Source organism: Bradyrhizobium sp. 482_C4_N1_8 (genome assembly GCF_052075965.1).
Taxonomy (GTDB): domain Bacteria; phylum Pseudomonadota; class Alphaproteobacteria; order Rhizobiales; family Xanthobacteraceae; genus Bradyrhizobium; species Bradyrhizobium barranii.
Window position 1 is genome coordinate 3165333 of sequence record NZ_CP197231.1, and the last position, 220131, is coordinate 3385463.

The window sequence follows — 220131 nt, forward strand, 5'->3', positions numbered from 1 at the left end:
ACATGCTTCTTGCCGATCGTTCGCAGTGCAAAATAGTCGTAGAAGGTCAGCGTACAGAACGCGAAGACGACGCAGATCGCCGCCAGCCCGATATTCCCGCGGGGAATCTCGGTCAACGCGGTCAGGATGACGCCGGTATCGATGTCCTTGAGGGTGCGCGCAAGCGTGGTGATCGCGAAGGCGATGATGAAGACGCTCGCGGCAACACCGAGCCGTCGCCAGCCGATCCATCTCTTGAAGCCGCGCTTCAGCGCGGGCAGCAGTCCGTGCATTCATCCTCCCGGCGGGGGGCAAGACCGATCGGCCAGACATTGACCGGTCGGGCGCGATCACTGCCCGAAATGGGCTTCGACCGCTAGGCATGTTGTAGCTCATTTAAGGCAAAAACAGCGACTTGTGCAGCCCTTGACAACGATAGGTTCTGCGTTCGACCGATAGGTTCTGCGGTGGACCGCCGCTTTTGTCATATGTGGTTCATATCGGGCGCGCGTTAAGCATATGAGTCGGGGCACCTGCCCGGAACGCGCGTCCGCATCTTGACATGATTTCGTGTCCGCCCGCAGTCGGCATTGTTCCAGCGCAAGCGATGCGAGCTTTTTTGGAACGTCGGTACCGTGCGCTGGTTAGCGCTCCATCAGCAATCGAACATGGCGGAATAATCGGCTTTTCGTGCGAGCCGACGCCTCCGTGTTCCCGAAACCGAGAGGATCGGAACGATGGGACTGTTCACAAAAGATATCAAAACCATGAACGACCTGTTCGTGCACCAGCTTCAGGACATCTATTATGCCGAGCAGCAGCTCACCAAGGCGCTGCCGAAAATGGCAGATAAGGCCACCGATCCGCAGTTGAAGCAGGGCTTTTTGACGCACCTCGAAGAAACCAAGCAGCACGTCAAGCGGCTCGAGGAAGTATTCAAGATGCACGGCACGCAGGTGAAGGCGGTCGACTGCCCGGCCATCGACGGCATCATCGAGGAAGCCGACGAGACCGCCGGTGAAGTCGCCGACAAGGCGGTGCTGGACGCCGCCCTGATCAACGCGGCCCAGGCCGCGGAGCATTACGAGATCGTCCGCTACGGCAGCCTGATCGCCTGGGCCAAACAGCTCGGCCGCAACGACTGCGCCACCGTGCTCGCCAAGACGCTGGAAGAAGAGAAGGCGACCGACAGGAAGCTGACCGCGCTCGCCGAGAGCAAGGTGAACCTGCGCGCGGCGAGCTAGGACCGGGCGTAGCTGCGAAAAAGGCGTCGCGCGGTCATCCGCGCGGCGTTCGCATTTGACGCATCCATAATACGATCATTGTCGAAGCATGAATGCGGGCTGGAAGCGTATGTTTCGCATGGGGCTGCAACCGAGGTGGCAGCATGCGAGCCAGCACCATCAAATATGAACCCCTCGACGACGGAGCCGGCGCGCAGCGTGCCGGCTCGCGCCTTGCGACCTCCCTCACGCTTGCCGCGATGAGCCTCGGCTATGGCGTGGTGCAACTCGACGTCACCATCGTCAACACCGCGCTCGACGCGATGGGTAAAACGCTCGGCGGCGGCGTCGCTGAGCTGCAATGGGTGGTCAGCGCCTACACCATCGCCTTTGCCGCCTTCATTCTGACCGCAGGTGCGCTCGGCGACCGCATCGGCGCCAAGCGCATCTTCATGGCGGGGTTCGCAATCTTCACCGCGGCCTCGCTCGCCTGCGCGCTGTCGCCCAATGCCATCGTGCTGATCGCAGCACGGCTGGTCCAGGGGCTGGCGGCGGCGATCCTGGTGCCGAATTCCCTGGCGCTGCTCAATCATGCCTATGCGGACGACCGCGAGCGTGGCCGTGCCGTGGCGGTCTGGGCCGCCGGAGCGAGCCTGGCGCTGACTGCCGGTCCCTTCGTCGGCGGCGCGCTGATCACGCTGGTTGGCTGGCGCGCGATCTTCCTGGTTAACCTGCCGATCGGTCTTGCCGGCTTGTGGCTGAGCTGGCGCTACGCCAGCGAGACCACGCGGTCGCGCTCGCGCGAGATCGATCTGCCGGGACAGCTCGCCGCGATCGGTGCGTTGGGCGCGCTCGCCGGCGCGATCATCGAAGCTGGCGCGTTCGGCTGGAGCCATCCAGCCGTGATCGCAGCATTCGTTGCCTCAGCCGCATTCGCGGTGCTCTTCGTCTGGCGCGAGAGCCGCACCGTGCAGCCGATGCTGCCGCTGTCGCTGTTCAGTCACCGGCTGTTTACCCTGACCACGATCGTCGGCCTCCTCGTCAACATCGCGATCTACGGCCTGATCTTCGTGCTGAGCCTGTATTTCCAGAGGATCAACGGGCTGTCGGCCTGGTGGACCGGGCTTGCCTTCGTGCCGATGATGGGCGCGGTGTTGCCGCTCAACCTGCTGGCGCCGCGTCTGGCCGAGCGCATCGGCTCGTGCCCGACCATCGTGGTCGGCGCCTGTATCTCGGCGCTCGGCTGTCTCGGGCTGCTCTGGACCGAAGCCGGGACCAGCTACTGGGCGATCTTTGCGCAGATGATCGCGATCAGCGGCGGACTTGGCCTGCTGGTGCCGCCGCTGACCTCCACCTTGCTCGGCAGCATCGACAAGGCGCGCTCCGGCATCGCCGCCGGCGTCCTGAACGCGACGCGGCAGACCGGCAGCGTGCTCGGCGTCGCGCTGTTCGGCTCGCTGGTGGCCTCGGACAGTGCATTCATGACGGGCCTTCACCAGTCGCTAATCATATCGGCGGCCGTCCTGCTGCTCACCGCCGCCGTGATCGGCCTCGGCGCAAATGCACCTGACGCAAGGGCGCAAGGGCGCTCAATGTGAGCGATCCCACACATTCTATGTTCACCATTCCCGAAACCGGCACATAGCCGGTTACCGACTGTCCATCTCTGCCGGTTCTAGTGCGGTTGGAATAGGGACCGGCAATGTATCAAGTTCTTTACTGCCTGACGGATCAGCATGATTGGCGACTGGTCGCACTCGGCGGAGCGGTATGTCTGCTCGCCAGCGCGGCGGCGATCAGCCTGTTCCACCGCGCGCGTGCGGCGCGCGGGGGAGCTCGCGTATCGTGGGTCGCGCTTGATGCCGTCGTCGCCGGCGGCGGCATCTGGGCAACCCATTTCATCGCGATGCAGGCTTACGGGCCTGGTGCGGGCGGCGCTTACAACATTCCGTTGACGGTCCTGTCGCTGATCTTCGCGATCGCGGTCACCTTCATCGGGCTGAGCATCTCGGTGTCGGTGACGCGGGCGGGCCTGGTTGCGCTCGGCGGCGCCGTCGTTGGTGGCGGCGTTGCCGCCATGCATTACACCGGCATGATGGCGCTCGAGATTCCCGCGCACATCGGCTGGACGACCGGCACAGTGACGGTCTCGATCATCCTCGGCATCGTTCTCGGGTCGCTTGCCCTGGTGGTTGCGGGGCGCCGCGACAGCCTTGCGGGCGCGCTCGGCGCGACGGTGCTGCTGACGCTTGCCATCGTCTCACATCATTTCACCGCCATGGGCGCCGTGGAGCTGACGCCGGATCCTGCGGTCGTGATCAGTGGCCTGTCGATCCCGCCGGCCTCATTGTCGATCCTCACCGCCAGCGCCGCCGCTGCGATCATCGCGATCGCGCTCGCGGCGGCTCTGCTCGACCGCCGCGCCAAGGGCGAACTGGGACGCCAGCAGGTCGTGCTGGATACCGCGCTCGAGAACATGTCGCAGGGACTGTGCATGTTCGATGCGGACGGCAAGATCCAGCTCTTCAACGAGCGCTACGCGGCGCTGCTCGGCCGCACCGACATTCCGCTCGCCGGCCGCCTGCTCGTCGACGTGTTGCGGGAAGAGCAGGCCAAGGGCCAGTGGCAGGGCGATGCGGGCGAATTCTTCGCGCGCCTCGTGGCCGACGCGCGCGAGGGCCGCACGACCAGCCAGGTCGTCACCCGGTTCGGTCGCTCCATCCGCGTCGTCAACCAGCCGATGCAGGGCGGCGGCTGGGTCGCGACTTTCGAGGACATCACCGAATGGCTGGAGGCGCAGGCCAAGATCTCGCACATGGCGCGCCATGACGCGCTGACCAATCTGCCGAACCGCGTGCTGTTCCACGAGCAGCTCGAGCAGGGACTGGGCCGGGCGAAGTCGGGCGACCAGCTCGCGGTGCTGTGCCTCGATCTCGATCACTTCAAGGACGTCAACGACTCGCTCGGCCATCCCATCGGCGATGCGCTGCTCAAGGAAGTCGGTCGCAGGCTGAAGGCCACTGTCGGCGCGAGCGACACCGTGGCGCGGCTCGGTGGCGACGAGTTCGCCGTGGTCCAGATCGGGCGCTCCGAGGAAGCCGCGGCGCGAGCCCTTGCCGGCCGCCTCGTCGAGGTGATCTCTGCGCCTTACGAGATCGACGACCATCAGATCGTGATCGGCGTCTCGATCGGCATCTCGCTGTCGCCGCAGGACAGCGACAATCCGGACGAGCTGTTGAAGAACGCCGACCTCGCGCTGTACCGCGCCAAGGCGGACGGCCGCGGCACCTATCGCTTCTTCGAGACCGGCATGGATGCGCGTGCGCAGGCGCGGCGGCTGCTGGAGATGGACTTGCGGGCGGCGTTGCTGCGCGACGAGTTCGAGGCGTACTACCAGCCGATCCGCGACGTCGCCAGCGGTCGCGTCGTCGCCTTCGAGGCGCTGTTGCGCTGGAACCATCCGCAGCGCGGCCTGATCGCCCCCATCAACTTCATCCCGGTGGCCGAGGAGACCGGCCTCATCGTCCAGCTCGGCGAGTTCGTGCTGCGCAGCGCCTGCAGTGACGCCGCCACCTGGCCGGACGACGTCGATGTCGCCGTCAACCTGTCGCCGGTGCAGTTCAAGAGTCCGAACCTGATCGCATCCGTGACCGATGCGCTGGCAGCCTCAGGGCTCGCGGCGCGGCGGCTCGAGCTCGAGATCACCGAATCGGTGCTGCTCCAGAACAGCGAGGCGACGCTGACCACCCTGCACGAGCTGCGGGCCATGGGCGTGCGGATCTCGCTCGACGATTTCGGCACCGGCTATTCGTCGCTGAGCTACCTGCGCAGCTTCCCGTTCGACAAGATCAAGATCGACCGCTCCTTCGTGTCGGAGCTTGCGACGCGCGAGGATTCCATGGCGATCATCCGCGCCGTGACCGGCCTCGGGCGCAGCCTCGGCATCGTCACCACGGCGGAAGGCGTCGAGAACGACGCGCAGCTCGAGCTGCTGCGGCGCGAGGGCTGCACCCAGGCGCAGGGCTATCTTTTCAGCAAGCCGCGGCCCGCATCCGATGTCGCGTTGATGCTGAACCGGCCGCGGCTGCTCGCCTCGGCCTGATGTCTAGCCGCGGCGCAGCGCGAAATGCGCGCCGCAAAACGCCATCACGGCGCCAAGACATAGCGCGGCGAGCCCGGCGAGCACGCCCGAGACGGACGGGATCGGGCTCGGCGCCGAGGCCACCTGGCCCGCACCGGCAAGCAGCAGCACGCCGACCGCGATCAGGAACTGCCGCATCCGCTGCGGGATCTGTCCGGAGACGGCGCTCTGCATCAATGTCGCCGTGAAATAGCCGCCGGAGAAACCCACCGTGGCAATCAGCCACCAGGCGATCGCTGCGCCCGCGGGTATGAATTCGTGCGTGTCGGAATGCCAGAGCCCGCCGAGGTCGAGCCCGTAGCGCGCGCCCAGCATGTGCACCGCGAGCGCGAGCAGCACTCCGGAGATCACGGCGGCGCCGAGAATCAGGCGGCGCGGAAAAAAGGTCGTCTCAGCCATGCCCCGCTTGTAGGATGGGCGAGGGCGATCGCGCAAGCCGATCGCAGGCGGGATTGCGCGGACGGGATTGATTGTGGGGATACAGGTTTCGGGAGCGCAAGGCCCGTCGGTCACGAGCTACGCCTACAAGGCGTCGCTGATCGGCTCGGCGCATCGTTTCGAGCTGACGGACGAGGGCCTGTCCTGGCACATCGCCGGCCGCTCCGGCCTGTGGCGCTATGACGAGATCTCGGCGATCCGGCTGTCGTTTCGCCCGGTGTCGATGCAGCAGCACCGCTTTCGCGCCGATGTCAGCCACACCGGCGGCGGCCGCATCAGGATCCTGTCGACGAGCTGGCAGACCGCGGCGTTAATGGCGCCGCAGGACAACGGTTTTCGCGATTTCATCATCGAACTGCACGCACGTATGGCGCAAGCCGGCAGCCGCGCCGAATTGACCGCAGGCCTCGGCCGCAAGACCTATGCGGCGGTGCTGGCCTTCCTGGCGGTGCTGACGGTGGCGATGACGGGGCTGCTGATCCGCGCGCTCCTGATCGGCGAATTCGCCGGCGCCCTCTTCATCATCGGTTTTGCCGCGCTGTTCGCCTGGCAGGTCGGCGGCTTCGTGCGGCGCAACCAGCCGCACAGCTACAGTTTTGATCGTGTGCCGAAGGCGTTGCTGCCCTAGGTGCAATCGGCCGCAATCAAACGTGACTTCGTGCCCCTGCGCCGGTGTCGCATCGTGCTGTCATGCCAACCATGGATCGCAACAGGCAGCAGCCTACAGCGGATGAGATCGTCGAAATCAACCGTACGCATCTGATCGATACGCCGCTCCGGCCGGCCGATCTGTTGTTCATGTTCGGCACCCGCGAGGACGTTGGCTTGCGCGCCGACACCGCCGCGAGGCTGTGGCGCGAGGGCCTTTTCCGCTGGTCGATTGTCAGCGGTGGTGTGACGCCGGGCTCGGAGCAATCTGAGTGCACCATCATCAAGGCAGCGATGGTCGCGGCCGGCATTCCGGCGGACCTCATCCTCGAGGAACATCGCGCAATGAACACCGGCGAGAACGTGATCTTCTCGCTGCCGATCATTGATGCAGCGCTTGGACTGCGAAACATCCGGAGCGTGATCTGCCTCGGCAACACCTGGACGGCGCGCCGCTACCCGATGACGCTGCACCGGCACTGGCCTGACGTCGAGAAGATGCTGCTCACCGTCGACAGCTTTGCGACGCCGCGCGCGCTCTGGCACACCAATGTCGAGTTTCGCCGGCGTGTCCTGCACGAATGGGACAAGATCGAGCCGTACAAGGCGAGGGGCTTTATCGCGGAATGGCCGGCGACCTGAGCGGCGAAGGGCCGGATCTTTGTTGCGACGCGTTTTCGAACCGGTATCACTTCGCTCGCAACGCTCTCGCTTACTCCGTCGAGTCGAAATCCTCTTCCTTGGTGCCGAGCAGCGACACGAGTGTGCGCAGGCCGGAATCGAGCTGCTCGAGCGAGGGCGGGGCGAGCGCGAGCCGCACCGCGTTCGGTGCATGTCCGTGCGCAATTGCAAACGTCGAGGATGGCGTCAGTGCGATGCCGCGCCGGGCTGCTGCGGCGACGAAGGTCTGCGAGCGCCAGTGTGGCGGCAGCGTCAGCCACAAATGATAGGAACGGGCGTCGGCCGCGATCTGGTAGCCGGCAAGCAGCCTTGCCGCGGTCTGCTGCCGGCGCGCAGCGTCGATCCGTTTCAGCCGCGTCAGCTCGGCGACGGTGCCGTCGGCCATCAGCCGCTGCCCGGACGCCAGCGCGTGGCCCGAGGCGATCCAGCCGCCGGTCCGGACCGCGCTCATCACGCTCTCGCGCAGATGCGGCGGGGTCACGAGGATGCCGAGCGCGAGGCCCGGTGCGACCTTCTTGGACAGGCTGTCGATCACGATGCAACGGTCCGGCCCGAGCGCTGCCAGCGGTGTGTCGTCGGCGAGGAAGCCGTAGACGGCGTCCTCGATGATGGTGAGATCGAGCTTCTCGGCAACGCGCATGATGTCGGCGCGCCGCGTCGCGTTCATGGTGACGCCGAGCGGGTTCTGGATGATGGGCTGGAGATACAGCGCCGACAGATGCGCTTCGCGATGCGCTTTCTGGATCGCATCGGGCCGTGCGCCGTATTCGTCCATCGGAATCGGGACCAGCGTCACGCCGAGCCGCGCCGCGATGCTCTTGACGTAAGGGTAGGTCAGCGCCTCGACGCCGCAGCGGCCGCCGGTGGGAACGAGGGCGGCGAGCGCGGCGGCGAGCGACTGCTTGCCGTTGGCGGTGAAGACGATCTGCTCGGCCTGCGGCGTGAAATCCTTGCGCGCGAGATAGGCGACGGCCGCATTGCGCGCGCTCTTGGTGCCGGTGCTGGTCGAGACGCGCAGGGCGGATTCGAGCGCGTCGACGCGCTCGAGCCCGGCAAGGCTCTTGGCGATCATCGCCCATTGCTGCGGCAATAACGGATAATTGACCTCGAAATCGATCCGCGCGTCGCGCGGCTCGCTCAACGCCTCGACCTCGCGCTTGATGTCGCCGGAGATGAACGTGCCGCGGCCGACCTCGCCGACGACGAGCCCGCGGCGAAGCAACTCCGTATAAACCCGGCTCGCGGTCGAGACCGCGATGCCGCGGTCATAGGCAAAGTTGCGCTGTGGCGGCAGCCGGTCGCCGGGCCTTAACGTGCCTTTAGTGATATCGGCCGCAATGGCATCGGCAAGCTTCACGTATTCGAACTTGGACATTATTGCACCGAGAGCAATGTTTTACTTGCTCCGAGTAGTGTACTGGAGCATTTAAGTTCCATCAAGTTCCGCGATTGAGCCGAGGAGAGCGAGAGCAATCCGATGGCAAATGAGGTGCAGGCGCTCACAGCGTCCGCGCCAACGGCACCTGCTTCGCTGCGCGGACAATAGGCCGGAGAAGAAAAATGACCACGATCTCGCAAACTGCCGGGCGGAGTTTACGCCCATCCTCGTCGGGCGGATTTTTCAGCACGCTCGCCAACGTTGCCCATGCGCTGTTCGATCGTCTGGAGCGCCGCTCTGCCGTCAAGACGCTGAACGAGCTCGACGACCACGCCTTGCGCGACATCGGGATCACGCGCAGCCAGATCGAGGACGCCGTCTACGGGCAGTTCAAGGCCGAGCTGACGCGGTATCTGTGAGTTTGTTCGGCCGCCACGCCCGCAAGTCCGGGCGTGGTGACAATGCCTCCGCGTCGTCATTGCGAGCGGAGCGAAGCAATCCAGACTGCCACCGCGGAAAGACTCTGGATTGCTTCGCTCCGCTCGCAATGACAGCGTTTGTTGTGGCGCTCAGTGCCTGACCACCAGCACCGAGCACTTGGCGTAGCGCACGACGTGCCCGGCATTGGAGCCGAGGAAATAGGTGCGCATCGCCGGCCGGTGCGAGGTCATCACAATCAGGTCGGCCTTCATGTGCATGGCCTCCTCCAGGATCTCATGATAGATGCCGCCCTGTCGCACCACGCTGGAAATGCGCCCCGTCTCGATGCCTGACTCCCGCGCGACGATGGCGAGTGCTTCCTCGGAGGTCTGGCGCTGCTGCTCGTCGAAATCGGCCGGGACGTATTCGGCGAGCATCACCGGCGTCATCGGCAGCACGTTGAGCAGTCGTATCGATCCGCTCCAGGTCTGCGACAGCGTTATCGCGGTCGCGAGCGCCGGCTTGGCCAGATCGGTGTCGGCGAGGTCGATGGGCACGAGGATGGACTTGAACATCTGCGTCTCCCAATTGACCAAGCTAGGATCAACCGGTCGAGACGGCGCGCCCCGCGCGTCTCAACCCGATCGAAGCAGCTTGGGGCTGACGAACAGCACCAGTTTGCCGCGGCGGTAGGCCACGTCACCCCAATCCTTGACGTCAAAGTCGAAGATCGCAAGCCCCGACGTGGGCAGATTGTGAGCGAGCGCCTTGGCGCCCGCCGGATCGCCGCCGCCCATCAGCATCAGCGCGGCCTCGTGCATGCCGGGATTGTGGCCCACCAGCAGCAACTGCTTCGGGTTGGCCGGAACGGTTGCGGTGCGAATGGATTCCAGGATCTGGGCGGGATCGGCGCCGTAGAGTTCGGGCAAGACCTCCACCTGCGGCGCTGCGACGCGGTCCTTCATCGTCTCCCAGGCAATGTCCCAGGTCTGCCGGGCCCGGACGGCGTGCGACACCAGCACGGCCTTGGGGAAGGGGGGATGGGTGGCCAGCCAATCCCCGATCTGCGCGGCATCCTTGTGGCCGCGGTCGTCGAGGCAACGATCCTGGTCACGGCCGCTCGGCGCGTCAGTCTCGGTCTTGGCGTGACGCAGCAGCATCAAACGGCGCATGGCATTCTCGAATCGTTACGCGTCCAGATAATCTACAGGCGCCGGTTGAGGACAAGGTGACAAGGGCCCGATCGGTCCTTTAAGGAAACGACATGAGCGAGACTTTCACAAGCGTGTCCCAGGAAGAAGCCGGCTTTCGTGAACGCACGCGACTGTCGTTTGATCTCGACGCCGACATCTGCGTGATCGGGGCCGGGCTTGCCGGGCTCTCCATCGCGCTGGAGGCAGCCCGGCTCGGAGCCAGCGTCGCGGTGCTCGAGGGCCGCCATATCGGCTGGAACGCCTCCGGAAACCAGCTCGGCACCGTGATGCCGGGCTTTGCGCTGCCGCTCGCAGATTTGATCGAGCGCATCGGCTTCGAGGACGCGCGCGAATTGTGGACACTGGCGAAGGAGGGCGCCGAGTTCGTCCGGGCCAACGCCACCGAAGAGAACATGCCCGGCATTGGCCCGAGCGATGGCGTGCTGGAGGTCTCCAACGTCGATGCCGGCGACCGGCTGATCAGCCGGTTGCAGATGCTCCACGAGGATTTCGACACGGAGGTCGAGGGCTGGCAGGTGGATCGCGTCCGCGAGGCGCTCAAGACCGACCGTTACTTCCACGGCGTCTATTATCCCCGGGCATTCCAGCTCGACGGCCGCAAATATGTGCACGGCCTCGCAGCGCTGGCGCGGCGAGCGGGAGCGCGCATATTCGAGGATACGCCGGTCGTCAGCATCGATCATTCCGGCATCCGCAAGCGCATCGTCACGCCCTCGGCGCGGCTGCGCGCCACCCACATCGTGCTCGCCGGCAACATCCACCTCGGCGCGCCGTTGAGGCGCCTGTCGGAGACGCTGCTGCCGGTCTGGCGCTATGCCGGGATTACCGCGCCGCTCGGCGAGTGCGTGCACGAGATCGTGGCGTTCAAGGGATCGGTGATGGATTCCGACGGGGTCGACCATTTCCGTGTCGTCGACGGCGACCGCCTGATGTGGGAAAGCCCCGAGACCACCTGGGCCGCGCGTCCGCAGCGCTTTGCGGGCGCGGTCAGGCGGCGGATCAGATCGATTTTCCCCCAGTTCGGCGATGTCGAGATCGCCGACATGTTCGGCGGCGCCACCGGCCAGACCGTGCACGGCATGCCGCAGATCGGCCAGTTGCGCAAAGGCCTGTGGGTAGCGAGCGGGTTCGGCCGCCAGGGCATGAACACGTCGGCCGTGGCCGGGCAGCTGATCGCGCGTAGCATTTTGTGGGGCGACGACCGCTGGAAGCTGTTCTCGCCATTCGAGCTGGTCTGGGCGGGCGGCACGACCGGGCGGGTCGCGGGCCAATTGGTGGGAGTTTGGGGCAGGGCGAGTTCCGCCGCCGCAGGCTCGCTCGCCCGCTACCGCGAGCGTGCGCGGGTCAAGGACCGGGAACGCGAGGCGCGCCTCGCTGAAGCCAACCGGGCCGCCGGCACTGGTCCTCGCCGTCCGCCGCCCAGCGTCCGGCCGCAGCCGGCTCCTCCGCCGAAACCTGTGGCCGAGGATGTGGAACCGGCCTCGTAGGACCAGGGTGTCTCGCGATAAGTTGATAAAAACCCCGCCCGGACGTGTAACGTCGGCCGTTAGAGCCCGTATCTCAGAGCGTGGACTCCCCCGCGCACGGAGAATGAGATGTTTGACCGCCGCATCCTGCTGACGACTGTTGCCGGCCTGTTCGGCCTTTCGGCCTTCCGCTGGCTGAGAGGAACGCCTGCCGAGGCTGGAGAGAAGGCCACGCAAAAATTCGAGATCGAGAAGACGGACGCCGAGTGGCGCGCCCAGCTCACGCCGCAGCAATATGAAATCCTCCGCAAGGAGGGCACCGAGAGGCCAGGCTCCAGCCCGTTGCTCAAGGAACACCGCAAGGGCATCTTCGCCTGCGCCGGCTGCGACCTGCCGCTGTTCTCGTCCGAGACCAAGTTCGAGAGCGGCACGGGTTGGCCGAGCTTCTACCAGCCGATCGAAGGCAATGTCGGCAAGACCGAGGACCGCACCTTCGGCATGGTGCGCACCGAAGTGCATTGCCGGCGCTGCGGCGGCCATCTCGGCCACGTCTTCGACGACGGTCCGAAGCCGACCGGATTGCGCTATTGCATCGACGGTTTCGGGCTGGTCTTCCACCCAGCCGCCGCGTCGGCAACGTAGGTCTCGCTGGAGTCATTCCGGAGTGATGCGTGATTATCGAATCCGGAATCTCGAGCTTCTCAGGTGCGCAATTGCGAACCTGAGTTCGGTGCTGCGGGCCGCCCCGGAATGACCCGATGCCCCGGCAATTGTTGCCGGCCCGGCAATTGTGCCCCGGTCATCGGACCGGGGCCTTCCCATTCAAGTCATTGATTTCCTGAGAATACCCGCATTGGCATAGCCCTTGCGACTGTCTCTTCCGACTGCGGCCATGGTCGACCGGCCGCCGAGATCGGATCTGGAGACAAAGTTATGGGTATCTTCGATGCAATGAACACCTCGGTGGGTGGCCTGCAGGCGCAGTCCTACGCGCTGCAGAACATTTCCGGCAACATCGCGAACTCATCCACCACCGGCTACAAGGGCATCGGGACCAGCTTCGTCGACCTCATTCCCGACGCCTCGGTGCCGAGCAAGCAGGTCGCGGGCGGCGTCACGGCCAACGCCAAGGCGACCATCACGACGCAGGGCACGATCTCAGGCTCCAGCGTCGCCACCAACATGGCGATCACCGGCGACGGCTTCTTCTCGATCCAGAAGGCAACCGGCGTCGTGGATAACGTGCCGGTGTTCAGCGGCGTCACCTATTACACCCGCCGCGGTGACTTCCAGCTCAATTCCAACGGCAACCTGGTCAATGGCGCCGGCTACTATCTGATGGGCGTCACGGTCGATCCCAAGACCGGCAACCCGACCGGCAATGTGGCGTCCGTCCTGAAATTCCAGAACAACTTCATCCCGGCACAGGCGACAACCTCGATCCAGTACGCCGCGAACCTGCCGAGCGTGCCGAACACGGGGGCGAGCTCGACCGCGGCGAGCGGCACGCTGCTGGCGGCCGGCGGCCTGAACCCGTCCGATTTCGCCGCCAACCCGCTGATCGTCGGCACGCCGCCGCCGCCCTATTCGAATGCGACGGTCTCCGGCGCGGCGGCCACCGGCAATCTGCGCTCGGCCTATACGGCGACGACCGCGACTGGCTCGGTGGCGCTGCAGGACAACGCTTCGGCGGCGGCAACTGGCAGCACGCCTCTCGATGCCGGCTTGGCCACGCATCTCAACACCAGCCTTCTCACCAACCTCGCCGGCAAGTCGTTGACGGTCAACGGCCAAACAATCAACTTCGACAACACCGTCTCGGGCGCTTCGACGGCTGCAGGCCCCCCTGTCGTCACCACGATTGGTCTGAAGTCGCCCACCAGCGCACTGATGTCGGATGTCCTCAACGCGATCGCGTCTGGAGCCGGCGTCCCCACGACCAGCGTGACTCTGACCGCCAGCGGTAACATCCAGATCACGACCAACACCACGGCCGACGTGACGATCGGCGGCACTGCGGCAGGCTTGCTCGGCGTCAGCAGCGTGACGCGCGGCGGTAACGTGCTGTCCACCCCCGCGATTACGAGTGGTACACAGCTCGGCGGCACCGTGACGCCCGGCGGGGCGGAAGTCCTCTCGACGCCCTTCCTGGTCGGCCAAAAGATCCAGGTCAACGGCACGGGAGCTGCCAATACGATCACCTTCGTGGCCTCCGGTGCTAGCCCTCCGAACCAGATCAACATCACCGACTCCATAGCGACTCTGCTCAGCCAGATCGACACGCTCAGCGGTGCGAGCGGTTCTTCGATCAGCAACGGCGTGATCACCCTGAATACCGGTATCGCCAATCCCACCTTGACGGTGACCAGCAACAACAGCAGCGCCTTCGCTGCGCTCGGCTTCACGTCGTCCATCTCCAAGAACCGCGGTGGTGGCGGCACTGCCGGCACCGGCGGCGTGATCGGCAACGACATCGCCACGTTCACCAAGGAATCGATCAGCGGCGGTGCGGTCACCGCCTACAACGCCGCGGGCACGCCGGTGAACCTGCAGCTGCGTTGGGCCAAGACCGACAGCGCCTCGCTGGGTACCGGCCATTCCGACACCTGGAACTTGTTCTACCAGACCGATCCGAATGCGACCGGCACGACGGTCGGCTGGGTCAACACCGGGCAGGCCTTCACCTTTGCCAGCGACGGCTCGCTGACCTCGCCGAGCGGATCGGGCATCACCATCAACAACGTCAGCGTCGGCGGCCAGTCGCTCGGCTCGGTCGCCTTCAACATGTCCTCGGGCGGGCTGACGCAATATGCCAGCACCAGCGGCGCGGTGACGATCAACACCATCACGCAGAATGGCTACGCCGCCGGTCAGCTCCGCTCGGTTGCCGTCAACAACAGCGGCCTCGTGGTCGGCACCTTCTCCAACGGCCAGAACCTCAACCTCGCCCAGGTGACGCTGTCGCACTTCAACGGCACCAATTACCTCAAGGCCCTCGACGGCGGCGCTTACGCCGCGACCGAACAGTCGGGCACAGCGATCGACGGCGCGTCGGGCAGTATCAGCGGCTCGTCGCTGGAAGGCTCGAACACCGACATCGCCGACGAATTCACCAAGCTGATCGTGACCCAGCAGGCCTATTCGGCCAACACCAAGGTGATCACGACAGCGAATTCGATGGTGCAGGATCTCTTGAACGTGTTGCGCTGATCGGCGCGTGACGTAACCAAAGGCGGCTAGTGATATGGGTTTGAGTTCAGCCCTCGCCAGTGCGATGAGCGGTCTGCGTGCCAACCAGGCCGCGCTCTCGATCGTCTCCTCGAACGTCGCCAACTCGCAGACGCCGGGTTACGTCGTTCAGAGGCCGAACCAGATCGAGGTCACCACCGGCGATTTCGGCTCGACGGCGATGACGACCGGCGTCAGCCGGGAGCTCGACACCTTTGTGCAGAACCAGCTGCGCACCGAGACCGGCGGCAGCGGTTACGCCGACCAGATGGCTAACATCCTGAAGCAGCTTCAGAGTGTCTACGGCACGCCCGGCAACAGCGGCACGCTCGAAACCGCGCTGAACAAATTCACCACGGCGTTGCAGGCGCTGTCGACGAGCGCCGGCTCGTCGTCGGCGCAGACGGTTGCCCTCGGCGCGGCGCAGGCGTTGGCGAAGCAGCTCAACGTCACCACCAACGGCATCCAGTCGCTGCGCTCCAACGTCGAGCAGGATCTCGGCACGTCGGCACAGCAGGCCAACGCGGCGATGCAGCAGGTCGCCGACATCAACACCAAGCTTCAGGGCTTGTCGGCAAACGACCCGTCCGCCGCGACGCTGATGGACCAGCGCGACCAGGCCATCAACACGCTGTCGAAATATGTCGACGTTCGCGTCACCACCGACGGTTCGAACCAGGCCAATATCTACACCACGACAGGCATCCAGCTCGTCGGTGCCGGGCTCGCCTCGCAATTCACCTTTGCCTCCGCCGGCGCGCTGTCGGCGACCTCGCTCTACAACGCCGACCCGGCCAAGTCGGGCGTCGGTGCGCTCAACATCAAGCTGCCGAACGGCTCGCAGCTCGACGTCGTCGCCAACAACGTGGTCTCCTCCGGCCAGATCGCGGCTGATCTCAAGCTGCGCGACCAGACGCTGGTGCAGGCGCAGGACCAGATCGACCAACTCGCCGCGACGATGTCGAGCGCGCTGTCGGACAAGACCACGGCCGGCAGCACGGTCTCGGGCCCGCCGGCCGGATTCGATCTCGACCTTGCCGGTGCGCAGCCGGGCAATACGGTCAACATCACCTACAAAGACACGGCGACCAACACCCAGCGCCAGATCACGCTCGTCAACGTGACCGACCCGGCGGCGCTGCCGCTCCAGAACGCCACCAATGCCAACCCGATGCGGGTGGGCGTCAATTTCTCCGGCGGCATGAATGCGATCGCCGCTGCGCTCAACACCGCGCTCTCAGGCTCGCACCTGACGTTCTCCGCAGCTCCGTCGCCGGCGACGGCCACGACGCTGCGGGTGACCGATGACAATACCGGCCTTGCCCAGGTCAATTCGGCCTCGACCACCAAGACGATCTCGTCGCTGACCTCGGGCAGCCCGCAGCTGGCGGTGTTCACCGACGGCGGGCAGGCGCTCTACACCGGTGCGATCACCGCCTCGGGCTCGCAGATGACCGGCCTTGCCGGGCGCATCGCCGTGAACACGCAGCTGGTCAGCGATCCCACGCGGCTGTCCGTCTACAACACCTCGCCGGTGACGCCCGCCGGCGATACCACGCGCTCGGACTATCTCTATTCGCAGCTCACCAATGCGGTGTTTTCCTATTCGCCGACGACCGGCCTCGGCTCGGCGAACCAGCCCTTCACCGGCAGCGTCTCGAACTACCTCCAGCAGTTCCTGAGTGTCCAGGCCAACGCCTCGACCCAGGCCACCCAGCTCCAGCAGGGCCAGAGCGTCGTGGTCTCGACGCTCCAGGCCAAGTTCGAATCGACCTCCAGCGTCAATCTGGACTCGGAGATGTCGAACCTGATCCAGCTTCAGAATGCCTATGCCGCCAACGCCCACGTCATGTCGGTGGTGCAGAGCATGATGAACACGTTGATCCAGGCTCAAGTGTAACCAGTACAGGGTTCTAAAAGATGTCGATCAGCAGCATCAACTACTCTTCGTCGGTTCTCGGCGCGCAGATCCGCAACATCAATCAGCAGCTTACCGACCTGTCGACGCAGCTCGCAACCGGCAAGCTGTCGCAGAACTATTCCGGGATGGGCACCAACGAGGGCTTTGCGATCGCCGGGCGTTCGCAGCTCTCCAACATCGCCGCCTATACCGACACGATCACGAACGTGAACGTGAACATCAACCTCGCCAATACCGCGCTCCAGTCGCTCACGACGATCCGCAACACGGTGCAGACCGGCTCCGCAAGCACCGCGCAGGATCTCAACGTCAACGGACAGACCGTCGCGCAGAACACGGCCGCTTCGCAGTTCGGCTCGATGGTCGGCGTTCTCAACACGCAGTCGGGCAACCGCTATCTGTTCTCCGGGACGGCGTTCAACACGCAGTCGGTTGCCAATGCCGGCGACATCATCAACGGCACGACTACGCAGGCGGGCTTCAAGACCGTCATGGCGGAACGCCAGGCCGCCGACCTCGGTGCCAACGGCATGGGACGGCTGGTGCAGACGCAGCCGACGCCGAGCTCGGTGCGGGTATCCGAGGACGTCGCCGGATCGCCGTTCGGAATGAAGATCGCGGCGGTGTCCTCGACGCTGACGGGTGCGACGGTCACCGGCCCGAGCGGCTCGCCGGTGTCGTTCTCGGTCGATCTCAACGGCCTCAACCCGGACGACGGCGACAAGCTGAGCGTCCAGTTCACGCTGCCGGACGGCACCACAGGGCAGGTCGACCTGACCGCGTCCACGGCCACGCCGACGCCGATCGGCAGCTTCGCGATCGACGCGACGACTCCCGGCAACACCGCCGCGAACCTCAACACGGCATTGAACACCGCGATCACGAAGCTCGCCAACACCTCGCTTGTCGCGGCATCCGCGATCACGGCTGGCGACAATTTCTTCAACACCGCAAGCTCTGCGATCGGTGCGCCGGTCAACAACCAGGCGGCCCCGCCGGCTCCGATCAGCGGAGCAACGGCGCTGTCCGGCGCGAGCCCCTCGAACTCGATCTCGCCGGGCTTCGTCGCCGGCGACACCATCACCGTGAACGGCACCACGCTGACCTTCGTCAATTCGGGCGCGACCGGCAACCAGCTCAATGTCGGCGACAGCATCCAGACGCTGATGAGCAAGATCGACCAGATCACGGGCACGTCGAAGCCTTCGACCGTGCATGGCGGTTCGATCACGATCAACACGGACGACGCGGCGAGCCTCAACATCACGACCTCGAACTCGGGCGCACTCAACGCGCTCGGTTTCGGCTCGACGCCGGTCACCGCGACGCAGCCGCCATTGCGCGTCGGTTCTTCACCGGCGAGTTCGGCGACGACGCTGGTCAACGGCTCGGCCAATACCGTGAAATGGTACACCGGCAATGACGGGCCCGGCTCGCCGCGCTCCACGGCGATGGCGCGGGTCGATGATTCAGTCACGGTGCAATATGGCGCGCAGGCCAACGAGGACGCGATCCGCCAGCAATTGCAGGCGATCGCCGTGTTCGGGACGTTCTCGACCTCGCCGACCAGCCAGTATGCGGGCGGGCAGGTCTCCGCGCTGAGCCTGCGGGTGACGCAGTCGCTGACGAAGCAGCCCGGCCAGCAGCACATCGAGGACATCCAGACGGACCTCGCGATGGCCCAGAACACGATGAAGGACGCAGGCACGCGCCAGACCCAGGCCAAGGCGCAGCTCCAGTCCATCATCGACCAGGCGGAATCGGCCTCGCCGGATCAGGTGGCGAGCGAGCTCCTGTCGCTCCAGAATGCGCTTCAAGCGTCCTACCAGGTTACCTCGAAACTCGCGCAGCTGTCGCTCGTCAAGTTCCTGTAACGGCGCATTAAGACGCCGTTAACCATGCCTCTTTACCTTTTGGTGAGGAGTTGAGCGGGGCGGGGGCCGTCGATGTCGGACAAGATGCAGCTGGTGGTGGCCACGCCGTGCTTCGGCGGGCAGGTCTCGAGCATTTATGCGAGCTCGATCTTCGCGCTCCAGCGCGCCGTGCACGGCATGTCCAATCTCGAGCTCAAGGTGCTCCTGCGTGACGGCGATGCGCTGATCACGCGCGCGCGTGCCAATCTGGCCGCGATGTTTCTCGACGATCCAAAGGCGACCCATTTCCTGTTCATCGACGCCGACATCGGCTTCAAGCCCGAGCAGGTGTTCCGGCTGATCGAATGCGGCGCGGATGTCGTCGCCGGCTGTTATCCGATCAAGCGGGTCAACTGGGACAAGGCGAGGCGGGCGATCGAGTCCGGCCGCGCGGATGTGCCGGCGGCCGCGCTCGATTATGTGCTCGAGATCGAGGATCCCGACCGCATCGTGGTGGTCAACGGTTTTACCCGCGTGCGCTACGCCGGCACCGGCTTCCTGATGATCCGCCGCCACGTGCTGGAGGCGATGTGCCGCCATCCCAACTATGCCGGTCTGCAATTCTTCCGCGAGCATTCGCACGACACGCTGGCGGCGAGCCAGAACCGCTTCGCGCTGTTCGAATGCATGATCGATCCGGCGACGGGGACGTATCTCTCCGAGGACTTCGCCTTCTGCAAGCGCTGGACCGACATCGGCGGCGAGATCTGGGCCGACATCGAGAGCTCGCTGGATCACGTCGGGCCGTCGGTGTTCCACGGCGACATCGCCTCGCAATTCGCAGCCGCGCCTGCGGCAGCTGCCGATGCGGCGTGAGCCTTCCGGGATGAGCGCCGGCGCATCCGGTCTGTCAGTCCCCGAGCGCACATTCGACGGCGGCTCGCGCTACCGCCTGCGCGATCTCTTCACGCCATTGGACACGCTGCTCGTCTCCGGCGGAGATCCGCGGCTGGCGCTCGACGCTGGGGATCGCGTCAATGCCTATGGCTGTGCGGCCTCGCCGGAACCCGAGATCTGGAATTTCGCCTCCTCGACGGCATCGACGATCTCGCAACTCGCCTATGACCGCGCCGCGCTGGCGCGCGAAGAGCTGATGCACAGGTGCCTGTTCGACGAGGTCGAGATCGCCTTCGATGCGCGCTGCGAGGACATGCGCGAGGAGTTGCGCGGCCATCTCCAGCTCTCGCCGCGCGTCGACGTCGTGTTCTCGCCGTCTGGCACCGATTCCCAGCTTCACGCCCTGTTCCTGGCGCGTGCGGTGCTCGGCGCGCCTCCAGTGACGATCGTGGTCGGCGCCGACCAGACCGGTAGCGGCACGGCCCAGACCGCGCGCGGTCACCATTTCAGCTCCATGACGGCGAGCGGCCTTGTCGTGCGCAAGGACGGCGCGGTTGCCGGACTCGCCGGCGCCAGCGTGACGTTGCCGCTGCTTCGGGCCGGGCCCGGGATCGCGATGCGCGCCGACACAGATGCCGCGGTGCTGGAGGCGATCGAAGCGACGATCGCGCAAGGTGCGCCCGTGCTGCTTCAGATCATGGATTCCTCGAAGCTCGGCTGGCGCGCGCCGGGCGTGACCTGTCTCGATGAGATCGCGCGGCGCTGGCCGCGCAAGGTTCAGGTCGTCGTCGACGCCTGTCAGGCGCGGCTCGGCCGCCGCCGGCTGCGCTCCTATCTCGACCGCGGCTATATGGTGCTGATCACCGGCTCGAAATTCTTCGGTGGCCCTGCCTTCAGCGGCGCGGTGCTGGTGCCGAAAGGGTTTTCGCGGTCGCTCGACCGCATTGAGGGGATTGCGCCGGGCTTCTTCGACTATGCCGGCCGCTGCGATTGGCCGATGGCCTGGACGGCGCTGCGCTCACGCTTCGAGCGTCGGCCGAATTTCGGACAATGGCTGCGCTGGGAGGCGGCGCTCGCGGAGATCGGCGGCTACTACGCCGTGCCCGGAGCTTTCCGCGTCAGGGCGCTGGCCGAGCTTGCCGCCGGCATCGACAGCATGATCGCGCTGTCGCCGTCGCTTCAACCCGTTCCAACGGCGACCGAGAAGACTGCCGGGGACGACGAGGAGTTCGCGCACGCCACGATCTTTCCGTTCATGCTGCTGCGCGACGGCAAGCCGGTCTCGATGGCCGAGACCGGCGCCGTCCATCGGGCGCTGCGGCGTGACATGAACGACGAAATCAGCGGCAGCGCGGCGGACCGGCAGATCGCCGTCCAGCGCAGCCTGATCGGCCAGCCGGTCCGGCTGGAGCGGCAGGACGATGCGCCGCAAGCCGTGCTGCGCCTCTGCGTCGGCGCCCGGCTCGTGACCGAGGCCTGGTCGCCGGATATGGCGCAGGCACGATGCAATGTGCAGCACCTGCTCGATCGCATCGCCCATGTCCTGGTGAAGATCGAGCTGCTGCTTGACCGCGGCGCAGCCGCAACCGCACCGGAAAAGTCCGCGTTCGAGGTATGAGATGCAGCATCCAGTTTCCGCGCCGATCGGCGTGACCGTGCCGAACTATGCCGACCGCATCGGCTTTGCGCAGCTGACGCGCCAGGCGTTCGAAGGTGTCGATCTGCAGCCACTGCGCGATCAGCTCGTCACGCGGATCACGGAAGGAGCAGCGCACGCGGGCGAAGGCCTTGACCTATCGCTGATCGTCCAGCTACTCGGCGACAAGGCGGCGGGGCTGGCGATCCAGTCGGAGGTGCTGACCTTCCATCAATTGTTTCGCACGCCCGCTGCGGCTCCGAAGCCCGGCTTGCGCGTGCTCGCCCTTGCGGCCGACATCGACATGGGCGGCAACACGCCGATCGAATTCCTGCTCGAAGGCTCCGATTTCGAGCTGCTGACGCTCTATGTGACCAAGGATGTCGGCTTGCCTGAAACGTTGCCCGATCACGACGTTGCCATCGTGGTTGCATCCGATTCCGAGGAATGCCGGGAAACACTGGCCCTGATCGAAAAGGCTGCGCCGCACTGGCCGCGTCCGCTGCTCAATCGCCCCGATCTCATCGGCAACCTCGATCGCGACAAGCTGTATCGGCTGCTGGCGGGCATCCCTGGTCTCGAGATTCCATCGACCATCCACGCCACGCGCGCGCAATTGATGGATCTCGCGCAGGGCCGGATCGCTTGCGAGGACATCGCCGGCGAATTACGCTTTCCGATGATCGCGCGGCCGCGCGGCACGCATGCCGGTGTCGGGCTCGCGAAGCTCGACGATGCGCCGGCACTCGCGGCCTATCTCGCCGAGCGCGAGGAGCAGGATTTCTTTGTCGCGCGCTTCGTCGATTATGTGAGCCCCGACGGGCTCTACCGCAAGTACCGTCTCGCGATGGTCGACGGCAAGCCCTACGCCTGCCACATGGCGATCGCCGATCGCTGGGACATCTGGTATCTCAACGCCTACATGGCGTTCAGCGAGGAGAAGCGGGCTGAAGAGGCCGTCTTCATGCTGGACTTCGACTACGCCTTCGCCGCGCGCCACAAGGCCGCGCTCGACGAGATGAGCCGGCGCGTCGGCCTCGATTATTTCATCGTCGATTGCGCCGAGAACCAGGACCGCGAGCTGCTGGTCTTCGAAGCCGACAACACCGCCGTCGTGCACAACATGGATCCGCCGGTCGTGTTTCCGTACAAGCCGCCGCAGATGCGCAAGATCTTTGCCGCGTTCACGGCGATGCTGTCGCGGCACGCAGGAGAGGGCAAGGCGAGCGCAGCATGAACGAGATCATCCGCAACGCGCAAAGCTCCGTCGCGCAGGCTTCGCTCGATCCGCAGGACTGGAGCGAATTTCGCACGCTCGCCCATCGCATGCTGGACGAGGCGATCGACGGCATCGCCAATGTCCGCACGCGGCCGGCGTGGCAGCCGATTCCCGACGGCATCCGCGCGGCATTGAAGGCCGACGTGCCGCGCGAGGCGAGCGACCTTGCCGATGTCTATCGCGAATTCGCCGAGCATGTCGCGCCCTATGCGACCGGCAACGTCCATCCCGGGTTCATGGGCTGGGTGCACGGCGGCGGCACCGCGGTCGGCATGCTCGCGGAGATGCTCGCAGCTGGCCTCAATGCCAATCTCGGCGGACGCGATCACATGCCGATTGAAGTCGAGCGCCAGATCGTCGCGTGGATGCGGCGCCTGTTTGCCTTCCCGGAGAGTGCGAGCGGCATCTTCGTCACGGGCACGTCGATGGCCAATTTGATGGCGGTGCTGGTGGCGCGCACCGCTGCGCTCTGGACGCTGGCGCGGCAGCACGGCATCGGCAATGACGGCGCGCTGCTCACGGCCTACACGTCGCAGGCTGCGCATGGCTGTGTCTCCAGGGCGATGGACATTGCCGGGCTCGGCACCGATGCGCTGCGCAAGATCGGCGTCGATGCCGATCATCGCATCGACGTCGCCGCGCTACGCACGCAGATCGCTGTCGACCGCGAGGTCGGCTTCAAGCCGTTTCTCGTCGTCGCTTCCGCCGGCACGGTCGATATCGGCGCGATCGACGACCTCAAGGCCATCGCTGCGCTGTGCCGCGAGGAAGGAATCTGGTTTCACGTCGATGGCGCCTTCGGGGCGCTCGCGATCTTCTCGCCCGAGCTCGCGCCCATGCTCGGCGGCATCGAGCTCGCCGATTCCATTGCGCTCGACTTCCACAAATGGGGGCAGGTGCCTTACGACGCCGGCTTCCTGCTGGTGCGCGACGGCGAGCAGCACCGGCAGGCCTTTGCGCAGCCCGCGGCCTATCTGCGCCGCGAGGCGAGGGGCCTTGCGGCTGGTGCAGTCTGGCCCTGCGATCTCGGCCCCGACCTGTCGCGCGGCTTCCGCGCGCTGAAGACCTGGTTCACGCTGAAGACGTTCGGCACCGACCGGCTGGGCGCGGTGATCGCGCGAAGCTGCGCGCTGGCGAAATATCTGGAGACGCGCGTGCTGGCCGAGCCGCGGCTGGAATTGCTGGCACCGGTGAACCTCAACATCGTCTGCTTCCGCTACCGCGCCGACGATGCGGTCAATCGCGAGATCGTCGCCGATGTCCAGGAGTCCGGCGTTGCGGCGCCCTCGAGCACGACGCTGGACGGCAGGTTCGCGATCCGCGCTGCCATCGTCAATCACCGTACCGACGAGACGGACATCGACGCGCTTGTGGCTGCGGTGCTGGAGTTCGGCGCGCGGCGGACCGGCGATGGTCTGATCGAGATCGAGGCGCCGCCGCTGGCGGCGCAGTGACCAGGAACGCAGGTGAAACGACAACGGCCCCGGAGATGATCCGGGGCCGTTGTCGTTTGGGCAGGTTGATGCGTGCCGATCAGGCGGCCGAGCTGACGTCGCCCTTGGGATGCGTCGCTTGGTACTGGTCCCGCAGCTTCTCTTCATAGGCGATCAGCTTGCGGGCATCCTTCAGCGCCCGATAGAGATCGCCGCTCATGATGTTGTTGTTGATGCTTTCGATGATCGGCCAGGCGCTCGGCACCGCGGTGACGATGTCGCGCACAAGGTTGAAGTAGGTGCCGTGCTGGCTCTGCGGATCCGGCGAGATGTACATGAGCTGGACTGCGAGATAGACGAGCTTGGCCGGCGTGTCGGCGGTCTCCGGCGTGAGGATGTCGCGCTCGCGCAGGATCGGCACGTTGTCGCCGTCGATCAGGAGGCGGGCGCGCTGGTCGGTGTTGGTGATCACCGAATTGCCGACGATGATGCGTTCGTGCGGTTTGAGCTCAACCTTGAGAGCCATGCCTGTTCTCCATCAACCCTTTTACAACGATCCGTCGCGGCGTTCGTGCGATGAGGGCGATCGTTCGTGATTTGGAGCCGATCCTTGCGCAACATGGTTAACAGGTCGTAAACGACGGCGGCGCGGACAGAAAATGCAACAATTTCAAGGCTGATAGCGGCATGTCCAGCCGTCTGCCGCGGCCTCGAAGGGCGCTTTCAGCGTCCCGGCGGGAAAAGTGCGGGTTTCATTTCACGGATTGTTAGAGGCTTGGACGCACGGTCCGGCGGTCGTCTGATCAATTTTGGTCAGATAGGACGCGTAGCTACCAGAAAGGTAACAGTATGTCCGTCGTTCTCTCCGCATCGGTTCGCCAGAACCTGCTCTCCCTCCAGTCCACCGCCGACCTCCTCGCCACCACCCAGTCCCGTCTGTCGACTGGCCGCAAGGTGAACTCGGCTCTGGATAATCCCACCAACTTCTTCACCGCCCAGGGCCTTGATAACCGCGCCAGCGACATCGGCAATCTGCTCGATGGCATCGGCAACGGCGTTCAGGTTCTCCAGGCAGCCAACACCGGCATCACCTCGCTGCAGAAGCTGGTGGACAGCGCCAAGTCGATTGCCAACCAGGTGCTGCAGAGCCCGACGGGCTACTCCACCAAGTCGACCGTGACCTCGACCGCCATCACCGGCGCGACCGCCAACAACCTGCTCGGCACCGGCTACACCAACAACACGGTCGCCGGCACCGCCGTGCTGAACGACAACACGGGCACTGCGGTCAACATCACCGCTTCCACCCAGCTGGTTGGCACCGCGGGCGCGACGTCCGACGACCTTGCTACGGCCATCACCAACGGCTCGGTCCTGACGGTCAACGGCAAGAACATCACGTTCTCGACCGCGCAGACCACTTCGACCACCGACACCGCCGGCAACGTCACCATCGGCATCGGCACGGGCAGCACCTTGACGGTGCAGAGCGTGCTGAGTGCGATCGACGGCATCACCGGCACCGGCACCGCCTCGACTGTCGCCGCTGGTAAGCTCACGCTGAGCACCGGCACGACCTCGGATCTCACGATCGCGGGTTCGGGCAACGTGCTCGCCGCGCTCGGTCTCACCGCCGGCACCACCGCCCGCGTCCCGCCCGCCATCTCCGGCCAGACGCTGACGATCGCAGCCACCGGCGGCGGCACGCCCACCAGCATCACCTTCGGCACCGGCACCGGCCAGATCTCGACGCTGAACGGGCTCAATTCGGCGCTGGCGGCCAACAACCTGCAGGCCTCGATCGACTCGACCGGCGTGATCTCCATCACGACCACGAACGACGCGGCCTCCTCGACGATCGGTACGCTCGGCGGCTCGGCCTTTACCGCCACCGGCCCGTTCCACAGCGCTGCCATCGCGGCTCCGGTTGCCGATCCGACCTCGCAGACCCAGCGTGCAGGCTTGGTTGCGCAGTACAACAACGTGCTCGCGCAGATCAACACGACCGCGCAGGATGCCTCCTTCAACGGCGTCAACCTGCTCAACGGCGACACGCTGAAGCTGACGTTCAACGAAACCGGCAAGTCGACGCTGAGCATCACCGGTGTGACCTTCAACACCGCGGGTCTCAACATCTCGACCCTCGCCTCGGGCACCGACTTCCTGGACAACGCTTCGGCCAACAAGGTCCTGACCTCGCTCAATGCCGCCAGCAGCACGCTGCGTTCGGAAGCATCGACGCTGGGTTCGAACCTGTCGGTCGTGCAGATCCGTCAGGACTTCAACAAGAACCTGATCAACGTCCTGCAGACCGGTTCGTCCAACCTGACGCTGGCCGACACCAACGAGGAAGCGGCCAACAGCCAGGCGCTGTCGACCCGCCAGTCGATCGCGGTCTCGGCGCTGTCGCTGGCCAACCAGTCGCAGCAGAGCGTGTTGCAGCTCCTGCGCTGATACGCGGCGAAAATCGTCAAACAAGGCATTACGGCGGGGCTTTTGCCTCGCCGTTTTTTTGCGCGTGATGCGGCGTGAACCGGGTTTCAGGGAACCCTGACCGGTTAATACCTTGTTAATCTTGTGGCTTAAGCCGCCATTAACCTTAATTTAAAGGAGTGGGCCTAGAACTAGACAAAAGCCCATTTGCCAGACCGGCGGGCTCCGATTCGTACGCGTCGCGCTCCAAGAGGAAGATCTGCCAATGTCCAACATCGTTCTCTCGGCATCAGTCCGCCAGAACCTGTTGTCGCTGCAGTCGACAGCCGACCTGCTCGCTACCACGCAGGAACGTCTTGCAACCGGCAAGAAGGTCAACACGGCGCTGGACAATCCGACCAACTTCTTCACCGCACAGGGGCTCGACAATCGCGCCAGCGACATCAGCAATCTCCTGGATGGCATCAGCAACGGCGTGCAGGTGCTGCAGGCCGCGAACACCGGCATCACCTCGCTGCAAAAGCTGGTCGACAGCGCCAAATCGATCGCCAGCCAGGTGCTGCAGAGCCCAACAGGGTACTCGCCCAAGTCCAACGTGACGGCGGCCGCGGTCCCCGGTGCGACCGCCAACAACCTGCTGGGCACGGCATACACCAACAACACGGTCACCGGCACCGTCGTCAACAATGACGATACGAGCGGCGCGGCGCCGATCACGGGCGCGACCAAGCTGGTCGGTACCGCCGGTGCGGGTTCCGACGATCTCGGTACGACGATCACCAACGGTTCGGTCCTGACTGTCGACGGCAAGACGATCACCTTCTCGACCGCGCAAACCACCTCGACCACCGACTCGTTCGGCAACGTCACGATCGGCATCGGTGGCGGCAGCACACTCACGGTGCAGTCGGTACTTAGCGCGATCGACGGCATCACGGGTACGGGCACGGCCTCGACCGTTTCCGGCGGCAAGCTCGTGCTCAGCACCGGCACGAGCCAGGATCTGGCGATCTCCGGCTCGGGCAACGTGCTCACGGCGCTCGGCCTCACTGCCGGCACCACCGCCCGCGTTCCGCCCCCGCTCAGCGGCAAGACGTTGACGATCGGCGCGACCGGCGGCGGCACCGCCACCAGCATCACCTTCGGCGCCGGCGTCGGGCAGGTTTCCACGCTCAATCAGCTCAACGCGGCGCTGGCGGCGAACAACCTGCAGGCGACGATCGACACGACCGGTCATCTCAACATCGTGACCTCCAACGACTCGGCGTCCTCGACGATCGGCGCAATCGGCGGCACGGCCGCGGCGAGCGGCCAGCCCTTCTATGGCCTGATCGCGCAGGCGCCCACCGTCGACCCGGATTCGCAAGCCACGCGCGCCAATCTGGTCGGGCAGTACAACAACGTGCTCGCGCAAATCAACACCACGGCGCAGGACTCTTCCTACAACGGCGTTAATCTGCTGAACGGCGATACGCTCAAGCTCGTGTTCAACGAAACCGGGCGTTCGACGCTGAACATTCAGGGCGTCACCTTCAACGACGCCGGCCTCAACCTTGCTCCCTTGACCTCGGGCGTTGATTTCCTGGACTCGAAATCGGCGAACGCCATTCTGACTTCGCTCAACTCGGCCAGCACCACGCTGCGTGCCGAGGCGTCGACGCTCGGTTCGAACCTGTCGATCGTGCAGATCCGTCAGGACTTCAGCAAGAACCTGATCAACGTGCTGCAGACCGGCTCGTCGAGCTTGACGCTTGCGGACACCAACGAGGAAGCGGCCAACAGCCAGGCGCTCTCGACGCGCCAGTCGATCGCAGTCTCCGCGCTTTCGCTCGCCAACCAGTCGCAGCAGAGCGTGCTTCAGCTCCTCCGCTAAGCGCGACGCTGACGTACACGATGAATCATTCAACGGCGAAGCCTAGGCTTCGCCGTTGTTTTGAGCGAGATCGCTAACTGTCGATTAGCTCAGATCAGCGCATGATGGATGCAATCGTTTACAGTGCGCGCACTCGGATTTAGCCTTGAGGTAAAGGTGGATGCCGCGACCCGTAATTGTCCGGAGATCGTCCGCACTCTCACGTAAGCAAATCTTAAGCGGTGCTGCCTAGGGTTGGGAAAGAAATCCTTAAGCCTGTACAACGGGCGAGGAAACCTCCAGGGTGATCGATGTCGAGTTCTGCTGCTTCGGCCTACGCGCGTGTAGCCACGACCACTGCGTCTCCTCGCGATATCGAGGCGCAGACGCTCCTGAAGGCCGCCAACAAGCTGCAGGACGCCATCAACAGCGCCGATCCCTTCAACGAGCAGACGACGCAGGCGTTGATGTTCAACCGCAAGCTCTGGACCATCTTCCTGAGCGAGGCGATGCGCGACACCAATCCGCAGCCGCTCGACGTTCGGCAGAGGATCGCCAACATCAGCGTGTTCGTGCTGAGCCAGACTGCAGCGCTGCTGATGAGCCCGCAGCTCGATCACTTCCGCCCGCTGATCGAGATCAATCGCAACATCGCCGCCGGTCTTTCGGGACGGTCGTAACGCGACCGATTCGAACGACCTCGATACGGCCGTCGCGACCCGCGGCGTGAACGTCAGGCGCTGCGATCGGTGCTGAGTGGACGCGGGGGCTCGGACTTCATGTCCAGTGCGTGGAAATAGGCGCGCCGCCGCAGCATCGCTTCATCCGGAAACTGATCGACAACCGCATCGGTCCTTTCGTTCACGACCTGGAACACGAAGGACGCGGCGGGCTGGTTGAAAACGACCTGGCGTGAAACGCTGTCGTTGGTGCTCTGCAAATCATTGCGCGCAGCCGCGCTCGTATCGCTCGCGGCGACCGTCTGGCTCACCGGCAAATCAGTTTGCACGGCCTCGTTCGCCGCCGCATTGGACGTCGTTATGATCTGCACGGGGGCCGGTATCCCCACCGGCCTGATGCTGAAATCTGTACTCATGGCAGCCTCCTGGTTGCCTTGTCTGAGTCAAATCCCAACCCCTCTCAATACGCAACCATGGAACACCAGGATTGAAGACCGGGTAAGCAAACGTGCCTAACCGCGCGACGATATCGCCGCGCGGTTTTTCGTAAAATTGCAGGGAGTTTTCGCGCGCGCTCAGAGCGAGCGGCTGACCGCGAGCGGGGTGATGTGGCGTGGGCCCGGAGCCGCGCGGCGTCCCGCCGCCGTGTAGGTGTTGGGCACGTTGCGCTTCTGGATCTCGGCGTTGACGCCGCGCACCACGCTCTCGGAGACCGCGTGTGCGGTCGCGAGCACGGTGAGATTGACCTGGAGCATCGCGCGGAACGCATCGTGGTGCCGATGCAGCGTCGAGAGCAGCTCGGGCGCGGATTTCGCGAGCTGGGCCTGGTTCGTCTTCAATTCGCTGACGGCGCTGACATAGTTGCGCGACAGCTCCTGCTTCTTGCTCTCGAGCGTCATCGCTTCGCGGACCTGGCCGGCGCGGACGAGCTCGGTCTCGCGCTCGACCAGTCCGAGCAGGGCGTTCATCGAATCCATCAGCTGCTCGGCGACCTTGCGCGCCTCGGCGTTGCCGGGTGCGGTGTTGGGGCGCTGCGCTTGCACCGGCTGACGTGAGGCGTTGAAATGGTTCATCTCGGTTGACCTTATGCCGTGCGGATCGTTTTCGCCTGCTGCATGATGAGGGTGCGGTAGACTTCGGTGGCGACACCGACGCCGCCGGCCTTGGCGAAGTTCTTGGAATATTGCTCGGTCAGCATCGAGCGCCACACGCCGGTGCCCGGGGTGTCGCCGAACGGACCTTCGCCCTTCAGGCCCGAGGTCATCTGCGAGAACATGCTGTTGAGGAACATCGCCTCGAAATCGGTGGCGGTCTTCTGCGCCTTGGACTGCTGCTGTGGCGAGACCTTCTGCAACGCGGCGGCGAGCTCGAAGTCGGGCCGGCCGTTGCGGCTCTCCACCGAGAAGGCCGAGGAGGTGACGACGTGGGGGGGGGTGATCATGCTGGTCTGCATCACATCACCTCGATGTCGGCTTCGATCGCGCCGGCGGCCTTGATCGCCTGGAGGATGCTGATGAGGTCGCGCGGGCCGATGCCGAGGCCGTTGAGGCCGTCGACGAGCTGCTGAAGCGAGACGCCGTCCTTGACGACGGCGAACTTCTTGCCGTCCTCGACGACGCTGACGCCGGTGCGCGGCGTGACCACGGTGCGCCCGCGTGACAGCGGGTTGGGCTGGCTGACCTGCGGGCTCTCGGAGATGGTGACTGTGAGGTTGCCTTGCGCCACCGCGACGGTTGCGACGCGAACGTCGCGGCCCATCACGATGATGCCGCTGCGTTCGTCGATGACGATCTTGGCGGCGAGATCAGGATCGACCTGGAGCTGCTCGATCTCGGTGAGGAAGGCGACGACGTTGCCCTTGAACTCCGGCGGGATCGAAAGCTGCACCGTCGAGGGATCGATCGGCTCGGCCGTCTTGACGCCAAGATAGTCGTTGATCGCGGCCGCGATCCGCTTGGCCGTGGTGAAGTCGGCGTTGCGCAGCGCGAGCCGCACATTCGGCAGCCGATTGAGTGCGAACTCGATCTCGCGCTCGATGATGGCGCCGTTGGCGATGCGGCCGACGGTCGGAACGCCGCGCACGATTTTCGCGGCTTCGCCTTCGGCCTGGAAGCCGGAGATCGCGAGCGAGCCCTGTCCGACCGCGTAGACATTGCCGTCGGCGCCGAGCAGGGGCGTGACCAGCAGGGTGCCGCCGCGCAGATCCTTGGCGTCGCCCAGCGCGGAGACGGTGACGTCCATGCGCGTGCCCTGGGTGGCGAAGGCCGGCAGATTGCCCGTGACCATCACGGCGGCGACGTTGCCGGTGCGGATGGTGGCGCCGCGGATGTTGACGCCCATGCGCTCGAGCATCGCTTGCAGCGACTGCTTGGTGAAGGGGATGTTGTTGAGCGTGTCGCCGGTGCCGTTGAGGCCGACGACGAGGCCGTAGCCGATGAGCTGGTTCTGCCGCACGCCCTCGATATTGGCGAGGTCCTTGATGCGCGATGTCGCGCTTGCAGGCGTGACCGAGAGCGCCAGCGCTGACAGCGCGGCGCAGGCCACCCCAACAATCCTCACCCAACGAACGCCTGGCATCCTCTGCTCCCCGAGGCTCCTCACATCTCGAACCATCCTCGACACTCCCATGACGAGCTGGTCCGACGCTTTCCTTGCGAGTGCTGTGCCAACGCGGGGCAGCGGGGTTACGCGATTGAATAGGTTGAATAAACCTGTTTCCACCGGTGTCAGGGAGCGTTCTCCCTGAGGAGCGAAACTGCCGCCTCTCGGCAGATTTTGCCGGGCCGTTTACGCGCCGTTAACCATAAGACGGCGAAGGTGACGGCATCGATCACCCGGATTCCTGCGATGCGCATCTACGGACCGAACGGCACCACGCTTGGTACGCCGGCCAGCCAGGCCAGGCGGACGAGCTCCGGCACCTTCGTGCTGCCCGACACCTCGTCGGCGCAGGAGACGCGGGGCGCTGCCGCACCGAAGGCGGCCGCGAACATCGATGGGCTGCTCGCACTGCAAGGCATCGAGGAAGATCCGGTCGAGCGCCGCAAGCGCTCGGTCGCCCGTGGCAGGACCGCGCTCGACGTGCTCGACGATCTCAAGATGGGATTACTGTCCGGCAATCTCGACGCCTCGACCGTGATGCGGCTGCGCGATGCCGCGGCGAACCTGAAATCATCCTCGGGCGATCCTAGTTTGGATTCCCTGCTGTCCGAGATCGAGCTGCGCGTCGAGGTCGAGCTGGCCAAGGCCGGGCAGGCTTAGGCCGCTTCGTCCTTCTGCTGCGTGTCGTAGCGGCGCTGGGCGGCGAGCACGTCCTTCAGATTCTGCTCGGCCCAATCGCGCAGGGGATCGACGGCGGCCGCGAGCGTCCCCCCGAGCTGCGTGATCGAATACTCCACCGTCACCGGTACGGTTGCGATGGCGTGACGCTTGATCAGGCCGTCGCGCTCGAGCGACTTGAGAACCTGGCTCAACATCTTCTGCGAAATGCCTTCAATCGTTCGGCGCAACTGATTGAAGCGCATCGGCTCCTCGCGCAGCAGCAGCAGGATCAGCACCGCCCATTTGTCGCCGACGCGGTCGAGGATCTGGCGCGTGGGGCAGTTCGCTGCATAGACGTCTGGCTTCATCGTCAAGTCCTCACGATCCGTTTGGCCCCTTGCGGCTCGCGCGCCGGTGACGGGTCCCGGTTACTCTTGCGTAATCAGGTAAGCACAAAGTGCTCTCTTAACACCAGCATCCGTTGCGATATCTAGTAACCGTTAGTTACCAAAAGAAGCAAAGGAGCCTTCCATGAAAATCGCAGTCGCCGGCGCCTCGGGCCGGGCCGGGTCGGAGATCACCAAGGAACTGTCGCGCCGCGGCCATGCCGTCACGGCAATCGCCCGGAACCCCGAGAAGATCGCGACCCTGCCGAACGTCACGTCCACCAAGGGCGACGTGCTCGACCAGGCCGGCCTTGCCAAGCTGTGGGCCGGGCATGACGTCGCCGTGAGTTCCGTGCACTTCCTGGCCAGCGACCCGCTCAAGCTGATCGGCGCGGCGAAGGCGTCCGGCGTTGGTCGCTACCTCGTTGTCGGCGGTGCCGGCAGCCTGGAAGTCGCTCCCGGCGTCAAACTGGTTACAACCCCCGGTTTTCCCGCCCAATACAAGGCCGAAGCGGAGGCGGGCGGGGCTTTCCTTGACCTGCTGCGAGAGGAAAAGGACCTGAACTGGACCTTCATCTCGCCGTCGGCCCTCTTCATCGAGGGGGAACGAACCGGCAAGTTCCGGCTCGGGACCGATCAGCTTCTCGCAGATGCGAACGGGAAAAGCTGGATCAGCTTCGCCGACTACGCAATTGCGCTCGCCGACGAGATCGAGCGGCCGGCCCATCCAAGGCAGCGTTTCACGGTCGGTTACTAGGCCTTCGGCCGCCCCCGGGTTCTCCAGGATAAACCTTCCTGTGCAAGGGCTTGGGGGCGCTAACCGAACGATCAGGGAAATATTGTCTGTCACAGGAGGCCGCTATATAAGCCCGGCTTAACGGACCCCGTTCCGTTGCGAGTCGTTGCTTAGACAGATAGGCCGCCCTTGGAAAAGTTGAAAAACTACCGACCGACCGAAAAAGAGCCTTTCATGAACGACCGGCAGAAGGAGTACTTCCGTTTGAAGCTCCTCGCCTGGAAGGATGAGATCCTCAAAGAGTCCAAGCTCACGCTGCAGGCTCTGCAGGAGGAGAACGTGAACCACCCCGATCTCGCCGATCGGGCATCGTCCGAAACCGACCGCGCCATCGAACTCCGCGCCCGCGACCGCCAGCGCAAGTTGATCGCCAAGATCGACGCCGCGCTCCAGCGTATCGAGGACAACACCTACGGCTATTGCGAGGACACCGGCGAGCCGATCTCTTTGAAACGGCTCGAAGCCCGGCCCATCGCAACGCTCTCGGTGGAAGCGCAGGAGCGCCACGAGAAACGCGAGAAGGTCTACCGCGACGAATAGAGTCCGAGCCGCAGCGATGCGGCTCTTTGTTTTTGGGCTCACGGTGCAGCTTGAGCGCCGTGATCAGCATTTTGTCTGCCGCTTGCCGCGACGCGCATCAGCGATCGCGAAAAGTGAATCACGATCAATGGGCTAGAGTCACTTCCTCCGAGCTCACGTAAGTTCGGATGAGAAACAGCCTTCACTTCAGGTGGGGGAGGTTTTGCGAGTCGCATCAACGAGATCGACTCGAAGGCTGAGGCAACGATCCGGCAGCTTCACACATCGCTGCAATCAGGCTTGGCTGCAATCAGGCTTGCTGCGACGCCACAAGGCGCGCATCGCCATAAAGCCTGGACCAGCTCAATATTTCCTTAAATGCCGGCAACAGGCCGTAGGCCGCATCCGTCAACTCGTACTCGACCCTCAAGGGTTTCTCCGCGAAGACGGTTCGCGACACCAATCCGTCCTGCTCGAGCTCGCGCAGCTGCGTGGTCAGCATGTGCTGGGTGATGCCGCCGATCGATCGCCGCAACGCGCCGAAACGAACGGCGCCGTTCATCAGTGCAAACAGGATCTCCAGCTTCCACTTGCCGCCGAGTGCATGGATGGCGCGCTTGAAGTCGGCGAGCAGGGCAGCGTCGGGGCTGCAATCGCAGTCGCCGTCGCAAACGCTGGTCAGGTTTTCCATACCGGTCTCGAAATCCATTCTACTTGTTCCCCGGGAGATAGTGACCAGATGCGGCCTTGAGCAGGGTGGCGGAACCAATTCGCCCAGCCTGCGCAATGAGGGGAATTCGGCAATGAGCATTGTTCTGGTCACCGGCGGGTCCGGCTTCGTCGGCATCCATGTCGTCCTGCAGCTTCTGGCCGCCGGCCATCAGGTGCGGACCACGGTGCGTCGCCCGGACCGGCAGGCCGACGTGCTCGCCATGTTGCGCGAGGGCGGAGCTGCGTCGCCGGAAAGCCTGTCCTTTTTCACCGCCGATCTCACCGCGGACGACGGCTGGCGCGAGGCCGTCGCCGGCTGCGATTACGTGCTCCATGTCGCTTCGCCATTGTCGACCAGTGTTCCCAAGGACGAGAACGAGATGATCATCCCGGCCCGCGACGGCACGCTGCGGGTGCTGCATGCCGCACGCGAGGCCGGCGTCAGGCGGGTCGTCGTCACCTCGTCGCTGGGCGCGATCGGCTATGGCCATCCGGCGCGCGACAGGCCGTTCGACGAGACCGACTGGACCAATCTCGACGGCGCCGACGTGCAGCCCTACATCAAATCCAAGACGCTGGCCGAGCGGGCGGCCTGGGATTTCGTCGCGCGCGAGGGCGGTGGGCTCGAATTGTCCGTCGTCAATCCCGCCGGCATTTTTGGCCCCGTGCTCGGGCCGGACTTCTCCGGCTCGATCGAGATCGTCAAATCGCTGCTCGACGGCGCCATGCCGGCGGTGCCGCGGGTCTATTTCGGTGTGGTCGACGTGCGCGACGTGGCCGATTTGCACCTGCGCGCGATGACAGCGCCCGAAGCGAAAGGCGAGCGCTTCATCGCGGTCTCCGGCGAGACGATGTCGATCCTCGATATCGCCAGGGTGCTGCGGCGGGAACTCGGACCCAGGGCGCGCCGGGTTCCGCGGCTCCAGGCCCCGGACTGGCTGGTGCGGCTGGCCGCGAACCGGATTCCGCTGCTGCGCGCGGTCGTGCCGATGCTTGGAAGGGTTCGGCATTCCACCAGCGCCAAGGCGAGGTCGCTGCTCGGCTGGCAGGCCCGTTCCAACGACGAGGCGATCCTCGCGACGGCCGAGAGCCTGATCCGGCTCGGTCTCGTCAAGGGCTGAGGCCGCCCTTGGCCCGTCCCTTGGCCCGCGCTTGTCACGCCGCGGCGGGGATGCTGAAGTGCCGACCTCAATTGCGTAGCGTGGGAGCCGGCGCCGATGGACAAGATTCTCAAAGCCGCAAAGGCGATTGCACTCGCGCGCCGTAACCGCGCGCCGCTCGCGGCCCTGGACCATCCGCCGGCCGACGAAGCCGAGGGTTATCAGGTCCAGCGCGCGCTGCACGATCTCCTGTTGCCGCATGTCGGGCCGCTGGTCGGCTACAAGATCGGCTGCACCAGTCAGGTGATGCAGGACTATATCGGCATCCCGCATCCCTGCGGCGGCAGCGTGTTCCAGAAGGGCGTGCACGAGAGCGGGGCCAAGCTCGCGGCTGCCAACTATGTCCGTGTCGGCGTCGAGTGCGAGATCGCGGTGCGATTGAAGCGCGACCTCGCCGCCGGCGAGGCGCCGTTCACGGCCGAATGGGTCGGCGAGGCCGTTGAGTTCTATCATCCCGCGATCGAGATCGTCGACGACCGCTATGTGAAGTGGGAATCGATGGGTGCGCCGACGTTGATCGCCGACGATTTCTTCGCCGCTGGCTGCGTGCTGGGTGAGGCGGTGCCGCGCTCGTCGGTGCCGGATCTGAAGGCGGTCAAGGGCCGCGCCATCGTCAATGGCGAAGAGGTCAGCCACGGCACCGGCGCCGACGTGCTCGGCCATCCCCACAACGCACTCGCCTGGCTCGCCAACCACCTCGCCGCCGAAAGCAAGGGTCTGCACGCGGGGCAACTCGTGCTGACGGGGAGCCTGGTGAAGACGCTGTGGCTGAAGGCCGGCGACAAGGTGCGGATGGAGCTGGACGGGCTGGGCGTGGTGGAGGCGGAGTTTACGTGAGGGCTCCTACGGCAATCCCCGCCGTCAGTCGTCCCAATCGGCTTTACAAAATACATGCGGCCCTCGCCAGGGGAGCTAGCGAGGGCCGCGTAGTACATCGTCGTTCGCGCCTAGGTTCGCGAACACGATGTGGGAGCTCGGGAGAGGCTTAGAAGGGCAACAGCACGTCCATGACCTGCTGACCGTAGCGCGGCTGCTGCACGTCCGTGATCTGGCCGCGGCCGCCATAGGCGATGCGGGCCTGTGCGATCTTGCTGGAATCGATGGTGTTGTCGCTCTGGATGTCTTCGGGGCGGACGATGCCGGCGACGATGAGTTCGCGGATCTCGTAGTTGACGCGGATCTCCTGCTTGCCTTCGACGACGAGGTTGCCGTTCGGCAGCACCTGGGTCACGACCGCGGCGACGTTGGTCTGCAAGGCCTCCGTGCGATTGACCGAGCCCTTGCCGTCGGCGGAGGATGTCGAGTCGGTGGTGAGAAGGCGGCCGGGCAGGATCTTGAGCGGCTGCGTGACCGTCTTGCTGCCGATGAAATCGGTAATCCCCGAATCCTCCTTGGCGGTTCGGCTGCGCTGGGTCTCGTTGGCGATGTTGGCCTTGTCGGTGATGTTCACGGTCACGGTCAGGAGGTCGCCGACATGGGTCGCGCGCTGGTCCTTGAAGAAGGCGCGGCTGCCGTTGCGCCACAATGAGTTCGGATTGTAGGAGGCGACTTCCGGCTTCGGCATCGGCATCTGCACCGGCTTGTAGCCGGGCTGCGTCGTCGGATTGTCGATCGCCGACAATTTCGGTTGCTCGCCGATCTGCGACAGGCGGTCGATCGAGGAGCAGCCGCTCGCCAGCGCGCAAACTGCCAGCAGCAGACCAGAGATCGCGACGCGACGAAGACGGGAAGCCGAACTGAAACTGGACATGACTTACTCTGACTTGGCTGGAGCTTGCGGGACGCGAACTTGCGGAATATGGGCTTGGGCGATCTGAGCAGGAGACGCGGGGGCCTGGACCGGGCTCTGGGCGAGCGCTGCAGCAGCGGCCGCGGGGGTGGGCGCTTCGTCGCGCTTGAGCGAGGAGGTCTGCTCGACCGCAGGCGCCATCGGCGCGGACTGGCTCGCCCCCTGGATCGTCACCTGGCCGCGACCGGTGACAATGCCTGCCAGCGTGCGCTTGGTCTGGAGATTGAGCACGCTCACGGTGTCGCCCTCGGCGCCGCTCTCGAGCGCCTTGCCGCGCGTGGTGAGGTAGATCCCGGGGACCTGGTAGATGACGGTGACGCTCTGGTCGCGCGACACGAAGTCCGGCTTGACGATGTCGGCGACGCGGATCGGCATGCCCGCCCGCATCGGCCGGCGGAGCTGCATGCCGAGCGTGCGATCGCGCGAGGCGGGCTCGCCGGTGACCTCGGCCTTGGGCCGGCGCTCCAGCGCGATGTCGGAGGACTTGAGGAGATCGGCGCGGTCGATGTCGCGCGTCAGCACGGCCACTTCCACCGTCTCGATCGCGGTGCCGGTGAAGCGCAGCTTGGTCGGCGCCGGATTGTTGTCGTTGTTGATCTCGAAGGCGATGTCGAAACGGCCGTTGCGGGCGTCATAGCGGGTTGCGACTGGCTGGAGCGCACCGGTATTGGAGGCGTCGAGCCGCATGTCGGCGACGCCGCGGTCGAACGTGACGGCGATGTTGGCGGCTTCCCCAAGGCCGAAGCGGCGCTCGAGCGCCGAGGCCACCGCGGTTTCGAGGTCCTTGTTGGCGAGCGTGCGGGCGAGGCGGGTGACCTGGACTTCCTTGATGTCGCCGGTCATTACGCCGATCACCTGCTTTGCGCGCAGCACCGACAGCACATGCGCGACCGGCAGCGCGCCGGTGGTGCCGAGATCGGGCGAGCGGTAGACGGGGATCAGCGCGGCCGAGCCGGCATTGTCGATGAGATCGCCGACCCGCACCACGTCCGAGGTCACGGTGACGCTCGCGCGCAGCGTCGGCGCTGCGATGAAATCGTCGGCGGCCTGCGCCGGCAGCGCCAGCAGCAGGAGAGCGGAGATCGTGGCGAGGGTGATGCGGATCATCGTCATCACCTCAGCGGAACAGCGCCGTGGTCGATTGCATCATCTGGTCGGCGGCGCTGATGACCTTGGCGTTCATCTCGTAGGCGCGCTGCGCAGCGATCAGGTCGCTCATCTCCGAGACAACGTCGACATTGGCCTGCTCCAGGCTGCCCTGCGTGACCTTGCCGTAGCCTTCGGAGTTCGCGGTGCCGTCCTGCGGCGGGCCGGAAGAGGGCGTCTCGACGAACTGATTGTTGCCGACGGGCTGGAGGCCCGCTTTGTTGATGAAGCGGGTCACGCCGATCTGGCCCTGAACGGCCGACGTCGACGAACCCGGCAGCGTCACCGAGACCTGGCCCTGCTCGTTGACGGCGAGGCCGGACGCGTTGTTCGGGATGGTGATGGTCGGCTGCACCGGGTTGCCCTGCGCGGTGACGACGCGGCCCTGGTTGTCCATCTGGAAGGTGCCGTCGCGGGTGTACTGGAAGGTGCCGTCGGGCATCAGGATCTTGAAGAAGCCTTCGCCCGAGATCGCGAGGTCGAGGTCGTTGCCGGTCTGCGACAGCGTGCCCTGCGTCATGCTGCGCGGCGTGCCGACGGTCTTGACGCCGCCGCCGATGTCGACGCCGACAGGCACGATGGTGCCCTGGTCCGAGGCCTGCGCGCCGACGCGGCGGACGTGCTCGTAGATCAGGTCCTGGAACGCCGCCGTCTGCTTCTTGAAACCGGTGGTGCGCAGGTTGGCGATGTTGTTGGAGATGACCTGGACGTTGAGTTCCTGGGCCGCCATTCCGGTCGCAGCGGTGTGGAGCGCTTGCATGTCAGTGATCCCCTAATCAGGCCGGAACGTCGGCGAGCTTCTCGATCGCCGATTTGTGGAGGTCGCTCTGCTGCTGAAGCAGGTTGGCGATGGCGGTGTAGCTGCGCATGACCTCGACCATGCGGCTCATCTCGCCGACCGAGTTCACGTTGGACTTCTCGATGTAGCCCTGGCGCACGGTCGACTTGGTGATGGCCTGCGGGGTCGCGGAGCCGACGTCGTAGAGGTTGGCGCCGAGCTTGGTCAGTTTCGCCGGATCGTCGAACGCAGCCATGCGGATCTTGCCGCGGATCGAGTCGGTCTTGGCGGTGCCCTCGAGCACCGTGACGGTGCCGTCGGGTGCGACATTGATGTCGTGGTCGGTGGGCTGGAAGGTGATCGGGCCGCCAGTGCCGAGCACGAGGTTGCCGTCGGAGGTGACGAGCTGGCCGGTGCTGTTGAGCGAGAATTTGCCGTCGCGGGTGTAGCGTTCGCCGCCATTGGCCTGCACCGCGAAGAACGCGTTGCCGTCGATCGCCATGTCGAGCGGGTTGTTGGTCGGCTCCATCGGCCCCTGGCCGACGTCGCGGAAGGTGCCGCGGTCCTGCACATAGGAGACCCGGCGGTCGGACGCGATGAAATTGTCCTCACGCGCGTTCGAGTTGAGAAATTCCTCGAACAGCGAATGGTCGGCCTTGAAGCCGTTGGTGTTGGCATTGGCGACGTTGTTGGCGATGACATCCATCTGCCGTTCCAACGTCATCTGCCGTGACAAGCCGATCAGAAGCGCGTTCTGCATCGGAAATCTCCCCTGAGTGAACCTGCCACCTCGCTCTCCCAAGCGCCTTGGCCGACCCGTGAACGAGACCGCCAGGTTCTCCCAAACCCTCCGGCCTCGGTCCTCTCTCAGCGAAAGCCGTGCCAACTCAGAAAACAAAGTAATTTTAATGTCTTGTCGATTTTAACGGGGAGCGGGGAGGCGGCAGAAAGGTTCTGTTAGCCATGTTTGCCCGGCAGATTTTTCCTAGTGGAGGCCCAATCGAAAGATTCCGTTAACCATTATTACCGTAGCGTTTGCGTGTAAGAGGAGCGCACTGCGCTGGGGCATTTGTATCGCGTCACTGTCTGCCAGGAGGCTTCGCTCTTTCGACCCCTTATGAGATGAGCGAGCCTATCGACCATGGCAGACAATGAAGCGGAAGGCGGCGCAGCCGTCGAAGGCGCGGAAGCCGCTCCGCCGAAGAACAAGCTCAAGCTCATCATCATGGCCGTCGGTCTGCTCGCCGTCCTCGGTGGCGGTGCCGCGACCTGGTTCTTCATCTTCCGTCATGGCGACGACGAGCATCACGCCGAGGCGGCGCCGCCGCCGAAGCCGCCGGCCTTCGTCGACGTGCCCGACATCATGGTCAACCTCGCCGGCGCGCCCGGTGAGCGCGTGCAATATCTCAAGCTCAAGATCGTGCTGGAGCTCAAGGAAGAGAAGCAGATCGAGGCGATCAAGCCGACGATGCCGCGCATCACCGACATCTTCCAGACCTATGTGCGCGAGCTGCGCTCCTCCGACCTCAACGGGTCCGCCGGCGTCTTCCGCCTCAAGGAAGAGCTGACCAAGCGCGTCAACGCGGCGGTCGCCCCGGTCCAGGTCAGCGCAGTGCTGTTCAAGGAAGTCGTGATCCAGTGAGCATGACGGGCTAGGGATCATGGCAGGCACCGACCAACCAGACCAGGATGCAATTGCCGCCCAATGGGAGGCCTCGCTTGATTCCGAGGATCCCGCCGAGGCCGCGAAGGCTGCTGCCGAAAACGAACTATCCGAGACCATGGCCCTGCAATGGGCGGCCATGGTCGAGGACGGCAGCCGCGATCTCGGCGCCGGCAAGAATTCCGGCGAGCGGGTGCTGTCGCAGGAGGAGATCGACAATCTTCTCGGCTTCGCGGTCGGTGACGTCACGCTCGACGACCATTCCGGCATTCGCGCGATCATCGATTCAGCGATGGTCTCCTACGAGCGTCTGCCGATGCTCGAAATCGTCTTCGACCGCCTGGTGCGGTTGCTGACGACCTCCTTGCGCAATTTCACCTCCGACAACGTCGAAGTCTCGCTCGACCGCATCACCTCGGTGCGCTTCGGCGACTACATGAACTCGATCCCGCTGCCGGCCGTTCTCTCGGTGTTCAAGGCCGAGGAGTGGGAAAACTTCGGCATGGCGGTGGTCGATTCGAGCCTGATCTATTCGATGATCGACGTGCTGCTCGGCGGCCGCCGCGGCGCCAGCCAGCTCCGCATCGAGGGCCGGCCCTACACCACGATCGAGACCGAGCTGGTCAAGCGGCTGGTCGAGGTGGTGCTGGTCGATGCCGAACAGGCGTTCCGGCCGCTGTCGCCGGTGACCTTCACGATCGACCGGCTCGAGACCAATCCGCGTTTCGCCGCGATCAGCCGTCCTGCCAACGCCGCGATCCTGGTGCGCCTGCGCATCGACATGGAAGATCGCGGCGGCAATATCGAGCTGCTGCTGCCCTACGCGACCATCGAGCCGATCCGGGGCGTCCTGCTCCAGATGTTCATGGGCGAAAAATTCGGCCGCGACACGATCTGGGAGGGCCATTTCGCCACCGAGATCAACCAGGCCGAGATCGCGGTCGATGCCGTGCTCTACGAGGCCGAAATCCCGCTCAAGCAGCTGATGCGGCTCAAGGTCGGCGACACCCTGCCGCTCGACATGCGCGCGGATGCCAACGTGACCGTGCGTTGCGGCGACGTCACCCTGACCGAGGGGCGGATGGGCCGGGTCGGCGACCGCGTCGCGATACGGGTGACGAAACCCCTGCGCAAGCCAAGTACGACACTTGCGATGTTCGAGAAGGTGGACGAGCAGAACAAGATGATGGAGGCCCCATGAACCACTCCCTGGGAATGGCGATCGAGACGCTGGTGGCTATCCTGCTGATGCTGACCATCGTCTACTGTGTCATGCTCAACAAGCGCCTGACGCGGCTGAAGGCGGACGAGCATTCGCTGAAGGCGGTCATCGGCGAGCTGATCACCGCCACCGAGATCGCCGAGCGCGCGATCGGCGGGCTGAAGCTCGCGGTGCGCGACGTCAACGAGAACCTCGGCAGCCAGCTGGCGGCGGCGACGCAGATGTCGGACCAGCTCTACAAGCAGCTCGGCGAAGCCGACAACGTGGTGCGGCGCCTGTCCAAGATCGCGATCGCCGCGCGCCCTGCGGCGAGCCCGGAAGCGGCCGGGGTGCCCGCGGCCAAGCCCTCATCGGCGAAGGCGGTGGCGGCTGCGGCCGAAGCCTTCTCCGAGCGCCGACGATCCAACGGCCTTGCGGCATAAAGTCAGGGTATGAAATCCTTTCGTAACATCCGCGTCATTCCAGTCGTCCTGGTCGCCGTCGCGGGGCTCGCCACGCTCAAGGTCGTGGGCCTCGTGATCAATGGCGGCTATGTCTTCGACTACCAGCCGAGCCAGATCAAGAAATCCTGGGCGCAGGAGAATCTGAACTTTCCGACGGGGCGGGAAGACTCCGATATCACGGGATCTACCCACGGCGCGCCGAAGGAGGCGCCAAAGCCCGCCGCGCCCGAGACCAAGCCCGAGGGCACTGTGGTCAAGATGGACGAGGCCCAGCCGCAGGTCTCGGCCTCCGAGCGCGCGATCCTGGAGCGCTTGCAGGCACGCCGCCAGGAGATCGAGTCCCGCCAGCGCGAGATCGACATCCGCGAGAGCCTGCTGAAGTCGGCCGAGAAGCGCATCGAAAACAAGGTCGAGGAGATGAAGGCGGTGGAATCCCGCATCTCCGCGACCCAGGCCGAGCAGAAGGCCGCCGAAGCCCAGCGCATGAAGGGCCTCGTGACCATGTATGAGGGCATGAAGCCCAAGGACGCCGCACGGGTGTTCGACCGGCTCGAGATGGGCGTGCTGATCGAGATCGCCTCGCAGATCGCGCCGCGAAAGATGTCGGACATCATGGGCGTGATGTCGCCGGAGGCCGCCGAGCGGCTGACGGTCGAGATGGCCCGCCGGGCCAATGGCGGCGGCGATCAATCGGCCGCGGCCGGCGATCTCCCCAAGATCGACGGCAAGCCGACGCAAAAGCCGAATTGAAGGCTCCGAAGGCGCGGCGCGCTGCGGCAGCCTGCGCGCAATCGCGCGGTCGTTCGGCCTGTACGCGGCTAGACGCCTTGCGTGTCTAGTTCGCGAACCGCTGTTGAACCCTGGGACCCGTCGCGCTCAGCGGCTTCTCGACGGGAAGGAGGGTCTCGCAGTGCTGCCTGATCAGCGCAGCCTTCGTCGTGCGAGTCACGAGATGAAGGGTGCTGTGGCAGCAGGAACACTCGTATACCTTTAGTGCATAGCCCCGCGCGATTGGAAAGACGGCTACGACCGCTCTTGCCTGGCTACATACAATGCAGTTGGCTTCTCCGCTCATTGATTGCTCCCCCAAAAAAGTTGACCAATCGCATTCGCATCGCAATGATCACATTTGATTCAGAGTCGTTGATGGACCGCAACACCTCTGAGGTTGTGCGAGCCTACTCGGCAACCAAGTACGCAGATCAAACGCGCCGGGGAGTGGGGTGATCGCGAGCTTGATGTCTTTGCCGCACGAAGCTCGTCGGCTCGCGTTGCAGATGCAGCTGAAGCAAGCGGCATCTTCTGAGGCTGCGATGAGTTGACGCGTGCAACTGTGAACTGGAGTACAGTGGTGCTGGAGAGTTCGTCCTAGGCTCCCGCCATCGGCAATCAGCCGCGCGGGCGGAAGCCATGAATTACTCGTCCGTAGCAGAACGCGCAATCGAAGCCGTCAATCGGCTGCTCATCGCGGCGATGACGTTGGCCTGGACATCCGCGCTTGACCATCAGCATGCATTGCCGCCGCAAGAAGAGGATGGCGACATTGACGATGCTTGTCCCGAGCGGGACAGCTCCGCCGCATCGGATGGCACGGGGAAACAACACTGAAGATCAATTGCCCTGCGGACATCACACGATCAGATCGTGCGGCACATGGGCGTGAGCTGAGCCTGCGCCGTGAGCCGGATCAATATGCGGCGGGGACGGCTCAGGCATCGACGCCGCCCTGAATCCGTGGACGACGCCAGCATGTTCGTGATGACCGGACGGGTCCGAAGGATCGTCCCATCCTGCGCTGAGCTCTGAATGGTGGCCATGCACAGCGCCATCCTTGATGGCGTAGGGTTCGACCGCCGTGTGCCAGGGCGCGGGCGCAATGTCACCCGAACCGTCAGAGCCGTGCTGCTTGAAATGAAATGAGTCCCCGAGGTGAACAAAAGCAACTCGGGGAAGGCCGTTCTCGGCTATCGGCTCCCCATGATGATGCTCGCGCAAGTGATTTTCGTGGCGTGACGTCTCGATGGAGTCTGGGCCGGACTCGACGCTTGGGTCGACCGTGGACGGTGCGACCGGGCCGCTGTCCTTGGCGGCCACGCTCTCTGGAGCGGGCGCGATCTCCTTGCCGTTGTCGAACGGTGTCAGCTTGTCGAATACGAACCTATTCTCCGCGACTGCCGTGGAATGAAGCTGGTGGACGGGCTGCACGTGGCTCACCGCGGAGGCCACGTTCCCGCCGGTGGGGGCGTCCGATCGCGTGTTCGTATCGTCGGGCTGAACGAACTCGGTGTGCCTGACGAGGGCAATCCGGTCGCAATCGGCATCGAACCTGCACCCGCTCGCCTTTGCAGCTTGCCCGGGCCCGTCTCCGTCGATCAGGGCGGCTCGCTCATGGACGATTTCGCCTGATGAGGGGCTGGTCGCCGTCGTCGGGCTACCGGCCGCGTCGTTGTCCGCGCCCGGTTCCAGATTGGCCGGCGCGGCTGCCATCGCATGACCCGACGTTTCCAGCGCGAGCATGAAATCCGACGTCTGGACGGTGGAGAAGCCATCGAGATGGATTTCCACCAGACTGGAATCGCCGATGCTCAGGCTTTGATCCGTCGGATTGACGTACACGATGGTCTGGTTCGCCGAGCTGTCGTAGAGCCAGGCGATCGTATGTGCGGGCACCGTCGTGCTGGAGGGGTCGAGTGCCAGAACGGAGAGGGTGAGCGCGCCGAGCGCTATCAGGTCGCCCCGCCCAGAGTCTGCCTTGAAACCAGAGATGATATCAGGGCGCGCTGCACTGGAATTCGACGGCGAGGCAAAGACGAAATGATCGTCTCTGGAGCCGCCGGCAATAAGGGTCTGTTCGTGCCCGTCGTGAGAAGTGTCGCGACCGCCGTTTGTGCCGATCTTGCCATGATCCGGACTTTCGCCGGAGGCGCCGATGCCATCCGTGTTCGCGTCATGGGTGCTCGCAGCCACCGTCGGACCGGCGGCAAAAGCTCTCGCAGCCGCATTGTCTTCGGGGAGCGTGGCGGCGTGGGGCGGATCGGCGGCATCGAGAGCTGCCGCGTGGCCGAAATGGTCGCGATCGTCGGCACCGTGGATTGTGATGGCTATGGTCTGTTCCGTCCCATCGATGGTCGTGACCGTGAAGGTGTCGGTCAAAGTCTCGCAGGAAGGAAGCGCCTGCACGGCACAGTTGGTGGTGTCGAGCGTGTAGGTCCACACACCGGCGGCGGTCATTGTGAAAGTGCCGTAGCCGCCCGCGCTCCGTGTCGCACAAGTGACCGGCGTGAATGTGTTCGGCGCGTTGTCGACGTCGGTGTCAGTCAGTCTGCCGCTCGCCGTCGGCTTGCCGTGTTCCCTGCAATCGGGCTCGGTCACCGAGCCAGTGATGCAGCCGTGGATAATGGCCGGATCGTTCGTGCCGTGGATGGTGATCGTCACCACCTGCGCGGTGCCGTCGATGGTGGTCACGGTGAAGGTGTCGGTCAGGGTGTCGTGGGCGTTCAGCGCCTGGACGGCGCAATTGGTGTCATCGAGCGTGTAGGTCCAGACGCCGTCAGCCGTCATCCGGAAGCAGCCGTAATCGTGGTCGCTCGCCCTGGGCGAGGTCACCGGCGTGAAGCTGTCGGGAGTATTGTCGACATCCGTATCTGCAAGCTTGCCGGTCGCGATCGGAGTCCCGGGCTTCCAACACGCGGCTTCCGTCACGGTGCCGGTCGTCGTCCCGGAAATGATGGCAGCGTCGTTGGAGCCGTTGATCGTGATGGTAATCAACTGCGGGGTGCCGCCGATGCTGGTCACCGTGAAGGTGTCTGTCAGCGTCTTGCCGACGTTCAGAGCCTGCACTGCGCTGTTGGATTGATCGAGCGTGTAGCTCCAGACGCCGTCGGCGGTCATCGTAAAAGTGCCGTAGCCGTGCGCACTCTTCGTCGGGGAATTGACAGCCGCGAAAGTGTTGGCGGGGTCGTCGACGTCGATATCCGAAAGCTTGCCGGTTGTGACGGGTGGGCCGGTTGTGACAGGTGGGCCGGATGGGGCATTGGCGACGCCGCCGGATTCGATTGACAAGCCGGTCGTCGTGCCGGAGATGATCGCCGCGTCGTCGGCTCCGTTGATGTTGATCGTGAAGGCCTGTTGAGCCGAAAGCGACCCGTCGGACACGGTGATCACAAAGCTATCGGTGGTCGGCGTCTTCAGCGCGTTGATCGCGCCACTGTTGGGAACGAAGGCATAGGCGCCAGTCGAGCTGTTCAGATAAAGCGTGCCATAAGAGCTGGTCTTCGATACGTCGTAGATCGCTCCCTCCAGCGCGGTAGCGCCCGTAGCGCCTCCGCTGATGCCGAAAGTCAGCGCGGCGCTGGAGCTGCTGGCGCTGAAGGTTCCCCTCGTTGCGGCGAAGACGTCGAACGCGACCGTGTCGAGTTCAAGCGGGCCCGCCTGCACATTCAAGATCGGCGGCGTCCGCACGGGCGTGATGATGTCGGGCACCGTGACGATGATCGGCTGCAACGGCAGCAGTGCGCTTGGCGCCGCGGGCGCTATGAAATTGATCGGCTCCAGCGGCAGAGATTCAACGAACGGAGGCGTGCCGGACCCGTTCTTGCCAAATCCCTTCGAGAAATTTTCGAGCGCCTCCTGCTGGGCCACCCGCAGCTCCTCCATGCGGGTCGCGCTGTTGTCGAGCTGATTCACGGTAAGCCCGGAGCCGACCTTGCTCAGCACGACCGTTTGTCCGGGGTCCTCGACGATGATGTGCCGCGGGATTGATTCCTTGGTCGTGAGCTCGAACGTGCCGTGTGCAAAGTCCTTGTATGTAATCGTATCGTCGTCCAGGAACGTTGCGTTCGGGTCTGCGGCCCTGACCTCTTTGATCATCGAGAAGAGTAATGCCGTGAGCGACAGCATCCCGAAACGGCCGGCAGAGGCTCGCTCATGAGATTGAATAGCGGGTACATCAGGAGGATTGCTCTTCGCCGTCTTCACGCGGCGATGCAGGCCCGCAGCGGCTTCGCGCTCGCCCCCGTGCTCTGCAGTGGACGTGACGGCCATTTTTCAACCTCGATTGCCCTAGCGGTCGGCCTCAGGCGTCGCCCTATGCCGCTGCGTCTTGGCCGGCTTGCCGCGTCACGCGATCGGGAACAATTTTGCGCCGGCAACCTCAGCCATGCCCGCTAAAAAGTTGTCGTTTCTGAGAATTCCGCCCAGGCTGATCACGGCAGAATTGCTGACGTTTCGCCCGACGGTACCGCTTTCAGCGCTAAAAGCTGTTTGAAATTGCCTGGCGCGGATAGTGACTCTTTTGGACACGGCGATCAGCCATTCGGATTACCCCGGAATAACCATTTTGGCTGTCGTGGTTTGCTGTTGCTGGTCTGCCATTATCCCCGATGGCTTTCGTCATCCCCGATGGCTTTCGTCGGCGCTGTCGGAGCCGTTCGGATGCTCGAGGATCATATCTTCGAAAAGGAGGAAGCCATGGGCACTCGTGCAGCGATTGTTCTCGTGGCAGGTCTCGTCCTTGCGCTGGCCGCTTCGTCACCCCGCCCGGTTCAGGCGCAGGACGATTCTCCGCGGCGTGCCGTGCTGGACTCGTCGTCAAAGCCAATCGGGAAAGTTGTGACAGCCGATGGCTCGGTCATCATCGAGCATGCGGGCGCCGCCATTGTCCAGGCAAACGTCGGGGCCGAATCCATCCAGACGAAAGTCGGTGATCCCGTCTATTTGGGCGATGTGGTTCGAACCGGTGCCGACAGTCGGGTCGGCATCAATTTCGTCGATGGAACTTCGTTCAACTTGTCGAGCAACGCCCGCATGACATTGGACGAATACGTCTACGAGCCGGGTGGAAAGTCCAATTCGACAGCCTTCAACCTGACCAAGGGTACGTTCGTTTTTGTTGCCGGCCAGGTTGCGAAGACCGGTGACATGAAGATCGAAACGCCGGTCGCGACGATGGGCATTCGAGGCACTACACCTCACGTCGAAATCTCGGACGACGGAACCACCAGGTTTTCCACTCTGATCGAAGAGGGCAAGAACAAATATACGAAGAAGCCCGGCGCAGCGGGGCCACGCCAACCCGAGCAAAGGGCCGAGCAAAGGCTCAATCTGAACATCTGTCGCGGCTGCTAGAGAATTGGTCCGAGCCGGTGCAATCGCCAGATCTCAGAAGATCGGGAGCCTGACATGAAACCAGGATCCTCCGTTGCCGAAGGCGGACTGGCGCTTGTCGTCCTGATGCTGGTCGGCTTGCCGGTCGCGGCCCAGAACTCCGGGGTGAAGGACAGCTATCTCAGCAATATCGAACTGTGCAACGGGACGGGTACCACCTCGCTCGATGCCCGGATCGGTGCCTGCACGACTTTCATACAGGCGCGTCCAGATTCGTCGGCAGCTCTGGCAATCGCGTATAACAATCGCGGCAACGCCTACACGGCAAAGGGCGACTACGACAGCGCCATCAGCGACTTCGATCAGTCGATCGCACTCAATCCGACATACGCAAAGGCCTTCAACAACCGCGGCGTGGCTCACTTGAGGAGACGTGAATATGAGCTCGCGATCGAAGCCTTTGATGATGCGATCAAGCTCGATCCCGGCTATGGCGCTGCCTTCGTCAACCGCGCCGGAGCCTACCTGAAGAAAAACGACCACCAGCGCGCGGCGCATGATTACGACGAGGCAATCCGTCTCCAGCCCGCCTCGCGGGCGGCGTGGAGCGGACGATGTTGGACCCGTGCGGTTCTCGGTGCCTCGCGAGAAGCGCTGGAGGATTGCGACAGAGCGCTTCAATCGGGATCGACCAGCGCTGCCGTGTACGACTCGCGTGGGCTGATCCACCTGAAGATGGGTGAGTTCGGTGCGGCGATCGATGACTACAATGCTGCCTTGCGAGTCGCCCCCGAACTGGCGAGCGCGCTTTTTGGCCGCGGGCTTGCCAAGCTGAAGCAAGGCGATGCGATCGGCGGAAAATCTGACATTTCGACTGCAAGGACAATTCAGAAGAACATCGGCGACGAGTTCGCGCGTTATGGCGTCGATTACGACTGAGTTGGCCCGGTGAGGCGGAACGAATCGGAGGTGAATATGGATGCAAGGTTCGCGCTCATTCAGGCTCACGACGATAGCATTCGCCGCTATCAGCGGTTGTTGAACACGCCGCTGACCGATCTCGAGCGTGAGTACATCGAGAGCCGAATCTCGGAAAAGCGATTGACCTTGCAGTCAATTCGCGAAGCGCGAGGCAAGTTGAATGCCTTGCCGGCCAATCGCGGGGTTTGATTGGCATTCCTGACGGGTGCGGACTACGGGGTGTTAACACCTCCTTAACCACTTGCTCTCCAGATTCGAAGCACGAACGCCCGAGCCCGCAAGCAGGCGTCGCGACGCACTGTGCCGGGTGAATTCGTCATTACAGCATTAACAAGTCCTTAATTGGCAAAACCTACAGTCGACGGCACGGGCCGGCGCCAGTGCCGGCATGGACCGCCGAATTGGAAGAAACGCCGCCAATGGCGCAGAAGGCTGCCGCTGGATTTTTGTCGCGAGCCCGCGCTTTGGCGCGAGGGCTGTCGCGTCATGTCCGCAAGGCACCCGTGCTGGCGGCCTGCCTGCTCATCGGCCTCGGTGCGCCCGCCCGCGCCGCCGATGTGGTCCGGGGCGAGGCGACTTTCTTGGCCGGTGGCGGCTTTGCCCGTCTGGTGATCAAGCTCGGCGAGGACGTTCCCTCCGAGGTGACGACGGCCGGCTCCATTCTCATCATTCGCTTCGACCGGGCGGTCGACGTTCCCGTCGATCGCGTTCCGGAAGGTGCGCCCGACTACGTCAATTCTGCCCGCCGCGATCCCGACGGCAGCGCCATCCGCCTGTCGCTGGCGCGGCGCGTCACCATCAACACCATGAATGCCGGCGAGCGCACCTTCATCGACCTCTTGCCGGAAGGCTGGAAGGGACCGCCGCCAAGCCTGCCCATGGACGTGGTCAAGGAACTGGCCGAGCGCGCGCGCGTCGCCGAACGGGCCTTGCGCGCCCAGCGCGCCGCGGCAGAGACCAAGAAGCGTCCGCAGATCCGCGTGCGCGCCTCGGTGCAGCCGACTTTCGTGCGCTTCGTGTTCGAGATGCCCGACGGCGTCGGCGTGTCCTCCGTGCTCAACGAGCAGAAGCTGACGCTCGCGTTCAATGCCGGCCTCAATTTCGATCTGGCGGACGCCGTCGTCGCCGCGCCCCCGAACGTCGCCTCGATCAAGCAGAAGTCCGACATCGACCAGACCAGTGTCGAGATCGCGCTGATCGGCGATTCGGACGTGCACTCCTTCCGGGACGAGAAGAATTACGTCGTCGACATCTCCTTCCAGCCCGACAAGGGCAAGACCGCCGCGACGGCTGAGGCGGTGATCGCGCAGGCAAAGCCCGTGGCCCAAAGCCATGGACCGGCTCCGGAAAAGCCGGCGGCCGAGAAGCCGAAGGAGGTCCATCGCGAGATCGCGCCGCCGACGTCCGAGACGATCGCGCGCGAAGCCAGGATCGAAGCCAAGATTGAAGCCAAGCCCGAGGTTAAGCCGGAAGCTCCGGCGGCGATGCCGCCGGTCGAAGCACCGAAGCCTGCGCCGGCTCCCGCGGCCGAAGCACCGCATGCTGCGGAACCGCCCAAGGACGTGTCGAAGCCTGCGGCGCCGGCAACGGAAGCTGTGGTCGCGCCCGTCAAGCCCGCGGTGTCCGAAGCGCCCAAGGAGGTCGTGAAGGAGGCTGCGAAAGAGCCGGTCAAGGACAGCATCAAGGCCGCACCTGCCGAGGCGCCGGCCACGCCGCAGCCCACCGTGGCCAGCGTCGATGTGCGCCGCGACAGCGATGGCTTGCGCGTGATCTTCCCGCTTCAGGTGGCAACACCCGCGGCGGCGTTCCGCCGCGGCGATACGGTGTGGCTGGTGTTCGATACGCCGAAGCCGATCGACGTCGAGGCGATCCGCAGCCGGGGCGGTGCGATGATCGGCGAGGTCAGCCGCATGCCGCTCGACAAGGGGCAGGCGGTCCGCATCCGTCTCACCCGGCCGCTGGTCTACTCGCTGACGAGCGAGGAGGTCGGCAAGGAGACCAATTGGCTCCTGACGCTCGCCGACAAGATCCAGGCGACGCCGCTGCCGCTGATGATGTCGCGCAACATCACCGACCCCGCACTCGCCAATATCGCGATCCCCTTCGCCAATCCGGGCCTGTTGCACAAGCTGACCGATCCCGACGCCGGCGACACGCTCTATGTCGTCACCGGGCAGCGGCCGGTGCGCGGCTTCATCAAGCGGCAGGATCTCGTCGATCTCTCGTTGCTGGAATCCGCGCACGGCATCGCGATCCGGCCGAACTCCGACGAGGTCGCCGTCGAGGTCGGATCCGACAAGGTCATTCTCGGCAAGAAGGGCGGACTGACGCTGTCGCCGGTCGATATCTCCGCCGAGCGGGCACCGACCGCGGTGCGGCCGGTCTTCAGTCCGGAAGGCTGGCGCAAGGGCCAGTCGGAGGATTTCTGGACGCGCCAGGGCAGTCTGATCACGGCGATCGCGGCCGTCGAGCCGGCGCAGCGCTCACTGCCGCGGCTCGATCTCGCGCAGTTCTACATGTCGCGCGCCATGTACCACGAAGCCAAGTCGGTGACCGACCTGATGCTGGCCGATCCCCTCAACAAGGAGGAGAGCGGCGCGCTGATCATGCATGCGATCGCGAACATCTTGATCGGCCGGCCAGCGCAGGGCTTGAAGGACCTCGCCAATCCCGTGATCGGCAACAGCCACGATTCCCAGCTCTGGAAGGCGCTCGCCTATGCGCGCCAGGGCAAGTGGGCGGATGCGCGCGAGAAGTTCAAGAACGTCGAATTCGCCATCGCCTCGCTGCCGATCGACATCCAGCGCATCGTGACGATGGAGGCGATGCGCGCCTCGCTCGAGGTGAAGGATTATGCCGGCGCCTCCAAGCGCCGCAGCGAGATCGAGGTGGTCGGCATATCGCCAGAGGCGGCGCCCGGCTTCGCCGTGCTGCGCGGCCGGCTCGCCGAGGCGCTCGGCCACGACAAGGACGCGCTCGACGACTACAAATTCGCGGTCGCCTCGAACGATCGTCAGGCGGCGGCCGAGGCCAAGCAGCTCGAAGTGGCGCTGCGGCAGAAGCGCGACGAGATCAGCAAGGAAGACGCGCTGCGTGAGCTCGAGACGCTGTCGATGACCTGGCGGGGCGACTCGATCGAGGTCAAGACGCTCCAGATGCTGTCGCAGATATATGCCGAGAACGGGCGCTACCGGGACGCGCTCAGGGCGGCGCGCACCGCGACAAGGCTCCAGCCGAACGCCGAGGCCTCGCGTCAGGCGCAGGACCTCGCCTCCGACCTGTTCACGCAGATCTTCCTGGGGCCCAAGGGCGACGAGCTGCCGCCGGTCGAGGCGCTCGGGATGTTCTACGAGTTCCGCGAGCTGACGCCGATCGGCCGACGCGGCGACGAGCTGATCCGCCGCCTCGCCGACCGTCTCGCCTCGATCGACCTGCTCGACCAGGCCGCCGAGCTGTTGCAGTACCAGGTCGACCATCGCCTCGAAGGCGCAGCCCGCGCCCAAGTCGCCGCGCGCCTGTCCATGATCTACCTCGCCAACCGCAAGCCCGACATGGCGATCTCGGCGCTGCGCGCGAGCCGCATCAGCGATCTCTCCGGCGAGCTACGGCAGCAGCGGCTGCTGCTGGAGGCGCGCGCGCAGAGCGACGTCGGCCGCCACGATCTCGCGCTCGACATCGTCTCCAACGTTTCCGGACGCGAGGTGCTCCGCCTGCGCTCCGACATCTTCTGGGCGGCGCGGCGCTGGCGCGAATCCGCCGAGCAGATCGAGCTCTATTACGGCGACCGCTTCCGCGACTTCAAGCCACTCAACGCGGTGGAGAAGAGCGACATCATCCGCGCCGCCGTCGGCTATGCGCTCGCCGACGATTCGATCGGCCTGTCGCGCTTCCGCGAGAAATATGCGCCGCTGATGAGCGAGAGTGCGGACCGGGTCGCCTTCGACATCGCGAGCAAGCCGGCAGCGTCCTCCAGCGCCGAATTTGCCGAGATCGCCAAGCTCGCTGCCAGCGTCGACACGCTCGACGGCTTCCTGCGCGAGATGAAGCAGCGCTTCCCCGACGCAACCGCCCGCGCGCCGGCCTCGCCGCAAGCCAAGGACGAGGCCGACCACACCGGCTCGCTGCCCACGATCCCCGTCGTGCGGCAGATCAAGATGACGCGGTAGGAACCCTGCTACTACGAGGCCTCTCGACAGGTGCCCGTTGAAGCGGCAACCTGCGCGTCTTCATGCCGGGAGAGCGTCGATATGAGCAAGCCTGCCAAGACCGAAGCCGAACTCATCGCCATGGCGCGGGCCGAATTGAAGGTCCATGCCGATGGTCCGGATGACCTCGTCATCTCGATCGTCCGCGACGGCGATAGCTGGGAATTCCGCGCCGATGCCGACCAGGCCGCGACGGATAAGCCGGGCTTCCCCGAAAGCGTCGCCATGCTGGTGCAGATCGGCGATCACCTCAGCAAGCAGTATGACGTGAAGGGGTAGGGGCGCTGTCGACGCCGTCTCACTGTACGCCACGTTCTCGGTGTCATCGCCCGACTTGATCGGGCGATCCAGTATTCCAGAGACCGCAGTGATGAAATCGAAAGGCCGCGGCGTACTGGATGCCCCGGTCAAGCCGGGGCATGACGGCGGATGGAGCCGCAGCTATCCGCCCCCGTAACTCTGCACCAGGCTTCCCGCCACCAGCGACCAGCCATCGACCAGCACGAAGAAGATCAGCTTGAACGGCAGCGAGATCGTTGCGGGCGGCAGCATCATCATGCCCATCGACATCAGCACGGAGGCGACGACGAGGTCGATGATCAGGAAGGGGAGAAACAGCAGGAAGCCGATCTCGAAGGCGCGCTTCAACTCGGAGATCATGAAGGCGGGGACGAGGATGCGCAGGGCGAGGTCGTCCGGCGTGGCCGGCGGCGGCTCGCCGGAGAGATCCAGGAACAGCTTGAGGTCCTTCTCGCGCACGTTCTTCTGCATGAAGCCGCGCAAGGGGACGGAAGCGCGCTGGAGTGCGTCCTCGACGCCAAGCTGGTTGGCGACGAGCGGGCGGATGCCCTCGTCGTAGGACTTCTGCAGGACAGGTCCCATCACGAAGAAGGTGAGGAACATTGCGAGCGCGATGATCACCGAGTTCGGCGGCGCGGTCGCCGTGCCCATCGCGGTGCGCAGCAGCGACAAGACGACCACGATGCGCGTGAATGACGTCATCATGATCAGGATCGACGGCGCGATCGACAGCACCGTGAGCAGCGCGATGAGCTGGATCGCGCGCTCGGTGACGCCGCCCCCCTGACCGCCGAGATTGATGCTGATGTCCTGCGCATGCGCAGGCATCGCGAGCGAAGCCGCGGCGATCAGGACAGAAAGAAAAACAACTCTACGCGGGAGGGCCGGCAGCCTCACGAAGACGGCTTCGGACGGCCGAGCAGCGAGGCCATCTCGTCTTCGAGATTTTCAAAGCTGGTCTTCTCCGCGGCCGGCTTTGCGGGCGGAGCCGGGGGTGCCGGCGGCTCGCTGCGCGCGGCGCGGGGCGGCGGCGGCGCGGGCGGCTCGGGCGCAACCGGAGGCGCGACCGTCTCGCCGGCGGGGCGGCGCAGTGCGGCTTCGAGACGCTGCGCCATCTCGGCGAGATTCTGCTCGGCGTTCGAGGGCGCGGCAGGAGCGGGGGCCGGCGGCGGAACGGGCGGAGCCTGCGGCACGGGCGGGGGAGGCGGTGGCGCGGCCGCGCGCTCGGCGCGCACCGGGGGCACTTTCACCGGCTCGGTCTGCCGCGGGGGACGTGGCATCAGCGGAGGCTCGTTGCGGGCGATGCGCGGCGGAACCGGCTCGGGGCGTGCCTCGCGCTCGGGGCGCGGCGGCAGGATCGGCTCAGGCGGAAAGCCGGCCAGTGGCGGTTCGTTGCGGCGCTCGGCCAGTGCGGGAGCGGGCCGGCGTACCTCGTCGGCGAAGGAGGGGCGCGGCCGCGGCGGCGGCTCGGGCATTTGCGGTTCGGGATGATCGAGCAGTTCGGGCCGCGGAGCTTCGTCGGTCCAGCTGCTGGTATCGGGCATCGGGGCAAGGCGCGGCGGCTCGGCGGCATTGGAACGCTGCGGAAGCTGGTCGCGGCCGGGCGCTGCGCGCACGATATTGGGCTCGACGACGATGTCGGTGGGACCGCCAATCATCAGGAGATGCTCGACATTGTCACGCCGGACCAGCACCAGGCGGCGCCGGCCATCGACCGCGGCGGCATCGATCACGGCAAGCCGGGGCATCCGGCCGCGCTGGGTGTTGGCACCGAGCCGGCTGCTGGCGAATCGGCGAACCAACCATGCGGCGACGCCGATCAACGCCAGAACGACGATGAACGCCACGATGAAGGTGATTGGGCTGCCTTGCATACTTGTCCCCGACAAATGGCGCTTTTCTCGTGCCCATGGTCAGACGCGCCAACCATCGGCGTGGGATGCCCCAAACTGCGATTTCTTAACGTCCCACGGCAAGTTTTGCCGTCCCCAGCTCTTAATAACCTATGAATCGCTCGATCCAAAACGACTTCTTGGCCTGTGCATGGCCCGCCAAACGGTTGGGTTAATGCCGCTTTTGGATGCGTAGAATCACGGGGGGCGCAAAGTGGTGTTCCATCAAGGGACATGCATCGACGCCATCTTTAACCACCTGTTAACCATACACGCGGCAAATTCTGCCTAGCTTCGGGCCTTTGGTCCGAGAGGCGGAAGGAGCCGCAACGATGTCCATCAACGACCTCCCGGTGCTGTCGGCGCTTCGCACCAAGATGCAGTGGCACCAGGAGCGCCAGCGCGTCCTGTCCGAGAACGTCTCCAATTCCGACACGCCCAAATTCCGGCCGCGCGACCTGGTCGAGCCGAAGCTCGACAAATCAGGCGCCGTCACTGGCTCGATGGGCCCCCTGGCGCTCACCCGCACCAGCGGCTCCCACATGACGCCATCCGGCGCGGCCTCGGGCTTCGACCAGAACAGGAATGCGGGTTTCGAGACCCGTCCCGCGGGCAACGCCGTCAATCTCGAGGAGGAGATGATGAAGGCCGCCAGCAACCAGATGGACTACGCGGCGGCGACCTCGCTCTATTCCAAGAGCCTGCATCTGCTCAAGACCGCGATCGGCAAAGGCTAGAGCATGATCCGGAAAAGTGTGCGGGCGGTTTTCCCTCGCGACAAACGCGGAACGCGTTTGCGCGGAGATCATGCTCAAGAGCTGAGGGAAGCGCATCATGGCGAATGACAGCAGCGACTTTGCCCGCTCGATGGCGATCGCGACCTCCGGCCTGCGCGCGCAGGCCGGGCGCATGCGGGTGATCTCGGAGAACATCGCGAACGCGGATTCGACCTCGCAGACATCAGGTGGCGATCCCTACCGGCGCAAGGTGCCGACCTTCTCCTCCGCGCTGGACCGCACGCTCGACGCGCAGGTCGTCACCCTCGGCAGGATCAAGCCGGACCGGTCGAACTTCCGCACCAAATACGAACCGAGCAATCCGGCCGCCGATGCGACCGGCAACGTCAAATATCCCAACGTGAACTCGGTGGTCGAGATGACCGACATGCGCGACGCGCAGCGGTCCTACGAGGCCAATCTCAACATCATCAGTGCGACGCGCCGGATGATCCAGCGCACGCTCGACATCCTCAAGAGCTGAACAGGACAATTAAGCCATGGCATCACCGACAATCGCAGCCAATGCTTATGCCAACCTCGCCCGCGTGCTGGAGAACAGCGGCGCCGGCAAGGGCAGCGAGGCGAGCGGGCAGTCCTTCGCGTCACTCCTGAAAGACGCTGTCGGCAGCGTCATGGAGTCCGGCCGCAAGTCCGACGCCCAGACCGTGGCGATGGCCGCCGGCAAGGCCAACGTGATGGACGTGGTGACGGCGGTCGCCGACACCGACGTCGCGGTGTCCACGCTGGTCTCGGTCCGCGACCGCGTGATCGCGGCATATGAAGACATCATGAAGATGCCGATCTGATCGGTCCTGTCATTCCGGGGCGCGACGAAGTCGCGAACCCGGAATCCATGGTGCTACCGACGATGCCGCAGGATGGATTCCGGGTTCTCGCTTCGCGAGCCCCGGAATGACGACAAACAATCGAGAGTGAGAATTCACATGACCGGACCTGAAACCCTCGACGTCGCGCGTGATGCGATCTGGACCATCGTGATCGTGTCGTCGCCGCTGATGGTGGTCGGCCTCGTGGTCGGCGTCGTCGTGTCGCTGTTCCAGGCGCTGACGCAGATCCAGGAGCAGACGCTGATCTACGTGCCGAAGATCCTGGCCATCTTCGCCACGATGCTGCTGGCGCTGCCGTTCATGGCCGACGCACTCCATTCCCACATGATGCGGATCTCGTCGCGAATCATCGGCGGCTGAGGCACAATGCGCCCGTCATGCGCATCGACGTCTCGCTGCTGCCGGCGCTCGCCGCTTCCTTCATGCTCGCCTTCGCCCGGGTCGGTGCGATGGTGATGCTGTTGCCGGGGCTGGGCGAGACCAACATTCCGACGCGGATCAAGCTGGCGATCGCGCTGCTGCTGACGCTGATCATCCTGCCGCTGCATCGCAACGCCTACCACGTCGACATGGGCTCGATCGCGCCGCTGCTGGTCATGATGCTGCATGAGATCGTGATCGGCATCGTGCTGGGGGCGACCGCGCGCGTGACGTTGTCGGCGCTTCAGGTCGCGGGCGCCGTGATTGCGCAGCAGATGGGGCTCGGCTTCGTCACTTCGGTCGATCCGACACAGGGACAGCAGGGCGTGCTGGTCGGCAATTTCCTGACCATGCTCGGGGTGACGCTGCTGTTTGCCACCGACAGCCATCATCTGGTGATCGCCGCGCTGAACGACAGCTACACGATCTTCGCGCCCGGCGAGACCGTATCGAGCGGCGACGTCGCTTCGCTGGCGACGCGCGCCTTTGCCGCCGCGTTCAGCCTGGGCTTGCAACTCTCCGGACCGTTCCTTGTGTTCGGCCTCGTCTTCAACATCGGGCTCGGCGTGCTGGCGCGGCTGATGCCGCAGATGCAGGTCTATTTCGTGGGCGTGCCGCTGTCGATCTTCGTGGGCTTCCTGGTGCTCGCCGTGGTGCTCACCGCGATGATGGGCACGTATCTCGACTATTTCATCGGTGTGATGCACCAGATGATGCCGCTCAAATAGGTGATCGATGGCAGACGACAACGATCCCGACAGTCAAACAGAAGACCCGACACAAAAGCGTCTCGAAGAGGCGCTCGAACGCGGCGACGTCGCCAAGAGCCAGGAGATCAACACCTGGTTCATGATCGCGGGCGGCACGCTCGTGGTCTCCACCTTCTCGGGCTCGGTGGGCAGCGGGCTGGTGACGCCGATGCGCAACCTGCTTGCCAATTCCTGGATGATCAAGACCGACGGCAGGGCTCTGCTCGCGCTGATGCAGCAGATCGAGGTCGCCGTGCTTGCGGCGATCGGCGTGCCCCTGCTGATGCTGGTGCTGGCGGCGATTGCCGGCAACGTGCTCCAGCATCGCCTGGTCTGGTCGGCCGAATCCCTCAAACCCAAATTCAGCAAACTGTCGCCGGCCGAGGGCCTCAAGCGCATCTTCGGCAAGCAGGCGGCCGCGAACTTCCTCAAGGGGCTCGGCAAGCTGATCGTGCTCGGCGCGGTCATGACCGTGGTCCTGTGGCCGGAGCGCCATCGCATGGAGGCGATGGTCAGGCTCGATCCGGCCGCCATGCTGGGCGCCAGCACCAGCCTGACCATTCATCTGCTCGGCGCGGTGGTTGCGGCGCTCGCGATCATCGCCATTGGCGACTATTTCTTCCAGTATCGCAGCTGGTTCCAGCGGCAGAAAATGTCGCTCCAGGAGATCAAGGAAGAGTTCAAGCAGTCCGAAGGCGACCCGCACATCAAGGGCAAGCTCCGGCAATTGCGCCAGCAGCGCTCCAAGAAGCGCATGATGGCGGCGGTTCCCAAGGCCTCCGTGATCATCACCAACCCGACCCACTATTCGATCGCGCTGTCCTACGAGCGCGGCATGTCCGCGCCGATCTGCGTCGCCAAGGGCGTCGACAACCTCGCCTTCAAGATCCGGGAGATCGCGCGCGAGCACGACATCCCGATCGTCGAGAACGTGCCGCTCGCCCGCGCGCTCTACGCCACCGTCGAAATCGACCAGGAAATCCCGACCGAGCACTACCATGCGGTCGCCGAGGTCATCGGTTACGTCATGCGGCTGAAGCAGGGATTCGGCGCCGGACGCGGATAAAATGCCCGAAAAGTACCGGAAATGGCCGTAATCTGGGAATCAGCGTACCTTTCGCCCTTGCTGCCCTTGCGCCTGCGGGTCCGATTCAGGCAGGGAGGACCCCACGCGCCCCGTAGCGCGTTGATTCTCTGCCGACAGGCTGTGCCAGCTTGAAATGACTGCCGAGACCGACCACGACCTCACACGCGAGCCCGTTGCGGCGCACGAGCCGTCGCCGCGCTCGGGCAGCATTGCGCTGGTGCTGCTCGTGGCCGCCGGCCTCGTCGCCGTCGCCGTCGGGCTGATGACGCTCGGGCGCGCGCAGGCGCAGCCCTACATCCTCGGCATCCTCGCCGTGCTGGCGATGGTCGGCCTGTTCAACCTGTTCGCCTTCGCCGCCGGCATCATCCGCTTCGTCGACCGCAGTCTCGATGATCCCGTGATGGGGCGCATTGCCGACCACGCCTTCGACGGCCTGGCCGTGACCGATCCCCGCGGCCACGTGGTCTATTCCAACGCCGCCTATCTGACGCTCACCGGCGCCAGCGGACCGCAGGAGGTGCGGCCCGTCGAGCGCGTCTTCATCGGCAACCCCGACGTCTCCGAAGCCGTGTTCCGCCTGCTCAAGGCCGCGCGCGAAGGAAAACGGCAGCAGGAAGAGGTGCGCATCTCCGGCCATGACGGCAGCCAGGGCCGCTGGCTGCGCATGCGGGTGCGCCCGCTCGGCACCGGGAAGCGCGAGGCGAAATACGCGGTGTGGTCGATCTCCGACATCACCCGCGACCGCGAGCGCCAGGAGGACGTGTTCCAGGAACTCCAGCACGCGATCGAATATCTCGATCACGCGCCCTGCGGCTTCTTCTCGGTCAATCCGGCAGGCGAGCTCGCCTATGTCAACGCGACACTGGCCAACTGGCTCGACTACGATCTTGCCGAGATCGGCTCGGGCGGGCTGAAGCTCACCGACATCGTCTCCGGCGACGGCGCCTCGCTGCTCACCGCGATCGTGGCGGTGCCGGGCGAGGTGAAGACGGAAGTCTTCGACATCGACTTGCGCATGCGCACCGGCAAGACCATGCCGGTGCGGCTCTATCACAAGCTCGCCTTCGGCGCCGACGGCGCGCCGGGGCCGTCGCGCACGCTCGTCATCAGCCGCGCCCGCGACGAGCGCAGCGATCCCGACCGCGCCGCCGAAGTGCGCTTCATGCGCTTCTTCGACCATACGCCGATGGCGATCGCGACCGTCGACCGAGGCGGCAACGTCGTGCGCGCCAACGCGCGCTACGCCAAGCTCGGGCAGGCCCTCGGGCTCGACAGCGCCAGCAAGTCGATCTTCCGCGCGGTCAATTCGCGCGACCGGCAACTTTTGATCACGGCCATCAACCAGGCCGCGGAGGGCCAGGCCGACGTCGCGCCGGTCGAGGTGGCGCTCGAGGGAGCCAAGGAGCGCTGGGGCCAGTTCTTCGTCACGCCGGTGGATGCGGCCGAGAACGAGGCCGAAGCCGCCATCGTGCACATGCTCGAGACCACCGAGCGGCGCGCGCTGGAGAACCAGATCAACCAGTCGCAGAAGATGGAGACGGTCGGCCAGCTCGCCGGCGGCATCGCCCACGACTTCAACAACGTGCTCTCCGCCATCATGATGGCGAACGACTTCCTGCTGAACGCGCACAAGCCGACCGATCCGTCGTTCCAGGACATCATGCAGATCAAGCAGAACGCGACGCGCGCCGCGACGCTGGTGCGGCAGTTGCTGGCGTTCTCGCGGCGGCAGACGCTGCGGCCGCAGGTGCTCGACCTCGGCGATGCGCTGTCCGATCTCGCCATGCTGCTGCGCCGGCTGATCGGCGAGAAGGTCAAGCACGAGACCATCCACGGCCGCGATCTCTGGCCGGTGAAGGTCGACGTCTCCCAGTTCGAGCAGGTGATCGTCAACCTCGCGGTGAACGCGCGCGACGCCATGCCCGACGGCGGCAAGCTGATCATCCGCACCGCCAACGTCACGGCGGAAGAAGCGGCTAAGCTCGCCTACAAGGGCATGCCGGCCGCGGACTATGTACGGATCGAGGTCGCCGACACCGGCACAGGCATCCCCGCCGATATCCGTGACAAGATCTTCGAGCCGTTCTTCTCGACCAAGGAAGTGGGCAAGGGCACCGGCCTCGGGCTCTCCACCGTCTACGGCATCGTCAAGCAGACTGGCGGCTTCATTTACGTGGACTCGGAACCGGGGCAGGGGACTTCGTTCCATATCTTCCTGCCGCGCCATCACGCCGAGCCCGAGGTGCAGGAGCAGCCCGCAGCAGTGGTCGGCGCGGCCAATGGCGCCGCGAAGGAGACCGCACCTGCGGCGGCGGAGGCCAAGCCGCGCACAGATCTCACCGGACAGGGCACCATCCTTCTCGTCGAGGACGAAGAGGGCCTGCGCGCGCTGAACGCACGCGGCCTGCGCTCGCGCGGCTACACCGTGGTCGAGGCCGAGAACGGCGTCGAGGCCATGGAGGTCCTGGAGGAACAGAGCGGTGCGATCGATCTCGTCGTCTCCGACGTCGTGATGCCCGAGATGGACGGCCCGACGCTGCTGAAGGCGATGCGCGAGAAGAATCCCGACATCAAGTTCATCTTCGTCTCCGGCTACGCCGAGGATGCCTTCGAGAAGAGCCTGCCCGAAGGCCAGCAATTCGACTTCCTGCCAAAGCCGTTCACGCTCAGCCAGCTCGTGGCGGCCGTAAAGGAGACGATGGCAAAGGCGGGATGACGGCGACTATCACTGTCGATTTGCGAGAGTTCCTCGAAATGATGAGGAAAAAGCGGCATTCCTGTCGTAAACCCGCCGGTAACCCGCGACCGCAGTTCCTCCGGCTCCCCGGCCAAACCCCCGCCAAATATGGGCTTTTGCCACATCCCCGCGACTGAGGGCCGCAGCCATAAGTTCCGAAACCGGCTTCACTTTTCGGGAAGTCTGCCCATCTTAGGAGCACGTCCCCATGCCGGGGATTTGGGAAACGCACATGACTTTCTCGCAACGCTCCCGCACTCTCTTCAAGACCCTCGCCGTCATGCTGGCGCTTGCGCTGCCGACTGCGCTGGTGATTTCGTCCGCCGACGCCCGCGTCGGTGGTGGCATGTCGTCGGGTTCGCGCGGTTCGCGCACCTATTCGGCGCCGCCGTCGACCACGACCGCGCCGGGCTCGACCTCGCAGTTCAACCGCACCTATACCCAGCCGGGTGCCGGCATGAATTCGGCTGCCGCCGCCCCCGCGCGTGGCGGCCTGTTCGGCCGCGCCGGCGGCTTCATGGGCGGCCTTGCGGCCGGCTTCCTCGGCGCAGGCCTGCTCGGCATGCTGTTCGGCGGCGGCCTGTTCGGTGGCCTCGGCGGCCTGTCGTCAATCATTGGCCTGATCATCCAGATCGCGCTCGTGGTGTTGGTGGTGCGGCTGGCGATGTCCTGGTGGCAGCGCCGCCACTCGCAGCAGGCGGCCTACGCCAATGCTGATGCAGGCAGCGGTCAGGGACCCCAGCCGAACTATCGCAGCGGCCTCGGTGGCGGTAGCGGCGGTGGTGGACTTGGCGGTGGTCTCGGCGGCTTCGGCTTCGGCGGCGCCAACAACGCGCCGCTCGAGATCAAGCCGGATGACTATGAGGCGTTTGAGCGCCTGCTCGGCGATGTCCAGGCCGCCTGGTCGAACGAGGACGTGGCCAAGCTGCACACGCTCGCGACGCCGGAAATGGTCTCCTATTTCGAGCAGGACCTTGGCCAGAACCGCGCACGCAACGTCGTCAACAAGGTGACCAACGTCAAGCTGTTGCAGGGCGACCTCGCGGAGGCCTGGCGCGAAGGCGAGACCGAATACGCCACGGTGGCGCTTCGCTTCGCCCTCACCGACAAGACGCTGGACCGCAACAGCGGTACGGTTGTCGCCGGCAGCGAGCAGCCGGGCGAGGCGACCGAGATCTGGACCTTTGCCCGCCGTCCGGGCAGCGGCTGGGAATTGTCGGCGATCCAGCAGACCAACTGATCGTACGCAGATTAAAGACAAGGGCGTCGTGCTTCGGCACGGCGCCCTTTTTCTTTGAGCCGCTTATATCCCGATACGGCCGACCATTTTGCGCGAAGCACTTAATTGCTTGTTGCCCGCGCAGAGCTCCCGCAATTTCGCGCCTACCGGTTAGAGAGGGAGATATTAGGTGAGCCAGTCTGTCGCGCGCTCCAGGACAAATCACGAAACCATTGCCAGGAATTCGTCCCTGCCGCTGGAGGCGATCGAAACGGCGTATGACCGGATCGAGGCCGAGCGCGACCGCAATTGCTGGATCTATCTCCGCCCGCGGGAGGAGGCGCTCGAAGCATGCCGGAAGCTCGTGGCGCGCGCGCGGACAGGCGAAAATCTTCCGCTGCTCGGCATTCCCTTTGGTGTGAAGGACAATATCGATGTCGAGGGAATGCCGACCACTGCCGCATGCCCCGCGTTCAGCTACACGCCCTGGCATTCCGCGCACAGCGTCGAACGCCTTACCGCGGCCGGCGCAATTTGTCTCGGAAAGACCAATCTCGATCAGTTCGCCACAGGCCTGTCCGGTGCGCGTTCGCCCTATGGCCCCTGCGCGTCGGTTGCCGATGCGCGCTATATCGCGGGAGGCTCCAGTTCCGGGTCCGCGGTCGCCGTCGCGGCCGGGCACGTCGCGTTCGCGCTCGGCACCGATACCGGCGGATCCGGCCGCATACCTGCCGGCTTCAACAACATCGTCGGAATCAAGCCGACCGTTGGGCTGGTGTCATCACGCGGGCTGGTGCCGAATTGCCCGACGATCGATTGCGTTTCGGTGTTCTGCAACACCGTCAGCGACGGCGAGGCGATCCTCGAAATCATCGAAGGGTTCGATTTCGAAGATCCCTACAGCCGCTTGCCCCGGGCCTTTTCTTTCGCCAGCGGGGCGGTGCCATCGTTCCGGTTCGGCCGCATTGCGGCCGCCGATCTCGAATGCTTCGGCATGCCGGAATGCGGCGAGCTCTATGAGCGCGCCTGCGAGCGTTTCACGCAGATCGGAGGAACGGCGATCGAGGTGGACTTCGCGCCGTTCCGCCAGGCCGGGGAGTTGATGTTCAGCGGACCCTGGGTCGCGGAGCGGCACTCGGCCATCGCTTCGCTTATGGACATCGATTCTGGCTCCCTGCTTGATGTCACGAGGACCGTGCTGGGCTCGGCCGCCGGCTATTCAGCGATCGACACATTTGGTGCCATTCACCGGCTGCACCGGCTTCGCCGCGACGCCGAAGCGATCTTTGCGGGTATCGATGCGCTGGTGGTCCCGACCGCACCGCGGCCGTTCACGCTGGAGGAGATGGATCGCGATCCGATCACCCTCAACAATCGCCTCGGCTACTACTCGTACTTTGCCAATCTGCTCGATCTCTGCGGCGTGGCGGTTCCGAACGCGACATTGCGGAACGGCATGCCCATGGGCGTGACCCTGCTGGCGCCGGCCTGGCATGATCGCGCGCTGATCGGACTGGCGCGGCGGTTCGAGGCCAGTGCAGGCCGAGCGGCGTTCGAATTGAAGTCTGGCGGCTGAAGGTCGGAATTCATTCCATCTCTTGCTCGAGCGTCGAAAGATCCAGGATCGAAATCACGGATCTGTCGTACCTGATCACGCCTTCCTCCTGGAGCCGTGCGAGCTGTACTGTCACCCATTGGCGGGTGGATCCGATGAGATTGGCGAGATCGCCGTGGGTAAACGGCATCCCGATGACGACCTCGCCGTCGCGCTTCACGCCGTAGACGTGCGACAGGAAGATCAACAGGCTATGCAGCCGCTCGGTCACCGAGCGCGTCCCGAGCATCTGGGCCATCGCCGAATAGCAACGCGCCTTGAATGCCAGGGCATCCAGCAAGGCGACGGCGATCGCCGGCGATTCCAGCGCAAGCCGCCGCAGCGCCAGTCCCGGCATGAACGTCAACAGGCTGGGTTCGGCCGCAACCGATGACCACATGTGCGGGCCCGTTCCGAATATATCGGGGCCGCCGACGAAGTTGCCGGGAAACCAGTAGGCGAGCGTGACCTCGCGCCCCGACGGCGCCGCATAGTAGCTGCGTATGCGTCCCTCGCTGATCAGGTAGATCCCAGCCTGTGTGTCGCCCTGAGACCAAACCAGTTGGCCGGCTTCCAGGGCCTTCTCGCGTCCGATCGCGCGCAGCCGATTGCAATCAGCCCGGTTGAGACCATCCAGCAAGCCGGGCAGCGGCCTGACGAGATTGTCCGACTCGGCCAGCATCACGCCTGCCGCTATCGCGCTATTCGCCCTGTGCATCGCCGGCTCCACGGTGAGACCCGGCATCGATTATTCAAGAACCATGCCAGCGCGCTGCGGGCTGCTTCGCGATTTCCAAGTTCTGGGGGATCAGCTCGCGTCCGACTGATTGAACGCCCGCAACCCTTCTGCGCGGATGACGTCGAGACAATCCTTCTTGAGGGAAAGATAGGTTGGCTCGACCATGACAGAACTCGACCGCGGGCGCGGCAGCTTGACCGCGACTTCGCGCAGGATGCGGCCGGGCCCCGCGCTCATGATGAGAACACGGTCGGCCAGCACGATGGCTTCATCGATGTCATGCGTGACGAACACGATCGTCGCCTTGATCCGGTCGCGCAGCTCCAGCAGATTGTCTTGCATCACCGCCCGGGTCTGCGCATCGAGGGCCCCGAAGGGCTCGTCCATCAGCAGCACGCGCGGCTGATTGGCCAACGCTCGCGCGATCGCCACGCGCTGTTGCATGCCCCCGGACAGCGTGTTCGGATAGGCGTCGGCGAAACGCTTGAGACCGACCATCGCGATCAGATCGTCGGCGATGGCATTCGCTTCCGTCCTGGACTTCCCATGCATCCTCGGGCCGTGGGCGATGTTCCTGCGGACAGACTTCCAGGGGAAGAGATGCGGCTGCTGGAATACCATGCCGACATCGGGTCGCGGGCTGTAGACACGCGAGCCCTCTACCAGGATGTCGCCTTCAAACGGCACCTCCAGTCCGGCGATCGTATTGAGCACCGTCGACTTGCCGCAGCCGGAGGGCCCGACGATCCAAACGAACTCGCCAGGTGCCACGTCGAAGGACACGCGATCCACCGCGATGGTCTGCCCGCCGCGGGTGTCAAAAACGATGCTCAGGTCTGAGACTTGAATGGCCGGTTGTTTCCGCGCCGATTCGACGGAGGCTGGCGAATTTGCCAGAGCCAGTTTCATGGTCGATCGAGCTCCAGACATCAACGCCACCAGACAGTACGTTCCGCAAGAGCCGAAAACAGCCGGTCGGCAGTGAACGAAATCAACCCGAGCGCTGCGAGCCCGCCCATGACCTGGCCCGTTTGCAAATTCTGCTGGGCAATCTCGATCCTGTAGACAATGCCGGCGAAAGCGCCTGCGAGTTCGGCCGCGACAAGCGTGTAAAACGAGATGCTGACGGCGGTGCGCAACCCGACCACGATGTAGGGAAGCGCGCCCAGCAGCACGATCTCCTGGAGCATCTGCCGCCGGGGCGTGCCGAGCATCAACGCCGCCCGAATCAGGCCGCGGTCGACCTTCTGCACGCCGATGTGGGTCGAAAGCCAAACCGTGAAGAACACGCCCCATACGACGAGGAATAGTTTTCCCGCCTCCGACAGGCCGAACCACAGGATGACGATCGGCACGAAAGCAATCGGCGGAATTGGCCGCAGGATGTGGAATAGCGGGGACAGCAAGCTCGAAACAACAGGGAATTGGCCGGTGAGGATACCGAGCAGGATGCCGAGCGCGCCGCCTAAGATGAACCCCGTGGTGACGCGAAAGAGGCTGGCCAGCAGATCGCCAAGGAACTGTCCGCTTCGTATCCACTCAAGGACCGCCGCAGCAACTACCGTCGGCGGCGGAAACAGCACCATGTTGACGGCCCCGGAACGGGAGACCAGTTCCCAGAGGCCGACGAACAGGGGAAGCGAAATCGCCCCGACCAGAATATTGAGGCGGCGAAGACGAGCTGAATCCGGCCGCCGACCGCGACCGTCGGTGCGGAGAGCAATTTCTTGTCCTGCTGAAGTGCCGTCCTGCATGGCTGTGCGGGTGCCTATTTCCACGAGAGCGTGACGCGTGCGGGGTCGACCTTCTTCAGCGGCTCGGCGACGACGACCTTGCTGAAGTCGGGCATCACCGCTCCCGGAGGATGGTTGCCGCTCTCGAGGCGCCATGCGGAGTGGGTCTTGAGAATCTCGATCAGCCGGTCGTCGAGACGCACCCGGTAAACATAGTCGGCCCAGATCGGAGCGAGGTCGTCCCGCTTCATGCCGACCGCGTCCGCCACGACCGTGATCGCTTCATCCGGGTGTGCTTTCAGCCAGACCTCGGCGTCGATCAGCGCGGCGATGAACTTCTCAACCAGCGCAGGGTTGGCATACAGATAGGGTCTCGTGACGACGATGTTGAACGTCTCGGAGTATGTGCCCGTTGTATCGAGCTCAGCGACGGCTTCGCCGAGGGCCTTCTTGGCGTTGGCGATGTGGGGTTCCCAAGTGTCGATCGCGTCGATGCTTCCTGCTGCAAGTGCCGGCAGCATCTCCTGCGGCCGCAGGTTGACGAGGGTGACATCCTTGGGAGTCAATCCCGCCGACTTCAGCAAAGTCGCCGTGTAGACCTCGCTGCCGGTGCCGGCAGTGAATCCGATTCGCTTGCCGCGAAGATCTGCCTTGGTCTTGACGCCGGCCTTGGCCGCGACGACCGTCTTGAGGTCGGAATATTCCATGCCGGCGACGAAGGCGATGGGCTGGTTTGCCATCGCCGAAGCGGTGACCGGCGCCTCCGCCGTCGTCGCGATGTCGGCGCCGCCCCCGATCACGGTGTCCAGGCACTGCTTGCCGGACGTGAAGTTCGAGACGGTGATGTCCAGTCCGTTCTTTTCGAAAATCCCCTTCGATTTGGCGACGATCGCAAGGCCGGAGATCGGTCCGAGGTTTTGCGCAAGCCGGGCTTTGAGCAATTCCGCGGCCGAGGCGCAGCCCGGACTGATGGCAAGGCAGCAAAGCGCGGCATAGCCGGCAATTGCCGCGATTGGGCGGACGGTGTTCCAGTGCATGACGATCTCCCCTCGCGCCGCGCCCGGCGGCAGCCCCGATGTGATCGCGGATGCCGCCCTGAACGGCCCCGCAGCAGACTCCCGCGTCCCCTCCTGGGCGATCTCTTGAGGATCGGCCCCACGTTGGTATGCTCGCCCGGCGCTACGGTCTCTGGAAGCAATTAATCGACATGGCCCTCGGGGCGACCGGTCGAGCGCCGCCGCTCGAGGTGATGCGCGTGCGGCGGATGGCCGCTGGAATAATGTCTGTCGTGACGGGTTCATGTCAGCGGATCAAAGACCGTCCAGCCAGGCGCAATCGCCGGAAAAATCGGGAGGATAGGATGAGCATTCTTGCCAGGGTCATCGTGCCAGCAGGCGCTGCGCTCGCGCTCTTCGCGAGTCCATCGGTGCAGGCGCAGTCAGCCGACATGACCTTCTTCGTGACTTCGAGCGGGCCGGGCAAGGGAGCCGATCTCGGCGGCCTGGAGGGAGCCGATGCGCAGTGCCAGAAGCTGGCGCAGGCCGGCGGTGCCGGTGCCAAGACCTGGCGCGCCTATCTCTCGACGCAGGCCGCTGACGGCAAGCCCGCCGTCAATGCCAAGGACCGCATTGGCAAGGGACCGTGGCAGAATGCCAAGGGGGCGGTGATTGCCAAGGACGTTGCCGACCTGCACGGCGCGGCCAATAACCTCACCAAGCAGACCGCGCTCAGCGAGAAGGGCGAGGTCATCAACGGCGCCGGCGACACGCCGAACCGGCACGATATCCTCACGGGATCGCAACCGGACGGCACCGCTTTTGCCGCGGGCGACGACAAGACCTGCAGGAACTGGACGTCGAGCACGCAGGGCGCGGCGGTCGTCGGCCATGCCGATCGTAAGGGCCTGCGCGACGACGAGCCGTCAAAGTCCTGGAACAGCTCTCACCCCTCGCGCGGTCCTGACGGCGGCTGCTCGCAGGCCGATCTGAAGAGCACCGGCGGCGACGGCCTGCTGTTTTGTTTCGCGGCGAATTGAGTTAGGGCGCGCAGCTCTCTCCCCGCGACATTGCGAGCGTAGCGAAGCAATCCAGACTGTCTCCGCGGAAAGATTCTGGATTGCTTCGCTTGCGCTCGCAACGACGGGATATGTGGTGCCGCCGTTCCGTCTCGCTCTCACGGAACCTTCGGCCGCATGTTACATTGGTCCGACCGCTTCCACGCTCACGGACCCTTCCCATGAAATACGAGCTCTACTACTGGCCCGAGATCCAGGGTCGCGGCGAATATGTGCGGCTGGCGCTGGAGGAGGCGGGGGCGGCTTATATCGACGTCGCGCGGGGGGCGCGCGGAACAGCTGCGATGATGAAGATGATGGACGCGCATGGCGGCACGCCGCCCTTCGCGCCGCCGTTCCTGAAAGCGGGCAAGCTCGTCATCGGCCAGACCGCCAACATCCTGCTCTATCTTGGCGCCCGTCATGGGCTCGCGCCGAAGACGGAAGCGGGCAAGCTTTGGGTGCACCAGCTTCAGCTCACCATCACCGACCTCGTGACCGAGATCCACGACACCCATCACCCGCTCGGGCCTTCGATTTACTATGAAGATCAGAAGGCGCCGGCGAAGAAGCGCACGGCCGAGTTTTGGGACGAGCGCGTGCCGAAATATCTCGGCTATTTCGAAGAGCTTCTCGCCGGCAATGGCGGCGCCTATGTCACCGGTCGCAGGCTGACTTACGTCGATCTCTCGCTGTTCCAGATCGTCGCCGGGCTGCGCTACGCCTTTCCCAAGCGCATGAAGGCGTTCGAGGGAAATATCCCGGGCCTCGTCGGCCTGCACGACCGCATCGCCGCGCGGCCGAACATCAAGGCCTATCTCGAAAGTGAGCGCCGCATTCCCTTCAACGAGCAAGGCATTTTCCGCCGCTACAAGGAATTGGACAATTAGCTGGTCCGGATAGCGGCTCACCACACGCCGGGCAGCAGGCGATAGCGCACGCGCGTCATATAGTCGGAATAGCCCGGCAGGCCCTCACGCAGCGTGCGCTCCTCGATGCCGATGCGGACAGCAAACAAGACGACGATGACCGGCGCTATCGCAAGGCCCCACCACGAGCCCAGCAGCAGCGGCACGCCGGCGAAGAACAGGATCATGCCGCTGTACATGGGATGGCGCACATGCGCGTAAGGCCCCGTCGAGACCACGCGCTGTGCGCGTTCGGCCTGGAGCTTCACCACGGGCGCGGCGAACGAGTTTTCGCGGAACACCCACAGGATGAACAGCGTCGAGAGGACGAACAGCACGAGACCGAGCGCCTGCAACGCAACCGGCATGTCGGAGGATTGCGTGCGCCGGTCGAGCCCCATTGTGGCGAGCCAGGCCAGCATCGCAATGACGAAGACGATCATGAAGGCCTTGTCAGCGGCAGGCTGGTCCTTTTGCAGGACCGGCCGCAGACGTTCGGCGAGCAGCGCCGGATCGACCCGATAAAGCCACCAGCCGCAGAGCGGGCCGAGCAGGGCGCAGGTGGCGAGGAACACCCAGGCCGCAGGCCAATGCATCGTCCCGGCGCAAGCGAACAGCAGCGCGCCCATGCCGGCGGTGGTGATCGTGTTCTGCAACAGCAGTTTTGCGATCATGCGCAGGTCCCGGGTCAGCCGCGCACGATATTGGTCCCGCTATCCGGCGAAGATGCGGCCGGACACGCGAAAAGCCCGATCGACCGGTTCGGGCGTTTCATCTTTGACCGGTCTGATCAGGCGAGCTGATCGATCCGCGTGCCCTGACCCGGCGGCAGCGGCGCGGGCGGCGGCGGCTTGTAGGTCGGGTCGTTGTCCTTGGTCTTCTGGTCGTCCTGCTGCTTGGTCGCGTCGTAGCTCGGCACCACGATCGCGATCGGCGGCGGCGCAACGGTAGAGACGCTCATCCACAAATCCTCACACATGGAAACAATCGACCTTGCGCTGCGAGGAGCGAAGCTTCCGTCAAGCCAATCGTTAAAATGCGAGGGAGTTGGTGCGGTGGGATGTGCCTTTTGTGCCTCCTTGCGCTGTACGAGGGAGCGGACGAACCTCTCCTCGTCATCGCGAGCGCAGCGAAGCAATCCAGGACTGTCACCGCGGAGGGATTCTGGATTGCTTCGCGGAGCTCGCAATGACGGAGCGTGTGGAAAGAGCGAGTGCCGTCTACTCGTCCTTGCCGCGCGTGATCGCGATGGACGCATCCGTCTTGGTACGGGTGCATTCCATGTTGAGTCGGCGGTAGCGCATGACGACCTTGTCGCCGCGCAACAGTCCCATCCGCTTCAGGCAGCGTGTCGCGCCCGTCGTGGTGTCGTCCTTCGTGACGGTGAAGACGATCGCCGCCATCGACCCCACCAGTGAAAAGAACTCCGGTGTCGGCTTGCGATCGCCCTTGGCATAGAGCTCGATGGAATATTTGTCGCCGCGGCAACCCACGGACAGCTCCTTGGCCGCGGGGTGCGAGAGGTAGACGATGTTGGCGGCCCGGAAATTCACCTTGAGGCGCTCGACCTGGTTCGTCAGCTCCTTGGCGCTGTCATCGCAGCGATCCGCGCGGGCAGGCGAGGCGAGGGTCACAAGGCCGGTGATAGCGGCGGCGACCAGGATCGCGCCGCGGACGTTCAGTTTGAAAATCATGATGAAAAGCCCCTTAGGCCGCGCATTCAACCTTCGTCGCGCGCCGAGCGCAAGGGGTGCACCCAGAGCCTGCCGGGGACGGTCGTCGCCACCTTGCGTCCGGCCGACGGCAACCAAAAAGGGCCGTCGTGACGCCGAATCGGGATGCCTCGGCCGCGCCAGAACGCCTTCCATTCGCGGCAAAAAAGCTTAGAACGCTTCTACGCTTAGAGGCCCGCGAGGGCTCCAAAACCCCGAGATTTGCCCATGAACGCTCCCACCGCCTTCCCCGACCCCGCAAAACCCGTTCCGCCCTACAAGCACACCCCGCTGTTCCCGCTGGGCAAGGACGAGACGCCCTACAAGAAGATCACGGCCGAGGGTATCAGGGTCGAGAAGGTCCTGGGGAAGGACATGCTGGTGGTGTCGCGGGAGGCGCTGCGGGCGCTGTCGGAGGCGGCCTTCGGCGACATCAATCATTATCTGCGCCCCGGCCATCTGAAGCAGCTCCGCGCGATCCTGGAGGACGGCGAGGCGAGCCCCAACGACAAGTTCGTCGCGCTCGACTTCTTGAAGAACGCCAACATCGCGGCCGGCGGCGTGCTGCCGATGTGCCAGGACACCGGTACCGCGATCATCATGGGCAAGAAGGGCTGCAACGTCATCACCGATGGTGACGACGAGGCGGCGCTGTCGGAAGGCGCGCGCGACGCTTACCTGCGCCGCAATCTGCGCTACTCGCAGGTCGCGCCCTTGTCGATGTACGAGGAGAAGAACACCGCCAACAACATGCCGGCGCAGTGCGAGATCTACGCCGAGGGCGACGACGCCTACAAGTTCATGTTCATGGCGAAGGGCGGCGGCTCCGCCAATAAAAGCTTCCTGTTCCAGGCCACGCCCTCGGTGTTGACCAAGGACCGGCTGCTCGCCTTCCTGAAGGAGAAGATCCTGACGCTGGGCACCGCGGCGTGCCCGCCCTATCACCTCGCCATCGTGATCGGCGGCACCTCGGCCGAGCTGTGCATGAAGACGGTGAAGCTCGCCTCCGCCCGCTATCTCGACGCGCTGCCGACCCACGGCTCGCCCGACGGCAACGCCTTCCGCGACGTCGAGATGGAGCAGGAAATCCACAAGATGACGCAGTCGCTCGGCGTCGGCGCGCAGTTCGGTGGAAAGTATTTCTGCCACGACGTGCGCGTGATCCGCATGCCGCGCCACGGCGCCTCGCTGCCGATCGGGCTCGGCGTGTCGTGCTCGGCCGACCGGCAAGTGCTCGGCAAGATCACCAGGGATGGCGTCTATCTCGAAGAGCTCGAGCACAATCCGGCGCAGTATCTGCCGCAGGTCGAGCAGTCGCTCGGCGGCGAGGTCGTCAAGATCGACCTCAACCAGCCGATGAAGGACATCCTGGCGACGTTCTCGAAGTACCCGACCAAGACGCGGGTCTCGATGACCGGCACCATGATCGTCGCGCGCGATTCCGCGCACGCCAAGCTGCGCGAGCGCCTCGAGAGGGGCGAGCCGCTGCCGGACTATTTCAAGAACCATCCGGTCTACTATGCCGGTCCCGCCAAGACGCCCGAGGGCTACGCCTCCGGCGCGTTCGGCCCGACCACCGCGGGCCGCATGGATTCCTTCGTCGACCAGTTCCAGGCCGCCGGCGGTTCAATGGTGATGGTGGCGAAGGGCAACCGCGCGCCTGCCGTGCGCGAGGCCTGCAAGAAGTATGGCGGCTTCTATCTCGGCTCGATCGGCGGTGCGGCTGCGAACCTCGCCGAGCACTGCATCAAGAAGGTCGAGGTGCTCGAATATCCCGAGCTCGGCATGGAAGCGATCTGGCGCATCGAAGTCGTCGACTTCCCGGCGTTCATCATCATCGATGACAAGGGGAACGACTTCTTCAAGGAGCTGAATCTGGGCTGATCAGGTCCAGCGTCGTCCGCCGGTCCCGGGCCGGCGGACGCACGCGGGGCGCGCTCAGCGCTTTATCTTGAACGATTTGGCGCCGCCATTCTCGACGCCGTCGAACATGACAAGGACGCGAATGCTGGTGGCGTCTTCGTCGAGGGGAAGCAGAATTTCCGCTTTGGCGCCTTCTTTGACCTTGCTTAGATCCAGCGTAGCCAAGGGCTTTGCGGTCTCGCTGCTGCCGTCCCACAGCCAGACGGTATAGAGAACGTCTTCTTCGCGCGTCGGGCCTGCGAGTATCAAGAGGCCGTCGCTGACCACGGCGAGGTCCCGGATCCCGGTGTTCTTGCCGAGTTCGAGTGAGGTCGTGTCGGGCTCGAGGTCGTCGTCTTTGGTGAAGAGCGCATCCGCATCGACGCTGACCACGAAGGCATGACGTTTCAGCGACGGACCTCGCAGTCCGAAGTACATGCGACCTTTCCTGACCGCAATCCCTTCGATATTGACACCGCCTTCCGCCAGCGGCTCATTGACGTACGCCTCGACGTCGTCGTCATTTTTGATCACGTCGCGCAGCCGTGAGCTCGATTCCACGCCATCGACCTTCTTGGCGTTAGGTTCGGTCTTGGGAGCTCCTGTTTGCGGGTCCACGGCGATCCGAAACACGACGTAACTCGACCGATTTTTCTCGTCACCGTGACGGCTTCGGCCATGTGAGCCGGTCACATAGAAGAAGCCCTTTCCATAGGCGACGCCCTCGGCATCGGGGTCGTTGTCGTCGTCCGAAAGCCGAATGAGCTTCCTTGGAACGAGGACGTTGCCTTCAATCGAGAAGAACTGCGCATATTTCTTCTCGTCATTGGCGATCAGGCATGACGTGAACTTGGGCGTGGTCGGCACGCATGCTGCGCCGCTCAGATTCATGCGCGGCTGTTTCTTGAATTCGTCCTTGCTGTCTTTTTTAAAGATCGAGGCGGGCTTCCAGGTCGTTGCCTCCGGAGCAATTTTCGGCGGCAGATGTTCGCCGCGCCCGGCCGGCGTCGTGGCTCCTAGCAGAATGCAGACGAATGCGGCTGTCAGCAATCGGTGAGATGCACGCGTGCTGCTGTTCGGCATTCTTCCCTCCCGGGCGCCATCCTCAAGTACAATCCTGAATTGCGGGGAAGGCAAGGGTGAGAATGTCGCGGGGCGCTCTCGCCCGTCAGCTGCAATTCGTAACCTGGTTCGAGCACAGCGAGCGCCACCAGCCGCGGACGCCGTCCTGGCTCTCGACGAGGCCCCAAAGTCCGCTGCAGGCAAAGATGCGCTTCGGGCCGCCGTCGGTGTCGATTGGGCCTCCGAGCTCGCGCTGGGCCGGCATCCATTTCGCATCGACGAACGGCGCCTGGAAAAGTCCGCCCATGCGCGTCGCGCCATTGGCGTAGGACGCGCCGACCTTGTTGGACGCGACCCAGCCGCGCCCCGCATAGGGTTTTGGCGCGCTGCGCGGATATCTCTTGTCGTCCTCGTAGTCCTTGCCCGGCGGTTTTGCGCCTTCGATCAGAAACCAGCCATCCTTGAAGCCGATGATGCGGAATTCGGTGAGCCAGCCGCCGTCGGGCGTGTTCTCGGCACCGCCAAGCTTCAGACGATAGGGCGGCGGCAGCGTGCCGAGCACGCGCGCTTTCGCCGAGGGCTCGGCGCGCACGTTGAGGCCATCAGGATCCTTGTCGATGGACCAGGCGCCGAGATCACACGGCTCGGTCCCATCGGGCAGCGTTGCGCGCCTGGCGGCGAGATCGGCGTGGAGCTTTGCGAAGTCGGTGTCGTCGTTATCAGGGTCCGGCGCGCTGCGCGGCTTCAGCTCGGCCGAGACCGCGCGCGTCGCATCCGGCGTCAGCGTGACGACGAGGGCCTGGCGCGCAGCGAACACGCTTGCCGGTGTCTTTGGATCGTTCGACGAGGCCGGATAGACGGCGAGGGTGCCGGTCGATCCTTCGGTCCGGTAGGCCGTGCCGGCGACATAGCCCGCCGGCACCATGGCGAGCGCGCTTGCACGCCACGCCGGTTCGGTGTCATCCGCGCGCGCCGCTTGCGTCGCGACACACAGGATCGTTGCCGCGATGAGACGGAGCACGCGCACGGTTCGCAACGTGCCTACGCGCGCGCGCCCGTGAACGGAAAGCTGCCCATCGGGCCGATGCCCATCTCGCCGCTCATGCTGTCGCCAGAGACCGTTCCGATGAACTCGAGCGTCAACGGCATCGGATTGGTGATCGAGACTTTCCAGTTGACGGCGTCGCCGCTGATGGTGCCGTCGAAGATCTCGGCCGAATTGCCGTCGGCGCCCTGCGTTCCGGTCAGTGTGCCGCCGGAGTTCAGCAAGGTCAGCGTGGCCTTGCGCTCGCCCATGGGCGTCGTCATGGTCAGAGTCCAGTTGCCGTCCACGGCCATTCGTGTCTCCCAACTTGTTCCCGGCACCTCGCGACAATCCGCAAGGTGAGCCAGGGACGCCTATAGCCTAACTCGGGGGACGTGCCTAACGCTCTCTTTGACGCGCCCTTAAGCGCGGGCTGCGCGAATACGGCTGCCGATGAGCAGGCGGAAGGCCACGTACTGGATCGCGAACGCAACGATCTTCGCGCCGATCAGGACCACCGAAATATAGAAGGCCCACAGCTTCATGTCGCCGGTCATGGCAACCGCAACGGTCCCCGCGGCGAGCGCAAACATCAGCGCGGCCCAGGCGTAGCCCGCGACGGTAACGTATTCCGGAATGGTCTCGGTCACGATCGCCGGCAGATAGCGCAGCATCCAGCCGCGCTTGAGCATGATGATGCCGATCGCGACATGCCCGATCGCGGGCTTCGCCAGCACGAAGCGCGGATCGTGGGTGAGCAGCGTTGCGCCACCGAGCACGATGACGAGGCCGAGGCTCGCCCAGGTCATGTAGCCCAGCGTCTGGCCCTTGACCCGCGACCAGACCACCTGGCCGATGGCGCCAAGGATCGCGACTGCGGTCGCGAGGATGACGTTGTCGGTCACGAGATAGATTACCAGGAAGACGATGGTGGAGAGGAAATCAGAGACGAGCCGGCGGAATACGTCTTTCATCGTCTGTCCTGTCTTCAATGGGGGTGGGGCAGCGCGGCGGCGGGCGCAGCATATTTGATCTGGCGATACTCGGGATACCATTTTGTGAAGTAGATCGCGCTGTTGCGGGCGGCGAAGGCGACCGCAAGGCCCGACCAGAGCGGCAGGCCGGGGACGTAGAGCAGCGCGATGTTGGCGGCCATCATCAACAGCGCGGCGGCGGTCCAGGCGCCGGTGATGACGTAGTTGGCGGTGAGGAAGCCGGGCATCGCCGCCGTCTCGGCCGGGACCGTTTCAACCGCATATTGCAGCGTGAACGGGTGGCGGACCAGCATCGAGCCGAGCGAGATGACGAAGATGCCGATATCGACCGACAGCTTGACGCCCAGCGTGCCGAGCTTCGGGTCGATCAGCGCGAGGTAGAGGCCGATTGCGGCGAATACGATCGCCGAGCCCATCGCCAGGATCTTCACGGAGCGGCCGCGCGCGACATCGACCGTGATGGTGGCGAGGCAGATCGCAGACGCGGCAAACACGCTGATCGTGGCCGACGTCACCAGCATCAGGAAGGTGTAGGCGCCGTAGGGCGCGAGGATCAGGAAAATCGCCATGAGCCGCCTCGGTCTGGCTAATCTTTACGATGTAAAGATCAATAAATCAGGAGCGGTGCTGGGTCAAGCGAAATCTTTACAGTGTCAAAATAACGTAGGTGACTTCCAAAAAGTGAAGGGCAGCAATGGCTTGGTCGGATGCCTCGTCGGCGAATTCCGCCCAGGGCAGGCGTGACAGGATCGGCAGCGCGGCGGCGAGCAGGAGGCCGACCGAGAGCAAGATGCCGCCGTTGAAGATGACATGGCCGCTCCGTCGCAGCCGGATCATCCGGAGTGCGAGCGCGCCGCAGGCCAGGGCGAGGACGGCAAGGCAATCTGCGGTGATCGAGGGCATGTGCATGCGAGGCCTCTTTGGTGACATCCGCGATGTCATTCCGGGGCTCGCGACGTCGTCGCGCCCCGGAATGACGAGGCGAGAGTTACTGCGCGCCCACCCAATTGCCGTGAAAGCCGTCGGGCACGCGGTGGCCGAGCTGCACCAGCGCGACGGGGCCGGCTTCGACATCGGTGGCGTTGAACACGGCGAGGTCGCTGCGGTTCTCCCGCGCGCGCCAGACCACCGCCAGCAGCCAGCCGTCGCCTTCCGCTGCATCCGTCGCGCGTTCGACGAACACCGGCTCTGAGATGGTATCGCCGGCCGGCAGCAGATAATGACCGAGCCGTCTGCCGTTGCCGTCGACATGGACGACGCCCGACAGCGCGCCGAACATCGGCAGCCGCGGATTGGCGCAGGCGTACCAGCCGTGACGGCTTTTCAATCCCGCGCGGCGGTCGTCGATGCGGGGGAATTCGCCGGTGAGATCGTCGAGATAGGTCTGCTGGAAGCGGTCGGTCTTCCCTGAGAGATCGAATGTCCAGCGGCAATGGCGGGCGCGTGATTTCTCCGGATCAGTCGGCCGGCCATCGGGATGCGGAAACAGCGGCGCTTCCTCGAACTGCATGACGTCGGCGATGATGCGGTTGCCGTCCTCCCACGCATTCATGATGTGGAAGACGTAGCAGGCTTCACCGCGGAACCAGACGATGTCCTTCGCCGTGCCGTTGCGCTTCATCACGCCGACATAGGCGCCCTTGTCCGGCTCCCAGGCATAGGGCGGCCGTCCGCTCATCGCGCGCTCCATGCTGCCGGTGATCGGCAGGATCGGAAACAGCGCATGGTTCTCGGTGACGATGAAGTCGTGCACCATGCTGGCGTAGGGCGCCTCGAAACGTTCGAAGCGCGTCGCCTTGCCGGAGGCGTCGATCGATCCGTAGGAGAGGGCGGGCGTCAGCGGACCCGCGGCGTTGTAGCCGAAGAACACGAGCTCGCCGGTGATCGGGTCGACCTTCGGATGCGCCGTGAAGCTGCCGGCGACGCGACCCTGATAATTGTGATAACCGCGCGTCGCCAGCGTGCCCGGCTCGATCTCGGTCGGCAGATGCGCTTCTTCCAGCGCCAAAAGCTTGCCGGCATGAAAGATGATGTTGGTGTTGGCGACGCCGCCGTCGGTGAGGTTTTGTGGCGCATCCGGCAGCTTGCGGCCGAAGCCGCCGAACAGCGCGCGGCCGGCATCGTGCTCGGCCAGCCATTTCGGCGTGCGGACCCAGCGGTTGCGATAGCTGGCGCGGCCGTTCTCGAGGTGGAAGGCATGCAGCATGCCGTCGCCGACGAACCAGTGCGCACCGGGCGCATCGAACTGCGGATTGGGACCGTTGCGATAGAGCACGCCATTCAGATCGCGCGGCAATTCCCCGACGATTTTGAGGAATGGCGCATCGGCTTCGAATGGAATCGGACCGAGGTTATGGCGGCGCTCGGTGACGGCGTCGTGCTGCACGACGTATCCCTCCCTATCTTTACATCGTAAAGATCGAATAATGCCGATCGCCGCATTCGTCAAGTGAAATCTTTACACTGTCAATATTGCGTCATATAGCTTGCAAATGGCCAAAAGCGACACCAAGAGCGAAACAGCGCGCAAGCCGCGTACCCCGAGCAAGACATCGACGGCCGCGAGCGCGCAGGCGCGTTCCACACGCCGTCCGGCAGTAGAGAAGACGGAGACGCCGTATCATCACGGCGCCCTGCGCGAGGCGCTGCTCCAGGCCGCCGAACGGGTGCTGGAGCGCGACGGGCTGTCCGGCCTGACCTTGCGCGCAGTGGCGCGCGAGGCGGGCGTCTCGCATGCCGCGCCGACCCATCATTTCGGCGATCTCACCGGCCTGCTCAGCGAGCTCGCGGCCGTCGGCTTCCGCCAGTTCAACGCGGCGATGGCCTCGTCCTGCGACGCCGCCACCACGCCACTGGAGCGCGCGCTGGCGCGGCCGAAGGCCTATGTCGCCTATGCGCAGGCCCATCCCGGCATGTACGGCATCATGTTCCGCACCGAGCGGCTGGACTATTCCAGGCCCTCGCTGCACGAGGCGGCCGAAGCCTCCTTCGCCGGCCTTGCCAATGCCATCGGCATGATGCGGCAGGAGCAGATCAGTGGCGACGCACTGACGCTGAACCAGGGCGCCGCGATCGCGCGCGCCTGGTCGATGGTGCACGGCTTCACCATGCTGCTGCTCGACGGCCGTCTCGAGGACATTCTGGGGCGGCTGCCCGAAGGGACGACGACCGAACAGTTGCTCGAGGCGATGCTGACGGCGCCCATCACGGCGAAGCTGCCGGCATAGCGCCTTCGGGCGGGCGCTGCCCTAGCGCATCGTCGCGAGTTCGACCGCACGTCCACGCGTGCCGACAATCTTCACCTCGTCCTTGCCGCAAGTGAAGCTGCGGGCGAAATCGTCCGCCGCCTTGCGCGCGAGCTCATTGGCGGTGGGGTTGGCGATGGCATCGACATAGGCGACGTGGCAGACCGGCCCCGGCGGCAGCCGCGTCACGACGAGCATGGCCTTGGTGTTCGGCCGTCCCTGCTTGTCGGGATCGGTGCCATCGGCGATGTGCCAGCGCTGGATCATGGCAATCGGCTTGGTGCCCGCGCTACGCCATTCGACGGTGGCCTCCGACGAATTGAATGGCGCGAACCAGACCTTTGCCGCCGGTTCCTCCGCTGCGGCCTTGCGGTTGCGGCCGACCGAGACGATTTCGCGCAGATCATCCTCGGCGATCAGCACGATCAGGCCGTCTTTTCCCGGGCAGGCCCGCGTGGTGCTGCCGTCGAGCTCGCTGGGCTTGCCGATCTGGCGGCAGTCTTTTGGCAATGTGGAGGAATAGGTGCTGCCCATGGATTGGGCGGCGACGTGACCCGCGCTCAGGCAAGTCAGCAGCACGGTCAGACAAAGGAACGCGATACGCCTCATGACGACGCCTTGATACAGAGGGAACTCCCTCCATCAGACGTCTTCACTGTGGGCAAGGTTCAAACAGAGGCGGGATGTACCTGACAGCGGCGCGGAATCGTTCTAGAAGGGCGCCTTCCGCTGCGCTTACCGCGCTTCGTCCGCGACATCTCATTCGATCATGCCAGCCATCGCTTCCAGCAAATCCTATCGCGTCGGCCGTTCCAAGACCGGACTTGGCCTCTTCGCCACCATGCCGATCAAGAAGGGGACCCGGATCATCCGTTATTTCGGACCGATCCTGGACTCCAGAATTCCCGCGCACGACGAAATCGAGAACAAATATCTGTTCGAGCTCAACAACCGCTGGACCATCGACGGTTCGGTGCGCAAGAACCTCGCCCGCTACATCAACCATTCCTGCCGGCCCAACGCCGAGTCCGACGTCCGGCCGCGCGAGCGCAAGGTCTTCATCCGCGCCATCAGGAACATCGAGCCGGGCGACGAGATCAACTACGATTACGGCACCGACTACTTCAAAGCCTATCTGAAGCCGATCGGCTGCAAATGCCCTTCCTGCGAGGCCAAGCGCAAGAAGTTGCGTGCCGAGGCCCGCGCTGAACGCACCAAGGTGAAGGCGCGCACGGAAGCCAAGGCCAAGAAGGCGGGCGCGAAGGCCGGCAAGAAGAAGCTCAACGGCCATGCCGTTGGCAAGAAGAACGGTCGCGCGCGGGCATAGCACGAGGTCGAGCCCCCAGCTCCGCTGTCATGCCCCGGCCTTGACCGGGGCATCCAGTACGCCGCAGCCCGTCCGCATACGTCTACTGTCTCTGGAATACTGCGTCGCCCGGCCAGGCCGGGCGACGACTGCGAGTGGTCGAGCCGAACCTCACGCCGCCACCACATTCCCGCTCTTCCGCAATCCCACATATTGCAGCTCGGCAAACACGCCGGTCGCAATCGCCTGCGCGACGACCATGAGCTCGCCGCCGATGTTCGGCGACACCGCGCCCGAGAACAGCAGCGCGATGCTGCCGACCGTCCAGGCCGCGTTGCCGACCACGACCAGCAGCACGAGCGGCCTCGGCGCGGAGGCACGCGAGGCAAGCCAGCCGACCAGCGCGGTGTAGGCGATCAGGAACAGGCCGGTCTCGCGCAGCAGCGCTTCAGGCAAGTTGAACAGCGATGCGAACGCGCCGGCGCCGAAGGTGAAGCCGACGGCGGCGACGCCGCTGAAGATGGCGTCGGCGAGAAGCGCGCGGCGCAGGAAGGTGGATGCGTCGATCATCGTGGTCTCCATGGTTGGGTTGGGCTTTGGGGTGAATTCAGTGCCGTCCGCGCCACCAGGCGCGGAGCAGGCGGGCGAGGCGGAACGGGCAGAGGCTCTTGCCGACGCCGTGCTCGAAGGCTGTGACCTGCGCGACGACATAGTGGCCGGTCGAATGCACCAGGGGCTCGGGCATGTTGAGGCTGCGTGCCAGCATGCGGGTCGCGAGCGTCACGGCCCAGGGAACAAGGTGGTCTGCGATGGTCCGGTAGAGCAGCAGCGCGATCATGGTCATCTCCTGTCGCGACCGAAGATGCGCCGTGGCGGGGACCAATTCGATTACCTCGCGGGTAAAAAATGCGCCCGTTCGCGACAGTCCTAAGGTGTTCGATGCTGTTCGCGAGGTGCGCTCAGGCTGGTCACCGTGCGCAGTCCCGAGACCATCGCTCTACTGGAAAGATGGGCCGGTTATTTGAAGAAGCGTTCCGACAGGCTCTACCGGCAAGACATCAGGCGCCCTGATGTGCTTGCCTTCTTTCGGGCGATGCAGGCTGAAGGCAGGTTGGAGACCCGTGACCGAGTCCACAGTATTGGTGAGCAAGTCTGCGACTACGCCGACCTCGAAGGTGATAGTTACAATCCGTTCCGTGCATGCAAGAAGCAGCTCACTATCAACGTCTCGACACCGCGCGATCGACAAGCGCGATGACCTCGTCGGCTTCCTGTTCGGTGCTGTCAAAGCGAGCCACGAATCGGATTACGTCCTGGCCCCGTCGCGCGAATTGCAGCCCGCTCGCTGCAAGACGGTTGATGGCCAAAGCGGGCAGGTTGATGAAAACCAGATTGGCTTCCACTGGCGCAATGAGCTGAACGTCGGGCAGCGCGGCGAGACCCGCTCCAAGACGCGCGGCCACGGCATTGGCCTTCGCCGCGAGCCGCAGATAAAGGCGATCCTCGACGTAGGCGAGCAGCTGTGCAGACGCAAAGCGCATCTTCGACGAGGTCTGGCCGGCGCGGCGAAGCCGATAGGACAGGGATTCGACGAGATCCTGGTCGAACACCACGATCGCATCCGCCGACATCACCCCGTTCTTGGTCGCCCCGAAGGACAGGATGTCGACGCCGGCGCGCCATGTCATGTCGGCCGGGCTGCAATCGAGCCGCGCCAGCGCGTTGGCGAACCGGGCGCCATCCATGTGCAGCGACAGATTCCTGTCGTGGGCGATTGCTCCGATTTCGGCGATCTCGGCGAGGGGATAGATCGTTCCATATTCGCTGGCCTGAGTGATCGACACCGCATCGGGCTGGGAGCGATTGCGGACTCCCCAGGCCGCCTGGCCCAGCGCCTGGCGCAGGCTCGACGGCTCGATCCGAAAGTTTCGGCCGGACATGGCGACGAGCTTCGCGCCGCCTGTGAAGGCTTCGGTCGCGCCGCCTTCCGCGGTGTGGATATGCGCCTCTTCGTGACAATAGATGGCGCCATAGGGCCGCGCGCAGCTCGCGAGTGACAAGGCGTTGGCCGCCGTACCGGTCGAGACCGGGAACACGGTGACCGCGGTCTCGAACAGCTCCGAGAAGCGCGCATTCAACAATCTCGAATAATCGTCGTCCCCATAGGCGGCGGCCGGGCCGCGATTGGCCTCGGCGATCGCTCGCAGAATCTCGGGGCAGACCGGCGCGACATTGTCGCTGCGGAAATTCGGGAGCGTCGGGGCTGCTTCGTTCATACCGTCCTGTCCTGCCGTCATATCACGGTTGATTCCTGCTTGTTGATGCGCCGGTTGATCAGGAGCAACGGGATTGCGGTGACGAGGATAAGCACCGCGGCCGCGGCGGCCGCCAGACCCGCGCCGGTGCCCTCGATGGCATGGTACATCACGACGGTCGTGGTGACCCAGCCGCTCGCATAGAGCACAATGGTCGCGCTCAACTCGGATGCCGCGGTGATCCAGACCAGTACCAGCCCGCCGACAAGGCCGCTGGCCATCAACGGCACGGTCAGGGTCGCGAAGGTTTTGCTTGGCGAGACCCCGAGATTGATCGAGGCTTCCTCGAGCGAAGGATCGAGCTGGTGCACGATCGCCGAGGACGACCGGATCGCGAAGGGGAGCTTGCGGACGACATAGGCGATGACCAGGATCAGCCAGCCGCCGGTCAGAATCAAGGGACCGCTGTTGAACGCGATGATGAGCCCGATCGCCAGGATCGTGCCCGAGACCGCAAACGGTACCATGCCGACGAAATCTAGCAATCCCGACAGGCGCGAGCGGTGCCGGGCCACGACATAGCCGATCGGAGCGCCGATCAGCATGGTGACGACGGCCGCGATGCTGGCGAGCGTCAGCGTGTTGAGCAGCGGCCGATAGGAGCCCGACAATAGGGTGGCGTAATTGCCCAATCCGAACTCCCAGGTCAGGACAGGGCCGCGAAAGCGCAGGAGGGAGATCATCAACACGGCCGCGAACGGCAGCAGCGAGGCAATCACAATGCCCCAACTCACGATCGTGGCCGTGAGCCGCAGTCCCGGCGTCAAAGGCAGCTTCGCGGGCGCGCTGCGGGCATTGGTCGAAAACCGGCGCTTGCCGAGGTAGTGCCGCTGAACGAGCAGCGCGATCGCCGTGCAGGCGATCAGGAGCACGCTGAGTGCGCCCGCCGCGGCCGGGTTGGCATCAGATTCGCCGGCGAACAGCTTGAAGATGTCGACGGCCAGGAACGGCCGGTCCTCAGCCAGCACCGCTGGCACGCCGAAATTCTCCAGTGCCTCAATGAACACCAATAGTCCGCCGGCAAGGATCGCCGGCATCACGATGGGCAGCAGCACGGTGCGGATCACATAGGGCCGTGAGCCGCCGAGATTGCGGGCTGCCTCCTCCATCGAGGCGTCGATTGCCTGGAATCCGGCCAGCACGGGCATGACGACGTATGGATAGAGCGTCAACGTGAACACGATGACGATGCCGGGCACGCCGTAGATCGATCCGATCGGGATGCCGATCCCGCGCAGAGCGGTGGTGACGACGCCAGCATGGCCGAACAGCAGCACAAGGGCGTAGGCGCTGACGAACGAGGGCAGGACCAGCGGCAAGGACGCAAGCGTCAGCAGCAGCGCGCGGCCCGGTATGTCGATCCGGGCAAGACAGAAGGCGAGCGGGATGCCGATCGCGCATGCGAAGGCCGTCGCGAGCGCGGCGCAGAGCAGACTGTTGCCGATGCTGCCGAGGTAGTAGCGGCTCTTCACAATCGCCGCATAGTTCCCAAGTGTCAGGCCGCCCGTGCCGTCGATCCGAAAGCTTGCATCCAGGACGAGCGCCAGCGGGTAGAGCAGAAACACCGCGAGCAGCACCAGCGCCGCCAGCGTCACGATGGTGGCAAAGCGTTTCATGGCGCCGGATACGCCGTGATCTGGGCAGGGTCGTAGGCAAGGGTGAGCGGCGCGCCGGGCAAGAGATCGAGCGCCTGGCCGCCGAGCGCCGCAATCCGAATCTGGGTGCCGTCGGGCAGGGTTGCGTGGAGGCGTTGTACCGGGCCGAGAAATTCACGCAGCGCCAGACGCGCATGCACAAGCGAGCCACCGGAACCGTCTCGCAGCTGCAGGGCCTCCGGCCTGACCGACAGCAACACCGGCGCGCCCGGCGCTGCGACCTCGCCTCTGACCGTGAATTCCGTTCCGGCTGCTGCGACAGGAGTGTTACGGCCGTCGAAAGCTCCCGCGATGCCCGGCACCATATTGGTCGAGCCGAGGAATTCGGCGACGAAGGCAGTCTGCGGCATCCGATAGATGCGCTCCGGCGTGTCCACTTGCTCGATCTTGCCGTGACGCAAGACGGCGATGCGGTCGGAGATGGCGAGTGCCTCCTCCTGATCATGCGTCACGTAGATCGCAGTCAGGCCGAGCGCCTGCTGCAGCTGCCGGACCTCGATCCGCATTTCGGTGCGCAACTGCGCGTCGAGGTTGGACAGCGGCTCGTCGAACAGGAGCACGGCGGGCTCGATCACGAGTGCGCGGGCGATTGCCACGCGTTGCAGCTGACCGCCGGAGAGCTGGTGTGGTGACCGCGGACCGTAACCTGCAAGGCGCACCCGCTCGAGCGCCTTGTCGACGCGCGATGCGATCTCGGCAGCCGGAACCTTCCTGGCCTTCAGCCCGTAGGCCACGTTTTCGGCGACGGTGTGGTTCGGGAAGATCGCGTAGTTCTGAAACACCATGCCGGTGTCGCGGCGATGCGCGGGCAGAGCATCGATGCGCCGCTCGTCGAAGGAAATGGAGCCGGATTCGACGTCGACGAAGCCTGCGATCATGCGCAGCAACGTCGTCTTCCCGCAGCCTGACGGCCCAAGCAGCGTGAACAGCTCGCCATGCTTGATGTCGAGCGAGATGTCGTCCACGGCCCGCACCGCGCCGAAGGTACGGGTCAGGTTTTCAATCCGGATCGCGGTCATCGGATCAGCGCGTGTTCTGGATCGTGGTCTTCAGCCGCGCGAGGGTGTCGCGACGGGCCGCTTCCCATTTGGTGTCGTCATAGGGCAGCACCTTGACCGCCGCAAACGGCAGCATCCCCGGTGCGACTGCCTCGAGCTCGATATCCTGACGGGCAGGGCGCCGGAACGTCGCCTTCAGCAACATCTCCTGGACTTCCTTGCTGGCCAGATAGTCGACCAGCCGTTTGGCAGGCTCGGGGTTCGGTCCGCCTTTCAGGATGGCCGCGCCTTCGACGCCCGCATAGGTGCCCTCGGCCGGATAGGCGACGCTCACCGGCGCACCGTTATGGGCCCACAGGAAGCCGGCATATTCGAGCGTGATGCCAAGCGGATATTCGCCGCTGCCGATCCCGTCGAAGACCTGGGTCGAGCGGTTGAGCACCTTCGCATTCGCAAGCAGCCCGTCCATCTTGGTCCAGGCTGCGTCGTCCGCGCCCCACAGCGAGAGAAGCGTGGTCGCGGCCGCATATGAGAATCCGGAATTGGCAGGGTCGGTAAAGGCGAGCTTGCCTTTCCATTTCGGATCGAGGAGGTCTGCCCAGGCTTTGGGTCCGCTGGCCTTGTCGATCGCCTTGGTGTTCTGGCCGATCACAACGACCTGGATGTTGGTGCCCAGCCAAAGGTCGTTTGGATCGCGAAATTGCGCCGGCACGGCTTCGCGGCCCTTCGCCGCGTAAGCCTGAAGGTGCGGGCTCGCCAGCCGCAGCAGCGTCGCACTGACGCCCCAGATCACGTCGCCCTGCGGATTGGCGGCCTCGGACGCGACGCGGCGCACCAGCACACCTGATCCGGTCGAGACCACGTCGACCTTGATTCCGGTCGCCTTGGCGAAGCCTTCGGCTACAAGCTTGTTCACGGTGTCGTCGTTGGCCGAATAGAGCACGACGTTCTGCTGGGCCGAGGCCAGCTCGGCCGCGAACAGCGATGCCGCGAGCGTCACGACTCGGGCGAGGATGGAGGCAGGAGATCTCATCGTGGTTCGCCCTCGTGGGTTCAGCGATTGCTCATGCGGTTGCGGCGAGGTACTCGGTGGCCGCCTTGAGCCCGGCGCCGGGTTCGATCGGCAGGCCGAACTTCGTGAGTGCGTCCTCGAGATGCAGAAGGTCGGTCAGAATGGTCCCCGCGCTCAAAGCACCCATCGTGCCAAACCGGATGACACGGCCGGAGAGACGGTTGCGGGCGCCTGCGATCACCGTGCGGTGATCCTGGTAGAGCTGCCGCACGATGGCTCCGCCTTCGAGCCCGTCGGGGACCTTGAAAACCACGACCGTGTTCGAGCGTGGCTCATCGCGGCAAAAATCTGCGAGTCCGAGCGCCGCGCCGCCGGCGCGCAACGCGGCGGAGAGCTTCTTGTGGCGCGCGAGCACATTGGCGAAGCCTTCCTCGTGCATCATCGTCAAGGCCTCACGCAGGCCATAGATGAGGCTCACCGGTGCCGTGAACGCGGTCTCGTTCTGCTCTGCGGATTTCAGCGCGCGACGGAAATCCCAATAGAAGGCCGATCGCTGCTGGTCCTGCCCGATCACGCGCCACGCCTTGGCGCTGACGCTGGCAAGTGCGAGGCCGGGTGGGCACATCAAGGCCTTTTGCGAGGCCGAGACAACGATGTCGACGCCCCATTCGTCCTGCCGCATCGCGATGCCGCCGAGACCGCTGACGGAGTCTGCGATGAGCAGCGTTGGCCGGTCGCGCACCAGTGCGCCGAGCGCCGCGAGATCGGCCACGATCCCGGTCGAGCTCTCATTGTGCACGACGACGACGGCGCGATAGGCGTGCTCGCGCAATCGGGCTTCCACCGCGGCGACATCGATCGCCTGGCCCCATTCGATCGCGACCGTGTCGACGGTGATGTTCATGGCCTTGGCGATCGTGGTGAAACGCTCACCGAACTGACCATGCTCGACTACGAGGATCCGATGGCCCGGTCCGGCCACGTTGACGAGCGCAGCCTCCATAACGCCGGTTCCGGAGCTCGCAAAGAACAGGATGCGGTTCGTCGTGCCTAAAATCGGGCGGATCATCTCCTCCGCCTCGCCGATTGCAGTCCGGCATTCGGGTCCGCGATGGTTGACCATCACCCGAGCCATCGCCTGCCGCACCCGCTCGGGCACTTCGGTTGGACCGGGAAGCCGAAGACGGTATCCCGTCGAAGCAATGGCGCTCGGAGTGTCTGTGGTCGTCATAGCTTGAAGTCACCGTTTTGACGCATGTAGGGAACGAGGCCGCCCGCGCGCAGGATCGCCAGCATAATCGGCGGCAGCGGCTCCGGGCTGAGCGTCTCGCCGCTGCGTTCGTTGCGGATCGCGCCGGTGCCGTCGGAGATCAGGATGTCGCCCTCGCGAATCCCGCCGGTTTCGCAGACAAGCGGCAGCAGGCCGTTGTTGATCGCGTTGCGGTAGTAGGTGCGCGAGAAGCTTCGCGCCATCACCGCCGGAATGCCGGCCCCGAGCACGGTCGTGACGGCAACCTCCATCGCCGAGCCGCAACCGAAATTCTTGCCCGCCACCAGGATGTCTCCGGGTTGCACAGAAGCTGCAAAGGTCGGATCGACATGCTCGAACAGGAATTGCCTGAGAACGGCGGGGTCGAGGCTCTCCCGCTTGCGGGTCGAGCTGATGATGGAGTCGGTGTTGACGTCGTCGCCGACAAGTCGCGCGCGTCCTCGCAGGGCTGTCATCGCGACACCTCGCGAGGATCGGTCACGACACCGCGGGTCGCGGCGGCTGCGCAAGCTGCCGGGGAGGCGAGATAGATCGATGCCTTGGCGTTGCCCATGCGGCCTTTGAAGTTGCGGTTGGCGGTCGAGATCACCGAAACCCCGTCGCCGGGGATCACCCCGCAGGTCCCGCAGCAGGAGCCGCAGCCCGGCTCGACCACGGTGGCGCCGAAGCCGACCAGGGCGTCGAGCGTGCCATCGGCCGCCATGGCGTCGCGGACCTCGCGCGATGCCGGCGTGACCACGAGCTGCACGCCGGGTGCAACGCCTCCACCCGCCTCGAGCACGGCGAGGGCTTGATGGAAGTCGCGTAACCTGCCGCCCGTGCAGGTGCCGAGATAGACCATCTGTACCGGCGTGCCGGCCGCATCCTCGAGCGCCACGACCTGATCCACCAGATGCGGCAGCGCGATCCGCGGCGTGAGGGCGTCGAGCGCGATCTCCACGGTCCGGCTGTAGTGCGCATCCGGATCCGCTGCGACCGGTTCGAAAGCCTGGCCGGTGCGGCCCTGCAGATAGGCGACGGTTTCAGCATCGGCCGGGAAGATGCCGGTCTTCGCGCCCATCTCGACCGCGAGATTGCTCAGGACGAGGCGGTCCTCCAGCGCGAGGGTGGCGACACCCGGTCCCGCGAATTCGAGTGCCTGATAGGCGGCACCGTCAGCGCCGAGCATGCCCGCGAGGGCCAGTGCGATATCCTTCGCATAGACGCCGCTCGGCAGTTGTCCGGTCAGGACGACGCGGATCGAATCCGGCACGCGCAGCCAGATCCGGCCACACAGCATGACCGCGGCGAGATCGGACGAGCCGATCCCGGTCGCAAAGCAATTCAGTGCCCCGTATGTCACGGCATGGCTGTCGGCTCCGACGACCAGACCACCCGGCAGAGCGCGGCCCGTCTCCACGATGAGCTGGTGACCGATTCCTTCACCGGCTTCATGCAGCGTGACGCTGAACCGCCTGGCGAAGTCCCGCATCACGCGGTGCAGCTCGATCGTCTGCGGGCTTGTCGGCGGCACGTAATGGTCGAGCGCAAAGACCAATCGGGCGGCATCGCGCACGTTCTCTCCGCCCATCGCCTTGAAATAGTCGAGCGCCATCGGGACCGAACCGTCGGTGCCGAGCGCGCAATCGACCTCGCAGACCACGAGGTCCCCGGCGTGCGCATCCTGCCCGGATTTTCGAGCGAGGATCTTCTCGGAGATCGTACGCCCGGCCATCGCTAGACCTCTGGCATCTCGCAGCCGAGACGTCGGAGCGAGGCGTCGACCCAGCTACGATCGAGCGTACCGGCTTCGATCGCCGCCATTTGCTTGGTCTCGGCAGACTGCTTGGCTTCGGCTGCCTCGATCACCGCTCGGCAATCGTCGATGGCGACGGCTAGCACGCCGTCGTCGTCGCCCAGCACCAAATCGCCGGACTGGATGACCATGCCGCCGATCGCGATCGGTCCGTTGATCTCGCCCGGACCGTCTTTGTACGGACCGCGATGGGTGACACCCGCCGCGAAAACGGGAAGGGGGTTTGCCCGGATCGCAGCGGCATCGCGGATCGCGCCATGGATAACGATGCCGGCGACGCCGCGCCGGGCGGCCTGCGCGAGCATCATCTCGCCGAAGATTGCGTTGCTGAGGTCGCCGCCCGCATCGACCACGATGACGTCGCCGGCAACCGCGATGTCGAGCGCTTTGTGGACCATCAGATTGTCGCCGGGGCGCGTCTTCACGGTCAAAGCGGGACCGGCCATGCCGCCAGCCGCATGCATCGGCCGGAGCGTGGCGCCGCCAGCGGCCATGCGCGACATCACATCGCTGATGTTGGCGACCGGAAGGGCGCGAGCCCGTTCGACCCATTCGCTTGCGACAACACGCTTGCGGGAAAGGATCCTGAACCCTACGGCCATATCAACCCCATTGAAAATGGAACGGCGTTACGCATAGTGTAACGGTGACGAGCCGAGGTCAACCGAAAATCGGCAGGACAGGGATTTTCGATGCCCAAGACGCAAGGGGTCGCCGCCGTGCAACGGGCGTTGGCGATCCTGGATACCTTCGCTGGAGCCGGGTCGCGCAGCCTGGCCGACATCGCCAAGATCACGGGCTTGGCGAAACCGACCGTGATGCGCTCGCTGGTGTCGCTGGATGAAGCCGGCTACGTCGTCCGCCTCAGCGACGGCCGCTACGCGCTCGGCGCAAAGACATTCCAGCTCGGCACCACCTATCGGGCCAATTTCAATCTCGAACAGCATGTGCTGCCGGTCCTTCAGCGGCTAAGCCAGGAGACGTTGGAGAGCAGTGCGTTCCACGTGCGTGAACGCGATAGCCGGCTCTGTCTGTTTCGGGTGGATTCGCCGCAGCTCGTGCGCGACGTCGCGCGGCCCACAAACCTCGCGCCACTCGATTTGACCTCGACGGGACAAGTGCTGCGGACGGCGCGCTGGGCAGACCGCACGGATGGCGGCGTGCAGGTCTTCGTCAGTTCCGGAATCTACGACGCTGTGACGGCCTCCCTCTCCACCGCCGTTTTCGGCCACGACGGAGCGCTGGTGGGCGCCATGACCGTGAGCGGCCCAATCGAACGCATCCGTCAGGCCGACCTCCAGGCGCTGGCGTCCCGGCTCACCGACGCTTCGTATCGGCTCTCACTTGTGCTCGGCGCGCCATTGCGCCGCGAGGTCGGCGCGCCGCGGATCATCAGTCTGCCATCGGCCGAAACAGGCTCTCCCTGACGCCGCCCCGTTCGGGGCAGGGCACTATTTTCGACCGGCAAGCTCGTGAATAGACTCCGCTCAGGTCTTGTACAGACTGTAGACGCTGGACTCCAAGCTCGCCTCCGCAACTCTGAATCCGGTCACGATGTCCTCGCGAAACTTGAGCCATTCGGCGTAGATCAGCCTACGCCCCACCATTGCCGGTAGGTCAGGCGAAGTGCGGTGAGGAATACACACGTATGGAAGTGAGCTAGCCGGTTGCGCGCGGGAGCATGCCCTTGGCGGTAATCTCCGCCGAAAGTTCTTCGATCGTCTTGCGTTGTTCCATGGCGGCTTTGCGGATCAGCGCAAAGGCGGCTGGTTCTGCGAGCGCGTGCGAGTGCATCACCTGGAGAACGGCGGCGAGCACGACGCGACGCGACCGAAGACGCTGCTCGAGCTTGAGCACCTGCTGCTTCAATTCGCTGGTGCGTTCGCTTCGCTCGATTGCCATGACGAGCGCCGCGTAGATGCCGGCCGAACGCAACGGCTTGACCAGGAACGAGGCTGGATCGAGCTCGAACACTAGCTTCAGCCGGCTTGGCGTTTCGGTGCCGAGCAGGGCGATGACCGGGCAGCGTCCCAGGAACGCGCGTCGTGCCGGTTGCGTCAAAGGCAGGAACTCGTCATCGATCAACGCCAGATCCGGCGCGAAGTCGATCGCCTCTGTCGGCTCCCACGCGATGCTGTCGACCCCAAGACGCTCGAACTGGCGTCGCACGATGGTTGCGTCGCGTTCGTCCTTGATGGCGACGATTGCCTTACGCCCGCGCAGCGAAAATGAAGACGGTCTGCTCATTTTACAACCCGCAAATGCGGCGCATTCGGCAATGCGCCGCCCGCCGAGGTCTCCCTCGAAGGGCTGACGGCAACGTCGAGCTGCGTCAGGTAAGGATCAGGCTTAACAGGCGCGTCGGCTTCCCAGAAGATATCAAACTGTCCTCGCGGATTGGAAACGGCAAGCCGCGGTGTAAGGACGCAATGATTGTTGCCGCCGTCGATCCAGACCGGTCCTTGCGGCGAATTGTAGCGATGGCCGGCCGCGGCGCGCCGCACCTCGGCGATGTTCGATGTGCCAGCGCGCTGCAACGCGCGCGCCAGCAGATAGACGGCGACATAGGCGGACTGCCCGTCGACCGAGGGGCTGCTGTCGTCGCCATAGCGCGCCTTCCAGCGTGCAACGAATGCGCGGTTCTCCGGCAGGCGGATGCTCTCGAAATAGGCCGATGACGTGATGCAGCCGGCCGACGCCGGTCCGACGATCGACAGTTCCGGTTCGCACAGGCTGCAGCTCAGCATCGGAATCTCGAGCCCGGCGGCCTTGGTGCCGGCGTGGAAGGCGCGAATGAAGTCGTAGCTCGAGCTTCCGACCAACGTGTTGAAGACGATCGGCGGCTTGCGGCGGACGATCTCGTCGACGATGTGCCCAACGGCGCTTTCGCCGAGTTCGAGCAGCCGTTCGGCCAGGATGTGGCCGTCTGCCGCGCTGACCAACTCCCGGGTGACGCGATTGGTCTCCCATGTCCAAACGTAATTGGAGCCGACGCAGAAGATCTCCCGTGACAGATTGTCGAGCACGTACCGGACGAGCGGCAGGACGTTGTGATTGGGCGAGGCGCCGACATAAATGACGTTGTCGGAGCACTCGAAGCCCTCGTAGCGCGCAGGATACCAGAGCAGGCGATCGGTGCGCTCCACGATCGGCAGAACTTGTTTGCGCGACGCCGACGTGTAGCAGCCGATGATGTGCTCGACGCCGACATTGCGGATGAGATCGTCGCAGACCGTATGGTATTCGGAGATGATGCCGCGAGGATCGCGGATATGAGCGGCAATCGAGAAGCCGAACTCCGTCTGGTTGTTGATCTCGTCGACCGCCATCATCGCGCTCTTGAGGATCTCGCGGCCCATAGCCTGATATGGCCCGGACTGTGAGCAGATGATGCCAACGGGAACAGACGGTTTTGTCATTGACGACTTTCGGTAGTGCAACGCGAAGATGAAATCATCATCGGCGATGACAGTGCAAGTGGCTTGCCGTTTTGCTGCGCAGCACTATCGAAATTTAGGCAGAGAGCATCGTTGACAATGCGATGGGCAGTTACTTAGACTTTTCTCCTACAGGGCTACCTGTCGAACCTCGCGTGCGCCGATCTGGCCGATGACGTCCAGCTCCTTGCACTAAGTGCTTCGTTCGATTGCGGCCCCTAAGCGATAGATCATAGCCGCGGCATTTGAGCCATTCGTCGCCTCATTCGGGAGGGACGGGTGGCTTTTTTCGTTTGCCGCCAAGGAAGCTGGCGATGCGTCCGCGTCGCCAGAACGGTGACGCATGCGCGGAGACGACCGCGCGTCACATCGAGTGTGAGGAAGAAGAACGATGGCGGCAACAGATCTCCACTATCTCGGACTCGTCGACGTCGGGCGGAAGATCCAGGCGAAGGAGCTGTCGCCGGTCGAAGCGACCAAAGCGATGCTCGGGCGGATCGAGAAGCTCGACGGCAAGCTCAAGAGTTTCGCTTATGTGATGGCTGACTCGGCGCTCGCGGACGCTGCCACGGCCGAGAAGGAGATCGCTTCCGGCAAGATCAAGGGGCCGCTGCATGGTGTGCCAGTGGCGGTCAAGGATCTCTGCTGGGCCAAGGGCGCGCCGGCGGCCCATGGCATGACCATTCATCGAGATTTCCGTCCCACCGAGGATGCAACGGTAGTTGCGCGGTTGAAGGATGCCGGCGCCATCATCCTCGGCAAGCTGCAGCAAACCGAGGGCGCGTACGCCGATCATCACCCGAAGATCGACCCACCGAAGAACCCGTGGAACGCGGATCTCTGGCCCGGCGCATCCTCGAGCGGCTCCGGCGTCGCTACTGCGGCGGGCCTCTGCTTCGGCTCGCTCGGCACCGATACGGGCGGATCAATCCGCTTTCCGTCCGCGGCTAACGGCGTCACCGGGCTCAAGCCGACCTGGGGGCGCGTCAGCCGCTACGGCGCATTCGAGCTTGCGGCGACGCTGGATCATATCGGCCCGATGGCAAGGAGCGCGGTCGATTGCGGCGCCATCCTCGGCGTGATCGCGGGTCAGGACCCCAAGGACACGACGTCGGTTCCGCTGCCCGTACCTGACTATCTCGCCAGTTTGTCCGGCGACCTTCGCGGCGTGACGATCGGCGTCGACCGGCGCTGGACCAGCGAAGGCACCGATGGCGATGCGGCCAAGGTGTTGACCGAGGGTCTGCGTGTAGCGGCCGATCTCGGCGCGAAGATCAAGGAGATCGCGTTCCCCGATCCCAAGGCGGTCATCGATGACTGGTTCCCGCTGTGCGGCATCGAGGTCGCCGTCGCGCACGAGGACACCTATCCCGCGCGCAAGGACGAGTACGGCCCGGCACTCGCTGGCCTGCTCGATCTCGGTCGGCAGCAGTCCGGCATGGACTATCAGAAGATCGTGCTCCGGCGCGAAGCGTTTCGTGGCGCCGTCCGCCTTCTGTTCGAATCGGTCGATCTCCTCGCAGTGCCGGCCCAGGCGTTCGCCGCGCCCACGCTCGCCAAGATGGCGTCGCTCGGCGAGGACGCATCGCTGATCGCAGGATTGCTTCGCTTCACATGCCCGTTCGACATGACGGGAAGCCCGACCGTGACGCTACCCGGCGGCTTCGCCGCGAATGGCGGTCCGGTTGGCTTCCAGTTCGTCGGTCGTCATTTCGATGAGGCCGGCCTCGTTCGCGCGGGCGATGCGTTCCAGCGCGTCACCGACTGGCACAAGCGTCATCCCGGGATCTGAGTTGAGGAGCCATTCGTATGTCTGCAGAAGACTGGGTGAAGAATTCCATCATGGCCAAGCGTGCGGTCGCCAAAGGCGCGACCGGGGCGACGCATAGCCTGACGATCGAAGAGCAGGGCGGCTTCCACTACGTCTACGGTCCCTATGCAAAGCCGACCCTGTCGATCGACCCCGGCGGAGTGGTGGTTGTCGAGACGGAGGATGCGTTCGGCGGTGTGCTCACCAGCGAGAGCGACAGCCCCACCGCCAAACTGAACTTTCCCTATCTCAACCCGCAATGCGGGCCGATCGCCGTCAAGGGCGCCAAGAAGGGCGATTGCCTCGCGATCTACATCCGCGACGTCGAGACGCGGGGTGAACAGCCGGCCGGTACGACCTGCATCATTCCGGAATTCGGCGGGTTGGTCGGAACAAGCTCGACGGCGCTGCTCAATCCGCCCCTGCCGGAGCGCGTGAAGAAGCTGCATGTCGACAGGAACGGCATACGCTGGAACGACAAGATCACGCTGCCCTACGAGCCGTTCATCGGCACCATCGGCGTCTCGCCGGAGATCGAGGCGATCTCGTCGCTGCAGCCTGACTACCACGGCGGCAACATGGATCTGCCCGACGTCGCGCCTGGCGCGATCATCTACTTCCCGGTGCATACCGACGGCGGGATGCTCTACGTCGGCGACTGCCATGCGACGCAAGGCGACGGTGAGCTCTCCGGCGTGGCGCTCGAGCAGCGCGCGACCGTCACGCTGCAGGTCGACCTGATCAAGAACTGGAGCTTTGCCTGGCCGCGGCTCGAGACCAAGGACTTCATCATGACGATCGGCAGCGCGCGTCCGCTCGAGGACGCGGCGCGTATCGCCTATCGCGAGCTCGTGCGCTGGATGGCGGCCGACTACGGCTTCGACGAGATCGACGCCTACATGCTGCTCAGCCAAGCCGGGCGGATGCGCCTCGGCAACATGGTCGACCCTAAATACACGATGGGAGCATCGATCCTGAAGAATTACCTCAAGCCATGACATCCAGTCGCTTTCAGAAACAGGGGATATCACGATGAGTTCGGGACGCAAGTTAGGGATGGTTTTGCTCGGCGCCATGCTCGGTACCGCAGCGGCAATGACCGTTGCTCGGGCCGCGGAACCACCGTTGAAGGTGGGTCTGCTCGAGGACGTGTCGGGCGATCTCGCCTTCATGGGCATGCCGAAGCTGCACGGCTCGCAGCTGGCCGTCGAAGAGATCAACAAGAGCGGCGGTATCCTTGGTCGGCAGATCGAGTTGATTCACCTCGATCCGCAGGGCGACAACGCGCGCTATCAGGAGTTCGGCCGTCGATTGCTCAACCGCGACAAGGTCGACGTGCTGATCGGCGGCATCACCTCGGCCTCGCGCGAGGCGCTGCGTCCCATCGTCGATCGCACCTCGACACCGTACTTCTACACCAACCAGTATGAAGGCGGTGTCTGCGACGCCAGCATGATCAGCATGGGCGCGGTGCCGGAGCAGCAATTCTCGACGCTGATTCCATGGATGGTCGAGAAGTTCGGCAAGAAGGTCTATGTCATCGCCGCCGATTACAATTTCGGTCAGATTTCCGCGGAGTGGAACCGCAAGATCATGAAGGATCTCGGCGGCGAGGTCGTCGGCGAGGAGTTCATTCCGCTCGGCGTGTCGCAGTTCGCGCAGACCATCCAGAACATCCAGAAGGCGAAGCCGGATTGGTTGCTCACGATCAATGTCGGCGCTGCCCAGGATTCATTCTTCGAGCAGGCGGCTGCGGCCAACCTCAATCTGCCGATGGGATCGTCGATCAAGGTGATGCTCGGCTTCGAGCACAAGCGGTTCAAGCCGCCGGCGCTTAACAACATGCATGCGACTGCGAATTGGTTCGAGGAGATCGACACGCCAGAGGCTACCGAGTTCAAGAAGCGCTGGCACGCGAAATTCCCTGACGAGCTCTACATCAACGACATGGGCTACAATGCCTATAATGCGCTCTACATGTACAAGGCGCTGGTCGAGAAGGCGAAGTCGATCAAGCTCGACGACATGCGCAAGGTCATCGCGACCGGCGATGCATGCATCGACGCTCCCGAAGGCAAGGTGTGCATCGATCCGAAGAGCCAGCACACCTCGCACCGCATGCGCCTGATCTCGGTCGGGCCGAAGCATGAGGTGAAGGTCGAGAAGGACTATGGGACGATCCAGCCGTACTGGCTTGGCGAAATCGGTTGCGATCTCACCAAGAAGAACGACAAGGACCAGTACACGCCGAGCCATCTCCCGAAGAAATCGTGACGCCTGACGGGCACGGATTTTGCTCGTATTGAGAGTTGTGCTCTTGGACAAGGCCGGCGCCGCAACGATGCGGCGCCGGGATCGACAAAGGGACCAAGATGTCGGCTGAAGTATTCTCGGTATTCTATCAGTTCGCCGACGTGTTCGCGTTCCTCATTCTCTCGGCCGCAGGTCTCGCTATCGTGTTCGGCATGATGGGCGTCATCAATATGGCGCATGGCGAGTTCATCATGTGCGGCGCCTATGTCACCGTTGGCCTGGTGAATCTGGGCGTTCCGCTCGCGATTGCCCAGATCCTGGCCGCGCTGACGGCGGGACTCATCGGTGTCGCCGTCGAGTTCCTGATCGTGCGGCGCTTCTACAAGCGGCCGCTGGATTCTCTGCTCGCCACTTGGGGGCTCAGCCTCATCGTGACGCAATCGATGCTCCTGATTGTCGGTTCAGCCGTGCGGGGCATCGGAACGCCCGAAGGAAGCTTCGCAATCGGCGGCTACACGTTTTCGACCTATCGTCTGGTTCTGTTCGGTTGCGCGGTGGCCGTGCTGGGCGGTCTCTACATCGTTTTCATGAAGACGCGCTTTGGTGTGATCGCCCGGGCGACGATGCAGAATGCGGCGATGGCGAAGGCGCTGGGCGCGCGAACGGGCCGAATCTATTCGATCAGTTTCGGGATCGGCACCGGCCTTGCCGGACTTTGTGGGGCGCTCTACGCGCCAACGATGACGCTGATCCCGACCATGGGGGCGACCTTCGTGGTCGAAAGCTTCGTTACGGTCGTAATTGGAGGGGCAAACGTGCTGCTCGGAACAGCGCCGGCCGCTGTGTTCCTGGCGATGATCCGGATGGCGCTGAACGCGAGCTACGGCCAGATCATCGGACAGATTGGCATGCTGGTCGCCGTTATTTTGATCATTCGGGTGTTGCCCGAGGGGCTCTCCAGCGTTCTGGTTCGTCGTGGGCGCTAAAGGGAATTTTTGATGTTCAAGCTGCTGGAAGGTCCGCAGACGCTCGGACGTGGCAAGATCTTCTGGTCCTGCTTCCTTGCAGTGCTCGCGGGCGCACTGACATATCCGCTGTTCGCCGACTCCTATGATGTGGGGAATTTCGCCTATTTCCTGATCTGGATATTCATGGCGCTCGGCCTTTGCCTGATGTGGGGCTATGGCGGGATGCTGTCGTTCGGCCAGACCTTGTTCTTCGGCATCGCCGGTTACGGATATGGCGTGCTCGCGATTAACATGGGCGGCGGCACCGCAACGATCGCCGCGCTTGCGCTGTCCGTTGTCCTTGCGATGGTGGCGGCCGGCATCCTCGGCTATTTCATGATCTGGGGTGGCATCAACGGCATCTTCTTCGGGATCGTGACGCTGTCTGCGACGCTGGTGCTTGCCTTCTTCCTCGGCCAGACCGCGGGGCCCGAATGGCACATCGGCCCGGCGCGGCTGAATGGCTTCAACGGCATGAAGGGCATGGACCCGCTCGCCGTCGGCGACTTCTATATCGAGGGATCGGCGCTCTACTACGTCATGATCGCGCTGATCGTGATCGTCTATCTCGCGTTGCGCATGCTCGTGAATTCGGGCATCGGCAACGTCATCGTGGCGACGCGCGAGAACCCGCAGCGCGCCGAGATGCTGGGTTATGACGTCCGGAAATACCAGCTCCTGACCTTCGTGATCGGCAGCGGCCTCGCAGGGCTGAGTGGTGCGCTGTACACGTCCTGGGGCCAATTCATCACGCCGTCCAGCATCGGCCTGCCTGCGGCGGCGATGCCCATCGTATGGGTGGCTTTCTCCGGACGGAGCGATCTGACCGCAACTCTGGTCGGATCGTTCCTGCTGCTGTTCGGCTTTCAGACCATCACGGTCTACAGCCAGCAGGCAGCACTCGTGCTGATGGGAGCGCTGCTGCTCGCCACGGTGATGCTGGCGCCGCAAGGTTTTGTGCTCGGCATCGGCAAGCTTGCTGCCGATTGGTGGAGCGGACGTCGGCGGCGCGATGATAGCCCCGTCATGGCGGAGGCTGGTCGCTTGCACCCGGAAGAATCCTGATCATGGCGCTGGTCGAAGTCAAAGGCGTATCCAAGCGTTTTGGCGGATTGACCGCAGTCTCCGACGTCGACCTCACGGTCAACGCCGGCGAGGTCCACTGCCTGATCGGACCCAATGGCGCCGGCAAGAGCACATTGTTCAAGCTGATCGTGGGTCTCTACCCGCCGAGCCAGGGCAGCATCCTGTTCGATACCGTCGACATCACCAAGGAGCGTCCCTACGCACGCGTGCAGCGAGGCATGAGCATCAAGATGCAGGCTCCGAGCGTGTTCAAGGAGCTGCCGGTTCGGCAAAACATCCAGACTGCGCTCCAGGAACGACTGTCCGGCGCGGAACGCATCGCCGAGGAGGATCGCCTGCTGACTCTGCTCAACCTGGGGCCGGACAGCGATAAGCTCGCGGGTGCGCTGTCGCATGGCCAGCAGCAATGGCTCGAGATCGGGATGGCGCTGGCGCTGAAGCCGCAACTCCTGCTGCTGGACGAGCCGACTGCCGGCATGTCGCCGGAGGAAACCTTCAAGACCGGCGAGCTGATCAAGTCGTTCAATGCAGAGGGCATGACGGTCCTTGTCGTCGAGCATGACATGGCCTTCGTGCGCCAGGTCGCCCAGCGCGTCACGGTGCTGCATCTCGGCAAGATTTTCGCACGCGGCGATCTCGAAAGCATTTTGCAGGACGCGAAAGTCGCGGAAATTTATCTCGGTAAGACGCATGCTCACTGAACCCAAGCCCACTGACCGGATTCTGGACGTATCGGAATTATGGGCGGGATACGGTGCGACGCCGATTCTGCAGGGCGTCACCATGTCGGTCTCCCGCGGCGAGATTGTCGGCGTGATCGGCCGTAACGGTGTCGGCAAGTCGACTCTGATGCGGTGCCTGATCGGTTTGCTGCAAACCTGGCGTGGCACGATCAGCTTCATGGAGCAGGACGTAACAAAGCTCGAAGCCGACGCGCGGGCGAGGGCGGGCTTCGGCTACATCCCGCAGGGACGCGATGTCTTTCCGCAGATGACCGTCGAGGAAAACCTGCAGGTCGGCGAGTTGATCGGCGGTCCCGGCGGCAAGAAGCTGCCTGAACTCGTCTATGAGTATTTTCCGCGACTGAAGGAACGCCGGCGGCAGGCCGCAGGCACGATGTCGGGCGGCGAGCAGCAACAGCTCGCCATAGGCCGCGCGCTGATCGGCAATCCGTCCTTGATGATCCTGGACGAGCCGTCCGAGGGTATCCAGCCCTCGATCGTCCAGCACATCTGCGAGGCGCTGAGATCGTTCCGGAACGAGCTCGGGACCACCATCATCTTCGTCGAGCAGAACCTCGACACGATCCTGGCAATCGCCGAGCGTTGTTACATCATGGAGAAGGGCAAGATCGCGCAGTCGCTGGCGGGTGGCGAGGTTAACGAGGACAATGTCCGCGAGCAGCTCCTGCTCTGAACGGCCGCATGGCATGTTTTCAAGTCGTCAATAGGGAGGGAATGGACATGGATCTGGGACTTAAGGGAGCAAAGGTTCTCGTCACCGGCAGCACCAAGGGGATCGGCAGGGCGATCGCCGACACATTCGCGGCGGAAGGCGCGGATGTCGGCATCTGCGCGCGCAACCAGGCCGACGTCGATAGCGCAGTCGCCGCGATCAAGGCGAAGGGCGTCGCTGCCTTTGGTAGTTCGGTCGATGTCTCCAACGGCCCGGCGCTCAAGGCCTGGGTCGAGGACATGGCCTCGAAGCTTGGCGGCATCGACGTCGTGGTCGCCAATGTCAGTGCGCTGTCGATCGGACAGGACGAGGAGAGCTGGGAGAAGGAATTCTCCACCGACATGATGGGCACTGTTCGGCTGGTCAATGCGGCGATGCCGTATCTCGAGAAGAGCAAGGCCGCGGCGATCGTGACCATCTCCAGCGTTTCAGGGCGGGAGGTTGACTTCGCGAGCGGCCCCTACGGCACGTTCAAGGCCGCGATCATCCACTATACGCAAGGTCTCGCCTTCCAGCTTGCCAGCAAAGGCATCCGCGCCAATTCGGTGTCGCCGGGCAACACCTATTTCGAGGGCGGTGTCTGGAATCAGATCAAGGACGGCAATCCTGAGCTGTACAAGACCGCGCTGGCGCTGAATCCGACCGGCCGCATGGGCACGCCGCAGGAAATGGCGAATGGTGCGGTGTTCCTTGCCAGCAAGGCAGCGAGTTTCATCACGGGGACCAACCTCGTGGTCGACGGTGCCCTCACGCGCGGCGTGCAGTTCTAGGCGCTCCCTGAGTAGCGCAGTCACGAAACCGGGCCGTCTGCGGTGCCGGTGGGCGAAGCCGTTTCCGACAACAGCAGGACTGTCAGATGTCAGCAGATCCAATTCACTACAAGTCGATCATCGAAATCTCCGAGCTGTTCCGCCGCGGCGAGCTTCTACCTTCGAAAGTGACCGAGGTGATGCTGGGCCGGATCGCGAAGCTCGATAGCAAGTTTCACGGTTATGCCTTGGTGCTTGCCGAGCGAGCCATGGCGCAGGCGAAGCGCTGCGACGCCGAGCTTGCCAAGGGCATCTGGCGCGGGCCGCTGCACGGCGTGCCGATCGGATTGAAGGATCTCTGCTACACCACCTTCGCGCCGACCGCCGGCGGCACGACAATCCACGCCCGGTTCGTACCCTCCTTCAACGCGACAATCGTGGACCGGCTCGAGCACGCCGGCGCCGTCACGCTCGGCAAGCTAAAAATGACCGAGGGCGCCTATACAAGCCATCATCCCGACGACCAGGCGCCGCTCAATCCCTGGGGGACAGACTACTGGGTCGGCTCCTCCTCGAGCGGATCGGGCGTGGCCACTTCGGCGGGCCTCTGCTTCGGCTCGATCGGCAGCGACACCGGCGGCTCGATCCGGTTTCCGTCGGCAACGTGCGGGCTGACCGGGATCAAGCCGACCTGGGGACGTGTGAGCCGTCACGGCGTCTTCCCGCTGGCTGACTCTCTCGACCATGTCGGGCCGATGTGCCGGAGCGCAGCCGATGCCGCGGCCATGCTCGGCGTCATCGCGGGCGCAGACGTCAATGATCCGACCGCCCTTCAGGCGCCGGTGCCGAACTACCTGGCGGGGATCGGTGACGGCGTGCGGGGCTTACGGATCGGCGTGGACCGCAGCTACACGCAGGACGGGATCGATCCGCAGGTGGTCGCCGCCTTGCTCGAAGCGGAGCGTACGCTTGCGGACCTCGGCGCCGATATTCGTGAGGTCAAGTTCCCAGCTTACGAGAAGCTCGTGAGCATGTGGATTCCGATGTGCTCCATCGAGACCGCAGAGGCGCATCTCGAGACCTATCCGTCGCGGAAGTCGGAATATGGTCCCGATCTGGCGCAGCTGATCGAGCAGGGCAGATCGATCAGCGGCCTCGAGATCGCTCAGATCCATCATGAGCGGTTGAAGTTCTGCGGCAGCCTCGCGGCGCTGTTCGGCGATATTGACCTGCTCCTGATTCCCACCATGCCCGTGCCGATCCCAACGCTGACCAAGATGGGCGAATACGGCGCCGATCCGAACGTGCTGCTCAGCATCCTGCGCTTCACCGCGGTGTTCGACTTCTCGGGCAGCCCGACCATCACGCTGCCGAACGGTATCGCGTCGGACGGGTTGCCGCTCAGCATGCAGCTCGTCGGCCCGCATCTGTCCGAGGATATGCTTGCCCGCGCCGCGTATGCCTTCCAGTCAGTGACGGATTGGCATACGCAGCGTGCTTCCATCGAATGAAAGGCAGCGAAAGGCATTATAACGTGTCTGAAGTTGAAGGCGCAGCGCTGGCTGCATGCCGAAGCGCTTTGTGGCGTTAGCGGCGATGAAGTCCTGCAGTGCCGACGAGATCTCAGCGTCGGTGTCGGCCGCACGCCGAGCCAGTGCGTCGGTGACCTCGGAAGTCGCATCCCGCGACTACCCCTGGACGGGATTGAAGGATACAATTCGGACCGGATAGGCGTACTGGCCGGACCGCAGATTTTGCAGGATGATCTCGAGGTTGGTGTCAGCCTCGTCGGTCTCGCGCCGGGCGCAACCAGCGCGCGCCGACGTCTTCAAGCACCAGATAGATGTCGCGGTCGATGCGGTCGGCCGGCACGATCGAGGGCGAGGAACGTAATCCCGCGCGGCGGGAATGACGCGACGAGCACGACGTATCGCAGGGATTGTCATCCACAGAATTGGAGCGAGGTGTCGCGCGCGGTCTAGTGTGCTTGGCTAAGGCCGCCTCATCGCCATGGCTGTTACGCGTCGCCTATGCATCTACCTTTCTGTCGGCACACGCTTGTGCTGATCGATCGCGGGGCCTGCCTCCTCTCGCTTGGATGATCGGGTGCTTGCCGCCAAGACCGAATGGAGCACGTCGTGAAGCTTTGGTCCGTTCCTGATGTTGAACAGATCCGCGCTGGGAAGGCCGGCTGTCTGTACTGACGTTCGCAACCGCACAAATCGAGATAGGGCCAGGGTTAGATCCGGCCCCGCGACGTGATCCGCCATTGACAGGTCGGCGGAGATGATAGAATTATAACAGGATAAGTTGCAAAAATAACAATATGTCACCATCGTACCAGCGTCTAGCGGGGCGACGGGAGGAAAGTTTGGAACTGTCCGGTTCGGTTGCAGCAGAACCTCGGTCGTCGGCCTCGCTTGTGATGGTCAGTGGCATCAACAAGCGCTTCGGCGGCGTACGAGCGCTGCGTGACGTCAACCTCGAGGTTCGCGCCGGCGAGGTCCATGCGCTACTGGGCGAGAACGGCGCGGGAAAATCTACCCTGATCAAGATTCTCAGTGGTGTTCATGCCCTCGACAGCGGCACGATCGAGATCGCCGGCAGGCCGGCGGAATTCGACAGCCCGGCGAAGTCGCGCGAGGCGGGGATCGCTGTCGTTTATCAGGATCTCAGCCTCGTCGAATCCTTGAGCGTTGCGGACAATCTGTTGCTCGGCCGTGAGCCGCGTGCGCGTTTCGGCTTCGTCCGGCAGCGCGCGCTGATGGCCAGGGCCGAGGCGTTCCTGAACGCGCTCGGCATTCCCCTGGATGCGAGTGCGGCTGTCGGCTCGCTGCCTTTCGCCTATCGCCAGATGACGGAGATCGCCAAGGCGCTGATGGGCGAGGTCCGGCTTCTGATCCTCGACGAGCCGACCTCCTCGCTGACATCGGATGAGGTCCGGATCCTGTTCGATGCGATCGGGAAGGCGACGCGCCGCGGAGTCGGCGTGATCTATGTGACCCATCGGCTCAATGAGGTGTTCGAGATCTCGCAGCGCGTCACGGTGCTGCGCGATGGCGCTAACGCAGGCACGTTTGTCACCGCCGAGACCGACATGAAGCGGCTGGTGAACGCGATCGTCGGAACCGATCGATCGGCACCCACGGGCCCGCGCACCGAACCTGTCGCGAAGCGTGAATTGGATCCGTCGCCGGTTCTGTCGCTGTCCGACGTGTCCAACGACCGGCTTCGCGCCGTCGATCTGTCCGTGCTGAAGGGCGAGATCCACGGCCTCGCCGGATTGATCGGCAGCGGCCGCACGGAGATTTTGGAGACAGTGTTTGGCCTCCGGCCGCTCGAGAGCGGCGCAATCGAGATCGAGGGCCGGGGATGGCTGCCGAGAGGGCCTGCCGATGCGATCGAGCAGGGCATCGCGCTGGTGCCGGAAGACCGGCACGTGCAGGGTCTGGTCCTGGACCATTCGATCGAGCGAAACGTCACTTTGCCGCGAATTCCCCACTTCTCGCGCTGGGGCTGGATGCAGCAACGCGCCGCCGCCAGGCGTGCGGAAACCGCGGTCGCCAGGCTTTCGGTGAAAGCGCCAGGCGCGTTCAGCCTGGTCAGGACGCTCTCCGGCGGCAACCAGCAAAAGGTCGTGTTCGGAAAATGGAATGATCCGCGGCCGCGCGTGCTGCTCCTGGATGAACCGACGGTCGGCGTCGACGTGGGCGCACGCGAGGAAATCTATGCCGTGATCCGGAATGCCGTCCGCGACGGCAGCGGGGTCCTGGTCGTCTCGTCCGATCTCGTCGAATTGATCGAGCTCTGCGACCGCATCTCCGTGATCGTCAACGGGCGTGTAGCTCGTACGCTGTCGCGCGGCGAGATCGATGATGCCGAAGAGCTGCATCATCTCCTCCAGATGTACCAAGCCTCCGGGCCGGGCCACTTGCAAGAGCTTCCCGCATGACCGAACTGACTGCTCCCAACGTGGTCGCCTCGTCGACCCGATCTGATCGCCGCCGCAAGATTCTCCAGAATTTGCTGCGGGGCGAGCGGCCGTACATGCTGTACATCGCCTTCGTGATCCTGCTGGTCGTGTTCAGCCTGTCTTCGCCCTGGTTTCTCTCGGTCGACAATTTCCTGAACATCGGGCGCCAGACCACGCTGGTGTCGATCATCGCAGTCGGCATGACCTTTATTATCATCGCGCGTCAGATCGATCTGTCGGTTGCCTCGACGCTGGCGTTGTCGGGCATGGCGGCCGCTCTCGCGATGAGCCAGATCAACAACAGCTGGATCGTGGGGGCCGTGGCCGGGCTCGGCACCGGTGCGCTGGTCGGGCTGCTCAATGGCATCCTGACCACGCAGCTATCGATCCCGTCGTTCCTGGTGACGCTGGGTTCGCTGAGCATGGCGCGGGGACTGGCGATGATGGTGACCAACACCAAGCCGGTGATCATCACCAACGAGACCTATTTCGCGATCTTTGGCGAAGGCACGTTCCTCGGGATACCGGTTCCGATCGCCTGGACTTTGGCGGCGATGATTATCGGCATCCTGCTGCTGCACTACAATGTGTTCGGCCGGCGCATCTATGCGGTCGGCGGCAATCAAACCGCGGCGCTCTATTCCGGCATCAACACCAAACGGACCACGACTGCGGCCTTTGTCCTGACCGGCACGCTGGCCGGATTGGCGGCGCTGGTGCTGTCGGCGCGTTCACATGCCGCGCGGCCAGATGTCGTGCAGGGCATGGAACTCGACGTCATCGCCGCGGTGATCCTCGGCGGCTGCAGCCTGTTCGGCGGGCGCGGCTACATCTTGGGAACACTGTTCGGCAGCTTGATCATCGGCACGCTCAACAACGGCCTTGTTCTGCTCGGCGTGAGCTCGCCGATGCAGCTCGTGATCAAGGGCGCGATCATCGTGGCCGCGGTTGCTTTCACGAAACGCTAGTCGACGTCAGGCGCGGCGCATGAACAACAAGTTCATCGCGCTGCGCGGGTAGGGGCAAGGTCGCTGGCCCTCCGGTGAATCGGCGACCAAAAAATGGAGGAAACAATGAAACCAATCTTGCGACAAACCTTGCCTTTGACTGCGTTGGTGGCCGCTGCCACCCTCTCGATGATCCCGTCGGCTCGCGCCGAAGTGCCCGCGACCTGCGTCAAGGGTGTCGATCTCGCGAAGCTCGGGCCGAAGTCGATCGTCGGCCAGGGACCCCACGGCGAAAAGGCGGCTTCCCCCGAGGTGCTCGCGCTGTCGGAGGCCGACGCCGCCAAGATCAAGGAGAAGAACTTCAAGGTCGGCATCTCCATGCAGACGGTCAACCTCGACTGGTCGCAGCTCCAGATCCAGGGCATCACCGATACGCTGAAGAAGTACGGCGTGACGGTGACGGGCGTCGCGTCCGCCGAATATCAGGTGGACAAGCAGATCGCCGATATCGAGAACACGATCCAGCAGCATCCGGATGGCATCATTTCGATTCCGGTCGATTTCACCGCGACCGCGCCGACCTACAAGAAGATCGCCAAAGCCGGCATCAAGCTCGTGCTGATGGACAGCATCCCGACTGGTCTGAAGCATCCCGAGGAATATGCGACGATGGTCTCGGCCGATAGCCAGGGCAATGGCCAGATCGCGGCACAGATCCTGGCATCCTGCGTGGCGCAGGGCGGCACCATCGGTCTCGTCAATTTCGGCGTCGACTATTTCAGCACCAACGAGCGCACCAAGGGCGTGCGGGAGTGGATGAAAGCAAACCGCCCTGACATCAAGATGAAGCAGGTCGACTTCACCGATCCGCCGAAGGTCTCGCAGATCGCGGGCGACTTCCTGACCGGCAATCCCGACGTCAAGGGACTGTACGCGGTGTGGGATCAACCGGCGCTCGACACGCTGAGCTCGATGCGGGCTCAGGGCATCGATATTCCCATGACGACGGTCGACCTCGGTCTGCAATCGGCGATCGAGATTGCCAAGGGCGGGCCGCTGAAGGCGACCGGCTCGCAGCGTCCCTACGACCAGGGCGTTGCGGAGGCGATGGCGATGATGAACGCGCTGCTGGGTAAGGAAACGCCTGGCTGGGTAGGTGTGCAGTCGCTGCCGGTGACGCAGTCGAATGTGCTGGAGTCCTACAAGACCGTATTCAAGAAGGACCCGCCGGCCGAGCTGACGGATGCCTGCAACAAGGCGAAGCCCGCCTGCAACTAGCCTGAAACAGCGATGCGCGATCCACCGAGACCGCGCATCGTTCAGTCAGCCTGATCCGGGCGAACCAGCCCCCGTCCGGATCAGGCTGTGCTGGTGACGTATTCGACGGGAAGGCTGCGGAAGTGCTTGCGCGTGTCTGCCGACACGGAGCCACCGACGATGATCCGCGAGAATGAGCTGACGTCGGAGAAGAACGCCGGCTTGAGGCTGCCGAGCTTGCTGGCGTCGACCACGAGGATGCTCTCCATCGCGGTAGCGATCACGGCCTGCTTGATGGCGACTTCGTGAAAATTCGAGCAGCTGGCGCCGCGGGTCCAGTGCAGGCCGCCGGCCGAGATGAAAGCCTTGTTGACCCCGAGCCGCCGCAGGTAGGACAGGCCGTCATCCGACGAGAACGACTGCGACGACGGATGGTAGAGCCCGCCCATCAACATCACCTGCGTCGCTGGTCGGTGGGTGACGATCGAGGCGACGTTCAGCGAATAGCAGATCACCGAAAGAGGCATGTCCTCAGGCAGGCAATCCGCCAGCGACTGCATCGTGGTGCCGCAGTCGATGAAGATGGTGTCACCTTCCTTGATCGAGGCGGCTGCGGATCGGCAGGCGAGGCGTTTGTCCTGCGTGTGCTGGTCGATTTCCTGTTCGAATGTGTACTTGATCCCGGTCGGCGACGCCGCGTTGACGACGTAGCCGCCGAGCAGGGCGAGCGCCGCCTCGGGCCCGGCAAGGTCGCGTCTGACGGTCATCTCCGACACCTTCAGCAGCTCTGCGGCGTCCTTCAGATGCAGTGCGCCGCTCGTCTCGACGGCGCGTCGCAGCCGTTGCAGCCGTTGGACGCGGGTCTCGCTGGGGCGTGCGGTCGGTGTTTCAGTCATTTTCGTCACCGAGCTTGCTTATCCGGTTGACAATGATCTTACAATGATGTGAGTTTAGCAACGTCAATCTGTTACAATAATAACATTTGGCCCGAAGGGTGTTTCGCTGTCGGCGACGGGAGGCAGCAGAAGCGCCGGCGGCCAAGGGATGGGAGGATCGCATGTTGCAATCGGCACATTCAGTCTATCTGCCGTTTCAGCCGATTCGCTAGCATTGCGCGGCGTACCGATGGCGCAGGGCGTCTTGATATCAAATCCATCCGCGGTGCCGGCGCAGCCCCATGCGCGGGATCACAATCATCCGCATCTGATCGCGCGCAACAGCGGCCGCGCGCTCGAGATGGACTGGGTTGACGATATCCGGATCAATCTGTCCGCCGCCGAGCGCCGCGTTGCGAGCCTGCCGGGCCGGCGCACCGTCAAGAAGGACGCGCAGGCGGCGTGGTTGCTCAAGGCGATCACCTGCATCGACCTGACGACACTCAACGGCGACGATACGGCCGAACGGGTGAAGCGCCTCTGTGCCAAGGCGAGGGCCCCGATACGAAGTGACCTCCTCGAGGCACTCGGTTTTGCCGGGCGCCGGCTGCACACGGGCGCGATCTGCGTCTATCACCGCTTCGTCGCAACCGCGGTCGAAGCGCTCGATGGGTATGACATTCCGGTCGCTGCGGTTTCGACTGGATTTCCGGCAGGCCTCGTGCCTCACGATCTGAAACTCAAGGAGATCGAGGCGTCCGTCAGGGACGGTGCGCAGGAGATCGACATCGTCATCACGCGTGAGCATGTGCTGACCGGAGATTGGCGCGCTCTCTACGCCGAGGTCCGGGATTTCCGCGCAGCCTGCGGCGATGCGCATCTGAAGACGATCCTCGCAACCGGCGACCTCAAAACGCTGCGCAACGTCGCCAAGGCGTCGATGGTCTGCATGATGGCCGGCGCGGATTTCATCAAGACCTCCACCGGCAAGGAAGGCGTCAATGCCACGCTGCCGGTGACGCTGGCGATGCTGCGCATGATCAGGGTCTATGAGGAGCGGACCGGCTTCAAGATCGGCTTCAAGCCGGCCGGCGGAATCTCGACGGCGAAGGATGTGCTCAACTACCAGTTCCTGATGAAGGAGGAGTTGGGACGCGATTGGCTCGAGCCGGATCTGTTCCGCGTCGGCGCCTCGAGCCTGCTCGCCGACATCGAGCGCCAGCTCGAGCATCACGTCACCGGCCGCTACTCGGCCTTCAACCGTCATCCCGTGGGCTGAGCATGAGTATCGCACATTATTTTGAGACCATGGATTATGGTCCCGCTCCCGAGGCGGACGGCGAGGCGCGCGCCTGGCTGAAGCGGCACGACGCGACGTTTGGGCATTTCATTGCCGGTAAATTCGTCGCGCCGGCTTCGGGCAATCATCTGGCAACGATCGAGCCGGCCACCGGAAAGACGCTGGCCAAGATCGCGCAAGGCATCGCAGCGGATGTCGAGGCCGCCGTCGGCGCCGCGCGATCGGCGCAGTCGTCATGGGCAAAGCTCGGTGGTCACGGTCGTGCCCGTCATCTCTATGCGCTGGCGCGCATGCTGCAACGTCATGCTCGTCTGTTCGCGGTATTGGAAGCGATCGACAATGGCAAACCGATCAGGGAAACCCGCGATCTCGACGTGCCGCTCGCCGCGCGCCACTTCCTGTATCACGCCGGCTGGGCGCAATTGCAGGACCGCGAATTCGTCGACCATGTCCCGGTCGGTGTGATCGGCCAGATCATCCCCTGGAACTTTCCGCTGCTGATGCTGGCCTGGAAGATCGCTCCCGCGCTGGCGACCGGCAACACCGTAGTGCTGAAGCCGGCGGAATTCACCTCGCTCACCGCGCTGCTGTTCGCCGAGCTCGCGGCGGAAGCCGGCCTGCCGCCCGGCGTGTTGAATGTGGTGACGGGTGATGGCGCCACCGGCGCGTTGCTGGTCGAAAATCCCGGTGTCGACAAGATCGCCTTCACGGGGTCGACCGAGGTCGGGCGGTTGATCCGTCAGTCGACCGCAGGCAGCGGGAAGTCGCTGACGCTCGAGCTCGGCGGCAAGTCGCCGTTCATCGTGTTCGACGACGCCGACATCGATGGCGCCGTGGAAGGCGTGGTCGATGCGATCTGGTTCAACCAGGGCCAGGTCTGTTGTGCCGGATCGCGGCTTCTGCTGCAGGAAGGGATCGCAGAGACATTCCGCAAGCGCCTCATCCGCCGCATGGAGACGCTGCGCGTGGGTCCGCCGCTCGACAAGGCGATCGACATGGGCGCGGTGGTCGCACCGGTGCAGCTCGAGCGGATCAAGGCGCTGGTCGAAACCGGCGTCAAGGAGGGCGCTGAGAAGTATCAGGCGCCGGGGCCGATCCCCGCTGAGGGATGCTTCTATCCCCCGACCTTGCTTTGGAACGTACATCCGTCATCGACCGTGGCGATCGAGGAGATCTTTGGCCCGGTGCTGGTCGCGATGACGTTCCGCACGCCGGACGAGGCGGTGATGCTCGCCAACAACACGCGCTATGGCCTTGCCGCCAGCGTGTGGAGCGAGACCATCGGGCTGGCGCTCGATATCGCGCCGAAGCTTCAGGCCGGCGTGGTCTGGGTCAATGCGACCAATTTGTTCGATGCCAGCGTCGGCTTCGGCGGCTATCGCGAGTCCGGCTTCGGTCGCGAGGGCGGCCGGGAAGGTCTCTACGAATATCTCAAGCCGAAAGCCTGGAGCGGGCGGAAGGCGCGGGCGACGGTGCCGCCGCCATCCCCAGCGGCTTCAAACGACGGCGCCGGATTTGGCACGCCGTCGATCGACCGGACCGCCAAGCTGTTCGTCGGCGGCAAGCAGGTTCGTCCCGACGGAAATTATTCGCGCGCGGTGCTGTCGCCGAAGGGGAAGCACCTCGGCGAAGCCGGCGAGGGCAATCGCAAGGATATCCGTAACGCGGTGGCCGCTGCGCGCTCGGCCGAGGGGTGGGCGCGGGCGACGACGCATAATCGCGCCCAAATCCTCTACTACCTTGCCGAGAATCTGTCCGCGCGTGGCGACGAGTTCGCCCGGCGCATCGGTGATATGACCGGCGTTTCGCCCGCCAAGGCGCGCGCGGAGGTCGAGGCGAGTATCGAACGGCTGTTCAGCTATGGGGCCTGGGCCGACAAATACGAGGGGACGATCCATACACCGCCGTTGCGCGGCGTGGCGCTTGCCATGCACGAGCCGATCGGCGTGGTCGGGGTGGCCTGTCCGGACGAGGCCCCGTTGCTGGGCTTCATCAGCCTGGTGGCACCGTTGATTGCGATGGGCAACCGCGTCGTCGCCGTGCCAAGCGAGCGGCATCCGCTTGCAGCGACCGATTTTTATCAGGTGCTGGAGACGTCGGATGTGCCGGCAGGCGTCGTCAATATCGTCACCGGCGAGCGCGATGCGCTCGCAAGGGTCCTTGCCGAGCATGACGACGTCGATGCGCTCTGGGTGTTCGGTTCGCAGGAGGCCTCGACTGCTGCGGAGCGGCTGTCGATCGGCAACCTCAAGCGCACGCTGGTCGACCACGGGCTGGCGCTCGATTGGTACGACCGGGTGGCGAGCGAAGGTCCGATCCTGCTCCGCCACGCGGTGCAGGTGAAGAACATCTGGATTCCCTATGGGGACTAAAGACGTCACCTTGCGGTGATACGGGTTGGCATCCGGACCATCAGAGTTCGGGCGATTTTGAAGACAAGGGAGGGACGCAACATGCTCAAGGGCATCAATCCACTGCTCAATGCCGACGTGCTTTATGCCTTGCGCGCAATGGGGCACGGGGACCGCCTCGTGGTGTGCGACACCAATTTTCCTGCCGACTCCATCGCGCGCCAGACCGTGTTCGGCGAGCTGCTTCGCATCGACAACGTCAGTACGGCAAAGGCGATCGAAGCCATCCTCTCGGTGCTGCCGCTCGATACGTTCGTCGACGATGCCGCGATCCGCATGGAGATTGTCGGCCAGCCCCAGGAGGTGCCGCCGGTGCAGCGCGAGGTGCAGGCCGCGATCGACCGCGCCGAGGGACGCTCCTGGCCGCTGGTCGGGGTCGAGCGCCATGCCTTCTATGAAAAGGCCAAGACGGCCTACTGCGTGGTCGCAACTGGAGAGCGGCGCTTCTACGGCTGCTTCCTGTTTTCCAAGGGCGTCATCGCGCCGGACGGAGAGTGACGACCATGAGCAAGACTGGCGTCGCAGTGCTCGGCATCTTCGTCGTCGATCTGGCCTTCCGGGCTGGCAACATGCCCGCGATCGGTGAAACGATCGCCGGCTCGGGATTTGCCATGGGACCAGGCGGCAAGGGGTCGAACCAGGCCGTGGCCGCTGCGCGCGCAGGCGCAGACGTGACCTTCATCTCCCGGATCGGCCGCGACGCCTTCGGTGATCTTGCCATCAAGACGTGGGAAGCCGAGGGCATTCGGCCGCGCGTCGCCAGGACTGCGGAGGCGCCGACCGGCGCCGCCTTCATCTATGTCCACGAGACACGCGGCGACAACGCCATCATCGTGGTGAGCGGAGCCGCCGACGGTCTCAGCCCCACCGACGTCGATGCGGCGGCGGATCCGATCCGCACCAGCCGCGTCTTCGTGACCCAGCTCGAGCAACCGGTCGCGGCCGCGCAGCGCGGGCTCGAGATCGCGCGCGCTGCGGGCAGCATCACCGTGTTCAACCCGGCACCTGCGGTCAAATTCGACGATGGCCTGTTTGCCTTGTGCGACTACGTCGTTCCCAATGAGACCGAGGCGGAAGCGCTGACGGGGATCGCGGTGAGCGATCTTGCCGGCGCCCGCCGCGCCGGGGACGCGTTGCTGGCCAAGGGAGCGGGCACCGCGCTGATCACGCTCGGCGAACGCGGGGCGCTGTTTCACGGGCGAGATCGCTCGCTACACGTGCCCCCGTTCGCCGCCGGCAAGGTGGTCGAAACCGCGGGCGCGGGCGATGCATTCGTCGGCGGCTTCGCTGCAGCGCTTGCGGGCGGCGCCGATCCCCTGGAAGCGGCGCGCTTCGGTTCCGCCACGGCGGGGATTTCCGTGACGCGCGCGGGGACTGCGCCTGCCATGCCGCGGCGCGCTGAGATTGAAGCCCTGTTGAAGGGATGATCTGCTCATGATGCGGAACGATCCGATCAAGCATGTCTTCATCTGGCCGGCGGTGCTCGTCGTGCTGGCGATCTCGATCTTTCCGCTGATCTATTCGTTGACCACGAGCTTCCTCAGCTATCGCCTGGTTCCGCCGATCCCGCCGCGGGTCGTGTGGTTCGGCAATTATGCTACGCTCCTGCAAGAGCCGCGCTTCTGGAATGCGATCTTCACGACGACGCTGATCGCGTTTATTGCCGTCGGGTTGCAATACGTGATCGGGTTTGGCGTTGCGCTCGCGCTGAACGCGCGCGTTCCGGGCGAACGGCTATTTCGCGTGGCCTTGCTGCTGCCCATGCTTCTGGCGCCGGTTGCCGTCGCGCTTGTTGCTCGCATGATCTTCAATCCGACCATGGGGCCGCTCAACCAGTTCCTGTCCATGTTCGGCATGGCGAACCTGCCGTTCCTCACCAACGGTCATTGGGCGCTCGCCTGCATCATCGCTGTTGAGATCTGGCAGTGGACCCCGTTCGTCATCCTGATGATGCTGGCTGGCCTGCAAACGCTCCCCGAAGATGTCTACGAGGCGGCCGAGCTCGAGAACGCCAGCGCCTGGCAACAGTTCTGGGGCATCACCTTTCCGATGATGCTGCCGATCTCCGCCGCGGTCGTCTTCATCCGGCTGATCGAGAGCTACAAGATCATGGACACCGTATTCGTGATGACGGGCGGCGGACCGGGTGTGGACACCGAGACCCTGACCTTGTTCGCCTATCAGGAGGGTTTCAAGAAGTTCAATCTCGGCTACACGTCGGCGCTCAGCTTCCTGTTCCTGATCGCCATCACGATCATTGGCGTCACTTATCTGGCGCTGCTGCGGCCGCATCTGGAGAAGCGCCGATGAGCGGGCAGGGCCTTACCGGACTGTCGCGCTGGAGCCGCCGCCTGGTCGCGGCCGGTGTCTTCGCATGGTGCCTGATCACGGCGTTTCCGCTCTATTGGGTGGTCGTGACGGCGTTCAAGACCCCGCCGGGCGTGGTCGGCGGCCCGACCTATATTCCGTTCGTCGATTTCACGCCGACCCTGCAGCCCTTCATTGATCTCTATCAGGGTATCCGTGGCGAGTTCTTCCGGACCTTTTTGAACTCGACAATCGTTGGCTTGTCGGCGGCGGCGATCGCGACTGCCGTCGGCGCAATGGCGGCCTATGCGCTGGTACGGTTCGAATTCAGGGTGCGCTTCGGCGCCGGCCTGATCTTCTTCCTGCTCGCGCTCGGCGGCTATCTGCTGTTCAACAATTCGCTCGGCTTCACCCGCGCGCAGGCGCTGCTGCTGGCGTTCCCGATCGCGCTTGTCGCTGCAATCCTGGCCAACCGCCTGCCGCTGCCGGGGCCGATCCTCGGCAATGAAGACATCCTGTTCTGGTTCGTCAGCCAGCGCATGTTTCCGCCGATCGTCACGGCTTTCGCGCTGTATCTCCTCTACAGCGAAATCGGCCGGCTCGGCTTCCAGCTCATCGACAGCTATGTCGGCCTGACGCTGTGCTACGTCGCGTTCTCGCTGCCGATCGTGGTCTGGCTGATGCGCGACTTTTTCGAGGCCATTCCGATCGAGGTCGAAGAAGCCGCGATGGTCGACAACGTGCCAAGTTGGCGCATCTTCCTCGGCATCGTGGTGCCAATGTCGATGAACGGACTGCTGGCGACTTTCATGATCACGCTCGCCTTCGTCTGGAACGAGTTCCTGTTCGCGCTGTTCCTGACCAATTCCAGATGGCAGACGCTGCCGATCCTGGTGGCGGGACAGAACAGCCAGCGCGGCGACGAATGGTGGGCGATCTCGGCCGCGGCGCTCGTCGCCATCATTCCGATGATGATCATGGCAGGTCTGCTCAGCCGCATGATGCGGTCGGGCCTGCTGCTCGGAGCGATCAAATAGCAAAAACCTATCTAGGGAGGACTGGACGATGTTGCGACGGACGTTTCTGATGCTGACCACCTCGCTCGCGATGGCTTGCACCGCGAGTCAGGCGAACGCTGCTTGTAGCCCGGATTACTCCGGCGTCACCCTGACTGTGGCGTCGCAGACCGGACCGTATATCGCCTCCGCGCTCAAGCTCGGCGCGGACGAATGGACCAAGAAGACCTGCGGCAAGGTCAATGTGGTCGAGTTCCCCTGGTCGGAGCTCTACCCGAAGATCGTTACATCGCTTACCGGATCGGACGCGGCGTTCGATCTGGTCAGCTTTGCGCCGGCCTGGCTGCCCGACTTCGTCACCTATCTCAGTGAGATGCCGAAAGAGATGCAGTCCGGCAAGGATTGGGACGATGTCGAGCCGGCCTACCGTGAGCGCCTGATGGTGTGGGAAGGCAAGATCTATTCGCAATCGATGGACGGCGACGTTCACACCTACACCTATCGCACCGACCTGTTCAGCGACCCCAAGGAGAAGGACGCCTTCAAGGCCAAGTACGGCTACGACCTGGCGCCGCCAAAGACCTGGAAGCAATATCTCGACATCGCGGAGTTCTTTCAGCGCCCCGACAAGGGACTCTGGGGCACGGCGGAGGCCTTCCGTCGCGGTGGCCAGCAATTCTGGTTCTTCTTCAGCCACGCGGCGGCCTATACCAACAACCCGAACTATCCGGGCGCGATGTTCTTCGACCCCGAAACGATGGATGCCCAGATCAACAATCCGGGCTGGGTGAAGGGATTGGAGGAATATATTCGCGCTTCCAAGCTTGGCCCGCCCAATGCGCTGAACTTTTCGTTCGGCGAGGTCAATGCCGCCGTGGCCGGCGGCCAGGTGGCCGAGTCGATCGGTTGGGGCGACACCGGCGTGATCGCCGCCGACCCCAAGCAATCGAAGATCTCCGGCAAGGTGGGCTCTGCGGTGCTGCCCGGCTCTGACGAGATATGGAACGCCAAAACCAAGAAGTGGGACAAGTTTCCGGCAGTGCTGCCGGCACCCTTCATGGCGTTCGGAGGCTGGCAGATTGCCGTGCCAAAGGTGGGCAAGAACCAGCAGGCGGCATGGGATTTCGTCAAGACGCTGACAAGCCCTGAAGTCTCCGGCAAGGCCGCGATTACCGGTGGCACGGGTGTCAATCCATACCGCAAGTCGCACACCACGAATCTGGAGTTGTGGAGCAACATCTTCTCGCCGACGGAAGCCAAGGAATATCTCGGCGCCCAGGCCGACTCCATTAACGGCAAGAACGTTGCGCTCGACATGCGTTTGCCCGGCTATTTCTCCTACACCGAGGTTGTGGAGATTGAGCTTGGCAAGGCGCTGGCCGGCCAGACCACGCCGCAGGCCGCGCTGGACGCGGTCGCGAAGGAATGGAATCGCCTGACCGATGAGTTCGGCCGCGCGAAGCAGCTCGCCGCCTATCGCGCGGCGATGGGCCTCTCACCGAAGAACTAGCTTCCCGCGGAGACTGCCCCGGATGATGCGTGAGCATCATCCGGGCTTTGTTGGCCGTCGATATAGGGGACGGAAAAAGGAATCCATGGCGCACGTCGAGATCGAGAACGTCAGCAAGGCATATGGGCCCTACAAGATCATCGAGGGGCTCAATCTGAGTGTGGCCGACGAGGAGTTTGTCGTGCTTGTCGGACCGTCCGGCTGCGGCAAGACCACGACGTTGCGCATGATAGCGGGACTGGAGACGGTCACCAGCGGAACCATTCGTATCGGTAATCGCGATGTGACGCAGCTGCGCCCGGGCTTGCGTAATTGCGCGATGGTGTTCCAGAACTATGCGCTCTATCCGCATATGACTGTTGGTGAGAATATCGGCTACGGCATGAAGGCGCGGGGCGAGTCGCGCGCCAATATCGCGAAAGCCGTCGAGGACGTGGCGCGGGTTCTCGACCTCGAGCAATACGTGGACCGTCGGCCCAAGCAGCTCTCCGGGGGGCAGCGTCAGCGCGTGGCGATCGGCCGTGCCATCGTGCGCAGCCCGGACGTGTTTCTGTTCGACGAGCCATTGTCAAACCTCGACGCCAAACTCCGCATCGAGATGCGGACCGAGATCAAGGCGTTGCATCGCCGTCTCGCCAAGACGATCGTTTATGTCACACACGATCAGGTCGAAGCTATGACCATGGCCGATCGGGTCGTGGTGATGAATCGCGGCCGCATCGAGCAGGCGGCTGATCCGATCACGATCTATGAGAAACCAAGCAATCTCTTCGTCGCGGGCTTCATGGGCGCGCCCAGCATGAATTTCATCCACGGGGAGATTGCCGCTCGCGACGGTGCACTGATCTTCACCGAACCCTCGGGTACGGCGTTGAGATTGCCGAAATCCCGAGAGGCGGCCTATGCAGGGAGCATCGGCAAGCCGGTTGTGCTCGGCGTGCGGCCCGACCACGTGCTGCGGCAAGATGCGCCATCGGGCTCCTCCGTCCGCATGATGGTGAAAGACGTCGAGCCGCTGGGGCCGCATACTCTCGTGATTGGAACCGTGGGCGCATTTCCATTCACGGCGCAGATGCAAGTCGGTGTTTCTGCGGCGCCGGATTGCCCAATAGATGTCGCGATCGATCTGGAGCGAACGCACCTTTTCGACAAGGTTTCCGGGAAGGCCGTTTCATAGTCGGCGGTCCTCTGGCGGTGCAGGTAATCCCAAATCTTTACTTCCAGCGTGCGTATGCCTCATCGCGGTCACTTGCGATGCGGCGAGCTCGCAGGTGATGCGGGCGACGTTGCACCCTTCTTCGCAAACTTTGCTCGTCCGGTATTGGTGTCGAGCAGAGTCTGCGAAAAGAGATTAAGCGAATTCAGATGGTTACATGCCAATATTCATTACCTCGCGGGTAATGGAAGGGCTGAAATCCGCGTGCTAAGTTTTCGAGCATGAACGCACATGCATCCACGGCACAGGCCGAACGCAGCCAGCCCGTCCATATCGGCGACCATTTGCGCGAGTGGCGGCAGCGCCGCCGCATGAGCCAGCTCGATCTGGCGGGCGAGGCCGAGATTTCCGCGCGGCATTTGAGCTTCGTCGAGACCGGCCGCGCCGCGCCCTCGCGCGACATGGTGCTCAGGCTCGCCGAACGTCTCGAGGTACCCTTGCGCGAACGCAACGTGCTGCTGGTCGCGGCCGGCTATGCGCCGGCGTTTCCGCAGCGCCCGCTGGAGGATCCCGCCTTGAAATCAGCTCGCCAGGCGATCGACCTCGTTCTCAGGGCGCATGAGCCCAATCCGGCGCTGGCCTATGACCGGCACTGGAATCTGGTTTCCGCCAACCGCATGGTGGCGCCGCTGCTCGAAGGCATCCCGCAGCGGCTGCTCGGCCAGCCCTTCAACGTGCTGCGGCTCGCGTTTCACCCTGAAGCGCTGGCGCCGCGCACGGTCAATCTCGCGGAGTGGTGCGGGCACCTGCTGGAGCGGCTGCACCGGCAATGCGAGGCAACGGCCGATCCCGAGCTGATCAAGCTCTATAACGACCTCAAGAGCTATCCCATCCCGGCGCGCTCGGTGCCGCTGTCGAGCGATAATGTCGCGATTCCCTTCAAGCTGCGCCATGGCGGAGAGATACTAAGTTTCTTCTCCACCACCATGGTGTTCGGCACACCTGTCGACATCACGCTGTCGGAGCTGGCGCTGGAGACGTTCTTCCCGGCGGACGAGCGCACCGCCGAGCGGCTGAAGCAGATGGCAGCAGCTATGACCTAGCGCCCTTGCCTCGGGGCGGGTTCTGCTTATCTTGGGACAAACCCGCATCGCCCGAAGGAGGCGCTATGAGCACGTTGAAACCGCTCCAGATCGATGTCGTCTCCGACGTGGTGTGCCCCTGGTGCTATATCGGCAAGCACCGGATCGAGAGCGCGCTGGCGCTCGTTCCCGACGTTCCCGTCAAACTCAATTTCCGTCCCTTTTTCCTCAATCCGTGGGTGCCGCGCGAGGGCATCAGCCGCGAGGACTATCTCACCACCAAGTTCGGCTCGGTCGAAGCCTATAAGGGCATTGCCGGCCGCGTCGTCGCAGCCGCGGGCGAGGAGGGCCTTGTCTACAAGCCCGAGCTGGTCGCGCGCCAGCCCAACACCACCGACTGTCACCGCCTGATCCTCTGGGCCGAGGCGATCGGCAAGGCGCCCGAGATGAAGCAGCGGCTGATGGAGCTGTATTTCCGCGACGGCGGCGACCTCACTGACGTGAACGTGCTGGTGCAGGCGGCCGCCGATGTCGGCCTCGATGCCGACGACGTGCGCAAGCGCCTCGCCACCGACGAGGACGTCGCGCGCGTGTCGGCCGATGCGCAGGAGGCCGCCGAGAAGGGTATCTCCGGCGTGCCGACCTACGTGTTCGCGCAGAAATACGCCGTCTCCGGCGCGCAGGATCCGAACCTGCTCGCCCGCGCCATCCGCGAGGTCTCGGCGGAGATCAACGCGCAGGCGGCAGAGTAGCTTTCGCTTATTTGCGGAGCAGACGCACCACGCGTCGCGCGCCGTCGTGCGCGACGTTGAGGCCAACCAGCGCCGCGTGAATGAGCGCGACGACCGGATCGTGACGCCGCAGCGGAATCAGCACGTCGCCGATGGCGAAGCGTCCGCGCCAGATCGGGTTGATCATGGGGTGGTCGGCGCTCGCCGTGGAATCCGCGCTGGCGATAGCCGGATCGGCGCAGAGATGCCGCGTGAGGTCGAGCGTGAGCTGCACGCCTGGCGAATATCTCGCAAAGCGTTCGTCGATACCGAGCTTGAAGAAGAAGGCGCGGTCCTGGTGGCGTAGCACGATGCCGGCTGCCACCGGCGTCGTGCCGGCGCGCAGCGTGATGACCTCGCACTGCGCGGTCTCTGCCAGCGCAAGAACCGCGCGGCGAATGAAGGTCGCATCGCCCGCATGCTGGATCAGCGCGGTGCCGCGTTTGCCTTTCCAGCCACTGGCCTCGAGTTGCAGGAATGTTTCGAGTGCCGGCCCGATCTCGTCGGGCTTGCGCGCGACCTCGAAGGCGACGGGCCCGTGCTCTTCGAGGCGATGGCGCTGGCGACGCAGCTCCTTGAGTTTTTTGGCGCCGAGCGCGCCATGCAACAGCGTTTCACCATCCTGCGTCGCGTCGAGGCTGGCGCGGATGTAGGAGGAGAGGATACGCGGCTTCAGGCCGTCGCGATTGAGAACGTCCTTGAGCGAACTCATCGCCGCGCCGTCGAGCGCAACGTCGTTCAGCACGAGTGCATGCGCTCCGGCCTCGCGCGCCTGCTGCAACAGCCGCGCGGCCGCTGCGATCGGCGCGTCGCGGTCGATCAGCGGGCTGCACAGGGTGCCATAGGGATGCGCGCTCACCAGCGCGGGCAGGGGGATCTTCCAGGCGCGCCAGAGCGAGACCACCGGCATCAGCCCGATCAGCCGCGCCGACGCGCCGTCGTAGGCGGGCAGCGCCGAGGCGTCGGTGCGGCCGCGTGCGGTCTCGCTCACGGCGAGCTCCCAGCCCGGCAGGTAATAGCCGTTCGGCTCGATCACGCGCTGGGCGAGCGCGCGCCATTGGCTGGGATCGATGGACGTGAGGGGGACGAGCGCGCGCGTTGCCGCGGCAGCCCTTGCCGATGCCGGATTGATCGCTGCCTGATGCGCGATATCGACCACGTCCCGTCGTTCCCCGTTCAGAAGGTCATGCTTAGCGCAAAGATTGGAAAATTCCATTGGGACGCCGCTTCAATTCGAATGGTAATATTAACGTCTCATTGAGCATTCGGGCCGCCGCGGCGTGCCATGATGGAAGCTCTCGACCTGGAGGATCACAATGATCGCCACACCTTTCACGCCGATGGCGTCGCTCCTTGGTGGCGCGTTAATCGGCCTGTCCGCCGTGCTCCTGATGTGGGCGACGGGACGGATCGCCGGTGTCAGCGGCATCGCGGCGCGGCTGTTTCCGCCTTACGAGGACCGCGAGTTCGCCGGCCGGCTCGCTTTCGTCGCCGGCCTCGTCGCCGCGCCCATCCTGGTGCGCATTGTCAGCGGAAGCCTGCCGGTGCAAACGATCGCGGCGGGAACGCTGGTGCTGATCGTCGCCGGATTGCTCACGGGCTTCGGTGCGGTCTGGGGCAGCGGCTGCACGTCCGGCCATGGCGTCTGCGGCCTGTCGCGGCTGTCGCTGCGATCGCTGGTCGCGACCATCACCTTCATGACGGCGGGCATCGCCACTGTCTACGTGATGCGGCACTGGGGCTGACGACGATGACAATCCTCATTCAATTCGCGATCGGCCTCGTCTTCGGTATCGGGCTCATCGTCTCCGGCATGTCGAATCCGGCCAAGGTGCTGAACTTTTTGGACGTCGCCGGCATTCCCGCCGGAACGTGGGATGCGAGCCTCGCCTTCGTGATGGCGGGTGCTGTCGCGGTAACCTTCATCGGCTTCAGCCGTGTCTTGAAACTCGCGCGACCGTTTTTCGCGGACCGCTTTTACCTTCCGACGCGAAAAGACATCGATCCGAGAATTGTCGCCGGTCCTGCCATCTTCGGCATCGGATGGGGGCTCGCAGGCTTTTGCCCGGGCCCTGCGCTCACCGCGCTCGGATTCGGCTCGGCGTCCGCCTTCATCTTCGTCGCCGCGATGTTTGCCGGCATGGTGCTCGCCCGCTTCATCGCACAGCTCCCGTCGTCAACGCGCTTCGTCGCGCCGGCCGATCCGCTCGAAACCTGATATGGACAGGACCGGGCGAGTGGATCTCGTCCGGTCCTGCCCTGTGACAGCTTCAGTGACTACCAGCGGTCCCCGCCGACACCGACGCCCACGCTGACGCCGGGCGCTCGAATGCCGACGCCACCGCGCGGACCATCGTCCCAGTCGCGATAGGTGCGGCGCTCGAAATAGCGATCGCGCGGCATGGCGTTGTAGGAGTCGCGCACGATCACGCGCGAGCCGCCACGGGTGCGATAGCAATTGCCAGCGTCATCGCAGACAAGCCGGACTTCCTGAACGAGCTCAGGGTTGGCGTATTCGCTGGTCGTGTAGATGTCCGCGGCCTTCGCGCCGCTCGCCGCAGCGAGGGCGCCGACGCTAGCCAGTAGTGCGATCGTGAATGTCCTCATCGTGTCCTCCTCCGAAACTGCCCTCGGGGGTAACAAGAAGGGGAGGCGGTGATCGTTCCGGGTCGAATTACAGGTTTTTCCCGGAACCGGAGCGCGTGTCGGCGTGATTTGTTCCTAGATCGGCTCGTAGGTTTCCGTCCCGCAGATGTCGTCCGCTTCCGCGCGGCGGCGATCGACGACCTTTCCGCCTGATATCGTCACGATGTAAATCTGGGTGCCGAGCGTGGAGCCGGTGGCGGAGGTGAGCTGCGCGCTGACGCAGGCGGTCCAGCCCTGTCCCCGCACCTCCCGATGGGGCGGGGCGACGTGCACCTCCCGCGGATAGGACGTGTTGAGGAAGACCACGTTGATCTGCTCGCGGACCACGCGCTTGACGTCAGGGGCCGCTTCGGGAGGCGGCTGCTCGGTTTCCTTCAGGCGCATGAACTCCGGCACCGGCGCGCGGCTGTCGGCGAAGCCGCAAGAACCGAGTGCGAGGGCGCTGGCCAGCAGCGCCGCATGAGCAACAATCCGCAACATCCGTGAAGGTCCCCTGCGGGCCAACAGATAGGCAGGAATGCGATCCGGCAAAGTCCCGGCCGATCAAGATTTGCTGAAATCCCGGCCCCCCGGCATTTGCTATTACGGGATTGCAGGCTAATTTGTGCCCCAGACGAGGGGGATTGCATCAATGCGGATTTTGGTCATCGCGGCCGCCGTGCTCGCACTAACGGCTGCGTCGGCGCATGCGCAGGGCCGCAGCAGAGGCCAGCCGAACGAAGCGAAGTCGGACAATAAGCCCAAGGTCGACGAAAAGGCCTACAAGGCCGCGCTCGAGCGCATTCCGGAGCCCAAGGAGAAGTACGACCCGTGGGGCGGAGCCCGTCCGGCTGAACCTGCCAAGAAGCCCAAATAAATGAGGGGGGCGTTGGCGAGCCGTCTGTGTCAGTCGGCCGCCGCCATCGTGCTCCTCCTGTTTTCGTCGTGGCCAGGCATCGCCTGGGAGAGCTGGGGTGGCGATCCCGGCGGCTCACGCTTCTCGCCTTTGCGGGAGGTCACGCCCGACAATGTCGGCAATCTGGTTCGGGCCTTCGAATTCCATACCGGCGATCTCGCGGCGCGGCCGCCCGAGGTGATGCGGCGAACCAAATTCCAGGCGACACCGTTGTTCGTCGAGGACAGCCTGATCTTCTGCTCGCCCTTCAATGAGGTGATCGCGCTCGATCCCGGCACGGGCGCGCAGAAATGGCGCTTCGATCCAAAGATCGCGACAAATCAGCGGCCCGCCAATCGCTATGTCTGCCGCGGCGTGACCCATTGGATCGACGATGAGGCGCCCGCGAATGCCGCCTGCCGATCGCGCATCTTCATGGGCACGAACGATGTCCGCCTGATCGCGCTCGATGCAAAGACCGGGATTCCGTGCGCCGGTTTCGGCACTGGCGGTGAGGTCAGGCCGGATATCGGCATGAAGCTGGACTGGCCCGGCGAATTCCAGATTACCTCGCCGCCGGCGGTCGGCCGCGGTGTCGTCGTGATCGGCTCCGCGATCGGCGACAACCGCCGCGTCGACGCGCCGAGCGGCGTGGTGCGCGCGTTCGATGCGCGCAGCGGCCAGCCGCGCTGGACCTTCGAGCCGCTCAAGCGCGACGGTGTCGAAGCTGGTCACGCCAATGTCTGGGCGCCGATGTCGGTCGACGCGGCCCGCGGGCTGGTTTTCCTGCCGACATCCTCGCCGTCGCCGGACTTTTGGGGCGGCAAGCGGCCGGGCAACAACGAACACGCCAATTCGGTGGTCGCGCTGCGCATCGAGACCGGCGAGCTCGTGTGGGCATTCCAGACCGTGCATCACGACGTCTGGGATTACGACTTGGCGTCGCAGCCGACGCTGACGCGTATCGACACCGGAGACGGCCAGCGCGATGTCGTGATTCAGCCGACCAAGCAGGGATTTGTCTTCGTGCTCGACCGCGATACCGGCAAGCCGGTGTGGCCGGTGGAAGAGCGCGTGGTGCCGCAAGGCGGCGCGGAAGGTGAACGACTGTCGCCGACGCAGCCATTCCCGACGCATGTGCCGCCGCTGACATCGCAAAGAATCTCGACTGAGGATGCGCTCTCGCTCCTCCCTGGCCTGGGTCGCTCCGCTTGCGAAAGGCAGTTCGCGGAGGCACGTAACGAGGGGTTGTTCACCCCACCCTCGACGCAAGGCACGGCGGAGTTTCCCTTCACCGGCGGCGGCGTCAACTGGGGTAGCGCAGCCTTCGACCCGGTCAACCAGATCCTCTACGCCAACACCGCCCGCGCCGTTCATCTCATCAAGCTGATCCCGCGTGCGGAGGCGGCTGGATTCGATCCGCCTCCCGGTCATGATTTCGGCCAGCAGAAGGGCGCGCCGTTCGCGATGTCGCGCGCGGTGGTGATGTCGCCGCTCGGGCTTCTTTGCAACAAGCCGCCTTGGGGCGAGATGGTCGCAGTCGATCTGAAGGCCGGCAAGATCCTTTGGCGTTCGACGGTCGGCACCACGGAAGACCTTGCGCCGCTCGGCGTGCCGCTGCCGTGGGGCGCGCCGCTCGTCAACGGGCTCGCGGTCACCGCAGGCGGTCTCGTCTTCACCGGCGCGATGGATGCCTATCTGCGCGCCTTCGATGCGCGAAGCGGCCGGGAGTTGTGGCAAGGCCGGCTGCCGGTGCCCGGCGTCGCCAACCCCATGACCTATCTCTGGAAGGGCGAGCAATATGTCGCGATCGGCGCGGGCGGCCACTCCGAGGTCGGCACCTCGATCGGCGACAGCGTCGTTGCATTTCGCTTGGCGCGGCCGGGTGAAGGGCCGTCGCTGTGGTCGCGCACCATCGATCGTCCGGGCGGACGATTTTGGGTGTCGTCGTCAGCAATTGTGTTCGCGATCATCCTGCTGATCATCGCGAGCCTGCGCTGGCGTCGTCGACGTCGTATAAAGCAAGCATGATGCTGCGTTGTGTATGCGATGCGAACGGTCGTTCACATCGTGCGTGCTATCGTACGAAAGCGAGGCCGATGCGCCTATCATTGCGCCATACGGTGTGGCAATTCCGTACGAAATTGTCGCGCGCGATCGAGAGCGTGAATGATTTCGGCAATATGACGGGGGAATCGAGCTCGATCGCCGCGCCGCCTTCCGACATGTTTCGCACCGTGCACGCGATGCCGCTGCTTTCAAAGGTGATCGTTCCACCCTTGAAAACGCGGTAACGCTGCGCTGCACGTTTCTCGATCATCGGCATTAATCCATAACGATGATTGTGAAGTAGTGCATAGAAATTACGTTGAAATAAACTCAATACTGGCGCTACTTGCACAGCGCTTCAGACTTCGTTTACGACGTTGGAGCGGTGAGTCACTTCCCGCCGACTTTCCTCACAAGCCCTTCCTTTGTGGCGTTACGCGCCGATGGAGATATTGATGAAGACTACGCTTTCGCTTCTGTTCGCCGCAGCGCTCTCGCTGTCATCGATGCCCGCCCACGCCGTCAAGTGGGACCTCTCGACCATGACCTGCAAGCAGTTCCTCGAGAGCGGCGAAGACAACATCGCGGTCGTGCTGACCTGGATGGACGGCTGGTACAAGGGCGACGAGGACAACGCGATCATCGACACCGAGGTGTTCATCGAGAACGCCAAGAAGTTCGGTGCCTATTGCGGAAAGAATCCGACCGTCAGCGTCGTCACCGCGGCTGACGAAATTCTCGGCAAGTAATTCCTGAAGCTGACCGAAGCGCGGACGCAATCGCGCTTCAGTCCCTCGCTTCGATGCGAAATTGATTGGAGAGCCGCGGAGCGCCTTGCGCGCTCACGCGGCTCTCTTCTTTTTGGATGATGCTCAGCCCGGCAGCATCGCGAACGCGCTCGACACCATCGCCACCTGTTTGTTGTCGGTGGCCGAGAGCAGCGTGACGCGGCCAAAACTCATGGTGCGTCCAAGCCGCACCACGCGGGCATCAGCCAGAACGTCCGACGAGGAGACCGCACGCATGAAATGCGTGGTCTGGTCGACCGTCGTCATCGGACGATAGCCGCGATTGGCGGCAAGGTTCGCGATCACCATCGCGGTATCGGCAAGCGCCATCAGCGCCTGGCCGCACACCACGCCGCCGTTGCGGCACAGCCGCTCCGAGAATGGCATGCGCAGGAGCGCGCCCGGCTGCCAATCCACCACGTCCGATGGCGGCAGGTGCTCGAGGCGCTCGACGGCGAGGTTGAGATCCTGGACCCAGGGCGCAAAGACCTCGCCGAGTATGCGTCTGGCCTCAGCGATGCCGAACCCGGCTTCTGGCTGCGATGGCATTGCTGTCGGTCCCCCCTGTGTTGCTGGATGTTTCGGCTATTCTGCGCGCATCGGCGCGGCAAAGTCACCCGGTCTTCGGTCGGCTCTGTCGGCTTGAAAATGCCTGACTTGGGCCGATATGATACTGGGCTTGGGAACGGGTGGGCGATGTTGCGTCGGTGTGTCCTTGTGTTTGGGTTGATAGCGCTGGGTCTCGCGCTGGACGGGTGCACCAGATGCGGCCCGATTTGGGACGACTGGCTGCAGGCGCCGAAATCGTGCAGATCGGACCGGCTCTAGCGCGCCATTCGGCCCTGGCGGGCCGTTGACAAGAACGACAAGGCGCGGTTGACCCGCCCTTCATGGATGATCAAGGAGTCAATGATGAAGCTTTTCCGTATGGCGGCGGTGCTGCTGGCCGTGCTGGCGGGACCGGCCTACGCGCAAATGCCCAATCTCAATTTGCTGCAGGAAGGTCCAGGCAAGACCCCCGAGGAAAAGGCCGCGGAAGCCGAGCGTGACAAGGCCTACAAGGAAACGCTGAAGAAGATTCCGGACTCCAAGGCGTCCAACGATCCCTGGGGCAACATGCGTTCCGACCCGCCGAAGCAGGCGGCTGCGCCGAAGGCATCGGCCGCAACCAGCGCGCCCAAGAAGAAGTCCGGCACGACCGCCAATTGACCTTGTCCCCGATCGGAGGCGGCTGATGCCTCCGGCCGGGACTCCTCTTCGGACGGCCTGCTTCCTACATCTCCGAGAGCGTATTGCGTTGAGGAGGAACGGCATGGCCGATCGTCCGCGGGATCTCGCCGAGCGGATGGCGCGCCGGCGCAAGATGGGCGGCAAGCCGGGCGAGCGCGGCGGCGACGGCTTCTTGCGTGAGACTTTCACTCTGCCGCGCCCGGCGGCGCGGGCGAGGGCGGAGGCTTTCTTCACCCGCTACCCCAAGGCCGGCTATATGAGCGCGGTCGAGACTTGGCGCGAACTGCCGGGCGGCGAGATCGAATTCACCATGCGGCGGCTGCCCAGCGCCGACTAGACGTCAAGTCTCCTCGAAGGATTCGGCGATGATGCGGATCCGGAACACGGGCTCCTTGGCCTCGTCCAGCAGCTCCATGTGCCATTCGGAGTTTTCGTTGAGCTTGCGCGCGAGGCCGGCGGCCATGTCGGCGCAGATGCTGGTCATCATCTTCCAGGCCGCATCGCGATCGGCAAATTCCGTCGCCTGGTCCGCGCAGCCGGAATAGCGGCCGTTCCGAATTCGAAAGAAGTAGAGCGGCATGGCTGGCACCGGTCACATGATGGTCCCGCCTCCCGGGCCATGGGCGCGCGCAGTGCAGTCCCAAACCAGGGACAGATCAATTCCGGGCCGCTACGGACGTCACCTCGCAGGCGCGCGTGGCTCCGGCATCCGGCTCGGGTGGTTTATTCATGCGGTCTTGCGCCCGATCGCCTTCAGCTCCCGATCGATGCGCAGCTGCACGCGCCGGATCGCCAGCAGATTGATCTTCGTCTCGGTCTTGCCCGTCCTGATCTCGTCACCGATGCGGAACTGCCACTGCCAGACTCCGGGAAGCGCCGTCTTGGCAATGGTGAACTCAACGCCCCTGTGATTCATGGGTCATCTCCACGATTCACCCTCCATTCACCGTGAACATGTTGGGCGTCGCCCTATTCCTGCGACAAGCGAAATTTGGCGGTAAGCCTTGGATAGTTCACGGTAATCTTTGGAACCGCGCGCGGTCCGAAACAAACGAAATTAGGTTCCGAAAACCGTGCACGGAATCCGGGCAAGCCTGGCAATTCACGCGGTCTTGCCGTGCCACGCCGAGGAACTCTGTTCGTGGTCGGAGAACCACGGAACGCGAGATCCGCGCATTTGACACATCGCTGCGAAGCGCGGTCCGGATTCCATCCCGCATCTTGTGGAACCCAAAGCGGCGCGTTGCTGCCGCCATTCGAAGCGAACAGGTGCGGTCGATACATTTCCACTTTTGCGTGTCATGTATCTATGCTCTGCTTGTGAACGACGGTTCGAACGCGATGTCACGAAGGGGAAGGTGTGAGCTGGCTGAGACATCTTGTGCTGCGCTGGGGTGCACGGAATTTCTCGCTGACCTGTCCCCATTGCCGGCATCCCGCGTCCTCATCGAGCTTCAAGCGCGCGCGTTTCATGCTCGGTGACGAGAAGCTCGTCTGCGAAGAGTGCGGCGAGACCAGCGTCGTCACGTTCTGGCGTTTCGAAGGACTATCGTCGCGGCCCGATTGCACTGAAGCGAGGCGGCGCGCGCCGCTGTCCGATTCGCGGCACTGATCCAGCGCCGGCGGTGTACGTCGAAGTCCACTCCATGCGTGCTGCGGCATATGCCTTGCTTGGCCTCATGACGGCAAACAACATGGGCGCGTCATGCTCGGCATTCCCCGCCGCTACTCTCATTTCGTCTTCGGTGTCATCCAGTCCGGCCTGACCTCGCTGATCGCGGCGGGCATCGCCAGCTTTCCCGCTTCTGGCGCGACGGTCTTCCTCGCGCACTGGATGGTGTCGTGGCTGATCGCGTGGGCCGCGATGCTGCCGATCGTGCTGCTCGCTGCGCCTACGATCCGCGCCTTCTCGCTGCGGCTGACGCGAGAGGAGAGGGCTCGGTGAGGCGGCCGGCAAGCATGAAAAAAACCCGCTTGGGGAGAGCCAAGCGGGTGAAAGGTTATTGGAGGCTGAGGTGCTGGGCTGCAACACCGTAGCCCCACGACCCTAGCCGGTTGAGCTTACGACAGCCTGACAGGGCCGGCAGATCGGCTTTCAACCTGCCGCGCCTCCGCGCCCGCAAACAGAAAACCCCGCTCGGGGCAGAGCGGGGTCCTCGACTGTGTATGGAGGCCCGGTGTTGGTCCACCGGGCACAGCCAGACTAGGAGACCAGGCTTACGGGTGCCTGACGGCGGCACCGAAATCCGCGTCGGGAGGCCGCAGACTGGCCCCGCACGCGTCCCAATTTGGCCACCCGATCGCACCACTGGAGCCACACCCCTCGGCGAGATTTCGCATCGTCGGCGACGCCATGGGGGAAACGTGGTGCGCCGGCAGCGGGGTGGCATCATGGATAACGTAGAGCGGTCATTCGCCGCCGCGACGGCGGCTGGCTTCGTCGTGCTGGTGATCGGCCTCGTGCTGCTGGCGCTGCTGTAAGGCGTACCGGCGGACGGCAAGCCAAGGCCGGACCGGGCTAAAGCAGGCGCTTCGATCCTGGGTGGGCACCCAGGACGCCGCCGCGCCCTTTCAAAACATGGAAAACAACCCCATGCACAGTAGGGGGTCGGGCGATTTCGTTGTGCGATCAATGACTTAGCTGTGGTATTTGGATACCTTAAATGCTGCGCAACGGCTCCGGGGCGCACCCTGGCTCTGGCCGGCCCAATTCTGCGACGTGCATTCCCGACGGCCGGTACGACGGCTAGCCGCCCATCGCGGCGCAGCCTTGGTCAGATCGGAAGCCCGTCGGCAGGCTCAGTGGACCTTGATCTCACCCAGGGGAAGGCGGAGTTCGGCGGCGCGCTCTTCGCGGTCCCTCTTGCGAAACTCGTTTTCCTTCCGCTCGAACTTCACCATCTCCTCGTGCGCCGCCGCCAGGAGGTGAGTGCGCCTGACAGCATTGGGGTGCGCGTCTTCCGTCATGTTCCTGGTCCCCATCGTTGCGATCGCATCCCGAAGAAAGCCGGACACCGCAAAAAGGTTCGATGCCGCAGGATTGCGGAATTATGACGGCGCGCGTCGGCTGCGTCTTTGATGCGCGTCATCTTCAGTCGAAGGGTGACGAATGCGGAGGATCGGCAAAAATCAAAAAAGGCCGCCAACCGAGGCGGCCTCTCATCATCTTTGAATCACTTGATCTTTGAATCGCTTGCCCGCTAGCGGCAGGGCTTCTAGCGGCAGGGCTTGCCAATCATCTGGGCGTGCCGGCTGTGGCAGCCGTCGTGCAACTGAGACTTCCTCGTCACCTTTGCGCCGACCTTCGGGGCGCCCGATGCTGTCGCGGCATTCGATATCTGGGCTTGCGCCGGCACCGAGCCGGCGAGGACAGACAGCGCCAGAGCGATCTTGAGGATTGCCTTCATCGTGCCTCCTGAGGTTGTTCGAACGGTACGCAGAGTAACGCTACTTATATTAGCGTTACACAATGTAGCTTTCAATTCAAGTTCGATCGGAGGCATGACGACGAACCGCCGTCCTCGCGGCGGACCGAGATGGGGCAAAGTGAGGTAGATCGCAGATGAGGCGGGGCGAGCGCTCCGCGGAATGGACCGATCAGGCGGCCTCGGTCCGTCGCGACGTGCACGCCCAATGTGGCGAGCCGTGGTGGCCTATTGCTTCGTTGTCGGCGGCTCGAAGATGAGGGCGGCTTGGAACACCCGCCCGGCGTCGGTGCGGACTTCGATCGCAACGTCTGTTCGATCCTCGTGTCCCGCCAGGTCGCGCGCAAGGCCGCTCAATGTCTGCGTCGCCTCGATCTCTGCTTCGCGCTGGGTTCGAAACTCCAGTCCCTCATCGTCGGCATAGAGGCCGGTGTCGTCTCGGATATCGAAAAAGTACCGGACCATGGCGCCGCCTCTCAGAGAGAGTATCGCCGCCAACCCCGCCTTGGGAGGACCGTTCCTAATTATTTCGGCGGCTGGAATCCGGGTACTGTCCCAATCCCCGGGCGTGGTTGGCGTCCCGTTGGCCGGCGAGAATGCCAGGACCGCCGCTTGCAGGTTGGGCAATCGTAGACCTGGACGCCGAGCGCCGTTGAACCAGGTCAATCATAGCTGTCTTTACGGACGGTCTCGATCCGCCTTGCGTCCGCCTACATCTGTGGCGGCGTGACCCTTGCTTCGTCTCTCGTCAGGGCGGCAAGCCTGTCCAATTGGCTAGCCACGCCAGTGAGGCTCCGGGCGATGTTCTTCAACAGGAAGGCCCTGTCCGCCGAAACCCCGGACGATTGAGAGAGGACCTTGTAATGATTTGCGAGTTCCTCGCATTTAGCAGCGTCGATCATAATTGAGCCCATCTATGAAACAGGTCAACAGCTCAACCCTAATACGGTTCCCACGCGGGGCGCTGACGACCCTTGGCGTTGCAATGCCTCGCATCCTACCACAGCTATTCGTCGTCAGGTTGTGTTCTGCGCCACAAATCGCGTCACTCCCGAAATCAAAGGCCACCACGCCAGGAAACAGGCTCGTCCCTGAAGACGGCCCCGGCCGGTGGGGCTTGATAGGGGTGAAGGCCGGGGCCGCTTGGGGATGCTTGGCCCTTGGCAAAGACCAAGCGAATCCGAGTTTAGTCGACCCTCACCGCGCCTCTGTTCGTTTCAGCACATAATTGCCAAATTTTCCTGCCCCGCATTCGCATGCGCAAATGCATATCGAGGGCCGGTACGGTTTCCTTATCGTCTTGGATTGGCAGACCACGGAGACGTGCGTATTGCCTGACCGGCACCCTCGCAGGGCAGATTTTTTCATTCGGATGGGGGGCATCGGTTGGATGATGTCCGACCGAGAGCGCAAGGGCCTGGCGATCATCGAAACAGCTGCGCCCGATGTCTATGCGGGCGCGCGGCAGTCAAGTCCGCCGCATTGCCAAAAATTCCCGCGACCGATGGGCCGCGGCATACTCCCGTCCGGCTTCCTCGGTGCGCTCCGGATGGGGAGACGGGAGCGGCTTTGGGAGGGACTGATTTTCGGTCACCTATCTCGGTGTCTCAAACGCACCTGTGGCAACTCTGACACCGGGACTGCCGAATGAGCTCACAGGAAATCCGTGCAATGAGCGATCCCCGGTAAGGTTGCAATCGCACCCGGTGCGCGCGCCCAGGCTCGGATCGCCAGGTTGGCCGCCTTCAAAACCGAGGGGCGCAAGATTTGAAGCGCATCGCGGATCGTTGCGCTCAGGGGCTGCTGACGGATCCGTGTGCGCAGCCGGGCAACCCGCAATGCACGCACCATCGTTTCAGGATCGGGAAGTCCGCGCTTATCCTCCAGAAGGCTCCAGGCGAGGTGCTTGAGTTCGATGGTCTCCTGGTCGATCTGAGGGAACGATCCCAATGCCGTGATGCTCGCGTGGTTGGTCGTGTCGTAGAACACAAGACCGTCGTCGATCGCCACCATGTCGCCCTGGCAGGCGAGATCGAGAAAGAACAGTTGGTCCACGCCCCAACTGATCGACTTGTAGTTTCGCATCAGGCAACCGGCCCGGATGACCTTGCCGTTGATCAGCAGGGTCGACGGGACAATCCCAAGCAATCGGGTCTTGCCCGCCAGATAGAGATCCGCCAGGCACTGCTGGCCCGAATACAGATAAACTTGGCGTCCTCGCCGGTACCTTATGCCGCTGTCCTGAACGAGATGAGATGTGGAGGTCATGAACGCAGCGGCGGGGTACGTCCTCGCCAATTCCGCAAAAGTCGCAAGCGATCCTGGCGTGAGCCAGTCGTCGTCGTGCAGCACTTTGATCCAGTCGCCGCGACATGCGCGCATCGCGTTGTTGGTATTCTCAACCTGGCCGCGGCCGCGGTGGTTCTCGATAACGCGAATGCGCGGGTCGCTCCGCGCGTGCTCGGACAGGATGCTCCAAGTCGCGCCTTCCGGACCTTCGTCGTCGCTGATCACCATTTCCCAGTCGGCGTGCTCCTGCTGCAGCACGCTTTCAATCGCGCGGCTCACCATCTCCGGTCGGCGGAAGGTGGGTATTGCCACCGAAATGAATGGGCGGTGTTCCGAACTCTGGGAGCTATCGAACCGCTCGGCGTACAATTGATCCATTCATCGTACCTCGTTGATCGAAGCGGTCGTGGCTGGAAGTGGCAGACCCTTCTTCGGTTTGAGCCTGTTCGCAGAGCATCTTGAATCGAACCGAGCGAACGAGGCGCGTGAATGCTAGGGAGACGATCTCGATGCGGTCATCGTCCATTCGCATGAACTTTGTTCCCGCAGGCCGCGACGTTTCGAAGCGGCCGCTTGTCCGCCTTGGTGAAAGAGTGTTCTGGTTCCCCTCGGTTTCTGTCGCCGCAGCAGCCGCGCCAACGCGGTGACGGATCAAGACGGGGGCGGCCAATCGAGGCGGCGTTGGTTCAGTTTCTTGCGGAGCTCTTGGAGGATTTCGCGAAGCTCTGCCGCGTTGCTTCTTTCCAAGAGGGAAGCGAGGCGCGAGCGTGATGGCGTTTTCAATCACCGGTAGATTGTCAAGGGCCGCTCGGTGACAGGTGGAGGGTGACTGCGTCCTGCCGCGACGTGCTGTCTCACCTCGCGACAATTGAACGACTTCAAATCCGGCCACGGCTCGTTTCAAAATCGGACAGTGAGGTCGGAAACAGACCACGCCCAAACCCGGGTGCTGTCCCAATTGGGACACTCGGAACATCAAGTCAGGACAGGTTGCTTGTTGGGCTTCAGAAGCAAGAACGCCGTCCGCTTAAATGAAGCGCGGACGGCGGCTTTCCAGCCCCGGGAGGGAAATTGTAAAATCCCGATATCGTTTTGTCGGCACGTCCCGTGCCAAGGTTCATCGGGCCAGCCGCAGGAATTGGGAAAACCTTCATCCTCAAGCGTTGATGCCGCCAACGCGAATGACCACGCCGGGACAGAATCCGGATCTGTGCCGGCAACGCGATACCTCAGGCGCGTCTGCTTCTAGGCTGGCTTGGGCGGTTGAAGCCCCGGCGATCTCAGCCACTCGCTCATGTGCGAGCCGGTCTCAGCCTGTCTGGCTTTGCGAAGGCGGTCCTCTCGTTGAGCACCGTGAGGCAGGGTTTTGGCTTGTTCGCGGAGGCGTTTCGCTTCTTCGGCAAGTCGTTCTTCCAGTGACACGGTTTGCGTGAAACGACGGCGCTGCTTCATGACACAACCTCGTCTTTACGGGTCCTAACCGCAGGGTTTGAGTTCCAGCGAACTTAATATGCAGACGGGCCACCTTCAGTTCCAAAGTGAACTTTTCAAATCAAGCCACGGTGAATTTCAAACTAGGCCACCGCGCTCGGAAACAAGCCAGCACCAAATCCGGGTGCTGTCCTAATTAGGACAGCGGGGCTGTCAGATTGCGACATCAATAAAAACGCCGCCCGCTTAAATGTCGCGCGGGCGGCGGCTTTCCAGCCCCGGAGAGGTGGATGCAAAACCCCGGTGATGATGAGTGTGCACAACCTGTGCCAAGGTTTTATGTCACGTTGCGGGACGCCGCAGCGGGGATCGGGCCACCACCTACCGCGAACTTCTGAGAATCAGTATTGTCTCGAAGAAAGAACGTCGTGGGGGCAGTACTTGTTACGGGATTGCCGAAGGACTATTCGCCTGTCTAGCCAGATTACCGGCCTTTGACGCGAGCTTTCGGCTGATTGCGAAGACGACGTCTTCAAGTGAAAGAGGCCGCCACTGAGGCGGCGTTATCATTGCTTGCTGAAAATCCTGGAATTGAAAATGGCCGTGACTTCGAGAACACGGCCAGTTCTGTTACGAACTTCCACCGCGAAATGCTGGCCCGTCGAACCTTCCATGACCGCATCGCGGGCGGCATCGACAAGTGCGCCGAGCGCCATATCGTGTGCCGCCTCGGCGTCCAGCAGTTCGACGCCATCTTTGTCCTGCGAGAAGATGCCATCCGACCTGAGGTCGAAAAAATACTGAGCCATTGATGCTCAGCTTACTTCGGTGCCTGCAAACCCGAGGAATTGACCCACTCTTCGAGGTGACATGCAGTGTCAGCCTGACGGGCTTTCCTCAGCATATCATCCTTCAGAACGCCTGGCGAAAGCTCTGCCGCCCGGGTGCGGATATCGTCAGCGAAGACCCGCAGCCTGTCCTGAAGAGATACGGATTGTCTGATGCGTTGCCGTCTTTGCAAGGCGCTGCTCCCTGTTCGAGGGGGCGGGAGCGCTGTGATGGAGCGTTCTCGTCACCGATGGTAGCCACGATCCGGGCGGTGATGGTGAAAGTGTGCGCTCGGATCAGGGGATTAGCGAGTCCTCAATTTGTCCCGCCATTCGGAACTTTTACGAATTAGGACACTGACGAATTCAACTTGGGACACAACGGCTCAAATGCGGACAGCACGCTCCGCCGCAACTAAGCGCCATGTTATTGAGCTGGGCGTGTCGCCAAAGCAGAAAGAACGGGCGCGGCATGGATCCGGCGGCCAGCATCTTCAAGATGATCTATCGGGATCAACCAGTCGGTACGGAGGGGCTTCCTTGGCGGAAGGAAGACTTCACGAAACGAAAGAGGCCGCCAACCGAGGCGGCCTCACGAGACCCGGCCCATCGCCAACGCGCGCATTGTACGATGGACCGTTCCGGGTGGATGGCGCGAGAGTGTCGCGCCACAGACCGGAATCTCAATCCCTTGGTTCGAGAGTCGTTCCCGTCAGGCCGCCTACTGAGGCGGCCTTGCTTCATCCGCCTACAAAGCGGGTTTGCGTGACCGGAAATACGAAGCCGATTCCGGTCACGGCGAGGAAGGTGCAAAAATACCGGATGCGATACATGCCGAACCAACCCGGGCGTGCCGCCATGGTTCAGGAGGTCGGCGAGCTCTCCGCCCATCTGGTGGTCTAGGCCGAGGTTGGACGGAGAGCCGCGCGCCGGACCCCCGTCGCATGACAATGCTAGGAACGTGCCATGACAGTCGTGTGAAACTGTCGGCGCCGCTCAGTGGAGATCAGGCCACAAATGAAATGAAAACGCCGCCCGCTTGAAATGAAGCGCAGGCGGCGGCGTTCCAGCCCCGAGAGGGATTAGCAAAATCCCGGATATTGATCAGTCCGAATGGATGACGAGAAGGTTCAACGGCACAACGCGACCAAGCTCAAATGGATGCGTGGCGGCGCTGCGTCGAACTGGGCATTGAAATCCCCCAGGCCAATAGATACGGGCAGGAGACGAGATCGTTTCACACGCGCAGAGGCGGATTAGGGCACTTCTTTTCCGTGGTTCTATGAATGGCGAGCTTGCGCGTTTTTCCCGGAGGGATTGTCGGCTGACAGCGTGGCTGACTTGGAAGGCTACATCGAAATCCTTTTGCGAAAGCTTCGCCGGGAAGCTGGCAAAGAAGCCGCCAACTGAGGCGGCCTTAACCGGTCTTCCGTTCGAGCATCGCCATTTCAACTTGGTCGGCCAGGACTGTGAGATGACTTGCGAGGCGGTCGAATAGTTCGCGCTTAGCGGCGTCGGTCGCGGATGAGAGCGCACTCCGCCGCGTCCTTCCGCAGCTTCTCAAGTTGAACCAGATGATCTTGCATGGCCCGCTGGCCCGCTGTTTCGAGAACCAGCGGAGTCAACGCGACGGGCTTACTTCGGCGGCTGCAAGCCGGATGATTTCAACCATTCCTCAATGCGGGCGGCGACATCGGATTCGTGGGCCTTCTTCAAAAGAGCCTCTTGCTCTGGGGCCGCCTGCAATTGTTCTGCCTTTTCTCGCGCTAGTCTGGCTTCCTTGATGAGCCGCTCTCCAAGCACTCTATCCGGTTTGAATCGGAAGCGCTTCATGACTTCCTCCTGTCACAAAGTTCGCTCTGCTTAAAACTTTCAAGGGACACAGAAGTTCTACGGAACTCTACACCTCATGTTCGCTTAGCGGAACACATTCGTTTGCGGTCCGTTCTTCAAATCCAAATCGGGCCACCGCGAAAATCAAACTAGGCCACCGCGCTCGGAAACCAGGCCAGCATCCGGGTACTGCCGAAATAGGCCACTCGGGATTGCAAAGTAGGCCACTGGTAGGAACTAAGGGATTGCCCGCCCTGTTGCATGTTGTTCCTCCCTCTAAAGGAACAGCCTTATGGCCGACGACAACAATAAAAATCCAAATGAGAAGCAGCCCGGCGAGAATCCGGACGGCAAGTACCATTTCAATCCTGGGAACATGGCCGGGAAGAAGCCCGGGGATCCGGAGCAGACTGCCGAAAACCGTGGCGAGCAGCCGCACGAGGACAAAGAAAAACCCGCCGGTTAGATGCCGGCCACTCGCAGATGCGAAGTAGGGCCACTATAGGACCGCACCGGACGGCGGCTTTATGGCCGGCCACTCACCGAAGAAAAATGGGAATGGATTGTTTATCCCAGGATCGGGCAAGGAGATCGCTTCGCAGGAATGGCTCCCACTAGAGCGGCCTCAAAGGGAGCGCGGGCCTACATCGATGAGAAGCTGGATGGAAAAGAGGCCGCCAACTGAGGCGGCCTCAAATCATCAGGATCAGCCAGACGATTAGGCCAGCGTTCACGGTGCCTACGGTGACAATACCTGTCTGAATAAGTCGCTCGGTCATGGTGTCACCCCCCGATTGAGAGGGAACCCTGCGCTCAATCGGAACGAGCGTCTATGCAGATTGTGCCAGAACCGGGAAATTTCGGTAATATATGACGGCGTGTTCCGCCCGTGAATACACCTTATGGTTGGCCCAGAACAAAACAGGCCACGTGTCATTTCAAACCAGGCCAATGTCGCCGGAAACAGGCCAGTACCAAAATCCGCGAAAGAACATATTGCGAACTTGGAACAAATAGGGTACATTACTTTTATCGCCGGCCCGCCCCGCCAATCGTTTGTCCCTCTAGCGAATCCTCGCCATAAGGAGCACGACCCAATGTCCAACACTGCCCTGCGTATCGTCGAAGGATCTTCCATGGACAAGAGTAAAGCTCTGGCCGCCGCGCTCTCCCAGATCGAGCGCCAGTTCGGCAAGGGCTCGGTGATGAAGCTCGGCAAGAACGACCGGTCGATGGATGTCGAGGCGGTGTCCTCGGGTTCCCTCGGGCTCGACATTGCGCTCGGGATCGGTGGTCTGCCGAAGGGGCGCGTCGTGGAAATCTACGGGCCGGAATCCTCGGGCAAGACCACGCTGGCGCTGCACACGGTGGCGGAAGCGCAGAAGAAGGGCGGAATCTGCGCCTTCATCGACGCCGAGCACGCGCTCGACCCGGTCTATGCGCGCAAGCTGGGCGTCAACATCGACGAGCTCCTGATTTCGCAGCCGGACACGGGCGAGCAGGCGCTGGAAATCTGCGACACGCTGGTGCGCTCGGGTGCGGTAGACGTGCTGGTGGTCGATTCGGTCGCGGCTCTGGTGCCGAAGGCCGAGCTCGAGGGCGAGATGGGCGACGCGCTGCCGGGTCTCCAGGCCCGTCTGATGAGCCAGGCGCTGCGCAAGCTGACGGCCTCCATCAACAAATCCAACACCATGGTGATCTTCATCAACCAGATCCGCATGAAGATCGGTGTGATGTACGGCTCGCCGGAAACCACGACCGGCGGCAACGCGCTGAAATTCTATGCCTCCGTCCGTCTCGACATCCGCCGCATCGGCGCGATCAAGGAGCGGGACGAAGTGGTTGGCAACACGACGCGCGTCAAGGTGGTGAAGAACAAGCTGGCGCCGCCCTTCAAGCAGGTCGAATTCGACATCATGTACGGCGAGGGCGTCTCCAAGATGGGCGAGATCCTCGATCTCGGCGTCAAGGCCGGCATCGTCGAAAAGTCCGGCGCCTGGTTCTCCTATGACAGCCAGCGCCTCGGCCAGGGCCGCGAGAACTCGAAAGCGTTTTTGAAAGCCAACCCCGACATCACCGCCAAGATCGAGACCTCGATCCGCCAGAACTCCGGCCTGATCGCCGAGCAGATTCTCGCCGGTGCACCGGAGCGTGACGCCGACGGCGAGGAGCCGGCGGACGAGTAAGGCCTAACGCGAAGAACTTTCGCGAGGAGCGGGCGCTGAGGACGTTGAGTTGCCGACGTCGTCAGTGCCCGTTTCGTTTTGTGGGGCGTTCGCGATGAAACGCGTGATCCTGACCAGTTCGTCCGGCGTCGGTCTTGCCCATGCGGATCGCGCCGACATGGTCGTGCCGTTCATCTTTCGCTTCGTTTCGGGGCCACTGCCTACCTCGCATCACCTCGAGCAATACCTGACGGGAGGCTATGTCAGAGGCGATCCGGAGGTGCGTTGGTCCGATCTTGTTGGCCGGTTGCCTCAGACCGGTCTCGCGCACAAAGAGACAGGCCTGATTTGGTTTTGCGAGACCTATGGCGTCGATCTCATCGAGCTGTGGTTCGACCCTGAGCCCAATAGTCAGTTGCAACTGATCTGGATCCTCGATTATTTGCGGTCCCATCCATCGATCACCGATCGTCTGAGATTGCGACGTGTCAATTTCGATCTGCGCGGAGCGGACGGCACAGAGCTTCGCGATCGTATGGTGCGGGAATTGGAGGTCGCGGACTGCGACTTCGAGATCGCCAACATGGCCTGGGAAGCCTACCGGGCGCCAACGCCGGAGCTCTGTTTCGGATTGCTCGGCAGGGATTTCCCCAGGCTGCCCTTCCTGAAGCCTGCGATGGAACAATTGCTGGCAGAATTGCCATCACCAATCACCGGACTAGGTACGACGGAAGCGCGGCTTCTCGACCTGATTGCGCGGGGGCACAACCGTACCAAGGAGCTGTTTCAACCAGACGGTCCGCTGCAAACGCGCGTGTTCGATCAATGGGAATTGGGCCCGCTGCTCGAAGGGCTTGGGTCCGGCCCAATGCCGGTGATCACGGGTCTCGATCCGAAACTCGCGACGCTGGCCCCGCACGATGCGCGAGGCCGCAACGCCGCCTTTCGCCGAAGCCGGCTATCGCTCACCGAATTTGGGGAAGCGGTCCTTGAAGGCCGGGAGGATTTCGCCGTCAAAACCCGATTCGGCGCTGGTGGGGTGGTACGCTTCTGACCAACGAACGGCTTTGGCGGTGGAACCGACAGAACCATTCGCTCGTTGCACCCTAGATATGCGTTCGGGGCCGTAGGGTGGGCAAAGGCGAGCAAGCGCCGTGCCCATCCTATTCCAACGCGCACAAAGGTGGTGGGCACGCTTCCGCCTTCGCTCTTCGAGCTACGGCGGACAAGTCGCTTTGCCCACCCTACGAAGCTACGATCCCTTACTCCGCCGCTTCCGCGTAGTCGCTGACCGGCGGGCACGAGCACACCAGGTTGCGGTCGCCGTAGACGTTGTCGACGCGGCCGACCGGGCACCAGTATTTGTCGGTGCGCGAGACGCCGTCGGGGAAGCAGCCTTCGGCGCGGGTGTAGGCGCGATTCCAATCGTCGTCCGCGATGTCGTGCACGGTGTGCGGGGCGTGACGCAAAGGCGAGGCCTCGATCTTGAAGCGGCCGGCCTCGACCTCGGCGATTTCTTTCCGGATCGCGATCATGGCGTCGCAGAAGCGATCCAGCTCAGCCTTGGATTCCGACTCGGTCGGCTCGATCATCAGCGTGCCCGGCACCGGAAAACTCATGGTCGGGGCATGGAAGCCGTAGTCGATCAGGCGTTTTGCGATGTCGTCGACGGTGACGCCGCTCGTCGTCTTCAGCGGACGGGGATCGACGATGCACTCATGTGCGACGCGGCCCTTCGCGTTCTTGTAGAGCACCGGGAAGTGCGCATCGAGGCGCGCGGCAATGTAGTTGGCGTTGAGGATCGCGATCTCGGTGGCGCGCTTCAAGCCGTCGCCGCCCATCATCAGAATGTAGATGTAGGAGATGGTGAGGATCGACGCCGAGCCGAACGGCGCGGCCGAGACCGGGCCGACCGGTGCTTCGGCTTGCGTCGCCGGATGACCGGGCAGGAACGGCGCGAGATGCGCCTTCACGCCGATCGGGCCCATGCCGGGGCCGCCGCCGCCATGCGGGATGCAGAAGGTCTTGTGCAGGTTGAGATGGCTGACGTCGGCGCCGTAATCGCCGGGCCGGGACAGGCCGACCTGCGCGTTGAGGTTGGCGCCGTCCAGATACACCTGGCCGCCATGGTCGTGGACGATGTCGCAGATCTCGCGGATGTGCTCCTCGAACACGCCATGCGTCGAGGGATAGGTGATCATCACCGCGGCGAGATCTTTCGAGTGCTTTTCGGCCTTGGCGCGGAGATCATTGACGTCGACGTCGCCGTTCTTCTCGCAAGCGACCACCACCACGTCCATGCCGACCATCGCGGCCGAGGCCGGGTTGGTGCCGTGGGCGGAGGAGGGGATCAGGCAGATTTTTCGGTGCGTCTCGCCGCGCGCGGCATGATAGCCGCGGATCGCGAGCAGCCCGGCATATTCGCCCTGTGCGCCGGAATTCGGCTGCAGCGAGATCGCGTCATAGCCGGTGATATCGCACAGCCATTTTTCCAGCCGCGCGAACAGCGCGTGATAGCCCTTGGCCTGCTCGCGCGGCGCGAACGGATGCAGGGACCCGAACTCCGGCCAGGTCAGCGGCATCATCTCGGTCGTCGCGTTCAGCTTCATCGTGCAGGAGCCGAGCGGGATCATGGCGCGGTCGAGCGCGAGGTCGCGATCGCTGAGCTTGCGCATGTAGCGCAGCATCTCGGTTTCCGAGCGATGCGCGTGGAACACGGGATGGGTGAGGAAGGCGGTGGTGCGCTTGAGCGACTCCGGCAGCGCCTCGCGCGTGGTGGCGTCGATCTCGGCATAGGTGAGCGTGCCGCCGAATGCGCGCCAGACCGCTTCGACGGTTGCCGGCGTTGTGGTCTCGTCGAGCGCGATGCGCAACGCCGTCTCACCGACGCTCAGGTTGATCTTCTCGGCAGCCGCGCGCGCGACGATCTCGGCGCGCTTGGCACCGGCGTCCACGCTGAGCGTGTCGAAGAAGCTATCCGACTGCGGCGCAAAGCCGAGCTTGCGCAAGCCCGCTGCGAGCACGGCGGCGCGGCGATGCACGTTGCGCGCGATCTGCGAGAGACCCTCGGGGCCGTGATAGACCGCGTACATCGAGGCGATCACGGCGAGCAGCACCTGCGCGGTGCAGATGTTGGAGGTCGCCTTCTCGCGGCGGATGTGCTGCTCGCGGGTCTGCAGCGCGAGGCGATAGGCCGGCATCCCGCGCGAGTCCACGGAGAGGCCGACGATGCGGCCGGGCAGCGAGCGCTTCAGTGCATCGCGCACCGCCATATAGGCCGCGTGCGGCCCGCCATAACCCATCGGCACACCGAAGCGCTGCGCCGAGCCGATCGCGATGTCGGCGCCCAACTCGCCGGGCGAGGCGAGCAGCGTCAGTGCCAAGAGATCGGCGGCAACGATCGCGAGCGCGCCCTTGGCCTTCAACGTCGCGATCGCGGGCCTGAGGTCGCGCACGGCGCCCGAGGAGCCCGGATATTGCAGCAGCGCGCCGACCACGTCGGCCTTGTCGAGATCGGCGAGGGGATCACCGACGATCAGGGTCCAGCCCAGCGGCTCGGCGCGGGTGCGCATCACCGCCAGCGTCTGCGGATGCACGTCCTTGTCGACGAAGAAGGCTTTTGCTTCGACCCGCGAGTGGCGCTCGGCGAGCGCCATGGCTTCGGCCGCGGCGGTCGCCTCGTCGAGCAGCGAGGCGTTGGCGACGTCGAGCCCGGTGAGGTCGCAGATCATGGTCTGGAAGTTGAGCAGCGCCTCCAGCCGGCCCTGGCTGATCTCGGGCTGGTAGGGCGTGTAGGCCGTGTACCAGGCCGGGTTCTCCAAAATGTTGCGCTGGATCACCGCGGGCAAAACCGTGCCGGAATAGCCCTGGCCGATCAGCGAGGTGAAGACCTGGTTCTCTCGCGCGAGCTCGGCCATGTGCGCGATCGCCTCGGTCTCGCTCAAGGGCTTGCCGAGGTCGAGCGGGGCGGTCTGCCGGATCGAGGCCGGCAGCGTCTCCGCCATCAGGGCGTCCACGCTCTTGGCGCCGACGGCCTCCAGCATTGCGGTGACGTCGCGCGCCGACGGGCCGATGTGGCGGCGAACGAAGGTGGCGGCGGTGTCGCCATTGGATTTGCGGTGCGCGGTCATCATGGGTCCTCGCTTTAGATTTCGCTGTCGCCGTCATGCCCCGCGAAGGCGGGGCATCCAGTAAACGCAGGCGTCACGGCTTGAGCCGAGAAGCCGCGGCGTACTGGATCACCCGCCCCAGTGCGCAGTGCGCACAAGGCGGGTGATGACACCGAATATGAGGTCAGAGTTCGCTTCATCTCACGCCGTATGTGCCTTGTAGGCGGCCTCATCCATGAGGCCGCCGAGCTCGCTCTTGTCGGCAATTCTGATCTTGAAGAACCACGCCTTGCCTTGCGCGTCCGAGTTCACCAGCGCCGGCTCGGCGGCGAGCGCGTCGTTGGTCTCGAGCACTTCGCCCGTAACAGGCGCGTAGACGTCGGAGGCGGCCTTCACCGACTCCACGACGGCGGCGGCTTCGGCCTTCTTCAGCGCACGGCCGGCTTTGGGCAGCTCGACGAACACGACGTCGCCGAGCTGGGACTGCGCGTAGTCGGTGATGCCGACGGTGGCGACGTCGCCGTCGATGGCCAGCCATTCGTGGTCGGAGGTGTACAGCGTCGTGGTCATTGTCTTGTCCTCAGCGTTTGTAGGTGTTTTTCACGAAAGGCATGGCGGCGACCGTGAGCGGCAGCCGCTGGCCGCGCACCTCGGCGAACAGTTTTGTATCGAGCGCGCTCGATGCCGTGGGCACGTAGCCCATCGCGACCGGCGCATTCAGGCTCGGGCCGAAGCCGCCCGAGGTGACCTTTCCGATCGGCTCGCCGCCGGCGTCATCCGCAAACAGCAGCGCGCCCTCGCGCACCGGCGCGCGGCCTTCCGTACGCAGGCCGACGCGGCGGCGGCTTGCGCCGTTATCGAAATGAGCGAGGATCGCATCAGTGCCGGGAAAGCCGCCGGTGCGCGCGCCGCCGCTGCGGCGACTCTTCTGCACCGACCATTCCAGCGCGGCCTCGACCGGCGTGGTGGCGGTGTCGATGTCGTGGCCGTAGAGGCAGAGCCCGGCTTCCAGCCGCAGGCTGTCGCGGGCCCCTAAGCCGATCGGCATCACATCGGGATTGTCCAGCAGCGTTTTGGCGAGGCGCTCGGCATCGGCCGCGGGGACCGAAATCTCGAACCCGTCCTCGCCGGTGTAGCCGGAGCGCGAGACGAAGCAGTCGAGGCCGGCGACCTTGTGCGGGCCGGCATCCATGAACTTCATGGCGGGCGCCTCTGCACACAATTTCGCCAGCACCGCTTCCGCCTTCGGGCCCTGCAGCGCGATCAGGGCGCGGTCTTGAAGCGAATCGATGATGCAGTCGTCCGAGAGATGCGCGCGCAGATGCGCCTCGTCCGCTTCCTTGCAGGCGGCGTTGACGACCAGGAACAGGTGATCGCCGAAATTGGCGACCATCAGATCGTCGAGAATGCCGCCGTCCGGATTGGTGAACTGGGCATAGCGCTGCCGTCCCGGGGCGATCGCCACGATATCCTGCGGCACCAGCCGTTCCAGCGCGCGGGCGGCGTCCTCGACCTTGCCCGACTTCGGCCGGAGCGCGAGCTGGCCCATATGGGAGACGTCGAACAGGCCGGCGGAGGAACGGGTATGGAGGTGCTCTTTCAGGACGCCCGCGGGGTACTGAACGGGCATGTCATAGCCCGCGAACGGCACCATCTTGCCGCCGAGGGAGACATGAAGCCCGTGAAGGGGCGTACGTTTGAGGGAATCTTGGTCGTGGCGCGCAAGCATTACGGGGCCCTCGGCGGTTCCCCGGGGACGATTCCCCGATGGACACCAGTCGAAGCCCCATCTGTCGCTGTGCCTGAGAGTATTATCCCGTCGGCGGACGCAGTCCGGGCCAACCCTTATGAAAAGGTATTTGCCCGTCGGCGCCTCTTTCCAGATGTCGTCAAAGCCACGCGGTCCTTTTGCCTGAGAGTTTCCGGGGCGGTTGCTCCTTCGGCGCCGGCACCAAAGCCGGTCTCTCCCGACGTGGCCGTACGATACAGATGGGTACAGACCACAGGCCGGCCAAGCCTGTCAACGCGCACCTGGCGGCTTTCAACGGGATTGCAAACGGGATTGCGCGCCTGCGGCAACTCACTGATCTCCTTGCACAGTTTCTGGACAGCGCAGCTGGCCTTGTCTAAAAGCGCTTTGACCCGCAGATATCAGCCCAAATGCCCGGTTTGGATGGCGTATCGCGGGTCCAAGCACACCCGATTGGATGAACATGAGCGGCGTCAACGAGATCAGGTCGACCTTTCTGAACTTCTTTGCCGAGAACGGCCACGAGATCGTGTCGTCCTCGCCATTGGTGCCGCGCAACGATCCCACGCTGATGTTCACCAATGCCGGCATGGTGCAGTTCAAGAACGTCTTCACCGGCGTCGAGAAGCGGCCCTATCAGCGCGCCACCACGTCGCAGAAATGCGTGCGCGCCGGCGGCAAGCACAACGACCTCGACAATGTCGGCTACACCGCGCGCCATCTCACCTTCTTCGAGATGCTCGGCAATTTCTCGTTCGGCGACTATTTCAAGGAGCGCGCGATCGAGCTGGCCTGGACCCTGATCACGCGGGAGTTCGGGCTCAAGAAGGACAAGCTGCTCGTCACCGTCTACCACACCGACGACGAGGCGGCCGGGCTGTGGAAGAAGATCGCGGGCTTCTCCGACGACCGCATCATCCGCATCCCGACCTCGGACAATTTCTGGGCGATGGGCGACACCGGGCCGTGCGGCCCGTGCTCGGAGATCTTCATCGACCGCGGCGACCACATCTGGGGCGGACCTCCGGGCTCGCCGGAAGAGGATGGCGATCGCTTCCTCGAATTCTGGAATCTCGTGTTCATGCAATACGAGCAGGTGACGAAGGAGGAGCGCGTGGATCTGCCGCGTCCCTCGATCGACACCGGCATGGGGCTGGAGCGCATGGCCAGCATCATGCAGGGCGTCGACAGCGTGTTCGAGACCGATCTGTTCCGCCATCTGATCGATGCGACGTCGTCGGCGCTCGGCGCCGGGCCGAACGAGCAGACCGTGGCCTCGTTCCGCGTCATTGCCGACCATTTGCGTTCCTCGGCCTTCCTGGTCGCGGATGGCGTGCTACCCTCCAACGAGGGCCGCGGCTATGTGCTGCGCCGGATCATGCGCCGCGCGATGCGCCATGCGCAGCTGCTGGGTGCCAAAGAGCCGCTGATGCATCGCCTGGTCTGGGCGCTGGTCCGCGAGATGGGCCAGGCCTATCCCGACCTGATGCGCGCGGAGAATCTGATCGAGGAAACGCTGCGGCTGGAAGAGACCCGCTTCCGCAAGACGCTGGTGCGCGGCCTTGCCATCCTCGACGAGAAGAGCGCGTCCCTGAAGAAGGGCGACATGTTTGACGGCGACGTCGCCTTCACGCTGTACGACACCTACGGTTTCCCGCTCGACCTGACCCAGGACGCACTGAAATCGCGCGGCATCGGCGTCGACCAGGCCTCCTTCACCGACGCGATGGAGCGCCAGAAGGCCAAGGCGCGCGAGTCCTGGAAGGGTTCGGGCGAGGCGGCTTCCGAAGCGATCTGGTTCCCGCTGCGCGAGAAGCTCGGGGCCACCGAATTCCTCGGCTATGAGACCGAGAGTGCCGAAGGCGTGGTCTCCGCGCTGGTGAAGGACGGCCAGGAAACCGCGAGCCTCAAGGCCGGCGAGACCGGCGCGATCGTGCTCAACCAGACGCCGTTCTACGCGGAATCAGGCGGTCAGGTCGGCGACACCGGCGTGCTCAGCGGCGAGGGCGGCATCAAGTTCCGCGTCACCGACACGCAGAAGAAGCTCGGCGATCTCTTCGTTCACGTCGGCACCGTGGAGAGCGGCGAGCTGAAGCTCGGCACCGCGCTGCAGCTCGAGGTCGATCACGGCAGGCGTTCCTCGATCCGCGCGCACCATTCGGCAACGCATCTCATCCACGAGGCGCTGCGCCAGGTGCTCGGCGACCACATCGCCCAGCGCGGCTCGATGGTCGCGCCGGATCGTTTGCGTTTCGACTTCGTGCATCCGAAGCCGATCACGGCGGAAGAGCTTGCCCGCGTCGAGGACATCGCCAACGACGTGGTGCTGGAGAACGACGAAGTCACGACACGCGTGATGGGAGTCGATGAAGCGCGCGAGGCCGGCGCGCGCGCGCTGTTCGGCGAAAAGTATGGCGACGAGGTCCGCGTCGTCTCGATGGGCCGGACCGCGCGGGAGCGCGGCACCAACGCGCTCGGCTGGTCCGTCGAGCTCTGCGGCGGCACCCATGTGAAGCGCACCGGCGACATCGGCCTGATCACGCTGACCGGCGAGAGCGCGGTCGCCTCCGGCGTGCGCCGCATCGAGGCGCTGACCGGCAACTACGCGCGCAGGCACGCCAACGAGACCATGGCGCTGGCGAAGACCGCGGCCAACGAGCTGCGCACCTCGATCGACGACGTCCCGGCGCGCATCACAGCCCTGATGGAGGAGCGCAAGAAGCTCGAGCGCGAGCTCTCCGACGCCCGCAAGAAGCTCGCGATGGGCGGCGGTACATCCGTCGGGAACGGCGCAGCCGCAGGCGTGCGCGAGGTCGGCGACGTCAAGCTGATGGCGCGCGCGGTCGAGGGCATCGAGATGAAGGATCTCAAGAGCCTTGCGGACGACGGCAAGAAGCAGATCGGCTCCGGCGTGGTCGCCATCGTCGGCGTCACCGAGGACGGCAAGGCCGGGATCGTGGTCGGCGTCACCGCCGATCTCACCGCGCGCTTCAATGCCGTGAACCTGGTGCGCGTCGCCTCCGAGGCGCTCGGCGGCAAGGGCGGCGGCGGCCGGCCCGACATGGCGCAGGCTGGCGGTCCCGATGGCGCCAAGGCGCCCGAGGCGCTCGCGGCGATCGAAAAAGCGATGGCAGGCGCGTAAACGGCCATGCGCCTCGTTCCGCGAGGACGTGGCTCGGCCGATCCCAACCTAAGGGATCGCCTGTACGAATTGCTGGAGCACGATCCGCTCGCCTACTCGATCGGGTCGCGCTTCATCCAGGTGATCATCAGCGTCATCGTGCTCGACGTGGTCGCGATGATCCTCGCCTCGGTGCCGGAGCTCGACGCGCGGTTCGACACGCTGTTCAGCGCGGTCGCCGTCCTCGCCGTCATCGTGTTCGCGCTCGAATATCTGGCGCGGCTGTGGACCGTGGCGGGGCACACCCAGCGCAACGGCTCCGCGCTGTCCGACCGGCTCTCTTATGCCTTCTCCGCGCTCGGTATCATCGACCTCATGGCGTTCCTGCCGGCCGCGATCGTGCTGGCCACCGGCCGGCACGCGACGCTGGCTGGGCTCGGCGTGCTGCCGTTCTTCAAGCTGATCCGTTATTCGCCGGCGATGCGCTCGCTGCTCGCGGCCATCCATGCCGAGCGGCGTGCGCTGATCGGCTGCATCGTCATCCTGATCGGCGTGGTACTGACCTTCGCCTCGCTGCTCTACGCCATCGAGCGTGATGTGCAGCCCAGCAAGCTCGGCACCATTCCGGACGCGATGTGGTGGGCAATCGTGACGCTCGGCACCGTCGGCTATGGCGACGTCGTGCCGGTGACGCCGCTCGGTAAATTCATCTCGGTGTTCGCGATCATCTCAGGCTTTGCCATGATCGCGCTGCCGGTCGCGATCATCTCAACCGCCTTCGCCGAGGAGGTGAGGCGGCGCGATTTCGTGGTGACCTGGGGCATGCTGGCGCGGGTGCCGCTGTTCTCGCATCTTTCGGCCGCGGAGATCGCCGACATCATGCGGTTGCTCCGGGCCCGCACCATCGAGCAGGGCGAAATATTGGTGCGCCGTGGCGATACCGCCTCGTCGATGTATTTCATCACTGCCGGCGAGGTCGAGATCACGCTGCCGAGCCAGCAGGTGCGGCTCGCCGACGGCACGTTCTTCGGCGAGATCGCGCTGCTGCACAAGACCAAACGCAGCGGCACGGTGACCGCGACACGCAAGACGCGGCTGCTCGTGCTCGACGCCCAGGATTTTCACGCGCTGATCGAGCGCATGCCGACGCTCGCCGCCCACGTCCACCAGACCGCGAAGGCACGGCTCGAGGAGACCGGCGATCTTGCGGCGGCAGAATTGGCGCAGGCGGAGCGCGACGACACCGACCGCTGAGCGGTCAGCCCTTCTTCAGGAAAATGTAGTCGGCCGAGTAGGGTGCGCTTTTGAACTCGCCGGCCTTGTCGCAAGAACCCTCGAGCTTGCCGCCGTGGGTGTTGATGCGCTGGACCGTGGTGACTGGCGTCAGGATGCCGCTGCCGCGGCGGGAGGCGACCTCCAGCTTGAGCCAGGGGATATCGGCGGCGGTTGCGCCCGGCGCGTTGCCGATGGCCTTGCCGGCCACGGCGCTGCCGTCGGCGAGTTCCCAGTTCGGGCCGGCATAGTGGCGGCCGACGGTCTTGCCCTCGGCGAGCAGCGTCGCCACCGGCTCGCGGAAGGCCCAGGCAAGCTTGCCGTCGGCGGCTGCCTTGCAGTCATAGACCTGCGCGCCTTCGGCATGGACGCCGAGCACGACGGTCTCGCCGGGGGCGGCGATGGCGTCGGGGAGCGGCTCCGCGGCTGCGGCGGGCCCGGCCACGGCCGCGAGCAGCAGGCAGGGGACGGCGAACTTGACGATGGACATGGGTGGCCTCCGCGCAACGGTGTTAAAATGAAAGGGCCGCGCCCAGGCGCGGCCCTTAATGATGTCTAACCCCGATCAGACGAAAATAATGCGCGGGCTTACGCCAACGCTTTCGTGAGGTTCTCCGCGACCTTGTCCAGGAAGCCGGTGGTCGAGAGCCAGCGCTGGTCGGCACCGACCAGGAGCGCGAGGTCCTTGGTCATGTAGCCTTCCTCGACGGTGTCGACGCAGACCTTCTCCAGGGTGCTCGCGAACTTGGCGAGCTCGGCATTGTTGTCGAGCTTGGCGCGATGCGACAGGCCGCGGGTCCAGGCGAAGATCGACGCGATCGAGTTGGTCGAGGTCTCCTTGCCCTTCTGGTGCTCGCGGTAGTGGCGGGTCACCGTGCCGTGGGCCGCTTCGGCTTCCACGGTCTTGCCGTCAGGGGTGAGCAGCACCGAGGTCATCAGGCCGAGCGAGCCGTAGCCCTGCGCGACCGTGTCGGACTGCACGTCGCCGTCGTAGTTCTTACAGGCCCAGACATAGCCGCCGGACCATTTCAGCGCCGACGCCACCATGTCGTCGATCAGGCGGTGCTCGTAGGTCAGGCCCTTGGCCTCGAATTCCTTCTTGAACTCGCGGTCGTAGATGTCCTGGAAGATATCCTTGAAGCGGCCGTCATAGACCTTGAGGATGGTGTTCTTGGTCGAGAGGTAGACCGGGTAGTTGCGCAGCAGGCCGTAGTTCAGCGAGGCGCGTGCGAAGTCGATGATGGAGTCGTCGAGATTGTACATCTGCATCGCGACGCCGGACCCCGGGGTCTTGAACACTTCCTTCTCGATGACGGTGCCGTCCTCGCCGACGAACTTCATCGTCAGCGTGCCCTTGCCGGGGAACTTGATGTCGGTGGCGCGGTACTGGTCGCCATAGGCGTGGCGGCCGATGATAATCGGCTTGGTCCAGCCGGGAACCAGGCGCGGCACGTTCTTGCAGATGATCGGCTCGCGGAAGATCACGCCGCCGAGGATGTTGCGGATGGTGCCGTTCGGCGACTTCCACATCTGCTTGAGGTTGAACTCCTTCACCCGGGCCTCGTCCGGGGTGATGGTGGCGCACTTGACGCCGACGCCGACCTTCTTGATGGCTTCGGCGGCGTCGATGGTGACCTGATCGTTGGTCTCGTCGCGGTACTCCATGCCCAGGTCGAAATACAGCAGCTCGACATCAAGGTACGGGTTGATCAGCTTGTCCTTGATGTACTGCCAGATGATCCGGGTCATCTCGTCGCCATCGAGTTCGACGACGGGGTTGGACACCTTGATTTTTGCCATGATCGGGGAAGCCTCTTGGGAACGGCGCTTTGGCGCGCCACGGGAATATCCGCCGCCTCTTAGCACCGGACTGCAGCGGGCGAAAGCCAAGGGATTATGCACTTTTAGCTCATCCAGCTTGCCCAGATGGGGGGCGGGGCGGGCCCTGCCGCGGGGGCGGGCCTCAGGCTTCAGAAGAGATTCAAAAGTCGAATCCAACCCGTTATTTCCCTTGAGAATTTTGTCAGGACAGGCAAACGACAGGCGAACGGGCAGCCGGCCCCAACGGATCGGGGCAGACCGGCTTTGAATCAATTCCTGAAGAGCGCCTTGCCAAGGCCTTGAGAACCAGTGTGAAAGCGAAGCGAGATGTCGGGGACTGACAAGAGCAAGGCGGGCCTTTCCCTCGACGGTCCCATCGTGATCCTGGTCGAGCCGCAGCTTGGCGAAAACATCGGCATGGCCGCGCGCGCCATGGGCAATTTTGCGCTCAGCCGATTGCGCATCGTCAATCCCCGCGACGGCTGGCCCAACATCGCCGCCCAGCGCGCCGCGGCCGGCGCCGACTATATTCTGGAAAAGGTCGAATTGTTCGACACGGTCGGCGAGGCGGTCGCCGATCTCGACCTGCTGTTCGCCACCACGGCGCGTCCCCATGACCAGGCCAAGCCGGTGGTGGGGCCCGAGGCAGCCGCGGCCGAGATCTCGGGTCACGTCGCGACCGGGGGCAAGGCGGGCATCCTGTTCGGCCGCGAGCGCTGGGGGCTGACCAACGAGGAGGTCGGGCTCTCCAACCGCATCATCACCTTCCCGGTCAATCCGGGCTTTGCCTCGCTCAACCTCGCGCAGGCCGTGCTGCTGGTCGGCTATGAATGGTTCAAGCGGGCAACATCAGGCGAGCTGCCGCACAGCATGCCGGAGCGCTCCGAGCGCGCCTCGCAGCACCAGATGCAGGCCTTCTTCGACAACCTCATCCGCGAGCTCGACCGGGTCGAATTCCTCCGCCCGGCCGAGAAGCGCGACACCATGCTGGTCAACCTGCGCAACATCTTCAGCCGGATGGAGCCGACCAAGCAGGACATGCACACCCTGCATGGTGTGGTGATGGCGATCGCGGAAGGACGCAAGGGCCCGGCCAAGGGCGGCGTGCTCGACGGCGAGCAGGCCACGCGCCTGCGCGCGTTGCTGGCCGAGCACGGCCAGGGCGGCGGCGTACCCGACAGCGGATCGACCGTGCGCGGCCTCGCCCGCCTGCTCCGCCGCAACCCGACCGATGCCGAGCGCCTGCTCTGGCAGGCCCTGACCCGCGACCGCCGCTTCGCAGGAGGGTTCAAGCGCCAGACCCCGGTCGGCCGCCACATCCCGGATTTCGTCTCGTTCTCGCACCGGATCGCGATCGAACTGGTCAATCCGCACGAGAGCGAGACCATCGTCGCCGACCGCACCGCGCGGAAAGCGTGGCTGGAAGCGCGGGATTATCGGGTGATCGAGATGCGGGCCGCGGATGTGGAGCGCGATCTGGAAGCGGAGGCGGCACGGCTGCAGGCGATGATGTCGCAATCCACATAGCTTCGGGCCAGCCCGAGCCGCAGTTTGCGAACGCCGCAACCGAGGGCTGTGCAGCAGCGAGATCGGTTGCTATGACATTCCCCGCAGATTCAACCGGGGGCCCCATGATTGGAATGACAAGCCGCGCAATTGTTTGCGCGGCGATTTGTTTGGCCGCTCTTCTGTTTGTCTCTCCCGCGATTGCAGATCCCGCCTCGGACTGGAAATGCAATGCGATCACGGAAATCCCGGTCGACGAGCGGATCGCTGCCTGCACGTCTGTGCTGGAAGCTGGGAAATTCGGTCAGCAGGGCACCATCAGGGCCCGGCTCAGTCGTGCCGGAGCCTATAATAAGAAGGGCGCATTCGAGCTCGCGGTTGCCGACTACAGCGAACTGATCAGGCTCTATCCCCGGAATATGCACGCCTACTACAATCGCGCATACTCACACTATCAATTGGAAGAGTTCGACCGCGCGATTGCCGACTACGGCGAGGTCATCGGGTTGAACCCCAAAGATCAGCGCGCTTACTGCAGTCGCGCGGTGTCCCACTCGAAGAAGGGAGATCTCGACCTCGCTATTGCCGACTATACGAGAGCGATTGAATTGAAGCTTGATCAGTCTGTGGCTGCCAGCGGAGCTTACTCTTATGGTGGCGATCTGGCTCCAACGGCTCCCGGCCCGTCCGCTCAGTTCAATCCATTGCACATGGCGGCTTATCTGGCGCGCGGCGTTGCCAAGGGCAAAAAAGGCAATATCGACGGCGCAATCTCGGATTATGAGGGGGCGCTCGCGCTCGATCCAGGGTATCCGCCTGCGTACGTCTATCGTGCAGGCGCGTATCGGGCCAAGCAAGATCTTGCGCGCGCAATGGATGATTGCGACCGCGCGGTGGCCTTCGGGCCCAAGGACCCCAACTCGTATCTGTGCCGCAGCTTCACTTATCCGGCGATGGGGGATCCGCAGCGCGCCGTTACGGCATGCGATCTCGCGATCGAGCGTGCCCCGAAGGCGGCGAGCCCCTATCGTTCATGTGCCATGGCACACTTGCAGGCCGGCTCGCCTGGGGAGGCTATCACCTACCTCGATCGGTCAAGGGAGCTTGATCCCAGGGAGCCCTATGCCACGATCTGGCGCGAGATCGCGGGTCGGCGCGGCAATGTGCCGAGTACGCTGTCGGAGGCGACCGCCAAGCTGGACATGACCAAATGGCCTGCTCCGGTGATCCGGTTGTTGTTGGAAACGATGACGGCTGACGAACTGCTGCGCGCGGCCGACGATCCCGATCTGGTCAAGAAGAAGGGGCAAATCTGCGAGGCGAACTTTTACACTGCCGAACTCACTTTGCAGCGCGGTGTGAAAGAGGAGGCGCGGCGACTCTTTGGTCTCGCGCTCGCCGATTGCCCGCCGACCTTCGTGGAATTCCAGGCGGCCGGCGCCGAGCTCAAGGCGCTGGGGGTGAACCCCTGACGACGTACCGACCGAACAGTCTAGTTTAATCAGCTTCGTAGGTGGGCAAAGCGAAGCGTGCCCACCATGCTTCGACCGATCAACTGAGGTGACAATGGCGGGCACGTCGCTTCGCGCCTTTGCCCACCCTACGAACTCCACCTCAGGCGGCGCTTGCGACAGGGCCCTTCGCGCCGCTCTGCTGCAGCCGACGTAACGCGGCGAGGTTGGTCTCGACCGAGGCAAGGCAGCAACGCGATTTGCCGCCTGACTTCGCCTCGTAGAGCGCGGCGTCGGCGACCGCGAGCAATTCCTCGACCTCGGCGCCATGATCAGGTGACATCGCAATGCCGACACTGGCACCGACACTGGTGCGCACCTCGCCGCCGAGTTCGTAGGAGACGGCCACCTCGCTGATCAGGCGATATCCAGTCTCCAGCGCCATGTCTGCGGTGAGGCCATCGACGAGCACGACGAATTCGTCGCCACCCATCCGGGCGACCATCGCGCCGTCCGGCAGCGCCCGGCGCACGCGGCCGGCCACGCCTTTCAGGACCGCATCGCCCGCCGCGTGTCCGAACGTGTCGTTGATCGGCTTGAAGTTGTCGAGATCCAAGAACATCACCGCGAACCGCCGTTCGGCGGAGGCCCCAAGTCTCGCGCCGAAGCGCCTCGACGAAGCCCGCGCGATTGAGCAGTCCCGTGAGCGCGTCGTGATGGGCGCGATGGCTGTTCTCGCGCTCGGCGCGCATGGTGGTGATCAGCATCCGATTGAGGCGGAAGGCGGCGGCCGTCATCGCGGCCAGATACATCGGCACCTGGAGGTAGACGATGTAGAGCAGCGGCTCGCCGGCGAACGCAGCGCCGGGGATGATGGGGCCGAGGCTCAGCAGGATCATGGTCCCGGCCAGCCGCGGCGCGCCGAAATTGCGGAAGCAGATGCCGCCAACCATCGCCGCCGCCGAGAGCGAGGCCAGCATGGCGACGACCCAGTCCCCGCTGGCCAGGCTGGCAACGACGCCAAATCCAACGCTGGCGCTCCAGGCGACCGCGAGCAGGAGATGAAGGTCGGTTGGCGTCGGGCGGTGGGCACGCGCCCTGCGATGCGCGCTGACGAGCACGGCGAGGCGGGCCAGGCAGATCGCGATCTCCATGACCAGCCAGACAATGAATGGTGCAGTCTGCTTGCGGCCAGCGATCACGGCGGCGACGGCAATGGTGTTGACGGCGCCGGCAGCAAAAACCGGCAGGGATCCATAGAGCTGGACAATGAGCGCGGCGCGGATGTCGTCGGGAACACCTAGCCCCGGCTCGGCGAGCCAGCGTGTCAGGCGCCAGCGTGGCGCACTGTAGAGTCCCTCGTCCGATTGCATTGCAGAGCGTCCCCGTATTCCGGGCGCCAACAACGATGACCGCTCCTAACAAGCCTTTTAAGACAGCCATCGATTGCCGGGCGTGCTTGACGCAAGGTAAACCGTCGCAAGCACGGCCGCGGACGTGCAGGAGAATGCGGATTGGTGCAGGCCGAAGGTGCGGCGACGGATGTGTTGCGTGATTAGAGGGAGGGCAAAGCGACTTGTCCGCCGTAGCTCGAAGAGCGGAGGCGGAAGCGTGCCCACCATGTCGCTCAACGGAGCTGAGAGTGATGGGCACGGCGCTTCGCGCCTTTGCCCACCCTACGAAGTACGCCCGAGCTGCACCTCGCGTTCCACCGCAATCCATGTCATACGGGCCACGGCCAGCAACTTCCCGGTTTCATCGTGGAGCGCGGCCTCGGCCGTACGCTTGCGGCCGTCGCGGCCGGTTGGCCAGGCTGTGATGATGCAGTGGTCGCCGGGGCGCGGCCGGGCTTCAATCCGTGCCGACATCCGCCCCAGTAGCAGCGGCGTCTTGTCGAATGCGCTGCTCTGCTGATCGCAATTGCAGGCAAAGCCGGTGGGACAATCGAGCGCCGACCAGAGAAATTCTGGCGCGATCAGGCCATCCTCGGCGGCCAGATTTGGATCTGGCGTCCAGCTCGCCGCGAGAACGGGGCTTTGCGCCCGACGTCCGAGCGATCCGGCGAAAATGCGCAGGCCGTCGCCTTTCGCTCTTGCGGGACCGCAGACGAAACAGTTCGGCAGCGGATGCTCGTGCGGCTTGAACAGCGCCAGCAATTCGGCCGCGCGTGCTTCCTGCAAGCTGGCTGTCTCAAGGCGCGCGAGCTCGACGCTTGCCGCTCGCCCGGTCGCGACGACTTTGGCGCCGTCGCGAAGCTCCCATGTGCCGTCGGCGGTCGCGGCCGCATCGAGCGGCTTGTCCAGAGGAGGCGGCGCGCGCAGCGTCACCTCGGCGCCGCCGGGAATGTGGCGGGCCAGCCGGCCGCAGACATAGCCGCCGTTCCCGGAGTTCGGAGGACCGCAAAAGCGCTTGTCGATGATGATCTCGGTCATCGGTTTTGTCCTCTCTTCCTCGTCGGGCGCAGTCTACCTGATCTTGAGGACAATTCGTCCCAGAACCGCGCGATTGGCGACGGCGCGCATGGCGTCGCCGGCCTCCTCCAAAGGGAGGACGCGATCGATGTGCGGGCGGATCTTTCCGTCGGCCAGCAATTGCATCAGCGTATCATTCATGCGCGCGGCTTCCGCGGAGAATTTCTCCGCCCAGGCGCCGAGGAAGACGCCGATGATGGCGTAGTTCTTCAGGAGAGGCAGGTTCATCGGGATCTGTGGAATCTCGCCGCCGGCGAAGCCGATCGGCATCAGTCGTCCGTCCCATTTCATCAGCCGGGCCATCTGCTCGAAGATCGCGCCGCCGACATTGTCGAGGCCGACATCGATGCCTTCTCCCGATGTGATCGACTTGATCCGGTCGCGCAGATCTTCGCTGCGATAGTTGACGACATCGCCGGCCCCGTAACGCCGCACCAGGGCGGCCTTGTCGTCGGAGCCGACGCCGGCGACGACGCGCAGGCCGAGATGACGGCCGAGGTCGACGGCGGCGAGGCCAACTCCGCCGGCTGCGCCGGTGACGAACAGCGTTTCGCCGCGTTGCGCCCGTGCCCGCTCGACCAGCGCATAATGGGCCGTGCCGTAATTGTGCAGCACCGTCGCCCCGGCTTCGAACGCGACCCCATCCGGCAGCCGCACGCTCTTCGATTGCTTCGCGATCATCCGTTCGGCGTAGCCGCCGGTCCAGGCACTGCACGCCACGCGATCGCCGGGGGCGAATGTCGTGACCTTGTTGCCGACCGCGACGACGACGCCGGATGCTTCGGTGCCGGGCACGAAGGGTGTCGCCGGCCGCATCTGGTAGAGGCCCGAGACCAGCAACTGGTCCATGAAGCTCACGGACGTCGCGTGGACGTCGATGAGAATCTCGTCGCCGGCAGGCCGCGGCGCATCGATCTCACCGAGGCGCAGATCCGCAGGGCCCGTGAACGAATTGCACAGAATCGCTTTCATCGGGGCGCTCCGAAAATGCGCGGCAACAGCATCGGAACGCGCCGGCGATAGTCCTGATAGGTCGCGCCGAACTCGGCGATCAGGTCCCGCTCCTCGAACTGCAGGGCGACCAGGATGTAGGCCGTGTTCGCGATCGCGAACAGCAGATGGCCGGCGGTCATCTCGGGCGTCGCCCAGAACGCGAGCAGAAAACCCAGCATGAGCGGGTGCCGCACGATCTTGTAGAGCAGCGGCGTCCGGAAGGATTGACCTGATATCTCGGCTCCGCGCAACGCGACGAGAGCCTGGCGCAGGCCGAACAGATCGAAATGATCGATCATGTAGGTCGAGGCGAACGCGATCAGCCAGCCGAGCCAATGTACGCCGGTCAGGAGCCACGCCGTAATGCCGCTGGCCTGCCAGATCGGCGCCGGGATCGGACGCCACTGCCAGAACAGCAGCAGGAGGATCAGGCTGGAGAGCAGCACATAGGTGCTGCGCTGGCAGGCCACTGGAAGAAATTTGGCCCACCAGCGTTTGAAGGCCGGGCGTGCCATGACGCTGTGCTGGATGGCAAACAGGCTCATCAGCAGCAGGTTGACGACGATGGCCTCACCCAAATTCGCAGGCGCGCCGACGTCGATCGACGTGTCGATTGACTTGGGCACGACATAATTGCCGACGAAACCGAGCGCGTAGAGGAATGAAGCCGTGAAGACGGCGTAGCTCACGATGGCGTAGAGCAGGATTGCGAGGCGCGCGAACATGGTTTTTCCTATTGTGCCGATGGCGGCGGTGCCGCATTCAGGAGCTTGAACCGCTCGCTGGCGGGCGGGCTCGATCTGGCCTGACTGCTATCGCTGGACCGTCCCCTGCGCGTCCCCCGGCGGCGCCGACCGGGGAGGGAGGATCTCCATGACGGCCTTTTCGCTGGGGACGTTCGGGTTCCCCGAGGTCCATGCCGACGACCGCCCGATCAAGCTGGCCTTACGCAAGGGGCTTGCGCTGCTGGTCTATCTCGCGGAAGCCAAAGGCCCCGTCGCGCGCGACGTCATTGCCACGCTGCTGTGGCCCGAGACTTCCCGCGAGACGGGCCTTGCACGATTGCGGCGTCTGCTTCACCGCGTCGAGCTCACGCTCGGCCAGGCGGTTTTCGAGACCGACCGCACAAGCTTGCGTTGGTCTCCGGAGGTCGAGCTGAAGATCGACTCGCATCAGTTCGAGCGCGCCTGCGATCGCGGCGACTTTGAAAAGGCCTGCCGGATTTATCGCGGCGACTTCCTGGCGGGCTTTTCTCCGGACGACTGTCCTGAGTTCGACGATTGGGCGTTCTTTCGCCGCGAGGCGCTGCGTGGGCGGCTCGTGCAGGCGCTCGAGCGTCTGGTGCAGGACAGGAATGCTGCCGGCGATCATCTCGCCGCGACACTGCATGCGGGCCGTCTGGTCGAGCTCGATCCGCTCAGCGAGGTGTATGGCCGGCATCTGATCCGCAGCCTGCTGCTGGCCGGCGACCGAAGCGCGGCGGAACGGCATCACGCGGCACTGGCGCAGCGGCTGCGTGACGAGCTTGGCGTCGCGCCGGAAGCCGAGACCGAAGCGCTCATGAGCCGCGCGGCCGCGCCGCTGCGTGATGCTCTTCCAGCGACACGCTATGTGAAGGGCGCCGGCGTGCATCTGGCCTATCAGACCTATGGCAGCGGTCCGCTCGATATCCTGGTCATGCCAGGTTTCGTGTCGCATGTGGAGCGCGCCTGGGAACATCCCGCGAGCCGGACGTTTCTGGCCTCATTGATGAGGCTTGGGCGGCTGATCGTTTTCGATCGCCGCGGCATCGGCCTGTCCGACCGGGTCGGATCGGCCCCTGGCATCGACGTCACCGCGGAAGATATCGGCACCGTGCTGCGGGCGGTGGACTCGCGTCGCGTCGTGCTGTTTGGCGCATCCGAATGCGGGCCGGCCTGCATCAAGTTTGCGGTCGAGGAATCCCGCCATGTGGCCGGACTCATCCTGTTCGGCGCACTGGCCAAGGGCTGCTGGTCAGAGGACTATCCGCACGCGCTGCGCGCCAGCCAGTATGACGCCTGGAGCAAGCACCTGATTGCGCAATGGGGCGGTCCGGTCGGGATCGAAGCCTTTGCGCCGAGCCTTGCCAATGATCCGCAGGCGCGCGCCTGGTGGGCGGGGCTGTTGCGCGCGGCGTCCAGTCCCGGCGGCATCTCCGCCGTGCTCGAGGCCTTTCGCGACGCCGATGTGCGACACCTTCTGGCGCGGATTGCGGTGCCGACGCTGGTGCTGCATCGTCGGGACGACAAGGCCGTGCGGATCGCGGCCGGGCGCGACATCGCGAGCCGGATCACCGGTGCGGAATTCGTCGAGCTCGACGGCAATGATCATTGGTTCTTTGCCGGCGATCAGCAGCCGGTGCTCGAGGCGATCAAGCGGTTCACGGAGGCTTTACCGCGTGAGGGGAGGTCGAGGCGGTGACGCCTCAAGCCTCATTTATTGGCACGTTTCGTGCCTCCCAAAGCGGCACAAACGACGTGACACGATGCCTGGCGAAGGGAGACCCCGACATGAAACGCGAAGACCTCACCGAAAAGCTGCTCGACATCAAGCGCGAGAACGGCTGGAGCTGGAAACACATCTGCGACAAGGTCGGCGGCTATTCCGAGGTGCTGATCGTCGGTGCGATTCTCGGCCAGATGAAGCTGACGAAACCGCAGGCCGCCAATGCCGGCGAGCTGTTCGGCCTGTCGAAGGCCGAGACCGCGATGCTCAATGAGGTGCCGATGCGCGGCACCGGCACGCCGATGCCGCCGACCGATCCGCTGATCTATCGCTTCTACGAGATGGTGATGGTCAACGGTCCGGCGTGGAAGGCGTTGATCGAGGAGGAGTTCGGCGACGGCATCATGTCGGCGATCGACTTCGACATGGCCATGGAACGCGTTGACAACCCGAAGGGCGACCGCGTCAAGATCACCATGAGCGGCAAGTTCCTGCCGTACAAATATTACGGCGCCAGCGGCAATGTGCCGGAATACGGCTTCAAGGAGGGGTGAGGGACGCGAATGGCGAATCGCGAGTAGCGAATGGGGTTCATTCGCTACTCGCCGCTCCCTATTCGCCTATTTGCCCGCCTTCACCTCGGCCGCGGCCACGGCGATCAATTCACTCATCTTGGCGCGAATCGCCTGTTCGGTGATGGCGACATTCTTGGCGGCGAAATCGGCCATGACCTTGCGCAGGACGTCGGCATCGCCGGCCTCCTCGAAATCGGCCGCGACCACTTCCTTGGCGTAGGCGGTGGCGGCCTCGCCGGTGATGCCGAGCTTCTCGGCGGCCCAAAGGCCGAGCAGCCGGTTGCGGCGGGCTTCCGCCTTGAATTTCTGCTCCTCGTCGAGGGCGAACTTCTTCTCGAAGCCTTCCTCGCGCTTGTCCAAACTGCTCATGCCTTTTTCCAATTCCCTGCTGACTGGATCCGGTGGCCATCGTTGCGACGGCCCCGGCGCATGCCTAGATAGAGGGCACGAATCGGCAAAACAACGAGCCGTTAAGCCGCAGGCAAGACGGTATAAGTTGATGCCGGGCGGCCGGATCGATTGTGCTGGGACAGCCAATCGGATAGGTTGCCTGAAGGCTTGGTTCCCGTTCTGTTTCCAAGGGGTTATAGACGGGTTCCCAGCCGTTCACGGCAGCTCCGCTGTGGGTCGTAGCCTGGTAACCGGAGCACACCAAATACATGGATTTCAACAAAACACGGTACATCCCCATGAGCCGTCGGCGTCGTATTTATGAAGGCAAGGCAAAGGTTCTTTACGAAGGCCCGGAGCCCGGTACCCTGATCCAGCACTTCAAGGATGACGCCACCGCGTTCAATGCGAAAAAGCATCAGGTGATCGAGGGCAAGGGTGTCCTCAACAACCGGATCTCGGAGTACCTGTTTCAGCACCTCAACGACATCGGGGTGCCGACTCATTTCATCCGCCGCCTCAACATGCGCGAGCAGTTGATTCGCGAGGTCGAGATCGTGCCGCTGGAAGTGGTGGTGCGGAACGTTGCCGCCGGCTCGCTGTCGCAGCGCCTCGGCATCGAGGAGGGCACGCAGCTGCCCCGTTCGATCATCGAATTCTACTACAAGAACGACCAGCTCAACGACCCCATGGTGTCGGAAGAGCACATCACCGCCTTCGGCTGGGCCACTCCGCAGGAGATCGACGACATCATGGCGCTCGCCATCCGTGTCAACGACTTCCTCACCGGCCTCTTCCTCGGTATCGGCATCCGCCTCGTCGACTTCAAGATGGAGTGCGGCCGGCTGTTCGAAAACGAGATGATGCGGATCATCGTTGCCGACGAGATCTCGCCGGACAGCTGCCGTCTGTGGGACATCAAGTCGAACGAGAAGCTCGACAAGGACCGTTTCCGCAGGGACCTCGGCGGCCTGCTCGAGGCCTACACCGAAGTCGCAAAACGCCTCGGCATCCTCATGGAGAACGAGCGTCCGCAGGGCACTGGCCCGGTGCTGGTGAAGAGCTAAGAGGGATTTGACGTGAAGGCACGTGTTACCGTTACCCTGAAGACGGGCATCCTCGATCCGCAGGGCAAGGCCATCGAAGGCGCGCTGAAGTCGCTCGGCGTCGACGGCGTCGCCAGCGTCCGCCAGGGCAAGGTGTTCGACATCGAGCTTGCCGGCGCCGACAAGGCCAAGGCCGAAGCGGCGCTGAAGGAGGCGGCCGACAAGCTCCTGGCGAACACCGTGATCGAGAACTATCGCGTCGAGATCGTCTAACCCGCGCGGCGCTTCACAGCCATCCGACGCGGTGGAAGCGCCAGTACAATGCGAGGCAGGCGAGCGCCATCATCCCCATGACGACGAAATAGCTGTACTCCCATTGCAGCTCGGGGATGTACTTGAAGTTCATCCCGTAGATGCCTGCGACTGCGGTGGGCACGGCGAGGATCGCCAGCCACGAGGCGAGCTTCTTGGAGACCGCGGTCTCCTGCGCCTGTCCGACCAGCAGGCTCGCCTCGAAGGCGAAGGCCAGCACCTCGCGCATGGAATCGATGCGCTCCTGGATGTTCCTGACGTGGTCGGTGACGTCGCGGAACAGCGGCTGCATCGTCGCGCGCACCATCGCAAGCTCGTCATGCTCGAGCCGGCGGCAGACTTCCACCAGCGGGCCGATCGCGGTCCTGAGCCGCAGCAGGTCGCGGCGCAGCATGTAGAGCCGCTCGATCTGTGCCTTGCTGATCGGCTTGGAGAGCACGTCGTCCTCGATGCCTTCGACCTCCTCGTGGATGCTCTCCAGCACGGGCGAGTAGTTGTCGACGATGAAATCAAGGATGGCGTAGAGGATGTAGTCCTCGCCGCGCGCAAGCGCCCGTGGGCAGCTTTCGCAGCGTTCGCGCACCGGCGTGTAGGATGTCGAGGCGCCATGGCGCACCGAGACCAGATAGCCTTCGCCGACGAAGATGTGCGTCTCGCCGAAGGCGATCCGGCCCTCGAGCAGTTGCGCGGTCCGCGCCACGATGAACAGGGCCTCGCCATATTGCTCGATCTTCGGCCGCTGATGGGCGTTGTTGGCGTCCTCGATGGCAAGGTCGTGCAGGTCGAACTGCTTCTGCACGGCGCCGAGCAACGCCATGTCAGGCTCGTGCAGCCCGATCCACACCACGTGGCCGGGCTTGGCCCGCCAGCTCGAAGCCTCGCTGATGGCGATATTGGCGACACGCCGGCCGTCGACATAGGCGCCGGCAGCGATGACGCCCTGAGTGGACACCGGTTCGGAGAGGGAGGCGGGCAGCGACGGGACGTTCATGGCTTCAATCCCGGGCAAAATCGTCAGGCAAAATTGCCGTGGCTATGGCCTGTGTACAAGGCCGCCCGGCGAGGCTAGCACTGGTAAAATCCCCGTCAAATGGCTATGTCTCCTGACGAATTGGCCCTTTGGCCAGCCCGATTCCCATCACCGTCGGAACCCGAACCATGAAAGCCGCCATCCTCGTCTTTCCCGGAATCAACCGCGAGCGCGACATGGCGCGCGCATTGAGGCTGATCTCCGGCAGCGAGCCCGCGATGGTCTGGCACGCCGAGACGTCGCTGCCCGCGGGCACCGACCTCGTCGTGGTGCCCGGCGGCTTCTCGTACGGCGACTATCTGCGCTGCGGCGCGATTGCGGCGCGGTCGCCGGTGATGGACGCGGTGCGCGACTATGCGGCCAAGGGCGGTCTCGTGCTCGGCGTCTGCAATGGTTTTCAGATCCTCTGCGAGTCCGGCCTGCTGCCCGGCGTCCTGATGCGTAACGCACGGCTGAAATTCATCTGTCACGACGTGCATCTGCGCGTCGAACGCTCCGACACGCCGTTCACCCGCGGCTACAATGCGGGCCAGGTGATCCGCGTGCCGGTGGCGCATGGCGAGGGCAATTACGAGGCGGATGAAGAGACCATCAAGCGGCTCGAAGGCGAGGGGCGGGTGCTCTATCGCTACTGCTCCGCCGACGGCGTGGTCGACGAGGCCCACAACATCAACGGCGCGGCGGAATCCATCGCCGGAATCGTCAATGACAGGGGCAACGTGCTCGGCATGATGCCGCACCCGGAGAACCACGTCGAAGACATCATGGGCTGCACCGACGGCCGCGGCCTGTTCGCCGGTCTCACTGCCCATCTGGAAAAGGCCGCGTGATCTCGTTCGTGGCGAACCGGGCTCTCGCCGCGATCGCGGCGCTGTCGCTCGCGACATTTTCACTCGCGACATTTTCACTCGCGACCGTTGCGTTCGCGCAAGATTTCCCCAAGCGCCCGATCACGATGATCGTGCCGTTCGCGGCCGGCGGTACGTCGGACGTGATCGCGCGCACGGTCGCCGAGCAAATGGGCATCGCGCTCGGCCAGACCATCGTGATCGAGAACGTCGCCGGCGCCGGCGGCTCGACCGCGCTGGCGCGCGCCTCCCGCGCCGAGCCTGACGGCTACACCATCGCTATCGGCAACGCCGGCACCAATGCCGCGACCTACACGATCTATCCAAAACTGCCGTTCACGCCTGAATCCTTCGTGCCGATCGCCATGGTGGCGAAGACGTTCGGCGTCATCGCGCTGCGCAAGGATTTCCCGGCGAAGGACCTGAAAGAGTTCATCGCCTACGCCAAGGCCAACCCGGGCAAGATCAATCTCGGCCACGCCGGTGTCGGCTCGTCGAATTACCTCATTTGCAAGAGCTTTGTGACGGCCGCCGGGGTCGACGCAACACTGGTCGGCTATCGCGGTGCGGCGCCCGCACTCACGGATGCGATCGGCAGCCAGATCGACGGCGTCTGCGACGCCGCGGCCTCCGTCTCGCAGTCGATCGGCGACAAGCTAGTGAGGGGCCTGGTGGTTGGCTCGACCGTGCGGCTGGCCACGCTGCCCGATCTGCCGACGTCTGCCGAGGCAGGCCTGCCGGACTTCGAGGCGCAGGGCTGGAACGGCCTGTTCGCGCCGAAGGGCACGCCGCCGGCCATCATCACCAAGCTGAACGCGGCTGCGCGCACGGCGGTGGAAACCGACGCGGTGAAGAAGCGTTTTGCGGATCTGTCGACCGTTGCGCCCGATCCCGACGAGCATACGCCCGAGGTGCTCCAGAAGCTCGTGACGCGTGACGTCGAGAAGTACCGGAAGATGCTGGCGGACGACGCCAAGTAGCAGCCGCCCAAATCATAGCAAGTCATAGCGGTTTCGGGCTTGCTGTCTCATGAACCTCAATCGCGTTTGAGACGACTGACTCCTCGTCGCCATCAAGGCGCGCGCGTCCGGGGTCGCTGATTTCCGCGCGGATGGAAGCAACTCAAAGTTGTTTCGCCGCGTGAGTTGCGATATCAGGAAGCGTGCGCTGTCGTTGTGCTCCCGGATGTCACATGCCCGTCGCTTTGGTCGTTCTGCTGCTCGATATCACACTGATTTACCACGCGTCGCGAACCGGGCGGTTGCAGCCCTGGGCCTTCATCATCCTGATGGTGCCGCTAGCCTACATCGCGGTCGAACTCGTCCCTGAATGGTTTTCCAGCCCCGGTGCGCGACAGGCGCGTCAGCGCGTCGCCAATCGGCTCGATCCGGAGAAGCGCTATCGCGAGCTGTGCGACCGGCTGGCGGCCACCGACACCATCGCCAACCGTGCGGCGCTGGCCGAGGAATGCGCAAAGGTCGGCCGCTTCAGCGAGGCCGAGCAGCATTACGGTCACATCCTGAGCCTGCCGATGGGCCACGACCCCGCTTATGCCTTCGGCAAGGCGCAGGCCGAGTTTGCCGCCAAGCGTCCGGCCGACGCGCTGGCGACGCTGGACGACTTTCAGAAGCAGTGGCCGGACTTCGATTCCGCCGACGCGCATCTGCTCTACGCCCGTGCGCTCGCCGAGGTCGGCCGGCTCGACGAGGCGCTGGAGGAATATCACGCCGTCGCCGGCTATTTCCCGGGCGCGGAAGCGCGGGTGCGCTACGGCATGCTGCTCCAGATGGTCGGCCGCAGCGCCGAGGCGCGCGTGGTCTTCAACGAGCTCCTGATCCAGATGCGTCGCGCGCCCAAATATCTGCGAGAGGCAGGCCGATTGGCTCTCGATCGCCGAGAAGCAGTTTTCGACCTGAGCGGTCTTATTGTTTGAGCATGATCTCATCGGAAAACTGCTGCGCACTTTTCCGGATCATGCCTTGCGCAGCTTCAGCCGTTCCGCCGGCACCGTCATCGCGGCGACGCCGGCCATGACCAGCAGCAGTCCCAGCGCGAGGTTCGACGGTACGCTCTCGCCGAGCAGCAACACGGACAATCCGACGCCGATCGGAATGCGCAGATAGCCTTGTGCGTTCGTGGTCAGCGTGCCGAGCCGGCCGAGGCAGACGTAGAACAGCATCAGCCCCAGCGCGCTGGAGACGATGCCCATGACGATGGTGGCGACGATCGCCGTCGGCGTCGGGTGCAGCGTCCAGGGCTGGTCGATGATGAGCGAGGGCGGCAGCAGCACGAGGCCACCGAACAGCAGCGAGCCGGTTGCGACCACCATCGGATCGTATTCGGAGAGCCGCAAGCCAAAGATCGTCGCGCAGGCAAAAGAGATGGTGGCGAGCAGGATCGCGATCTCGGCAATAATCTCGCTGCCGAAGCCGCGTAGCGCGTCGAGACCGACGATGGCGATGGTGCCGGCGAGGCCGAGAATTGCGCCCGCGAACTTCAGCAGTGTCGCCGGCTCGTGCCGTGTGATCAGCGACGTGATCAGGAAGGCGAAAATCGGCGTCGTCGAGGCCAGCACCACCGTGTTCGAGGCCGGGACATATTGCTGCGACCAGGTGATGACCAGGAACGGAAAGGTCGAGTTGATCAGCTGCTGGGTCGCGAACAGCTTCCAGGCCTTCGCATCCGTCGGGAGTTTGAGGCCGCGCATCCACAGGATGGCAAACAGGAAGGCGAACGCGATCAGCGAGCGCGCCGAGATGAAGGTGATGGGCGGGATCGTGGGAAGCGCGAGCTTCGCCAGCGGATAGGTCGAGCTCCAGCAGCAGGCGAGCGCGAACAGCAGCGCATAGTCGCGCCAGTTACGGGCGCCGACGGCGATGATGGATGGCGACGATGATGCGGCGGCCGCCGTGCGGCCCGACGATGTGCTCTTCGGCACCTTGTTCCTGCTCCCCCGCGCCAACGCGCTTGTCGCAAGTCTGGGCGAGGGGGCGCGAAAAGGGAAGGCGTCGAGCTATGCGTTTGCCTGGAGTGCAGGCTTCCGCTTCACCCGCTTGATCGTGCCGGAGAAGGTAAACAGCGGCCGCCCGGCCGAGGTCAGCTTGCCCCGCAGGAAGATCAGCGAGCCGCCGGCGCGGGACACTTCGCCGACGCATTCGACCAGCTCGCCCTCGCGGGCCGCGTCGAGGAAATCACAGGCGAAATTCGTCGTCACGGCCGGGCCATCCAGCTCGTGGGTGGCGATCGCGAACAGGCAATAGTCGGCGAAGGCCATGAAGCAGCCGCCATGGACGTTTCCGGAGCCGTTGAGGTGCTTTTTCTCGACCCGGAAGGCCGAGCGGACGCTGCCGTCGTCCTCGATCTTGTGCCAGAACGGGCCGATATGGCTCTCAAAACTGTCGCGAATCCAGGTCCGCCAGCCCGTGAACTCGCCATCGGTGGCGACGTGCAGGTCCGGGCGGCGGGTGGAGGGGACTTTGGTCAATTCGTGCAAGGAAATGGGCCTTCAATTACGGGTCTTTAGTCCTTAAATCCGATCCGTCAGCGCCTTGCAATTCCCGTTCCCGCCGACCGCCTGCCCGCAAAACGTGGGACAGCGGGAAAATGCGCCATAAAGGGCTTTTCGTAGGCCCCCGATCTTCCTAAGAACGGCAAAACGCCGCCGAAAGCCCCGAATCCATGAAGAACGAACCCAAGATCACCCCCGAACTGGTTGCCGCCCACGGGCTCAAGCCCGACGAGTACGAGCGCATCCTGAAGCTGATCGGGCGGGAGCCGACCTTCACCGAGCTCGGCATCTTCTCGGCGATGTGGAACGAGCACTGCTCGTACAAATCCTCGCGCATCCATCTGCGCGGCCTACCGACCAAGGCGCCCTGGGTGATCCAGGGCCCCGGCGAGAATGCCGGCGTGATCGACATCGGCGACGGCCAGGCCGTGGTCTTCAAGATGGAGAGCCACAACCACCCGAGCTACATCGAGCCCTATCAGGGCGCGACCACCGGCGTCGGCGGCATTCTGCGCGACGTCTTCACCATGGGCGCGCGTCCTATCGCCTGCCTCAATGCGCTGAGCTTCGGCGCGCCCGAGCATGCCAGGACACGGCATCTCGTCTCCGGCGTCGTCGCCGGCGTCGGCGGCTATGGCAATTCCTTCGGCGTGCCGACGGTGGGCGGCCAGGTGCGCTTCCACACCCGCTATGACGGCAACATCCTCGTCAACGCGATGGCCGTGGGCCTCGCCGACGCCGACAAGATTTTCTATGCGGCCGCTTCCGGCGTGAACATGCCGATCGTCTATCTGGGCTCCAAGACGGGGCGCGATGGCATCCACGGCGCCTCGATGGCCTCGGCCGAGTTCGACGACAAGTCCGAGGAGAAGCGCCCCACCGTGCAGGTCGGCGATCCCTTCGCCGAAAAACTGCTGCTCGAGGCCTGCCTCGAGATCATGGAGAAGGGCTGCGTCATCGCGATCCAGGACATGGGCGCGGCCGGCCTGACCTGCTCGGCGGTCGAGATGGGCGCCAAGGGCGACCTCGGCGTCGACCTCGATCTCGACGCGGTGCCGACCCGCGAGACCGGCATGAGCGCCTACGAGATGATGCTCTCGGAGAGCCAGGAGCGCATGCTCATGGTGCTCAAGCCCGAGAAGGAGAAGGAAGCCGAGGCCATCTTCAAGAAGTGGGGTCTCGACTTCGCCGTCGTCGGCTACACCACCCCGAGCAAGCGTTTCGTCGTCAAGCATGGCGGCGACGTCATGGCCGACCTGCCGATCAAGGAGCTCGGTGACGAGGCGCCGCTCTACGACCGTCCGCACGTTCCCTCCGCCGCGCTGCCTGTGGTGCACGCGCGCGAGGTGCCGGCGCCGATGGGCGTCGGTGCCGCGCTGGAGAAGCTGATCGGCACGCCCGACATGTGCAGCAAGCGCTGGGTCTGGGAGCAATACGACCACGTCATCCTCGGCAACACCTTGCAGCGTCCCGGCGGCGATGCCGCCGTGGTGCGCGTGCAGGACGGGCCGAAGGGTCTGGCGCTGACCGTCGACGTCACGCCGCGCTATTGCGAAGCTGACCCGTTCGAGGGCGGCAAGCAGGCGGTGGCGGAAGCCTGGCGCAACATCACCGCGGTCGGCGGCAAGCCGCTCGCGATCACCGACAATCTCAATTTCGGCAATCCTGAACGGCCCGAGATCATGGGCCAGTTTGTCGGCTGCCTGAAGGGCATCTCGGAGGCCTGCCGCACGCTCGACTTCCCGGTCGTGTCCGGCAACGTCTCGCTCTACAACGAGACCAACGGCCGCGCGATCCTGCCGACACCCTCGATCGGCGGTGTCGGTCTGCTCGACGATTTCACCAAGTCCGCTTCGCTGGCCTTCAAGGCCGAGGGCGAGGCGATCCTCCTGGTCGGCGAGACCCACGGCTGGCTCGGCCAGTCGGTCTACCTGCGCGACATCTGCGGTCGCGAGGAGGGCGCGCCGCCGCCGGTCGACCTCGCGGCCGAGAAGCGCAACGGCGACTGCGTGCGCGGCATGATCCATGCGGGCACTGCGACCGCGGTGCACGATCTCTCCGACGGTGGCCTGCTGATCGCGCTCGCCGAGATGGCAATGGCCAGCGGCATCGGCGCAAAATTGCTGGCGGCGCCGACGTCGCTCGTCTCGCAGGCCTATTGGTTCGGCGAGGACCAGGCGCGCTATCTCGTCACCGTGCCGGAAGCGGAAGCCGGCCGCGTGCTGGCCAAGATGCGCGGCTGCGAGGTGCCCTGCGTGCGCATCGGCACCACCGGCGGCGATGCAATCGCGATCGCGGGCGAGGCGCCGGTCACGATCGATAGCCTGCGGAAATCGTTCGAGCGCTGGCTGCCGGAATATATGAGCGGGAAGGCGGCGTAAGGCGCCGCCACACACTCCGTCATTACGAGGAGCAAAGCGACGAAGCAATCCAGATCGTCTCCGCGGAGAGACTCTGGATTGCTTCGCTACGCTCGCAATGGCGGATGGAGAGACCTCGGCCTCACAAAACGTGCGACGCGCCCGGAATCTTCCGCAACATTGCCGTCAGTCCCCAGCTCAGCAACACCGTGAGCACGAAGCCGATCGCGGCCTTGAAGATCGCAGGCCACGAATAGTCGAACAGCACATACTGGATCCACAGCGCGATCGGGTAGTGCACCAGGAACATGCCGTAGGCGTCCGCCTGCATGCGGTCGAGCAGGTTCGGCCCCGGCGACTTCTGGTGCAGGAAGAAGGCGAGGATCGCGAGCAGGATCGCAGCCGAGAACAGCACGACGAACGTCCCGTAGATCGCCTGATACCAGTCCGGCAGCACGTTGGGATTCCCGAGGATTGCGCGCTTGATGTAGATCATGCACCACATCAGGCAGTAGGGGACCAGCGTGGCGATCACCCACATCCATCGGTTCTTCGGCAACTGGCCCTCGGCGCTGAGGATACCGCGATCGAAGTTGGCGGCACCGACGCTGACGCCAATGAAGAAATAGGCGAAGTAGAGCAGGACGCGGCTCGCCTGCACCGAAAACGGTCCGAACTCGAACCATTTGTTGGCCCCGAAATGGACCAGCGCGGGCACGTAGACGACGGCAGTGACGACGGCGAGCAGCAGCCAGAACACGGCCGGCTGCTCAAATCCGCGCACCGAAACGCGGTTGACCGGATCGACCAGGTGGGTTGAGACCCGGTAGAGCAGGCTCGCAGTCAGGTCGAACGCCAGCAGCACCCACACGAACCAGATCGGCCCGCTCGGCCACGGCCCGACGGTGATCGTCTTCCACCAGAACGAAGCGAAGGTCAGCTCGGGATCGTGCCGCAGCGCGATCGCGTAATAGGCGAGCGGGATGACCGTGAAGGCCGCGATCACGAACGGCAGCCCGAGCCGCAACAGGCGGTCGCGCAGGAAAACCTGTGGTGCCTTGCGCGCGATGCCGGACCACGTGAACAGTCCCGACAGGAAGAAGAACATCGCCATGAAGAAGCTGTCGGTGCAGAGCACGACGACGTCGAAGCCGATCCAGGACGCCGGGTCGGTGTGACCGAAATAGGTGTAGGGAATGACCGCGTGGTGCAGCAGCACCACCAGCGTGAGAAAGGTGCGGGTCCGATCGAGCGACAGATTGCGCGTCTTGGCTTTCGGCGCGGCGTGCGCCTCCGCGCCGATCGTCGCGGAATGTGACATCGTCATCATGGTCGCCCCGATTGCGCTCCAGCCCTGGCCGGACTGTGCCGCCGGGAACCGGATTCAGCAAGCGCAGTTTGTGCCGCGCCTTGCCCGCGGAGTGCCCTCAGGAACCAGTTCCGCGCAGCGAAGTTAGCGTTCGCGAATAGGTTGAGGGCCGCAAAACATGCGGCATTTTAGTCGGAGTTGGTTATGACGATCCTGAAATGGGCGCTGATCTTTCTCTTGATCTCGATCGTGGCCGGCGTGCTCGGCTTCACCGGCCTCTCGGCCGCCTCGGCCGATGTCGCCCGCTTCCTGTTCTATATATTCGTCGTGATCTTCCTGGTGCTGCTGGTACTGGGGCTCACGATCTTCAGGGCATAGCCGGGCTGCCGGTCGAATCGCGGGGGCCGGCCCTCAATTGCCTGCGAATGGCATGACGCGGGCCATCAGCTCGGCCAGGAACTCATCAGGACGATCGAACGGAATGAAATGATCGCCGCCGCGAACCCACACAAATTCCTTATGCGGGGCCGTGATCTCCTTGAAATATTGCTCGGCGGGTTCGCCCGGCGTCACGCCGTCCGCGTCGCCCTCGATGAAGAACATGGGGATCGAAGATCTGAATCCCATCGAGGCCATGTCGCTCTGAAACATCGGCCCGTTCCGTCCGGTCAGATATTTGGCCGAGAAGGCGACGCCCTTGCGCCAGTTGTACAAGTCGAGCAGCGAGACATCCGGCATGAAGAGCGGCGGGATGGGGCCGGCGAACTGGAAGCCACCGGCGGGCGGCAGACCCAGCGCGTTGCTCCATTTGTCCGCAATCAGGCGATTTTCCGGGGTGAGGGCCGGCTGTGAAGCGATCGGCGCCAATTCCGCCAGGGCTTCGGGATTGTTGGCGGATGCCGCAAGCCGTTGCAGGCGCGCGATCGTGAGCTCGAATGCCTTCTCGAAGGTCGTCCTGCCAACCACCTGGCCCGTGCCGACATAGGCCGAGAACAGATCCGGGCGTTGCTTCACCATGTGAATTCCCAGGAACGAGCCCCACGAATGCCCGACCAGGACGATCCTGTCCTTGTGCAGATGCGTGCGCAGATGCTCGGCCAGCTCGACGCCATCCTGCGTCATGCGCTCCAGTGTCATGGTTGGCGCCAGCGTGTCTCCGGCGGCGCCATACGTGCGGCCGGTGCCGCGCTGGTCCCATTGCACGATGGTGAAGTGCTTTTCCCAGGGGCGCCAACCCGACGACATTGGCCAGCTGGAGCCTCCGGGCCCGCCGTGGACGAACAGGAGGACCGGGTTATCCCGATCCTCGCCGCGGATTTGAATCCATTGCTTGATTCCGCCGATGTCGACGTACCCTCCCTCCTGCACGCCCTTTGGTGAGCGGATCGCGAGGGTTTCGGCAGCAAGATGCTGGCGATAGGCGCGAAAACCCAGTCCGGCGGCGGCCACCACGATGAGGATACCGGCCACGCCCAGCAACGAGAGCCCAATCAGTCTTGCGGCTTTGCGCGGCATCCTGAGCCTTGTGTCGACTGAGAGGAAGCGACCTGCGATCGCCTCCGGCGCGATGAGCCTACCCCACTTCCTCGATCTTCACCTTGTCCGGATAGAAAGCGAGATGGCCGGAAATCTCCGTCATCGCGGGGAAGGGCGTCTCGTAGGTCCAGATCGCGTTGTCGAGCGTCTTGCCGTCGGCCTTGACGCTGTAATAGCTCGCGTCCCCTTTGTAGGGGCAATGGGTGACGCGGTCGGTGCGCTCCAGCACCGCCATGTTGGCGTCCTCCCGCGGCACATATTGCACCGCCGGATATTTCGCCTCTTTCAAGATCAGCGCCTTGCTGGTCTCGGCGATCACGATGTCGCCGGCCGTGACGCGGACGCGTCGGGGATTCTGGGTAATGGTGATGGGGTGGTCGGGCCCTGGAAGCTTCATGATTTCACGCCTTTTCGATCAATCTTGCGCGCGCGGCACTTTGTCGTGCCTTTATCCGGATGGGATCAGGGATATAGTGCCGGAATGCGTGACGTAGAAGGCCGTTCACGCTAAGTTTGGCCCTGCCGGTCCGGGGACCCCGGCAAGCGATTCGAAGCCGAGACAGGAGCAAGACCCGAATGCCCATGGACGCCCACGATATCGAGGCGATGATCAAGGCAGCGATCCCCGATGCCGAGGTGACGATCCGTGACCTCGCCGGCGATGGCGACCACTATGCCGCGACCGTGATCTCGGAATCCTTCCGCGGCAAGTCCCGCGTCCAGCAGCACCAGATCGTCTATCAGTCCCTGCAAGGCCAGATGGGCGGCGTGCTGCATGCGCTGGCGCTGCAAACCGGGGTACCCGGGGCCTGATCTGATCGCGTGACGGGGGGATGACGATGGCTGCGGACAATCCTCGCGGCGCGATGTTTCGCGTCATCGCTCCGAACCAGCACAGCCGCGTCACCAATGCCGAGCTGTTCTTTGACCTCGTCTTCGTCTTCGCCGTCACGCAGGTCTCGCACACGCTGCTGCACCATTTCACCCCGCTCGGCGCGGTCCACGTCACGGTGCTGTTCCTCGCGGTGTGGTGGGTGTGGGTCTACACCGCCTGGGTCACCAACTGGCTCAATCCCGAGCTGACCCCGGTCCGCATCCTGATCTTCCTGATGATGCTGGGCGGCCTCGTGCTGTCGACGACGATCCCGACCGCCTTCGAGGGGCGGGGCCTGTGGTTCGCGATCGCCTACGCGACCATGCAGGTCGGACGCACCGCCTTCTGGCTGTTCGCGACCCCGCGCCATCGAACGGCCGTCCGGCACAACGCGATCCGCATTCTGGTCTGGCTCTCTGGCTCCGCGATCTTCTGGATCCTCGGCGGTCTCGCCCATGACGAGGCGCGGCTGTGGTTCTGGATCGCGGCGCTCGCGATCGAATACGTCTCGCCGGCGGTGCGCTTCTGGGTCCCGAAGCTCGGCTTCTCGTCGGTCGAAGCCTGGGCCGTCGAAGGCGGGCACATGGCCGAGCGCTGCGCCGGCTTCATCATCATCGCACTCGGAGAAGCCGTCGTCGTCAACGGCGCCACCTTTGCCGAACTGGACTGGACCGCGGATAATATTTTGGCCTTCGTCTCGGCCCTGGCCGGGGCCATCGCGATGTGGTGGGTCTATTTCCACAAGGGCGCGGAGGCCGGCTCCGAGCGGCTCTCGAAATCCACCGAATCCGGCCGGCTGGCACGGATGGCCTATACCTATCTGCACATGCCGATCATCGCCGGCATCATCCTGACCGCGGTGTCGGACGAACTGGTGTTGAAGCATCCGACCGGCCATTCCGATATCAGGACCATCGTGAGCACGGTCGGTGGTCCCCTGGTGTTCCTGGTCGGCACCATCCTGTTCAAGCACGCGATCAGCGGCTTCCTCCAGCTCTCCCACGGCATCGGCATCATCCTGCTACTGGTGCTGTGGTGGTTCGCCGCCGATCTCTCGCCGCTCTGGCTGTCGGTCGCGTCGACCGTGATCATGATCGTGGTCGCGGTATGGGAGTCGGTGTCGCTGGGGTCGAAGCCGGAGGAGGCAGAGGCGCATTGAGCTCCGGCCGCACATGTCCTCGTAGAGTTGTTTGAGCGTACGCCTCGTCCTTCGAGACGACCGCTGCGCGGTCTCCTCAGGATGAGGCTAATCGGCATAGGCGCCCGCTGAAACTGCTGCCGCGTGCTCCGTCCTCATCCTGAGGAGCCCGCCGAAGGCGGGCGTCTCGAAGGATGTGCCGCGGGAAAACGCTCTGAAATACATAGCTCTCCGGACGGCCAGTCGAGCGGGAAGCGCCGGAGCGCGTTTACTCCGCCGCCTCCAGCGCGTGCACGGAAAACATCTTCGCCGCGTCCGTCCAGCTTTCGCGCACCTGCCAGCCCGCGCCCAGCGCCAGCGCAGCAAAACGCTCGAGGCTGTATTTGTAGCTGTTCTCGGTGTGGATGCTCTCGCCGGGGCGGAACGAGAAGCTGGTGCCGAGCAGGCGCACGGTCTGGCTCTTCTTGCTGATCAGATGCATCTCGATCCGGTGCCGCTCGCGGTTGTAGATCGCGCGATGGGTGAAGGCGGACAGGTCGAAATTGCCGCCGAGCTCGCGGTTGATGCGCACGAGCACATTGAGGTTGAAGCGGGCGGTGACGCCGGCGGCATCGTTGTAGGCGTCGTGGAGGACGCGCTCTTCCTTCTCGAGGTCGGCGCCGATGATCATCTGCGCGCCCTTGCCCAGGATCTTGCGGGCGCTCTTCAGGAAGGCCTGCGCCTCATGCGGCTCGAAATTTCCGATGGTCGAGCCGGGGAAGAAGCCGACCTTGGGCATCGATGCGACGGCCTTGGGCAACTCGAACGGCGTGGTGAAGTCGGCCGCCACCGGATAGATGCCGAGCGTCGGGAAGTCTCGCTTCAGGCCGTTGGCCTGCGCCTTCAGGAAGTCGCCGGAGATGTCGACGGGTACATAGGCCGCGAACTTGCAGTGATCGAGCAGCAGGCGGACTTTTGTGGTTGCTCCGGCGCCGAACTCGACCAGCGCCGCATGCTGCGGAATGATCTTCGCGATCTCGCTGCCGCGCTCCTTCAGGATCGCAAGCTCGGTGCGCGTCGGGTAATATTCCGGCAGGCGCGTGATTGCCTCGAACAGCTCCGAGCCGGTCGCGTCGTAGAAATATTTCGGCGACAGCTTTTTCGGCTGCTGCGAGAGGTCCTCGATGGCCTCGCGGGCGAAGGCGGTGGTCTGCTCGTCGGGGAGATGGGCTTCGGCCAAAGCGCTGGCGTGCACATTCATGATACTCTCCTGAACGCGCTGTCCGGCGCGCATTTATCGTCGGATGAAAACTAGACGTAATCGGCGAGCCGCAGTCCGGTGAACTGCCAGCGATGGTGCGGATAGAAGAAATTGCGATAGGTAATACGGCTGTGGCCCTCGGGAGTTGCAAGCGAGGAGCCGCGCAGCACCAGTTGGTTGATCATGAACTTGCCGTTGTACTCCCCGAGCGCGCCTTCGATGGCGCGGTAGCCGGGGTAGGGCGAATATGAAGACCGCGTCCACTGCCAGACAATGCCGAAGGCGTCGTTGAGCTGGCCGGCACGCGCAGCAACCTCCCATTCCATCTCGGTCGGCAGATGCTTTCCGGCCCAGCGCGCAAACGCATCGGCCTCGTAATAGCTGACGTGGCAGACCGGCGCGTCCGGATCGACCGGCTTGAGGCCGGCGAGCGTCATCATGTGCCACTGGCCGTCGATCTCGCGCCAATGGCCGGGGGCGTCCCAGCCTTCGTTGTTGACGGTGGCAAAGCCGTCCATCAGCCACAGCGTTGCGGTCCGGTAGCCGCCGTCGCGCATGAAGGCGAGCCACTCGGCGTTGGTGACGAGGTTGCGTGCGACCCTGACTGGACCGACGAGGGCGCGATGCGCCGGCTTCTCATTGTCGAAATGAAAACTGTCGTCGACATGACCGACGGTGTGGATACCTTCGTTCAGCATCAGCCAATCCTCCCCCGCGCGTGTCGAAGCCGGGAAGCGCCAGTCCGGATCATAGGCCGGCGGGATCGGGTTCTGCGCGAAGGCATGCAGGATGTCGGTGAACATCAATTCCTGATGCTGCTGCTCGTGATTGAGCCCGACCTCGACCAGCGGCGCGATCTCGCGAAGCTTGTCCGGGCCGACCTCGCGGAAGAATTTGACGACAGCCGCATCGACATATGTTCGATAAGCGCCGACCTGATCGGCGCTGGGGCGGGTGATGTCGCCGCGGTGATTGCGGGAATGACGCGGGCCGGCGCTGACGTAATAGGAATTGAACAGGAAAGCGAAATCAGGGTGGAAGGGCCGGTAGCTAGGGGCGTGCTCGCCGAGCAGGAATTGCTCCCAGAACCAGGTGGTATGGGCCCGATGCCATTTCGTGGGGCTCGCATCCGGCATGGATTGAATCTGCTGGTCTTCGGGCGACAGCGGCTCGGCCCGGCGCTCGGTCTCGTTGCGGACGGCGAGAAATGCCTCTTCCAGCCCCTGGGCGAGGCCGCGCGGGTCGGCCGACGGTGACGAAAGCGGCGGGGTGGCCGTAGCGGAGGCTGATTTCGTCACGTTTTTCTCCAGACAGGACAAGAGAACGTTGTTGGCGTTGCCCGGTTCCAAAACCTGGGTTCGTCCTAGATAGGGGCTCCGTTACGGTATGAAAGTCCTCCCCGGCGATGATATTCGTGGCATCATGTAATGGGGCCGGCGTGGCCTGGACCGGCCCCAAGGGGCTGTTCGCCGCCATTTTACTTTGGATGCACAACGGTTTGGGCTACATATATAGGCAGGTATCGGGTTAAATCGGCTGAGCCGGCCCGGAGTGATTGTTGAGGGCTCCGCCCCAGAAGGACACGGATATGAGCATCGCGGAATTCATCGCCAACGAAGTCAAGTCGAACGACGTGGTTCTGTTCATGAAGGGAACGCCGCAGTTTCCGCAGTGCGGTTTCTCCGGCCAGGTCGTCCAGATCCTCGACCATATCGGCGTTGGCTATAAGGGCCTCAACGTCCTCGAATCCGCCGAACTGCGCAACGGCATCAAGGACTACTCGAACTGGCCGACCATTCCGCAGCTCTATGTGAAGGGCGAGTTCGTCGGCGGATGCGACATCGTCCGCGAGATGTTCCAGGCCGGCGAACTGCAGCAGCTGCTCTCCGAGAAGGGCGTCGCCGTCGCGGCCTGACACGTGACCCAGCTGACGCGCCGCATCGGCGGCGCCGAGCTTGAGGTTATCGTCGCTGACATCACGACACTCGGCGTTGACGCCATCGTCAACGCCGCAAGTTCGTCTCTCCTTGGCGGAGGCGGCGTTGATGGCGCAATCCACGACGCTGCCGGTCCCGAGCTTCTGGCCGAGTGCCGGACGCTCGGGGGATGTCCGACCGGCGATGCCAAGATCACGAAGGGCTACCGTCTGCCCGCGGGACATGTGATCCACGCAGTCGGCCCCGTCTGGCAGGGCGGCAGCCGCGGCGAGGCGGATTCGCTGCGTTCCTGTTATCGCCGTGCGCTTGAGCTCTCCCAGGCCAATAGACTGAACTCTCTAGCCTTCTCCGCGATCTCGACCGGGGTATATCGCTTTCCGGCCGACCAGGCCGCGAAGATTGCGGTCCATGCGACCATCGAAGCCCTGCCGGCTGCGCCGCTGGTCGCCCACGTCATATTCTGTTGTTTCTCGGAGACAAGCGCCACGCTCCACACGGACGTTCTGGCGCGGTACAGCAGCCCTTGTGCCTGATGACGTGGTCAGTACACTCCGCTCGGCCACCTTCCGGGGAGGGGATATGAATTCACATTTCGGACTGCGTGCGTTGATTTGCGGCGCACTGGTGTCGCTGGGTGCGATGTCGCTCGCGCGCGCCGAAGGCACCTACGAGATTCCGGCCGGCGCGCATTTCAATCAGGACAAGCTCGCCAAGGTCAGCGAGTTCTTCAAGAACGAGGTCGCGACCGGCAAGATCGCCGGCGCGACAGTGCTGATCAAGCAGCACGGCAAGCCCGTCTTCCGCGAAGCCTTCGGCGTGCAGGACGTGGTGAGCAAGGCGCCGATCACGGACCAGACCATCTTCCGCCTGTTCTCGATGAGCAAGGCGATCACCTCCGTCGTTGCGGTGCAGTTGATCGAGGACGGCAAGATCAAGCTCGACGATCCCGTCTCGAAATACATTCCGTCCTTCGCCAATGTGAAGGTCGGCGTCGAGAAGAAGGCCGACGACGGCACCAAGTCGCTCGAACTCGTGCCGCTGAGCCGGCCGATGACGGTGAAGGATCTGATGACGCACACGTCTGGCGTCACCTATGGCTTCTACGGCGACAGCCTGGTCCGCAAGGCCTATCGCGACGCCAAGATCTACGACGGCGATTTCGATCTCGCCGAGTTCGCCGAGCGCATCGCAAAATTGCCGCTGCACAACCAGCCGGGCGCGCTGTGGCAATACGGCCATTCCACCGACATTCTGGCGCGAGTCATGGAGGTCGCAACCGGCAAGCCGTTGCTCGATATCGAGCGGGAGAAGCTGCTCGATCCGCTCGGCATGGTCGACACCGGCTTCTTCGTCACCGCGCCCGAGAAGCAGAAGCTTCTGGCGCAGCCGGTGCCGAATGACGCCGATTTTCGTGTCGGCCGGATCAATGATCCGACGGTTGTCAAAAAGATTCAATTCGCCAGCGGCGGCATGGTTACGACCATGGCGGACTATGAGCGCTTTGCGCAGATGCTGCTCAATGGCGGCAGCCTCGACGGCAAGACCATCCTCAAGCCCGAGACGTTCAAGCTGATGGTGACCGACCAGGTCGGCCCGACCTCGGGGGTCAGTCGCGACTATTTCTATTTCCCCGGCGACGGGTTCGGCTTCGGCCTCGGCCTTGCGGTCCGCACCGATCCCGGCAACGCCAAGCCGCCGCCGCCCGGCGATCTCGGGGAATTGAAGTGGGACGGCGCCTCCGGTTGCTATTTCGTCATCGACCCCAAGCAGGACATGTTCTTCGTGCTGCTGGAGCAGACCCCGACCGAGCGCCAGCGCGTGCAGCGGACATTGAAGCAGTTGGTTTATGAAGCAATGGAGAAGTGACATGTTCGGGCGCCGCGCGCTGATCGCGGCGCTCGTTCTTTTGTTCGGTGCAGGTGGTGCGCAGGCGGGCTCCGAGGGGCGCGCCCACACTTTCTCGCCAGAAGGTCTGGCAAAGGTTTCCGACTACATCAGGAGCGAGGTCGCAGCCGGCACCTTTCCGGGCGCGATCCTGCTGCTCCAGCAGCACGGCAAGCCGGTCTATTACGAGAATTTCGGCGTCCGCGATGTCGCCACCGAGATCTCGATGAGCGCGGACACGATCTTCCGGCTCTATTCGATGTCGAAGCCGGTCACGACAGTCATGGCGATGATGCTGGTCGAGCAGGGCAAGCTCTCGCTCGATGATCCCGTCGCAAAGTACATTCCGGCCTTTGGCGCGATGAAGGTCGGTGTCGAGACGAAGGCCGAGGACGGCAAGGCTGCGCTGGCGCTGGAGCCGCTCAGTCGCCCCGTGACGATCAAGGATTTGATGCGCCACACTGCCGGGCTGCCCTACGGCTATTATGGCGGGGGCTTGGTGAACAAGCTCTATGCCGACGCCGGTCTCTTCGACAACAAGGCTTTGACCAACGCCGAACTCGTCGCGAAGATCACCACGCTTCCGCTCGCGGAACAGCCCGGCACGAACTGGGACTATGGCCACTCCACGGACGTGCTCGGCCGCATCGTCGAGGTCATATCGGGGAAATCGCTGTTCGCGTTCGAGAAGGAGCGGCTGCTCGATCCGCTCGGGATGACGGACACCGCATACTATGTCGCCGATCCTGCCAAGTGGCCGCGCATCGCCGAGCCGATGCCGCAGGATCGCGCGATCAGTCCGATGACGCAGGTCCGCGATCCCCGGAAACCGCTGAGGTGGGAGTCGGGCGGCGGCGGCCTTGTCGGTACGGTCGGTGACTACGCGCGCTTCTCGCAGATGCTGCTCAACGGCGGCAGCTATGAAGGTCGGCGCTATCTCAAGCCCGAGACCATCGCGCTGATGGCGTCGGATCATATCGGCCCCGCGACGAAGATCGCGCGCGATCAGAATTACTATCCGGGCGGAAGCTCCGGCTTCGGCCTCGGTTTCGCGGTGCGCACCTCGGTGCCATCAGGGACATCGTGGCCGCTTGGCGAATATCGCTGGGACGGCGTCGGCGGCACCTTCTTCTTCATCGATCCCGAAGACGATCTGTTCGGAATTTTCATGGTGCAGACCCCGTCGCAGCGTGGCCGGATTCAGCTGGCGCTGAAGACGCTGATCTATCAGGCGATGGGGCGGTAGCTAGCCGCCTTCGTAGCCCGGATGGAGCCAACGGGTCGGCGCGAAGCGCCGCCCGATGACAGGCTCCGCGCAATCCGGGAAAATCTTTCCGCGAGGCGAGGACCCCGGATTTCGCTGCGCTCCATCCGGGCTACGGACTTACGCCCCGCGCACGATCTCTCTGACGTACCCGATCGTTTCCTCGACCTGGGCCGCATTGACGTCGAGATGGGTGCAGGCGCGGATGCGGCCGTCCATCATCGCGAGCGTCACGCCGCGCTGGCGCAGTGCGGCGACCATCTTGTCGCCGGCAATTCCGGCGCCATCAGGCTTGAAGAACACGAGATTGGTCTCGGGCTCCTGCACCTCGACGCCTGCGATCTGCGACAGCCCGCGGGCGAGCGCGCGCGCATTGGCGTGGTCGTCGGCCAGGCGATCGACGTGATGGTCGAGCGCGTAGATGCAGGCCGCCGCACAGACGCCGGCTTGCCGCATCGAGCCGCCGAGGCGCTGTTTCCACTGCCAGACCGCGTCGATGAAGGCGCGCGAGCCCGCCAGCACGCCGCCGATCGGCGCGCCCAGGCCTTTGGAGAAATCGATCCACGCCGAATCCCACCCCGCCGTCATGTCGCGCGGGGAGATGCCGCTTGCGACGGTGGCGTTGAGCAGGCGCGCACCGTCCATGTGGGTGACGAGGCCGTGCTGCTTGGCGATCGCGACGATCTCGTCGAGCGCTGCCTTCTTCCAGATCGTGCCGCCGCCGATATTGGCGGTCTGCTCGACGCTGACGACGGTCTGCGGCGGCTGGTAGCGCGTCCGCGGATGCAGTGCCTTGCGAAGGGTCTCCGGAGTGAACTGGCCGTCAGGTCCCTTGAGCTGGGTGACCTGGAAGCCGCCGATCGCTGCATGCGCGCCGCCTTCGCGGGCGATGATATGTGCGCTCTCGTGGGCGAGGATCTCGTCGCCGGGACGGCAATGCACCAGCGTCGCGGTGACGTTGCACATCGTGCCTGAGGGCATGTAGACCGCGGCTTCCTTGCCCATCAGCGCGGCAACGCGCTCGCACAGTGCGTTCACGGTCGGATCGTCGCCGACCTGCTCGTCGCCGACCTCCGCCCGCGCCATCGCCTCGCGCATCGCAGCCGTCGGCTTGGTCTGCGTGTCCGAAAGCAGATTGATGCGCACCGGCGGCGCCTTGGGATCGATCGGGGGAGGGGTATAGAGCATCAACTTGCTCCCTGAGGGGAATGGCACTCGCTCGCGGTCAGCGAGCTCTGGGTGGACGCCGGGCGGCGTGACGAAACCGCATAATAACGATTTCTGTCTCGGTCACACGATAATCGATCAGATAGGGATAAGGGTTGACCGGCAAGCGACGGACGTATGCACGCGTAGTCGTTCGCCCTGCGTGGGGGTAGGTCTCTAGCAATGCTATGAGAGCGACAATGCGGCCGCGCACGTGGCCTGCGCCTTGGGGCGAGTGCGCCTCGATGTAGGTCAGAATTTGGTCGATTTGGGCGAGCGCCCGCTTCGTATAGCGGACCTTCACAGGCCGTGCTTAGCCCACATCGCGCGGACTTCGTCGGCGCTGGCCAGCTCGCCGCGGGCGATTTCGGCTTCGGCCTCGGCGAGATCTGCCTCTTCCGCCGCCGTCAGCTGGATTGGTGGCTGATCGACCCCGGCAAGCTCAAGCAGGGTCCGCGCCAGTTCGTCCTGCTCTGAATCGGGCAGGCCGGAAACTTTGCTGAAGGCCTCTTCCAGAAGACGAGTCATGCTCAACTCCGCGATGTGCAATCATAGCACAGATGGCCTGAGACATGGGAATCGCCGGCTCAAACAAAAAGGCCCCGGTGAACCGGGGCCTTTGAATGTCGTTCTGCCGAACTATTAGCGCGAATAGAATTCGACGACCAGATGCGGCTCCATCTGCACCGGGAACGGCACGTCGGAGAGGCCGGGGATGCGCACGTACTTGGCGGTCATCTTGCCGTGGTCGACTTCGAGATAGTCGGGGGTGTCGCGCTCGGGGAGCTGGCTGGCTTCGAGCACGTGGGCGAGCTGCTTGGAGGCTTCCTTGACCTCGATCACGTCGCCGATCTTGAGCTGGTAGCTTGAGATGTTGACCTTGCGGCCGTTCACCTTGATGTGGCCGTGGTTGATGAACTGGCGCGCGGCGAAGATCGTGGAGACGAACTTGGCGCGGTACACGACCGCGTCGAGACGACGCTCCAGGAGACCGATCAGGTTCTCGCCGGTGTCACCCTTGAGGCGGCTCGCCTCGACATAGATGCCGTGGAACTGGCGCTCGGAAATGTTGGCGTAGTAGCCCTTCAGCTTCTGCTTGGCGCGCAGCTGCACGCCGAAATCGGAGAGTTTGCCCTTGCGGCGCTGGCCGTGCTGGCCGGGGCCGTACTCGCGGCGGTTGACGGGGCTCTTCGGGCGGCCCCAGATGTTCTGGCCCATACGGCGATCGAGTTTGTACTTCGCCTCACTGCGCTTAGTCATCGCGTCCTCTTCAGGTACATGGTTTGAGGAAACGCGCCCTCCTGTGTGACGGGCTGGGCCCGGCACTGACAGGTCCGATCCCCAAAGCTTAAGGGAGAGGACCACGGGTCGCGAAACGCTTCGCGGGCCGAAATCGGCCCGCGAGCAGGCGGCTTTTAGGTGAGTTTGGGCCGTTCTGTCAATGCGAATAGCCCCGAAATCATGTCCGGACCGCCCGGATCGGCTTCGGCCCGGCCGCGCGCAATTCGGCAGCGATTTCAGTGTTCAGGACCTGTTCCAGCCTGGTCAGGACCCGGGCTATGGGGGCGGCGTCGGTGACCCGGTGGTCCCAGCGGATCACGACATGGATGGTCTGGTCGCCCTCGACCACCCCATAGCTGACGATGAACGGGCCCGGCGTGATGGGATGGAGCTCGCCACCGCCATGGGCGGCCACTGAGCTCACGGCAAAACTGCCGAACCAATTGCCGCGCTGTCGGCCGAAATTCAGCCCGACCGCCCAGCACAGCCGCCGCAGCGGCAGCGGCAGGCGGGTGGCCCGCATGACCTTGCGGAACATGGGAACCTCTTCGACCGGGGCCGTCTTGGCACGCCGGATTTCGGCGTCCACCGCGGCCAGCGCCATGGCTTCGGGAGCCGCGATTCGCTGCGGCATCACGCATTCCTCGCCGTCTTGGACCCGGGCGATCGCCACCGACGCCACGCTATTGGGCAGCTCGTAGAGCATCGGCCAGGGCCATTTGGCGTAGACGGTGCGCAGGACCGGCTCGTCCCTGGCGACCAGGGCAAAGGCCTTGACGAACATTGCGGCCCAGCCGGAGGGCGCCATCGCTCCGGCACGCGCCTCCAGCAGGGGGCGGATATTGAGGGGGCGGGAGAGCGAGACGAATGGCACGTCCATCGACGCGCGCATGAGGTCGCAAATCAGGCGGCGCGGCAGCGAAATGGTCTTGGGCGTCCCGCGCATGGGTCTTTCGGTTCCGACGGCTTAAAGTATGTGCAGCGAGCAGGGTTCCCGCTCGCTGCGTGCTCTAGCACGAACCAACCCGCCTGGGGCCGGTCGGTTCGCCGCATCAGGGCGCCGGCGAGGCCAGCGGCTTGGTTTTGTCGACGATGTAAACCCCGAGTACTTTCATGGCTTTGTCGCCATGAGCCTTGGCGTCGTGCACGACGCCTGCCGGGATCTGGTAGGAATCCCCGGCTTTCAGGGTTTTCTCCGGCTGGCCGTCGATGAGGAGATTCAGCTCGCCTTCGAGCACGTAGCCGGTTTCGACTCCAGGATGAGTATGGCGTCCGGCCGCACCGCCGGCCGGGACCTCCGCGATGGCCGTGATGGTGTTGTAACCGTCTGGAAATTCGACCTTCTGCAATGAGGTCCGCTTGATGCCGGCCTGCTGAGCGAAGGCTGCGAGGGCAAGGCTGGTAAAGGCGAGAGCGAGCAAAGTCTTTTTGAGCATGGTTCTTCCTCCCTGGAACCGCCGACCCTAGCAGCGTCGCAGTTCCCGGCAAGGCCGCGATCGGCTCGTTCAGCGCTTGATTCCCTCGAACGCCGCCATGATGCCGCGCTGGAACAGCGACCAGTCGAAACCCAGCGCGATCGCGCGATAACCGCGGTCGACCAGGGCGTTGGCCTGGTCTGCGGTGCGGGCGACGCCGCCGATCGGCACGCCGCTTTTGAGGATGCCGGCCTCGGCGCGGGCGACCAGCTCCAGCAATTCCGGATCGTCCATCTGCCCGCGCTTGTTGATGGACGTCGCGAGATCGCCGGGGCCGATCACCGCGACGTCGATGCCCGGCGTCGCCATGATCTCGTCGATGCGGTTGACGGCCTCGACATGCTCAATGGTGATCATGCAGATCATCTCGTCGTCGGCGCTGGCCATGTAGTCCGGCATCGACTGGCCCCAGCGGAACGGCGCGTGGAACGGACCCCAGAGACGATCGCCGCGCGGCGGATAGCGCACGCTGCGCACCGCCTTCTCGGCTTCGGCGCGATTGGTGATCATCGGGAAATTGATGCCGAAGGCGCCGATGTCCATCGGCGCTTTCGCAAGCCACGGCTCGTTCGCCGCGATCCGCACCAGGGGCGTGCATGGCGTGCCTGTCGTGGCGGCGATCATCGCATGCGCTTCGGTCAAGCCAATCGGGCCATGCTCGAGGTCGACGATGATCCAGTCGAGCGAGCGCGCCATGATCTGTACGGTCTGCACGCTCGGGATCGTCGCGATCGCGCCGAAGGCGGGGCGCCCTTCGCTCCAGAGCTGGCGGAGACGGTTGAGCGGCGCTGCGTGGACCGACATGGAATGACCTTGCGCAAAAGTGACGACGGCGAAGCCTAGCAGCGCGCCGTCGAGGCGCAAGGTCAGGCCAGCGCGCGGCCGCCGAAGAACGGCGTCAGCGTGGCCGAAAGCCCGTGCACGCGGTTCGAGGTGAAGATCATCTCGGCGCCGGACTGCGCGATGCCGCCGATTTGCGCGCCGAGCAGGTCGGAGACGCGGCGGGCGATGGCGGGCGCGGGGTCAATCCATTCGACCGGCCAGGGCGCGAGCGTCTTCATCCGGTCGAGCAGCAGCGGATAGTGCGTGCAGGCGAGCACCACGGTGTCGGTGCGCGATGTCGCGTCCGCGGGATCACCGACGAAGCAGGGGGCGAGTTCGGCGAGGATGTCGCCGTCGCTGATCGGATGGCCGCTGAGCGCGGCTTCCGCCAGCGAGGCGAGCTCGGGCGAGCCGACCAATGTCACCTCGCAACCCAGCGCGAAATCGCGGATCAGCGCCTTGGTGTATTCGCGCTTCACCGTGCCCTTGGTGCCGAGCACCGAGACGCGGCGGCTCTTCGACTGCGCGCAGGCGGGCTTGATCGCCGGCACGGTGCCGACGAAGGGCAGGGAATAAGCGGCGCGTAAGTGAGATAGGACCAGGGTGGACGCCGTGTTGCAGGCGATGACGACGAGGTCAGGATCGTGGGTGCCAATCAGTTCGCCCATCAGTGGCACGACGCGGGCGATGATCTCGTCCTCGCTGTGGTGGCCATAGGGGAAGAAGGCATCGTCGGCGACATAGACGAAATGCGCGTCCGGGCGCGCAGCCACGACCTCGCGGAGCACCGTGAGTCCGCCAAGGCCGGAATCGAACACCAGGATCGTCGGGGAATAGGCCACGTCGCTACCTTAAGGGCACCATGGTTACCATTCGGTTTTTGGGGCGGTTTTGCGGCGAGGCCGTTTGGGACCAATTTGGAACGATTCAATTTCACGGTTGCCGCAAGTTCCCGCTATCAGCAGCTGCGCTGCGGAGGGGGACATATCCGCAAAACTCCGGAGAGCCGACATGATCAGAAATACCAGTAACGGCTGGGGCAGCGTTTCCCGGTGGCTGCACTGGATTTTGGCGCTGGCCATCCTCGCCATGATCGGCTTCGGCTGGTGGATGAACCACATCCCGGCGCGTCCCGACCGCTTCTTTTACCGCTCGATCCACGCCGATATCGGCTATGTGATCCTGCTGCTGACCGTGCTGCGCCTGGTCTGGCGCGCCGTCAACCCGACGCCCGTGATGCCGCCTGAAACCTCGCGCTGGCAGAAGATCGCGGCCCATGTCAGCCACGGCGCGCTCTATCTCGTGGTCATCCTGGTCGCGATCCTGGGCTGGGCGCATTCCGGCGCGCGTACGCCTGATTATTCCGATTTCTTCGGCCTGTTTCACGTGCCGCAATTCACCTCTCCCGACCGTGTGGCGGCGGGCGCCTATGAGGATCGCCACATCCTCTTTGCCTATGTGCTGCTGGCGCTGATCGCGATTCACGTGGTCGCTGCCCTCTGGCACCACTTCATCCGCCGCGACCGCGTCGTGGCGCGGATGGTGGCGGACGAGGCGGGGTAGGGCGGTCCCTCCACGTCGTCATTGCGAGCGCAGCGAAGCAATCCAGAGTCTTTCCGCGGTGGCAGTCTGGATTGCTTCGCTGCGCTCGCAATGACGGGTTAAGATGCGGACATCACGGCAGGTCCAACTCACGGTCGCAGGAGACGCCATGCTCACCGTCCACCATCTCGGCAAGTCGCAATCCGAGCGCATCGTCTGGCTCTGCGAGGAACTGGGAATTCCCTACGAACTGAAGCGCTACGCGCGCGATTCCGTCACCATGCTGGCGCCGCCCGACTACAAGGCGCTGCATCCGATCGGGAGTGCGCCCGTGATCACCGACGGCGACCTCGTGCTCGCCGAGTCCGGCGCCATCGTGGATTACATCATGGCCAAATACGGCGATGGGCGCCTTGCGCTCCGCCCTGCTCATCCTGATTTCGCGCAGTTCCTGTACTGGTTTCACTTCGCCAACGGCACGCTGCAGGCCGGCATGGGCCGGCTGATGATCCTGAACCGGCTCAAGCTCGCCGCGGACAATCCGATGCTGGTCGCGAGCAGAGGGCGTACCGACCGCGCCTTCGACCTGGTCGATGCACGTGCTCGCGACGCCGAATATCTGGCGGGCGACACCTTCACCACCGCCGACATCATGATGGGCTTCTCGCTCACCACGATGCGCTACTTCCAGCCCTATGACCTGTCGCGCTGCCCGAATGTGACCAAATATCTCGGCCGCGTCGGTGCCCGCCCGGCCTACCGGCGCGCGATGGAGAAGGGCGATCCGGGAATGGCGCTGTTGCTGAGCTGAGCCGCGGCGCCGGTTCACGCGATCCGGTTCGTGGTCGTTGACCGCTCGCTCGCCAGCTGCTTCTGCAAGCGGTCGATGTTTTGCAGCAGGCGCTGGCTGGTCAGCACCAGGAAGTAATAGCCGAACTGCGGGTCCTGAAAATAGATCTCGAGCAAGCGGTCATAGGTGATCGTCAGCACCTGTCCGTCCTCGACGCATTCGATCGTTCCGGTGCGCCGGTTGTCCGGCGTGAGGAAGCCGAGCTCTCCCATGAGAGCTCCGGGCCCGATCTCGACATTGATCTCCTTGACCAGGAACTTGCCGGTGACCGTGAGGAGCATCTCCTTGGCGGGATCGCCCAGTTTGAAGAGCGTATCGCCACTGCGATATCTGCGCTCGGTCATGAACGGCTTGAGCCACTCGATCGACATGTCGCCTTCGGCCGCATGACGCGCCTTCTTGACGAGCTTGAGCATCTGCCGCAGGCGCAGGGCGTTGATCGGAAGCAGCAGCAGATAGAGGAGGAAGGTCGAGACGTTGGCCGAGAGCGCGCCGAAAACGGCGAAGAACGCACAGCCGACCATGTTGGCGACGCGCAGCGGCACCATCGTCCGCATCAGGAGGGTGGCGACGAAGAAGCCGGCGCCGACCGCGGCGAACAAATTGGCCAGCGTAATGTTTTGGACAAAGATCTCCAGCAACCGGTTGAAGATCGCGTCGTAGGTGACGTTGTTGGGATCGAGGCCCATCTGGACCAGGATCTTTGCGATCCTGAGGTTGTCCGTCGCCGCATCCAGAATGCGGTCGAGGATCGAGGAAATGTCTGCGCTGCCGGACGGCATGTACTAACCCCGCGTAAGGCCTTCAGTCCTGGTCGGTATGCTCGACAGGTATAGCCGAAATCGAATGACGACCGCTTGAAATGAAACCTTCGGCCGCCATGCCGCAAGAGGCAAATTTTAGCCGGATCGGGCGTTTCGGCAATTGCCCGTTGGTTGTGCGCATGGCCGTCGCGCGCCCGTGATTCGGGGCCCCCCGGGGGCGCGGGCTTTGGCGTCGTGGACCGCGGCGCGCCGACGGGGCGGGGGCGCAGCGCGACCGGCCTTACGGCTTGGCGGCGGGTTGCACGACCTGATGCTCGACGAGGTCGAGGTGCCCCGGCAGCGAACCGGCGCGCAGCAACATCGCGACGCTATTGGCTTCCTCCAGGGTGAAATTGCCGGAGATTTGGCCCGAGCCGCCGGTGATGGGCTCGCGGATCACGGGGGCGGAGATCACCTTGCCGTCGAGCACGATGGCGAAGGGCCTTCCGATGTTCTCCTCGGTGACGTGGGCAAAGCGCCGCGTGCCGCGGCCGTTGAAACGGAACGAGGCGATCGGGTCTTTCGTGCCGCTGGCAAATCCCGGGCCGGCATAGCTGATGTCGTCGCCGTCGAGTGCGCTGTCCCTGGCGACCAGGTAATGGCGCTCGTCCTTGAAGCCGGGCAGGACTTCGGTGCCCGTGGGCGGCGTGCCGGATTGCGCCTGCTCCGCCGGCATCGAGACGTCGATCAGGCGGAAGCTGACCTTGACCTTCCTGGCGAAGACCGCGGTCACGCGGGCGGGCTCCATCATGCCCGGGATGAAAATGCGGATGCGATCCGTGCCATCCGGCAGGACGCTGGTGAGGTTGATGCCGGCATCCTTGAGGCGCTGCTCGATCATGGCGATGGAATCTTCGACGAGATCGCGCAGCCGGGCCGCGGATGCGGCATCGGTCGGCGCGAGCCTGACCAGTCCGTCGCCGCCGTCGGTCACCGTGAGCGCATGCGACGGCAATCCCTCCGCGGCCGACGCGAGCTTGCGTGCGAGCTGTTCGCGGCCCTTGGCATCCGCGATCTTCACCTCGACGCCGGCGTCGCGGATCGCAAGACCGGAGAAGGCGATCTTGCCCTCGCGCAGGGTCTTGTAGACATCGTCGCGCAAATCCGTGACGACGCTCTCGCGCAAGCCGTCGGTATCGACCTTGTAGACGATGCGCGAGCCGCCCAGCTTCTCCATCTTGTCGGCGACGAAGGCGGCGATCCTGGCACGCATCTTGTCGAACTGGCCGTCCTCGGCGAGCGCCGCGCGGGGCAGGATGATCGCCGAAGTCATGATCGCTGAAGTCATGATCGCCGAAGTCACGGCGAGCGCGATAATCAGCCGTGTGACGCGGTCCCGCGAGGGCGTGGTCATGATTTCCTCAAGTCTTGCGGCAGGACGCTGGCAGGGGAGTCCGATGCATGTTCTTGGTCCCCGGATCGGGCGGGGAGGTTCAATGGCCTCGAAGACGCGTGCTACGGCCGTAGCCGTTCGGCCATGGACGAACGCTCAATCATCCATCATTCTGTCCGCGCTCGACCGGCCATCGGCCGAGGCCTCGCCGACCAAAATGTCAAAAGACAGGGGGCGGGGAAATGCATCTGAGGGAGGACGGAATTCCATGGCGGGCATCCACGCGCTCGATCGGTTCATCGGCAACGACTATCCGGACTTCGCGACGGACGCAGAGGTCCGGGCCTTCGAGCAGGTCCCTTACGCCGATCGCGTCGCGGCCGAGAGCACTTATGACGCCATCAGGCTCGGTGCGGCGCGCAACCCCGACGGGGCCGCGATCCAGTTCCTGCAAAACGCCGATCCGGCCGACACGCCGCTCGTGGTCACCTATCGCGATTTCGTCGCGCGCGTCACGCAGGCCGCCAACATGTTTCACGCGCTCGGCGTCGAGAAGGGCGACGTCGTCAGCTTCATGCTGCCGCTGGTGCCCGATGCCTTCGTGACGCTGTTCGGCGCCGAGGCCGCGGGCATCGCCAATCCCGTCAATCCCCTGCTCGAGCCGCACCAGATCGCGGAGATCCTTGAGGCCGCGAACACCAAGGTTCTGGTTGCGCTCGGGCCGATGCCGGGCACCGACATCTGGCAAAAGGTCGAGCAGATCCGCCCGCAGCTGAAACATCTCAAGGCGGTCGTGCAGGTGTTCGGCGGAGGCGATCCGGACAAGGGCATCTTCGCCTTCAACGACCTGATCAAGCAGCAGCCGTCCGACCGGCTTATCAGCGGGCGCAAGATTCTGGGTGGCGACATCGCGGCCTATTTCCACACCGGCGGCACCACCGGCACGCCGAAGCTCGTGCGGCACACCCACGCCAATCAGGTCTATCAGGCCTGGGCGCTCAATCTGCTGCTGAAGTCGAAGCCCGGCGCCAACATGCTGTTCGGCATGCCGCTATTCCATGTCGGAGGATCGCTGACGCAGGTGCTGCTGACGCTGTCCGCCGGCGGCTCATTGGTCGTGCTGTCGCCGAGCGGCTGGCGCAACCCGAATTCGGTGAAGAACATCTGGGGGCTGGTGGAGCGCTTCAAGCCCGAGGCGCTGTCGAGCGTACCGACGGTGCTGGCGGCGACGCTTGCGGTGCCGCAAGGCAATGCGGACATCTCCAGCCTGAAATATGCTGCCGGCGGTGGCTCGGCGATTCCCGTCGCCGTCGGCTCGGCGATCCAGGAGAAGCTGAAGCTGCCGGTGGTCGAGGTCTACGGCATGACCGAGACCTCGAGCGTGCACACGCTTGCTTATCCCAGCCGGCCGATCCGGCTCGGCTCGGTCGGCCTTCCCATGCCTTACGCGCGCGTGCGCATCGTGCAGCTCGATGCTGACGGCCGCCTGATCCGCGACTGCGCAGCCGACGAGATCGGCGTCGTCATCATGGCCGGGCCCGGCGTGTTCGGCGGCTATCTCAACGACGAGCACAACAAGGGCGCCTTCGTCGACGAGGTCTGGGTCAACTCCGGCGACCTCGGACGTCTCGATGCCGACGGCTACCTCTGGATCACCGGCCGCGCCAAGGATCTCGTGATCCGCGGCGGCCACAATATCGATCCGGCGCCGATCGAAGAGATCATGTTTCGCCATCCCGCCGTCGGCTTCGCCGCCGTGGTTGGCCAGCCCGACGCCTATGCGGGCGAGCTGCCGGTCGGTTACGTGCAACTGAAGCCGGGCGCGACCATTCAGCCGGGCGAGCTCGAGTCGTGGGTGCGCGAGCGGACGCCGGAGCGCGCCGCCGTTCCAGTGCAGGTCATTCCGATCGACCCGATGCCGGTCACGGGCGTCGGCAAGGTGTTCAAGCCGCAGCTGCGCTGGGACGCCGCGCAGCGGGTGTTCACCAAGGTGCTGTCGCCGATCATCGCGCGCGGCATCGACTGCAAGGTGAAGGTCGGCGCGCATGGCAGCCACGGCTCGATCGCCACTGTGACGCTCGCGGGCCTGCCGGCAGACCAGCGCGAACTCGTCGCTGGCGAGGTGCACACGCTGCTCGATCCGTTCGTGATGCGGCACGAGGTGGTGCAGGCGTAGGTAAGGGCACGCGAGGCTTGCGCGCCTCGCCGCGAGCGCGCATCATCCTCTCAAAAAATGGGGGGAAGCCGATGCCTGAACTCTCTCGCCGCCATCACCTTCAACAATTGTCGGCCGTGTTCGGATCCGCTGCGCTGTCCGGATTGTCACGGCCGGTATGGGCGTCAGAGCCGGACATTCCGCCGGAGGGCATCGGCAAGGGCATCAAGCATATCTCGTACAGCGACGTCGGCGGCCGGCCCGACACCGTGCAGGTGATGTTCAACCGGCAGCACGTCTATGTCGGACACATGTTCAGCGACGGCGTGACGATCCTGGACGCGTCCGATCCGCGCGCACTGAAACCGGTCAATTTCTTCACTGCCGGGCAATACACCCGCACCCACCATCTGCAGGTGGCGGAAGACCTGCTGCTGCTTGCGAACGGCGCCAACATCGTCGCGATGCAGTCCTACGACAGCATGCGCGGCTATTTCGAGAATTCGCTCGCCGACAGCATCACCAAGGCCAAGAAATTCCGCTCCGGCCTGTCGATCCACGACATCTCGAAACCGGGCGAGATGCGCGAGGTCGCGTTCCTCGAAATGCCGGGCTTCGGCATCAACCGGCTGTGGTGGCCCGGCGGCCGCTATGCCTATGTGTCGGCGCATTTCGACGGCTTCACCGACCACATCCTTTGCGTGGTCGATCTCAAGACCATCACCAAGCCGGAGATCGTCGCGAAATGGTGGCTGCCGGGCATGAACCGCGCGGCCGGCGAGCCGGCGACGCCCAAGGGCAAGCGCTTTGCGCTGCATCACATGATCACGGCGGGCGATCGCGGCTATGCCGCCTGGCGCGACGGCGGCTTCACCATCCACGACATCGGCGATCCCGCCAATCCGAAGCTGCTCTCGCACATCAACTGGTCGCCGCCCTTCGCCGGCGGCACGCATACGCCGCTGCCGCTGCCGAAGCGTCAGCTCGCCATCGTCGCGGATGAAGCCAATGCGGATCAATGCGCCAAGGGCCTGTTTCATACATTCGTGCTTGACGTGCGCGCGCCGCAAAATCCGGTGCCGATCGCGACGCTGCCGACGCCACGCGATCGCGACTTCTGTGCGAAGGGCACCTTCGGTCCGCATAATCTGCATGAGAACCGCCCCGGCTCCTTCCAGAGCGAGGAGACGATTTTCGCGACCTACAACAATGCCGGCGTCAGGGTGTTTGACGTCAGGGATCAGTTTGCGCCGAAGGAGATCGCGTATTGGGTGCCGCCGGTACCGAAGAAGCTGATCGATCCCCGGCCGAACGTCGCGCTCGCAGCCAAGACCTGCGATTCCTATGTCCGGCCTGACGGGCTGATGTTCGTGTCGGACTGGAATGCCGGAATGCACGTGCTGCAATATCAGGGGTAATCGCCGCGCAGCGGGAGTCGGCGACTTGTCCACCGTGGCCACCTCTTCCGATCGGGCGACGCCTCGCCGTTACCCGCGGATCGCCGCATTGGCCCTTTCGGCCGCGCCCGTCATCGCATCCTTGGCCGATTTCGCCCCGTTGACCACTTCATTCACGCCGATCATGAAGGCGTCCAGGATCAGTCTCGATTGCGGATGGAAAAGAATCGCCTTGGCGCGGTCGACGTCGGCATTCTGCAAATTGATCAGCGCCGCCTCGGCGGCCTGCGAACCGAACGCCTTCCTGAAGCCCTCGCTCGACCAGGCCGACACGCGTGTCGTCGCCAGCCCTGCTGCAGCAGTCTGCAGCGAGGTCGCCTTGCTCGTCGCCCAGAGCAGGAACAGGAAAGCCGCGCGCTTGTTTCGCGATTTGGAATTGATGCACGCCTGCCAGTGCGACATGAAGGGGACGGGGCCGCGACCGGCGAGATGCGGAAAGGTTGCAAACCCGGCCTGCTTGGCGACACGGCTTTTCGCTGGATTGGAAATGTCGGTCGCGAAGTTGCTGCTGTCGATCGCCATGGCCGTCCGCCCCTGCAGGAAGTCGTCCAGCACGTGGTACCATTCGTAGCTGCCGACGCCGGCAGGCCCGGCCTGACCGAGCAACTGTCCGTACATCTCGACGGCCGCGATCCCCTCCGGGCTCGCGAAAACGACCCTGTTGTGCTCGACCATGGCCCCACCGTAGGAGAACAGGAAGCCCATGGCTGGCGGGGAGGAATTGCCGCTCGCCTGGGCCCGCATCGCGATCCCCGACATCCCGTTGCTCTTGACCGCCTTGGCGGTGACAAGCAGCTCGTCGAAAGTCTGGGGTACCGGCTGGTCCTTGGCTGCCAGCGCATCGCTGTTGATGAACAGGGTCGTCGCCTCTGAGGTAATCGGGACCGCGTACCGTTCGCCGTCCGACCACAGCGGGAAGGCGCGGGCCGTCTTGAGCAGGTCGCTCTCGTCATACCAGGCGGGGTCGGTCAGCGACTTCATGGAATAATAGCCGTTCAGTGGCTCCACCCATCCGTTCGTGATGCCCTGGCCATAGGTCGTGAACATGAAGACGTCGGGCGTGCTACTGCCGCGAGCGAGCCTGATCGGCAGCGCGCCGAGGTAGGTGGTTTCCAGCTGGAAATCGATGGTGACGTTGATGCCGGTGAGGATGGTGAACTCCGGCAACAGCGGCGCGATCGCGTTCGACCACGGATGGATCGCACCCGAAAGTGCGATCGTCTGTCCCGCAAATTGCTTCCAGTCGATCGCGGCGTTGGCGTTAGCCGCAGCGGAATCCTCGGCAAAGCCCCATCGCGGCAGCGCGGTCAGGCCCGCGCCAGCCGCCCCCAGTCCCTTGATGAAACTGCGGCGGCTCGCCGGATGGCTCAATGAGTTTTCACCCTGTGCCATGATGATGCTCCTTGAATCAACCAAGGGCATTCATCCATAGCACACGCACGGTGCCGCAGTCCTGCGACATCACGGCCCGACCTCTGGCGTATCCGATGAATGTCGGGTTCCCGACCTCCTTATCCGTGCTATTGTCCCATCATGCTCTGGCGTCGGCACCAGAACACGCGCGGTCACACGAGCATCGAAGACCCACGGCCAATGTCCGTTCCTGTTCGGGCCCTGCCTCTGCGATGGTTTGCTCGTCCGCTGATCCTTGCGGTCGCAGTGCTTGTGACCCTGTTTGCCGCGACCAGCTTCCTCGGCCTGCAATATTGGCAGGAGCGGCAAGCAGCTCATCACTTCATCGAGCATAGCCGCCAGGTCCTCGAAACGCTTGATCGGCTGCGGGCGATCGTCGCGGAACTGGAGACTGAAAGGCGCGGGTATCTCATGACCCTCGACCCCGCCTATCTCAAGGCCTACGGCGTCTCTGACGAAAGCGTACGGCGCGAGGCTCAGGCGCTGCAGATGTTGGTGGCGGATGATCCGTTGCAGGGCCTTCGGGCCGGACATCTGGCGCTGACCGTTACAGCCACGCTGCGCGAGATCGACGAGCTGCTGAAGACGGCCGGCACGTCCGGGCTGGCCGCGCTGGCAATGATCCGCAGCATGGACGAGATCCGCTCGCAAATCGACCAGATGGTGGATCACGAGCGCTTTCGGCTCGCCGGCCGGGAGGCGCGCGCAGAAGCATTCGAGCAACGCTGGACCTGGCTGATCGCCGGCGCCGTTGTCCTCGTCGTCGCGCTGGCCGCAGCGGCGCTGGCGCTCGCGCGGCTCGAAGCGAAACGGCGGCGGGAGGCGACCGAGGAGAACATCCAGCTCCAGAGTGATCTTGCAGCACGGGATATCAAGATCAGGCGCCTGTTCGATGCCAACATCATCGGCATCATCATCTGGGAAGTCGAGGGGCGCATTCTCGAGGCCAACGATGCCTTCCTGCGCATCGTGGGATACGACCGGGAAGATCTCGCCGCAGGGCGCCTGCATCGGACCGACCTCACGCCGCCGGAATGGCGCGACCGCGACTTGCAGACCGTGACGGAACTGAAGCGGGTCGGGACGGCCCAGCCATTCGAGAAGGAGTATGTGCGGAAGGACGGAAGCCGCGTTCCGGTGCTGATCGGTGGGACCATGTTCGGAGAAGGTACGGATCATGGCGTCGGCTTCGTCCTCGATCTGACGGCTCTCAAGCGGGCGGAAGCCGAAGGCCGCGAACACGAGCGGCGCTACCGTGAAGCGCTGATGGAGCTCGCGCACGCCAATCGCGTCACCACGATGGGACAGCTAACCGCTTCGATCGCCCATGAAGTCAATCAGCCGATCGCCGCGATCGTGGCGAACGCCGAGGCCGGGCTGAATTGGCTGGAGGCGCGACCGCCAAACCTGGAGCGGGTTCGACAGACCCTCGACTGGATCACCGGTGATGGTATGCGAGCCGGCGACATCATCGGCCGGATCCGGGCGCTCATCAGGAACGCGCCCCCGCAAAAAGAGACCCTGGAGATTAACCCGGCGGTGCTTGAGGTCATCGCGCTGACACGCAGCGAAGCGTTCAAGAACGGCGTCTCGGTGCGAATGCAATTTGCGGAGGGCTTGCCGCCGATTCAGGCCGACCGGGTTCAAGTTCAGCAAGTGGTGCTCAACCTGATCGTCAACGCGATCGAGGCGATGGCCGCGGTCGGCGAGGGGGGACGGGAGTTGCTGATCAGCACCGGTCGGGATGCATCCGACGGCGTCCACGTCACCTTGCGGGATTCCGGTCCGGGGCTGGATCCGAAGAACGTGGATCGCCTGTTCGAAGCCTTCTACACCACCAAGCCCACAGGCATGGGGATGGGTCTCGCCATCTGCCGCTCGATCATCGAGGCGCATGGCGGGCGGATGTGGGCCGGCGCAAACGAGCCGCGGGGCGCCTTCTTTCAGTTCACCCTGCCTCTCGCCTCAGACGAGACCGCATCCAGCCCGCTGGAGACGGAAGAGCCAACGGGGCAACGCTCTGCGGCTCGATGACGGGCTCCGCGTGGCGTGGCCCTTTGGCGGCAATGTCGCCCGGGCCACGGCTGCCGCGAAGCGACGCTAGCCCGCCGGCATCCGCGTCTCCACCAGGCGCGCCCAGTAGGAGGCGCCGTGGCCGAGGATGTTGTCGTTGAAGACATAGGCCGGGTGGTGGCACTCGTTGCCGTCGCCCATGCCGACCAGGATCATCGCGCCGGGACGCGCTTCCAGCATGAACGAGAAGTCCTCGGCGCCCATCATCGGGATGAACTTGTCGTTGACGCGCTCGGCACCGACGATGTCGCGGGCGACGTCGGCGGCAAGGCCGGCCTCGCGCGCATGGTTCATCGTCACCGGATACATCCGCGTGTACTTGGTCTCGGCCGAGCCGCCATAGGCGCGGGCGACGCTTTCGGCGACCTCGCCGATGCGGCGCTCGACGAGATCGCGCACTTCAGGATCGAGCGTGCGGACGGTGCCGCCGAGCTCGGCGACTTCAGGGATGATGTTGAAGGCCGTGCCGGAGTGGAATTGCGTGATCGAAATGACGGCGGACTTCAGCGGATCGACGTTGCGCGCGACGATCGACTGCAGCGCGTTGACGATCTGCGAGCCGATCAGCACGCTGTCGACGGATTTGTGCGGACCGGCGCCGGCGTGGCCGCCCTTGCCGTGGACGGTGATCTGGATGTTGTCGGAGGAGGCCAGCATCGCGCCGGGCGTGGTCGCGAAATGGCCCTCGGGCAGGCCCGGCATGTTGTGCATGCCGTAGACCTCCTGGATGTTCCAGCGCGTCATCAAGCCGTCCTCGACCATCGCCTTGCCGCCGCCGCCGCCTTCCTCCGCAGGCTGGAAGATCATGATCGCGGTGCCGTCGAAATTGCGCGTCTCGGCGAGATATTTGGCGGCACCGAGCAGCATGGCGGTGTGGCCGTCATGGCCGCAGGCGTGCATCTTGCCGGGAACCTTGGAGGCGTAGGCGACGCCCGACGTCTCCATGATCGGCAGCGCGTCCATGTCGGCACGCAGCCCGATGGTCTTGCCGGAGGCCGACTTGCGGCCGCGGATCACGCCGACGACACCGGTCCGGCCGATGCCCGTCACCACCTCGTCGCAGCCGAATTCGCGCAAGCGATCGGCGACGATGCCGGCGGTGCGATGGACCTCGTAGAGCAGCTCCGGGTTCTCATGGAAGTCATGGCGCCAGGCGGCCATTTCGTCGGAGAGGGCGGCAACGCGGTTGACGATGGGCATGAGGGGATCCGTTTCTTGTTCGTGGGGTAGGTTAGCGTAGCGTAACCCACCGCCGTGTCACGAGGAATGGTGGGTGATGCCTGCGGCTAACCACCCTCCGGTTTCTACGGACGCGCGCTCAGCTCTCGCCGAACACGCGCTTGAAGATCGTGTCGACATGCTTGAGGTGATAGCCGAGGTCGAACTGCTCCTCGATCTCGGCGTCGGTGAGATACTTCTTCACTTCAGTGTCCTTCTTCAGGAGCTGGAGGAAGTCGCCTTCGCCGCGCCAGACCGGCATCGCGTTGCGCTGCACCAGCTTGTAGGCGTCCTCGCGGCTTGCGCCCTTCTGGGTCAGCGCCAGCAGCACGCGCTGCGAATGCACGAGGCCGCCGAGGCGGTCGAGGTTCTTCTGCATGTTGGCGGGGTACACCAGCAGCTTGTCGATCAGGCCGGCGAGGCGCACCAGCGCGAAGTCGAGCGTCACGGTCGCATCCGGGCCCATCATGCGCTCGGCGGAAGAGTGCGAGATGTCGCGCTCGTGCCAGAGCACGACGTTCTCCAGCGCCGGCGTCACATAGGCGCGGACCATGCGGGAGAGGCCGGTGAGGTTTTCCGACAGCACCGGGTTGCGCTTGTGCGGCATCGCGGACGAGCCCTTCTGCCCTTCGGAGAAGAACTCTTCGGCCTCCAGCACCTCGGTGCGCTGCATGTGGCGGATCTCCACGGCAATGCGCTCGACCGAGGAGGCGATCACGCCAAGCGTCGAGAAATACATCGCATGGCGGTCGCGCGGGATGACCTGAGTGGAGATCGGCTCGGGGACGAGGCCCATCGCCTTGGCGACGTGCTCTTCGACGCGCGGGTCGATCTGGGCGAAGGTGCCGACGGCGCCGGAGATGGCGCAGGTCGCAACTTCCTTGCGCGCCGCGATCAGGCGCTCCTTGGCGCGGGTGAATTCGGCATAGGCATAAGCGAGCTTGAGGCCGAAGGTCACAGGCTCGGCGTGGATGCCGTGGCTGCGGCCGATGGTCGGCGTCATCTTGTGCTCGAAGGCGCGCTTCTTGAGTGCGGCCAGCACCTTGTCGAGATCGGCAAGCAGGAGGTCGGCGGCGCGGGTGAGCTGGACGTTGAGGCAGGTGTCGAGCACGTCCGAGGACGTCATGCCCTGGTGTACGAAGCGCGCCTCGGGGCCGACGATTTCGGCAAGGTGGGTCAGGAAGGCGATGACGTCGTGCTTGGTCTCGCGCTCGATCTCATCGATGCGGGCGACGTCGAAAGTGGCGTCCTTGGCCTTGGCCCATACCGTCTTGGCGGCCTCTTTGGGGATGGTCCCGAGTTCGGCGAGGGCGTCCGCCGCGTGCGCCTCGATCTCGAACCAGATCTTGAACCGGGTCTGCGGCTCCCAGATCGAGGCCATTTCCGGGCGGGTATAGCGGGGGATCATCAGACTGCTCCAGGAAGGTGGGCGGGCGGCCCAAGGGGGCGGCGACCGGCCAAAATGCTTTTTACGCCGTGATTTAGCAGAGCGGGCAGGGCGAAACAAACGATCTGGACCCCAGGCGAGGGGGATCGGCGAGCTATCCACCGCCCCTGAACCACCCCAAGCTGAGGAGACGCCGCCCACAAAAATTAACTGTCAATCACGGATCATTGACTGACAGATATTGAAATCTGTCAGCAAGACGTGTATATCCGTTCTCGGACGCTCCGATTGGGCGTCCCGCGGCGACCCGCCCGGGGAGCCCGAGGTCCGAACAGTTGCGGATCGCGGGACATAAGGAGGTTGGGACCGCGGACGAATGGAGACTTAAGACAATGACGACCGAAATCATCAACTTCACCGGAACGATTGGGCATTGGCTCAATTTACTGGTTGCGCGCCAGATCGCGGCGCAGGCTGCAAAACTGCCTCATTAAGGCGAGAGCTTTCCGAAACGACCGGCACGGGCGCTTCGGAAGCAGCTCCATCGCCGGGTAACTGAGCCCTCAACGGGAACATGGTGCTGGCATGAATGAAGCCGTGATCTTGACGCCGGAGCGGATACTCGAAGTCACCGAGGACGTTCTGCGGCGCTACGGACTCGCCAAGGCCACCGTGGTTGACGTTGCCCGTGCGCTCGATGTGAGCCACGGCAGCGTCTATCGCCATTTCCCGAGCAAGGCCTCGCTGCGCGAGGCCGTCGCCAAACGCTGGCTGGATCGCATCGACGCGCCGTTGCTGGCGATCGCCGAGGAGCAGGGGCCGGCGCCCGCCCGACTCGACCGCTGGCTGCGCACGCTGTTCGCCGCCAAGCGCTCGCGCGTGCTCGACGATCCCGAGATGTTCGACACCTATCTGACGCTGGCGCGCGAGGCTTGCGCCGCCGTCAAGTGCCACAAGGACACCATGATCGACCAGATCGCGTCGATCCTGACCGACGGCGTGAAGCAGGGCGTGTTCGAGGTGGACGACGTCAAGGCCACCGCCCGCGCCATCTTCGATGCCACCGTCCGCTTTCACCACCCGGCCCATGCCGATGAGTGGAAGGACGCCGATCTGCCCGCTCGTGTCGATGCGACCCTGGCGCTGGTGCTGCGCGGGTTGAAAGCGGCCTAGACCGACACGGTCCCGCCAAAGCGTGTAACTGTAGATTCAGCCTTTCGCCTTGTGCAAAAGGGCCTCCTCGCGAAGGGCAGGCGAGCGGGTCGATTGCCTTCCGTTGGAGGATGGGACAACCGGCGGGCTCTCCGGATATGTGTTCACCGCGATTTCGACGGCGTCCTTCGACCGCTTCCGAATGCGGTAGAATGTAAGCTCCTGATCGAGTGCGGGGCAGCGGAAGTGGACGACGGCCGTATCTGGCAAGCGGCAGAGTTCGTCGATGAGCTCGCCCACGGTGAGGAGCGGAGGATCGACGACCGTTCGGTGCATGGCCTTACTCATGGCGCAACTCCCTTCACTCTGCTGCTAACCAAAGCGCGACGGTGTCGGTTCCATTCCGCTCGCCTCAAGCGCTGGATAAAGGCACGAACTGCGCGCCGCCGCGCTAGAGCGCGGATCCCGACCGCAGGCCGCGCGACCGCAAGATGCCGAACGGGTCTTCACGCCCGGCCAGTTTCCGATATGTCGCAAGGTCGTCAAGCGTCGGACCTTCTCCGCGTCGGACATTCCCACTCGTTCCAACCGGAATCGACGTGCCGAGGCCGGCATAGAGATAGCTGTCGCCGAACGCCTTCTTGAGCGCGGCAAAAGTCGGCTCACCGGTGCAATGCCCCGGTGCTACGGCGTCGACCTTGAACCTGTCCTTGAGAGCGGTAACGACTTTCGCGATTGCATCGTCAGGCGCCACGACCAGATGAAATCCGCCGGCGATGAGATGAATCCTGGGATTGATACCGGTCGCCGCTTCGACAATGCGCTCGATCCCGGGGTGCGAACAACCGACCAGAAGGACTACGCCTTCTGCGGTGTTGACGGCCAGAGACAGCTCCTTGAGTTCTCGTGTCCCGGGCGCGTCGGAGATCAGCGAAATCAGTGTGATCCCAGGAGCAATCTCGGTCGTTTGATCGATCAGTTCGAAGTTTGCGTTGGCCCATGCCGAGCCGAACTTCATCACCGCTGGGGGCTTGCCTCCGTAGTACCGCATCTCCGGTGGCAGGGCCTCGTCTTTCCGGAAGAAGCCGGAAGGCAGCGAAGAGCCGTAGATGCCAAATCCTTCCCTAGGCGCGTAGATCTTGACGGTCGGATTGACGCTTAGGACGTAGGACAAACCCGCCATATGATCGGAGTGGCGGTGCGAAAGAACGACAAAGTCGAGGTCCGAGAGGTTGACGCCCCTGGCCTTCACGTTTGCCGCGAAGATCTCGGGGTCGTTACCCGTGTCGAACAAGATGCGTTTTCCCGCGACTTCGACAAGGGCGGAAAAACCCCAGTCCTTTGTCATCGCGTCATTTGTGCCGAAGGCGTCATAAAGAATGGTGATCTGGTCTTTCGCGTCGGCTGCTGCGCTCTCGGTGGTTCCGGTCGCGAAAACGTTGAAGGCGATCAGTGCGGCAAGAAGACTGTCCCTGATGTTCATGGAAGCGTCTCCTGTTGTCATGCAAAACATACAACGGGAACGAGGGCGGCTTCGAAAGAGCCGGGAGGCTCGCGTCAAGATCGGAGCCCAACAGACATCCACCGGCGGTCTCGTGCCGGATGCCGTGGCTGCGATCGAGCCTAGCACAATCCGAGAGCGACTGGAGACCTTCGTTGGGGCGGCCGGCCGGAACCAGATAGGCGTCCAGCCGCCAAGCTCTAGATCCTCGTCAGCCCGCAGCTCGCTGCCAGCCGCACGAGTTGCGCGTCGGTGCGCGCGCCGGTCTTGGTCTTGATCAAATAGTGATAGTTCTGCACCGTCTTGACGCTGAGATTGAGATGAGCAGCAATCTGCTCAGTCGTCGCGCCGCCGGCGAATTGGCGCAGGATCTCGATCTCGCGCTCACCCAGTTGGTCCAGCGCCGAGCCCGCCGACAGGCTGTCCTCGGCCAAAATGTGCGCGATGTCGTCGCTCATGGCGCGCTCGCCGCGCGCAACGCTGCGGATCGCGGTGATGACCGCGGAGGGTTCGCTGCTCTTGGTGACGAAGCCGCTGGCGCCGGCGCTGAAGGCGGCTTTCACCAGCACGGCTTCGTTGTGCATGGTGAAGACGAGGATGCGCGCCCGCGGGCTGCGCGCGCGGATGTTGCGGATCGCCTCCAGCCCGCTCGCGCCGGGCATCGAGATATCCAGCAGGACGACATCAGGGTCGTGCGCCTTGAAGGCGCCGTAGGCGTCCGCGGCATTGTCGGCCTCCGCCACGACATGGAGATCGCCCTGGCTTTCCAGCACGCGCCGGTAGCCTTGCCGCACGATTGGATGGTCGTCGACCAGCAGCACGCAGATGCCTGTTGCCGCAACATCGCTCATGTCGGCCTCACGCGGCGAGCGGGATGGTGGCGGCGACGCTGAGGCCTCCTCGTGCAGGCAGGATCGACAGCGATCCGCCGGCCGCCGCGACCCGCTCGCGGATGCCGGTGAGGCCGAAGCCGGCCGACTGCGCCACGCGCGCGGCATCGCCGCCGCCGTCGTCCTCGACACGGATCAGCAACGCGTCGTCGTCACCGGCGCGCCGCTCGATGCGCAAGGAGATCTCGCGCGCCGAGCTGTGGCGCAGTGCGTTGGTCAGGCATTCCTGCGCCACGCGATAGGCGGTGGTGGCGGCCGGACCGCTGATGTCGGTGAGGTCGCCCCTGAGATCGAGCCGGATGGTCGGCTGCGCTGCGCTTTGCGAGCGCCAGCTGTCCACCAAATTGACCAGGCTGGCCTCGAGCCCGAGCTCCTCGGGCAGGGGATTGCGCAGGCGTTTGAGCGCATCGCGCAGCGAGGCCATCAGATGATGGGTGGCCTGCGAGATCATGCGCGCGTCCTGCGCGATTGCGTTGTCCTTGCTCTCCTTCGCGCTTGCGGTCTCGATCGTGTTGGCAAAGGCGAGGATGGCGGAGAGATTTTGGCCGAACTCGTCGTGCAGCTCGCGGGCGAGCGCGCGGCGTTCGTCGTCACGGATCTCGATCAGCCGCCTTGTCAGCGCCGCGCGCTGTTCGGTGGCTTCCTCCAGCCGGCCGCCGAGCTCGCCGACGGCGCTGCCGATCATCGCCAGCTCCATGGAGCGGAAGCGCGGCAGTTTCGTGCGATACTGGCCCCGCGCCATGCGCTGGAGCGCGTCGACGATGGTGCGCGCCGGCGCCAGCGCGTGCGCGATGGCGAGCGACGCCAAGAGCGCGATCGCCGCCGCCATCAGAAGCGCGACATCGACCACGTTGAGGAGATACTCCCAGGCAAGCGAGATGGCCGCTGCGGCATCCGGCGTCGCGACGACCGTTCCGGCGGCGGCCGCGCGGGGACTGACGGGCCTTATCACTTCGGCGTGGCTGCCGAGGAAGATGGGTACGATCGCGGTGAACCAGTGCGGCGGCGTCTTGCCTAGCCCCACGCTCTGGCCGCAGAGCGGCCTTTCGAACGCGATGGCCGGCTGGAACTCGACGCAAACGCCGGGCGAGATCAGCTTCATCGTCTCCAGGGTGCGCCACTCCGGAACCGGCAAGAGCTGCTCGCGCGTTCTGCTGCTGCGCAACAAGAACTCGTGCCAGTACAGCGCCTGAAGCGCCTGCGCGACCCGCTGCGCCGAGGCCGCGGTCGCCCGGTCGACGCTGCGATAGGCGTCGAACGTGGCCCAGACGGTCGCGGCGCCAAGGCAGAGCGCGACAATGAGAAGCAGACGGGCGACAAGCTGAAGCACGAGGCGCATGCGATCACCCTCAACGTTTGGTAAGGTCAGCCTAACAACGCCGCCGCGCCTTGCCAATTGCGGGGTTTGGGCCGGATTGCAGCTCGGGCAAATTTCCCAAGCCGGATTGGGCATGGCTCTTTGGACCGCGCGCGGCGGCTTTGATCTAATCGGGGTGGAATCATTGCAGGCCAATCCCTGCAAGCCAGGAGCAGTGCAGCATGAGTTCGATGACGATTGGACCGATCGCGGGGTCTGCTGCCGACCCATCCGAGCGCAGTGCGCTGCTGTTTTGGATGATCTTCACCGGGCTGTCGATCTTCGCCGTCGTGCTGCTGTGGCGCTTCGGGCTGATCCGTCTGATGCTGACCTCCGACCGCACCTACATTTCCAGCGTGATCGCGCTGCTCTATGTCCTTACCTGCGGCCACTGCTTCCTGCGGACACGGGCGATCGCCCGTGAAGGCGCGGCGGCGCGGCGGTGCCGGGCGGTGCTCGCGGCGCCCGGGGGCAGCAAGGTGCTCGACGGCAGCGCGGCCGCGCTGCCACGCGGGCTGGTGCGGGACCACATCGAGAGCCTCGTGACGAAAGCGTCCGCGCAGGACTACCGGGCGGTCGACCAGACGCTGCTGCTGCGGACGCTGGCCGACCGGCTGCGCGGCTCCAACGGTTTCGGTGCCTTCGTCTCGGACACGCTGATGAAGCTCGGCCTGCTCGGCACCATCATCGGCTTCATCATCATGCTGGCGCCGATCGCGGGGCTGGATGCCGCCGACAAGGTCGCGATGCGTTCCTCGATGGGGCTGATGAGCGACGGCATGGCGGTCGCGATGTACACCACGCTGGCGGGCCTCGTCGGCTCGATCCTGGTGCGCATCCAGTATTACATGCTGGATGCCGCGACCCAGCGGGTGTTCTCGGACGCGGTGGTGCTGACCGAGACCTATGTGACGCCGGTGCTGGAGCGCAAAGGCGCTGGAACCGCGTCATGATGGATGACTTTGGTCTCTATCCGCGCGAGGAGCCGTTCGATCCGCTGGGCGTGATGCTGTTCAAGGCGCTCCAGGTGATCGCCTTCCTGTTCTTTCTCGCGCTCCTCGCGGTGTCGCCCGATGCCAAGGACGGCAAGATCGATTCCAAGGCCGAGTTCATGATCACGCTGGACTGGCCGGACAGCCATCCAGACGATCTCGACCTGTTCGTGCAGGATCCCGCCGGCAACATCGCCTGGTATCGCCACCGCGAAGCCGGCTTCCTCACGCTCGATCGCGACGACCGGGGCGGGGCCAACGACTTCATCATGGTCAACGGCAAGAAGATCGCCTCGCCGATCCGCGAGGAGATCGTCACGGTGCGCGGCATCCTCGCCGGCGAATACACCGTCAACGTCTCACATTTCGTGGCGACGACCGGCGAACCGGTCCAGGCCAATGTGAAGGTGCAGAAGCTCAATCCGACCGCGCAGGTGGTCTTCGACAACAAATTCACGCTCGATCACACGGGCGACGAGAAGACCGCGGTGCGGTTCCGGCTCGATGCGGAAGGCAAGGTCGTCAATGTGGACCAGCGGCCGAAATCGCTGCTGGAGACGTTCCGCAGCAGTTGGCGCAACGGCGCCGATCTCGACCCGAGGACCGGTGTGAGCAAGAACGCTGTGAGGGTGCGCCGTGACTAGCCTGCAAACGGTCATCCTCACGCTGTCGGTCGCCTACGCCGTCATCGGCGCGTTGTTGCTGGTCGTGCTGGTCTATGCGCGGCTGCACTGGTCGTTCAAGGCGGTCGCGGTGGTCGTGACCAGCGCCTTCTATGTCGTCAGCTTCACCGAGATGCGCGGGCTGCTGGGCTGGGCCAGTTCCGACCGGCTGCCGGCGACCTTCAAGCTGCTGAAGGCCCGCATCGTCGAGCCGCATTCGCTGGAAGGCGATCCCGGCTCGATCTATCTCTGGGTCGAGCAGCTGGATGAGGACAATCGCCCGAGCGGCATCCCGCGCGCCTTTCGTGTGCCCTACAATGACAGGCTGGCCGACAAGACCCATGCGGCGGAGAACGAGATCGCGCTGGGACATCCGCAAGGCGGCCGTGCCGCCGATTTCGGTGGCGGCGATGGCAGTCTCATTGACATGGTCCGGGAATATGTGACGCCGAAGACCATTTTGGAGACCACCGGCGGCGATTCCTCGACCGGCGAATTCCTCGCACCTCCGGCCGGCGCGCAAGGTGCGGTGTTCACCCCGATCCCGCCGCCCCGGATGCCTCCGAAGGACGAGCAATAGGCTCTTCACCATCGCGACAGGGGCACGCTGGAAAACGCACCCGCACTGGCGCATCTTCTTGACGTCCCTCAATTTGGCCTTATCGGCTTCCGATAAGGCCTTTGGGGTGGAGGGTGCGTGCTTCTCGCTGTCTTCTCGGATATCCACGGCAACCGGCAGGCGTTCGAGGCCTGCCTGAAGGTTGCCCGCGCGAAGGGCGCGGAGCGGTTCGTCCTGCTCGGCGACTTCGTCGGCTATGGCGCCGATCCGGAATGGGTCGTGGATACCGTGATGGGTCTGGTCCGGGAGGGCGCCATCGCCGTCCGCGGCAATCATGACGAGGCGGTCAACACCACGACCGAAGCCATGAATGCGGAGGCGCAGATCGCGATCGAATGGACGCGCGGACGGCTCGACGTCGCGCAGCGGCGGTTCCTCGCCGAGCTGCCGATGCTGGTGGATGAGAAGGAGCGCCTTTACGTCCACTCGGAGGCCTCGAGCCCGCAGCGCTGGCACTATGTCCGTTCGACGGCGGATGCCGCCAAGAGCCTGATATCGACGCCCGCCCATGTCACCTTCTGCGGCCACATCCATCGCCCGGCGCTCTATTCGATGTCGGTGACGGCGAAGATGACGGGCCTCGTGCCCAAGACCGACGTTTCCGTGCCGCTGCTGCGCGGGCGGCAATGGCTGGCCGTGCTCGGCTCGGTGGGCCAGCCTCGCGATGGCGATCCATCCGCAGCCTTCGTGCTGTTCGACACCGTGTCGTGCCAGATCACCTATTGCCGCGCGCCCTATGACATCGCGAGCGCGGCGAACAAGATTCGCGAGAACGGCCTGCCGCCCTGGCTCGCCGACCGGCTGTCGCAGGGACGCTAGAGGCCGATGCCGCAATCCCTGGTCAAATCAGGCGCCGAGATCGACGGCTACACCATCGGTGAATGCGTCCATGCCGGCGGTATGGCGACGCTGTGGACCGTCACCCATCCCGGCATCGACGTGCCGCTGCTGATGAAGATTCCGCGGGTGTCGGAGGGCGAGGACCCCGCCGCAATCGTCTCGTTCGAGATGGAGATGATCATCTTGCCGCGGCTCGCCGGGCCGCACGTGCCCTCGTGTTTCGGCACTGGCGACTTCGCGCACCAGGCCTACGCCGTGATCGAGCGCATTCCCGGGACCACGCTCTACAAGCGGCTGCCCGACCTGCCGCTCCCATATGAGGAGGCGCGGCAGCTCGTCGCGAAGATCGCCGCCGCGCTGGCCGATCTGCACCGGCAGAACGTGATCCATCACGACATCAAGCCGAGCAGCATCATGTTCCGCGATAGCGGCGAGGCGGTCCTGATCGATTACGGCCTGTCGCACCACAACCATCTGCCGGACCTGTTGCAGGAAGAATTCCGCCTGCCTTACGGCACTGCGCCCTACATGGCGCCTGAACGGCTGTTGGGGGTGCGCGACGATCCGCGCAGCGATCTGTTTTCGCTGGGCGTGCTGCTCTATTTCTTCACCACCGGCGAGCGTCCCTTCGGCGAGGGCGAGACGCTGCGCGCGATGCGTCGCCGGCTGTGGCGCGATCCGCATCCGCCGCGCGAATTGCGCGCGGACTATCCGCCCTGGCTTCAGGAGGTGGTGCTGCGCTGTCTCGAGATCGAGCCGGTGCGGCGCTATCCGACCGCGTCCCAGCTCGCCTTCGATCTCGCTCATCCGGACCAGGTCAGGCTCACCGCGCGTTCGGAACGGCTGAAGCGCGACCCCTTGAGCGTCGCCTGGCGGCGGCGCTTCAACCTGGGTGTCATGGCGCCGCGCGCGAAATCGGACGTCGCCGCGCAAATCGCCTCCAGCCCGATCCTCGCGGTCGCGCTCGACACGGTGGAAGGCGCGGGCGAGCTGAACGAGGCGCTGCGCGTGACGACCGAGCGCATTCTCGCGACGCTGCCGTCGGCGCGGCTTGCCTGCGTCAACGTGCTCAAGCTCAACCGCATCGCGATCGACCGGACGCTCGACGAGCAGGGCTCCAACAAGCATATCGACCGCTTGGTCGCGCTCCGGCATTGGGCGACGCCGCTCAAGCTGGACGAGAGCCGGCTGTCGGTTCACGTGCTGGAGGCCGTCGACCCCGCCGCGGCGCTGTTGGAATTCGCCGAGATCAATCAGGTCGACCACGTCATCATCGGCGCACGGCAGAGCTCGTTCCGCCGCACGCTGCTCGGCAGCGTCTCGGCCAAGGTGGCCTCGGAGGCGGCCTGCACCGTCACCGTGGTGCGGCCACCGCGGATGGCTGCGGCGAAACCAGACGCCGGCGTCGTGTGGGGCTAGGAAAGATCACGCCGCGTGGGCGGCGTGGACGGAGCGCTTGCGGCGGATCGGCCAGCAGAATTGCGGGCCGGGCTCGCCGTGATCCGCGCCGCCGCCGAAATACTGGATGATCTCGCGGCAGGGCTCGCAATTGAAGAGGTTACGCGACGCGGATGCCTTGGTCATTTCCTTCAGGCAGTTCGGGCAGTGCGGTTTCATCGGGCGTGGTCCAGAATAGAATTCAATGCCGGCGCGGTGACCGGAGCGGGTGATCCGGGTCCGCCATCTCGGGCCCGGTGTCGTCGCGCCTCTCGCCTTCGGTGCGTTCGAGCCGACCGAAGAAATAGTCGAGGTCAGGATGCGGGCGCCGCGGGATGCGGCACCTGCGCTTCGCTTGACGCTTCACGAGCGCGATCTGCATGGGCTCAGGCCCGATACCAGTCGCGACGGGCGATGCGGGCCGAACGTGCCGGCACCCTCGCCGGTCCGGCCGATGGGCCAAACACAACAAACGCACTGAAACCAAGCCACAACGCCACGCCAGTCCAAACCAGGGTCGTCGTCATGATGTGCTCCCGCGAAAACAGGCAGGAATCACTAGCGGTGATTTGCACGAATCAGGGAAGCCCGGAGGAGTACGGATCAAGGTGCAATTTAGGCATTGCGCGTCGCAACGCCCGTAAGACCCGCAGCTTTTCAGCAAATATGTTGCTTGTGCTTCAGATCGCTTCGCCGCGTGCGCCTGCGGCGGCGTTGCGGATCGCGGCGATGTTGGTCTTGTACGCTTCCTGCGTGCCGCCCTTGAACACGGAGGTGCCGGCGACGAAGGCGTTGGCGCCCGCCGCGGCCAGGGGACCCGCGACATCGGGACCGACGCCGCCATCGACCTCGATGTCGATCGGACGTCCCGCCGTCATCGCGCGGATGTCGCGGATCTTGCCGATCGCAGACGGGATGAAGGCCTGGCCGCCGAAGCCGGGATTGACCGACATCACCAGCACGAGGTCGACGAGGTCGATGACGTATTCGAGCACGCTGATCGGCGTGCCCGGGTTGAGCGAGACGCCGGCCTTCTTGCCGAGCGCGCGGATCGCTTGGAGCGAGCGGTGCAGATGGGGACCTGCTTCCGCATGCACGGTGATGTGGTCGCAGCCGGCTTTGGCGAAGGCCTCGAGATAGGGGTCGCAGGGCGAGATCATCAGATGCGCGTCGAAGATCTTCTTGGTGTGCGGGCGCATCGCCTTGATGACGTCGGGGCCGTAGGAGATGTTGGGAACGAAATGACCGTCCATCACGTCGAGATGGATCCAGTCGGCGCCGGCCGCGTCCACCGCGCGCACCTCTTCGCCGAGCCTGGAGAAGTCCGAGGCCAGGATCGAGGGCGCGATGGCCAGGGGGCGGGGAGTGAAGGATTGGGTCATGGCGCGGTGTCCCGTGGCGGCCGTGAAAGATGATGCTCGCCTAACATGGGCCTCTCAGCCGGGCAATGCAGGGGTGTGCTTCCTGTGGGCGGAAATTTCTGCCGCAACCGGCATGAATTGCCGGTGTTCCCGAGCCGCGCCAGGCGTCGCGAAGGCGGATTTCATTGAGCTTTTTGCGCTGGCACGACGCTTGCTGACATCACCGCCAGAACATTGGCTGCGGCGTGCCGCATCGGTTGGAGTTGTGCAATGTTGTTTGCCCTTGGTGCCGTATCGAGCGCGCTCGACGCGATCCAGTCGCTGACGAACTCGAAATCGTCCTCCTCGACCCAGAAGACGGGGTTTTCGCAGAACGCGCCGATCAATCCGTTCGCGATCGACAGCAGCAGCACGACCAGCAACGCGACCTCGCCGGTCAACGCAGGCAAAACTCCGCAGATCTCGCCGGAGACGATGAACGCGCTGTTCGCCGCGCAAAGCCAGTCGACGGACAGCACCGGCAGCACGGCCAGCTCGAGCTCGACGTCTTCGACCTCGACGAGCCGGGACGCTGCGCTGAAGGACCTGTTCTCTCAGATCGACGGGGACGGCGACGGCAAGATCACCAAGTCCGAATTCGAGAACGCGCTCGGCGCTGGCGGCACCAACCTCGCGCAGGCCGACGACGTGTTCTCGAAGATGGATACGAATTCCGACGGCAGCGTCAGCCTGGATGAGATGTCGAAGGCGCTGAAGAGCGGCCATCACGGCCATGCCCACGGTGCAAGCGGCTCCGGCGACGCCTCCGGCAGCGGCTCGGATTCGTCGTCGAGCGGTGGATCGACCTCGACCACGACGACCGCCGCCGATGGCTCGACCACCACCACTGTCACCTACGCCGACGGCTTCAAGATGTCGACGACGGTCCCGGGCGCCTCCAGCGCCTCTCGCAATTCGGCCTACGATCTGTTCGCGCAGTTGATGCAGCGGCAAGGCGGGCAGGGCCAAGGCGCCTCAGCGACCGCCGGCTCGTCGATGTCGATGAGCGTCTGACGCCTACTCGCTGTCATGCCCGGCTTGCCGCCTTCGCTAAAGCTTCGGCGGCCGAGCACCCTTGTGGCCCCGGCGTAGCCTTGGCGGAGCCGGGACCGGGGCATCCAGTACGCCGCGGCTTCCCGGTTCAATCACAACTGTCTCTGGAATACTGGATCGCCCGGTCTTCGCCGGGCGATGACGCGCGATATGTGGTGAGAGGCGCGTGCCCCTTACGCGCCGAAGCGGTCCTTCCACGCCGGTAATGCTCCCGCAAACGGCAGCGCTGTCGCGCTGTACACGCCGCGCGCGATCGCGCGCGCGACCACGTTGGCGGCGACCGTGCCGAGCTCGGTGAGGCCGACCAGCGGCTCGATCGGCTTCTCACAGGTCGCAGCCGCAAACAGCACGTCGCCGTCGGTCGGGGCATGCACGGGATAGATGGCGCGGGCAAATCCGGTGTGCGCGATCATCGCAAGCCGCTTGGCCTGGGCCTTGGTCAGCGTCGCATCGGTGACGACGAGGCCGATCGTGGTGTTCTCGCGCGCGCTTGCGGCCGGGCCGCCCTTGATGCGCATCGCCAGCATGTCAGGCGTGAATTTGGCAGGCAGGCCGCGCCCGCCGAACTCGCCGTTTTCCTCGAACGGCGCCGCCCAGAACCACGGTCCCTCGCCGACAGTTGCGCTGCCGACCGCGTTGACGACCATGATGGCGGCGACCTTGATGCCGTTGGGCAGGACCGCTGAAGCCGAGCCAAGGCCGCCCTTGAAGGTCGCGGTGGTACAGCCGAGGCCTGCGCCGACACTGCCCAGCGCGAAGTCGTGGCCCGCGGCCACAGCTGCTGCGTAACCGAGATCGCGATAGGGCGCGAAGCGACCCCAGGCCTTGTCGCCGCCGTTGAGCAGGTCGAACACGATGGCGCCCGGCACGATCGGGATCACCGCCTCGCGAATCCGGAAACCGCGGCCCTGTTCGGCAAGCCAGGCCTGGACGCCGCCGCCGGTCTCGATGCCAAAGGCGGAGCCGCCGGACAGCGCGATCGCATCGATGCGCTCGACCGTGCTGGCAAGATCGAGCAGCGCATCCTCGCGCGTGCCGGGCCCGCCGCCGCGCACGTCGATCGCCGCGACCGCCGGGGCATCGAAGATGATCGCCGTCGTGCCAGAGGCGACTTTCGCATCCTCGGCATGGCCGACGCGGACGCCGGCGATATCGGTAAGCAGGTTTTTCAAGGCCGGCACTCCATGCGCTTCAGGCATCAGCGATAGCGCACCGGTGCCGCGCGCTCAACTCGCCAGCGCGGTCCTGAGCATCTTGGCAAGTTCGGATTTGCGATAGGGCTTGGCCAGCAGCAGCACGCCGGAATCGAGCCGGCCGTGATGGACGATGGCGTTCTCGGTGTAGCCCGAGGTGAACAGCGTCTTCAGGTCGGGACGCCGCCGCGCCGCCTCGTCCGCGAGCTGGCGGCCGTTCATGTGGCCCGGCATGATGATGTCGGTGAAGAGCAGGTCGATGCCCTTGTCGGCATCGATGATGGTGAGGGCTTCGGCCGCGTTGGCGGCTTCGAGCGCGGCATAGCCGAGGCTCTTGATCTGGGTCACGACATATTGCCGCACCAGCGCGTCGTCCTCGACGATCAGGATCTTCTCGTCGCCGCCGGCGATGGGCACGTTCTGGAGCGACTCGTACTCGCTCTCCTGCACGCCGCTCGAGCGCGGCAGATAGATCTTCACGCTCGTGCCGTGGCCTTCCTCGCTGTAGATCTTGATGTGGCCGCCGGACTGCTTGACGAAGCCGAACACCATGCTGAGCCCGAGCCCGGTGCCCTTGCCGACCTCCTTGGTGGTGAAGAACGGGTCGAACACCCGCTCCATCAGGTCCGGTGGAATGCCGGTGCCGGTGTCGCTGACCGCGATCATCACATAGCTGCCGGCGACGACGTCGGGATTCATGCTGGCATAGCCGTCGTCGAGGAAGATGTTGCGGGTCTCCAGCACCAGTGTGCCGCCGTCCGGCATGGCGTCGCGCGCGTTCAGCGCGAGATTGAGGATCGCGGTGGAAAGCTGGCCCGGGTCGACCAGCGCCGGCCAGGCATCCTCGGTGAGCTGCGGCATGATGGTGATCTGCTCGCCGAGGGTCGGGTGCAGCAGCTTGGCGGCCTCGAGCGCCAGCGCATTGACGTCGATCTCGCGCGGCTGGAGCGGCTGCTTGCGGGCAAAGGCGAGCAGGTGCTTGGTCAGTTGCGCGCCGCGCTCGGCGGCGTCGTCGATCAGCTTGGTGATGGCGGCGAGCTCAGGACGGTCGGCCACCGCATCCGCGAGGATGCCGATCGTGCCGGTGATGACGGTCAGCACGTTGTTGAAATCGTGGGCGACGCCGCCGGTCAGCTGGCCGATGGAGTCCATTTTCTGGACCTGCCTGAGCTGGGCCTCCGCGGCCTGCTTCTCGGTGAGGTCGCGGCCGATGAAGAAATGGCGCTTCACCGGCTCCGACCAGGTGCCCATCCAGTTCAGCGTCACCTCGTGACCGTCGTAGTGGTAGTAGCGCGCCTCGAAGCTGCGCTTGACCGCGCCACGCCGCGCCGCGCGCATCTCGCTGCGGGTGTTGTCGAGGTCATCGGGGTGAATGAACTCGATGGCGCTGTGCCCGATCATGTCCTCCGGCTTGTACCCGAGGATGTCCTTCACGCTCGGGCTGATCTGGATGAAATTGCCGTAACCGTCCGTCACGAGGATCAGGTCCTGCGAGGTCTCGAAGATGCGCTGGCGCTCCTCGATCTCGCGGTTGAGGGCGGATTCCGCCCGCTTCCGCTCGGTGATGTCGCGAGCGACCTTGGAGGCGCCGATGATCTTGCCGTCGGTCGATCGCAGCGGGACCTGGCTCAGCAGGACGTCGATCGGCTGGCCACTCTTGTGCAGCCGCACGGTCTCGTGCTGGTCGATGACCTCGCCGTTGCGGGTGCGGGCCAGCATTTCGGCGACTTCCTCGCGCTGCCCCTCGGGCATGATGATATCGACCTGGCGGCCGATCGCCTCGCTGGCGGAGTAGCCGAAGACGTGCTCTGCCGCCTTGTTCCAGGACGTGATGGTGCCGTCGAGCGACTTCGTGATGATGGCGTCGTTGGAGGACTCGACGACGGCGCTGAACAGCCGCTCGCGCTCGGCATAATAGTTCCGCTCCGAGCTCGACTGCCGCTGCAGCGCGCCGACCATGCCTGCCGTGTTGGCCTGGAGCCGCACGTTCTCGATGAGCAACACCGCGAGCACGAAACTCGACGCAAAGAGGCCGTAGAGCCGGCCGGCATAGAAGCCGAGGTCGAAACGCGCGACGTTGACGATCGCCGACAGCGCGATGTCGAACAGCCAGGCGCACATCGTGACCATGAGCCAGATGTCGATCACCGTGTGCGGCTTGCGAAACCACAGCGTGACCAGCGCCGCGAAGCTGAGGGACCACACGAACGACACCACGCCGATCATGGTGGGGGTGTAGTGGCCGTCCTTGAGCAGGACCGGTAGCAGGCCGTGCTGCGCAGTCACCAGCCAGGCGAAGACGGTCAACGCGACGAACACGCCGGCGACGGAAAGTGCGATCGCGGGAGCCGTCGCGCCCGCAACCCTGTTGCCGCCGTTGCCGTCCTTGAGCCAGGCATAGGCCAGCACGAACAGCGGGAAACCGGCGTGCCAGATCATGTAGAGCCAGACGGTGGTCTGTGAGCCTGCACCGAACAATCCGGCCGGGGCGAACAGCCCGGGGAAGGTGAGGGCGTGGGTCACCGCGGCGCCCGCCGTGAACATATAGCCGATCGACAGCAGCAGCAGCGCGCGGCTGCGCAGCACGGCGAACTGCGACAGCAGCAAAACGGCGGTGATGATGTCGCTGACCGCGAGCGCCGACTGGTAGCTCGCCACGAAGGCCGGCACCTGTGCGAGCGGCAAGCCCGCAAACGGTACCGCCAGTGCGAACAGGATCGCGGAGATGCCGACGATCGCCAACGCAGCCCTGCGATCGCTTCGCGTAGCCGGCAAGGTCGACAGGAATGTGCTTCGGTCGTTAGGCGCTAGCACGTCGATCTCTCGTAAGCCGGCATGATGACCTCCTACGTCAATCTCTTCCGGCCGGGAAGCCGCTACCCGCATGGTAGCCCGCTCCGGGCGCGCATCCTGACAGAAAGCGCATGCGACTCAACCGAAGGTTACAGCTTATTTAACTTGGGGTGGGACTTGGAACAGGTAGCTGGTAAGAGGTGATTTACCGGGACAGACCCATACTGCCTTGCCGGGCACTTGCGGTGAATTGAACCAAATAATGATACGTATCCGGGAGTTGTTCCCATGCGCCGTGTTCTCGTTGTCGACGACCAGAAGGAGGTCCGCGCCATGGTCGCGATCGTGCTTCGGGTCAACCGCTTTGACGTCGTCGAAGCCGAGAGCGGCGCAGCGGGCCTGAAAGCCTTCAGCGAGGGCGCTTTCGATGCCGCGATCGTCGATATTTTCCTGGCCGACACCAGCGGCGTTGACGTCATGGCGGCCATTCGCGAGCGAGTTCCCGGGTTCCCGATCGTCGCGGTCTCCGGCATGACCGCACTGGATTTCATGGGCGAGGCGCCTGGTCTGGCCGACGTGGTATGTCTGCAAAAGCCATTTCGGCCGAACGATCTCCTGCAAGCGCTCCACAAGGCCCAGGCCGCGGCGGGCGGCGAGCTCTCCGCAGCCGTGTGACCGCACGGCGAAAGAAAACGCCCCGGCGAACCGGGGCGTTGGATTGATCCGGTTAAAAGGTCAGGCATCCTGTCTCAGGTGCCGTTGCCCTTGATCTCGGCGTAGCCGCCCTTGGCGTCCCATTTGTAGACGACATAGTCGAGCTGCTTGATGTCGCCCTTCGCGTCATACTCGATCGGGCCGATCACGGTGTCCCACTTGCCGGCCTTGATCGCTGCCATGACCTTCTTGGCGTCCGTGGTGCCGGCCTTCTTTGCCGCCTGCGACCAGACCTGCATCGCCGCGTAGGTGTAGAGCGTATAGCCCTCGGGGTCGATGTTCTTGGCCTTGAAGGCGTCGACGATCTTCTTCGCGGTCGGCTTGTTGCGCGGATCGGGGCCAAAGGTGAACAGCGTGCCTTCGCCGGCCGGACCGGTGATGGAGGCGTACTCCTTGTCGGCGAGCGCATCGCCGGCCATCAGGATCGTCTTGAGGCCCTGGTCACGCATCTGGCGCAGGATCAGGCCGCTCTCCTGATGATAGCCGCCGACATAGACGAGGTCGATGTTGTCGCGCTTCAGGCGCGAGACGATCGCGTTGAAGTCCTTGTCGCCCTTGTTGTAGGACTCGTACATCTTCTCGGTGATGCCGGCTTTGTTGAGGGCCTTCTTGGTCTCGTCGGCGAGACCCTTGCCGTAGGTGGTCTTGTCGTTGAGGATCGCGATGTTCTTGCCCTTGTAGTTCTTGGCGATGTACTGCGCCGCGACCAGGCCCTGCTGGTCGTCACGGCCGCAGACGCGCGCCACGTTCCAGAGTCCGCTGTCGGTGAACTTCGGATTGGTCGAGGCGGGGGTGATCTGGAGCACGTTGCCGTCGGCATAGGCTTCGGAGGCGGGGATCGACGACGACGAGCAATAGTGCCCGGCCACGAACGGGATTTTCGCGCCGGCGATCTTTTCGGCGATCGAGCGCGCCTGCTTCGGGTCGCAGGCGTCGTCCTCGACGTTGAGCGCGAGCTTCTTGCCGTTGACGCCGCCGGCGGCGTTGATGTCAGCCACGGCCATCTCGGCGCCGTTCTTCATCTGGCGGC

Annotated in this window: 217 protein-coding genes, 2 pseudogenes and 1 riboswitch (2 of these 220 running past the window's edge); of the genes and pseudogenes, 115 read left to right on the plus strand and 104 right to left on the minus strand. The window is 64.3% G+C overall.

The genetic code is table 11. The annotated features are described in order from the left end of the window. Positions 1-272 carry the 5' portion of a lysylphosphatidylglycerol synthase transmembrane domain-containing protein gene (locus tag AB7Z56_RS14655; RefSeq protein ID WP_063982249.1) on the minus strand. It extends 811 nt beyond the left edge of the window, so only the first 272 of its 1083 coding nucleotides appear in the window; it begins with the start codon at positions 270-272; its stop codon lies beyond the left edge, outside the window. Between the two features lie 444 nt (positions 273-716). Between AB7Z56_RS14655 and AB7Z56_RS14660 the strand changes: the two genes are divergently transcribed. The 3 genes from AB7Z56_RS14660 to AB7Z56_RS14670 all read left to right on the plus strand — a co-directional run bounded on the left by AB7Z56_RS14660 (position 717) and on the right by AB7Z56_RS14670 (position 5304). Continuing rightward, positions 717-1223 carry a YciE/YciF ferroxidase family protein gene (locus AB7Z56_RS14660; RefSeq protein ID WP_283017057.1) on the plus strand — a complete coding sequence of 169 codons (507 nt, stop codon included), beginning with the start codon at positions 717-719 and terminating at the stop codon, positions 1221-1223. Positions 1224-1366: 143 nt separating this feature from the next. Continuing rightward, on the plus strand, positions 1367-2800 hold the full coding sequence (locus AB7Z56_RS14665) for an MFS transporter (protein WP_354124047.1): 1434 nt from the start codon (positions 1367-1369) through the stop codon (positions 2798-2800). A 104-nt stretch (positions 2801-2904) separates the two neighbouring features. After that, positions 2905-5304 (plus strand): bifunctional diguanylate cyclase/phosphodiesterase, encoded by a 2400-nt coding sequence (locus AB7Z56_RS14670; protein WP_283017056.1) that lies wholly within the window; start codon positions 2905-2907, stop codon positions 5302-5304. 3 nt (positions 5305-5307) lie between these two features. Here the strand turns inward: AB7Z56_RS14670 and AB7Z56_RS14675 are convergent, their stop codons facing one another. Next, positions 5308-5742, minus strand: coding sequence for a hypothetical protein (locus AB7Z56_RS14675; protein WP_028158298.1), 435 nt, complete (start codon positions 5740-5742; stop codon positions 5308-5310). Between the two features lie 79 nt (positions 5743-5821). On the opposite strand from AB7Z56_RS14675, the gene AB7Z56_RS14680 reads away from it, so the two are divergent. Both AB7Z56_RS14680 and AB7Z56_RS14685 read left to right on the plus strand, forming a co-directional pair. Beyond that, positions 5822-6409, plus strand: coding sequence for a hypothetical protein (locus AB7Z56_RS14680; protein WP_085405938.1), 588 nt, complete (start codon positions 5822-5824; stop codon positions 6407-6409). A 71-nt stretch (positions 6410-6480) separates the two neighbouring features. Then, positions 6481-7071, plus strand: coding sequence for a YdcF family protein (locus AB7Z56_RS14685; protein WP_434057416.1), 591 nt, complete (start codon positions 6481-6483; stop codon positions 7069-7071). A gap of 70 nt (positions 7072-7141) precedes the next feature. Here the strand turns inward: AB7Z56_RS14685 and AB7Z56_RS14690 are convergent, their stop codons facing one another. After that, positions 7142-8485 carry an aminotransferase-like domain-containing protein gene (locus tag AB7Z56_RS14690; protein ID WP_014493975.1) on the minus strand — a complete coding sequence of 448 codons (1344 nt, stop codon included), beginning with the start codon at positions 8483-8485 and terminating at the stop codon, positions 7142-7144. Positions 8486-8670: 185 nt separating this feature from the next. Between AB7Z56_RS14690 and AB7Z56_RS14695 the strand changes: the two genes are divergently transcribed. Continuing rightward, on the plus strand, positions 8671-8907 hold the full coding sequence (locus AB7Z56_RS14695) for a DUF1127 domain-containing protein (protein WP_071912174.1): 237 nt from the start codon (positions 8671-8673) through the stop codon (positions 8905-8907). Positions 8908-9057: 150 nt separating this feature from the next. Here the strand turns inward: AB7Z56_RS14695 and AB7Z56_RS14700 are convergent, their stop codons facing one another. Further along, entirely contained in the window at positions 9058-9483 is a 426-nt protein-coding gene (locus tag AB7Z56_RS14700; protein WP_071917342.1) for a universal stress protein, read from the minus strand. A 60-nt stretch (positions 9484-9543) separates the two neighbouring features. Next, entirely contained in the window at positions 9544-10080 is a 537-nt protein-coding gene (locus AB7Z56_RS14705; RefSeq protein WP_085405886.1) for a SixA phosphatase family protein, read from the minus strand. 92 nt (positions 10081-10172) lie between these two features. On the opposite strand from AB7Z56_RS14705, the gene AB7Z56_RS14710 reads away from it, so the two are divergent. From AB7Z56_RS14710 to AB7Z56_RS14750, 9 genes are all read left to right on the plus strand, one after another. Beyond that, complete coding sequence (locus AB7Z56_RS14710; RefSeq protein ID WP_085405887.1) at positions 10173-11609, plus strand: NAD(P)/FAD-dependent oxidoreductase; 1437 nt, start codon at positions 10173-10175, stop codon at positions 11607-11609. 108 nt (positions 11610-11717) lie between these two features. Beyond that, positions 11718-12230, plus strand: a complete 513-nt coding sequence (gene msrB, locus AB7Z56_RS14715) for a peptide-methionine (R)-S-oxide reductase MsrB (RefSeq protein WP_028148532.1) — start codon at positions 11718-11720, stop codon at positions 12228-12230. Between the two features lie 291 nt (positions 12231-12521). Beyond that, positions 12522-14798, plus strand: coding sequence for a flagellar hook-basal body complex protein (locus tag AB7Z56_RS14720; protein ID WP_085405888.1), 2277 nt, complete (start codon positions 12522-12524; stop codon positions 14796-14798). A 34-nt stretch (positions 14799-14832) separates the two neighbouring features. Next, positions 14833-16716 carry a flagellar hook-associated protein FlgK gene (gene flgK, locus AB7Z56_RS14725; RefSeq protein WP_354124049.1) on the plus strand — a complete coding sequence of 628 codons (1884 nt, stop codon included), beginning with the start codon at positions 14833-14835 and terminating at the stop codon, positions 16714-16716. Positions 16717-16736: 20 nt separating this feature from the next. After that, positions 16737-18611: a flagellar protein gene (locus AB7Z56_RS14730; RefSeq protein WP_354124050.1), complete on the plus strand. Its 1875-nt coding sequence runs from the start codon at positions 16737-16739 to the stop codon at positions 18609-18611. Positions 18612-18683: 72 nt separating this feature from the next. Then, the gene (locus AB7Z56_RS14735; RefSeq protein WP_063982262.1) at positions 18684-19466 is read left to right on the plus strand and encodes a hypothetical protein; all 783 of its coding nucleotides are present in this window, start codon (positions 18684-18686) and stop codon (positions 19464-19466) included. Continuing rightward, the gene (locus AB7Z56_RS14740; protein WP_085405891.1) at positions 19456-21105 is read left to right on the plus strand and encodes a hypothetical protein; all 1650 of its coding nucleotides are present in this window, start codon (positions 19456-19458) and stop codon (positions 21103-21105) included. Before AB7Z56_RS14735 ends, AB7Z56_RS14740 begins: the two co-directional genes overlap by 11 nt. A 1-nt stretch (position 21106) precedes the next feature. Continuing rightward, positions 21107-22360, plus strand: coding sequence for an ATP-grasp domain-containing protein (locus AB7Z56_RS14745; protein WP_354124051.1), 1254 nt, complete (start codon positions 21107-21109; stop codon positions 22358-22360). Next, entirely contained in the window at positions 22357-23856 is a 1500-nt protein-coding gene (locus tag AB7Z56_RS14750) for a pyridoxal phosphate-dependent decarboxylase family protein (protein ID WP_085405893.1), read from the plus strand. Before AB7Z56_RS14745 ends, AB7Z56_RS14750 begins: the two co-directional genes overlap by 4 nt. A gap of 79 nt (positions 23857-23935) precedes the next feature. On the opposite strand, the gene flbT is transcribed toward AB7Z56_RS14750, so the two are convergent. Next, entirely contained in the window at positions 23936-24361 is a 426-nt protein-coding gene (gene flbT, locus AB7Z56_RS14755; RefSeq protein ID WP_071912194.1) for a flagellar biosynthesis repressor FlbT, read from the minus strand. A 323-nt stretch (positions 24362-24684) separates the two neighbouring features. On the opposite strand from flbT, the gene AB7Z56_RS14760 reads away from it, so the two are divergent. The 3 genes from AB7Z56_RS14760 to flaF all read left to right on the plus strand — a co-directional run bounded on the left by AB7Z56_RS14760 (position 24685) and on the right by flaF (position 28800). Continuing rightward, positions 24685-26289 (plus strand): flagellin N-terminal helical domain-containing protein, encoded by a 1605-nt coding sequence (locus tag AB7Z56_RS14760; protein WP_085405894.1) that lies wholly within the window; start codon positions 24685-24687, stop codon positions 26287-26289. Between the two features lie 244 nt (positions 26290-26533). Continuing rightward, on the plus strand, positions 26534-28141 hold the full coding sequence (locus AB7Z56_RS14765) for a flagellin N-terminal helical domain-containing protein (RefSeq protein ID WP_354124052.1): 1608 nt from the start codon (positions 26534-26536) through the stop codon (positions 28139-28141). A gap of 290 nt (positions 28142-28431) precedes the next feature. After that, entirely contained in the window at positions 28432-28800 is a 369-nt protein-coding gene (gene flaF / locus AB7Z56_RS14770; RefSeq protein WP_014493991.1) for a flagellar biosynthesis regulator FlaF, read from the plus strand. A 53-nt stretch (positions 28801-28853) separates the two neighbouring features. On the opposite strand, the gene AB7Z56_RS14775 is transcribed toward flaF, so the two are convergent. The 4 genes from AB7Z56_RS14775 to AB7Z56_RS14790 all read right to left on the minus strand — a co-directional run bounded on the left by AB7Z56_RS14775 (position 28854) and on the right by AB7Z56_RS14790 (position 31377). Further along, entirely contained in the window at positions 28854-29216 is a 363-nt protein-coding gene (locus AB7Z56_RS14775) for a hypothetical protein (protein ID WP_028148520.1), read from the minus strand. 159 nt (positions 29217-29375) lie between these two features. After that, a complete protein-coding gene (locus AB7Z56_RS14780; protein WP_085405895.1) occupies positions 29376-29873 on the minus strand; it encodes a hypothetical protein in 498 nt (165 codons plus the stop codon). A gap of 11 nt (positions 29874-29884) precedes the next feature. Continuing rightward, positions 29885-30253: a flagellar assembly peptidoglycan hydrolase FlgJ gene (flgJ, locus tag AB7Z56_RS14785; RefSeq protein WP_085405896.1), complete on the minus strand. Its 369-nt coding sequence runs from the start codon at positions 30251-30253 to the stop codon at positions 29885-29887. Continuing rightward, positions 30253-31377 (minus strand): flagellar basal body P-ring protein FlgI, encoded by a 1125-nt coding sequence (locus AB7Z56_RS14790; protein ID WP_085405897.1) that lies wholly within the window; start codon positions 31375-31377, stop codon positions 30253-30255. The genes flgJ and AB7Z56_RS14790 overlap by 1 nt, the downstream gene beginning before the upstream one ends. A 270-nt stretch (positions 31378-31647) precedes the next feature. On the opposite strand from AB7Z56_RS14790, the gene AB7Z56_RS14795 reads away from it, so the two are divergent. Then, positions 31648-32061: a flagellar assembly protein FliX gene (locus AB7Z56_RS14795; RefSeq protein WP_231142313.1), complete on the plus strand. Its 414-nt coding sequence runs from the start codon at positions 31648-31650 to the stop codon at positions 32059-32061. Here the strand turns inward: AB7Z56_RS14795 and AB7Z56_RS14800 are convergent. After that, on the minus strand, positions 32058-32429 hold the full coding sequence (locus AB7Z56_RS14800) for a winged helix-turn-helix transcriptional regulator (RefSeq protein ID WP_085405899.1): 372 nt from the start codon (positions 32427-32429) through the stop codon (positions 32058-32060). The genes AB7Z56_RS14795 and AB7Z56_RS14800 overlap by 4 nt on opposite strands. Before the next feature lie 163 nt (positions 32430-32592). Here AB7Z56_RS14800 and AB7Z56_RS14805 point away from each other — a divergent pair, with 163 nt between their 5' ends. After that, complete coding sequence (locus AB7Z56_RS14805; RefSeq protein WP_231142312.1) at positions 32593-33204, plus strand: NAD(P)-dependent oxidoreductase; 612 nt, start codon at positions 32593-32595, stop codon at positions 33202-33204. Positions 33205-33417: 213 nt separating this feature from the next. Continuing rightward, positions 33418-33783 carry an RNA polymerase-binding protein DksA gene (gene dksA, locus AB7Z56_RS14810; RefSeq protein WP_008554760.1) on the plus strand — a complete coding sequence of 122 codons (366 nt, stop codon included), beginning with the start codon at positions 33418-33420 and terminating at the stop codon, positions 33781-33783. Between the two features lie 289 nt (positions 33784-34072). Here the strand turns inward: dksA and AB7Z56_RS14815 are convergent, their stop codons facing one another. Beyond that, positions 34073-34471 carry a winged helix-turn-helix transcriptional regulator gene (locus tag AB7Z56_RS14815; protein WP_354124071.1) on the minus strand — a complete coding sequence of 133 codons (399 nt, stop codon included), beginning with the start codon at positions 34469-34471 and terminating at the stop codon, positions 34073-34075. 94 nt (positions 34472-34565) lie between these two features. Between AB7Z56_RS14815 and AB7Z56_RS14820 the strand changes: the two genes are divergently transcribed. Both AB7Z56_RS14820 and AB7Z56_RS14825 read left to right on the plus strand, forming a co-directional pair. After that, complete coding sequence (locus tag AB7Z56_RS14820; RefSeq protein WP_259256823.1) at positions 34566-35594, plus strand: SDR family oxidoreductase; 1029 nt, start codon at positions 34566-34568, stop codon at positions 35592-35594. A gap of 96 nt (positions 35595-35690) precedes the next feature. Further along, positions 35691-36470, plus strand: a complete 780-nt coding sequence (locus tag AB7Z56_RS14825) for a 2-keto-4-pentenoate hydratase (protein ID WP_208087701.1) — start codon at positions 35691-35693, stop codon at positions 36468-36470. A 148-nt stretch (positions 36471-36618) separates the two neighbouring features. Here the strand turns inward: AB7Z56_RS14825 and flgH are convergent, their stop codons facing one another. From flgH to flgF, 4 genes are read right to left on the minus strand one after another with little or no spacing between them, the layout of a single operon-like run. Then, positions 36619-37383 (minus strand): flagellar basal body L-ring protein FlgH, encoded by a 765-nt coding sequence (gene flgH / locus AB7Z56_RS14830; RefSeq protein WP_354124053.1) that lies wholly within the window; start codon positions 37381-37383, stop codon positions 36619-36621. A gap of 3 nt (positions 37384-37386) precedes the next feature. Then, positions 37387-38529: a flagellar basal body P-ring formation chaperone FlgA gene (flgA, locus tag AB7Z56_RS14835; protein WP_354124054.1), complete on the minus strand. Its 1143-nt coding sequence runs from the start codon at positions 38527-38529 to the stop codon at positions 37387-37389. Between the two features lie 10 nt (positions 38530-38539). Beyond that, a complete protein-coding gene (flgG, locus tag AB7Z56_RS14840; protein ID WP_014494004.1) occupies positions 38540-39328 on the minus strand; it encodes a flagellar basal-body rod protein FlgG in 789 nt (262 codons plus the stop codon). 16 nt (positions 39329-39344) lie between these two features. Next, on the minus strand, positions 39345-40106 hold the full coding sequence (gene flgF / locus AB7Z56_RS14845) for a flagellar basal-body rod protein FlgF (protein ID WP_071912210.1): 762 nt from the start codon (positions 40104-40106) through the stop codon (positions 39345-39347). A 381-nt stretch (positions 40107-40487) separates the two neighbouring features. On the opposite strand from flgF, the gene fliL reads away from it, so the two are divergent. The 5 genes from fliL to AB7Z56_RS14870 all read left to right on the plus strand — a co-directional run bounded on the left by fliL (position 40488) and on the right by AB7Z56_RS14870 (position 44282). Further along, positions 40488-40988 carry a flagellar basal body-associated protein FliL gene (fliL, locus tag AB7Z56_RS14850; protein ID WP_441256349.1) on the plus strand — a complete coding sequence of 167 codons (501 nt, stop codon included), beginning with the start codon at positions 40488-40490 and terminating at the stop codon, positions 40986-40988. 19 nt (positions 40989-41007) lie between these two features. Continuing rightward, on the plus strand, positions 41008-42210 hold the full coding sequence (gene fliM, locus AB7Z56_RS14855) for a flagellar motor switch protein FliM (RefSeq protein WP_071912214.1): 1203 nt from the start codon (positions 41008-41010) through the stop codon (positions 42208-42210). Next, on the plus strand, positions 42207-42653 hold the full coding sequence (locus AB7Z56_RS14860) for a DUF6468 domain-containing protein (protein ID WP_354124056.1): 447 nt from the start codon (positions 42207-42209) through the stop codon (positions 42651-42653). Before fliM ends, AB7Z56_RS14860 begins: the two co-directional genes overlap by 4 nt. Before the next feature lie 9 nt (positions 42654-42662). Beyond that, positions 42663-43424, plus strand: coding sequence for a MotE family protein (locus AB7Z56_RS14865; RefSeq protein ID WP_354124057.1), 762 nt, complete (start codon positions 42663-42665; stop codon positions 43422-43424). Positions 43425-44084: 660 nt separating this feature from the next. Continuing rightward, positions 44085-44282 (plus strand): hypothetical protein, encoded by a 198-nt coding sequence (locus AB7Z56_RS14870; RefSeq protein ID WP_071912220.1) that lies wholly within the window; start codon positions 44085-44087, stop codon positions 44280-44282. Positions 44283-44303: 21 nt separating this feature from the next. On the opposite strand, the gene AB7Z56_RS14875 is transcribed toward AB7Z56_RS14870, so the two are convergent. Both AB7Z56_RS14875 and AB7Z56_RS14880 read right to left on the minus strand, forming a co-directional pair. Continuing rightward, entirely contained in the window at positions 44304-47717 is a 3414-nt protein-coding gene (locus AB7Z56_RS14875) for a VCBS domain-containing protein (RefSeq protein WP_441256350.1), read from the minus strand. A 75-nt stretch (positions 47718-47792) separates the two neighbouring features. Then, positions 47793-47975 carry a hypothetical protein gene (locus AB7Z56_RS14880; protein ID WP_354124059.1) on the minus strand — a complete coding sequence of 61 codons (183 nt, stop codon included), beginning with the start codon at positions 47973-47975 and terminating at the stop codon, positions 47793-47795. 132 nt (positions 47976-48107) lie between these two features. Between AB7Z56_RS14880 and AB7Z56_RS14885 the strand changes: the two genes are divergently transcribed. From AB7Z56_RS14885 to AB7Z56_RS14905, 5 genes are all read left to right on the plus strand, one after another. Further along, a complete protein-coding gene (locus AB7Z56_RS14885) occupies positions 48108-48800 on the plus strand; it encodes a FecR family protein (RefSeq protein ID WP_080586591.1) in 693 nt (230 codons plus the stop codon). A gap of 105 nt (positions 48801-48905) precedes the next feature. After that, complete coding sequence (locus AB7Z56_RS14890; RefSeq protein WP_354124060.1) at positions 48906-49718, plus strand: tetratricopeptide repeat protein; 813 nt, start codon at positions 48906-48908, stop codon at positions 49716-49718. A gap of 36 nt (positions 49719-49754) precedes the next feature. Next, positions 49755-49949: a hypothetical protein gene (locus AB7Z56_RS14895; protein ID WP_166342604.1), complete on the plus strand. Its 195-nt coding sequence runs from the start codon at positions 49755-49757 to the stop codon at positions 49947-49949. A gap of 230 nt (positions 49950-50179) precedes the next feature. Continuing rightward, a complete protein-coding gene (locus AB7Z56_RS14900) occupies positions 50180-53926 on the plus strand; it encodes a tetratricopeptide repeat protein (protein ID WP_354124061.1) in 3747 nt (1248 codons plus the stop codon). Between the two features lie 81 nt (positions 53927-54007). Continuing rightward, on the plus strand, positions 54008-54244 hold the full coding sequence (locus tag AB7Z56_RS14905; protein WP_028148501.1) for a hypothetical protein: 237 nt from the start codon (positions 54008-54010) through the stop codon (positions 54242-54244). A gap of 162 nt (positions 54245-54406) precedes the next feature. On the opposite strand, the gene fliP is transcribed toward AB7Z56_RS14905, so the two are convergent. Together fliP and AB7Z56_RS14915 are read right to left on the minus strand one after the other, a co-directional pair. After that, the gene (fliP, locus tag AB7Z56_RS14910) at positions 54407-55162 is read right to left on the minus strand and encodes a flagellar type III secretion system pore protein FliP (RefSeq protein ID WP_063982286.1); all 756 of its coding nucleotides are present in this window, start codon (positions 55160-55162) and stop codon (positions 54407-54409) included. Continuing rightward, positions 55159-56139, minus strand: a complete 981-nt coding sequence (locus AB7Z56_RS14915; protein ID WP_354102234.1) for a flagellar biosynthetic protein FliO — start codon at positions 56137-56139, stop codon at positions 55159-55161. Before AB7Z56_RS14915 ends, fliP begins: the two co-directional genes overlap by 4 nt. 350 nt (positions 56140-56489) lie before the next feature. On the opposite strand from AB7Z56_RS14915, the gene flgB reads away from it, so the two are divergent. From flgB to atzF, 9 genes are all read left to right on the plus strand, one after another. Beyond that, positions 56490-56894: a flagellar basal body rod protein FlgB gene (gene flgB / locus AB7Z56_RS14920; RefSeq protein WP_063982288.1), complete on the plus strand. Its 405-nt coding sequence runs from the start codon at positions 56490-56492 to the stop codon at positions 56892-56894. 97 nt (positions 56895-56991) lie between these two features. Continuing rightward, positions 56992-57417 carry a flagellar basal body rod protein FlgC gene (flgC, locus tag AB7Z56_RS14925; protein ID WP_085404224.1) on the plus strand — a complete coding sequence of 142 codons (426 nt, stop codon included), beginning with the start codon at positions 56992-56994 and terminating at the stop codon, positions 57415-57417. Positions 57418-57433: 16 nt separating this feature from the next. Further along, positions 57434-57742, plus strand: coding sequence for a flagellar hook-basal body complex protein FliE (gene fliE, locus AB7Z56_RS14930; protein ID WP_008142413.1), 309 nt, complete (start codon positions 57434-57436; stop codon positions 57740-57742). Positions 57743-57880: 138 nt separating this feature from the next. After that, a complete protein-coding gene (gene fliQ / locus AB7Z56_RS14935) occupies positions 57881-58144 on the plus strand; it encodes a flagellar biosynthesis protein FliQ (RefSeq protein ID WP_014494021.1) in 264 nt (87 codons plus the stop codon). A 17-nt stretch (positions 58145-58161) separates the two neighbouring features. Next, entirely contained in the window at positions 58162-58932 is a 771-nt protein-coding gene (fliR, locus tag AB7Z56_RS14940; RefSeq protein WP_028148497.1) for a flagellar biosynthetic protein FliR, read from the plus strand. A gap of 7 nt (positions 58933-58939) precedes the next feature. Beyond that, positions 58940-60019, plus strand: coding sequence for a flagellar biosynthesis protein FlhB (gene flhB / locus AB7Z56_RS14945; protein WP_063982289.1), 1080 nt, complete (start codon positions 58940-58942; stop codon positions 60017-60019). 154 nt (positions 60020-60173) lie between these two features. Next, entirely contained in the window at positions 60174-62756 is a 2583-nt protein-coding gene (cckA, locus tag AB7Z56_RS14950; protein ID WP_085404225.1) for a cell cycle histidine kinase CckA, read from the plus strand. A gap of 229 nt (positions 62757-62985) precedes the next feature. After that, the gene (locus AB7Z56_RS14955; RefSeq protein WP_208087689.1) at positions 62986-64017 is read left to right on the plus strand and encodes a Tim44 domain-containing protein; all 1032 of its coding nucleotides are present in this window, start codon (positions 62986-62988) and stop codon (positions 64015-64017) included. 169 nt (positions 64018-64186) lie between these two features. After that, a complete protein-coding gene (gene atzF, locus AB7Z56_RS14960) occupies positions 64187-65572 on the plus strand; it encodes an allophanate hydrolase (RefSeq protein WP_085404227.1) in 1386 nt (461 codons plus the stop codon). A gap of 10 nt (positions 65573-65582) precedes the next feature. Here atzF and AB7Z56_RS14965 read toward each other — a convergent pair whose 3' ends face one another. The 4 genes from AB7Z56_RS14965 to AB7Z56_RS14980 form a co-directional block, all read right to left on the minus strand. Beyond that, entirely contained in the window at positions 65583-66308 is a 726-nt protein-coding gene (locus AB7Z56_RS14965) for a Crp/Fnr family transcriptional regulator (RefSeq protein ID WP_063986244.1), read from the minus strand. Positions 66309-66398: 90 nt separating this feature from the next. Further along, a complete protein-coding gene (locus AB7Z56_RS14970) occupies positions 66399-67238 on the minus strand; it encodes an ABC transporter ATP-binding protein (RefSeq protein ID WP_441256351.1) in 840 nt (279 codons plus the stop codon). Positions 67239-67258: 20 nt separating this feature from the next. After that, on the minus strand, positions 67259-68083 hold the full coding sequence (locus AB7Z56_RS14975; protein WP_245344236.1) for an ABC transporter permease: 825 nt from the start codon (positions 68081-68083) through the stop codon (positions 67259-67261). Positions 68084-68097: 14 nt separating this feature from the next. Next, complete coding sequence (locus tag AB7Z56_RS14980; protein ID WP_441256352.1) at positions 68098-69099, minus strand: NrtA/SsuA/CpmA family ABC transporter substrate-binding protein; 1002 nt, start codon at positions 69097-69099, stop codon at positions 68098-68100. A 323-nt stretch (positions 69100-69422) separates the two neighbouring features. On the opposite strand from AB7Z56_RS14980, the gene AB7Z56_RS14985 reads away from it, so the two are divergent. Together AB7Z56_RS14985 and AB7Z56_RS14990 are read left to right on the plus strand one after the other, a co-directional pair. Further along, entirely contained in the window at positions 69423-70097 is a 675-nt protein-coding gene (locus tag AB7Z56_RS14985) for a lectin (RefSeq protein ID WP_085404231.1), read from the plus strand. A 200-nt stretch (positions 70098-70297) separates the two neighbouring features. Then, a complete protein-coding gene (locus AB7Z56_RS14990; protein WP_085404232.1) occupies positions 70298-71005 on the plus strand; it encodes a glutathione S-transferase in 708 nt (235 codons plus the stop codon). Positions 71006-71022: 17 nt separating this feature from the next. Here AB7Z56_RS14990 and AB7Z56_RS14995 read toward each other — a convergent pair whose 3' ends face one another. The 3 genes from AB7Z56_RS14995 to AB7Z56_RS15005 form a co-directional block, all read right to left on the minus strand. Further along, a complete protein-coding gene (locus AB7Z56_RS14995; protein ID WP_085404233.1) occupies positions 71023-71697 on the minus strand; it encodes a methyltransferase family protein in 675 nt (224 codons plus the stop codon). A gap of 116 nt (positions 71698-71813) precedes the next feature. Continuing rightward, positions 71814-71984 (minus strand): hypothetical protein, encoded by a 171-nt coding sequence (locus AB7Z56_RS15000; RefSeq protein ID WP_166090739.1) that lies wholly within the window; start codon positions 71982-71984, stop codon positions 71814-71816. 259 nt (positions 71985-72243) lie between these two features. Then, positions 72244-72717 (minus strand): hypothetical protein, encoded by a 474-nt coding sequence (locus AB7Z56_RS15005; RefSeq protein WP_071912253.1) that lies wholly within the window; start codon positions 72715-72717, stop codon positions 72244-72246. A gap of 246 nt (positions 72718-72963) precedes the next feature. Between AB7Z56_RS15005 and AB7Z56_RS15010 the strand changes: the two genes are divergently transcribed. Then, positions 72964-74619, plus strand: a complete 1656-nt coding sequence (locus tag AB7Z56_RS15010; protein ID WP_014494037.1) for a fumarate hydratase — start codon at positions 72964-72966, stop codon at positions 74617-74619. Between the two features lie 54 nt (positions 74620-74673). Here the strand turns inward: AB7Z56_RS15010 and AB7Z56_RS15015 are convergent, their stop codons facing one another. The 7 genes from AB7Z56_RS15015 to AB7Z56_RS15045 form a co-directional block, all read right to left on the minus strand. Beyond that, complete coding sequence (locus tag AB7Z56_RS15015) at positions 74674-75720, minus strand: DUF3616 domain-containing protein (RefSeq protein WP_354124549.1); 1047 nt, start codon at positions 75718-75720, stop codon at positions 74674-74676. A gap of 85 nt (positions 75721-75805) precedes the next feature. Next, positions 75806-76726, minus strand: coding sequence for an SH3 domain-containing protein (locus tag AB7Z56_RS15020; protein WP_085404366.1), 921 nt, complete (start codon positions 76724-76726; stop codon positions 75806-75808). A 14-nt stretch (positions 76727-76740) separates the two neighbouring features. Next, positions 76741-77037: a hypothetical protein gene (locus tag AB7Z56_RS15025; RefSeq protein WP_071912259.1), complete on the minus strand. Its 297-nt coding sequence runs from the start codon at positions 77035-77037 to the stop codon at positions 76741-76743. A gap of 108 nt (positions 77038-77145) precedes the next feature. Beyond that, complete coding sequence (locus tag AB7Z56_RS15030) at positions 77146-77697, minus strand: inner membrane-spanning protein YciB (RefSeq protein WP_085404236.1); 552 nt, start codon at positions 77695-77697, stop codon at positions 77146-77148. Between the two features lie 14 nt (positions 77698-77711). Further along, the gene (locus AB7Z56_RS15035; protein WP_085404237.1) at positions 77712-78287 is read right to left on the minus strand and encodes a hypothetical protein; all 576 of its coding nucleotides are present in this window, start codon (positions 78285-78287) and stop codon (positions 77712-77714) included. A 76-nt stretch (positions 78288-78363) separates the two neighbouring features. Continuing rightward, positions 78364-78627, minus strand: coding sequence for a hypothetical protein (locus AB7Z56_RS15040; RefSeq protein ID WP_085404238.1), 264 nt, complete (start codon positions 78625-78627; stop codon positions 78364-78366). Positions 78628-78706: 79 nt separating this feature from the next. Continuing rightward, a complete protein-coding gene (locus AB7Z56_RS15045) occupies positions 78707-80104 on the minus strand; it encodes a carotenoid oxygenase family protein (protein WP_354124548.1) in 1398 nt (465 codons plus the stop codon). Positions 80105-80210: 106 nt separating this feature from the next. Here AB7Z56_RS15045 and AB7Z56_RS15050 point away from each other — a divergent pair, with 106 nt between their 5' ends. Next, positions 80211-80945 carry a TetR/AcrR family transcriptional regulator gene (locus AB7Z56_RS15050; protein ID WP_354124547.1) on the plus strand — a complete coding sequence of 245 codons (735 nt, stop codon included), beginning with the start codon at positions 80211-80213 and terminating at the stop codon, positions 80943-80945. A 21-nt stretch (positions 80946-80966) separates the two neighbouring features. Here AB7Z56_RS15050 and AB7Z56_RS15055 read toward each other — a convergent pair whose 3' ends face one another. After that, positions 80967-81572 carry a hypothetical protein gene (locus AB7Z56_RS15055; protein WP_354124546.1) on the minus strand — a complete coding sequence of 202 codons (606 nt, stop codon included), beginning with the start codon at positions 81570-81572 and terminating at the stop codon, positions 80967-80969. Positions 81573-81732: 160 nt separating this feature from the next. Here AB7Z56_RS15055 and AB7Z56_RS15060 point away from each other — a divergent pair, with 160 nt between their 5' ends. Next, positions 81733-82290 carry an SET domain-containing protein gene (locus AB7Z56_RS15060; RefSeq protein WP_071912271.1) on the plus strand — a complete coding sequence of 186 codons (558 nt, stop codon included), beginning with the start codon at positions 81733-81735 and terminating at the stop codon, positions 82288-82290. A gap of 150 nt (positions 82291-82440) precedes the next feature. On the opposite strand, the gene AB7Z56_RS15065 is transcribed toward AB7Z56_RS15060, so the two are convergent. The 10 genes from AB7Z56_RS15065 to AB7Z56_RS15110 form a co-directional block, all read right to left on the minus strand. After that, on the minus strand, positions 82441-82839 hold the full coding sequence (locus tag AB7Z56_RS15065; protein ID WP_085404367.1) for a hypothetical protein: 399 nt from the start codon (positions 82837-82839) through the stop codon (positions 82441-82443). A gap of 37 nt (positions 82840-82876) precedes the next feature. Then, positions 82877-83107 (minus strand): hypothetical protein, encoded by a 231-nt coding sequence (locus AB7Z56_RS15070; protein WP_014494050.1) that lies wholly within the window; start codon positions 83105-83107, stop codon positions 82877-82879. Positions 83108-83489: 382 nt separating this feature from the next. Then, a complete protein-coding gene (locus AB7Z56_RS15075; protein ID WP_085404242.1) occupies positions 83490-84545 on the minus strand; it encodes a threonine aldolase family protein in 1056 nt (351 codons plus the stop codon). 17 nt (positions 84546-84562) lie between these two features. After that, the gene (locus tag AB7Z56_RS15080; RefSeq protein ID WP_354124545.1) at positions 84563-86200 is read right to left on the minus strand and encodes an ABC transporter permease; all 1638 of its coding nucleotides are present in this window, start codon (positions 86198-86200) and stop codon (positions 84563-84565) included. Then, the gene (locus tag AB7Z56_RS15085) at positions 86197-87258 is read right to left on the minus strand and encodes an ABC transporter ATP-binding protein (RefSeq protein ID WP_085404244.1); all 1062 of its coding nucleotides are present in this window, start codon (positions 87256-87258) and stop codon (positions 86197-86199) included. The genes AB7Z56_RS15080 and AB7Z56_RS15085 overlap by 4 nt, the downstream gene beginning before the upstream one ends. A 4-nt stretch (positions 87259-87262) precedes the next feature. Continuing rightward, on the minus strand, positions 87263-88270 hold the full coding sequence (locus AB7Z56_RS15090) for an extracellular solute-binding protein (RefSeq protein WP_085404245.1): 1008 nt from the start codon (positions 88268-88270) through the stop codon (positions 87263-87265). Positions 88271-88301: 31 nt separating this feature from the next. Next, a complete protein-coding gene (locus AB7Z56_RS15095) occupies positions 88302-89480 on the minus strand; it encodes a pyridoxal-phosphate-dependent aminotransferase family protein (RefSeq protein WP_441256353.1) in 1179 nt (392 codons plus the stop codon). Further along, on the minus strand, positions 89477-89974 hold the full coding sequence (locus AB7Z56_RS15100) for a LeuD/DmdB family oxidoreductase small subunit (RefSeq protein WP_085404246.1): 498 nt from the start codon (positions 89972-89974) through the stop codon (positions 89477-89479). Before AB7Z56_RS15100 ends, AB7Z56_RS15095 begins: the two co-directional genes overlap by 4 nt. Continuing rightward, on the minus strand, positions 89971-91233 hold the full coding sequence (locus tag AB7Z56_RS15105) for a 3-isopropylmalate dehydratase large subunit (protein WP_085404247.1): 1263 nt from the start codon (positions 91231-91233) through the stop codon (positions 89971-89973). The genes AB7Z56_RS15100 and AB7Z56_RS15105 overlap by 4 nt, the downstream gene beginning before the upstream one ends. Before the next feature lie 2 nt (positions 91234-91235). Continuing rightward, positions 91236-91916, minus strand: a complete 681-nt coding sequence (locus AB7Z56_RS15110; protein ID WP_085404248.1) for an RraA family protein — start codon at positions 91914-91916, stop codon at positions 91236-91238. Between the two features lie 90 nt (positions 91917-92006). Between AB7Z56_RS15110 and AB7Z56_RS15115 the strand changes: the two genes are divergently transcribed. Continuing rightward, positions 92007-92741 carry an IclR family transcriptional regulator gene (locus AB7Z56_RS15115; protein ID WP_085404249.1) on the plus strand — a complete coding sequence of 245 codons (735 nt, stop codon included), beginning with the start codon at positions 92007-92009 and terminating at the stop codon, positions 92739-92741. A 232-nt stretch (positions 92742-92973) separates the two neighbouring features. Here the strand turns inward: AB7Z56_RS15115 and AB7Z56_RS15120 are convergent, their stop codons facing one another. Both AB7Z56_RS15120 and AB7Z56_RS15125 read right to left on the minus strand, forming a co-directional pair. After that, on the minus strand, positions 92974-93561 hold the full coding sequence (locus AB7Z56_RS15120; protein WP_085404250.1) for an ANTAR domain-containing response regulator: 588 nt from the start codon (positions 93559-93561) through the stop codon (positions 92974-92976). Then, positions 93558-94733, minus strand: a complete 1176-nt coding sequence (locus AB7Z56_RS15125; RefSeq protein WP_063982316.1) for a transporter substrate-binding domain-containing protein — start codon at positions 94731-94733, stop codon at positions 93558-93560. The genes AB7Z56_RS15120 and AB7Z56_RS15125 overlap by 4 nt, the downstream gene beginning before the upstream one ends. A 409-nt stretch (positions 94734-95142) precedes the next feature. On the opposite strand from AB7Z56_RS15125, the gene AB7Z56_RS15130 reads away from it, so the two are divergent. The 9 genes from AB7Z56_RS15130 (at position 95143) to AB7Z56_RS15170 (ending at position 104622) form a co-directional block, all read left to right on the plus strand. After that, the gene (locus AB7Z56_RS15130; protein WP_085404251.1) at positions 95143-96543 is read left to right on the plus strand and encodes an amidase; all 1401 of its coding nucleotides are present in this window, start codon (positions 95143-95145) and stop codon (positions 96541-96543) included. A gap of 17 nt (positions 96544-96560) precedes the next feature. Then, the gene (locus tag AB7Z56_RS15135) at positions 96561-97559 is read left to right on the plus strand and encodes an acetamidase/formamidase family protein (RefSeq protein WP_085404252.1); all 999 of its coding nucleotides are present in this window, start codon (positions 96561-96563) and stop codon (positions 97557-97559) included. Between the two features lie 58 nt (positions 97560-97617). Beyond that, positions 97618-98835, plus strand: a complete 1218-nt coding sequence (locus tag AB7Z56_RS15140; protein WP_084795064.1) for an urea ABC transporter substrate-binding protein — start codon at positions 97618-97620, stop codon at positions 98833-98835. Between the two features lie 98 nt (positions 98836-98933). Beyond that, positions 98934-99800 (plus strand): ABC transporter permease subunit, encoded by an 867-nt coding sequence (locus AB7Z56_RS15145; RefSeq protein ID WP_028151201.1) that lies wholly within the window; start codon positions 98934-98936, stop codon positions 99798-99800. Positions 99801-99812: 12 nt separating this feature from the next. Continuing rightward, positions 99813-100886: a branched-chain amino acid ABC transporter permease gene (locus tag AB7Z56_RS15150; protein ID WP_085404253.1), complete on the plus strand. Its 1074-nt coding sequence runs from the start codon at positions 99813-99815 to the stop codon at positions 100884-100886. 2 nt (positions 100887-100888) lie between these two features. Next, positions 100889-101608, plus strand: a complete 720-nt coding sequence (locus AB7Z56_RS15155) for an ABC transporter ATP-binding protein (RefSeq protein WP_085404254.1) — start codon at positions 100889-100891, stop codon at positions 101606-101608. Beyond that, the gene (locus AB7Z56_RS15160; protein ID WP_135214633.1) at positions 101598-102323 is read left to right on the plus strand and encodes an ABC transporter ATP-binding protein; all 726 of its coding nucleotides are present in this window, start codon (positions 101598-101600) and stop codon (positions 102321-102323) included. The genes AB7Z56_RS15155 and AB7Z56_RS15160 overlap by 11 nt, the downstream gene beginning before the upstream one ends. A 47-nt stretch (positions 102324-102370) precedes the next feature. Beyond that, positions 102371-103132 (plus strand): SDR family NAD(P)-dependent oxidoreductase, encoded by a 762-nt coding sequence (locus AB7Z56_RS15165; RefSeq protein ID WP_028158375.1) that lies wholly within the window; start codon positions 102371-102373, stop codon positions 103130-103132. Between the two features lie 86 nt (positions 103133-103218). Continuing rightward, the gene (locus AB7Z56_RS15170) at positions 103219-104622 is read left to right on the plus strand and encodes an amidase (protein ID WP_354076170.1); all 1404 of its coding nucleotides are present in this window, start codon (positions 103219-103221) and stop codon (positions 104620-104622) included. A gap of 33 nt (positions 104623-104655) precedes the next feature. Here AB7Z56_RS15170 and AB7Z56_RS15175 read toward each other — a convergent pair. Further along, a pseudogene (locus AB7Z56_RS15175) lies at positions 104656-105061 on the minus strand (hypothetical protein); the annotation flags it as partial. Between the two features lie 421 nt (positions 105062-105482). Between AB7Z56_RS15175 and AB7Z56_RS15180 the strand changes: the two are divergent. The 3 genes from AB7Z56_RS15180 to AB7Z56_RS15190 all read left to right on the plus strand — a co-directional run bounded on the left by AB7Z56_RS15180 (position 105483) and on the right by AB7Z56_RS15190 (position 109309). Beyond that, a complete protein-coding gene (locus AB7Z56_RS15180; protein WP_354076172.1) occupies positions 105483-107063 on the plus strand; it encodes a sugar ABC transporter ATP-binding protein in 1581 nt (526 codons plus the stop codon). Then, positions 107060-108052, plus strand: a complete 993-nt coding sequence (locus AB7Z56_RS15185; RefSeq protein ID WP_354076174.1) for an ABC transporter permease — start codon at positions 107060-107062, stop codon at positions 108050-108052. Before AB7Z56_RS15180 ends, AB7Z56_RS15185 begins: the two co-directional genes overlap by 4 nt. A 147-nt stretch (positions 108053-108199) precedes the next feature. Continuing rightward, complete coding sequence (locus tag AB7Z56_RS15190) at positions 108200-109309, plus strand: substrate-binding domain-containing protein (RefSeq protein WP_354076176.1); 1110 nt, start codon at positions 108200-108202, stop codon at positions 109307-109309. Positions 109310-109389: 80 nt separating this feature from the next. On the opposite strand, the gene AB7Z56_RS15195 is transcribed toward AB7Z56_RS15190, so the two are convergent. Next, positions 109390-110184 (minus strand): DeoR/GlpR family DNA-binding transcription regulator, encoded by a 795-nt coding sequence (locus tag AB7Z56_RS15195; protein ID WP_085404259.1) that lies wholly within the window; start codon positions 110182-110184, stop codon positions 109390-109392. Positions 110185-110524: 340 nt separating this feature from the next. On the opposite strand from AB7Z56_RS15195, the gene deoC reads away from it, so the two are divergent. The 10 genes from deoC (at position 110525) to AB7Z56_RS15245 (ending at position 121697) form a co-directional block, all read left to right on the plus strand. After that, positions 110525-111442, plus strand: coding sequence for a deoxyribose-phosphate aldolase (deoC, locus tag AB7Z56_RS15200; RefSeq protein ID WP_245344240.1), 918 nt, complete (start codon positions 110525-110527; stop codon positions 111440-111442). Positions 111443-111444: 2 nt separating this feature from the next. Next, a complete protein-coding gene (locus AB7Z56_RS15205) occupies positions 111445-113835 on the plus strand; it encodes an aldehyde dehydrogenase family protein (RefSeq protein WP_354124543.1) in 2391 nt (796 codons plus the stop codon). A gap of 81 nt (positions 113836-113916) precedes the next feature. Next, positions 113917-114372, plus strand: a complete 456-nt coding sequence (locus tag AB7Z56_RS15210) for an RbsD/FucU family protein (RefSeq protein ID WP_354076181.1) — start codon at positions 113917-113919, stop codon at positions 114370-114372. 5 nt (positions 114373-114377) lie between these two features. Then, positions 114378-115301: a ribokinase gene (gene rbsK, locus AB7Z56_RS15215; protein ID WP_354076183.1), complete on the plus strand. Its 924-nt coding sequence runs from the start codon at positions 114378-114380 to the stop codon at positions 115299-115301. 7 nt (positions 115302-115308) lie between these two features. After that, the gene (locus AB7Z56_RS15220; RefSeq protein ID WP_063982329.1) at positions 115309-116184 is read left to right on the plus strand and encodes a carbohydrate ABC transporter permease; all 876 of its coding nucleotides are present in this window, start codon (positions 115309-115311) and stop codon (positions 116182-116184) included. After that, entirely contained in the window at positions 116181-117218 is a 1038-nt protein-coding gene (locus AB7Z56_RS15225) for a carbohydrate ABC transporter permease (RefSeq protein ID WP_354076187.1), read from the plus strand. The genes AB7Z56_RS15220 and AB7Z56_RS15225 overlap by 4 nt, the downstream gene beginning before the upstream one ends. A 49-nt stretch (positions 117219-117267) precedes the next feature. Continuing rightward, entirely contained in the window at positions 117268-118707 is a 1440-nt protein-coding gene (locus AB7Z56_RS15230) for an extracellular solute-binding protein (RefSeq protein ID WP_354124552.1), read from the plus strand. An 85-nt stretch (positions 118708-118792) separates the two neighbouring features. Then, complete coding sequence (locus AB7Z56_RS15235; protein ID WP_071912319.1) at positions 118793-119884, plus strand: ABC transporter ATP-binding protein; 1092 nt, start codon at positions 118793-118795, stop codon at positions 119882-119884. A gap of 260 nt (positions 119885-120144) precedes the next feature. After that, complete coding sequence (locus AB7Z56_RS15240; RefSeq protein WP_354124542.1) at positions 120145-120966, plus strand: helix-turn-helix domain-containing protein; 822 nt, start codon at positions 120145-120147, stop codon at positions 120964-120966. A gap of 65 nt (positions 120967-121031) precedes the next feature. Further along, positions 121032-121697 carry a DsbA family oxidoreductase gene (locus AB7Z56_RS15245; RefSeq protein ID WP_166342541.1) on the plus strand — a complete coding sequence of 222 codons (666 nt, stop codon included), beginning with the start codon at positions 121032-121034 and terminating at the stop codon, positions 121695-121697. 7 nt (positions 121698-121704) lie between these two features. On the opposite strand, the gene AB7Z56_RS15250 is transcribed toward AB7Z56_RS15245, so the two are convergent. Beyond that, a complete protein-coding gene (locus AB7Z56_RS15250) occupies positions 121705-122874 on the minus strand; it encodes a GNAT family N-acetyltransferase (RefSeq protein WP_354124541.1) in 1170 nt (389 codons plus the stop codon). 157 nt (positions 122875-123031) lie between these two features. Between AB7Z56_RS15250 and AB7Z56_RS15255 the strand changes: the two genes are divergently transcribed. Then, positions 123032-123460, plus strand: coding sequence for a YeeE/YedE family protein (locus AB7Z56_RS15255; protein ID WP_354076194.1), 429 nt, complete (start codon positions 123032-123034; stop codon positions 123458-123460). Between the two features lie 5 nt (positions 123461-123465). Then, complete coding sequence (locus AB7Z56_RS15260; RefSeq protein ID WP_354095822.1) at positions 123466-123933, plus strand: DUF6691 family protein; 468 nt, start codon at positions 123466-123468, stop codon at positions 123931-123933. A gap of 59 nt (positions 123934-123992) precedes the next feature. Here AB7Z56_RS15260 and AB7Z56_RS15265 read toward each other — a convergent pair whose 3' ends face one another. Together AB7Z56_RS15265 and AB7Z56_RS15270 are read right to left on the minus strand one after the other, a co-directional pair. Further along, positions 123993-124322 carry a hypothetical protein gene (locus AB7Z56_RS15265; RefSeq protein WP_354124540.1) on the minus strand — a complete coding sequence of 110 codons (330 nt, stop codon included), beginning with the start codon at positions 124320-124322 and terminating at the stop codon, positions 123993-123995. A 114-nt stretch (positions 124323-124436) separates the two neighbouring features. After that, the gene (locus AB7Z56_RS15270; protein ID WP_354076200.1) at positions 124437-124841 is read right to left on the minus strand and encodes a hypothetical protein; all 405 of its coding nucleotides are present in this window, start codon (positions 124839-124841) and stop codon (positions 124437-124439) included. A gap of 151 nt (positions 124842-124992) precedes the next feature. On the opposite strand from AB7Z56_RS15270, the gene AB7Z56_RS15275 reads away from it, so the two are divergent. Both AB7Z56_RS15275 and AB7Z56_RS15280 read left to right on the plus strand, forming a co-directional pair. Then, positions 124993-125217, plus strand: a complete 225-nt coding sequence (locus AB7Z56_RS15275) for a hypothetical protein (protein ID WP_354076202.1) — start codon at positions 124993-124995, stop codon at positions 125215-125217. Continuing rightward, positions 125218-127266, plus strand: coding sequence for a pyrroloquinoline quinone-dependent dehydrogenase (locus AB7Z56_RS15280; RefSeq protein ID WP_354076204.1), 2049 nt, complete (start codon positions 125218-125220; stop codon positions 127264-127266). A gap of 46 nt (positions 127267-127312) precedes the next feature. On the opposite strand, the gene AB7Z56_RS15285 is transcribed toward AB7Z56_RS15280, so the two are convergent. After that, complete coding sequence (locus tag AB7Z56_RS15285) at positions 127313-127561, minus strand: PilZ domain-containing protein (RefSeq protein WP_225005279.1); 249 nt, start codon at positions 127559-127561, stop codon at positions 127313-127315. 178 nt (positions 127562-127739) lie between these two features. Here AB7Z56_RS15285 and AB7Z56_RS15290 point away from each other — a divergent pair, with 178 nt between their 5' ends. Beyond that, positions 127740-128033 carry an HdeA family protein gene (locus tag AB7Z56_RS15290; protein WP_014494092.1) on the plus strand — a complete coding sequence of 98 codons (294 nt, stop codon included), beginning with the start codon at positions 127740-127742 and terminating at the stop codon, positions 128031-128033. 123 nt (positions 128034-128156) lie between these two features. Here the strand turns inward: AB7Z56_RS15290 and AB7Z56_RS15295 are convergent, their stop codons facing one another. Then, the gene (locus AB7Z56_RS15295; RefSeq protein WP_354076208.1) at positions 128157-128621 is read right to left on the minus strand and encodes a PaaI family thioesterase; all 465 of its coding nucleotides are present in this window, start codon (positions 128619-128621) and stop codon (positions 128157-128159) included. 363 nt (positions 128622-128984) lie between these two features. Between AB7Z56_RS15295 and AB7Z56_RS15300 the strand changes: the two genes are divergently transcribed. Both AB7Z56_RS15300 and AB7Z56_RS15305 read left to right on the plus strand, forming a co-directional pair. After that, positions 128985-129281: a hypothetical protein gene (locus AB7Z56_RS15300; RefSeq protein ID WP_081369444.1), complete on the plus strand. Its 297-nt coding sequence runs from the start codon at positions 128985-128987 to the stop codon at positions 129279-129281. Positions 129282-129384: 103 nt separating this feature from the next. Continuing rightward, positions 129385-129639 carry a hypothetical protein gene (locus AB7Z56_RS15305; protein ID WP_283017011.1) on the plus strand — a complete coding sequence of 85 codons (255 nt, stop codon included), beginning with the start codon at positions 129385-129387 and terminating at the stop codon, positions 129637-129639. A 3-nt stretch (positions 129640-129642) separates the two neighbouring features. Here the strand turns inward: AB7Z56_RS15305 and AB7Z56_RS15310 are convergent, their stop codons facing one another. Both AB7Z56_RS15310 and AB7Z56_RS15315 read right to left on the minus strand, forming a co-directional pair. Further along, the gene (locus tag AB7Z56_RS15310; RefSeq protein ID WP_028152656.1) at positions 129643-129882 is read right to left on the minus strand and encodes a DUF6894 family protein; all 240 of its coding nucleotides are present in this window, start codon (positions 129880-129882) and stop codon (positions 129643-129645) included. A 147-nt stretch (positions 129883-130029) separates the two neighbouring features. Further along, positions 130030-130218, minus strand: a complete 189-nt coding sequence (locus tag AB7Z56_RS15315) for a hypothetical protein (RefSeq protein WP_354076211.1) — start codon at positions 130216-130218, stop codon at positions 130030-130032. Positions 130219-130662: 444 nt separating this feature from the next. Between AB7Z56_RS15315 and AB7Z56_RS15320 the strand changes: the two genes are divergently transcribed. Further along, positions 130663-130914 carry a hypothetical protein gene (locus AB7Z56_RS15320; RefSeq protein WP_148312138.1) on the plus strand — a complete coding sequence of 84 codons (252 nt, stop codon included), beginning with the start codon at positions 130663-130665 and terminating at the stop codon, positions 130912-130914. Positions 130915-131007: 93 nt separating this feature from the next. Continuing rightward, the gene (locus tag AB7Z56_RS15325; protein ID WP_354095824.1) at positions 131008-131247 is read left to right on the plus strand and encodes a DUF2798 domain-containing protein; all 240 of its coding nucleotides are present in this window, start codon (positions 131008-131010) and stop codon (positions 131245-131247) included. An 854-nt stretch (positions 131248-132101) separates the two neighbouring features. Here the strand turns inward: AB7Z56_RS15325 and AB7Z56_RS15330 are convergent. The 7 genes from AB7Z56_RS15330 to AB7Z56_RS15360 form a co-directional block, all read right to left on the minus strand. After that, complete coding sequence (locus AB7Z56_RS15330; RefSeq protein WP_354095825.1) at positions 132102-132269, minus strand: hypothetical protein; 168 nt, start codon at positions 132267-132269, stop codon at positions 132102-132104. 248 nt (positions 132270-132517) lie between these two features. Then, complete coding sequence (locus AB7Z56_RS15335) at positions 132518-132709, minus strand: hypothetical protein (RefSeq protein WP_085404274.1); 192 nt, start codon at positions 132707-132709, stop codon at positions 132518-132520. A 246-nt stretch (positions 132710-132955) separates the two neighbouring features. Beyond that, a complete protein-coding gene (locus tag AB7Z56_RS15340; protein WP_063986255.1) occupies positions 132956-133192 on the minus strand; it encodes a DUF6894 family protein in 237 nt (78 codons plus the stop codon). 1188 nt (positions 133193-134380) lie between these two features. After that, positions 134381-135394 carry a glycosyltransferase family 2 protein gene (locus tag AB7Z56_RS15345; RefSeq protein ID WP_354124538.1) on the minus strand — a complete coding sequence of 338 codons (1014 nt, stop codon included), beginning with the start codon at positions 135392-135394 and terminating at the stop codon, positions 134381-134383. Positions 135395-136261: 867 nt separating this feature from the next. Next, a complete protein-coding gene (locus AB7Z56_RS15350) occupies positions 136262-136468 on the minus strand; it encodes a hypothetical protein (protein WP_354124537.1) in 207 nt (68 codons plus the stop codon). Positions 136469-137013: 545 nt separating this feature from the next. Beyond that, positions 137014-137256 (minus strand): DUF6894 family protein, encoded by a 243-nt coding sequence (locus AB7Z56_RS15355; RefSeq protein WP_085404277.1) that lies wholly within the window; start codon positions 137254-137256, stop codon positions 137014-137016. 1653 nt (positions 137257-138909) lie between these two features. Next, complete coding sequence (locus AB7Z56_RS15360; protein WP_063982347.1) at positions 138910-139107, minus strand: hypothetical protein; 198 nt, start codon at positions 139105-139107, stop codon at positions 138910-138912. Positions 139108-139399: 292 nt separating this feature from the next. Between AB7Z56_RS15360 and AB7Z56_RS15365 the strand changes: the two genes are divergently transcribed. The 3 genes from AB7Z56_RS15365 to AB7Z56_RS15375 all read left to right on the plus strand — a co-directional run bounded on the left by AB7Z56_RS15365 (position 139400) and on the right by AB7Z56_RS15375 (position 142326). Next, the gene (locus AB7Z56_RS15365) at positions 139400-139573 is read left to right on the plus strand and encodes a hypothetical protein (RefSeq protein ID WP_166091088.1); all 174 of its coding nucleotides are present in this window, start codon (positions 139400-139402) and stop codon (positions 139571-139573) included. Positions 139574-140204: 631 nt separating this feature from the next. Next, the gene (recA, locus tag AB7Z56_RS15370; RefSeq protein WP_085404279.1) at positions 140205-141293 is read left to right on the plus strand and encodes a recombinase RecA; all 1089 of its coding nucleotides are present in this window, start codon (positions 140205-140207) and stop codon (positions 141291-141293) included. 94 nt (positions 141294-141387) lie between these two features. Then, positions 141388-142326, plus strand: coding sequence for a hypothetical protein (locus AB7Z56_RS15375; protein WP_283017008.1), 939 nt, complete (start codon positions 141388-141390; stop codon positions 142324-142326). Positions 142327-142534: 208 nt separating this feature from the next. On the opposite strand, the gene gcvP is transcribed toward AB7Z56_RS15375, so the two are convergent. The 3 genes from gcvP to gcvT all read right to left on the minus strand — a co-directional run bounded on the left by gcvP (position 142535) and on the right by gcvT (position 147110). Further along, on the minus strand, positions 142535-145402 hold the full coding sequence (gcvP, locus tag AB7Z56_RS15380) for an aminomethyl-transferring glycine dehydrogenase (RefSeq protein ID WP_167768121.1): 2868 nt from the start codon (positions 145400-145402) through the stop codon (positions 142535-142537). Positions 145403-145582: 180 nt separating this feature from the next. After that, entirely contained in the window at positions 145583-145951 is a 369-nt protein-coding gene (gene gcvH / locus AB7Z56_RS15385; protein WP_085404280.1) for a glycine cleavage system protein GcvH, read from the minus strand. Positions 145952-145961: 10 nt separating this feature from the next. After that, positions 145962-147110: a glycine cleavage system aminomethyltransferase GcvT gene (gene gcvT, locus AB7Z56_RS15390; protein WP_085404281.1), complete on the minus strand. Its 1149-nt coding sequence runs from the start codon at positions 147108-147110 to the stop codon at positions 145962-145964. A 162-nt stretch (positions 147111-147272) separates the two neighbouring features. Continuing rightward, positions 147273-147361, minus strand: a riboswitch (glycine riboswitch). Between the two features lie 233 nt (positions 147362-147594). Here gcvT and alaS point away from each other — a divergent pair. Both alaS and AB7Z56_RS15400 read left to right on the plus strand, forming a co-directional pair. Beyond that, entirely contained in the window at positions 147595-150273 is a 2679-nt protein-coding gene (gene alaS, locus AB7Z56_RS15395; RefSeq protein ID WP_085404372.1) for an alanine--tRNA ligase, read from the plus strand. A gap of 6 nt (positions 150274-150279) precedes the next feature. Continuing rightward, complete coding sequence (locus tag AB7Z56_RS15400; protein WP_135215401.1) at positions 150280-151506, plus strand: cyclic nucleotide-gated ion channel; 1227 nt, start codon at positions 150280-150282, stop codon at positions 151504-151506. A 4-nt stretch (positions 151507-151510) separates the two neighbouring features. Here AB7Z56_RS15400 and AB7Z56_RS15405 read toward each other — a convergent pair whose 3' ends face one another. After that, positions 151511-152014: a DUF3455 domain-containing protein gene (locus tag AB7Z56_RS15405; RefSeq protein WP_135215402.1), complete on the minus strand. Its 504-nt coding sequence runs from the start codon at positions 152012-152014 to the stop codon at positions 151511-151513. A gap of 98 nt (positions 152015-152112) precedes the next feature. Next, entirely contained in the window at positions 152113-153324 is a 1212-nt protein-coding gene (locus tag AB7Z56_RS15410) for an NADP-dependent isocitrate dehydrogenase (RefSeq protein WP_071912356.1), read from the minus strand. A 348-nt stretch (positions 153325-153672) separates the two neighbouring features. Between AB7Z56_RS15410 and AB7Z56_RS15415 the strand changes: the two genes are divergently transcribed. Together AB7Z56_RS15415 and AB7Z56_RS15420 are read left to right on the plus strand one after the other, a co-directional pair. Then, positions 153673-154872 (plus strand): TrmJ/YjtD family RNA methyltransferase, encoded by a 1200-nt coding sequence (locus tag AB7Z56_RS15415; RefSeq protein ID WP_135215403.1) that lies wholly within the window; start codon positions 153673-153675, stop codon positions 154870-154872. Positions 154873-155021: 149 nt separating this feature from the next. Beyond that, positions 155022-156323, plus strand: a complete 1302-nt coding sequence (locus AB7Z56_RS15420; RefSeq protein WP_244623239.1) for a tetratricopeptide repeat protein — start codon at positions 155022-155024, stop codon at positions 156321-156323. Positions 156324-156465: 142 nt separating this feature from the next. Here AB7Z56_RS15420 and AB7Z56_RS15425 read toward each other — a convergent pair whose 3' ends face one another. After that, positions 156466-156918: a GGDEF domain-containing protein gene (locus AB7Z56_RS15425; RefSeq protein WP_354124535.1), complete on the minus strand. Its 453-nt coding sequence runs from the start codon at positions 156916-156918 to the stop codon at positions 156466-156468. Between AB7Z56_RS15425 and AB7Z56_RS15430 the strand changes: the two genes are divergently transcribed. After that, complete coding sequence (locus AB7Z56_RS15430) at positions 156890-157606, plus strand: hypothetical protein (RefSeq protein ID WP_354124534.1); 717 nt, start codon at positions 156890-156892, stop codon at positions 157604-157606. The two genes, AB7Z56_RS15425 and AB7Z56_RS15430, sit on opposite strands and share 29 nt — an antisense overlap. Before the next feature lie 372 nt (positions 157607-157978). Here AB7Z56_RS15430 and AB7Z56_RS15435 read toward each other — a convergent pair whose 3' ends face one another. From AB7Z56_RS15435 to mddA, 3 genes are read right to left on the minus strand one after another with little or no spacing between them, the layout of a single operon-like run. Next, positions 157979-158734, minus strand: a complete 756-nt coding sequence (locus tag AB7Z56_RS15435) for a PaaI family thioesterase (protein ID WP_354124533.1) — start codon at positions 158732-158734, stop codon at positions 157979-157981. 33 nt (positions 158735-158767) lie between these two features. After that, positions 158768-159745, minus strand: a complete 978-nt coding sequence (locus AB7Z56_RS15440) for an NADPH:quinone oxidoreductase family protein (protein ID WP_354124532.1) — start codon at positions 159743-159745, stop codon at positions 158768-158770. Further along, complete coding sequence (mddA, locus tag AB7Z56_RS15445) at positions 159742-160491, minus strand: methanethiol S-methyltransferase (RefSeq protein ID WP_354124531.1); 750 nt, start codon at positions 160489-160491, stop codon at positions 159742-159744. The genes AB7Z56_RS15440 and mddA overlap by 4 nt, the downstream gene beginning before the upstream one ends. Before the next feature lie 148 nt (positions 160492-160639). On the opposite strand from mddA, the gene AB7Z56_RS15450 reads away from it, so the two are divergent. After that, the gene (locus AB7Z56_RS15450; RefSeq protein ID WP_354124530.1) at positions 160640-162208 is read left to right on the plus strand and encodes an alpha/beta fold hydrolase; all 1569 of its coding nucleotides are present in this window, start codon (positions 160640-160642) and stop codon (positions 162206-162208) included. Between the two features lie 89 nt (positions 162209-162297). Next, the gene (cynS, locus tag AB7Z56_RS15455) at positions 162298-162786 is read left to right on the plus strand and encodes a cyanase (protein WP_354124529.1); all 489 of its coding nucleotides are present in this window, start codon (positions 162298-162300) and stop codon (positions 162784-162786) included. Between the two features lie 66 nt (positions 162787-162852). On the opposite strand, the gene AB7Z56_RS15460 is transcribed toward cynS, so the two are convergent. Beyond that, positions 162853-163176: a DUF1476 domain-containing protein gene (locus AB7Z56_RS15460; protein ID WP_014494124.1), complete on the minus strand. Its 324-nt coding sequence runs from the start codon at positions 163174-163176 to the stop codon at positions 162853-162855. A 320-nt stretch (positions 163177-163496) separates the two neighbouring features. Here AB7Z56_RS15460 and purC point away from each other — a divergent pair, with 320 nt between their 5' ends. Next, the gene (gene purC / locus AB7Z56_RS15465; protein WP_172782948.1) at positions 163497-164264 is read left to right on the plus strand and encodes a phosphoribosylaminoimidazolesuccinocarboxamide synthase; all 768 of its coding nucleotides are present in this window, start codon (positions 163497-163499) and stop codon (positions 164262-164264) included. A 12-nt stretch (positions 164265-164276) separates the two neighbouring features. Then, complete coding sequence (gene purS, locus AB7Z56_RS15470; protein WP_014494125.1) at positions 164277-164516, plus strand: phosphoribosylformylglycinamidine synthase subunit PurS; 240 nt, start codon at positions 164277-164279, stop codon at positions 164514-164516. Between the two features lie 13 nt (positions 164517-164529). On the opposite strand, the gene AB7Z56_RS15475 is transcribed toward purS, so the two are convergent. Next, on the minus strand, positions 164530-165546 hold the full coding sequence (locus AB7Z56_RS15475) for a magnesium and cobalt transport protein CorA (RefSeq protein WP_063982359.1): 1017 nt from the start codon (positions 165544-165546) through the stop codon (positions 164530-164532). Between the two features lie 167 nt (positions 165547-165713). Here AB7Z56_RS15475 and purQ point away from each other — a divergent pair, with 167 nt between their 5' ends. From purQ to AB7Z56_RS15490, 3 genes and pseudogenes are all read left to right on the plus strand, one after another. Beyond that, a complete protein-coding gene (gene purQ / locus AB7Z56_RS15480; RefSeq protein WP_166342514.1) occupies positions 165714-166415 on the plus strand; it encodes a phosphoribosylformylglycinamidine synthase subunit PurQ in 702 nt (233 codons plus the stop codon). Continuing rightward, the gene (locus AB7Z56_RS15485) at positions 166412-167413 is read left to right on the plus strand and encodes a tripartite tricarboxylate transporter substrate binding protein BugD (RefSeq protein WP_441256354.1); all 1002 of its coding nucleotides are present in this window, start codon (positions 166412-166414) and stop codon (positions 167411-167413) included. The genes purQ and AB7Z56_RS15485 overlap by 4 nt, the downstream gene beginning before the upstream one ends. A 212-nt stretch (positions 167414-167625) precedes the next feature. Beyond that, positions 167626-168349 (plus strand): annotated as a pseudogene (locus tag AB7Z56_RS15490) (tetratricopeptide repeat protein). 56 nt (positions 168350-168405) lie between these two features. Here AB7Z56_RS15490 and AB7Z56_RS15495 read toward each other — a convergent pair. Further along, complete coding sequence (locus AB7Z56_RS15495; RefSeq protein ID WP_354125885.1) at positions 168406-169371, minus strand: DMT family transporter; 966 nt, start codon at positions 169369-169371, stop codon at positions 168406-168408. A gap of 75 nt (positions 169372-169446) precedes the next feature. Further along, positions 169447-169926: a PaaI family thioesterase gene (locus AB7Z56_RS15500; protein WP_167768114.1), complete on the minus strand. Its 480-nt coding sequence runs from the start codon at positions 169924-169926 to the stop codon at positions 169447-169449. A 185-nt stretch (positions 169927-170111) separates the two neighbouring features. Here AB7Z56_RS15500 and purL point away from each other — a divergent pair, with 185 nt between their 5' ends. Continuing rightward, positions 170112-172322, plus strand: coding sequence for a phosphoribosylformylglycinamidine synthase subunit PurL (gene purL, locus AB7Z56_RS15505; RefSeq protein WP_135215412.1), 2211 nt, complete (start codon positions 170112-170114; stop codon positions 172320-172322). A 121-nt stretch (positions 172323-172443) separates the two neighbouring features. On the opposite strand, the gene AB7Z56_RS15510 is transcribed toward purL, so the two are convergent. Beyond that, positions 172444-173631 (minus strand): acyltransferase family protein, encoded by a 1188-nt coding sequence (locus AB7Z56_RS15510; protein ID WP_135215413.1) that lies wholly within the window; start codon positions 173629-173631, stop codon positions 172444-172446. Between the two features lie 183 nt (positions 173632-173814). Between AB7Z56_RS15510 and AB7Z56_RS15515 the strand changes: the two genes are divergently transcribed. Further along, positions 173815-173988, plus strand: a complete 174-nt coding sequence (locus tag AB7Z56_RS15515; RefSeq protein WP_135215414.1) for a DUF1328 domain-containing protein — start codon at positions 173815-173817, stop codon at positions 173986-173988. 33 nt (positions 173989-174021) lie between these two features. Here the strand turns inward: AB7Z56_RS15515 and AB7Z56_RS15520 are convergent, their stop codons facing one another. Then, a complete protein-coding gene (locus AB7Z56_RS15520) occupies positions 174022-175125 on the minus strand; it encodes an alpha/beta fold hydrolase (protein WP_354124527.1) in 1104 nt (367 codons plus the stop codon). A gap of 58 nt (positions 175126-175183) precedes the next feature. After that, positions 175184-175543, minus strand: a complete 360-nt coding sequence (locus AB7Z56_RS15525; RefSeq protein ID WP_085404300.1) for a DUF427 domain-containing protein — start codon at positions 175541-175543, stop codon at positions 175184-175186. A gap of 179 nt (positions 175544-175722) precedes the next feature. Between AB7Z56_RS15525 and AB7Z56_RS15530 the strand changes: the two genes are divergently transcribed. Together AB7Z56_RS15530 and AB7Z56_RS15535 are read left to right on the plus strand one after the other, a co-directional pair. Next, complete coding sequence (locus AB7Z56_RS15530) at positions 175723-175959, plus strand: BolA/IbaG family iron-sulfur metabolism protein (RefSeq protein ID WP_028147489.1); 237 nt, start codon at positions 175723-175725, stop codon at positions 175957-175959. Positions 175960-175985: 26 nt separating this feature from the next. Continuing rightward, complete coding sequence (locus AB7Z56_RS15535; protein ID WP_354124526.1) at positions 175986-177179, plus strand: low temperature requirement protein A; 1194 nt, start codon at positions 175986-175988, stop codon at positions 177177-177179. Positions 177180-177426: 247 nt separating this feature from the next. Here AB7Z56_RS15535 and egtD read toward each other — a convergent pair whose 3' ends face one another. Both egtD and egtB read right to left on the minus strand, forming a co-directional pair. Next, positions 177427-178398, minus strand: coding sequence for an L-histidine N(alpha)-methyltransferase (gene egtD, locus AB7Z56_RS15540; protein WP_167768115.1), 972 nt, complete (start codon positions 178396-178398; stop codon positions 177427-177429). A 50-nt stretch (positions 178399-178448) separates the two neighbouring features. Further along, complete coding sequence (gene egtB / locus AB7Z56_RS15545) at positions 178449-179747, minus strand: ergothioneine biosynthesis protein EgtB (protein WP_354124525.1); 1299 nt, start codon at positions 179745-179747, stop codon at positions 178449-178451. Between the two features lie 239 nt (positions 179748-179986). On the opposite strand from egtB, the gene grxD reads away from it, so the two are divergent. Genes grxD through AB7Z56_RS15565 form a run of 4 tightly spaced genes read left to right on the plus strand, consistent with a single transcriptional unit; the run spans position 179987 to position 183465 of the window. Continuing rightward, complete coding sequence (gene grxD / locus AB7Z56_RS15550) at positions 179987-180313, plus strand: Grx4 family monothiol glutaredoxin (protein WP_085404302.1); 327 nt, start codon at positions 179987-179989, stop codon at positions 180311-180313. 3 nt (positions 180314-180316) lie between these two features. After that, positions 180317-180868 carry an O-acetyl-ADP-ribose deacetylase gene (locus AB7Z56_RS15555; protein ID WP_354124524.1) on the plus strand — a complete coding sequence of 184 codons (552 nt, stop codon included), beginning with the start codon at positions 180317-180319 and terminating at the stop codon, positions 180866-180868. A 46-nt stretch (positions 180869-180914) separates the two neighbouring features. Then, a complete protein-coding gene (locus tag AB7Z56_RS15560; protein ID WP_354124523.1) occupies positions 180915-182201 on the plus strand; it encodes a serine hydrolase domain-containing protein in 1287 nt (428 codons plus the stop codon). Between the two features lies 1 nt (position 182202). After that, positions 182203-183465, plus strand: coding sequence for a serine hydrolase domain-containing protein (locus tag AB7Z56_RS15565; protein WP_354124522.1), 1263 nt, complete (start codon positions 182203-182205; stop codon positions 183463-183465). Positions 183466-183603: 138 nt separating this feature from the next. Here AB7Z56_RS15565 and AB7Z56_RS15570 read toward each other — a convergent pair whose 3' ends face one another. From AB7Z56_RS15570 to murI, 8 genes are all read right to left on the minus strand, one after another. After that, positions 183604-184671 (minus strand): threonine aldolase family protein, encoded by a 1068-nt coding sequence (locus AB7Z56_RS15570; RefSeq protein ID WP_354124521.1) that lies wholly within the window; start codon positions 184669-184671, stop codon positions 183604-183606. A 37-nt stretch (positions 184672-184708) separates the two neighbouring features. Then, a complete protein-coding gene (locus tag AB7Z56_RS15575; protein ID WP_080669598.1) occupies positions 184709-184993 on the minus strand; it encodes a type II toxin-antitoxin system RelE/ParE family toxin in 285 nt (94 codons plus the stop codon). Further along, positions 184990-185217, minus strand: coding sequence for a hypothetical protein (locus AB7Z56_RS15580; protein WP_028147480.1), 228 nt, complete (start codon positions 185215-185217; stop codon positions 184990-184992). The genes AB7Z56_RS15575 and AB7Z56_RS15580 overlap by 4 nt, the downstream gene beginning before the upstream one ends. A gap of 114 nt (positions 185218-185331) precedes the next feature. After that, positions 185332-185949 (minus strand): 30S ribosomal protein S4, encoded by a 618-nt coding sequence (gene rpsD / locus AB7Z56_RS15585; RefSeq protein ID WP_028147479.1) that lies wholly within the window; start codon positions 185947-185949, stop codon positions 185332-185334. Positions 185950-186148: 199 nt separating this feature from the next. Next, on the minus strand, positions 186149-186916 hold the full coding sequence (locus AB7Z56_RS15590) for an acyltransferase (protein WP_354124520.1): 768 nt from the start codon (positions 186914-186916) through the stop codon (positions 186149-186151). A 106-nt stretch (positions 186917-187022) separates the two neighbouring features. Beyond that, a complete protein-coding gene (locus AB7Z56_RS15595) occupies positions 187023-187406 on the minus strand; it encodes a cupin domain-containing protein (protein ID WP_354096164.1) in 384 nt (127 codons plus the stop codon). A gap of 69 nt (positions 187407-187475) precedes the next feature. Further along, positions 187476-188249, minus strand: coding sequence for an HpcH/HpaI aldolase family protein (locus AB7Z56_RS15600; protein WP_354096165.1), 774 nt, complete (start codon positions 188247-188249; stop codon positions 187476-187478). A gap of 62 nt (positions 188250-188311) precedes the next feature. Next, positions 188312-189109 carry a glutamate racemase gene (gene murI, locus AB7Z56_RS15605; RefSeq protein ID WP_354096166.1) on the minus strand — a complete coding sequence of 266 codons (798 nt, stop codon included), beginning with the start codon at positions 189107-189109 and terminating at the stop codon, positions 188312-188314. 169 nt (positions 189110-189278) lie between these two features. On the opposite strand from murI, the gene AB7Z56_RS15610 reads away from it, so the two are divergent. Next, the gene (locus AB7Z56_RS15610; RefSeq protein ID WP_354124519.1) at positions 189279-189830 is read left to right on the plus strand and encodes a cytochrome b; all 552 of its coding nucleotides are present in this window, start codon (positions 189279-189281) and stop codon (positions 189828-189830) included. Between the two features lie 148 nt (positions 189831-189978). Next, positions 189979-190620, plus strand: a complete 642-nt coding sequence (locus tag AB7Z56_RS15615) for a glutathione S-transferase family protein (RefSeq protein WP_354124518.1) — start codon at positions 189979-189981, stop codon at positions 190618-190620. 14 nt (positions 190621-190634) lie between these two features. Here AB7Z56_RS15615 and AB7Z56_RS15620 read toward each other — a convergent pair whose 3' ends face one another. Further along, positions 190635-191441 carry a Crp/Fnr family transcriptional regulator gene (locus AB7Z56_RS15620; RefSeq protein ID WP_071912420.1) on the minus strand — a complete coding sequence of 269 codons (807 nt, stop codon included), beginning with the start codon at positions 191439-191441 and terminating at the stop codon, positions 190635-190637. 262 nt (positions 191442-191703) lie between these two features. Further along, positions 191704-192816: a SecDF P1 head subdomain-containing protein gene (locus AB7Z56_RS15625; protein ID WP_354124517.1), complete on the minus strand. Its 1113-nt coding sequence runs from the start codon at positions 192814-192816 to the stop codon at positions 191704-191706. Positions 192817-193063: 247 nt separating this feature from the next. On the opposite strand from AB7Z56_RS15625, the gene AB7Z56_RS15630 reads away from it, so the two are divergent. Together AB7Z56_RS15630 and AB7Z56_RS15635 are read left to right on the plus strand one after the other, a co-directional pair. Then, positions 193064-194971 (plus strand): acyl-CoA synthetase, encoded by a 1908-nt coding sequence (locus AB7Z56_RS15630; protein WP_354125876.1) that lies wholly within the window; start codon positions 193064-193066, stop codon positions 194969-194971. Positions 194972-195042: 71 nt separating this feature from the next. Continuing rightward, a complete protein-coding gene (locus AB7Z56_RS15635; RefSeq protein WP_354124515.1) occupies positions 195043-196368 on the plus strand; it encodes an LVIVD repeat-containing protein in 1326 nt (441 codons plus the stop codon). A 69-nt stretch (positions 196369-196437) separates the two neighbouring features. Here AB7Z56_RS15635 and AB7Z56_RS15640 read toward each other — a convergent pair whose 3' ends face one another. After that, positions 196438-197799, minus strand: coding sequence for an ABC transporter substrate-binding protein (locus AB7Z56_RS15640; RefSeq protein ID WP_071912426.1), 1362 nt, complete (start codon positions 197797-197799; stop codon positions 196438-196440). Between the two features lie 201 nt (positions 197800-198000). Between AB7Z56_RS15640 and AB7Z56_RS15645 the strand changes: the two genes are divergently transcribed. Further along, positions 198001-199854 (plus strand): ATP-binding protein, encoded by a 1854-nt coding sequence (locus AB7Z56_RS15645; protein WP_166353247.1) that lies wholly within the window; start codon positions 198001-198003, stop codon positions 199852-199854. Between the two features lie 66 nt (positions 199855-199920). Here the strand turns inward: AB7Z56_RS15645 and AB7Z56_RS15650 are convergent, their stop codons facing one another. Both AB7Z56_RS15650 and purB read right to left on the minus strand, forming a co-directional pair. Further along, positions 199921-201093 carry a M20 aminoacylase family protein gene (locus tag AB7Z56_RS15650; protein WP_085404318.1) on the minus strand — a complete coding sequence of 391 codons (1173 nt, stop codon included), beginning with the start codon at positions 201091-201093 and terminating at the stop codon, positions 199921-199923. Between the two features lie 118 nt (positions 201094-201211). Next, entirely contained in the window at positions 201212-202519 is a 1308-nt protein-coding gene (gene purB / locus AB7Z56_RS15655) for an adenylosuccinate lyase (protein ID WP_028158449.1), read from the minus strand. A 564-nt stretch (positions 202520-203083) separates the two neighbouring features. Between purB and AB7Z56_RS15660 the strand changes: the two genes are divergently transcribed. After that, positions 203084-203671, plus strand: a complete 588-nt coding sequence (locus AB7Z56_RS15660) for a TetR family transcriptional regulator (RefSeq protein WP_354124514.1) — start codon at positions 203084-203086, stop codon at positions 203669-203671. A gap of 36 nt (positions 203672-203707) precedes the next feature. Here AB7Z56_RS15660 and AB7Z56_RS15665 read toward each other — a convergent pair whose 3' ends face one another. The 4 genes from AB7Z56_RS15665 to AB7Z56_RS15680 all read right to left on the minus strand — a co-directional run bounded on the left by AB7Z56_RS15665 (position 203708) and on the right by AB7Z56_RS15680 (position 207380). Further along, positions 203708-203998 (minus strand): hypothetical protein, encoded by a 291-nt coding sequence (locus AB7Z56_RS15665; protein WP_354096174.1) that lies wholly within the window; start codon positions 203996-203998, stop codon positions 203708-203710. Positions 203999-204101: 103 nt separating this feature from the next. Further along, positions 204102-205133: an MBL fold metallo-hydrolase gene (locus tag AB7Z56_RS15670; protein ID WP_354124513.1), complete on the minus strand. Its 1032-nt coding sequence runs from the start codon at positions 205131-205133 to the stop codon at positions 204102-204104. Between the two features lie 218 nt (positions 205134-205351). After that, positions 205352-206002: a response regulator transcription factor gene (locus tag AB7Z56_RS15675; protein ID WP_354124512.1), complete on the minus strand. Its 651-nt coding sequence runs from the start codon at positions 206000-206002 to the stop codon at positions 205352-205354. A gap of 7 nt (positions 206003-206009) precedes the next feature. Beyond that, complete coding sequence (locus AB7Z56_RS15680) at positions 206010-207380, minus strand: sensor histidine kinase (RefSeq protein WP_354124511.1); 1371 nt, start codon at positions 207378-207380, stop codon at positions 206010-206012. 200 nt (positions 207381-207580) lie between these two features. Between AB7Z56_RS15680 and AB7Z56_RS15685 the strand changes: the two genes are divergently transcribed. The 5 genes from AB7Z56_RS15685 (at position 207581) to AB7Z56_RS15705 (ending at position 211930) form a co-directional block, all read left to right on the plus strand. Continuing rightward, the gene (locus AB7Z56_RS15685; protein ID WP_028147463.1) at positions 207581-208351 is read left to right on the plus strand and encodes a MotA/TolQ/ExbB proton channel family protein; all 771 of its coding nucleotides are present in this window, start codon (positions 207581-207583) and stop codon (positions 208349-208351) included. Then, the gene (locus tag AB7Z56_RS15690; protein WP_028147462.1) at positions 208348-209034 is read left to right on the plus strand and encodes a hypothetical protein; all 687 of its coding nucleotides are present in this window, start codon (positions 208348-208350) and stop codon (positions 209032-209034) included. Before AB7Z56_RS15685 ends, AB7Z56_RS15690 begins: the two co-directional genes overlap by 4 nt. Beyond that, the gene (locus AB7Z56_RS15695) at positions 209027-209632 is read left to right on the plus strand and encodes a hypothetical protein (protein ID WP_354124510.1); all 606 of its coding nucleotides are present in this window, start codon (positions 209027-209029) and stop codon (positions 209630-209632) included. The genes AB7Z56_RS15690 and AB7Z56_RS15695 overlap by 8 nt, the downstream gene beginning before the upstream one ends. Positions 209633-209749: 117 nt before the next feature. Continuing rightward, positions 209750-210490 (plus strand): metallophosphoesterase family protein, encoded by a 741-nt coding sequence (locus AB7Z56_RS15700; protein WP_063982396.1) that lies wholly within the window; start codon positions 209750-209752, stop codon positions 210488-210490. Positions 210491-210496: 6 nt separating this feature from the next. Then, entirely contained in the window at positions 210497-211930 is a 1434-nt protein-coding gene (locus AB7Z56_RS15705) for a serine/threonine protein kinase (RefSeq protein ID WP_354124509.1), read from the plus strand. 6 nt (positions 211931-211936) lie between these two features. Here the strand turns inward: AB7Z56_RS15705 and AB7Z56_RS15710 are convergent, their stop codons facing one another. The 3 genes from AB7Z56_RS15710 to rpe all read right to left on the minus strand — a co-directional run bounded on the left by AB7Z56_RS15710 (position 211937) and on the right by rpe (position 213330). Further along, the gene (locus AB7Z56_RS15710) at positions 211937-212128 is read right to left on the minus strand and encodes a hypothetical protein (protein WP_014494175.1); all 192 of its coding nucleotides are present in this window, start codon (positions 212126-212128) and stop codon (positions 211937-211939) included. Positions 212129-212150: 22 nt separating this feature from the next. After that, a complete protein-coding gene (locus tag AB7Z56_RS15715) occupies positions 212151-212330 on the minus strand; it encodes a hypothetical protein (protein WP_028147458.1) in 180 nt (59 codons plus the stop codon). A gap of 298 nt (positions 212331-212628) precedes the next feature. Continuing rightward, entirely contained in the window at positions 212629-213330 is a 702-nt protein-coding gene (rpe, locus tag AB7Z56_RS15720) for a ribulose-phosphate 3-epimerase (RefSeq protein ID WP_063982398.1), read from the minus strand. A 249-nt stretch (positions 213331-213579) separates the two neighbouring features. On the opposite strand from rpe, the gene AB7Z56_RS15725 reads away from it, so the two are divergent. Beyond that, the gene (locus AB7Z56_RS15725; RefSeq protein ID WP_354124508.1) at positions 213580-214362 is read left to right on the plus strand and encodes an EF-hand domain-containing protein; all 783 of its coding nucleotides are present in this window, start codon (positions 213580-213582) and stop codon (positions 214360-214362) included. Between the two features lie 212 nt (positions 214363-214574). Here the strand turns inward: AB7Z56_RS15725 and AB7Z56_RS15730 are convergent, their stop codons facing one another. Together AB7Z56_RS15730 and AB7Z56_RS15735 are read right to left on the minus strand one after the other, a co-directional pair. Continuing rightward, positions 214575-215573, minus strand: coding sequence for a P1 family peptidase (locus AB7Z56_RS15730; RefSeq protein ID WP_063986260.1), 999 nt, complete (start codon positions 215571-215573; stop codon positions 214575-214577). 54 nt (positions 215574-215627) lie between these two features. Continuing rightward, on the minus strand, positions 215628-218480 hold the full coding sequence (locus AB7Z56_RS15735) for a PAS domain S-box protein (protein ID WP_354124507.1): 2853 nt from the start codon (positions 218478-218480) through the stop codon (positions 215628-215630). A 195-nt stretch (positions 218481-218675) separates the two neighbouring features. Between AB7Z56_RS15735 and AB7Z56_RS15740 the strand changes: the two genes are divergently transcribed. Continuing rightward, a complete protein-coding gene (locus AB7Z56_RS15740) occupies positions 218676-219062 on the plus strand; it encodes a response regulator (RefSeq protein ID WP_071912455.1) in 387 nt (128 codons plus the stop codon). 74 nt (positions 219063-219136) lie between these two features. On the opposite strand, the gene AB7Z56_RS15745 is transcribed toward AB7Z56_RS15740, so the two are convergent. Further along, a protein-coding gene (locus AB7Z56_RS15745) for a branched-chain amino acid ABC transporter substrate-binding protein (protein WP_231142275.1) crosses the window boundary here: on the minus strand, positions 219137-220131 show its 3' portion. It continues 124 nt past the right edge of the window; 995 of the gene's 1119 nt are visible here — the last part of the coding sequence; its start codon lies off the right edge, out of view; it ends in the stop codon at positions 219137-219139.

What these genes read in the sequence shown, in the direction of transcription:
- AB7Z56_RS14730 (WP_354124050.1), top strand. Translation starts at nt 16,737, where the DNA reads ATGTCGATCAGCAGCATCAACTACTCTTCGTCGGTTCTCGGCGCGCAG.
- gcvP (WP_167768121.1), bottom strand. Translation starts at nt 145,402, where the DNA reads ATGACCGCGCACCGCAAATCCAATGGCGACACCGCCGCCACCTTCGTT.
- AB7Z56_RS15590 (WP_354124520.1), bottom strand. Translation starts at nt 186,916, where the DNA reads ATGCGCGGGACGCCCAAGACCATTTCGCTGCCGCGCCGCCTGATTTGC.
- AB7Z56_RS15330 (WP_354095825.1), bottom strand. Translation starts at nt 132,269, where the DNA reads ATGACGGAAGACGCGCACCCCAATGCTGTCAGGCGCACTCACCTCCTG.
- AB7Z56_RS15170 (WP_354076170.1), top strand. Translation starts at nt 103,219, where the DNA reads ATGTCAGCAGATCCAATTCACTACAAGTCGATCATCGAAATCTCCGAG.
- AB7Z56_RS15120 (WP_085404250.1), bottom strand. Translation starts at nt 93,561, where the DNA reads ATGAGCAGACCGTCTTCATTTTCGCTGCGCGGGCGTAAGGCAATCGTC.
- AB7Z56_RS14965 (WP_063986244.1), bottom strand. Translation starts at nt 66,308, where the DNA reads ATGCACAGGGCGAATAGCGCGATAGCGGCAGGCGTGATGCTGGCCGAG.
- AB7Z56_RS15680 (WP_354124511.1), bottom strand. Translation starts at nt 207,380, where the DNA reads ATGCGCCTCGTGCTTCAGCTTGTCGCCCGTCTGCTTCTCATTGTCGCG.
- AB7Z56_RS14675 (WP_028158298.1), bottom strand. Translation starts at nt 5,742, where the DNA reads ATGGCTGAGACGACCTTTTTTCCGCGCCGCCTGATTCTCGGCGCCGCC.
- AB7Z56_RS14900 (WP_354124061.1), top strand. Translation starts at nt 50,180, where the DNA reads ATGGCGCAGAAGGCTGCCGCTGGATTTTTGTCGCGAGCCCGCGCTTTG.
- AB7Z56_RS14705 (WP_085405886.1), bottom strand. Translation starts at nt 10,080, where the DNA reads ATGCGCCGTTTGATGCTGCTGCGTCACGCCAAGACCGAGACTGACGCG.
- AB7Z56_RS14745 (WP_354124051.1), top strand. Translation starts at nt 21,107, where the DNA reads ATGCAGCATCCAGTTTCCGCGCCGATCGGCGTGACCGTGCCGAACTAT.
- purC (WP_172782948.1), top strand. Translation starts at nt 163,497, where the DNA reads ATGAGCCGTCGGCGTCGTATTTATGAAGGCAAGGCAAAGGTTCTTTAC.
- AB7Z56_RS15345 (WP_354124538.1), bottom strand. Translation starts at nt 135,394, where the DNA reads ATGGATCAATTGTACGCCGAGCGGTTCGATAGCTCCCAGAGTTCGGAA.
- cckA (WP_085404225.1), top strand. Translation starts at nt 60,174, where the DNA reads ATGACTGCCGAGACCGACCACGACCTCACACGCGAGCCCGTTGCGGCG.
- AB7Z56_RS15340 (WP_063986255.1), bottom strand. Translation starts at nt 133,192, where the DNA reads ATGGTCCGGTACTTTTTCGATATCCGAGACGACACCGGCCTCTATGCC.
- AB7Z56_RS15670 (WP_354124513.1), bottom strand. Translation starts at nt 205,133, where the DNA reads ATGAACATCAGGGACAGTCTTCTTGCCGCACTGATCGCCTTCAACGTT.
- AB7Z56_RS15405 (WP_135215402.1), bottom strand. Translation starts at nt 152,014, where the DNA reads ATGTCCATCGTCAAGTTCGCCGTCCCCTGCCTGCTGCTCGCGGCCGTG.
- AB7Z56_RS15615 (WP_354124518.1), top strand. Translation starts at nt 189,979, where the DNA reads ATGCTCACCGTCCACCATCTCGGCAAGTCGCAATCCGAGCGCATCGTC.
- AB7Z56_RS14975 (WP_245344236.1), bottom strand. Translation starts at nt 68,083, where the DNA reads ATGCAGGACGGCACTTCAGCAGGACAAGAAATTGCTCTCCGCACCGAC.
- AB7Z56_RS15560 (WP_354124523.1), top strand. Translation starts at nt 180,915, where the DNA reads ATGAATTCACATTTCGGACTGCGTGCGTTGATTTGCGGCGCACTGGTG.
- AB7Z56_RS15185 (WP_354076174.1), top strand. Translation starts at nt 107,060, where the DNA reads ATGACCGAACTGACTGCTCCCAACGTGGTCGCCTCGTCGACCCGATCT.
- egtD (WP_167768115.1), bottom strand. Translation starts at nt 178,398, where the DNA reads ATGAATGTGCACGCCAGCGCTTTGGCCGAAGCCCATCTCCCCGACGAG.
- AB7Z56_RS15015 (WP_354124549.1), bottom strand. Translation starts at nt 75,720, where the DNA reads ATGCCGAACAGCAGCACGCGTGCATCTCACCGATTGCTGACAGCCGCA.
- cynS (WP_354124529.1), top strand. Translation starts at nt 162,298, where the DNA reads ATGAAACGCGAAGACCTCACCGAAAAGCTGCTCGACATCAAGCGCGAG.
- AB7Z56_RS15725 (WP_354124508.1), top strand. Translation starts at nt 213,580, where the DNA reads ATGTTGTTTGCCCTTGGTGCCGTATCGAGCGCGCTCGACGCGATCCAG.
- AB7Z56_RS15295 (WP_354076208.1), bottom strand. Translation starts at nt 128,621, where the DNA reads ATGCCATCGCAGCCAGAAGCCGGGTTCGGCATCGCTGAGGCCAGACGC.
- AB7Z56_RS14670 (WP_283017056.1), top strand. Translation starts at nt 2,905, where the DNA reads ATGTATCAAGTTCTTTACTGCCTGACGGATCAGCATGATTGGCGACTG.
- AB7Z56_RS14800 (WP_085405899.1), bottom strand. Translation starts at nt 32,429, where the DNA reads ATGAAGCCAGACGTCTATGCAGCGAACTGCCCCACGCGCCAGATCCTC.
- AB7Z56_RS15285 (WP_225005279.1), bottom strand. Translation starts at nt 127,561, where the DNA reads ATGCCGATGATCGAGAAACGTGCAGCGCAGCGTTACCGCGTTTTCAAG.
- AB7Z56_RS15280 (WP_354076204.1), top strand. Translation starts at nt 125,218, where the DNA reads ATGAGGGGGGCGTTGGCGAGCCGTCTGTGTCAGTCGGCCGCCGCCATC.
- flbT (WP_071912194.1), bottom strand. Translation starts at nt 24,361, where the DNA reads ATGGCTCTCAAGGTTGAGCTCAAACCGCACGAACGCATCATCGTCGGC.
- AB7Z56_RS15265 (WP_354124540.1), bottom strand. Translation starts at nt 124,322, where the DNA reads ATGAGGACATTCACGATCGCACTACTGGCTAGCGTCGGCGCCCTCGCT.
- AB7Z56_RS15210 (WP_354076181.1), top strand. Translation starts at nt 113,917, where the DNA reads ATGCTCAAGGGCATCAATCCACTGCTCAATGCCGACGTGCTTTATGCC.
- AB7Z56_RS14695 (WP_071912174.1), top strand. Translation starts at nt 8,671, where the DNA reads ATGACCACGATCTCGCAAACTGCCGGGCGGAGTTTACGCCCATCCTCG.
- AB7Z56_RS14955 (WP_208087689.1), top strand. Translation starts at nt 62,986, where the DNA reads ATGCCGGGGATTTGGGAAACGCACATGACTTTCTCGCAACGCTCCCGC.
- AB7Z56_RS15510 (WP_135215413.1), bottom strand. Translation starts at nt 173,631, where the DNA reads ATGATGACGATGTCACATTCCGCGACGATCGGCGCGGAGGCGCACGCC.
- flgH (WP_354124053.1), bottom strand. Translation starts at nt 37,383, where the DNA reads ATGTCCAGTTTCAGTTCGGCTTCCCGTCTTCGTCGCGTCGCGATCTCT.
- AB7Z56_RS15050 (WP_354124547.1), top strand. Translation starts at nt 80,211, where the DNA reads ATGGCCAAAAGCGACACCAAGAGCGAAACAGCGCGCAAGCCGCGTACC.
- AB7Z56_RS14780 (WP_085405895.1), bottom strand. Translation starts at nt 29,873, where the DNA reads ATGAACCATTTCAACGCCTCACGTCAGCCGGTGCAAGCGCAGCGCCCC.
- grxD (WP_085404302.1), top strand. Translation starts at nt 179,987, where the DNA reads ATGAGCATCGCGGAATTCATCGCCAACGAAGTCAAGTCGAACGACGTG.
- AB7Z56_RS15440 (WP_354124532.1), bottom strand. Translation starts at nt 159,745, where the DNA reads ATGAAAGCGATTCTGTGCAATTCGTTCACGGGCCCTGCGGATCTGCGC.
- AB7Z56_RS15635 (WP_354124515.1), top strand. Translation starts at nt 195,043, where the DNA reads ATGCCTGAACTCTCTCGCCGCCATCACCTTCAACAATTGTCGGCCGTG.
- AB7Z56_RS15235 (WP_071912319.1), top strand. Translation starts at nt 118,793, where the DNA reads ATGGCGCACGTCGAGATCGAGAACGTCAGCAAGGCATATGGGCCCTAC.
- AB7Z56_RS15570 (WP_354124521.1), bottom strand. Translation starts at nt 184,671, where the DNA reads ATGCTCTATACCCCTCCCCCGATCGATCCCAAGGCGCCGCCGGTGCGC.
- AB7Z56_RS15095 (WP_441256353.1), bottom strand. Translation starts at nt 89,480, where the DNA reads ATGACGACCACAGACACTCCGAGCGCCATTGCTTCGACGGGATACCGT.
- deoC (WP_245344240.1), top strand. Translation starts at nt 110,525, where the DNA reads ATGGACTGGGTTGACGATATCCGGATCAATCTGTCCGCCGCCGAGCGC.
- AB7Z56_RS15355 (WP_085404277.1), bottom strand. Translation starts at nt 137,256, where the DNA reads ATGGCTCAGTATTTTTTCGACCTCAGGTCGGATGGCATCTTCTCGCAG.
- AB7Z56_RS14890 (WP_354124060.1), top strand. Translation starts at nt 48,906, where the DNA reads ATGCTGGTCGGCTTGCCGGTCGCGGCCCAGAACTCCGGGGTGAAGGAC.
- fliL (WP_441256349.1), top strand. Translation starts at nt 40,488, where the DNA reads ATGGCAGACAATGAAGCGGAAGGCGGCGCAGCCGTCGAAGGCGCGGAA.
- gcvH (WP_085404280.1), bottom strand. Translation starts at nt 145,951, where the DNA reads ATGACCACGACGCTGTACACCTCCGACCACGAATGGCTGGCCATCGAC.
- AB7Z56_RS14790 (WP_085405897.1), bottom strand. Translation starts at nt 31,377, where the DNA reads ATGCCAGGCGTTCGTTGGGTGAGGATTGTTGGGGTGGCCTGCGCCGCG.
- AB7Z56_RS15270 (WP_354076200.1), bottom strand. Translation starts at nt 124,841, where the DNA reads ATGTTGCGGATTGTTGCTCATGCGGCGCTGCTGGCCAGCGCCCTCGCA.
- AB7Z56_RS15715 (WP_028147458.1), bottom strand. Translation starts at nt 212,330, where the DNA reads ATGCAGATCGCGCTCGTGAAGCGTCAAGCGAAGCGCAGGTGCCGCATC.
- AB7Z56_RS15220 (WP_063982329.1), top strand. Translation starts at nt 115,309, where the DNA reads ATGATGCGGAACGATCCGATCAAGCATGTCTTCATCTGGCCGGCGGTG.
- AB7Z56_RS15620 (WP_071912420.1), bottom strand. Translation starts at nt 191,441, where the DNA reads ATGCCGTCCGGCAGCGCAGACATTTCCTCGATCCTCGACCGCATTCTG.
- AB7Z56_RS15145 (WP_028151201.1), top strand. Translation starts at nt 98,934, where the DNA reads ATGTCGGCTGAAGTATTCTCGGTATTCTATCAGTTCGCCGACGTGTTC.
- AB7Z56_RS14750 (WP_085405893.1), top strand. Translation starts at nt 22,357, where the DNA reads ATGAACGAGATCATCCGCAACGCGCAAAGCTCCGTCGCGCAGGCTTCG.
- fliQ (WP_014494021.1), top strand. Translation starts at nt 57,881, where the DNA reads ATGACCGGACCTGAAACCCTCGACGTCGCGCGTGATGCGATCTGGACC.
- AB7Z56_RS14760 (WP_085405894.1), top strand. Translation starts at nt 24,685, where the DNA reads ATGTCCGTCGTTCTCTCCGCATCGGTTCGCCAGAACCTGCTCTCCCTC.
- AB7Z56_RS14915 (WP_354102234.1), bottom strand. Translation starts at nt 56,139, where the DNA reads ATGCAAGGCAGCCCAATCACCTTCATCGTGGCGTTCATCGTCGTTCTG.
- AB7Z56_RS15105 (WP_085404247.1), bottom strand. Translation starts at nt 91,233, where the DNA reads ATGGCCGGGCGTACGATCTCCGAGAAGATCCTCGCTCGAAAATCCGGG.
- AB7Z56_RS14700 (WP_071917342.1), bottom strand. Translation starts at nt 9,483, where the DNA reads ATGTTCAAGTCCATCCTCGTGCCCATCGACCTCGCCGACACCGATCTG.
- flgA (WP_354124054.1), bottom strand. Translation starts at nt 38,529, where the DNA reads ATGATCCGCATCACCCTCGCCACGATCTCCGCTCTCCTGCTGCTGGCG.
- purB (WP_028158449.1), bottom strand. Translation starts at nt 202,519, where the DNA reads ATGATCCCCCGCTATACCCGCCCGGAAATGGCCTCGATCTGGGAGCCG.
- AB7Z56_RS15290 (WP_014494092.1), top strand. Translation starts at nt 127,740, where the DNA reads ATGAAGACTACGCTTTCGCTTCTGTTCGCCGCAGCGCTCTCGCTGTCA.
- AB7Z56_RS14665 (WP_354124047.1), top strand. Translation starts at nt 1,367, where the DNA reads ATGCGAGCCAGCACCATCAAATATGAACCCCTCGACGACGGAGCCGGC.
- AB7Z56_RS15640 (WP_071912426.1), bottom strand. Translation starts at nt 197,799, where the DNA reads ATGGCACAGGGTGAAAACTCATTGAGCCATCCGGCGAGCCGCCGCAGT.
- AB7Z56_RS15410 (WP_071912356.1), bottom strand. Translation starts at nt 153,324, where the DNA reads ATGGCAAAAATCAAGGTGTCCAACCCCGTCGTCGAACTCGATGGCGAC.
- AB7Z56_RS15630 (WP_354125876.1), top strand. Translation starts at nt 193,064, where the DNA reads ATGGCGGGCATCCACGCGCTCGATCGGTTCATCGGCAACGACTATCCG.
- AB7Z56_RS15260 (WP_354095822.1), top strand. Translation starts at nt 123,466, where the DNA reads ATGACAATCCTCATTCAATTCGCGATCGGCCTCGTCTTCGGTATCGGG.
- AB7Z56_RS15165 (WP_028158375.1), top strand. Translation starts at nt 102,371, where the DNA reads ATGGATCTGGGACTTAAGGGAGCAAAGGTTCTCGTCACCGGCAGCACC.
- alaS (WP_085404372.1), top strand. Translation starts at nt 147,595, where the DNA reads ATGAGCGGCGTCAACGAGATCAGGTCGACCTTTCTGAACTTCTTTGCC.
- AB7Z56_RS15305 (WP_283017011.1), top strand. Translation starts at nt 129,385, where the DNA reads ATGGCCGATCGTCCGCGGGATCTCGCCGAGCGGATGGCGCGCCGGCGC.
- AB7Z56_RS14720 (WP_085405888.1), top strand. Translation starts at nt 12,522, where the DNA reads ATGGGTATCTTCGATGCAATGAACACCTCGGTGGGTGGCCTGCAGGCG.
- AB7Z56_RS15350 (WP_354124537.1), bottom strand. Translation starts at nt 136,468, where the DNA reads ATGAAGCAGCGCCGTCGTTTCACGCAAACCGTGTCACTGGAAGAACGA.
- purQ (WP_166342514.1), top strand. Translation starts at nt 165,714, where the DNA reads ATGAAAGCCGCCATCCTCGTCTTTCCCGGAATCAACCGCGAGCGCGAC.
- AB7Z56_RS14795 (WP_231142313.1), top strand. Translation starts at nt 31,648, where the DNA reads ATGCGCATCTACGGACCGAACGGCACCACGCTTGGTACGCCGGCCAGC.
- AB7Z56_RS15065 (WP_085404367.1), bottom strand. Translation starts at nt 82,839, where the DNA reads ATGATCGACGCATCCACCTTCCTGCGCCGCGCGCTTCTCGCCGACGCC.
- AB7Z56_RS15005 (WP_071912253.1), bottom strand. Translation starts at nt 72,717, where the DNA reads ATGATTTTCAAACTGAACGTCCGCGGCGCGATCCTGGTCGCCGCCGCT.
- AB7Z56_RS15110 (WP_085404248.1), bottom strand. Translation starts at nt 91,916, where the DNA reads ATGGCCGTAGGGTTCAGGATCCTTTCCCGCAAGCGTGTTGTCGCAAGC.
- AB7Z56_RS15335 (WP_085404274.1), bottom strand. Translation starts at nt 132,709, where the DNA reads ATGAAGGCAATCCTCAAGATCGCTCTGGCGCTGTCTGTCCTCGCCGGC.
- AB7Z56_RS14690 (WP_014493975.1), bottom strand. Translation starts at nt 8,485, where the DNA reads ATGTCCAAGTTCGAATACGTGAAGCTTGCCGATGCCATTGCGGCCGAT.
- AB7Z56_RS14710 (WP_085405887.1), top strand. Translation starts at nt 10,173, where the DNA reads ATGAGCGAGACTTTCACAAGCGTGTCCCAGGAAGAAGCCGGCTTTCGT.
- AB7Z56_RS15160 (WP_135214633.1), top strand. Translation starts at nt 101,598, where the DNA reads ATGCTCACTGAACCCAAGCCCACTGACCGGATTCTGGACGTATCGGAA.
- AB7Z56_RS14980 (WP_441256352.1), bottom strand. Translation starts at nt 69,099, where the DNA reads ATGCACTGGAACACCGTCCGCCCAATCGCGGCAATTGCCGGCTATGCC.
- AB7Z56_RS14985 (WP_085404231.1), top strand. Translation starts at nt 69,423, where the DNA reads ATGAGCATTCTTGCCAGGGTCATCGTGCCAGCAGGCGCTGCGCTCGCG.
- AB7Z56_RS14990 (WP_085404232.1), top strand. Translation starts at nt 70,298, where the DNA reads ATGAAATACGAGCTCTACTACTGGCCCGAGATCCAGGGTCGCGGCGAA.
- AB7Z56_RS14815 (WP_354124071.1), bottom strand. Translation starts at nt 34,471, where the DNA reads ATGGATTTCGAGACCGGTATGGAAAACCTGACCAGCGTTTGCGACGGC.
- AB7Z56_RS15000 (WP_166090739.1), bottom strand. Translation starts at nt 71,984, where the DNA reads ATGAGCGTCTCTACCGTTGCGCCGCCGCCGATCGCGATCGTGGTGCCG.
- AB7Z56_RS15080 (WP_354124545.1), bottom strand. Translation starts at nt 86,200, where the DNA reads ATGAAACGCTTTGCCACCATCGTGACGCTGGCGGCGCTGGTGCTGCTC.
- AB7Z56_RS15645 (WP_166353247.1), top strand. Translation starts at nt 198,001, where the DNA reads ATGTCCGTTCCTGTTCGGGCCCTGCCTCTGCGATGGTTTGCTCGTCCG.
- AB7Z56_RS15525 (WP_085404300.1), bottom strand. Translation starts at nt 175,543, where the DNA reads ATGAAGCTTCCAGGGCCCGACCACCCCATCACCATTACCCAGAATCCC.
- AB7Z56_RS15300 (WP_081369444.1), top strand. Translation starts at nt 128,985, where the DNA reads ATGAAGCTTTTCCGTATGGCGGCGGTGCTGCTGGCCGTGCTGGCGGGA.
- gcvT (WP_085404281.1), bottom strand. Translation starts at nt 147,110, where the DNA reads ATGCTTGCGCGCCACGACCAAGATTCCCTCAAACGTACGCCCCTTCAC.
- AB7Z56_RS15245 (WP_166342541.1), top strand. Translation starts at nt 121,032, where the DNA reads ATGAGCACGTTGAAACCGCTCCAGATCGATGTCGTCTCCGACGTGGTG.
- AB7Z56_RS15520 (WP_354124527.1), bottom strand. Translation starts at nt 175,125, where the DNA reads ATGCCGCGCAAAGCCGCAAGACTGATTGGGCTCTCGTTGCTGGGCGTG.
- AB7Z56_RS15010 (WP_014494037.1), top strand. Translation starts at nt 72,964, where the DNA reads ATGAACGCTCCCACCGCCTTCCCCGACCCCGCAAAACCCGTTCCGCCC.
- fliR (WP_028148497.1), top strand. Translation starts at nt 58,162, where the DNA reads ATGCGCATCGACGTCTCGCTGCTGCCGGCGCTCGCCGCTTCCTTCATG.
- flgG (WP_014494004.1), bottom strand. Translation starts at nt 39,328, where the DNA reads ATGCAAGCGCTCCACACCGCTGCGACCGGAATGGCGGCCCAGGAACTC.
- AB7Z56_RS15535 (WP_354124526.1), top strand. Translation starts at nt 175,986, where the DNA reads ATGGCTGCGGACAATCCTCGCGGCGCGATGTTTCGCGTCATCGCTCCG.
- flaF (WP_014493991.1), top strand. Translation starts at nt 28,432, where the DNA reads ATGTCGAGTTCTGCTGCTTCGGCCTACGCGCGTGTAGCCACGACCACT.
- flgF (WP_071912210.1), bottom strand. Translation starts at nt 40,106, where the DNA reads ATGCAGAACGCGCTTCTGATCGGCTTGTCACGGCAGATGACGTTGGAA.
- flhB (WP_063982289.1), top strand. Translation starts at nt 58,940, where the DNA reads ATGGCAGACGACAACGATCCCGACAGTCAAACAGAAGACCCGACACAA.
- AB7Z56_RS15685 (WP_028147463.1), top strand. Translation starts at nt 207,581, where the DNA reads ATGAGTTCGATGACGATTGGACCGATCGCGGGGTCTGCTGCCGACCCA.
- AB7Z56_RS15055 (WP_354124546.1), bottom strand. Translation starts at nt 81,572, where the DNA reads ATGAGGCGTATCGCGTTCCTTTGTCTGACCGTGCTGCTGACTTGCCTG.
- AB7Z56_RS15660 (WP_354124514.1), top strand. Translation starts at nt 203,084, where the DNA reads ATGAATGAAGCCGTGATCTTGACGCCGGAGCGGATACTCGAAGTCACC.
- AB7Z56_RS14895 (WP_166342604.1), top strand. Translation starts at nt 49,755, where the DNA reads ATGGATGCAAGGTTCGCGCTCATTCAGGCTCACGACGATAGCATTCGC.
- AB7Z56_RS15690 (WP_028147462.1), top strand. Translation starts at nt 208,348, where the DNA reads ATGATGGATGACTTTGGTCTCTATCCGCGCGAGGAGCCGTTCGATCCG.
- AB7Z56_RS15515 (WP_135215414.1), top strand. Translation starts at nt 173,815, where the DNA reads ATGACGATCCTGAAATGGGCGCTGATCTTTCTCTTGATCTCGATCGTG.
- AB7Z56_RS15130 (WP_085404251.1), top strand. Translation starts at nt 95,143, where the DNA reads ATGGCGGCAACAGATCTCCACTATCTCGGACTCGTCGACGTCGGGCGG.
- AB7Z56_RS15310 (WP_028152656.1), bottom strand. Translation starts at nt 129,882, where the DNA reads ATGCCGCTCTACTTCTTTCGAATTCGGAACGGCCGCTATTCCGGCTGC.
- AB7Z56_RS15365 (WP_166091088.1), top strand. Translation starts at nt 139,400, where the DNA reads ATGGCCGACGACAACAATAAAAATCCAAATGAGAAGCAGCCCGGCGAG.
- AB7Z56_RS15090 (WP_085404245.1), bottom strand. Translation starts at nt 88,270, where the DNA reads ATGAGATCTCCTGCCTCCATCCTCGCCCGAGTCGTGACGCTCGCGGCA.
- AB7Z56_RS14905 (WP_028148501.1), top strand. Translation starts at nt 54,008, where the DNA reads ATGAGCAAGCCTGCCAAGACCGAAGCCGAACTCATCGCCATGGCGCGG.
- AB7Z56_RS15115 (WP_085404249.1), top strand. Translation starts at nt 92,007, where the DNA reads ATGCCCAAGACGCAAGGGGTCGCCGCCGTGCAACGGGCGTTGGCGATC.
- AB7Z56_RS15565 (WP_354124522.1), top strand. Translation starts at nt 182,203, where the DNA reads ATGTTCGGGCGCCGCGCGCTGATCGCGGCGCTCGTTCTTTTGTTCGGT.
- AB7Z56_RS14825 (WP_208087701.1), top strand. Translation starts at nt 35,691, where the DNA reads ATGGACAAGATTCTCAAAGCCGCAAAGGCGATTGCACTCGCGCGCCGT.
- AB7Z56_RS14995 (WP_085404233.1), bottom strand. Translation starts at nt 71,697, where the DNA reads ATGATCGCAAAACTGCTGTTGCAGAACACGATCACCACCGCCGGCATG.
- AB7Z56_RS15155 (WP_085404254.1), top strand. Translation starts at nt 100,889, where the DNA reads ATGGCGCTGGTCGAAGTCAAAGGCGTATCCAAGCGTTTTGGCGGATTG.
- AB7Z56_RS14740 (WP_085405891.1), top strand. Translation starts at nt 19,456, where the DNA reads ATGCGGCGTGAGCCTTCCGGGATGAGCGCCGGCGCATCCGGTCTGTCA.
- fliE (WP_008142413.1), top strand. Translation starts at nt 57,434, where the DNA reads ATGGCATCACCGACAATCGCAGCCAATGCTTATGCCAACCTCGCCCGC.
- AB7Z56_RS15450 (WP_354124530.1), top strand. Translation starts at nt 160,640, where the DNA reads ATGACGGCCTTTTCGCTGGGGACGTTCGGGTTCCCCGAGGTCCATGCC.
- AB7Z56_RS15060 (WP_071912271.1), top strand. Translation starts at nt 81,733, where the DNA reads ATGCCAGCCATCGCTTCCAGCAAATCCTATCGCGTCGGCCGTTCCAAG.
- AB7Z56_RS15675 (WP_354124512.1), bottom strand. Translation starts at nt 206,002, where the DNA reads ATGAGCGATGTTGCGGCAACAGGCATCTGCGTGCTGCTGGTCGACGAC.
- AB7Z56_RS15035 (WP_085404237.1), bottom strand. Translation starts at nt 78,287, where the DNA reads ATGGCGATTTTCCTGATCCTCGCGCCCTACGGCGCCTACACCTTCCTG.
- AB7Z56_RS15315 (WP_354076211.1), bottom strand. Translation starts at nt 130,218, where the DNA reads ATGAATCACAGGGGCGTTGAGTTCACCATTGCCAAGACGGCGCTTCCC.
- rbsK (WP_354076183.1), top strand. Translation starts at nt 114,378, where the DNA reads ATGAGCAAGACTGGCGTCGCAGTGCTCGGCATCTTCGTCGTCGATCTG.
- AB7Z56_RS15460 (WP_014494124.1), bottom strand. Translation starts at nt 163,176, where the DNA reads ATGAGCAGTTTGGACAAGCGCGAGGAAGGCTTCGAGAAGAAGTTCGCC.
- AB7Z56_RS14660 (WP_283017057.1), top strand. Translation starts at nt 717, where the DNA reads ATGGGACTGTTCACAAAAGATATCAAAACCATGAACGACCTGTTCGTG.
- AB7Z56_RS15040 (WP_085404238.1), bottom strand. Translation starts at nt 78,627, where the DNA reads ATGCACATGCCCTCGATCACCGCAGATTGCCTTGCCGTCCTCGCCCTG.
- AB7Z56_RS14885 (WP_080586591.1), top strand. Translation starts at nt 48,108, where the DNA reads ATGCTCGAGGATCATATCTTCGAAAAGGAGGAAGCCATGGGCACTCGT.
- AB7Z56_RS15665 (WP_354096174.1), bottom strand. Translation starts at nt 203,998, where the DNA reads ATGAGTAAGGCCATGCACCGAACGGTCGTCGATCCTCCGCTCCTCACC.
- rpe (WP_063982398.1), bottom strand. Translation starts at nt 213,330, where the DNA reads ATGACCCAATCCTTCACTCCCCGCCCCCTGGCCATCGCGCCCTCGATC.
- AB7Z56_RS14685 (WP_434057416.1), top strand. Translation starts at nt 6,481, where the DNA reads ATGGATCGCAACAGGCAGCAGCCTACAGCGGATGAGATCGTCGAAATC.
- AB7Z56_RS15475 (WP_063982359.1), bottom strand. Translation starts at nt 165,546, where the DNA reads ATGAACGTCCCGTCGCTGCCCGCCTCCCTCTCCGAACCGGTGTCCACT.
- AB7Z56_RS15610 (WP_354124519.1), top strand. Translation starts at nt 189,279, where the DNA reads ATGATCAGAAATACCAGTAACGGCTGGGGCAGCGTTTCCCGGTGGCTG.
- AB7Z56_RS15415 (WP_135215403.1), top strand. Translation starts at nt 153,673, where the DNA reads ATGTCGGGGACTGACAAGAGCAAGGCGGGCCTTTCCCTCGACGGTCCC.
- AB7Z56_RS15195 (WP_085404259.1), bottom strand. Translation starts at nt 110,184, where the DNA reads ATGACTGAAACACCGACCGCACGCCCCAGCGAGACCCGCGTCCAACGG.
- AB7Z56_RS15705 (WP_354124509.1), top strand. Translation starts at nt 210,497, where the DNA reads ATGCCGCAATCCCTGGTCAAATCAGGCGCCGAGATCGACGGCTACACC.
- purL (WP_135215412.1), top strand. Translation starts at nt 170,112, where the DNA reads ATGAAGAACGAACCCAAGATCACCCCCGAACTGGTTGCCGCCCACGGG.
- AB7Z56_RS14860 (WP_354124056.1), top strand. Translation starts at nt 42,207, where the DNA reads ATGAACCACTCCCTGGGAATGGCGATCGAGACGCTGGTGGCTATCCTG.
- AB7Z56_RS14865 (WP_354124057.1), top strand. Translation starts at nt 42,663, where the DNA reads ATGAAATCCTTTCGTAACATCCGCGTCATTCCAGTCGTCCTGGTCGCC.
- AB7Z56_RS14820 (WP_259256823.1), top strand. Translation starts at nt 34,566, where the DNA reads ATGAGCATTGTTCTGGTCACCGGCGGGTCCGGCTTCGTCGGCATCCAT.
- msrB (WP_028148532.1), top strand. Translation starts at nt 11,718, where the DNA reads ATGTTTGACCGCCGCATCCTGCTGACGACTGTTGCCGGCCTGTTCGGC.
- flgB (WP_063982288.1), top strand. Translation starts at nt 56,490, where the DNA reads ATGTCCATCAACGACCTCCCGGTGCTGTCGGCGCTTCGCACCAAGATG.
- AB7Z56_RS15530 (WP_028147489.1), top strand. Translation starts at nt 175,723, where the DNA reads ATGCCCATGGACGCCCACGATATCGAGGCGATGATCAAGGCAGCGATC.
- AB7Z56_RS15075 (WP_085404242.1), bottom strand. Translation starts at nt 84,545, where the DNA reads ATGAACGAAGCAGCCCCGACGCTCCCGAATTTCCGCAGCGACAATGTC.
- AB7Z56_RS15325 (WP_354095824.1), top strand. Translation starts at nt 131,008, where the DNA reads ATGCTCGGCATTCCCCGCCGCTACTCTCATTTCGTCTTCGGTGTCATC.
- AB7Z56_RS15100 (WP_085404246.1), bottom strand. Translation starts at nt 89,974, where the DNA reads ATGACAGCCCTGCGAGGACGCGCGCGACTTGTCGGCGACGACGTCAAC.
- dksA (WP_008554760.1), top strand. Translation starts at nt 33,418, where the DNA reads ATGAACGACCGGCAGAAGGAGTACTTCCGTTTGAAGCTCCTCGCCTGG.
- AB7Z56_RS15070 (WP_014494050.1), bottom strand. Translation starts at nt 83,107, where the DNA reads ATGATCGCGCTGCTGCTCTACCGGACCATCGCAGACCACCTTGTTCCC.
- AB7Z56_RS15710 (WP_014494175.1), bottom strand. Translation starts at nt 212,128, where the DNA reads ATGAAACCGCACTGCCCGAACTGCCTGAAGGAAATGACCAAGGCATCC.
- AB7Z56_RS14875 (WP_441256350.1), bottom strand. Translation starts at nt 47,717, where the DNA reads ATGGCCGTCACGTCCACTGCAGAGCACGGGGGCGAGCGCGAAGCCGCT.
- AB7Z56_RS15275 (WP_354076202.1), top strand. Translation starts at nt 124,993, where the DNA reads ATGCGGATTTTGGTCATCGCGGCCGCCGTGCTCGCACTAACGGCTGCG.
- AB7Z56_RS15360 (WP_063982347.1), bottom strand. Translation starts at nt 139,107, where the DNA reads ATGAAGCGCTTCCGATTCAAACCGGATAGAGTGCTTGGAGAGCGGCTC.
- AB7Z56_RS15205 (WP_354124543.1), top strand. Translation starts at nt 111,445, where the DNA reads ATGAGTATCGCACATTATTTTGAGACCATGGATTATGGTCCCGCTCCC.
- AB7Z56_RS15085 (WP_085404244.1), bottom strand. Translation starts at nt 87,258, where the DNA reads ATGACCGCGATCCGGATTGAAAACCTGACCCGTACCTTCGGCGCGGTG.
- AB7Z56_RS15240 (WP_354124542.1), top strand. Translation starts at nt 120,145, where the DNA reads ATGAACGCACATGCATCCACGGCACAGGCCGAACGCAGCCAGCCCGTC.
- AB7Z56_RS15735 (WP_354124507.1), bottom strand. Translation starts at nt 218,480, where the DNA reads ATGCGGGTAGCGGCTTCCCGGCCGGAAGAGATTGACGTAGGAGGTCAT.
- AB7Z56_RS15140 (WP_084795064.1), top strand. Translation starts at nt 97,618, where the DNA reads ATGGTTTTGCTCGGCGCCATGCTCGGTACCGCAGCGGCAATGACCGTT.
- AB7Z56_RS14765 (WP_354124052.1), top strand. Translation starts at nt 26,534, where the DNA reads ATGTCCAACATCGTTCTCTCGGCATCAGTCCGCCAGAACCTGTTGTCG.
- AB7Z56_RS14775 (WP_028148520.1), bottom strand. Translation starts at nt 29,216, where the DNA reads ATGAGTACAGATTTCAGCATCAGGCCGGTGGGGATACCGGCCCCCGTG.
- recA (WP_085404279.1), top strand. Translation starts at nt 140,205, where the DNA reads ATGTCCAACACTGCCCTGCGTATCGTCGAAGGATCTTCCATGGACAAG.
- AB7Z56_RS15740 (WP_071912455.1), top strand. Translation starts at nt 218,676, where the DNA reads ATGCGCCGTGTTCTCGTTGTCGACGACCAGAAGGAGGTCCGCGCCATG.
- AB7Z56_RS15435 (WP_354124533.1), bottom strand. Translation starts at nt 158,734, where the DNA reads ATGACCGAGATCATCATCGACAAGCGCTTTTGCGGTCCTCCGAACTCC.
- flgJ (WP_085405896.1), bottom strand. Translation starts at nt 30,253, where the DNA reads ATGCAGACCAGCATGATCACCCCCCCCCACGTCGTCACCTCCTCGGCC.
- AB7Z56_RS15580 (WP_028147480.1), bottom strand. Translation starts at nt 185,217, where the DNA reads ATGACTCGTCTTCTGGAAGAGGCCTTCAGCAAAGTTTCCGGCCTGCCC.
- AB7Z56_RS15625 (WP_354124517.1), bottom strand. Translation starts at nt 192,816, where the DNA reads ATGACCACGCCCTCGCGGGACCGCGTCACACGGCTGATTATCGCGCTC.
- AB7Z56_RS14735 (WP_063982262.1), top strand. Translation starts at nt 18,684, where the DNA reads ATGTCGGACAAGATGCAGCTGGTGGTGGCCACGCCGTGCTTCGGCGGG.
- AB7Z56_RS15650 (WP_085404318.1), bottom strand. Translation starts at nt 201,093, where the DNA reads ATGCCCATCGTCAACCGCGTTGCCGCCCTCTCCGACGAAATGGCCGCC.
- AB7Z56_RS15225 (WP_354076187.1), top strand. Translation starts at nt 116,181, where the DNA reads ATGAGCGGGCAGGGCCTTACCGGACTGTCGCGCTGGAGCCGCCGCCTG.
- AB7Z56_RS15255 (WP_354076194.1), top strand. Translation starts at nt 123,032, where the DNA reads ATGATCGCCACACCTTTCACGCCGATGGCGTCGCTCCTTGGTGGCGCG.
- AB7Z56_RS14970 (WP_441256351.1), bottom strand. Translation starts at nt 67,238, where the DNA reads ATGAAACTGGCTCTGGCAAATTCGCCAGCCTCCGTCGAATCGGCGCGG.
- rpsD (WP_028147479.1), bottom strand. Translation starts at nt 185,949, where the DNA reads ATGACTAAGCGCAGTGAGGCGAAGTACAAACTCGATCGCCGTATGGGC.
- flgC (WP_085404224.1), top strand. Translation starts at nt 56,992, where the DNA reads ATGGCGAATGACAGCAGCGACTTTGCCCGCTCGATGGCGATCGCGACC.
- flgK (WP_354124049.1), top strand. Translation starts at nt 14,833, where the DNA reads ATGGGTTTGAGTTCAGCCCTCGCCAGTGCGATGAGCGGTCTGCGTGCC.
- AB7Z56_RS15030 (WP_085404236.1), bottom strand. Translation starts at nt 77,697, where the DNA reads ATGAAAGACGTATTCCGCCGGCTCGTCTCTGATTTCCTCTCCACCATC.
- AB7Z56_RS15025 (WP_071912259.1), bottom strand. Translation starts at nt 77,037, where the DNA reads ATGGCCGTGGACGGCAACTGGACTCTGACCATGACGACGCCCATGGGC.
- mddA (WP_354124531.1), bottom strand. Translation starts at nt 160,491, where the DNA reads ATGTTCGCGCGCCTCGCAATCCTGCTCTACGCCATCGTGAGCTACGCC.
- AB7Z56_RS15135 (WP_085404252.1), top strand. Translation starts at nt 96,561, where the DNA reads ATGTCTGCAGAAGACTGGGTGAAGAATTCCATCATGGCCAAGCGTGCG.
- AB7Z56_RS15230 (WP_354124552.1), top strand. Translation starts at nt 117,268, where the DNA reads ATGCTGACCACCTCGCTCGCGATGGCTTGCACCGCGAGTCAGGCGAAC.
- AB7Z56_RS15595 (WP_354096164.1), bottom strand. Translation starts at nt 187,406, where the DNA reads ATGCTCAAAAAGACTTTGCTCGCTCTCGCCTTTACCAGCCTTGCCCTC.
- AB7Z56_RS15125 (WP_063982316.1), bottom strand. Translation starts at nt 94,733, where the DNA reads ATGACAAAACCGTCTGTTCCCGTTGGCATCATCTGCTCACAGTCCGGG.
- AB7Z56_RS14870 (WP_071912220.1), top strand. Translation starts at nt 44,085, where the DNA reads ATGAATTACTCGTCCGTAGCAGAACGCGCAATCGAAGCCGTCAATCGG.
- AB7Z56_RS15600 (WP_354096165.1), bottom strand. Translation starts at nt 188,249, where the DNA reads ATGTCGGTCCACGCAGCGCCGCTCAACCGTCTCCGCCAGCTCTGGAGC.
- AB7Z56_RS14805 (WP_231142312.1), top strand. Translation starts at nt 32,593, where the DNA reads ATGAAAATCGCAGTCGCCGGCGCCTCGGGCCGGGCCGGGTCGGAGATC.
- fliM (WP_071912214.1), top strand. Translation starts at nt 41,008, where the DNA reads ATGGCAGGCACCGACCAACCAGACCAGGATGCAATTGCCGCCCAATGG.
- AB7Z56_RS15400 (WP_135215401.1), top strand. Translation starts at nt 150,280, where the DNA reads ATGCGCCTCGTTCCGCGAGGACGTGGCTCGGCCGATCCCAACCTAAGG.
- AB7Z56_RS15150 (WP_085404253.1), top strand. Translation starts at nt 99,813, where the DNA reads ATGTTCAAGCTGCTGGAAGGTCCGCAGACGCTCGGACGTGGCAAGATC.
- AB7Z56_RS15375 (WP_283017008.1), top strand. Translation starts at nt 141,388, where the DNA reads ATGAAACGCGTGATCCTGACCAGTTCGTCCGGCGTCGGTCTTGCCCAT.